The 228,791-nt window shown below is 63.6% G+C and carries 207 protein-coding genes, 4 tRNA genes, 3 rRNA genes, 2 pseudogenes and 1 riboswitch (2 of these 217 cut by a window edge); of the genes and pseudogenes, 77 read left to right on the top strand and 139 right to left on the bottom strand.

Annotated features, from left to right (window positions below; genetic code table 11):
- The 7 genes and pseudogenes from BTO02_RS17855 to leuS form a co-directional block, all read right to left on the bottom strand.
- Positions 1-726: the beginning of a YadA-like family protein gene (locus BTO02_RS17855; protein ID WP_232243393.1), read on the bottom strand. It extends 7,833 nt beyond the left edge of the window; only the first 726 of its 8,559 coding nucleotides appear in the window; the start codon lies at positions 724-726; the stop codon falls past the left edge of the window.
- A 270-nt stretch (positions 727-996) separates the two neighbouring features.
- Positions 997-1,122: pseudogene (locus tag BTO02_RS35640) on the bottom strand (ESPR domain-containing protein); the annotation flags it as partial.
- 612 nt (positions 1,123-1,734) lie between these two features.
- Positions 1,735-2,151, bottom strand: coding sequence for a CopD family protein (locus BTO02_RS17860; protein WP_075158150.1), 417 nt, complete (start codon positions 2,149-2,151; stop codon positions 1,735-1,737).
- A 48-nt stretch (positions 2,152-2,199) separates the two neighbouring features.
- Positions 2,200-3,471, bottom strand: a complete 1,272-nt coding sequence (locus tag BTO02_RS17865; protein ID WP_075158151.1) for a glutamate-5-semialdehyde dehydrogenase — start codon at positions 3,469-3,471, stop codon at positions 2,200-2,202.
- A gap of 222 nt (positions 3,472-3,693) precedes the next feature.
- On the bottom strand, positions 3,694-4,851 hold the full coding sequence (gene holA, locus BTO02_RS17870; protein ID WP_075158152.1) for a DNA polymerase III subunit delta: 1,158 nt from the start codon (positions 4,849-4,851) through the stop codon (positions 3,694-3,696).
- A gap of 34 nt (positions 4,852-4,885) precedes the next feature.
- On the bottom strand, positions 4,886-5,437 hold the full coding sequence (locus BTO02_RS17875) for an LPS-assembly lipoprotein LptE (RefSeq protein WP_075158153.1): 552 nt from the start codon (positions 5,435-5,437) through the stop codon (positions 4,886-4,888).
- Positions 5,438-5,537: 100 nt separating this feature from the next.
- A complete protein-coding gene (gene leuS, locus BTO02_RS17880; protein ID WP_075158154.1) occupies positions 5,538-8,132 on the bottom strand; it encodes a leucine--tRNA ligase in 2,595 nt (864 codons plus the stop codon).
- Between the two features lie 507 nt (positions 8,133-8,639).
- On the opposite strand from leuS, the pseudogene BTO02_RS35645 reads away from it, so the two are divergent.
- Positions 8,640-8,774 (top strand): annotated as a pseudogene (locus BTO02_RS35645) (ESPR domain-containing protein); the annotation flags it as partial.
- Positions 8,775-9,098: 324 nt separating this feature from the next.
- Positions 9,099-11,195: a YadA family autotransporter adhesin gene (locus BTO02_RS17885; protein ID WP_442953461.1), complete on the top strand. Its 2,097-nt coding sequence runs from the start codon at positions 9,099-9,101 to the stop codon at positions 11,193-11,195.
- Positions 11,196-11,363: 168 nt separating this feature from the next.
- Here BTO02_RS17885 and BTO02_RS17890 read toward each other — a convergent pair whose 3' ends face one another.
- The 4 genes from BTO02_RS17890 to bamE form a co-directional block, all read right to left on the bottom strand.
- Positions 11,364-11,828: an ExbD/TolR family protein gene (locus tag BTO02_RS17890; RefSeq protein ID WP_075158156.1), complete on the bottom strand. Its 465-nt coding sequence runs from the start codon at positions 11,826-11,828 to the stop codon at positions 11,364-11,366.
- Between the two features lie 50 nt (positions 11,829-11,878).
- Positions 11,879-12,598, bottom strand: coding sequence for a MotA/TolQ/ExbB proton channel family protein (locus tag BTO02_RS17895; RefSeq protein WP_075158157.1), 720 nt, complete (start codon positions 12,596-12,598; stop codon positions 11,879-11,881).
- Between the two features lie 67 nt (positions 12,599-12,665).
- Positions 12,666-13,463 carry a 4-hydroxy-tetrahydrodipicolinate reductase gene (dapB, locus tag BTO02_RS17900; RefSeq protein ID WP_075158158.1) on the bottom strand — a complete coding sequence of 266 codons (798 nt, stop codon included), beginning with the start codon at positions 13,461-13,463 and terminating at the stop codon, positions 12,666-12,668.
- 177 nt (positions 13,464-13,640) lie between these two features.
- Complete coding sequence (gene bamE / locus BTO02_RS17905; RefSeq protein WP_075158159.1) at positions 13,641-14,495, bottom strand: outer membrane protein assembly factor BamE; 855 nt, start codon at positions 14,493-14,495, stop codon at positions 13,641-13,643.
- 234 nt (positions 14,496-14,729) lie between these two features.
- On the opposite strand from bamE, the gene fur reads away from it, so the two are divergent.
- Entirely contained in the window at positions 14,730-15,158 is a 429-nt protein-coding gene (gene fur, locus BTO02_RS17910) for a ferric iron uptake transcriptional regulator (protein WP_075158160.1), read from the top strand.
- 132 nt (positions 15,159-15,290) lie between these two features.
- Here the strand turns inward: fur and BTO02_RS17915 are convergent, their stop codons facing one another.
- From BTO02_RS17915 to tkt, 3 genes are all read right to left on the bottom strand, one after another.
- Positions 15,291-15,779, bottom strand: coding sequence for an ureidoglycolate lyase (locus tag BTO02_RS17915; RefSeq protein WP_075158983.1), 489 nt, complete (start codon positions 15,777-15,779; stop codon positions 15,291-15,293).
- 73 nt (positions 15,780-15,852) lie between these two features.
- Positions 15,853-16,863, bottom strand: coding sequence for a type I glyceraldehyde-3-phosphate dehydrogenase (gap, locus tag BTO02_RS17920; RefSeq protein WP_075158161.1), 1,011 nt, complete (start codon positions 16,861-16,863; stop codon positions 15,853-15,855).
- A gap of 69 nt (positions 16,864-16,932) precedes the next feature.
- Complete coding sequence (gene tkt, locus BTO02_RS17925; RefSeq protein WP_075158162.1) at positions 16,933-18,963, bottom strand: transketolase; 2,031 nt, start codon at positions 18,961-18,963, stop codon at positions 16,933-16,935.
- A 324-nt stretch (positions 18,964-19,287) separates the two neighbouring features.
- Between tkt and speE the strand changes: the two genes are divergently transcribed.
- The 3 genes from speE (at position 19,288) to BTO02_RS17940 (ending at position 21,476) form a co-directional block, all read left to right on the top strand.
- Positions 19,288-20,187, top strand: a complete 900-nt coding sequence (gene speE / locus BTO02_RS17930) for a polyamine aminopropyltransferase (RefSeq protein ID WP_075158163.1) — start codon at positions 19,288-19,290, stop codon at positions 20,185-20,187.
- 115 nt (positions 20,188-20,302) lie between these two features.
- The gene (locus BTO02_RS17935; RefSeq protein WP_075158164.1) at positions 20,303-20,716 is read left to right on the top strand and encodes a VOC family protein; all 414 of its coding nucleotides are present in this window, start codon (positions 20,303-20,305) and stop codon (positions 20,714-20,716) included.
- A gap of 19 nt (positions 20,717-20,735) precedes the next feature.
- A complete protein-coding gene (locus BTO02_RS17940; RefSeq protein WP_075158165.1) occupies positions 20,736-21,476 on the top strand; it encodes a 16S rRNA (uracil(1498)-N(3))-methyltransferase in 741 nt (246 codons plus the stop codon).
- Between the two features lie 242 nt (positions 21,477-21,718).
- On the opposite strand, the gene BTO02_RS17945 is transcribed toward BTO02_RS17940, so the two are convergent.
- The 3 genes from BTO02_RS17945 to BTO02_RS17955 all read right to left on the bottom strand — a co-directional run bounded on the left by BTO02_RS17945 (position 21,719) and on the right by BTO02_RS17955 (position 25,448).
- Complete coding sequence (locus BTO02_RS17945; RefSeq protein WP_075158166.1) at positions 21,719-22,285, bottom strand: barstar family protein; 567 nt, start codon at positions 22,283-22,285, stop codon at positions 21,719-21,721.
- Between the two features lie 16 nt (positions 22,286-22,301).
- The gene (locus BTO02_RS17950) at positions 22,302-22,715 is read right to left on the bottom strand and encodes a ribonuclease (protein ID WP_075158167.1); all 414 of its coding nucleotides are present in this window, start codon (positions 22,713-22,715) and stop codon (positions 22,302-22,304) included.
- Between the two features lie 438 nt (positions 22,716-23,153).
- The gene (locus BTO02_RS17955) at positions 23,154-25,448 is read right to left on the bottom strand and encodes an NADP-dependent malic enzyme (RefSeq protein ID WP_075158168.1); all 2,295 of its coding nucleotides are present in this window, start codon (positions 25,446-25,448) and stop codon (positions 23,154-23,156) included.
- Between the two features lie 215 nt (positions 25,449-25,663).
- Between BTO02_RS17955 and thiL the strand changes: the two genes are divergently transcribed.
- The 4 genes from thiL (at position 25,664) to BTO02_RS17975 (ending at position 28,644) form a co-directional block, all read left to right on the top strand.
- Positions 25,664-26,698, top strand: a complete 1,035-nt coding sequence (gene thiL, locus BTO02_RS17960; RefSeq protein WP_075158169.1) for a thiamine-phosphate kinase — start codon at positions 25,664-25,666, stop codon at positions 26,696-26,698.
- 91 nt (positions 26,699-26,789) lie between these two features.
- The gene (locus BTO02_RS17965) at positions 26,790-27,416 is read left to right on the top strand and encodes a phosphatidylglycerophosphatase A family protein (RefSeq protein WP_198039260.1); all 627 of its coding nucleotides are present in this window, start codon (positions 26,790-26,792) and stop codon (positions 27,414-27,416) included.
- A gap of 64 nt (positions 27,417-27,480) precedes the next feature.
- Positions 27,481-27,981, top strand: a complete 501-nt coding sequence (locus tag BTO02_RS17970; RefSeq protein WP_075158170.1) for a CinA family protein — start codon at positions 27,481-27,483, stop codon at positions 27,979-27,981.
- 141 nt (positions 27,982-28,122) lie between these two features.
- Complete coding sequence (locus BTO02_RS17975) at positions 28,123-28,644, top strand: cupin domain-containing protein (RefSeq protein ID WP_075158171.1); 522 nt, start codon at positions 28,123-28,125, stop codon at positions 28,642-28,644.
- Between the two features lie 88 nt (positions 28,645-28,732).
- Here the strand turns inward: BTO02_RS17975 and pyrF are convergent, their stop codons facing one another.
- From pyrF to BTO02_RS18025, 11 genes are all read right to left on the bottom strand, one after another.
- Positions 28,733-29,551 carry an orotidine-5'-phosphate decarboxylase gene (gene pyrF, locus BTO02_RS17980; RefSeq protein WP_075158172.1) on the bottom strand — a complete coding sequence of 273 codons (819 nt, stop codon included), beginning with the start codon at positions 29,549-29,551 and terminating at the stop codon, positions 28,733-28,735.
- Positions 29,552-29,694: 143 nt separating this feature from the next.
- A complete protein-coding gene (locus BTO02_RS17985) occupies positions 29,695-30,786 on the bottom strand; it encodes an aldose 1-epimerase (RefSeq protein WP_075158173.1) in 1,092 nt (363 codons plus the stop codon).
- 126 nt (positions 30,787-30,912) lie between these two features.
- On the bottom strand, positions 30,913-31,839 hold the full coding sequence (locus tag BTO02_RS17990) for an SMP-30/gluconolactonase/LRE family protein (RefSeq protein ID WP_075158985.1): 927 nt from the start codon (positions 31,837-31,839) through the stop codon (positions 30,913-30,915).
- Between the two features lie 14 nt (positions 31,840-31,853).
- On the bottom strand, positions 31,854-32,654 hold the full coding sequence (locus tag BTO02_RS17995; RefSeq protein ID WP_075158174.1) for an SDR family NAD(P)-dependent oxidoreductase: 801 nt from the start codon (positions 32,652-32,654) through the stop codon (positions 31,854-31,856).
- 94 nt (positions 32,655-32,748) lie between these two features.
- A complete protein-coding gene (gene araH / locus BTO02_RS33905; protein ID WP_083615175.1) occupies positions 32,749-33,768 on the bottom strand; it encodes an L-arabinose ABC transporter permease AraH in 1,020 nt (339 codons plus the stop codon).
- Positions 33,769-33,786: 18 nt separating this feature from the next.
- Positions 33,787-35,310: an L-arabinose ABC transporter ATP-binding protein AraG gene (araG, locus tag BTO02_RS33910; protein WP_083615176.1), complete on the bottom strand. Its 1,524-nt coding sequence runs from the start codon at positions 35,308-35,310 to the stop codon at positions 33,787-33,789.
- A 227-nt stretch (positions 35,311-35,537) separates the two neighbouring features.
- A complete protein-coding gene (locus BTO02_RS18005) occupies positions 35,538-36,539 on the bottom strand; it encodes an arabinose ABC transporter substrate-binding protein (RefSeq protein WP_075158175.1) in 1,002 nt (333 codons plus the stop codon).
- A gap of 137 nt (positions 36,540-36,676) precedes the next feature.
- Positions 36,677-37,489 carry an SDR family oxidoreductase gene (locus BTO02_RS18010; protein ID WP_075158176.1) on the bottom strand — a complete coding sequence of 271 codons (813 nt, stop codon included), beginning with the start codon at positions 37,487-37,489 and terminating at the stop codon, positions 36,677-36,679.
- Complete coding sequence (locus tag BTO02_RS18015; protein ID WP_075158177.1) at positions 37,486-38,166, bottom strand: 2-dehydro-3-deoxy-6-phosphogalactonate aldolase; 681 nt, start codon at positions 38,164-38,166, stop codon at positions 37,486-37,488. Before BTO02_RS18015 ends, BTO02_RS18010 begins: the two co-directional genes overlap by 4 nt.
- Before the next feature lie 85 nt (positions 38,167-38,251).
- A complete protein-coding gene (locus tag BTO02_RS18020) occupies positions 38,252-39,388 on the bottom strand; it encodes a 2-dehydro-3-deoxygalactonokinase (RefSeq protein ID WP_075158986.1) in 1,137 nt (378 codons plus the stop codon).
- 44 nt (positions 39,389-39,432) lie between these two features.
- Positions 39,433-40,368, bottom strand: a complete 936-nt coding sequence (locus BTO02_RS18025) for an IclR family transcriptional regulator (RefSeq protein WP_075158178.1) — start codon at positions 40,366-40,368, stop codon at positions 39,433-39,435.
- Between the two features lie 564 nt (positions 40,369-40,932).
- On the opposite strand from BTO02_RS18025, the gene BTO02_RS18035 reads away from it, so the two are divergent.
- Positions 40,933-41,508 (top strand): outer membrane protein, encoded by a 576-nt coding sequence (locus BTO02_RS18035; protein ID WP_075158180.1) that lies wholly within the window; start codon positions 40,933-40,935, stop codon positions 41,506-41,508.
- A gap of 109 nt (positions 41,509-41,617) precedes the next feature.
- Here BTO02_RS18035 and mtgA read toward each other — a convergent pair whose 3' ends face one another.
- The 5 genes from mtgA to mpl all read right to left on the bottom strand — a co-directional run bounded on the left by mtgA (position 41,618) and on the right by mpl (position 47,840).
- Entirely contained in the window at positions 41,618-42,361 is a 744-nt protein-coding gene (gene mtgA / locus BTO02_RS18040) for a monofunctional biosynthetic peptidoglycan transglycosylase (RefSeq protein ID WP_075158181.1), read from the bottom strand.
- A gap of 85 nt (positions 42,362-42,446) precedes the next feature.
- Positions 42,447-43,325 carry a shikimate dehydrogenase gene (gene aroE, locus BTO02_RS18045; RefSeq protein ID WP_075158182.1) on the bottom strand — a complete coding sequence of 293 codons (879 nt, stop codon included), beginning with the start codon at positions 43,323-43,325 and terminating at the stop codon, positions 42,447-42,449.
- The gene (locus BTO02_RS18050) at positions 43,322-45,505 is read right to left on the bottom strand and encodes an RNB domain-containing ribonuclease (protein ID WP_075158183.1); all 2,184 of its coding nucleotides are present in this window, start codon (positions 45,503-45,505) and stop codon (positions 43,322-43,324) included. Before BTO02_RS18050 ends, aroE begins: the two co-directional genes overlap by 4 nt.
- A gap of 242 nt (positions 45,506-45,747) precedes the next feature.
- A complete protein-coding gene (locus tag BTO02_RS18055) occupies positions 45,748-46,422 on the bottom strand; it encodes a YqiA/YcfP family alpha/beta fold hydrolase (protein WP_075158184.1) in 675 nt (224 codons plus the stop codon).
- Positions 46,419-47,840: a UDP-N-acetylmuramate:L-alanyl-gamma-D-glutamyl-meso-diaminopimelate ligase gene (mpl, locus tag BTO02_RS18060; protein ID WP_075158185.1), complete on the bottom strand. Its 1,422-nt coding sequence runs from the start codon at positions 47,838-47,840 to the stop codon at positions 46,419-46,421. The genes BTO02_RS18055 and mpl overlap by 4 nt, the downstream gene beginning before the upstream one ends.
- A gap of 186 nt (positions 47,841-48,026) precedes the next feature.
- On the opposite strand from mpl, the gene BTO02_RS18065 reads away from it, so the two are divergent.
- The 10 genes from BTO02_RS18065 (at position 48,027) to BTO02_RS18110 (ending at position 56,561) form a co-directional block, all read left to right on the top strand.
- On the top strand, positions 48,027-48,683 hold the full coding sequence (locus tag BTO02_RS18065; RefSeq protein ID WP_075158186.1) for a UDP-N-acetylmuramate--alanine ligase: 657 nt from the start codon (positions 48,027-48,029) through the stop codon (positions 48,681-48,683).
- A gap of 11 nt (positions 48,684-48,694) precedes the next feature.
- A complete protein-coding gene (locus tag BTO02_RS18070; protein WP_075158187.1) occupies positions 48,695-49,252 on the top strand; it encodes a TlpA family protein disulfide reductase in 558 nt (185 codons plus the stop codon).
- Positions 49,253-49,446: 194 nt separating this feature from the next.
- Positions 49,447-49,926 carry a type II 3-dehydroquinate dehydratase gene (gene aroQ, locus BTO02_RS18075; RefSeq protein WP_075158188.1) on the top strand — a complete coding sequence of 160 codons (480 nt, stop codon included), beginning with the start codon at positions 49,447-49,449 and terminating at the stop codon, positions 49,924-49,926.
- Between the two features lie 70 nt (positions 49,927-49,996).
- Entirely contained in the window at positions 49,997-50,470 is a 474-nt protein-coding gene (gene accB, locus BTO02_RS18080; protein WP_075158189.1) for an acetyl-CoA carboxylase biotin carboxyl carrier protein, read from the top strand.
- Positions 50,471-50,489: 19 nt separating this feature from the next.
- The gene (gene accC, locus BTO02_RS18085) at positions 50,490-51,857 is read left to right on the top strand and encodes an acetyl-CoA carboxylase biotin carboxylase subunit (protein ID WP_075158190.1); all 1,368 of its coding nucleotides are present in this window, start codon (positions 50,490-50,492) and stop codon (positions 51,855-51,857) included.
- Positions 51,858-51,861: 4 nt separating this feature from the next.
- Positions 51,862-52,764: a 50S ribosomal protein L11 methyltransferase gene (gene prmA, locus BTO02_RS18090; protein WP_075158191.1), complete on the top strand. Its 903-nt coding sequence runs from the start codon at positions 51,862-51,864 to the stop codon at positions 52,762-52,764.
- 49 nt (positions 52,765-52,813) lie between these two features.
- On the top strand, positions 52,814-54,286 hold the full coding sequence (locus BTO02_RS18095) for a zinc-ribbon and DUF3426 domain-containing protein (protein WP_075158192.1): 1,473 nt from the start codon (positions 52,814-52,816) through the stop codon (positions 54,284-54,286).
- 70 nt (positions 54,287-54,356) lie between these two features.
- On the top strand, positions 54,357-54,857 hold the full coding sequence (gene tpx / locus BTO02_RS18100; RefSeq protein ID WP_075158193.1) for a thiol peroxidase: 501 nt from the start codon (positions 54,357-54,359) through the stop codon (positions 54,855-54,857).
- Between the two features lie 183 nt (positions 54,858-55,040).
- Entirely contained in the window at positions 55,041-55,982 is a 942-nt protein-coding gene (locus tag BTO02_RS18105) for a carbohydrate kinase family protein (protein WP_075158987.1), read from the top strand.
- A 66-nt stretch (positions 55,983-56,048) separates the two neighbouring features.
- Entirely contained in the window at positions 56,049-56,561 is a 513-nt protein-coding gene (locus tag BTO02_RS18110) for a glycine zipper 2TM domain-containing protein (protein ID WP_075158194.1), read from the top strand.
- 294 nt (positions 56,562-56,855) lie between these two features.
- Here BTO02_RS18110 and BTO02_RS18115 read toward each other — a convergent pair whose 3' ends face one another.
- From BTO02_RS18115 to BTO02_RS18135, 4 genes are all read right to left on the bottom strand, one after another.
- Positions 56,856-57,473 (bottom strand): histone H1-like DNA-binding protein, encoded by a 618-nt coding sequence (locus BTO02_RS18115; protein ID WP_075158195.1) that lies wholly within the window; start codon positions 57,471-57,473, stop codon positions 56,856-56,858.
- A gap of 29 nt (positions 57,474-57,502) precedes the next feature.
- Entirely contained in the window at positions 57,503-57,853 is a 351-nt protein-coding gene (locus BTO02_RS35165) for a hypothetical protein (protein ID WP_075158196.1), read from the bottom strand.
- 85 nt (positions 57,854-57,938) lie between these two features.
- Entirely contained in the window at positions 57,939-59,210 is a 1,272-nt protein-coding gene (locus BTO02_RS18125) for a ribonucleotide-diphosphate reductase subunit beta (RefSeq protein WP_075158988.1), read from the bottom strand.
- A gap of 475 nt (positions 59,211-59,685) precedes the next feature.
- Positions 59,686-62,688 carry a ribonucleoside-diphosphate reductase subunit alpha gene (locus BTO02_RS18135; RefSeq protein ID WP_075158198.1) on the bottom strand — a complete coding sequence of 1,001 codons (3,003 nt, stop codon included), beginning with the start codon at positions 62,686-62,688 and terminating at the stop codon, positions 59,686-59,688.
- Between the two features lie 111 nt (positions 62,689-62,799).
- Between BTO02_RS18135 and BTO02_RS18140 the strand changes: the two genes are divergently transcribed.
- Entirely contained in the window at positions 62,800-63,060 is a 261-nt protein-coding gene (locus tag BTO02_RS18140) for a hypothetical protein (protein ID WP_156883855.1), read from the top strand.
- A 359-nt stretch (positions 63,061-63,419) separates the two neighbouring features.
- Here the strand turns inward: BTO02_RS18140 and ampD are convergent, their stop codons facing one another.
- The 3 genes from ampD to BTO02_RS18155 are packed head-to-tail and all read right to left on the bottom strand — an operon-like array spanning position 63,420 to position 65,358.
- Positions 63,420-64,016 (bottom strand): 1,6-anhydro-N-acetylmuramyl-L-alanine amidase AmpD, encoded by a 597-nt coding sequence (gene ampD, locus BTO02_RS18145; RefSeq protein WP_075158200.1) that lies wholly within the window; start codon positions 64,014-64,016, stop codon positions 63,420-63,422.
- A complete protein-coding gene (locus BTO02_RS18150) occupies positions 64,013-64,354 on the bottom strand; it encodes a PP0621 family protein (protein ID WP_075158201.1) in 342 nt (113 codons plus the stop codon). The genes ampD and BTO02_RS18150 overlap by 4 nt, the downstream gene beginning before the upstream one ends.
- Positions 64,355-64,362: 8 nt before the next feature.
- Positions 64,363-65,358 carry a cytochrome C assembly family protein gene (locus BTO02_RS18155; RefSeq protein ID WP_075158202.1) on the bottom strand — a complete coding sequence of 332 codons (996 nt, stop codon included), beginning with the start codon at positions 65,356-65,358 and terminating at the stop codon, positions 64,363-64,365.
- Positions 65,359-65,574: 216 nt separating this feature from the next.
- On the opposite strand from BTO02_RS18155, the gene ffh reads away from it, so the two are divergent.
- Complete coding sequence (gene ffh / locus BTO02_RS18160; RefSeq protein WP_075158203.1) at positions 65,575-66,942, top strand: signal recognition particle protein; 1,368 nt, start codon at positions 65,575-65,577, stop codon at positions 66,940-66,942.
- Between the two features lie 167 nt (positions 66,943-67,109).
- Positions 67,110-67,661 carry a hypoxanthine-guanine phosphoribosyltransferase gene (locus tag BTO02_RS18165; protein ID WP_075158204.1) on the top strand — a complete coding sequence of 184 codons (552 nt, stop codon included), beginning with the start codon at positions 67,110-67,112 and terminating at the stop codon, positions 67,659-67,661.
- Positions 67,662-67,801: 140 nt separating this feature from the next.
- On the opposite strand, the gene BTO02_RS18170 is transcribed toward BTO02_RS18165, so the two are convergent.
- The 3 genes from BTO02_RS18170 to BTO02_RS18180 are packed head-to-tail and all read right to left on the bottom strand — an operon-like array spanning position 67,802 to position 70,421.
- Complete coding sequence (locus tag BTO02_RS18170; RefSeq protein WP_075158205.1) at positions 67,802-68,398, bottom strand: MarC family protein; 597 nt, start codon at positions 68,396-68,398, stop codon at positions 67,802-67,804.
- Positions 68,399-68,409: 11 nt separating this feature from the next.
- Positions 68,410-70,146, bottom strand: a complete 1,737-nt coding sequence (locus BTO02_RS18175; protein ID WP_075158206.1) for a proline--tRNA ligase — start codon at positions 70,144-70,146, stop codon at positions 68,410-68,412.
- Positions 70,143-70,421 (bottom strand): hypothetical protein, encoded by a 279-nt coding sequence (locus tag BTO02_RS18180; protein ID WP_075158207.1) that lies wholly within the window; start codon positions 70,419-70,421, stop codon positions 70,143-70,145. Before BTO02_RS18180 ends, BTO02_RS18175 begins: the two co-directional genes overlap by 4 nt.
- A gap of 152 nt (positions 70,422-70,573) precedes the next feature.
- Between BTO02_RS18180 and BTO02_RS18185 the strand changes: the two genes are divergently transcribed.
- Together BTO02_RS18185 and BTO02_RS18190 are read left to right on the top strand one after the other, a co-directional pair.
- Positions 70,574-71,311: an RNA pyrophosphohydrolase gene (locus BTO02_RS18185; protein WP_075158208.1), complete on the top strand. Its 738-nt coding sequence runs from the start codon at positions 70,574-70,576 to the stop codon at positions 71,309-71,311.
- Positions 71,312-71,396: 85 nt separating this feature from the next.
- Positions 71,397-71,957, top strand: a complete 561-nt coding sequence (locus BTO02_RS18190) for a CNP1-like family protein (RefSeq protein WP_075158209.1) — start codon at positions 71,397-71,399, stop codon at positions 71,955-71,957.
- Between the two features lie 129 nt (positions 71,958-72,086).
- Here BTO02_RS18190 and proB read toward each other — a convergent pair whose 3' ends face one another.
- The 4 genes from proB to rplU form a co-directional block, all read right to left on the bottom strand.
- Positions 72,087-73,205, bottom strand: coding sequence for a glutamate 5-kinase (gene proB / locus BTO02_RS18195; RefSeq protein ID WP_075158210.1), 1,119 nt, complete (start codon positions 73,203-73,205; stop codon positions 72,087-72,089).
- A gap of 66 nt (positions 73,206-73,271) precedes the next feature.
- The gene (gene cgtA / locus BTO02_RS18200; RefSeq protein WP_075158211.1) at positions 73,272-74,390 is read right to left on the bottom strand and encodes an Obg family GTPase CgtA; all 1,119 of its coding nucleotides are present in this window, start codon (positions 74,388-74,390) and stop codon (positions 73,272-73,274) included.
- A gap of 292 nt (positions 74,391-74,682) precedes the next feature.
- The gene (rpmA, locus tag BTO02_RS18205; protein WP_075158212.1) at positions 74,683-74,946 is read right to left on the bottom strand and encodes a 50S ribosomal protein L27; all 264 of its coding nucleotides are present in this window, start codon (positions 74,944-74,946) and stop codon (positions 74,683-74,685) included.
- 24 nt (positions 74,947-74,970) lie between these two features.
- Positions 74,971-75,282 carry a 50S ribosomal protein L21 gene (gene rplU, locus BTO02_RS18210; RefSeq protein ID WP_006025184.1) on the bottom strand — a complete coding sequence of 104 codons (312 nt, stop codon included), beginning with the start codon at positions 75,280-75,282 and terminating at the stop codon, positions 74,971-74,973.
- Between the two features lie 298 nt (positions 75,283-75,580).
- Here rplU and BTO02_RS18215 point away from each other — a divergent pair, with 298 nt between their 5' ends.
- The 9 genes from BTO02_RS18215 (at position 75,581) to yacG (ending at position 83,977) form a co-directional block, all read left to right on the top strand.
- The gene (locus tag BTO02_RS18215; RefSeq protein ID WP_075158213.1) at positions 75,581-76,573 is read left to right on the top strand and encodes a polyprenyl synthetase family protein; all 993 of its coding nucleotides are present in this window, start codon (positions 75,581-75,583) and stop codon (positions 76,571-76,573) included.
- A gap of 58 nt (positions 76,574-76,631) precedes the next feature.
- Positions 76,632-76,708: transfer RNA gene (locus BTO02_RS18220), tRNA-Pro, on the top strand.
- 152 nt (positions 76,709-76,860) lie between these two features.
- Positions 76,861-78,165 carry an HlyC/CorC family transporter gene (locus tag BTO02_RS18225; protein ID WP_075158214.1) on the top strand — a complete coding sequence of 435 codons (1,305 nt, stop codon included), beginning with the start codon at positions 76,861-76,863 and terminating at the stop codon, positions 78,163-78,165.
- A 226-nt stretch (positions 78,166-78,391) separates the two neighbouring features.
- Positions 78,392-79,672 carry a GspE/PulE family protein gene (locus tag BTO02_RS18230; RefSeq protein WP_075158215.1) on the top strand — a complete coding sequence of 427 codons (1,281 nt, stop codon included), beginning with the start codon at positions 78,392-78,394 and terminating at the stop codon, positions 79,670-79,672.
- Positions 79,669-80,907 carry a type II secretion system F family protein gene (locus BTO02_RS18235; protein WP_075158216.1) on the top strand — a complete coding sequence of 413 codons (1,239 nt, stop codon included), beginning with the start codon at positions 79,669-79,671 and terminating at the stop codon, positions 80,905-80,907. The genes BTO02_RS18230 and BTO02_RS18235 overlap by 4 nt, the downstream gene beginning before the upstream one ends.
- A 219-nt stretch (positions 80,908-81,126) precedes the next feature.
- Positions 81,127-81,969 carry a prepilin peptidase gene (locus BTO02_RS18240; protein ID WP_232243548.1) on the top strand — a complete coding sequence of 281 codons (843 nt, stop codon included), beginning with the start codon at positions 81,127-81,129 and terminating at the stop codon, positions 81,967-81,969.
- A 3-nt stretch (positions 81,970-81,972) separates the two neighbouring features.
- Positions 81,973-82,584, top strand: a complete 612-nt coding sequence (gene coaE, locus BTO02_RS18245) for a dephospho-CoA kinase (RefSeq protein ID WP_075158217.1) — start codon at positions 81,973-81,975, stop codon at positions 82,582-82,584.
- Between the two features lie 262 nt (positions 82,585-82,846).
- Entirely contained in the window at positions 82,847-83,602 is a 756-nt protein-coding gene (zapD, locus tag BTO02_RS18250) for a cell division protein ZapD (protein WP_075158218.1), read from the top strand.
- A gap of 180 nt (positions 83,603-83,782) precedes the next feature.
- Positions 83,783-83,977, top strand: a complete 195-nt coding sequence (yacG, locus tag BTO02_RS18255) for a DNA gyrase inhibitor YacG (protein ID WP_075158219.1) — start codon at positions 83,783-83,785, stop codon at positions 83,975-83,977.
- A 36-nt stretch (positions 83,978-84,013) separates the two neighbouring features.
- On the opposite strand, the gene BTO02_RS18260 is transcribed toward yacG, so the two are convergent.
- The 4 genes from BTO02_RS18260 to secA form a co-directional block, all read right to left on the bottom strand.
- Positions 84,014-84,445 (bottom strand): NUDIX domain-containing protein, encoded by a 432-nt coding sequence (locus BTO02_RS18260; RefSeq protein WP_075158220.1) that lies wholly within the window; start codon positions 84,443-84,445, stop codon positions 84,014-84,016.
- Positions 84,442-85,311, bottom strand: coding sequence for an ATP-binding protein (locus BTO02_RS18265; RefSeq protein WP_075158221.1), 870 nt, complete (start codon positions 85,309-85,311; stop codon positions 84,442-84,444). The genes BTO02_RS18260 and BTO02_RS18265 overlap by 4 nt, the downstream gene beginning before the upstream one ends.
- A gap of 64 nt (positions 85,312-85,375) precedes the next feature.
- Complete coding sequence (argJ, locus tag BTO02_RS18270; RefSeq protein ID WP_075158222.1) at positions 85,376-86,623, bottom strand: bifunctional glutamate N-acetyltransferase/amino-acid acetyltransferase ArgJ; 1,248 nt, start codon at positions 86,621-86,623, stop codon at positions 85,376-85,378.
- Positions 86,624-86,879: 256 nt separating this feature from the next.
- Positions 86,880-89,714, bottom strand: coding sequence for a preprotein translocase subunit SecA (secA, locus tag BTO02_RS18275; RefSeq protein WP_075158223.1), 2,835 nt, complete (start codon positions 89,712-89,714; stop codon positions 86,880-86,882).
- 373 nt (positions 89,715-90,087) lie between these two features.
- Between secA and BTO02_RS18280 the strand changes: the two genes are divergently transcribed.
- Complete coding sequence (locus BTO02_RS18280) at positions 90,088-90,606, top strand: DciA family protein (RefSeq protein WP_075158224.1); 519 nt, start codon at positions 90,088-90,090, stop codon at positions 90,604-90,606.
- A gap of 117 nt (positions 90,607-90,723) precedes the next feature.
- On the opposite strand, the gene lpxC is transcribed toward BTO02_RS18280, so the two are convergent.
- The 20 genes from lpxC to BTO02_RS18385 form a co-directional block, all read right to left on the bottom strand.
- On the bottom strand, positions 90,724-91,641 hold the full coding sequence (gene lpxC, locus BTO02_RS18285) for a UDP-3-O-acyl-N-acetylglucosamine deacetylase (RefSeq protein ID WP_075158225.1): 918 nt from the start codon (positions 91,639-91,641) through the stop codon (positions 90,724-90,726).
- A 379-nt stretch (positions 91,642-92,020) separates the two neighbouring features.
- Entirely contained in the window at positions 92,021-92,524 is a 504-nt protein-coding gene (locus BTO02_RS18295; protein ID WP_075158227.1) for a peroxiredoxin, read from the bottom strand.
- 271 nt (positions 92,525-92,795) lie between these two features.
- Positions 92,796-93,995, bottom strand: coding sequence for a cell division protein FtsZ (gene ftsZ, locus BTO02_RS18300; RefSeq protein WP_075158228.1), 1,200 nt, complete (start codon positions 93,993-93,995; stop codon positions 92,796-92,798).
- 104 nt (positions 93,996-94,099) lie between these two features.
- Entirely contained in the window at positions 94,100-95,332 is a 1,233-nt protein-coding gene (ftsA, locus tag BTO02_RS18305; RefSeq protein WP_075158229.1) for a cell division protein FtsA, read from the bottom strand.
- A 27-nt stretch (positions 95,333-95,359) separates the two neighbouring features.
- Positions 95,360-96,112: a cell division protein FtsQ/DivIB gene (locus BTO02_RS18310; protein WP_075158230.1), complete on the bottom strand. Its 753-nt coding sequence runs from the start codon at positions 96,110-96,112 to the stop codon at positions 95,360-95,362.
- Positions 96,113-96,122: 10 nt separating this feature from the next.
- Entirely contained in the window at positions 96,123-97,067 is a 945-nt protein-coding gene (locus BTO02_RS18315) for a D-alanine--D-alanine ligase (RefSeq protein ID WP_075158231.1), read from the bottom strand.
- Positions 97,064-98,461, bottom strand: coding sequence for a UDP-N-acetylmuramate--L-alanine ligase (gene murC / locus BTO02_RS18320; RefSeq protein ID WP_075158232.1), 1,398 nt, complete (start codon positions 98,459-98,461; stop codon positions 97,064-97,066). Before murC ends, BTO02_RS18315 begins: the two co-directional genes overlap by 4 nt.
- Positions 98,458-99,597: an undecaprenyldiphospho-muramoylpentapeptide beta-N-acetylglucosaminyltransferase gene (murG, locus tag BTO02_RS18325; RefSeq protein WP_075158233.1), complete on the bottom strand. Its 1,140-nt coding sequence runs from the start codon at positions 99,595-99,597 to the stop codon at positions 98,458-98,460. Before murG ends, murC begins: the two co-directional genes overlap by 4 nt.
- The gene (gene ftsW, locus BTO02_RS18330) at positions 99,594-100,898 is read right to left on the bottom strand and encodes a putative lipid II flippase FtsW (RefSeq protein WP_075158234.1); all 1,305 of its coding nucleotides are present in this window, start codon (positions 100,896-100,898) and stop codon (positions 99,594-99,596) included. The genes murG and ftsW overlap by 4 nt, the downstream gene beginning before the upstream one ends.
- Positions 100,895-102,409 (bottom strand): UDP-N-acetylmuramoyl-L-alanine--D-glutamate ligase, encoded by a 1,515-nt coding sequence (murD, locus tag BTO02_RS18335; protein ID WP_075158235.1) that lies wholly within the window; start codon positions 102,407-102,409, stop codon positions 100,895-100,897. The genes ftsW and murD overlap by 4 nt, the downstream gene beginning before the upstream one ends.
- 22 nt (positions 102,410-102,431) lie before the next feature.
- Entirely contained in the window at positions 102,432-103,601 is a 1,170-nt protein-coding gene (mraY, locus tag BTO02_RS18340) for a phospho-N-acetylmuramoyl-pentapeptide-transferase (RefSeq protein ID WP_075158236.1), read from the bottom strand.
- A 19-nt stretch (positions 103,602-103,620) separates the two neighbouring features.
- Positions 103,621-105,048, bottom strand: coding sequence for a UDP-N-acetylmuramoyl-tripeptide--D-alanyl-D-alanine ligase (locus BTO02_RS18345; protein WP_075158237.1), 1,428 nt, complete (start codon positions 105,046-105,048; stop codon positions 103,621-103,623).
- Positions 105,045-106,604 carry a UDP-N-acetylmuramoyl-L-alanyl-D-glutamate--2,6-diaminopimelate ligase gene (locus BTO02_RS18350; protein WP_075158238.1) on the bottom strand — a complete coding sequence of 520 codons (1,560 nt, stop codon included), beginning with the start codon at positions 106,602-106,604 and terminating at the stop codon, positions 105,045-105,047. The genes BTO02_RS18345 and BTO02_RS18350 overlap by 4 nt, the downstream gene beginning before the upstream one ends.
- Positions 106,601-108,559 carry a peptidoglycan D,D-transpeptidase FtsI family protein gene (locus BTO02_RS18355; RefSeq protein ID WP_075158990.1) on the bottom strand — a complete coding sequence of 653 codons (1,959 nt, stop codon included), beginning with the start codon at positions 108,557-108,559 and terminating at the stop codon, positions 106,601-106,603. The genes BTO02_RS18350 and BTO02_RS18355 overlap by 4 nt, the downstream gene beginning before the upstream one ends.
- Positions 108,559-108,930 (bottom strand): cell division protein FtsL, encoded by a 372-nt coding sequence (ftsL, locus tag BTO02_RS18360; RefSeq protein ID WP_075158239.1) that lies wholly within the window; start codon positions 108,928-108,930, stop codon positions 108,559-108,561. The genes BTO02_RS18355 and ftsL overlap by 1 nt, the downstream gene beginning before the upstream one ends.
- Positions 108,927-109,880 (bottom strand): 16S rRNA (cytosine(1402)-N(4))-methyltransferase RsmH, encoded by a 954-nt coding sequence (rsmH, locus tag BTO02_RS18365; protein ID WP_075158240.1) that lies wholly within the window; start codon positions 109,878-109,880, stop codon positions 108,927-108,929. Before rsmH ends, ftsL begins: the two co-directional genes overlap by 4 nt.
- A gap of 15 nt (positions 109,881-109,895) precedes the next feature.
- Complete coding sequence (gene mraZ, locus BTO02_RS18370; RefSeq protein ID WP_075158241.1) at positions 109,896-110,324, bottom strand: division/cell wall cluster transcriptional repressor MraZ; 429 nt, start codon at positions 110,322-110,324, stop codon at positions 109,896-109,898.
- A 432-nt stretch (positions 110,325-110,756) separates the two neighbouring features.
- A complete protein-coding gene (coq7, locus tag BTO02_RS18375; RefSeq protein ID WP_075158242.1) occupies positions 110,757-111,422 on the bottom strand; it encodes a 2-polyprenyl-3-methyl-6-methoxy-1,4-benzoquinone monooxygenase in 666 nt (221 codons plus the stop codon).
- A 297-nt stretch (positions 111,423-111,719) separates the two neighbouring features.
- Positions 111,720-113,393 carry a long-chain fatty acid--CoA ligase gene (locus BTO02_RS18380; RefSeq protein ID WP_075158243.1) on the bottom strand — a complete coding sequence of 558 codons (1,674 nt, stop codon included), beginning with the start codon at positions 113,391-113,393 and terminating at the stop codon, positions 111,720-111,722.
- A 326-nt stretch (positions 113,394-113,719) separates the two neighbouring features.
- The gene (locus BTO02_RS18385) at positions 113,720-115,846 is read right to left on the bottom strand and encodes a molybdopterin-containing oxidoreductase family protein (RefSeq protein ID WP_075158991.1); all 2,127 of its coding nucleotides are present in this window, start codon (positions 115,844-115,846) and stop codon (positions 113,720-113,722) included.
- Between the two features lie 295 nt (positions 115,847-116,141).
- On the opposite strand from BTO02_RS18385, the gene BTO02_RS18390 reads away from it, so the two are divergent.
- Positions 116,142-117,353, top strand: coding sequence for a M20 aminoacylase family protein (locus BTO02_RS18390; RefSeq protein WP_075158244.1), 1,212 nt, complete (start codon positions 116,142-116,144; stop codon positions 117,351-117,353).
- Between the two features lie 138 nt (positions 117,354-117,491).
- On the opposite strand, the gene rrf is transcribed toward BTO02_RS18390, so the two are convergent.
- The 6 genes from rrf to BTO02_RS18420 all read right to left on the bottom strand — a co-directional run bounded on the left by rrf (position 117,492) and on the right by BTO02_RS18420 (position 124,181).
- A 5S ribosomal RNA gene (gene rrf / locus BTO02_RS18395) occupies positions 117,492-117,605 on the bottom strand.
- A 189-nt stretch (positions 117,606-117,794) separates the two neighbouring features.
- A 23S ribosomal RNA gene (locus BTO02_RS18400) occupies positions 117,795-120,678 on the bottom strand.
- Between the two features lie 366 nt (positions 120,679-121,044).
- Positions 121,045-121,120 (bottom strand) — tRNA-Ala (locus BTO02_RS18405).
- 92 nt (positions 121,121-121,212) lie between these two features.
- A tRNA-Ile gene (locus tag BTO02_RS18410) sits at positions 121,213-121,289 on the bottom strand.
- Positions 121,290-121,356: 67 nt separating this feature from the next.
- Positions 121,357-122,887, bottom strand: a 16S ribosomal RNA gene (locus BTO02_RS18415).
- Together the 16S, 23S and 5S rRNA genes with 2 tRNA genes alongside form the textbook arrangement of a ribosomal RNA operon.
- Positions 122,888-123,404: 517 nt before the next feature.
- Positions 123,405-124,181: an enoyl-CoA hydratase gene (locus BTO02_RS18420; protein ID WP_075158245.1), complete on the bottom strand. Its 777-nt coding sequence runs from the start codon at positions 124,179-124,181 to the stop codon at positions 123,405-123,407.
- Between the two features lie 138 nt (positions 124,182-124,319).
- Between BTO02_RS18420 and paaN the strand changes: the two genes are divergently transcribed.
- The 4 genes from paaN to paaK all read left to right on the top strand — a co-directional run bounded on the left by paaN (position 124,320) and on the right by paaK (position 129,073).
- Entirely contained in the window at positions 124,320-126,011 is a 1,692-nt protein-coding gene (gene paaN / locus BTO02_RS18425) for a phenylacetic acid degradation protein PaaN (protein WP_075158992.1), read from the top strand.
- 260 nt (positions 126,012-126,271) lie between these two features.
- A complete protein-coding gene (gene paaG, locus BTO02_RS18430; protein ID WP_075158246.1) occupies positions 126,272-127,063 on the top strand; it encodes a 2-(1,2-epoxy-1,2-dihydrophenyl)acetyl-CoA isomerase PaaG in 792 nt (263 codons plus the stop codon).
- A 1-nt stretch (position 127,064) separates the two neighbouring features.
- Entirely contained in the window at positions 127,065-127,541 is a 477-nt protein-coding gene (gene paaI, locus BTO02_RS18435; RefSeq protein WP_075158247.1) for a hydroxyphenylacetyl-CoA thioesterase PaaI, read from the top strand.
- A 227-nt stretch (positions 127,542-127,768) separates the two neighbouring features.
- The gene (gene paaK / locus BTO02_RS18440; protein ID WP_075158248.1) at positions 127,769-129,073 is read left to right on the top strand and encodes a phenylacetate--CoA ligase PaaK; all 1,305 of its coding nucleotides are present in this window, start codon (positions 127,769-127,771) and stop codon (positions 129,071-129,073) included.
- 144 nt (positions 129,074-129,217) lie between these two features.
- On the opposite strand, the gene mltA is transcribed toward paaK, so the two are convergent.
- On the bottom strand, positions 129,218-130,450 hold the full coding sequence (mltA, locus tag BTO02_RS18445) for a murein transglycosylase A (protein WP_075158249.1): 1,233 nt from the start codon (positions 130,448-130,450) through the stop codon (positions 129,218-129,220).
- Here mltA and BTO02_RS34825 point away from each other — a divergent pair.
- Complete coding sequence (locus BTO02_RS34825; protein WP_198039159.1) at positions 130,371-130,538, top strand: hypothetical protein; 168 nt, start codon at positions 130,371-130,373, stop codon at positions 130,536-130,538. The two genes, mltA and BTO02_RS34825, sit on opposite strands and share 80 nt — an antisense overlap.
- Before the next feature lie 159 nt (positions 130,539-130,697).
- Here the strand turns inward: BTO02_RS34825 and apaG are convergent, their stop codons facing one another.
- Entirely contained in the window at positions 130,698-131,072 is a 375-nt protein-coding gene (apaG, locus tag BTO02_RS18450) for a Co2+/Mg2+ efflux protein ApaG (RefSeq protein WP_075158250.1), read from the bottom strand.
- Between the two features lie 233 nt (positions 131,073-131,305).
- Here apaG and rpe point away from each other — a divergent pair, with 233 nt between their 5' ends.
- From rpe to BTO02_RS18490, 8 genes are all read left to right on the top strand, one after another.
- Positions 131,306-131,989 carry a ribulose-phosphate 3-epimerase gene (gene rpe, locus BTO02_RS18455; RefSeq protein WP_075158251.1) on the top strand — a complete coding sequence of 228 codons (684 nt, stop codon included), beginning with the start codon at positions 131,306-131,308 and terminating at the stop codon, positions 131,987-131,989.
- 44 nt (positions 131,990-132,033) lie between these two features.
- On the top strand, positions 132,034-132,783 hold the full coding sequence (locus BTO02_RS18460) for a phosphoglycolate phosphatase (RefSeq protein ID WP_075158252.1): 750 nt from the start codon (positions 132,034-132,036) through the stop codon (positions 132,781-132,783).
- Between the two features lie 428 nt (positions 132,784-133,211).
- A complete protein-coding gene (gene trpE / locus BTO02_RS18465) occupies positions 133,212-134,705 on the top strand; it encodes an anthranilate synthase component I (protein WP_075158993.1) in 1,494 nt (497 codons plus the stop codon).
- A gap of 13 nt (positions 134,706-134,718) precedes the next feature.
- Complete coding sequence (locus BTO02_RS18470; RefSeq protein ID WP_075158253.1) at positions 134,719-135,315, top strand: aminodeoxychorismate/anthranilate synthase component II; 597 nt, start codon at positions 134,719-134,721, stop codon at positions 135,313-135,315.
- 26 nt (positions 135,316-135,341) lie between these two features.
- Positions 135,342-136,370 carry an anthranilate phosphoribosyltransferase gene (gene trpD, locus BTO02_RS18475; RefSeq protein ID WP_075158254.1) on the top strand — a complete coding sequence of 343 codons (1,029 nt, stop codon included), beginning with the start codon at positions 135,342-135,344 and terminating at the stop codon, positions 136,368-136,370.
- Positions 136,371-136,414: 44 nt separating this feature from the next.
- Positions 136,415-137,200, top strand: a complete 786-nt coding sequence (gene trpC, locus BTO02_RS18480; protein ID WP_075158255.1) for an indole-3-glycerol phosphate synthase TrpC — start codon at positions 136,415-136,417, stop codon at positions 137,198-137,200.
- 93 nt (positions 137,201-137,293) lie between these two features.
- Complete coding sequence (locus BTO02_RS18485) at positions 137,294-137,935, top strand: CYTH domain-containing protein (RefSeq protein WP_075158256.1); 642 nt, start codon at positions 137,294-137,296, stop codon at positions 137,933-137,935.
- Between the two features lie 60 nt (positions 137,936-137,995).
- The gene (locus BTO02_RS18490; RefSeq protein ID WP_075158257.1) at positions 137,996-138,904 is read left to right on the top strand and encodes a uracil-DNA glycosylase; all 909 of its coding nucleotides are present in this window, start codon (positions 137,996-137,998) and stop codon (positions 138,902-138,904) included.
- Between the two features lie 142 nt (positions 138,905-139,046).
- Here BTO02_RS18490 and BTO02_RS18495 read toward each other — a convergent pair whose 3' ends face one another.
- The 4 genes from BTO02_RS18495 to BTO02_RS18510 form a co-directional block, all read right to left on the bottom strand.
- A complete protein-coding gene (locus tag BTO02_RS18495) occupies positions 139,047-139,646 on the bottom strand; it encodes an FMN-dependent NADH-azoreductase (protein ID WP_075158994.1) in 600 nt (199 codons plus the stop codon).
- Between the two features lie 149 nt (positions 139,647-139,795).
- Positions 139,796-141,691, bottom strand: a complete 1,896-nt coding sequence (locus BTO02_RS18500) for a M61 family metallopeptidase (RefSeq protein WP_083615178.1) — start codon at positions 141,689-141,691, stop codon at positions 139,796-139,798.
- Between the two features lie 3 nt (positions 141,692-141,694).
- Positions 141,695-142,423 (bottom strand): DsbC family protein, encoded by a 729-nt coding sequence (locus BTO02_RS18505; protein WP_075158995.1) that lies wholly within the window; start codon positions 142,421-142,423, stop codon positions 141,695-141,697.
- 298 nt (positions 142,424-142,721) lie between these two features.
- Complete coding sequence (locus BTO02_RS18510) at positions 142,722-143,894, bottom strand: UbiH/UbiF family hydroxylase (protein ID WP_075158258.1); 1,173 nt, start codon at positions 143,892-143,894, stop codon at positions 142,722-142,724.
- 341 nt (positions 143,895-144,235) lie between these two features.
- Here BTO02_RS18510 and ychF point away from each other — a divergent pair, with 341 nt between their 5' ends.
- The 6 genes from ychF to BTO02_RS18540 all read left to right on the top strand — a co-directional run bounded on the left by ychF (position 144,236) and on the right by BTO02_RS18540 (position 150,214).
- Entirely contained in the window at positions 144,236-145,330 is a 1,095-nt protein-coding gene (gene ychF, locus BTO02_RS18515; protein WP_075158259.1) for a redox-regulated ATPase YchF, read from the top strand.
- Between the two features lie 37 nt (positions 145,331-145,367).
- Entirely contained in the window at positions 145,368-145,718 is a 351-nt protein-coding gene (locus BTO02_RS18520) for a nucleotide pyrophosphohydrolase (protein ID WP_075158996.1), read from the top strand.
- Between the two features lie 175 nt (positions 145,719-145,893).
- The gene (ugpB, locus tag BTO02_RS18525) at positions 145,894-147,234 is read left to right on the top strand and encodes a sn-glycerol-3-phosphate ABC transporter substrate-binding protein UgpB (protein ID WP_075158260.1); all 1,341 of its coding nucleotides are present in this window, start codon (positions 145,894-145,896) and stop codon (positions 147,232-147,234) included.
- A gap of 78 nt (positions 147,235-147,312) precedes the next feature.
- Complete coding sequence (gene ugpA / locus BTO02_RS18530; RefSeq protein ID WP_075158261.1) at positions 147,313-148,197, top strand: sn-glycerol-3-phosphate ABC transporter permease UgpA; 885 nt, start codon at positions 147,313-147,315, stop codon at positions 148,195-148,197.
- Positions 148,194-149,039: a sn-glycerol-3-phosphate ABC transporter permease UgpE gene (ugpE, locus tag BTO02_RS18535; RefSeq protein WP_075158262.1), complete on the top strand. Its 846-nt coding sequence runs from the start codon at positions 148,194-148,196 to the stop codon at positions 149,037-149,039. Before ugpA ends, ugpE begins: the two co-directional genes overlap by 4 nt.
- 38 nt (positions 149,040-149,077) lie before the next feature.
- Positions 149,078-150,214 (top strand): sn-glycerol-3-phosphate import ATP-binding protein UgpC, encoded by a 1,137-nt coding sequence (locus BTO02_RS18540; protein WP_075158263.1) that lies wholly within the window; start codon positions 149,078-149,080, stop codon positions 150,212-150,214.
- 4 nt (positions 150,215-150,218) lie between these two features.
- Here BTO02_RS18540 and BTO02_RS18545 read toward each other — a convergent pair whose 3' ends face one another.
- On the bottom strand, positions 150,219-151,208 hold the full coding sequence (locus BTO02_RS18545) for a glycerophosphodiester phosphodiesterase family protein (RefSeq protein WP_442953428.1): 990 nt from the start codon (positions 151,206-151,208) through the stop codon (positions 150,219-150,221).
- 415 nt (positions 151,209-151,623) lie between these two features.
- Here BTO02_RS18545 and ettA point away from each other — a divergent pair, with 415 nt between their 5' ends.
- Together ettA and BTO02_RS18555 are read left to right on the top strand one after the other, a co-directional pair.
- A complete protein-coding gene (ettA, locus tag BTO02_RS18550) occupies positions 151,624-153,291 on the top strand; it encodes an energy-dependent translational throttle protein EttA (RefSeq protein WP_075158264.1) in 1,668 nt (555 codons plus the stop codon).
- A 306-nt stretch (positions 153,292-153,597) separates the two neighbouring features.
- Entirely contained in the window at positions 153,598-154,743 is a 1,146-nt protein-coding gene (locus tag BTO02_RS18555; protein WP_075158265.1) for a DUF748 domain-containing protein, read from the top strand.
- A gap of 131 nt (positions 154,744-154,874) precedes the next feature.
- Here BTO02_RS18555 and BTO02_RS18560 read toward each other — a convergent pair whose 3' ends face one another.
- The 3 genes from BTO02_RS18560 to BTO02_RS18570 all read right to left on the bottom strand — a co-directional run bounded on the left by BTO02_RS18560 (position 154,875) and on the right by BTO02_RS18570 (position 157,669).
- The gene (locus BTO02_RS18560) at positions 154,875-155,498 is read right to left on the bottom strand and encodes an HAD family hydrolase (RefSeq protein WP_075158998.1); all 624 of its coding nucleotides are present in this window, start codon (positions 155,496-155,498) and stop codon (positions 154,875-154,877) included.
- Positions 155,499-155,566: 68 nt separating this feature from the next.
- Positions 155,567-157,381: an aminopeptidase P family protein gene (locus tag BTO02_RS18565; RefSeq protein WP_075158999.1), complete on the bottom strand. Its 1,815-nt coding sequence runs from the start codon at positions 157,379-157,381 to the stop codon at positions 155,567-155,569.
- A gap of 30 nt (positions 157,382-157,411) precedes the next feature.
- Positions 157,412-157,669, bottom strand: coding sequence for a hypothetical protein (locus tag BTO02_RS18570; protein WP_075158266.1), 258 nt, complete (start codon positions 157,667-157,669; stop codon positions 157,412-157,414).
- Between the two features lie 274 nt (positions 157,670-157,943).
- On the opposite strand from BTO02_RS18570, the gene BTO02_RS18575 reads away from it, so the two are divergent.
- From BTO02_RS18575 to BTO02_RS18605, 7 genes are all read left to right on the top strand, one after another.
- A complete protein-coding gene (locus BTO02_RS18575; protein WP_075158267.1) occupies positions 157,944-158,696 on the top strand; it encodes a response regulator transcription factor in 753 nt (250 codons plus the stop codon).
- A 44-nt stretch (positions 158,697-158,740) separates the two neighbouring features.
- Positions 158,741-160,027 carry a glutamyl-tRNA reductase gene (gene hemA, locus BTO02_RS18580; protein WP_075158268.1) on the top strand — a complete coding sequence of 429 codons (1,287 nt, stop codon included), beginning with the start codon at positions 158,741-158,743 and terminating at the stop codon, positions 160,025-160,027.
- Between the two features lie 186 nt (positions 160,028-160,213).
- Positions 160,214-161,296: a peptide chain release factor 1 gene (gene prfA / locus BTO02_RS18585; RefSeq protein ID WP_075158269.1), complete on the top strand. Its 1,083-nt coding sequence runs from the start codon at positions 160,214-160,216 to the stop codon at positions 161,294-161,296.
- A gap of 32 nt (positions 161,297-161,328) precedes the next feature.
- Positions 161,329-162,288: a peptide chain release factor N(5)-glutamine methyltransferase gene (gene prmC / locus BTO02_RS18590; RefSeq protein ID WP_075158270.1), complete on the top strand. Its 960-nt coding sequence runs from the start codon at positions 161,329-161,331 to the stop codon at positions 162,286-162,288.
- Positions 162,289-162,324: 36 nt separating this feature from the next.
- Positions 162,325-162,636, top strand: coding sequence for a Grx4 family monothiol glutaredoxin (grxD, locus tag BTO02_RS18595; protein ID WP_075158271.1), 312 nt, complete (start codon positions 162,325-162,327; stop codon positions 162,634-162,636).
- Between the two features lie 135 nt (positions 162,637-162,771).
- Positions 162,772-163,368 (top strand): UbiX family flavin prenyltransferase, encoded by a 597-nt coding sequence (locus BTO02_RS18600; protein WP_075158272.1) that lies wholly within the window; start codon positions 162,772-162,774, stop codon positions 163,366-163,368.
- 174 nt (positions 163,369-163,542) lie between these two features.
- Entirely contained in the window at positions 163,543-164,328 is a 786-nt protein-coding gene (locus BTO02_RS18605) for a DODA-type extradiol aromatic ring-opening family dioxygenase (protein WP_075158273.1), read from the top strand.
- A 183-nt stretch (positions 164,329-164,511) separates the two neighbouring features.
- Here BTO02_RS18605 and BTO02_RS18610 read toward each other — a convergent pair whose 3' ends face one another.
- A complete protein-coding gene (locus BTO02_RS18610) occupies positions 164,512-166,104 on the bottom strand; it encodes an APC family permease (RefSeq protein ID WP_075158274.1) in 1,593 nt (530 codons plus the stop codon).
- 501 nt (positions 166,105-166,605) lie between these two features.
- Between BTO02_RS18610 and BTO02_RS18615 the strand changes: the two genes are divergently transcribed.
- The gene (locus BTO02_RS18615; RefSeq protein WP_075158275.1) at positions 166,606-166,809 is read left to right on the top strand and encodes a cold-shock protein; all 204 of its coding nucleotides are present in this window, start codon (positions 166,606-166,608) and stop codon (positions 166,807-166,809) included.
- 159 nt (positions 166,810-166,968) lie between these two features.
- Here the strand turns inward: BTO02_RS18615 and BTO02_RS18620 are convergent, their stop codons facing one another.
- Complete coding sequence (locus BTO02_RS18620) at positions 166,969-168,219, bottom strand: Hsp70 family protein (protein WP_075158276.1); 1,251 nt, start codon at positions 168,217-168,219, stop codon at positions 166,969-166,971.
- 363 nt (positions 168,220-168,582) lie between these two features.
- Here BTO02_RS18620 and BTO02_RS18625 point away from each other — a divergent pair, with 363 nt between their 5' ends.
- Positions 168,583-170,061: an MFS transporter gene (locus BTO02_RS18625; RefSeq protein WP_075158277.1), complete on the top strand. Its 1,479-nt coding sequence runs from the start codon at positions 168,583-168,585 to the stop codon at positions 170,059-170,061.
- A gap of 75 nt (positions 170,062-170,136) precedes the next feature.
- On the opposite strand, the gene BTO02_RS18630 is transcribed toward BTO02_RS18625, so the two are convergent.
- Both BTO02_RS18630 and BTO02_RS18635 read right to left on the bottom strand, forming a co-directional pair.
- The gene (locus tag BTO02_RS18630; RefSeq protein ID WP_075159000.1) at positions 170,137-170,730 is read right to left on the bottom strand and encodes a nitroreductase family protein; all 594 of its coding nucleotides are present in this window, start codon (positions 170,728-170,730) and stop codon (positions 170,137-170,139) included.
- A gap of 162 nt (positions 170,731-170,892) precedes the next feature.
- On the bottom strand, positions 170,893-172,176 hold the full coding sequence (locus BTO02_RS18635) for an MFS transporter (protein WP_075158278.1): 1,284 nt from the start codon (positions 172,174-172,176) through the stop codon (positions 170,893-170,895).
- A 229-nt stretch (positions 172,177-172,405) separates the two neighbouring features.
- Here BTO02_RS18635 and BTO02_RS18640 point away from each other — a divergent pair, with 229 nt between their 5' ends.
- Together BTO02_RS18640 and BTO02_RS18645 are read left to right on the top strand one after the other, a co-directional pair.
- Positions 172,406-173,098, top strand: a complete 693-nt coding sequence (locus BTO02_RS18640) for a TetR/AcrR family transcriptional regulator (RefSeq protein WP_075158279.1) — start codon at positions 172,406-172,408, stop codon at positions 173,096-173,098.
- A 34-nt stretch (positions 173,099-173,132) separates the two neighbouring features.
- Positions 173,133-173,720 (top strand): DUF1415 domain-containing protein, encoded by a 588-nt coding sequence (locus BTO02_RS18645; RefSeq protein ID WP_075158280.1) that lies wholly within the window; start codon positions 173,133-173,135, stop codon positions 173,718-173,720.
- Between the two features lie 28 nt (positions 173,721-173,748).
- Here the strand turns inward: BTO02_RS18645 and BTO02_RS18650 are convergent, their stop codons facing one another.
- On the bottom strand, positions 173,749-174,579 hold the full coding sequence (locus BTO02_RS18650) for a class I SAM-dependent methyltransferase (RefSeq protein ID WP_075159001.1): 831 nt from the start codon (positions 174,577-174,579) through the stop codon (positions 173,749-173,751).
- Positions 174,580-175,023: 444 nt separating this feature from the next.
- Between BTO02_RS18650 and BTO02_RS18655 the strand changes: the two genes are divergently transcribed.
- Positions 175,024-175,344: a DNA-binding protein gene (locus BTO02_RS18655; protein WP_075158281.1), complete on the top strand. Its 321-nt coding sequence runs from the start codon at positions 175,024-175,026 to the stop codon at positions 175,342-175,344.
- Positions 175,345-175,643: 299 nt separating this feature from the next.
- The gene (locus BTO02_RS18660; RefSeq protein ID WP_075158282.1) at positions 175,644-177,200 is read left to right on the top strand and encodes a UxaA family hydrolase; all 1,557 of its coding nucleotides are present in this window, start codon (positions 175,644-175,646) and stop codon (positions 177,198-177,200) included.
- Positions 177,201-177,220: 20 nt separating this feature from the next.
- On the opposite strand, the gene BTO02_RS18665 is transcribed toward BTO02_RS18660, so the two are convergent.
- A complete protein-coding gene (locus BTO02_RS18665; protein WP_075158283.1) occupies positions 177,221-177,433 on the bottom strand; it encodes a DUF1059 domain-containing protein in 213 nt (70 codons plus the stop codon).
- A 423-nt stretch (positions 177,434-177,856) separates the two neighbouring features.
- On the opposite strand from BTO02_RS18665, the gene BTO02_RS18670 reads away from it, so the two are divergent.
- On the top strand, positions 177,857-179,119 hold the full coding sequence (locus BTO02_RS18670; RefSeq protein ID WP_075158284.1) for a TIGR03862 family flavoprotein: 1,263 nt from the start codon (positions 177,857-177,859) through the stop codon (positions 179,117-179,119).
- An 89-nt stretch (positions 179,120-179,208) separates the two neighbouring features.
- On the opposite strand, the gene BTO02_RS18675 is transcribed toward BTO02_RS18670, so the two are convergent.
- The 8 genes from BTO02_RS18675 to BTO02_RS18710 form a co-directional block, all read right to left on the bottom strand.
- Positions 179,209-180,363 (bottom strand): methyltransferase, encoded by a 1,155-nt coding sequence (locus BTO02_RS18675; RefSeq protein WP_075158285.1) that lies wholly within the window; start codon positions 180,361-180,363, stop codon positions 179,209-179,211.
- 158 nt (positions 180,364-180,521) lie between these two features.
- Positions 180,522-180,597, bottom strand: a tRNA-Thr gene (locus tag BTO02_RS18680).
- Positions 180,598-180,616: 19 nt separating this feature from the next.
- Positions 180,617-181,138 (bottom strand): ClpXP protease specificity-enhancing factor, encoded by a 522-nt coding sequence (locus BTO02_RS18685; RefSeq protein ID WP_075158286.1) that lies wholly within the window; start codon positions 181,136-181,138, stop codon positions 180,617-180,619.
- 96 nt (positions 181,139-181,234) lie between these two features.
- The gene (locus BTO02_RS18690) at positions 181,235-181,846 is read right to left on the bottom strand and encodes a glutathione S-transferase N-terminal domain-containing protein (RefSeq protein ID WP_006052302.1); all 612 of its coding nucleotides are present in this window, start codon (positions 181,844-181,846) and stop codon (positions 181,235-181,237) included.
- 108 nt (positions 181,847-181,954) lie between these two features.
- Positions 181,955-182,710, bottom strand: a complete 756-nt coding sequence (locus BTO02_RS18695; RefSeq protein WP_075159002.1) for a cytochrome c1 — start codon at positions 182,708-182,710, stop codon at positions 181,955-181,957.
- 24 nt (positions 182,711-182,734) lie between these two features.
- Positions 182,735-184,120: a cytochrome b gene (locus tag BTO02_RS18700; protein WP_075158287.1), complete on the bottom strand. Its 1,386-nt coding sequence runs from the start codon at positions 184,118-184,120 to the stop codon at positions 182,735-182,737.
- The gene (gene petA / locus BTO02_RS18705; protein ID WP_075158288.1) at positions 184,120-184,737 is read right to left on the bottom strand and encodes a ubiquinol-cytochrome c reductase iron-sulfur subunit; all 618 of its coding nucleotides are present in this window, start codon (positions 184,735-184,737) and stop codon (positions 184,120-184,122) included. The genes BTO02_RS18700 and petA overlap by 1 nt, the downstream gene beginning before the upstream one ends.
- Before the next feature lie 241 nt (positions 184,738-184,978).
- Entirely contained in the window at positions 184,979-185,725 is a 747-nt protein-coding gene (locus BTO02_RS18710) for a Nif3-like dinuclear metal center hexameric protein (protein WP_075158289.1), read from the bottom strand.
- 20 nt (positions 185,726-185,745) lie between these two features.
- Here BTO02_RS18710 and BTO02_RS18715 point away from each other — a divergent pair, with 20 nt between their 5' ends.
- On the top strand, positions 185,746-186,957 hold the full coding sequence (locus tag BTO02_RS18715) for a Do family serine endopeptidase (protein WP_075158290.1): 1,212 nt from the start codon (positions 185,746-185,748) through the stop codon (positions 186,955-186,957).
- Between the two features lie 113 nt (positions 186,958-187,070).
- Here BTO02_RS18715 and tatC read toward each other — a convergent pair whose 3' ends face one another.
- From tatC to BTO02_RS18860, 29 genes are all read right to left on the bottom strand, one after another.
- Positions 187,071-187,859 carry a twin-arginine translocase subunit TatC gene (gene tatC / locus BTO02_RS18720; RefSeq protein WP_075158291.1) on the bottom strand — a complete coding sequence of 263 codons (789 nt, stop codon included), beginning with the start codon at positions 187,857-187,859 and terminating at the stop codon, positions 187,071-187,073.
- Between the two features lie 34 nt (positions 187,860-187,893).
- On the bottom strand, positions 187,894-188,445 hold the full coding sequence (tatB, locus tag BTO02_RS18725) for a Sec-independent protein translocase protein TatB (RefSeq protein WP_075158292.1): 552 nt from the start codon (positions 188,443-188,445) through the stop codon (positions 187,894-187,896).
- A 40-nt stretch (positions 188,446-188,485) separates the two neighbouring features.
- Positions 188,486-188,728 (bottom strand): Sec-independent protein translocase subunit TatA, encoded by a 243-nt coding sequence (tatA, locus tag BTO02_RS18730; RefSeq protein ID WP_075158293.1) that lies wholly within the window; start codon positions 188,726-188,728, stop codon positions 188,486-188,488.
- Between the two features lie 183 nt (positions 188,729-188,911).
- Entirely contained in the window at positions 188,912-189,277 is a 366-nt protein-coding gene (locus tag BTO02_RS18735) for a histidine triad nucleotide-binding protein (RefSeq protein ID WP_075159003.1), read from the bottom strand.
- A 118-nt stretch (positions 189,278-189,395) separates the two neighbouring features.
- On the bottom strand, positions 189,396-189,791 hold the full coding sequence (locus BTO02_RS18740; RefSeq protein WP_075158294.1) for a DUF4870 family protein: 396 nt from the start codon (positions 189,789-189,791) through the stop codon (positions 189,396-189,398).
- A gap of 85 nt (positions 189,792-189,876) precedes the next feature.
- A complete protein-coding gene (locus BTO02_RS18745; RefSeq protein ID WP_075158295.1) occupies positions 189,877-190,245 on the bottom strand; it encodes a phosphoribosyl-ATP diphosphatase in 369 nt (122 codons plus the stop codon).
- A complete protein-coding gene (gene hisI, locus BTO02_RS18750; protein ID WP_198039160.1) occupies positions 190,242-190,652 on the bottom strand; it encodes a phosphoribosyl-AMP cyclohydrolase in 411 nt (136 codons plus the stop codon). Before hisI ends, BTO02_RS18745 begins: the two co-directional genes overlap by 4 nt.
- A gap of 1 nt (position 190,653) precedes the next feature.
- Positions 190,654-191,427 carry an imidazole glycerol phosphate synthase subunit HisF gene (hisF, locus tag BTO02_RS18755; protein ID WP_075158296.1) on the bottom strand — a complete coding sequence of 258 codons (774 nt, stop codon included), beginning with the start codon at positions 191,425-191,427 and terminating at the stop codon, positions 190,654-190,656.
- Between the two features lie 163 nt (positions 191,428-191,590).
- The gene (gene hisA / locus BTO02_RS18760) at positions 191,591-192,343 is read right to left on the bottom strand and encodes a 1-(5-phosphoribosyl)-5-[(5-phosphoribosylamino)methylideneamino]imidazole-4-carboxamide isomerase (RefSeq protein ID WP_075158297.1); all 753 of its coding nucleotides are present in this window, start codon (positions 192,341-192,343) and stop codon (positions 191,591-191,593) included.
- A 146-nt stretch (positions 192,344-192,489) separates the two neighbouring features.
- Positions 192,490-193,131, bottom strand: a complete 642-nt coding sequence (gene hisH, locus BTO02_RS18765; protein WP_075158298.1) for an imidazole glycerol phosphate synthase subunit HisH — start codon at positions 193,129-193,131, stop codon at positions 192,490-192,492.
- A gap of 30 nt (positions 193,132-193,161) precedes the next feature.
- Complete coding sequence (locus tag BTO02_RS18770) at positions 193,162-193,782, bottom strand: YchE family NAAT transporter (protein WP_075158299.1); 621 nt, start codon at positions 193,780-193,782, stop codon at positions 193,162-193,164.
- Positions 193,783-193,861: 79 nt separating this feature from the next.
- Positions 193,862-194,449 (bottom strand): imidazoleglycerol-phosphate dehydratase HisB, encoded by a 588-nt coding sequence (hisB, locus tag BTO02_RS18775; RefSeq protein ID WP_075158300.1) that lies wholly within the window; start codon positions 194,447-194,449, stop codon positions 193,862-193,864.
- Between the two features lie 63 nt (positions 194,450-194,512).
- Positions 194,513-195,583: a histidinol-phosphate transaminase gene (hisC, locus tag BTO02_RS18780; protein ID WP_075158301.1), complete on the bottom strand. Its 1,071-nt coding sequence runs from the start codon at positions 195,581-195,583 to the stop codon at positions 194,513-194,515.
- A 97-nt stretch (positions 195,584-195,680) separates the two neighbouring features.
- The gene (gene hisD / locus BTO02_RS18785; protein ID WP_075159005.1) at positions 195,681-197,003 is read right to left on the bottom strand and encodes a histidinol dehydrogenase; all 1,323 of its coding nucleotides are present in this window, start codon (positions 197,001-197,003) and stop codon (positions 195,681-195,683) included.
- A 97-nt stretch (positions 197,004-197,100) separates the two neighbouring features.
- Positions 197,101-197,817 (bottom strand): ATP phosphoribosyltransferase, encoded by a 717-nt coding sequence (gene hisG / locus BTO02_RS18790; RefSeq protein ID WP_075158302.1) that lies wholly within the window; start codon positions 197,815-197,817, stop codon positions 197,101-197,103.
- On the bottom strand, positions 197,814-199,181 hold the full coding sequence (murA, locus tag BTO02_RS18795) for a UDP-N-acetylglucosamine 1-carboxyvinyltransferase (RefSeq protein WP_442953429.1): 1,368 nt from the start codon (positions 199,179-199,181) through the stop codon (positions 197,814-197,816). Before murA ends, hisG begins: the two co-directional genes overlap by 4 nt.
- 12 nt (positions 199,182-199,193) lie before the next feature.
- Positions 199,194-199,433: a BolA family protein gene (locus BTO02_RS18800; RefSeq protein WP_075158304.1), complete on the bottom strand. Its 240-nt coding sequence runs from the start codon at positions 199,431-199,433 to the stop codon at positions 199,194-199,196.
- A gap of 45 nt (positions 199,434-199,478) precedes the next feature.
- The gene (locus BTO02_RS18805) at positions 199,479-200,234 is read right to left on the bottom strand and encodes an ABC transporter permease (RefSeq protein ID WP_075158305.1); all 756 of its coding nucleotides are present in this window, start codon (positions 200,232-200,234) and stop codon (positions 199,479-199,481) included.
- On the bottom strand, positions 200,231-201,157 hold the full coding sequence (locus BTO02_RS18810; protein ID WP_075158306.1) for an ABC transporter ATP-binding protein: 927 nt from the start codon (positions 201,155-201,157) through the stop codon (positions 200,231-200,233). The genes BTO02_RS18805 and BTO02_RS18810 overlap by 4 nt, the downstream gene beginning before the upstream one ends.
- 314 nt (positions 201,158-201,471) lie before the next feature.
- Positions 201,472-201,801 carry an STAS domain-containing protein gene (locus tag BTO02_RS18815; RefSeq protein WP_075158307.1) on the bottom strand — a complete coding sequence of 110 codons (330 nt, stop codon included), beginning with the start codon at positions 201,799-201,801 and terminating at the stop codon, positions 201,472-201,474.
- A gap of 23 nt (positions 201,802-201,824) precedes the next feature.
- Positions 201,825-202,454, bottom strand: a complete 630-nt coding sequence (locus BTO02_RS18820) for an MlaC/ttg2D family ABC transporter substrate-binding protein (protein ID WP_075158308.1) — start codon at positions 202,452-202,454, stop codon at positions 201,825-201,827.
- Between the two features lie 124 nt (positions 202,455-202,578).
- Positions 202,579-203,541, bottom strand: a complete 963-nt coding sequence (locus BTO02_RS18825) for an MlaA family lipoprotein (RefSeq protein WP_075158309.1) — start codon at positions 203,539-203,541, stop codon at positions 202,579-202,581.
- Positions 203,542-203,558: 17 nt separating this feature from the next.
- A complete protein-coding gene (mlaD, locus tag BTO02_RS18830; protein WP_075159006.1) occupies positions 203,559-204,092 on the bottom strand; it encodes an outer membrane lipid asymmetry maintenance protein MlaD in 534 nt (177 codons plus the stop codon).
- A gap of 86 nt (positions 204,093-204,178) precedes the next feature.
- On the bottom strand, positions 204,179-204,946 hold the full coding sequence (gene mlaE, locus BTO02_RS18835) for a lipid asymmetry maintenance ABC transporter permease subunit MlaE (RefSeq protein WP_075158310.1): 768 nt from the start codon (positions 204,944-204,946) through the stop codon (positions 204,179-204,181).
- The gene (locus BTO02_RS18840) at positions 204,943-205,770 is read right to left on the bottom strand and encodes an ABC transporter ATP-binding protein (protein ID WP_075158311.1); all 828 of its coding nucleotides are present in this window, start codon (positions 205,768-205,770) and stop codon (positions 204,943-204,945) included. Before BTO02_RS18840 ends, mlaE begins: the two co-directional genes overlap by 4 nt.
- A gap of 79 nt (positions 205,771-205,849) precedes the next feature.
- Entirely contained in the window at positions 205,850-206,971 is a 1,122-nt protein-coding gene (thiE, locus tag BTO02_RS18845; protein ID WP_075158312.1) for a thiamine phosphate synthase, read from the bottom strand.
- A complete protein-coding gene (locus tag BTO02_RS18850) occupies positions 206,968-207,792 on the bottom strand; it encodes a thiazole synthase (RefSeq protein ID WP_075158313.1) in 825 nt (274 codons plus the stop codon). The genes thiE and BTO02_RS18850 overlap by 4 nt, the downstream gene beginning before the upstream one ends.
- 179 nt (positions 207,793-207,971) lie before the next feature.
- On the bottom strand, positions 207,972-208,169 hold the full coding sequence (thiS, locus tag BTO02_RS18855; protein ID WP_075158314.1) for a sulfur carrier protein ThiS: 198 nt from the start codon (positions 208,167-208,169) through the stop codon (positions 207,972-207,974).
- 49 nt (positions 208,170-208,218) lie between these two features.
- Complete coding sequence (locus BTO02_RS18860) at positions 208,219-209,367, bottom strand: FAD-dependent oxidoreductase (protein ID WP_075159007.1); 1,149 nt, start codon at positions 209,365-209,367, stop codon at positions 208,219-208,221.
- A 258-nt stretch (positions 209,368-209,625) separates the two neighbouring features.
- Positions 209,626-209,735, bottom strand: a riboswitch (TPP riboswitch).
- 440 nt (positions 209,736-210,175) lie between these two features.
- On the opposite strand from BTO02_RS18860, the gene BTO02_RS18865 reads away from it, so the two are divergent.
- Positions 210,176-211,909, top strand: coding sequence for an ABC transporter ATP-binding protein/permease (locus BTO02_RS18865; protein WP_075158315.1), 1,734 nt, complete (start codon positions 210,176-210,178; stop codon positions 211,907-211,909).
- Positions 211,910-211,990: 81 nt separating this feature from the next.
- Entirely contained in the window at positions 211,991-213,262 is a 1,272-nt protein-coding gene (locus BTO02_RS18870) for a D-amino acid dehydrogenase (RefSeq protein ID WP_075158316.1), read from the top strand.
- Between the two features lie 104 nt (positions 213,263-213,366).
- Here the strand turns inward: BTO02_RS18870 and thpR are convergent, their stop codons facing one another.
- The 4 genes from thpR to BTO02_RS18890 form a co-directional block, all read right to left on the bottom strand.
- On the bottom strand, positions 213,367-213,984 hold the full coding sequence (gene thpR, locus BTO02_RS18875) for an RNA 2',3'-cyclic phosphodiesterase (RefSeq protein WP_083615266.1): 618 nt from the start codon (positions 213,982-213,984) through the stop codon (positions 213,367-213,369).
- Positions 213,985-214,274: 290 nt separating this feature from the next.
- Positions 214,275-215,741, bottom strand: a complete 1,467-nt coding sequence (locus BTO02_RS18880; RefSeq protein ID WP_075158317.1) for a glutamate synthase subunit beta — start codon at positions 215,739-215,741, stop codon at positions 214,275-214,277.
- A gap of 126 nt (positions 215,742-215,867) precedes the next feature.
- Positions 215,868-220,586 carry a glutamate synthase-related protein gene (locus BTO02_RS18885; RefSeq protein WP_075158318.1) on the bottom strand — a complete coding sequence of 1,573 codons (4,719 nt, stop codon included), beginning with the start codon at positions 220,584-220,586 and terminating at the stop codon, positions 215,868-215,870.
- A gap of 389 nt (positions 220,587-220,975) precedes the next feature.
- Positions 220,976-221,695, bottom strand: coding sequence for a transposase (locus BTO02_RS18890; RefSeq protein ID WP_075158319.1), 720 nt, complete (start codon positions 221,693-221,695; stop codon positions 220,976-220,978).
- A 185-nt stretch (positions 221,696-221,880) separates the two neighbouring features.
- Here BTO02_RS18890 and BTO02_RS18895 point away from each other — a divergent pair, with 185 nt between their 5' ends.
- Together BTO02_RS18895 and BTO02_RS18900 are read left to right on the top strand one after the other, a co-directional pair.
- Positions 221,881-222,615 (top strand): OmpW/AlkL family protein, encoded by a 735-nt coding sequence (locus BTO02_RS18895; RefSeq protein WP_075158320.1) that lies wholly within the window; start codon positions 221,881-221,883, stop codon positions 222,613-222,615.
- A 413-nt stretch (positions 222,616-223,028) separates the two neighbouring features.
- Positions 223,029-223,406 (top strand): DUF883 family protein, encoded by a 378-nt coding sequence (locus tag BTO02_RS18900; RefSeq protein ID WP_075159009.1) that lies wholly within the window; start codon positions 223,029-223,031, stop codon positions 223,404-223,406.
- Between the two features lie 99 nt (positions 223,407-223,505).
- Here the strand turns inward: BTO02_RS18900 and BTO02_RS18905 are convergent, their stop codons facing one another.
- The 5 genes from BTO02_RS18905 to BTO02_RS18925 all read right to left on the bottom strand — a co-directional run.
- A complete protein-coding gene (locus BTO02_RS18905) occupies positions 223,506-224,774 on the bottom strand; it encodes a deoxyguanosinetriphosphate triphosphohydrolase (protein WP_075158321.1) in 1,269 nt (422 codons plus the stop codon).
- Positions 224,775-224,819: 45 nt separating this feature from the next.
- Positions 224,820-225,896: a 3-dehydroquinate synthase gene (gene aroB / locus BTO02_RS18910; protein WP_075159010.1), complete on the bottom strand. Its 1,077-nt coding sequence runs from the start codon at positions 225,894-225,896 to the stop codon at positions 224,820-224,822.
- A 20-nt stretch (positions 225,897-225,916) separates the two neighbouring features.
- Positions 225,917-226,468, bottom strand: a complete 552-nt coding sequence (locus BTO02_RS18915) for a shikimate kinase (protein ID WP_075158322.1) — start codon at positions 226,466-226,468, stop codon at positions 225,917-225,919.
- Between the two features lie 96 nt (positions 226,469-226,564).
- Positions 226,565-228,196 carry a type IV pilus secretin PilQ gene (locus BTO02_RS18920; protein WP_332262266.1) on the bottom strand — a complete coding sequence of 544 codons (1,632 nt, stop codon included), beginning with the start codon at positions 228,194-228,196 and terminating at the stop codon, positions 226,565-226,567.
- Between the two features lie 23 nt (positions 228,197-228,219).
- Positions 228,220-228,791: the 3' portion of a hypothetical protein gene (locus BTO02_RS18925; protein ID WP_075158324.1), read on the bottom strand. Its footprint extends 388 nt past the window's final position; only the last 572 of its 960 coding nucleotides appear in the window; the start codon falls outside the window, past its right edge — the gene reads right to left on this strand; the stop codon is at positions 228,220-228,222.

Genomic DNA, 228,791 nt, shown 5'->3' on the forward strand with positions numbered 1-228,791 from the left:
CTTCACGTTCGTGATGGTCGTGCCGGCCGTGCCGCCTGCGAGCGTAATCTTGCCCTTCGTCGTGTCGTCGTAGGCGACGAACGAATTCGCCACGTTGCCGGACGTGTCGACGTTCAGGCCCGCTGCCTTCAGCTGCGCCACGTTGACCGCGTCCTTGTCCGCCGAGCCGGCGTTCACGTTCGACAGCGTCGTACCCTTCGTGCCGCTGAACGTGACCTTGTCGTGCGCCGACGAGTCGTATTTGATGCCATCGATCGAACCGCTGCCCGCCTTCGCATCGACTGCCGCGAGGGCCGAACCAACGTCGCTATACGTGCTGCCCGCCACGTTGTAACTCGGCTTCCTGATCGTGCCGTCCGTGTTTACCGACGAATTGCCGCCCAGTGCCGCTGCGGTGCTGCTTGCCGTTCCATAGAGCTGCGCGCCGTTCACCGCGTCCGTGCTGGAGGCGCTCAGTGCACCGGCCTTCACATTGGTAATCGCCGTGCCGGCCGTGCCGCCGGCCAAAGTAATCTTACCCTTCGCCGTATCGTCGTACGCGACGAACGCGCCCGTCACGTTGCCCGACGTGTCGACGTTCAGGCCAGCTGCTTTCAACTGCGCAACATTCACCGCGTCTCCGTCGGCCGAACCATTTGCCAAATTGCTGATCGTATTGCCCTTCAGATCTACGCCGCCGTGGAACGTCGCGGTCTTCCACACGTCCAGATAACCGGACATACTCATGGAATCCTCTGAATCGATATTGCTGTCCTTCCCCGCCAGGGACGTCGAACTGTAAACAAGGATGTCGGCACTACCGAGCGGAGCGGAGCCGGGAGCGTTCCCGTAGGCTTGTCCAGTCGCAACCGTGTTGGCGCCTGCGGAACCGACACCGCATTGCCCGCCCGTGCCGCTACCAGTTCTACTATAAGAGTCGGCGACCACGTAGCATCCGGTGCCCGGCTGATTGTTGAAGATCATCGCCGCGCTACCATCTTGCGCAGCCAATCCCGAAACAACAGCCGCAACGGCTACCGAAGCCACTTTACTGACGGACTTACCACGTCCCTTCGCATTCTCCTGCACCGCCATCCACGTCCCAGTGGATTCATTCCAAACCGACCGATAAGCCTTATTCATCGCACAATCCTAAATATCTCGGAATAACCTTTGCAGCTAGAAAAGACGCAAAAACATCCCGCGGCGCCGAGTAATCGGAGCCATTAGCCAAAGAAAAAAATGGACACTTCAGACCGGCCTCGGGACACGAAAACTCGTGAACCACTGTCGCGTGTCAATCGGCCGAAGCCGGGAGGTGGGACAGGAGAAATTTGAGAAGAGAGAGAATCTGCCCAGCCCATCTACCGCGAGATGAACTTTATGGGACACGCTCTTAAGGGAATATCGGACAACTCCGAATAGGCTTTTGTAAGCTTCGGACGAAGGCAGGAGAAGTAGGACAAAAGGCGCATTGGCATTCGCCGACAGCCCGTAATGGCACGGCTTACGTCAGCCACCGGCGCGAGCGCCCGCACCGTCGCTCGGCCAGAAACGCTGTGGCACATCGACGTCAAAACAGCAATTGAAATTTAATTGAAAGGTCAATCAGGCAGGCGAATAAACGCCTTGACGTTCGTCAACCTGAATATGGAGAAATCAGAGGAACTTCTGACGGGCGTCAGAAAACGCTAAAGCAGATTTGCCAGCTTATATAGCGTTTTCCGACGGCAATTGGGAACAACAAAAATTGACTTAAAACGGTTTGATAACCACTAACGCCACAGCCGCAAGCATTCCGAGCACGGGAAGCTCATTGAACATTCGATACCATTTATGCGAGCGACGGTTTTCACCGCGTTCGAAGGTTTTTAGCAGCACGCCGCAATACGCGTGATAGATCACCAGCAGCACGACCACGCCGAGCTTCGCATGAAGCCAGCCTTGCCCGCTGCCGATGCCGACCGCGAGCCACAACCAGAGCCCGCAAGCCAACGCCGGCACGGCGATAAGCGTCATGAACCGGAACAGCTTGCGCGCCATGATGAGCAATCGCGCAATCGCCACCGGCTCAGTCTCCATCGCGAGGTTCACAAAGATTCGCGGTAAATAAAAAAGCCCCGCGAACCATGCAGCGATCAATACGATGTGAAACGTTTTGATCCAGAGCATCGACAGTCCTTGTTCTGCGTTTGAAGTCGATTAATCAAGCCAACAAACTCATTGACGTCCTTCGCCGTGCCCAAGCACCACATACTTCAGCGAAGTCAGGCCCTCCAGCCCCACGGGACCGCGCGCGTGCAGCTTGTCGTTAGAAATGCCGATCTCCGCGCCGAGGCCAAACTCGAAGCCATCGGCAAAACGCGTCGAGGCATTCACCATCACGCTCGCCGAATCGACTTCGCGCAGAAAGCGCATGGCGCGGTCGTGGTCTTCGGTCACGATGGCATCGGTGTGAGCCGAGCCGTAGGTATTGATGTGCTCGATCGCTTCATCGAGACCCTCGACGATCTTGACCGCGAGAACCGGTGCGAGATACTCGGTACTCCAGTCTTCTTCTGTCGCATCGACCAACGGCGCGACACCTGTGGCCTCGAGCACCGCACGCGCGGCACGATCCACGCGTAACTCGACCTCTTTCTCGCGATAGAGCTTGCCAAGCCGCGGCAAGATCGCCGGTGCGATGTCGCGCGCGACCAGCAGTGTCTCCATCGTGTTGCATGTGCCGTAGCGATGCGTCTTCGCGTTGTCGCAGACGTTCATCGCCTTCGCGAGATCCGCGCGATCGTCGACATACACGTGGCAAATGCCGTCGAGATGCTTGATCATCGGCACGCGCGCCTCTTCCATCAGCCGCGCAATCAGGCTCTTGCCGCCGCGCGGCACGATCACGTCGACGTAATCGGTCATCGTGATCAGCTTGCCCACCGCGGCGCGGTCCGGCGTCTCGACGACCTGCACCGCTTCCTGCGGCAAGCCCGCGGCGTCGAGCCCTTCGCCGATCAGCTTCGCGAGCGCCGTGTTGCATTCGAGCGCTTCGGATCCGCCACGCAGGATGGTCGCGTTGCCCGACTTCAAACACAGCGCCGCCGCATCGATCGTCACGTTCGGCCGCGATTCGTAGATGATGCCGATCACGCCCAGCGGCACACGCATCTGTCCAACCTGGATGCCGCTCGGCCGGTACTTGAGGTTGCTGATCTCGCCGATCGGATCCGGCAGCGCGGCCACCTGGCGCAAGCCCTCGACCATCGTTTTCAGCGCCTTGTCCGACAGCGTCAGCCGATCGACAAATGCCGCGTCTTGTCCTTTTTCGCGGGCGCGTGCGACGTCGCGTGCATTTGCGTTCCTGAGCGACGCCGCATCGCGTTCGATCGCACACGCGATCGATTCGAGCGCGGCGTTCTTCGCCGCCGTCGACGCCCGCGCCATCGCGCGCGACGCCTTGCGCGCGCGGCGACCGAGGTCGGTCATGTACTGGTCGATATCCATGGTGAAGTCTCTTCGTGCCGCGCCGCCTCGAGATCGAAGTGCGCGGATGCTGTCAGTTAGCGAACGTTGGAGTGATTGTAAGTCGGCAGCGGCGTTGCGAGCGGGCAGCAGCTCGGTCGGCGCGGCCACGAACAGCGGCCGCGGACCGCCGTGGATCGGCGCTCAGCGACCGCGTTACCGCGTCTACCGCCGACGCCGCGCAAGTCATTACCGCCGGAACGCCTACCACGACCGCCGCTCGAAACCGGCGCCCGGCGACGGTCTCCCGCCCGGCGCAATCCGCGGCGCCGCGCTGGCCGGCCGGGCACTTTTGTCCGCTGCCGCCGGCGTCGCAGCGACCGTCATTGCCAGCTCGAACAGCCCCGCCCACGGATCAGGCGGCGGGTCGCCGGCGCGACGCCGTCCCGGCGTACTGCCCGACAGCCCCTTCACCTGCCGGTCGAGCTTCGCGGCGAGGCCCAGCGCCTTTTCCAGCGCGCTTTCGGTGACGCGCGACAGCGCCGGCCCGACCAGTCTTTCGCGCGGCCCCCAGACCCGGTTTTCGCGCAGCAGCATCGCGAGCGGCTTGCCCGCCGCGACGCCACGTTTGATGCGCAGCAGCGTCCGTATCTCCTCGACGACCGCCCACAGCACGAGCACCGCCGCCTCGCCCTCGCCGCGCAGGCCATCGAGCATCCGCGACAGTCGTGCCACATCGCCTGCAAGCATCGCCTCGTTGAGCTTGAACACGTCATACCGCGCGACGTTCAAAACCGCATCGTGGATCTGCTCGAACGTGAGCACACCGGCCGGATACAGCAGCCCGAGCTTCTGGATCTCCTGATGCGCAGCGAGAAGATTCCCTTCGACACGCTCCGCCATGAATTGCAGCGCGCGCCGACCTTCGTCGCCGGGCGTCACACGCTGCTGCTGGAGCGCAAGCCGTTGCCCGATCCAGTTCGGCAACTGCGCGCGTTCGACGGGATCGATCTTCAGCGCCACGCCGGCATCGGCAAGCGCCGTGAACCAGCCGGCCTTCTGCGTCGCCGCATCGAGACGCGGCAGCGTGACAAGCGTCAGCACGTCAGGGTTAGCCGCGCCGGCAAGCGTCTTCAACGCTTCGGCGCCTTCCTTGCCGGGCTTGCCCGTCGGAATGCGCAGCTCGACCAGTTGCCGGTCGCCGAACAGCGACATCGACTGACTCGCTCCCAACAGCGAACTCCAATCGAAACCGCGCTCGACCGTGAACACGTTGCGGTCCGTAAAACCCGCTGCGCGCGCTGCCGCGCGAATCCGGTCGGTCGCCTCCTGCGCGAGCAGATGCTCGTCGCCGTACACGACGTACAGGCCGGCGAGCCCTTTCGCCAGATGCGGTTCAAGCGCGTCAAGTCGCAGTTGCATGGTCAGATTCAGCGTTAAGCGAGGACGAAACCGGTCAAAGCGGCGGCGGCGGCAGCGGCGCGCGCGGCACGACCGCCGGCACGCCCTGCCCCGGCGCCGGATGCAGCGACTTCACGATCGCCAGACGCCGCCACAATTGATCGACCGCGTCGTTACGCATGTCCGCGTACAGAATGTCGGCTTCCGCGGCTTTCGACTGCGAGAACTGATCGCTATATGTCATCGCGCGATTCAACGAAATCACGCTCGACGGAATCAACACGGTGCCGTCCGATCCGACCAGCGTGTAATTGATCGAGTACGTCAACGCATATTCCTCGACCACACCGAGCGAATTCAGCGTCAGCACGCTATTGCCGAGCGACTCCGTCACGCGAAGAACCGCGTCCGCATTGACCGGCGAATTGACGACGACGGTGTCGCTGCCGCCCTGAACGATGCGCGTGAGACGCGCGGCGAACGCCGGCGGCGCGCCGGCGATAGCGAGACGCTTGAACGCGTAGTCCGACTGGCCGCGTAGCTGGAAGCCACACGCGGACAGCATCGCTACGCTGCACACTAGCGTCAGAAACGATCTGCGAGTCACTTTGGCTCCTGGTTCGCAGTTAATTCTTGGCATACGTCGAAAGGCGACGTCGGGCGCCACAGGCGGCGGGTTGCCTGCGCCGCGCTCGCGCTTGCTGCGATCACGCGACGATATTGACGAGCCGGCCCGGCACGATCACCACCTTCTTCGCCGGCCGCCCTTCGCTGAACTTCGCGAACATCTCGTGCGCGAGCGCCGCCTGTTCGATCGTTTCGCGCGGCGAGTCCCTGGCGACCATCAGCGCGCCGCGCACCTTGCCGTTTACCTGCAGCACGAGTTCGATCTCGGCCTGCTCGAGCGCTTTTTCGTCGACCTTCGGCCACGGTGCATCGAGCAACGCGCCGAACTCGTCCGCGTAGCCGAGCTCCTGCCACAGCTGAAACGTGAGGTGCGGCACCACCGGATACAGCACACGAAGCAGGATGCCGTACGTCTCGCGCAGCACGGCCGCCTGCGCATTGCGCGCGCCTTCGATCGCGTTGAGCATCTTCATCGCGGCCGAGACGACGGTGTTGTATTGCAGCCGTTGATAGTCGAAATCGGCCTGCTTCAGCACGCTGTGAATCTCGCGGCGCACGGTTTTCTCGGTGTCCGCCAGTTGCGATGCGTCGAACGATGCGCGCTCGCGCAGCGCCGCGTGATTCGCATGCGCAAACGTCCATACCCGGCGCAGAAAGCGGCTCGCGCCTTCGACACCCGCGCCCGACCACTCGAGTTGCTGTTCGGGCGGCGCCGCGAACATCGTGAACAGACGCGCGGTATCGGCGCCGTATTGATCGATGAGCACTTGCGGGTCGACGCCGTTGTTCTTCGACTTCGACATCTTCTCGACGCCGCCGAGCTCGACCGGCTGGCCGTCCGCATTGAGCGTCGCGCCGACCGGACGCCCCTTGTCGTCGTGCGCGACGGTCACGTCGGCCGGGTTGTACCACGTCTTCTTGCCGGACCTGTCTTCGCGATAGAACGTCTCGTTGAGCACCATGCCTTGCGTGAGCAGGTTCTTGGCGGGCTCGCCGAACTTGACGATGCCGAGGTCGCGCGACACCTTCGCCCAGAAACGCGAATACAGCAGGTGAAGAATCGCGTGCTCGATGCCGCCGATGTACTGGTCCATCGGCATCCAGTAGTCGGTGCGCGCGTCGACCATCGTCTTCGCGTCCGGTGCCGCATAGCGGTAGAAGTACCACGCGGAATCGACGAACGTGTCCATCGTGTCCGTTTCGCGCTTTGCGGCGCCGCCGCACTTCGGGCACGCGCAGTTGACGAACGCTTCGGACTTCGCAAGCGGATTGCCCGTGCCGTCCGGCACGAGGTCCTCGGGCAGCACGACCGGCAGATCCTGCTCGGGCACCGGCACATCGCCGCACGTCGGGCAGTGGATGATCGGGATCGGCGTGCCCCAATAGCGCTGACGCGAAATACCCCAGTCGCGCAGACGATACGTAATCTGCTTGTCACCGACGCCAAGCGCTTTCAGATCTTCCGCGATCGCATCGACGGCCTGCGAATAGTTGAGGCCGTCGTATTTGCCGCTGTTGATCAGCGTGCCGTTTTCCTTGTCGCCGTACCACTCTTGCCACGCGTCGGTTGAAAAGCTCTGGCCTTCGACTGCCACCACCTGCTTCACCGGAATGCCGTACTTCTTCACGAACGCGAAGTCGCGCTCGTCGTGAGCCGGCACGCCCATCACCGCGCCTTCGCCGTAGCTCATCAGCACGTAGTTGCCGATCCAGACTTCGACCTTTTCGTGCGTAAGCGGATGCGTGACGTAAAAGCCCGTCGCCATGCCTTTCTTTTCCATCGTCGCCATGTCGGCTTCGGCGACGCCGCCATGCTTGCATTCGTCGATGAACGCCTGCAGTTCGGGCCTGCCCTGCGCGAGGCGCGTGGCAAGCGGATGCTCGGCGGCGATCGCGGCGAACGTGACGCCCATGATCGTGTCGGCGCGCGTGGTGAACACGCGCAGCAGCTTCTGCTCGCCGTCGAGCTCATACGGGAAGCCGAAGTTCACGCCGAAACTCTTGCCGATCCAGTTCTGCTGCATGACCTTCACGCGCTCGGGCCAGCCGAGGCCTTCGAGGTCGTTCAGCAGCTCGTCCGCGTACTGCGTGATCCGCATGTAGTACATCGGAATTTCGCGCTTCTCGACGACGGCGCCGGAACGCCAGCCCTTGCCGTCGATGACCTGCTCGTTCGCGAGCACCGTCTGATCGACCGGGTCCCAGTTCACCGTGCCGGTTTTCTTGTACGCGATGCCCTTCTCGAGCATCTTCAGGAACAGCCACTGGTTCCACTTGTAGTAGTCGGGCTTGCAGGTCGTGACCTCGCGCGACCAGTCGATCGCCAGACCCATCGACTGCATCTGCCCCTTCATGTAGGCGATGTTGTCGTAGGTCCACTTCGCCGGCGGCACGTTGTTCGCCATCGCGGCGTTTTCCGCCGGCATGCCGAACGCGTCCCAACCCATCGGCATCAGCGTGTTGTAGCCGTTCATCCGCAGATAGCGGTACATCACGTCGTTGATCGTGTAGTTGCGCACGTGCCCCATATGCAGCTTGCCCGACGGATACGGCAGCATCGACACGCAGTAGAACTTGGGCTTATCGGCGGTTTCCGTCGTCTTATACGCGTCGGTTGCGCGCCATTGGGCTTGTGCGGCGGATTCGACGTCGGAGGGGATGTACTTTTCGTGCATGTTTGGGTGGTGTCGCTGGGTCGGTCCGCAGGCACTGGGCCGGTGCTCGGGATGGGTCAGATGTCGTCGGGTCCCCGGGTTTTGGGGAAAGTGCTGATTATACCGTTCGGTGGGGAGTCGCCGGGCCCTGCGGGCGGTTTGCACGGGGCGCGACTGGTAAGAGGCGCCTGCGCCCTATGCCGCGTCACCGCATCCTGGACGCGCGAAGACCCGACAGCCTGGTTTGGTTTTTTACCCGCTTTAAGCCGTTATTCAATTTCCTTTCTCAAAAGATTCCTAACTTTAAACGGTATCGAGTCTTAAACGGCACCGCAGCTTTTCGCCCAGAAATAGGACGATTTAAGAATCCTCTGATGCTTATCTCAATAACCGATCTCTAGAATTTTCCTTGTTGCGCTGACTGTCCCGCAGGACAGAACCACGAAAAGCTTGTGAATTCGAGCATTTTATTTCGCAGCAGGGAGCGCACTGCTTGGGTCTTTTTTTAGATTATTTTGGGATCGAGTGATGAATCGCGCTTACCGTATCGTCTGGAACGCAGTTACCGCAACTTGGAATGTCGCCTCTGAACTGACTAAAGGCTGCCGTGCATCGAAAGCCCGGTCAGCCAAGACTTCCGCGGCAGTGGGAGCGGTAGCTCTTGGGATTGTTGCTGCAGGTAGTACCGTAATAACCAATTCCTTCGCAGCGGCACCGGCGAACTCATATGCGGTCGGCATTCTCGATCTGACCGGTGGCAAGCAGTCGTGCTTTTCGAGTGCCGCACCGGGCGCAATTGATACCTCGACTTCTGATTGCAATTCCGGCGCCGGTTCGACGCAGGCCGGAATCGTTGCATACGACTCGAACGGCGCATGGGGTTCGTACCTTACGTTGTCTGACTCGTCCAGCGTGAGAATCGGCGCCGGCAATACAGATAAGCTGGTGATCCGGACTACCGGAATTGACGCATACGATCAATTGCGAATGAATGGCAAGGGCATTACCGGGTTGAATTCAGGGCAGATTTCCGCCACGAGCAAGGACGCGATCAACGGTTCGCAGTTGTACGGCGAAGCGAACAGCGTTGCGGCGGCGCTGGGCGGCGGCGCGGCGGTGAACACGGACGGCACGATCAAAGCGCCGACGTACACGGTGCAAGGCCAGACGAAGAGCGACGCAGGCTCGGCGCTAGCTGCGATCGACACGGCGACGACCGGCAACACGACGTCGATCACGAACCTGACGAACAACATCAACAACGGGGCGGTGGGTCTGGTCCAGCAGGACGCGACGAGCAAGGCGATCACGGTGGCGAAGGCGACCACCGGCACGACGGTGGACTTCACCGGCACGGCGGGTACACGTCAGCTGAAAGGCGTGGCGGCGGGCAAGGCCGACACCGATGCGGTGAACCTGTCGCAGCTCAAGGCAGCGGGCCTGAACGTGGACACGTCGGGCAACGTCTCGAATGCATTCGTCGCCTACGACGACGCCACGAAGGGCAAGGTCACGCTGGCAGGCGGCACGGCCGGCACGACCATCACGAACGTGAAGGCCGGCGCGCTGGGCGCATCGAGCACGGACGCAGTGAACGGCTCGCAGTTGTTCGCCACGAACCAGGCCGTCGCTCAAAACACCAGCGACATCACCACGTTGAACTCGAAGATCGCCAACATCAACGGTTCGCTGACAGACGCGGTTGCGTACGACTCGTCAACACACGACAAGATCACGCTCAACGGCGCCAACGGCACGACCATCACGAACCTGAAGGCCGGCGCAGTCAGCGCCACCAGCACCGACGCGGTGAACGGCTCGCAACTCTACAGCGTCGGCAACTCGATCGCTGACGCAATCGGCGGCGGCTCGACGGTCAACGCGGACGGCACGATCTCCGCGCCGAGCTATACGGTTGATGGCATGACGGTTCACAACTTCGGCGACGCGATCACCAACATCGACGAGCGCACCACGATCAACTCGACGGCGATCAGCAACATCAACGACTCGTTGAGCAACATCACGAACAACGGCGCGGGCATCAAGTACTTCCACGCCAACTCGGTTCTCGCCGACTCGCAGGCAATCGGCATGGACGCAGTTGCAATCGGCGGCAACGCCCATGCACAGGCGGACAACGCGGTGGCTCTCGGCGCGCACTCGGTAGCAGATCGTGCAAACACGGTATCGGTGGGCGCCGCCGGCGCGGAACGCCAGATCACGAATGTCGCAGCCGGCACAACCGATACCGACGCCGTCAATCTCGGCCAGCTCAAAGCGGCAGGCCTGATCAACACCGACGGCTCCGCAAACGCCGCCACCACGTACGACCACAACGCGGACGGCTCCATCAACTACAACAGCATCACGATGGGCGACAACGTTGCAGGCGGTACGACGATCCACAACGTAGCGGCCGGCACCGACAGCATGGACGCGGTCAACGTGAGCCAGATGAACGCTGCGATCGCCAACGTGACGAACATCGCCAGCAATTCGTCGAACCCGCTGTTCACGGCGAACGGCAGCCGCGAAACCGAAGCTGCGGTCGCAAGCGGTAACCATGCCACCGCAATGGGCGCGAACGCCAAGGCATCAGCGGATAACTCCGTCGCCCTCGGTGCGAACTCAGTGGCTGATCGTGCAAACACCGTCTCGGTCGGCGCAGCCGGCAGCGAGCGCCAGATTGCCAACGTCGCGGCAGGCACCGAAGCCACCGACGCGGTGAACGTGGAGCAGATGAACGAAACGGTGAACAACGCGATCGGCACCATGCCGGCCGGCATGACCGCGAAGGACTACACCGATTCGCGCATCAACTCGGTCCAGAACTCGGTGAACCAGGTAGCGAAGAACTCGTATGCCGGTATCGCGGCGGCGATGGCGATGCCGAACCTGACGCCGTCACAGCCGGGCAAGACGGTCGTCGCAGCAGGTAGCGGCGTGTACAAGAGCGGAGCGGCGGCAGCGGTAGGCGTGACGCACCGTTCGCGTAACGGCAAGTGGCTGACCAACGGCGCCTTGTCCGTGACGTCGACGGGTGACGCAGGTGCACGAGTGCAGGTTGGCTACGAGTTCTAAGCGGAGCCCGAGACGTTCGGCCGTACTCGAGTATCAAGTGGCGCAGGTTTAAGCGCGGTTGGCTGATAGCAGCCATCCGCGCTTTTTTGTTGGTGTTCCGCTGCGGGTCTTGTCGCCAGATTTGAGTCGGCCGTAGCGACGTACTCGAAAACGACCCGCGCCTGGGCGCTACGGATGATCGGCCGCCGGATTATCCGCACTGCGCCGATCTTTCGCGGCCGCCGGCGGCTCAGTCACAAACCCGATCCGCTCCAACCCCGCCTGCTGCGCCGCGCCCATCACCTGCGCGATCACCTCATACTGCGTGGTCCTTGCCGCGCGCAAGTGAATCTCCGGCTGGTCCTTCTGCTTTCCTGCTTCGTTAAACCGCTCGCGCATCTGGTCGAGCGTAACTGGCTTGTCATCCCAATAGATCTTGCCCGCCGCATCAATGGAAAGCGTCACGGTTTGCGGCGTCTCCCGCGCCTCCGACGCGCTCACGCGCGGCAAATCCAGTCTGATCGCATGGGTGAACAGTGGCGCCGTGATGATGAAGATCACCAGCAGCACCAGCATCACGTCGATCAGCGGCGTCATGTTGATGTCCGCCATCGGCGCCGCTGTCTTGTGCTTGTCGAGTCCGCCGAATGCCATGTCGTGGTTCTCCGCGTGGTTGCGGGATTGCGCCGATGTCCGGAATTGAGTTACCGGTGCGCCGCCGTGCTGCGGCGCGTCGCATGCTCCGCCGCATCACGCGGCCGTTCCGCTGGCGCACAAACATATGTGTGAAGATCATGAGCAAATCCGTCGAGTTCCTCCGACAGTTGCCGCACGAGCCGCCCCAGCACGTTATACGCAAGCACCGCCGGAATCGCGACAACCAGCCCGAACGCAGTCATGATCAGCGCCTCGCCCACCGGCCCGGCGACATTCTCGATCATCGCCTGCCCGCTCTCCGCAATGCTGCCGAGCGCGTGATAAATGCCCCACACGGTGCCCAGCAAGCCGACAAACGGTGCCGTGCTGCCCACCGACGCCAGCAGCACCTGCCCAAATTCGAGCCGCCGCTGCGACCGGCTAAGCGCCTCGCGCAGCGCCCGCAGCACACGCTCGCTGCGCTCGACGCGCGCCAGCATCGCGCCCGGCGTTTCGATTTCCGACGCGCGCAGCGCCGCTTCGGCAAGCGGCGTAAAGATGCGCTCGCTGTCCGTGCGCCGCAGCGCGGCAACCCCTTCGGATAACGTAGACGTCTGCCAGAAAATGGCGATCGCGCGCGGCGCTTGCCGCTTCGCGCGCCCGAGCATCCAGCCTTTGACGAGCAGAAAACACCAGCTGGCAATCGACATCGCCGCCAGCACGTAGGCGACGCCATGCGTGATCGCGTCGCTGGTTTGCAGGTAGTGGAGAATGCCGGGGCTTGCCATCTGACCTCGCTATTCAAGAACGCGCGCTTACCGCGGTATGGCGATACGATGTTGCCGCGTCACTGCATTAGCGCAGCCCGAGCACGTCCTGCATATCGTACAGACCGCGCTCGCGCCCCGCGAGAAAGCGCACCGCGCGCAGCGCCCCTTGCGCATACGACAACCGGCTCGCCGATTTGTGCGTAATTTCGATGCGCTCACCGGTGCCCGCAAACAGCACGGTATGGTCGCCGACAATATCGCCGCCGCGAATCGCCGAAAAACCTATCGTCGATGGATCGCGCTCACCGGTCACGCCATGCCGACCATACACCGCGCAATCGTCGAGCGTGCGGCCGAGCGCATCGGCGATCGTTTCACCCATCATCAACGCGGTGCCGGACGGCGCGTCGACCTTATGACGATGATGCGCCTCGATAATCTCGATGTCGTAGCCTTGCGCGAAATGGCGCGCGGCGAATTCGAGCAGCTTCAGCGTGACATTGACGCCCACGCTCATGTTCGACGAAAACACGATGCCGGTCTTCTCGGCCGCCGCACGCAGTTGCGCTTTTTGCGGCTCATCGAAACCGGTCGTGCCGATAACGAGCTTCACGTTGTGACGCGTCGCCGCGTCGACATGCGCGATCGTCCCTTCGGGACGCGTGAAGTCGATCAGAAAATCCGACTTCGCGAGCACGCCGTCGATATCGTCCGACAACACGACGCCCGTCTGCTTGCCGAGGAATGTGCCCGCGTCCTGACCCAATTGCGGCGTACCGGTGCGATCGAGCGCGCCCGAAAGCGTCATGTCAGATTCGTTGAGAACGGTTTCGATGAGCATGCGGCCCATACGGCCCGATGCGCCGGCAATGGCAATGTTCATGGCTGACTCGGTAACGTGTCTCGCGACGTGACGCGGCATGGGATCTGACAGCCGCGCCGCTGCATGTTCGGCAATACGGGAACGGACCGCTAAATGGACCGCGGAAAGCGGACCACACACGCCGGACCCTGCAAGGCGGACCAGAAAAGGCGCCGCCCGTTCCCGACAATCAGATAATCACGACGCCGGCTGCGATTGCGGCTGCGCCGGCGTCTGCGGATTGCTGCTCTGCGGACCGGTCGGCCCGACTGGGTTGTCCTGCGGCACGCCCTGAATTTGCGGCGGCGGCGGACGCTGGAAGTGGAACTGCGGCTGCCCCGGCGCCGTCGCCCCTTGCGGCACGCCACCGTTCGACTGCGGCGTACCCGCGCGCACCGATGGCGTCGTACCGGGAGCCGGCGCCGGCACCGCGTTGGTCAGCCGGTTCGCTGCCTGTGCCGCCTGCGCGTTCGGGTCTTCTGCCGGCAAGCTGCCTGCCTGCGCCGCTTCGGCGGTGGGTGAAAGCACCGTGTCCGGCGATGGCGTAGCAGGCGGCTGCGAAGCCGCCGCAACGCCCGCGGCCGAGGCCGCAACGGAAGCCGCCGCGGCCGGCGCGCTCGCTGCGCTTGCCGCAACCGCTGTCACGCGCTTCTTCTTGCCCGACTTATCGCCGTCGATATCGGCGAGCAGCTCGAGATTCGACGGCAGATCTTCGCCGCCCGACCAGCTCGCCACGCGGTCGTTCGCAAAAATCACGATGAAATCGCGCTGCTGGACGATCGACGTCGAGCCGCGCTTGAAATAGAACAGGTAGTCCCAGCGGTCCGCGTGGAACATATCTGTGAGCAACGGCGTGCCGAGCAACTGACGCACTTGCGCGCGCGACATGCCGACCTGCATTTGCGCGGCGGCTTCTTTCGACACGAAATTGCCTTGCACGACAGTAATGCGGTACGGCGTAATGCTCTGCGCGATTTTCTGCGTCACGCTATCGTATGTGGAACACCCGGCAACCAGCGCTACGGCCGCCGCGGCCAGCAAGGTACTCCGCATGCGGCTCCCCCGGTAGAACAATACAGATTTTGGAATCATTTCCCTCACCGTGCGGGCTCTGTCTGCCATGAAAATCAGAGCCATGTATCAGAGCGATGTATCAACGCCATGCATCAAAGCCATGAAGCGGAGCGGCTACGAGCCACGTAGGTTTGCAAGTTTCCGTCGAAGATGACCTGAACGGCAAATCCAATTACTATTGAACCCTGCATTGTACTCTAGGGATCCCTTGCCATGACCAATCCAACCGATCTCAAGAATATCGGGCTCAAGGCGACCCTACCGCGCCTCAAGATTCTCGAGATCTTCCAGCACAGCCCTGTGCGTCACCTCACGGCTGAAGACGTGTACCGCAACCTGCTGCACGAAGAACTAGATATCGGCCTCGCGACGGTCTATCGCGTTCTCACACAGTTCGAGCAGGCCGGGTTGCTCACGCGCAGCAATTTCGAATCGGGCAAAGCGGTTTTTGAGCTGAACGAAGGGACGCACCACGACCATCTCGTCTGCATCGATTGCGGTCTCGTCGAGGAATTCTTCGACCCCGAAATCGAGAACCGCCAGCAGGCCATCGCGAAGCAGCGCGGTTTCCGGCTGCAGGAACATGCGCTCGCGCTCTATGGTGCGTGCACGAAAGAAAATTGCCCGCATCGCAAGCATTGACGAGGGAGTCGTCGCCGCTCACTCGCGCGGAAAAGCGAGTCGGCGCGCCGCCAGAGACATCACAACAAAAAGACCCGTTCCGAGTTGAATCGAACGGGTCTTTTTTCGTCGGGACGATCGCGGTTCGCCTCGCTACAGCACGAGGCGCCACGGTTCGGGCAATGTCTGTTCATCGCAATTCGGCCCATCGCCGCCGCGGTCGATCACGATAAAGTCGCTGACGCGATCGAGCGCGAGCAGCGGATGATGCCAGACACCTCTCGCATAATTGACGCCTTGCCAACCGTGCGTCATGAACGCCCGCAAACGCAACGGGTCCAGGTCGCCCGCCGGCGCCACCACGACCGCATAACGTACGTCGCCAACCGGCAGGAATGCCTGGCTGCCCAGCGGATGCCGCTCCATCATCGATATCTCGATCGGCAATGCGTGCGGCTGTCCGCGAAACACGTTGATCAGCGGCCGGCCATGCTCCGCGCCGACGTCGACGCGCGCGAGGTCGTGATAACGCTCGGTCGTGCCGCCATTGATCGGATAATGCCGCGCGCCGTCGAGTTCGATCACGTCGCCGAACGGCGCAAAGGCTTCGCGCGTCAAACGCTCGATTCGCAGTGTGTTCATGATCCGCTCCATAGATGCGAAAAAGGCTGCTCCGCAGAGCAGCCTTTCGAAGCAAACAGCGCCGTGGCGCGACTTACTTCGCGTTAGCGAACGCCACCGCCGTATCGAGCATGCGGTTCGAGAAGCCCCACTCGTTGTCGTACCAGCTCGACACCTTCACGAGACGGCCCGACACCTTCGTCAGCGTCGCATCGAACGTCGACGACGCCGGGTTGTGGTTGAAGTCGATCGATACGAGCGGCGCCGTGTTGTAGCCGAGAATGCCCTTCAGCGAACCTTCCGACGCTTCCTTCATGATCGCGTTCACTTCATCGACCGTCGTATCGCGCTTCGCGATAAACGACAGATCGACGATCGAAACGTTGATGGTCGGTACGCGAATCGCGTAACCGTCGAGCTTGCCCGCCAGTTCCGGCAGCACGAGACCGATCGCCGATGCGGCGCCCGTCTTGGTCGGGATCTGGCTATGCGTGGCCGAGCGCGCACGGCGCAGATCTTCGTGATAGACGTCGGTCAGCACCTGATCGTTCGTGTATGCGTGAATCGTCGTCATCAGGCCGCTTTCGAGGCCGATCTTGTCGCTCAGCGGCTTGACGAGCGGCGCGAGGCAGTTCGTCGTGCACGATGCGTTCGAGATGACCGTGTGCGCGGCCTTCAGCGCGTTGTGATTGACGCCGTAGACGATCGTCGCGTCGACGTCCTTGCCGCCCGGCGCCGAGATGATCACCTTCTTCGCGCCGCCCTTCAGGTGCGCGCTCGCCTTTTCCTTCGTCGTGAAAAAGCCCGTGCACTCCATCACGACGTCGACGCCGAGTTCGCCCCACGGCAGTTCGGCCGGGTTGCGGTTCGCGAGCACGCGGATCTTGTCGCCGTTTACGACGAGGTTCTCGCCATCCACCTTGACTTCGCCCGGGAAACGGCCATGCGCGGTGTCGTACTGGGTCAGATGCGCGTTGGTGTTAGCATCGCCGAGGTCGTTGATCGCCACGATCTGCAGGTCGTGCTTCTTGCCGTTCTCGTAGAACGCACGCAGCGTGTTCCGGCCAATCCGGCCATAGCCGTTGATTGCGACGCGAATCGTCATTGCTCTCTCCTGGTGACTAAAAAAATCTGCACGTATCTGCACGTTACGGCTGCGGCGCCGATGCGCGCATCAGCCGAGCGCGGCTTTCGCCGTCTCCACGACTTTTTCGACGGTAAAACCGAAATGCTTGAAAAGCGCACCGGCGGGCGCCGACTCGCCGAACGTGTCGATACCGACCACGCCGCCTTCGAGACCCACATACTTGCGCCAGAATTCCGTCACGCCCGCTTCGATCGCGACGCGCCGCACGCCGGCCGGCAACACGCGTTCGCGATACGCAGCGTCCTGCCGGTCGAATACGTTCGTCGACGGCATCGACACGACTCGCGCCGCGATGCCTTCGCGCGCGAGCGGCTCGACCGCTTTCATCGCAAGTTCCACTTCCGAGCCCGTCGCAATCAGGATGATCTTGCGTGCGGGCACGTCGTCGCTCCAGTCGCGCAATACGTAGCCGCCCTTCGCGATGTTCGCGATCTGCGCATCGGTGCGCTCCGAGAACTGCAGGTTCTGCCGGCTGAAAATCAGGCACGACGGACCCTTGTGTTCGATCGATTGCGTCCACGACACCGCCGTTTCGACGGTATCGGCAGGACGCCACACCGTCATATGCGGAATCAGACGCAGGCTCGCGACATGTTCGATCGACTGGTGGGTCGGACCGTCTTCGCCGAGACCGATCGAATCGTGCGTGAACACGAAAATGCTCGGCGCCTTCATCAGCGCGGCCACGCGCAGCGCGTTGCGGCTGTAGTCCGAGAACGTCAGGAACGTGCCGCCGAATGCCTTGTAACCGCCATGCACGGTGATGCCGTTCAGCGCGGCGCTCATGCCGAACTCGCGCACGCCGTAGTTCACATGATTGCCCCACTGGATGCCGCTCGCGCCTTCCTTGCGCGCGCGCACCGGTTTCGACGCCTTCCAGTTCGTGAGGTTCGAGCCGGTCAGGTCGGCCGAGCCGCCGAGCAGTTCCGGCAGCGCCGCCGCGAGACCTTCGATGGTTTGCTGCGAAGCCTTGCGCGTCGCAACGGTTTCCTTGCGCTCGTTTGCACCGGCGACGATCGCCTGCGCTTTTTGCGCCCAGTCGTCGGGCAGCTTGCCGGCCATGCGGCGCGCGAACTCGGCGGCTTCCTTCGGATACTTCGCCTGATAGTCGGCGAAACGCCTGTTCCATTCGCCTTCGACGCTTGCGCCCGATTCCTTCGCATCCCACGCCGCATAGACTTCCTGCGGAATCACGAACGGCTCCGCGGTCCAGCCGATATTCGCGCGCGTGGCCGCGATTTCGTCGGCGCCGAGCGGCGCGCCGTGCGCGTCGTGCGAGCCCGCCTTATGCGGCGCGCCTTCGCCGATCACGGTCTTGCAGCAGATCAGCGTCGGCTTGTCCGACTGCTTTGCTTTCCTGATTGCCGCGTCGACCGCTTCGACGTCGTCGCCCTTGACGTTCGGAATCACATTCCAGCCGTAGGCTTCGAAACGCTTCGGCGTGTCGTCGTGGAACCAGTTGACCACTTCGCCGTCGATCGAAATGCCGTTGTCGTCGTAGAAGCAGATCAGCTTGTTCAGCTTCAGCGTGCCCGCGAACGAACAGGCTTCGTGCGAGATGCCCTCCATCAGACATCCGTCGCCGAGGAACACATACGTGTGGTGATCGACGATCTTCGCATCCGGCTTGTTGAACTCTTCGGCCAGCAAAGCCTCCGCAAGCGCCATCCCCACCGAATTCGCCAGACCCTGGCCGAGCGGGCCCGTGGTGGTCTCGACGCCGGCCGTCATGCCGTACTCGGGGTGGCCCGGCGTCTTCGAATGCAGTTGACGGAAATTCTTGAGCTCCTCCATCGGCAGGTCGTAACCGGTCAGATGCAGCAGCGAATACAGCAGCATCGAACCGTGCCCGTTCGACAGCACGAAGCGGTCGCGATCCGCCCAGTGCGGGTTCGTCGGGTTATGACGCAGATGGCGCGACCACAGCGCGACGGCGATTTCGGCCATGCCCATCGGCATGCCGGGGTGGCCTGAATTCGCCTTCTGAACGGCATCCATCGCCAGCGCGCGAATCGCGTTGGCCATCTGGGAGGTCGGGGCGGGAGAGGAGGTCGTCATGTCTAGATCCGGAGAACGAGTCCAAAAAGCGAGGCGCGGGCGGAGGGTCCGGAAAGCCTGGCGGCCGCGGACCTCGGTCAACGCTCCAGAGACAGCATGGGGCAACTTCATTGCCCACTTCGGGCAATCCGGGAAGCGCCTGCAGGAGACGGGACGAGGCGCCAGTGACGCGGTACGGCCAGGCAATCGGATGCGGCTGAAAGCGGAATATTCTAACAGAGGATCGGCTTTGTCCCTCTTGTCGCCGGGGCGTGGCGCGGCTCTTCGGCCCTTATAATCGGCGGATCGCCAACTTGACGCGCCTAGCCTGCGCACCGCTGCTCCGTGAGCGTTTCGCTATTGTTCGAACCCGCGCCCGATGCGGTCTACGGTTTTCCGAATGCGCGTCAACTCGCGCGTGTCGATTCGCCGCACCAGCGCATCGAGGTGTGGGACACGCCTCAACTCGGCCGCCTCTTCACGCTCGACGGCCAGCCAATGACGTCTGCCGGCGACGAATTCATCTATCACGAATGCATGACCCACCCGGCCGCGCTCGCGCATCCAGCGCCGCGCGCGGCGCTCGTGCTCGGCGGCGGCGATGGCGGCGCGGCAAGGCAGCTGCTCGCGCATGCGAGCATCGAGCGGATCGTCGTCGCGGAACTCGATGACGAAGTCGTGCGGCTCACGCGCGAACACCTGCCCGACGTGCACGGCGGCGCATTCGACGATCCGCGCGTCGAACTCGTGATCGGCGATGCCGCGAAATACGTCGCGCAGTGCCTCGCGCGGCGTGCCGCTGGCGCCCCGGACGCGCTTCCGTTCGATCTCGTCGTCTTCGATCTGACGCCGCCGGATTCTCCCGCCGCGGGCCTCTATACGCCGGCCTTTTTCGCGGACCTGAAACGCATCCTCGCGCCGCAAGCGGCGCTCTCGCTGCATCTGGGCTCGCCGTACTTTCACGCCGCGCGCGTCAACGCGCTATTGACGGACCTTCAGCACGCATTCGCGATCGTTCGCCCGCTTGCCGCGTATGTGCCGCTCTACGGTTCGTTGTGGATGATGGCCATTGCAAGCGATACGCTCGACCCCGCTTTGCTCGCCGAACGGGAGCTCGCCGCACGCCTCGCGCAACGCGGACTGCGCGGGCTACGCTTCTACGATGCGGCAGTGCATGCGTCGCTGTTCGCCGCCCCACTGGCGGTGCGCGATAAACTAGGCCGATTCTTAAAGCCGTCGCCATGACAGTCATGCACAATGCCCGGCTTCATCCGTCGCCGCGATCCGTCTGCGGCCCGGCAGCGAAGTTTCTGGCAACAAACGACGGCGACGGGACGCCCACAAGGTTCAGGAGAGCTCGATGACTTCCCCACGCCCAGCCGGAGTGCCGTGGCTCACCCCGTATCTGACGGTCCGCGATGCACGCATGGCAATCGCCTTCTACGAAGCCGCACTCGGCTTTCGCGTGCGCGACAGCGTGCACGATGACGGCGCACTGATGCATGTCGAGATGACCTATCAGGATCAGCTGATCGTGATGTTCGCGCCCGAAGGCGCGTTCGGCTCGAAGGCGCGGACGCCGAAAAGCGCGAACGCCATCGCGCCGCAGTCTTTCTACCTGTACGTCGACGACGTCGATGCGGTATTCGCCCGCGCGATGGCCGCTGGCGCGAAATCGCTGAGCGAGCCGCAAGACCAGTTCTGGGGCGACCGCTTCGCGCAGATCGAGGATCCGGACGGCTACCGCTGGGCGCTTGCGCGCCATCTGTCGTAAATCAATGAGAACTTCGCTTATGCCCCGCTTTTTCGTCGGGATCGCGCTGACGTCCGGCGACGTCATCGCATTGCCTGATGATGTCAATCGCCACGTTCAGGTGTTGCGCCTGCAGCCCGGCGACACGATCACGCTGTTCAACGGAATGGGCGGCGAATATGGCGCGGAGGTCGTCGAGATGGAACGGCGCGGCTCGACGGTGCGCATCGGCGATTTTCGCGATGCCGAAGCCGAGCCGCCGTATCACCTGACGCTTGCGCAGGGCATCGCGGGCAGCGACAAGATGGACTGGCTGATCGAGAAGGCAGTCGAACTGGGCGCATCGGCATTCGCGCCGCTCACGACCACGCGCAGTGTCGTGCGGCTGTCCGGCGAACGTGCGCAGCGGCGCCAGGTGCACTGGCAGCGCATCGTGCAGGCGTCGTGCGAACAATGCGGGCGCAACCGCCTGCCGGAAGTGCTTCCGACGCGCGAGCTTGCGACGTGGCTCGGCTCGATGCCGAAAGAACCGGAAGACGGCGAACTGCGGCTCCTGCTGTCGCCGCGCGCGAGCGTGCCGTTTTCCGCGTTGACGCACGAGCCGCCGAAGCGGCGCGCATTGGTGCTGATCGGCCCCGAGGGCGGGTTTTCGGCTGCGGAAGAAGCAGCGGCAACGAGCCACGGATTCACGGCAGTGGGACTAGGGCCGCGTGTATTGCGAACCGAGACTGCCGGGATCGCGGTACTGTCGGCGCTGGCGGCGCGATGGGGCGGGTGGTAAACGCCACCGCCATTGGCAAATTCCAGCCACGCAAAGCGAAAAAAGGCTCGCCGATCGACGATCAGCGAGCCTTTTTCCTGTCCTGCGAAGCCACCGCGAGATAACCGCGGCGTGCTTCAACGCACCTTGCCCGGTTTATCGGCCGTGGCAGCGAGCTTCGTTGCAGCCATCTACATCGAAGCCGGGCGAAACACCGAAACGCACGGCGCGCTACCTGCCCGCCTGCCCGTTACCTGCCCGTTTTACGCGAACGAGTAGAACACCCTGAACGCGACCTTGCGCTCGGCCCAGAACTCCGCGGCCTCGCGGAACACGTCGAGCAGCGTTTCACGCGCCTCTTTATCGAACTTGGTCGCGACAGGCAGCGCCTCGAGCACGATCACGAAGCCCGGTTGCGCTCCCGCCTTCGCGACAAGGTCGGTCAGGCAGTCGTACAACGCGTCGTAATTCTTGCCGAAATGCTTCGGAAACAGGAATGACGTCGCGATGGTCTCCATCACCTCCTGCTTGCTTTGCGCATTGCCGCAGCAGGCAAACAGAAAATGCTGGCCGAGTTTCTGCGCTTCGTCGGCCAGATCCTGGACGCGAAAGGCGCGAATCGACTGTACGATATTCGGTCGTACGGTCGCGAAAAGACTCATGGAATCCTCGTTCGATGAATGCGCCGTACCGGCTTCGGTTCCGACCGTGTCGCCCTGACCGTCTCCGGCCTCGCGCATCTGCATGACGCGCTGGAACAGATTGCCGCTTCCGGCTGCAAAAAGATCCCTCGCGACTTTGCGGTCGTGCGCGTAGATGTTGTCGCTCATGCCGTATGTCCCGATGTCATTCAATGATGCGATTAAAACTGGCGTAGTGATCGTCGCTGTAATAACAGTTGTCGGTTCGCCTCAACGGGCCACCGCAGACGATGCGGCGCGCTCCGCGGTTATGCGCGCGCGGCGTGGGAACGGTGTATTCGTGGTAATAGCCCCGCTGGCGTGGCGGCAGCAAGCGCTCGCGATTGCCGAATACGACGCCATCCTTCTCATACGGGTAAGGCCCGCCCGCTGCAATCAAGTTCAACGTTTTGACTGCTTCCGGCGGCAACTGCGCTACCGCGACGGTGTCAGCGCTGCCCGGTACGGTGAGGTCGCGGCCGAAGGCCACGGACACGGCGCCAGGCGCAAAACCGCTGCACAGACCGCCGACCGACAGGACGGCGACCAGCACGCCGTTGCGAAGCCACCTGCGTGCCATGAATCAGGGTTCCCGCTGTTAGATCACGAGTTTGACGACCATGAAAGACGTAAGGGTATCGCTAATGGACCCCGGAAGCAACGCTCGTTCGGAAAATGAAAGGTTTTAAACGTAACGGCCGCGAGCACGCGTGAATCTCGCATCGCATGCCTGCCGCCGCCTCGACCCGCCTTGACAACTCTTTACACCGGGTCTTATCTCAAACAAGATAAAATTCAACCAAGGCGAGATGCGGGGCAGTACCTCATGCCTCCTTGCCCCAGGCGATCCGCAAAACGGAATGCCAGCATCCGGCCTTTTTTGGGTGAATCGATCCCCTGCTCACCCTAGGCGTGCCCATTGCGGGCACGCCCTTTTTTGCGGGTGGATGGCGGATCGAGATGAGGCGAGGCCAACGGTGTGGCCTCAGGTGACGAGCGGATAACGCTCAGTTGATATTTAACGCGTGGCGTTCACATCCGCCACGAGCAGCGCCGTCATATTGACGATCCGCCGCACCGTTGCCGATGCCGTCAGCACATGCACGGGCTTCGCGGCGCCGAGCAGGATCGGACCGATCGCAATGTTGTTGCCCGCGGCCGTCTTCAGCAGGTTGTACGAAATATTCGCCGCGTCGATGTTCGGCAGCACGAGCAGGTTCGCGTCGCCTTCGAGCGTCGATTCGGGCAGGATCTCGCGGCGCAGGTTCGCGTCGAGCGCGACGTCGCCGTGCATTTCGCCGTCCACTTGCAGGTCGGGCGCATGCTCTTTCAGCATGGCGAGCACTTCACGCATCTTCTGTGCGGAAGCCGCGTTGCTCGTGCCGAAGTTCGAATGCGAGACCAGCGCAACCTTCGGCTCGATGCCGAAGCGCCGCACTTCCTCGGCCGCCATCACGGTGATCTCGCACAGTTGCGCAGGCGTCGGATCGACGTTCACGTGCGTGTCGACGAGGAAGATCTGCCGGTTCGGCAGCACGAGCGCGTTCATTGCCGCATAGACGCTCGCGTTTTCCTTCTTGCCGATCACCTGATCGATAAAGTGCAGATGACGATGCGTCGTGCTGATCGTGCCGCAAATCATGCCGTCCGCTTCGCCCTTTTTCACGAGCATCGAGCCGATCAGCGTCGTGCGGCGGCGCATTTCGAGCTTCGCCATCTGCTCGCTGATGCCCTTGCGCGCCATCATCTTCGCGTAGGTCTGCCAGAAATCGCGATAGCGCTCGTCGTGATCCGTGTTCACGATCGTGTAATCCTGGCCCGCCACGAGACGCAGGCCATAGCGCGCGATGCGCTGTTCGATCACGGCCGGCCGGCCGATCAGGATTGGCTTCGCGAGCTTTTCGTCGACGACGATCTGCACCGCACGCAGCACGCGCTCTTCTTCACCCTCGGCGAACACGATGCGCTTCTTCTCGGGCCCGACGCTGCGCGCGAGCTGGAAGATCGGCTTCATCGTCGTGCCGCTGTGATAGACGAACTGCTGCAGATGCTGTTCGTACGCGTCCATGTCTTCGATCGGACGCGTCGCGACACCCGACTCCATCGCCGCTTTCGCGACAGCCGGCGCGACCTTCACGATCAGGCGCGGATCGAACGGCTTCGGAATCAGATACTCGGGACCGAACGACAGGTCCTGGATGCCGTACGCGGTTGCGACGATATCGCTCTGCTCCTGGCGCGCGAGTTCGGCGATCGCGTTGACCGCGGCGATTTCCATTTCACGCGTGATGGTCGTTGCGCCCACATCGAGTGCGCCGCGGAAAATGAACGGAAAGCACAGAACGTTGTTGACCTGGTTCGGATAGTCGGTGCGGCCCGTGGCGATCACCGCATCGGGGCGCACTTCGCGCGCGACTTCCGGCAGGATTTCCGGCGTCGGATTCGCGAGCGCCAGAATGAGCGGCTTGTCCGCCATCTGTTTGACCATTTCCGGCTTCAGCACGCCCGCCGCCGACAGGCCGAGGAACACATCCGCACCGGCGATCACTTCGGCAAGCGCGCGCGCCTTCGTTTCGCGTGCGAAGCGTTCCTTGTCCGGATCCATCAGCTCGGCGCGGCCCTTGTAGACGACGCCCGCGAGGTCGGTCACGGTGATGTTTTCGAGCGGCAGGCCAAGGTCGACGAGCAGATCGAGACACGCGAGCGCGGCCGCGCCGGCGCCGGACGCGACAAGGCTCACTTCGTGAATATTCTTGCCGACCACCTTGAGGCCGTTGAGAATGGCCGCCGCAACGACGATTGCCGTGCCGTGCTGGTCGTCGTGGAAGACCGGAATCTTCATGCGCTTGCGCGCTTCGCGCTCGACGATGAAGCAGTCCGGCGCCTTGATGTCTTCGAGATTGATGCCGCCGAAGGTCGGCTCGAGCGCGGCGATCACGTCGACGAGCTTGTGCGGGTCCATCTCGTTGAGCTCGATGTCGAACACGTCGATGCCGGCAAACTTCTTGAAGAGCGCGGCCTTGCCTTCCATGACCGGCTTCGATGCGAGCGGCCCGATATTGCCGAGACCGAGCACCGCCGTGCCGTTCGTGACCACGCCGACCAGGTTGCTGCGCGCAGTGAAGCGCGCCGCATTGAGCGGATTCTCAACGATTTCTTCGCACGCGAACGCGACGCCCGGCGAATACGCAAGCGCAAGATCGCGCTGGTTGATCATCTGCTTGGTGGGCGAGACCGCGATCTTTCCCGGCGTCGGAAATTCGTGATAATCGAGCGCGGCTTCACGGAGTTTGCTGTTGGCGGAATTCGACATAAGCGAGCCTGAATTGGCAGATTAGAATAGAAGTTCGACGGCATTGTAGCGCCAATCCCACAATACGAGCCTTTCAATCCGGGAACAACAGCTACGACCCAGACACTGCTAAAACGCGCATCCGTACCGATCGCATCGCAACATTCAAAAGTATGTTGTGATCCTGAATGCAATGCGTGGCTCAAGTCGCTAACCGTACTCCGGACCCTTACCTCATGCTTTCCGAGTTCTCGCTGATCGACCGCTTTTTCGCGCGCCGGGCCGCGCGTGCACGTTCTGCGTCAGGCCCGGCAGACAGCGCGAACAGCGCGCTTCGCGAACGCGCTATCACACTCGGAATCGGCGACGATTGCGCGCTGATCGCGCCGCCCGCGGGCGAAATGATGGCGATATCGACGGACATGCTCGTCGAAGGCCGGCACTTTTTCGCCGACGTCGAGCCGCGCGCGCTCGGTCACAAGGCGCTCGCCGTGAATCTGTCGGACCTTGCCGCGATGGGCGCAAAACCGCTTGCGTTCACGCTCGCGTTCTCGCTGCCGCGCGCAGACGAAACATGGCTCGCCGCTTTCAGCGACGGCCTGTTCGATCTCGCCGAACGCTGCGACTGCGAACTGGTCGGCGGCGATACGACGCGCGGACCGCTCAATCTGTGCATCACCGTGTTCGGCTCGGTGCCGGCTCATGTTGCACTGCGTCGAGATGCGGCCCGCGAAGGCGACGACATCTGGGTGTCGGGCACGCTCGGCGACGCGCGCGCCGGGCTCGGCATCGCACGCGGCGAATGGCAAGCGAATGCGAACGACGCCGCATACTTTCGTCAAGCGCTCGAGCGCCCCGAACCGCGCATCGAACTCGGCCTCGCGTTACGCGGCCTCGCGCATGCGGCGCTCGATATTTCGGACGGACTGGCCGGCGATCTCATGCATATCCTCGAACGCTCGCGAATGAATGCGACGGTCGATGCGGACGCGCTGCCGCGCTCGGCGCAATTGAGCCGGCTGCCGGCCGATGTGCAGCGCCGCTGCACCGTCGCGGGCGGCGACGATTACGAGTTGTGCTTCACGGCCCCGGTCGCCGCGCGCGCTTCAATTGAAAAAGTCAGTGACAACGTGGGCATTCGCGCGACCCGCATCGGTACAATAACCGCTCCCGAACCGCCCGCCGCCGCGCCCACGATTACGTGGCACGATGCAGCGGGCGCGCCGCTTACATTGACGTTGCAAAGCTTCGATCATTTCCATGCAGACTGAACCTTCGTTCGGTTCCGCGAGCGGTTCCGCTTCCGGTAGCCGGGCCACCGGTGAGCCGGCGGCTTCGAGCGCCACGGAATCCGGCGCTACGATGCCTGGCGCATCGGCGTCCAATGCATCGGCATCCGGCGCTCCGGACGCGAACCGCCCGGCATCCGATCATGCAACGGCCGCCGGCACAAACGCGCCGCGCGACGCCAACGGCGTCGACAATCGCGGGCCGCGCAAGCCGGGCCCGCGCCGCGCGACGGCCCGCTTCATGTTGTCGCATCCGCTGCATCTGTTCTCGCTCGGCTTCGGCAGCGGGCTATCGCCGGTCGTACCCGGCACGATCGGTACGCTCTTCGCATGGGCATCGTTCGCGGTGTTCGCCGAACGTCTCACGGTCATCGAGTGGGGCATTCTCATCGTGGCGGGATTTTTCGGCGGAATCGCGGCCTGCGCCTTTACCGCGAACCGTCTTGGCATCGACGATCCGTCGCCGATCGTCTGGGACGAAATCGTCGCGTTCTGGCTCGTGCTGCTGATGGTCGCGCCGACATCGCTGACCGGCCAGCTCTGGGCATTCGTGCTGTTCCGTTTCTTCGATATGGTGAAACCGCCGCCGATCCGTTACTTCGACCGCAGACTGAAAGGCGGTTTCGGCATCATGTTCGATGATCTCGTCGCCGCGTTCTTCACGTTGCTCGTGATTGCGCTGTGGCGAATGGCGGTCTGAGGCGGCACGCCTTCATCAGACCCACGGAGCCGGAAAACCAGCGAAACACTGAGCGGGATACAGCATGCCTACCGATACCGTCGTTCACCAACTCGCTATCCGCGTCGGCAACCGCCTGCGCGATGAGCGTCTGATGCTCGCGACCGCCGAGTCGTGCACGGGCGGCATGGTCGCAACCGCGATCACCGATATTTCGGGCAGCAGCGGCTGGTTCGAGCGCGGCTTCGTCACGTATTCGAACCAGGCGAAAAGCGAAATGATCGGTGTACCCGCCGACATGATCGACAAGCACGGCGCGGTCAGCGAGCCCGTCGCGCGTGCAATGGCGGAAGGCGCGCTGCGCAACAGCCGCGCGCAGGTGTCGCTGGCGATTACGGGCATTGCAGGGCCGGGCGGCGGAACAGAGACGAAGCCGGTCGGCATGGTGTCGTTCGGCTGGAGCAACCGGCTGCATACGGTGGTGGAAACGCTCGTGTTCAAGGGCGATCGCGAGCGAATTCGCGTGCAGGCGGCCGAGCACGCGCTGCGCGGCATGCTCAAATTGCTGGATGAAAGGGAGCGCTGAGGCGTTCTGTTGGTGAAGTTTGATCCTTCACGTCCGTCGCCCGCCGTGTGTGCCTGACCGTGCGCGCCTGACCGCCCGCGCGAAGCAAACGCGATCCCGACCGGAACGACCGACGAACTGCCGACGAACCATCGCCAAACCATGTCCACGAACGCCCATTCGAAAGACGAACTGATCCGCCGCTTCGACTTGCAGCCGCATCCGGAAGGCGGCTATTACCGCGAAACGTATCGCGCCGCGCAGACCATCCACCGTGCGGAAAACGCGAATGAACCGCGCGCTGCGTCGACAGCGATCTACTACATGCTGTGCGACGGTGCGTATTCACGCTGGCATCGGCTGAAGTCAGACGAAGTCTGGCACTTCTATGCAGGCGATCCGCTTCTCGTGCATGTGCTCGACCGGCAAGGGAAGCTCACGACCCATCGCCTTGGCAACGCGCTCACGCATCCGGACACGGTGTTTCAGGCACTCGTGCTGGGCGGCGACTGGTTCGCGGCCGAGTGCGAAGACCCGGCCAGCTTTGCCGTGGTCGGCTGCACGGTCGCGCCGGGCTTCGAATTCAGCGAGTTCGAAGTAGGCGACGTCGCGCAACTGCAGGTGCAGTTTCCGGCGCATCGGGATCTGCTTGTGCGGCTTGGACCGGTGAAAGGCGCAGCGTAAAGACACGCAGGACACGCAGGACACGTAAGCCCGCGGCGGCGCCAGGCGCCGCAAATATCGAAAAGCGAGCGCCGCGCCGCCTGTGCAATCAGCGATACGCGTTGATCGAATCGCGTGTCTTCTGTGCGGCCGCAGCCGCCGCTTCCGCGTAATCGTCACCGTTGCCCGCGTAAATAATCGCGCGCGACGAATTGATCAGCATGCCCGTGCCGGCCGCGGTGCGCCCTGCGTGCACCGTCGCTTCGACGTCGCCGCCCTGCGCGCCGATACCGGGAATCAGCAGCGGCATATCGGAGACGAGACCGCGCACCACTTCGATTTCCTTCGGAAACGTCGCGCCGACCACGAGGCCCAACTGGCCGTTCGTGTTCCATTTCTGTGCCGCGAGCTGCGCGACCGTCTGATAAAGCGGCCGGCCGCCCGCATCGAGAAACTGCAGATCGGAGCCACCCGGATTCGACGTTCGGCACAGCACGATCACGCCCTTGTCCTTGTGTTCGAGATACGGTTCGAGCGAATCGAAGCCCATATACGGGTTCACCGTCACCGCATCCGCGCGATACCGGTCGAACGCTTCACGCGCGTATTGCTCGGCCGTGCTGCCGATGTCGCCGCGCTTCGCGTCGAGAATCACCGGAAGCTCCGGGTGTTTCAGATGAATGTGCGCGATCAGTTGCTCGAGCTGATCTTCGGCGCGATGCGCGGCGAAGTACGCGATCTGCGGCTTGAACGCGCATGCATACGGCGCCGTCGCATCGACGATCCTGCGGCAAAAATCGAAGATCGCATCGGACCGGTTCGCGAGCGCGCCGGGAAACTTCGCCGGCTCCGGATCGAGCCCGACGCACAGCAGCGAGTTCGAGTTTTGCCAGGCGAGATTGAGCGACTGAATGAAGGATGAGGTCATGGTGGAACCCGGGTGAAACCCGTGCGGGCATCGAATGCAGGAAAGGCGCGTATTTTACTCGCGCGCAATCGACATGCGTCCAATGCGCGACTCGCGGCGAGTATCGCGAGGGCGGTCATGTGCCCCGCCGCTCGCGCTTGAACTCACTGCCTGCGCGCACCTCGGCCGCCCGCAAACGCCCGGAGGCCGACATGCTCGACCGCAAACCGGAATGTCCGCGACAGGCGCTCGCCGCGCGCAAGCAGGGTCATGCCGTGTTCGGCCGCACCGCCCGGCAGGTTCATCGCGTTGATCGGGTGATCGACGGGCTCGAAGCAGAAAAAGTCTTCACCGGGCGGCGTGTAAAGCACGTAGTAATCGGTGCTCGACGACACCGTCAGCGACAATCGCCGCTTCGGCCACACGACCGTCGCGTGCCCGCTCCAGTCGGTGAATGCGTGGTTGACCATCGTGCGCGGCAACGGATACGCGACGCCGAACTGCCACGCAGGCGGCACCGGCACCTGGCGCACCGGCAGCCAGTCGTCGCCGGAAAGCCACAGGCCCGCGGCGGCCGCCGACAGTTGCGTATCGTCGTCGCGCACCAGAAACGGATGCACGCCGAGACCGAACGGCAACGTGTCGCGACCGACGTTCTCGATATCGAGCGTGATCACGAGCGTCGGGCCATCGAGCGTGTAGCTCTGCGCGGCCCGATAGGCGTACGGCTTGCCGTCGCTGCGATCGAGTGTGAGACGCACGCCTTCCTGCCCCATGTCGGCCACGTGCCACGACGCGAGCCACCCGTCGCCATGAATCGGCAGCGATTCGCCGGTGCGATTGCACGGCACGTCGACGGTGCGGCCGCCCACGCTGAAGCGCCCGCCGCCGATCCGGTTCGAATACGGCAGCATCGAATAACAGGCAAGCTCGTTCGCATCGGTCTGCGGACTCACATGACGGCAACGCCGGAACACCGGCACCAGATTGCCTTCGCTGCGCCAGTCGAAGCGCGTGACGCCGCCGCCGAGATGCGGCGCGACGTCGACACGCAAGTACGCATTGGCGAGCGTCACGTTGTCGATTTCGCCGGCATTCGACGCGCCGATCGCAACGGCCGACGTACTCGGCCCGGCCAGCACCGGATGCGTCGCCGCCTGGAGCCGCGCGCGGCGCGTCTGAGTGGGCGAAGCGGAAGGAGTAGAAGAAGCGGAAGAAGCGGAAGAAGACGGGACAGCGGTATTCGCGACAGTCATGTCAAAGCTCCCTTCGAGAGGCATCGAATGTCGCCGTCATGGACGGCGGCTATGCGGGCGGCGCGGCGAACCGGCCGCCTCTTTGGTTTGTGCCAGCTGAACTTTAAATCACGCGGCGGCGCACCTCTAGCGTGGGATACCCTCGAATACGGGCTCCGGCAGTCCGCGCCGCGCCGGCGTTGCGATAAACACGCCGCCTGCAAGCGGATTTCTGCGCAGCGCATCGGCATCGAGACCGACGCGCGCGCTCGTCACATAAAGCGTCGCCAGCCGCGCGCCGCCAAGCGCTACACAACTAGGCTGCGCGGTCGGCACGATCACGCGCTCCGTTTCGACGCCGTTCGCATCGTAGCGTACGACGCGAGCGCCGCCCCAATGCGCATTCCATAAGCCGCCTTCGGCATCGACGGTCGAACCGTCGGGCTCGCCCGTGGCATCGGCGAGCCGCACGAACAGGCGCTCGTTCGACACGCGTCCGTGCGCGCCATAATCGCACGCACGGATCTCGCGGGTCGGCGAGTCGCAAAAATACATCGTCGCGCCGTCGGGACTGAACGCGATGCTGTTCGAAATCGCCGGCGCCGGCAACGGCAGCCGCTCGAGCGTCAGATCGCGATTAAGCCGGTAAAAGCCGCCGATCGGCCGCGCCGGGGCGCCTTCATCCTTGGTGCCGAACACGAAGCGCCCCTGGCGGTCGCACCGGCCATCGTTGACACGCGTGTTCAGACCCGCTTCGATTTCGACGATCGTCTCGATCCCGCCCGTCGCGAGATCGAAGAAGGCAAGGCGCGACGCGAGACCCAGCAGCAGATAGTGCGGATCGGCGCACAGCGCGAACGTAGCGAGGCGCTCGGGCATGGTCCACGACGTGCTGCTCGCATCGCGCGGATCGTAACGCCACAAGCGCGCGCCTTCGATGTCGACCCAGTAGAAGCGGCCGGTTCTCGCGCACCACGTGGCGCCTTCTCCGAGCGCGCATTTCGCGTCGATCGCGAGCGCCGCATGCCGTTCCCGTTGCGCTTCCCGTTTGCGCTCCGATGCTTTCGCCTGCATGACTGCATCTCCGCTCATGCCCATCCTCCGTCGACAATCATGTCCTGCGCGGTGATCATCCGGCTATCGTCGGCGGCGAGAAACAGCGCCATGCGCGCGATATCGTCCGGCATCAGTTCCGCGTCGATGCACTGCCCTTCCTTGATCGCGCGGCGGCCCGCATCGTCGACCCACAGGCGTTTCTGTTTTTCCGTCATCACCCAGCCCGGCACCAGCGAATTGACGCGAATATGGAACGGCCCGAGATCGCGTGCGAGGCCGCGCGTGAGCCCTTGCACCGCCGATTTCGCCATCAGATAGACAGGCAGGTTGCCGTTTTTCAGCATCCAGCTGATCGAGCCGAGATTGATGATCGAGCCGCCGCCGGCCGCTTTCATATCGTCGGCCACCGCCTGCGCGGCGAAAAACTGATGCCGCACGTTCACGGCAATGCTCGCGTCGAACGATTCGGCCGTCACGTCCGCGATCTTGTGGCGCTTGTCGTTCGCCGCATTGTTGACGAGCACCAGGATCGGCCCGAGCGCCGCGCGGACATCGGCAATCGCCTTTTGCAGCGCGTCGATATCGGTCACGTCGCAGCGCGCGAACAGCGGCTTGTGCCGCGAATCGCCGAGTTCGTCGGCGAGCGCGTCGCCGGCCGTTTCGTCGATATCGAAGAACGCGACGCGCGCGCCCTGCGCGGCGAAATGCTCGACGAAGGCCGCGCCGATGCCGGTCGCACCGCCCGTGATCAGCACCGTACGGTCCGCGAGGCTCGGATAGTGCGCATAGACATCGGCGGCATGCCGTGCGCTTGCATTGGCAGGAGACGACATCGTTCGATTCCCCTAAAGATCGATCACACGTTGCGCTTCAGTGCTCGTCGATTGCACTTCGATTGCGTGTCGAAATTGCGTATCGCAATTGCTATCAATCGCGCGAACCACGGTTCTTCAACTGGTCGAGCAGCACGGCGGCGAGCAGGATCGCACCGCGCACGAGGTACTGATAGAACGCATCGATATTGAGCAGGTTCATCACGTTCTCGACCGTGCCCATGATCAGCACGCCGATCACCACACCCGAGATCGTCGCGCGACCGCCGAGCAGCGACACGCCGCCGAGCACGCACGCGGAGATCACGTTCAGCTCGAAGCCTTCGGCCGCATTCGGCTGGCCCGACGTGATGCGCGACGCAAGAATCACACCGGCCAGTGCCGTCACCGCGCCCTGAATCAGGAAGATATATACACGCGTGCGTTCGACGTTGATACCGGCCAACCGCGACGCTTCCGGATTGCCGCCGATCGCGAGCGTATTGCGGCCGTAGACGGTCTGATTGAGCATCACGCCGAACACGATAAAGCAGCACAGCGTGACCCAGATCGGCAGCGAGACGCCGAAGAACGTCAGGCCGCCGAGCGCGATAAACGTATCGGACGACACGCCGACCGCCTGCCCGTGCGACACGATAAAGCCGAGGCCGCGCACGATTTCCATCGTCGCGAGCGTCGTGATCAGCGCGTTGATGCGCAAGTATGCGATCACGGCGCCGTTCACGAAGCCGATCACGGCGCCGGCCGCGACCGCGGCGACGATCGCAATGAACGTATTGTTCGTCGCATTGAGCACCATTGCGCACAGCACGCCGGCAAACGCGACGGTCGAACCCACGGACAGATCGAAATCGCGCGACGCGAGACAGAACATCATCGTGCACGCGACCATGCCGATCTGCGAGATCGACAGCGCGAGGCCGAGCATATTCTCGATCGAAAAGAAGTGATCGACCGTCAGCGACATCGTGATGAACATGATGGCGAAGATCACGATGAGGCTGTACTCGGTAATCTGCTGCCACCATTTCTGGCGGTCGTTCGCCTGCGGAATCAGCGCTTCGGCGGCGCTTTTCGCCGCCTGTTGCGCGAGGTTTTCTTGAGCTTGTTGCATGTCGTTGCTCCTCAGACTTCAGGCCGCCTGCGCGGTCTCGGATACTGTCGAACTCTTCGGCAAGGCGAGGTTCAGCACCGATTGCTCGGTCGCCGCGCCGCGCGCCAGCTCGCCGGAAATGCGGCCTTGCCGCATCACGACGATGCGATCGGAAACGCCGAGTACTTCCGGCAATTCCGACGAAATCATCACGATCGCGCAGCCGCGCTGCGCGAGCTCGTAGATCACGTTGTAAATCTCGTGCTTCGCACCGACGTCGATACCGCGCGTCGGTTCGTCGAGAATCACGACCTTCAGATCGGGCTCCGCAAGCCAGCGCGACAGAATCGCTTTCTGCTGGTTGCCGCCCGACAGGAAGCGGATTTTCTGGCGGCGGCTCGGCGTCTTGATCTTCAGAAGCTTGATAAAGCGGTCCGCCGTTTCGGCTTCCTTCTTGCGATCGAGGAAAATGCCCGCGCGCAGATAGTGGCGCCGGCAACTGATATTGATGTTCTCCGCCACCGACGCGATCGCGACGATGCCCTCTTCCTTGCGGTCTTCGGGGCACAGCACGATGCCCTGGCGAATCGCGTCGCCCGCGCTTTTCACCTTGATCGGCTTGCCGTCGAGCGTCAGTTGCCCGCCCTTTTTCGGATCGTCGCCGTACACGAGGTGCATCAGTTCGCTGCGGCCCGCGCCGACCAGACCGAAAAAGCCGACGATCTCGCCGCGCCGCACCTCGAAGCTCGCCGGCTCCGTCAGCGGACCGCCTTCGATGGCCTTCGCCGAGAAGCGCACTTCGCCGAGTTCGCGCGGCGTGTAGTTATAGATGTCCGAAATCTCGCGGCCCACCATTTCGCTGACGATCGTGTCGCGGCTCACGCCTTCGAGCGTCTCGTGCGAGGCAACCTTGCGGCCGTCGCGGAAAATCGTGCACGCGTCGCACAGCCGATAGATCTCGTCCATGCGGTGCGAGATATAGATCAGCGCGCGATTGTCGGCGCGCAGATCGCGCACGAGCTTGAACAGCACTTCGGTTTCGCGATGCGACAGCGAGCTCGTCGGCTCGTCGAGCGCGATCACGCGCGCATTGCGCATCAGCGCCTTGCAGATTTCGACCATCTGCCGCTGCGCGATAGACAGCTTGCGCAGCTTCGCATCCGGGTTCAGATCGACCCCCATCGCGGCGAGCTGCTCGCGCACATAGCGCTTCGCATGGCGCTTGTTGACCCAGCCGAGCGCATTGGGCAGGCGGCCGAGCATCAGGTTCTCCGCGACCGTCAGATCCGGCACGTACTGCAATTCCTGGTGAATCACCGCGATACCGGCCGCAATCGACGCACCGGCGCTGCCGAAGTGCACTTCGTTGCCGTCGATCAGGACCCGCCCCGAGTCCGGCTGATATTCGCCGCCGAGAATCTTGAGCAGGGTCGATTTCCCCGCGCCGTTCTCGCCCATCAGGCCGTGCACCTGGCCCGCATGCACGTCGAACGAAATGCCGTCGAGCGCGCGTACGCCTGGAAACACCTTGCCGATATTGTCAAAACGCAGCGTCGCTGACACTTCGCCTCCTGTTGCCACTTGTGATTGCACGGGTTTGCCGCCGGGGGTGTGCCCGTCCCAAACCGGTGATACGCACCGCCGGCGCACAAACGCGCCCCGGTTGTCGTTGCGCGGCGTGCGCTCATACGATCGGTTCATCCGCAAAACGCGCGGACGTCATGGCCGTCCACGCGCTTTGCCGTTACTGCACTGCTGCATTCATTCGCGTCTGCTGTAACGTCAGGACGTTACTTCGACGCGAGACCCATCTCCTTGCGCACTTCGCCGACGTTGTCGCGCGTGGCGAGCATGCCGGTCGTCAGCGTCAGCAGCGGCGGTTCCTTGCCTTGCGTGATCCATGCGTACATCAGGTCCGAGGTTTCCTCGCCGTGGCGCTTCGGGCTGATGATCACGGTGCCGTAGAAGCCCGTCGGCTGCGGCTTCTTGAACTCGTTCAGTGCCGAATCCGAACCGCCGATACCGATGCCGATCATGTTGTCGGCTTTGAAGCCGCGGCCTTCGGCAGCGCGCACCGCGCCGAGCACCGCTTCGTCGTTCAGACCGTAGGCCACCCAGTGCTTGAATTGCGGGTTCTTCGTGAGCGCGATGTTCGCTGCGTTGAAGGCGTTTTCCGTGTCGGTCTTCGCTTGCGGCGCGGCGACGATGTTGGCCTTCGGAAAGCCCGCGGCGACGAGCGCGTCGGTCGCGCCGGCCGTGCGGTCGTGCGCGGTCGGCAGTTGCTCGTAGGTCACGTCGATCGCGCCGACGTCCTTCATGTCCCAGCCGCGCTTCTTGATCTCGGCCGCGATGCCTTCGCCGACCTGCTTGCCGATGTTGTACGCCGAGATGCCCATATGCGGCACCGACTCGATCGGCTTGCCCGAGCCGTCGACGAGGCGGTCGTCGACCGTCATCATCTTGAGGCCGTCGGCCTTCGCCTTCGCCACGATGCCCGGCCCGAGCTTGACGTCCGGCGTGCAGATCACGAAGCCCTGCGCCTTTTGCGCGGCGAGGTTGTCGATCGCGCTCATCACCTTCTCGCCCGACGGCGCACCGATCTTCACGAGCGTGAAGCCCTTCTGCTTCGCGGCGATCTCGGCGAACTTCCACTCATCCTGGAACCACGGCTCCTCGGGCTGCTTCACGAGAAAGCCGATCTTGACCTGATCGGCTGCCTGCGCAACCGGCGCGTTGACGAGCACCGCCGTCGTCGCTGCCGCCGCGAGCGTGAGGAATATTCTGCGTTTCATGCTTGTCTCCTGACTAGTAACGAGAAGGTTATCGGCCGCGTCTTCTTGTACCGGGACTGACACACGCGGCCAGCGCGTCAACCGGTTCACTTTGCTTCGCCACGTGCTGACGTGGACGATGGATGCTCGTGCGGCCGTCAATCGTGATAAAGCGCCGAGCGGCCGCCATCGACGGTGATACAGCTCGCGTTGATAAACGGCGCTTCGTCGGAGGCGAGAAACACCGCGGTCATCGCGACTTCTTCGGGACGGCCGATGCGTTTCATCGGCTGCAAATCGAGCGTCGCCTGCTGCGCGGCGGCGGGGTCCGGCTGGTTGTCCCACCATTCGCGCGTCAACTGCGTTTCGATATAGCCAGGCGCGATTGCATTGACGCGCACATTGCGCGGCGCGTATTCGATGCCGAGCGCGCGCGTCAGGCCGATCACGCCGTGCTTTGCAACCGGATACGGAAAGCACCCTGGAATGATCTTGAACGAGTGCGTCGACGCGATATTGACGATGCTGCCGCGGCCGCGTTCGACCATACCCGGCAATGCGGCGCGACAGCCGTTCCAGACGCCGTCGAGGTCGACCGCGAAGCAGCGTCGCCAGTCGTCGTCGCTCATCGTAAGCGGGTCGCAGAACACATTGATGCCGGCGTTGTTGACGAGCACGTCGAGCGGGCCGAACGCGCGCTGCGCTTCGTCGACCGCGTGTTGCACCGATGCGGACTGCGTGACGTCGGTGCGCACGGCGAGCACGCGTGCGCCGCCGGCGCCATGGTTCGCGCCGGCATTCGTGCTGGCCGCAGCCGCCTCGATTTCTCGCGCGGTCTGCTGCGCCGTGTCGATATCGAGCTCCGCAAGCACGACCGCCGCGCCTTCACGCGCGAACGCGTGCGCGATCGCGGCGCCGATGCCGCGACCCGCGCCCGTGATCAATGCGACCTTGCCGGCAAGGCGATTCATTGGTTCGCACCCGCGCGCGCGACGCGCAGCTCGTTGATATATGCCTTTGCATGCGACGCGGTAATCGTGGCGCTCTGGCCCGGCTTGAACAGCGCGGAGCCGAGACCGAAACCGTTTGCGCCGGCCCTCAGGAACGGGCCCATGTTGTCCGGCGTGATGCCGCCGACCGGCACGAGCGGCACCTGCGCCGCGATCACCGCGCGCCACGCCTTCACGACATGGCAGCCCAGCTGTTCGGCGGGGAACATCTTCAGCACGTCGGCCCCGTTCTTGAGCGCGATAAACGCTTCGGTCGGCGTCGCGACGCCGGGCGAACAGGCCATCGCATGCGACTTCGCCGCGAGCACGACTTCGGGGTCCGCGTGCGGCATCACGATCAGTTCGCCGCCCGCCTGCTTCACCTGATGAACGAACGACGCCTGCAGCACCGTACCCGCGCCGACAATCGCATCGGGCGGCAACGCATGGCGGATCGCCGCGATGCTGTCGAACGGCTGCGGGGAATTGAGCGGCACCTCGACGATACGAAAGCCCGCGTCATAAAGCGCACGGCCATGATCGGCCGCATCGGCCGGCGTTACGCCGCGCAGAATCGCAATCAGCGGACACGCTTCGAATGCGGCCATCAGGCCCGCGTGCGGCTGGTAAGGGCCGGGCAGATTCAGTTCAGCTTGCATGTCGATTCCCTTTGTCTGTTCCGTTGCCGGTTCGTTGGTGCATTGCGTCGTGCCACAGCCAGGTTCTGCATCGTGCGCTCGGTCCCTAGCCGTGGCGCGATGCAGGCGCAGCGCCGGCGGCGGGTGTCACGAGGCCGGCCTGCACGGCGATGCGCCACAGGCCGCGTTCGGTTGCATGTTTGACGAGCTCGGCCGACTGGCAGCCGTACTGCGTGAGCGCGAGCCGATACCGTTCGCACAGCGCCTCGTTGCCGATCAGCCGCAGCGTGCGGCCGGCGAGCGTCGACTGCTGACGCTCGAGCACCGCTTCGAGTCCATTCAGTTCGTGGCCGATCAACAGACCCGACAGATAGTCGGGCTGCTCTTCGCGCGAAAGCTGTGCGGTCAGGCCGAGCGTGCGCGTGCTGAAGATCGTCGCGAGCATGCCCGCATGGCCGTGATTGCGCGCGACGCTGATGCCGCGCAGAAACGCCGCCGTATCGGGCCGATCGGGCGTTGTCATCGTGCGGCCGAGAATCGTGTGCTCGGACAGCGCGGCGAACACTTCGCCCGTCATGAACGTATAGAAGCGCTCGATGCACGCGTCGCGCACGATCACCCACTTCGCGTGCGTACCCGGCAGGCCGATCAGCGCGCTTTCGTCATCGTGCGCCGCGGTTGCCTCGTTCGCCTGCGACCGGTTCGCGACGGTTACCGTGTCACCGGCAAGCGCACCGAATATCTGCGTTTCTTCGCCGCGCATCACGTTCGGCAATTCGCCGCGCTCGAGGACGCCCGGCACGATATGCAGCGCCACGCCGCGCCTCGTCTGCACATGCGCGAGGCCGCGCACGATCGCATCGGGGCTTGCCGGCGTATCGACGTACGGCGCCTCTTTCCACCCCTGCGCGCTACCGACCATGCCGGCTGCCATCACCGGCAGATGCGGTGCGCTTTCGAGCCAGCTGCCGCAGACGGCGTCGAACGCGAGATCGAAACCGCCTTCGCCGGCAGCGCGCGGCAGATTCATGATGCCGGCCGTCGACGCACGCGTTTCGAGCAATCGGCCCGCCGCGTCGAACAGATAGGCGCGCAGCGCGGTCGTGCCCCAATCGAGCGCGATCAGTGCTGCCTGGTTTTTCGCGGTGTCCGATGCGCCGCCCGCTGCGTCGGTGTCGGCGGCGTCGGCATCGGCCTGCGCGCTGCGCCGCTTCTGCGCTGCCGCGGCAGATTCGACCGGCATGATCGGCACAGAGCGCGGCATCGAGGGCGGTGAACCCAGTGCAGTCATCGCTTGATCCTGCGGGTTGCCGGTTGCGGCGCACGCCAGCCGAGTTCCTCCGAGATCGCACGCGCTTCGCGCTGCACGACCGGAATCAGTTCGTCCATCCGCTCGAGCGACATATACGGAAGCGTGCTCGCCACCGATAAAGCCGCGACGATCGACCCGGACGCGTCGCGCACGGGCGCCGCGACACAGCGGATCGATGCTTCGTTTTCTTCGAGATCGAAGGTGAAACCGCCGCCCGAGTAGTTCGTCATGCGCTGCATGAAGGTCTGCAGATCGGGACGGTTGTCGGGCTTGAAACTCACGTCGGCGAGCGCGCGGCGCGATGCGTCGAACAGCTTCTGCCACTGCTCGGGCGCGAGGTCGAGCATCATCGCCTTGCCGATGCCGGTCGACGCGAGCGGCATCCGGTGACCGACGCGCGAACGCATCTCGAGACCGCGCGTGCCCGGAATCTTGTCGATATAGAGCACATCGTCGCCGTCGCGCACGCCCAGGTGAATCGTGTCGTGCGTTTGCTCGGCGAGCGCGGCCAGATGCGGGCGCGCGACGGTCGTCAGCGGCATCTGCTCGAGTGCGATCGTGCCGAGTTCGATGAGTTTCGGGCCGAGCAGATAGCCGCCTTGCACCTGGCGCAGATAGCGCGCCTGCACGAGGCTGCTGACGAGGCGGTGCGTCGTGCTGCGCGTCGTGCCGAGCGCGGCGCCGAACGTGCGCAGGTCGCGCACGCCGGCGGCGGCCGCTTCGAGAATCGCGAGGCCGCGCAAGAGCGTTTGCGTGCCGGCCTGCTGCGGCGTGATGTCGAGCAGCGTGCTCGGCAGCGCGATCGTGTCGCGCTCGGCAGGCGGATGGGCCGCGCCGTTCGACGGGCGCACCACGGGTTGTCTCACCGTGTCGGACTCGGACCCGGCGTGATTGGTCATCGCTTTATTCATGGCGATCAGGCAAACGGGTTGGGGGTGTCAATAAAACGTGCAGCGAAACGTCGCGCCGAACGTCAGACTGGCGTCGCGCGGCTGATGCGCGCCGACTGCCGGCAGAACAGGAAAGAGTCCATAACGGGTTGTCTCCGATTCGTTTTGCGTTTCGTCGCGCCTATGCTGCCGTGGCGCCGACGATGTGTTTTCGCCGGCGGACCGGCTCGTTGGAACGGATTGTAGGGCGCTTTTCTCAGATACACCAATATGTGAATAGATCAACCACATATTGGGATAGATGCGCGTGACGCTCCTTCTACCGGCGCGTCACGCTGATATGCCTCGCGCACTTCATCTATCGAAATGGTTGTGCCCGCTCAATAAATCAGGATAAACGGCACACTCTATCGCGAATTCATTTAAGAAACGTCTGATTCAGTCAACCATTTGAAATATCTAGTCTCGCACCTGCTTGTGTTACCCCCCGTATTAATTGTCTTATATCGATTTTCTTGATTTACCAAATGAAGAAAATCAGATGCAGGCGCAAACAGCGAACTTTTTATTTCAGAAGATTTGGATATGACAGCAATTAAATCCTGGTTGACCGCATTGACCTTTGCCGCGCTCGCCGGCGTTGCGCACGCTCAGACGCCCGAAGTCACGTCCGCAGTTACGCCGCTCACGACCCCGACGAAATCGCCCGATTCACAGGTCCTCGCCACACACTCGGAGTTCGCCGGTCCCTATGCCGGCATCAAGGTCGGCGGGAACTGGTCCGACGCGTCCGGCGTTGTCAACAAGGGCACACACGGCACCGCGTTCTTCGGCGCGATGGCCGGCTATGGATTCGACGTCGGCCGCTTCGTGCTCGGCGCCGAGGCATTCGCCGATTTTCACGGCGGTTCGACGACGAAAGTCGACGGCGGCCTCGACGCGCGCATCGGCATGCCGTTCGACAGGATCATGCCGTACGCGCGCATCGGTTTTACGACGGCATGGCCCGATACGCGGCTTCACGGCGGCCTCGGCGTCGAATACGCGATTTACAAAAATATCCATATCAACGGCGAATGGACTGCCGACAGATCGAATTCGAATGGAACGAAAAGAACGAATAATAGTTTTACGGTCGGCATGACCTATTATTTCCGCTGAAGCGGTATTCGCGCCATCAATCGAAAAACGGCCACTGCGTCGCAAGCGCAGCGGCCGTTTTTATTTTGTATCGGAAGGCAATGCCGCAACAGGAACGCGCGCCGCGCAGTCAGTCCGGCAATTCCGCCGCGCCCATGCGCCGCGCGATCACGCGGGCGCGTTGCGTCAGATACCCTGAATTGCGGTGCTCGTCGAAGTACTTCGGGCGCGGCAGCATGACCGCGAGCCGCGCCGCCTGACCGGCCGACAGCTTCGCCGCCGTGGTCTTGTAGTAATAGCGCGCCGCCGCCTGCGCGCCATAAACGCCATTGCCCCATTCGACCGAATTCAGATAGATCTCGAAGATCCGCTCCTTGTCCATCAGCGTCTCGAGCATCCACGTAATGATCAGTTCCTGTCCCTTGCGGATATAGCTCTTCTCGCGCGACAGGAAGAGGTTGCGCGCGAGCTGCTGCGTGATCGTCGAGCCGCCCGCGACGATCTTGCCGCGCGCCTTGTTCTTCTCCCACGCCTGCAGGATCGCGTCGGTTTCGTAGCCGTTGTTGTTGACGAAATTCGCGTCTTCGGACGCGATGATCGCGCGCTTCAGATTGCGCGAAATCTGGTCGTACGGCACCCATGTGTGCTGGATCGCAAGTTCGGGCCGGTCCGCGGCAAGACGCCAGGCGTCCGAGCGCATGAATGCCGTCGATTGCGGATTCACGTAGTTCCATAACGCGATCTGCGTGAAATAGAACGCCTGAACCGCAAACCACGAGAACGCGAACACAGCCGCCACATAGGCGGCCCAACGGCCTGCGGTAATCGTCCTCGCGCCCGCCTTCGCACCTTTCGAGCGCTTCGTTGTTCTCATGTTGTCCGCTATGCTCAACGCCGTTCGCCTGTAGAGAATGTCGGAACGCTACCTGCTCGCGATTGCGAAACGCGACGCCCGGCTGCTAGGCGCCGGCCGACGCCGCAAGCTGCTTGCGCAGTTCCGCAAGCACCGGCGCGCCGTCGGGCCGCACACCGCGCCACACATAAAACGACTCGGCCGCCTGCTCGACCAGCATGCCGAGTCCGTCGGCCGCGCGCGCGCCCAGAGAACGCGCATGCTGCATGAAGACAGTCGGCTGCGCGCCGTACATCATGTCGTAGGCGAGCGTCTGCGCGCCAAACGCCCGGTCGTCGCATTCCGGCAGCGCGCCGTCGAGACTTCCCGCCGTCGCATTGACAATCACATCGTACGCACCGGGCTCGATTGCCTGCGCGGCGCCGCCCGTCAGGCGGCAACCCGCGCCGCGCGCGGCCGCGGCGAATTGCGCGACCAATGCATCGGCTTTCGCGGCCGTGCGATTGACGATCGTCAGCACGCGCGGCGCGCGCTCGAGCATCGGCAGCACGACGCCGCGCGCGGCGCCGCCGGCACCGAGCAACAGCACGCGCGCGCCCGCGAGCGAGACGCCGAGGTTCACTTCGATATCGCGCACGAGTCCGAAACCGTCGGTGTTGTCGCCGTAGATGCCGGCCTTGTCGAAGCGCAGCGTATTTACCGCGCCGGCAGCCGCCGCGCGCGGCGACAGCGTGTCGGCCAATGCATGCGCCTCGAGCTTGAACGGCACCGTCACGTTGAGGCCGCGGCCGCCCGCTTCGATAAATGCGCGCACCTGCGCGACGAAGGCATCGACCGGCGCGAGCAGACGATCGTATTCGATGCGCTCGCCCGTTTGCCCGGCAAAGCGCGCATGAATAAAGGGCGACTTGCTGTGCGCGACCGGATTGCCGATTACCGCGTAACGGTCGCGCGGGCCGGACGCGGGCACGGACGGCGTGCTCATCGGCCCGGCTCCGTCTCGCGATGTGGAGCGGAGCCTGCGGCGTCGGCATTCGATGCGTCGACTTCGTGTTCGTTGCCGCTTTGCGCCGCGCCGTCGTCCGCCGCAACATCGCCGGCCTCGGACGAAGAAGCCGCGTCATCGACGTCCGCTTCCGCTTGCGCCTCGGCTTCGCTTTGCGCGGACTCATCGGCGGCGTCGATGATTTCCTCGTCGCCCTCGCCTTCGTCGTTCTCGTCGCCTTCGCCCGCTTCTTCGGCTTCGGCACCGCTCGTCACGGTCGGCGCATCGAGCACGTGCAGCAGACGCACCGACGCTTCGATCGTCAGCTCGTCGATCGTCATCACCTCGAGCAGCACGCGCGTGCCGCGCGCATGCACGCCGAGCCCCGGCACGTGCAGCAGCAGCGGTACCTCTTCGAGTCGCACGAGATCGCCCTTCACGACCGACGCGACAACCTGCTTGCGGTCTTCCTGCCTGATCCATCGCAAGCACCAGAAATACTCCATCCGGCGCTGATGATCGGCGTAGGCGGTGTACGTATCGTCGAAGCCCTGCACGACGGCGAACAGGTCCGCGTCCTTCGGCTTGAACGGCGCGGCGAGCTTCGCGGTCACGCCATGCTGCACGCACGCGATCAACTGCCACTGATTGACGAGGTCGACATAGCGCCGCAGCGGCGACGTGCTCCACGCGTATTGCGCGACACCGAGCCCTTCGTGCGGCGCGGCCGTCGTTTGCATGCGCGTGCGTTTCGGCCCGGTCGGCGCGCCGAATGCACGCTGCGACCGGTAGATGCCCGGCACGCCGTGATCGTGCAGGAAGGCGCCCCACGTCGAGTTCGCGAGAATCGCGAGCTCCGCGACGATCAGATCGAGCGGCGAGCCGCGCCGGCGCGGCGTAATCGTCACATGCTCGCCTTCCACGTAAAAGTTGAAATCGGTATTGCGCTGCACCTCGCGCCTGAGGCCGAAGCTCGCGCGCATCACCTGGCGCTTTTCGAACAGCGCCTGCGCGAACGGCCACAGCACCGCGATGTCGTCCTTGTGCGGATAGTCGCCCGTGCCCGCGGCGAGGGCCTCTTCGGTGACGACTTCGTCAAGCGTGTTATGCCGCAGGTTGGCCTTCACGAACACGAGTTCGGCGCGCGTTTCGCTCGCGACGATCTCCTGTGTCTCGCGGTTCACGATGCTGTAGAGCGACAATGCCGGCCGCATGCCGCCCTCGGCGAGCGTAAACACGTCGACCACGCCATCGGGCAGCATCGTGATCTTGTCGCCGGGCATATAGACCGTCGACAGCCGCGCGCGCGCGATTGCATCGACCGCGTCGCCGCGCGCAATGCCGAGCGCCGGCGCGGCGATATGCACGCCGATCCGCACGCGGCCATCGGCGAGATGCTCGACCGAAAACGCATCGTCGATTTCGGTCGTCGTCACGTCGTCGATCGAGAACGCCTCGACCTCGGCTTCGGGCAGGTCGTCGGGCAGCGGGCCCGGCGTGACCGGGGGAAAGGCCGTGCCGTGCGGGAAGAATTCGGACAGGAAACGCGCCTCGTGCAGCGCGCGCGCCGACGGAATGCCGCCGCAGTCGAGCATCAGACGCGCCGGCGACACGCCGCGATGCGCGGCCGCCGCTTCGAGCGCCTTGTACTCGATCGAGTTCTTGTCCGGCTTCGTGAGCAACGCAAGCGCCTTGCCGGCGAACGCCTCGGGCAGACGGCCCTCTTTCAGTTCGTCTTCGTAGCCCGATTGCACGAGCGCCTGCTGACGTTTGCGTTCGAGCGACGCAAGCGCCATCTGCAATTGCTCCTGCGGCGCGCGCTGGTACTGGCCGCGGCCCTTGCGCCGGAAATAGACCGGCGAGCCGTGCATGCGCAGCACGAGCGCCGCGCGCTCGATCGGCCCGAACGCGTCGCCGAAGTATTCGGCGCCGAGCGTCGCGAACGGAAATTCGTCCTCCGGCGCGCATTCCCACAGGAAGTCGAGATCGATCTGCTGCGCGGCCGCGTCGGCCTGCTCCATCAGTTCGCCGGCCGCCGGCTTGTCGAATTCGATCAGCACGTCTTTTGCGCGCACTTTTGCGCGCCGGCCGCCCGGCAACTCGACCTGGAACGCGTCGCCCTGCTTCGACAACACGCTGCCTGCCTTGAAACTGCCCGATTCCTCAAAGAAAACGTTCACTCAATACTCTCGTTCTGGCTCGCATCGGCCGCCATGGCCGCTGCGTCTGCATGCATCCGGTTGCGTGCGCGCCGTGTATGTCAGGCATGGCACCGCCGCCGGCTGCGGCATATTCGTGGAGGTGATCTGTTAACCGTGTGCCAACTAGCTGCGAATTGCGTGCAATTGCGTGCGACCCGCGTGCGACCCGTGTGCGGCCCGTTTGCCAATGCTGCTCTGCAAACCGGGCGCAAATTGCGCGCCTACCTCGTCGCGGCCCCCTCACGAGGCTCGGCGTTCGGCTTCGTCGCGAGCGGGACGGCCGCGGCGCTGTCGCAAAACGCGATGACATCGTCGACATAGTCTGCAAACTCGCTGATCGAATGATCGCTGCCCTCGATCAGTTTCGTCCGTGCGGCCGGATAGTGCGCGAGCATCTCGCGGTAGTCGAGCACCTCGTCGCCGGTGGCCGCAAACAGATAATAGCGTTCGGGGCGCGTGATCGACGTGACGGCGAGCGCACGCATTTCGTCGAGATGATGCGCTTCGACAACGATGCTACCGCCGCCGTGCACGCGCGGCTGTTCGCCAAGGTACGCCGACAGATCGCGCTGCGGCACGACGGCCGGATTGAGCAGCACCGCCGGCCAACCGTGCTTTTCGGCCAGATGCGTGGCGAAGAAACCGCCTAGCGAACTGCCGATCACGACGATGTGCTCGCGTGGCGCGGACTGCGCGGCCGCCGCATTCGACGCTGCGCCCGAGCCGAGCCGCGCCTTCACGAGCGACTCGGCAAGCTCGATCGTTTCGAGCGGCGACACCGGCAGCTGCGGGCAGCACCATTCGTCGCCGCGGCCAAGCGCCGCGAGGCGTTCCGCAAGGACGCGCGCCTTGAACGATTGCGGCGACGAGCGGAATCCGTGCAGGTACAGAATCACGCGACGCCCCGCGCGAGGGCCGCCGGCCGCATCGACAGCGCGTCGAGCAGCTTTTGGTGCACGCCGCCGAAGCCGCCGTTGCTCATCACGAGCACGTGGTCGCCCGGCTGCGCGACGCCGATCACCGCTTTGACGAGCGTATCGATGTCGTTGAACGCGCGCGCCTTGTCGCCGAGCGGCGCGAGCGCTTCGGCCAGATCCCAGCCGAGCGCATCGCGGCCGCTCGACGCGCCATAACCGAACACGAGATCCGCGTCGGCGAGGCTCGCCGGCAGTTGCGCTTTCATCACGCCGAGCTTCATCGTGTTCGAGCGCGGTTCGAGCACCGCGAGAATGCGCGTGCGTTTGCCGTGTTCACCGCGGCCGACGCGCGTGCGCAGACCGGCGATCGTCGTCTCGATTGCCGTCGGATGATGCGCGAAGTCGTCGTAGACGGTCACGCCGTCGACGCTGCCGCGCACTTCCATGCGGCGCTTCACGTTGCGAAAGCCCGCGAGCGACCGCGCGGCCTGCGCGGGCGGCACGCCGACATGGCGCGCGGCCGCGATCGCCGCGAGCGCGTTCATGCGGTTGTGTTCGCCCTGCACCTGCCAGTCGACGACGCCGACGCGTTCGCCCTGCTGGTACACCGCGAACTGCTCGTCGACGGGCACGCCGTCTTCGGCGGCAAGCGCCTGCCAGCCGCCTTCGACACCGAACCGCTCGACTTCGCTCCAGCAGCCGCGCGCGAGCACGCGCTCGAGCGCGGCCTCGCGGCCATTCGAGACGATGCGGCCGATACCGGGAATCGTGCGCACGAGGTGATGAAACTGCGTTTCGATCGCGGCGAGATCAGGGAAGATGTCGGCGTGATCGAACTCGAGATTGTTGAGGACCGCCGTGCGCGGCCGGTAATGAACGAACTTCGAGCGCTTGTCGAAGAACGCGGTGTCGTACTCGTCGGCTTCGATCACGAAGAAGCTCGAGTCGGTAAGCCGCGCCGACACGCCGAAATTGAGCGGCACGCCGCCGATCAGAAAGCCCGGGTTCATGCCGGCGTCCTCGAGCAGCCACGTGAGCATCGAGCTCGTCGTGGTCTTGCCGTGCGTGCCGGCCACCGCGAGCACCCATTTGCCGTTGAGCACGTGCTCGCCGAGCCACTGCGGGCCCGACACATAGGGCAGGCCGCGGTCGAGAATCGCTTCCATCAGCGGATTGCCGCGCGACACCACATTGCCGATCACGAACAGATCGGGCTTCAGATCGACCTGCTCCGCGCCGTAACCCTCGATAAGCCCGATGCCTTGTGCTTCGAGCTGCGTGCTCATCGGCGGATAGACGCCGGCGTCGCAGCCGGTGACCCGATGCCCCGCGTTGCGCGCCAGCACCGCGAGACCACCCATGAACGTGCCGCAGATACCGAGAATGTGGATGTGCATAGAGCGGTCCTTGCAAAGGCCGCTATTGTACCCGACGCGTATCCGACAACCCGCGCCGCCCGCCGCGCTCGCGGTGCCCGGCGCTGCCTCGCAACGGCGCGCGTGGCGCGCCCCGGCAAGCGCGTGGCGCAGCCCGGGACGGCACTGCCAGGCGGGCGCCCGCGCATTCTCTAGTATGATTGCCTGATGGTCCGCAAACTACATTTCGACCCGACGCGCGTGCGCGAGGAAATCGCCATCGCCGCCGCGCGGATGATCGCGGAAGACGGTCTCGACTATTCGACGGCCAAGCGCAAAGCCGCGCGGCAAGTCGTCGGGGAGACGCGCGTTTCAGGCGATTGGCTGCCCGATAACGACCAGATCGAAGAAGAAATCCGCGAGTACCAGTCGCTGTTTCAAGGCGACACGCAGCCCTCGGTGCTGCGCCGCCTGCGCGAGATCGCACTCGACTGGATGCTGCGGCTCGCGCCGTTCAACCCTTACCTGACCGGCGCGGTGCTCGGCGGCACGGCCGGCGAACACTCCGATATTCACCTGCAGGCGTTTTGCGACAACCCGAAAGAAGTCGCGATTTATCTGCTAAATGAGAACGTGCAGTACGACGTTTCGGAAACCCGCCATTTTGCCGGACGCGGCTATGTCGAGACGCTGAGCTTCCTCTGGCGTCCGGTCGCGACGGAAGGCCGCGACGCGGAACCGGTCGGCATCCACGTCGCGCTCTACAGCACCGACGACCTGCGCGGCGCGGTGCGCGCCGATGCGCGCGGCCGGCTTGCGCGCGCGGGCGTCCAGGCGGTCGCGGCGTTGCTCGCCGAAAGCGACGCGGCCTCTTCCACTAATTGAACAGATCACAGATGAACACGAAGCGAATTCTGGCGGCGGTTGCAGTCGCCGTCGTTGCCGCTGCGGGGGGCGCGGCGGCCAGTCACTGGATATCCGGTCAATCGCTGACCGAGGTTGCGCACGCGGCCACGCCCGCGGCCCCGGCGGCGAGTCCCGTCGACCAGCTCTGGTCGGCGACCGTCACGAACGTCGACGGCAAGCCGCAGTCGTTGAGCCTGCTCAAAGGGCATCCGGTCGTCGTCAATTTCTGGGCGTCGTGGTGCGGCCCGTGCGTCGAGGAAATGCCGTCGCTGAGCGAGCTGCACCGCGAATACGCGAAGAAAGGCGTCGAATTCGTCGGCCTCGGCGTGGACTCCGACAAAAACGTCAAGGCGTTCCTGCAGAAGGTTCGCGTCGACTATCCGATCTACGTGATCGGCTTCGGCGGCGCCGATCTCGCGCGCGCTTTCGGAAACAATGCGGGCGCTTTGCCGTATACGGTCGTGATTGACGCAAAAGGTGTCGTTCGGTCGACAAAATTGGGCCAGATTCAGCCAAATGAGTTGAAAGCCACGCTCGACGCGCTCTGACGGCGACAAATTGTTCGCGCTTAATTGAGGTCGGAACCGTGCGATTTATGCACCAATCGACTGAAATTGAGAGAAGTTGTGCTTCCGGCCCGTTCCGAGCGCTGCCGCGGCATCCGTCCGGGCGTTCGAGAAACTAGACAAATTTCTCTAAACAGCGCTAAAGTGCCGCGAATTCCACGGAAATAGAAGCGACCATGACGCGACTGCTGGTTCTGCACGGCCCCAACCTCAACCTTCTCGGCACCCGGGAACCCGAGGTTTATGGCCGCGTGACGCTGCCGCAGATCGACCAGGCGCTGGCGGACCGTGCAGCCGACGCCGGCGTGGAATTCGCGTCGTTTCAGAGCAATCATGAAGGCGCGCTCATCGATCGCATCCATTCCGCGCGGAACGAGAAAACCGATTTCATCCTGATCAACCCTGCTGCTTACACGCATACCAGCGTCGCGATCCGGGATGCGCTGGCGGGCGTCGGCATTCCGTTCGTCGAGATTCACCTGTCGAACGTGCATCGCCGCGAATCGTTCCGGCACCATTCGTATTTCTCCGATCTCGCCGAGGGCGTCGTCTGCGGTCTCGGCTGGAAAGGCTATCTGTACGCACTCGAGTTCGCGCTCGACCGGTTGTCTGCTCAATCATCCGCGCAAGCGGCCGCCGGCACGACGCGCGCCTGAACCCAGAACACGAATTGAGCGCCGGCTCGCGGGAGCGCCGGCGCACCTACGCATTGAAAGGGGTATGCCCATGGATCTACGTAAACTGAAAACTCTGATCGACCTCGTCTCCGAATCCGGCATTTCGGAACTGGAAGTCACGGAGGGTGAAGGCAAGGTGCGCATCGTCAAGAATGCGCCGCCGGTTTACGTGCAGTCGCCTGCCGCTCAATACGCACCGCAGATCCCGGCAAGCGCGCCCGCGCATCCGGCGGCAGTGGCCGAAGGCGCGGCCGCCGCGCCGGCGGCGCCTGCTGCCGCCGCGCCGCAAGGACATGTCGTGACTTCGCCGATGGTCGGCACGTTCTACCGCGCGCCGTCGCCGGGCGCCGATCCGTTCGTGCAGGTCGGCGATACGGTCAAGGAGGGCCAGACCATCTGCATCATCGAAGCGATGAAGCTTCTGAACGAGATCGAATCCGATCTCGCCGGCGTGATCAAGGAAATCCTCGTCGAAAACGGGCAGGCCGTCGAATATGGCCAGCCGCTCTTCGTGATCGGCTGACGCGAGTCGAATATCCGCTATGTTTGAAAAAATCCTCATTGCCAATCGCGGCGAGATTGCGCTCCGCGTTCAGCGCGCGTGCCGCGAGCTCGGCGTCAAGACGGTCGTCGTCTATTCGGAAGCCGACAAGGAAGCCAAGTACGTGAAGCTCGCGGACGAGGCGGTCTGTATCGGTCCGGCGCCGTCGAACCTCAGCTATCTGAATATGCCGGCGCTGATCAGCGCGGCTGAAGTGACCGACGCCGAAGCGATTCACCCCGGCTACGGCTTCCTGTCGGAAAACGCGGACTTCGCCGAGCGCGTCGAGCAGTCGGGCTTCGTGTTTATCGGCCCGCGCCCCGAGACGATCCGCATGATGGGCGACAAGGTCTCGGCCAAGCAGACGATGATCAAGACCGGCGTGCCGTGCGTACCCGGTTCCGAGGGCGCGCTGCCCGACGATCCGAAAGAGATCGTCAAGATGGCGCGCTCGGTCGGCTATCCGGTCATCATCAAGGCGGCGGGCGGCGGCGGCGGGCGCGGGATGCGCGTCGTGCACACGGAAGCGGCGCTCGTCAACGCGGTCAATATGACGCGTGAAGAAGCGGGCCGCGCGTTCGGCAATCCGCAGGTCTATATGGAGAAGTTCCTCGAGAACCCGCGCCATATCGAGATCCAGGTGCTCGCGGATTCGTACAAGAACGCGATCTGGCTCGGCGAGCGCGACTGCTCGATGCAACGCCGCCATCAGAAAGTGATCGAGGAAGCGCCGGCGCCCGGTATTGCGCGGCGGCTCATCGACCGCATCGGCGACCGCTGCGCGGACGCGTGCAAGAAGATGGGCTATCTCGGTGCGGGCACGTTCGAGTTCCTGTATGAGAACGGCGAGTTCTACTTCATCGAGATGAACACGCGCGTGCAGGTCGAGCATCCGGTCACCGAACTGATTACCGGCGTCGACATCGTGCAGGAACAGATCCGCATCGCAGCGGGCGAGAAGCTCGCGTTCCGCCAGCGCGATATCCAGTTCCGCGGTCACGCGATCGAATGCCGGATCAACGCCGAAGACCCGTTCAAGTTCACGCCGTCGCCGGGCCGGCTCACGTCGTGGCATATGCCCGGTGGCCCCGGCATCCGCGTCGATTCGCATGCCTACAACGGCTATTTCGTGCCGCCGAACTACGATTCGATGATCGGCAAGCTGATCGCGTACGGCGCGACGCGCGAGCAGGCGATCAAGCGGATGCGCATCGCACTCTCGGAGATGGTGGTCGAGGGCATCCAGACCAACATTCCGCTGCACCGCGAACTGATGCTCGATGCGAAGTTCGTCGAAGGCGGCACGAGCATTCACTACCTCGAGAACCGGCTCGCTGCGAAGCAGCAGGTCGCGCCGGAAGAAGCGTAAGCCAATGAGCTATCGGGAACTGGTCGTCGAACTCGCGCGCGAGCATGCGGAAGGCCTGTCCGACGCACTGCTGGAGTTCGGCGCGTTGTCCGTCTCGGTCGAAGACGCCGACGCCGATACGCCCGACGAGCAGCCGCTCTTCGGCGAGCCAGGGCTCACACCCGAGCGCACTGCGTGGCAACACTCGCGCGTCGTCGCCCTGCTCGCACCCGAGCACGAACCGGGCGTGCTGCTCGCAGCCGCGGCGAACGAGCTCGGCCTCGCGCCGACGCCGCCGTTTACGGTGCGCGACGTTGCGGAGCAGGATTGGGTGCGGCTCACGCAATCGCAGTTCGACCCGATCCATATCGGCAAACGGATCTGGGTCGTGCCGTCGTGGCATGACGCGCCCGATCCGGACGCGCTCGTGCTCGAACTCGACCCGGGCCTCGCGTTCGGCACCGGCAGTCATCCGACCACGCGGCTTTGCATGGAATGGCTCGAAGAAGCGGTGCGGCCGGGGCAATCGCTGCTCGACTACGGCTGCGGCTCCGGCATTCTCGCGATCCTTGCGCGCAAGTGCGGCGCGAACCCGGTGGCCGGCATCGACATCGACCCGCAAGCGGTCGAATCCGCGCGCTACAACAGCGAGCGCAATCATGCGGAGGTCACCTACGGATTGCCGGCCGATTGCCCTGCCGGCGAGTTCGATATCGTCGTCGCGAATATCCTGTCGAACCCGCTCAAGCTGATGGCGTCGATGCTCGCAGCGAAGGTGAGACCGGGCGGACGCCTTGCGCTGTCGGGCATTCTCGCGCGCCAGGCGCTCGAAGTTGCAGGGGCATACGCGCCGTGGATCGACATTTCGGTTTGGCGCGAACACGACGGCTGGGTATGCCTCGCCGGAACCCGCCGCGAAAGTCATTAGAATAGGGCATATTTTCCACTCAACAGCCCCGCGCGGCTCCCGGTTCGATATGGCTCTTGCGACGCGCTGTCCCTTCTGCGAAACAGTCTTCCGCCTTCAACCCGCGCAGCTCGCGCTGCGCCGCGGTCTCGTGCGCTGCGGACATTGCCGCGAGGTATTCGATGCGTCGAGCAGTCTGTTCGATCTCGCCGATGGCGGCGATTTCCGCAGCGCTACGCCGATCACGTCCGATGAAGTCGCGCGGCTGACCTCGCAGGAGCCGCGCGCGGCCGGCGAAGGCGTGGGCGCGGCGGCGGCAGCGGCGCCTGAGGCGCCAGTTGCGTCGGCGGCGTCGGCTGCATCCGCCGCGGAACGTACCGCGCCTGTGCCTGCGTCGACTACGGCTGCGTCCGCTCAAGGCGCGGATTTTCCTGCCGGCCCGGCATCCGCTGCAGCACCGGCTGAACCTTCCGGGTCCGTATCTCCCGAAGCGCACACGCCCGGCTCCACCGATCCCAATTCGCCGGATTTCCGCGCGGACACATGGAATCCGTGGGCGCCTGCGCCGGACGCTTCGGTCGATCGCCGGATCCGCCATAACGCCGCGACGATTCCGTATAACCCGGTCACGATTCCGCGTTCCGCGCAGCCGAAGCTCAAGCTCGAGTTCACCGAGGGACAGGATCTGCACCTCGAGAACGCGACCGCGCATCCGATCGAGCCGGCGTTCAAAACGCCGCCCGAGCCGGTCGTCCCGCATGCGGCCGCGCAGCCGGGCCAGGACGCGCCGCGCGATCCGGCAGTGCCGCCGCCGCATGTATGGCGCCGTCGCGAAGAAGAAGCGCGCCCCGAACCCGCGCTCGAGCCCGACGACGACCGCACGCGCATTGCGCCGAACGTCCCCGACAACGAGCCGCACTTCGGTCCCGGCGCAGCGGCCGGCGGCGCAGCGGCGCGGCCGGCCGCCGCGCCCCCCTTTGCCGTGCCGCCCTTCGCCGCCGCACCCGGAGACGACGAGAACGCATTCGCCGTGGTGCGCGAAAAGCGCGCGTCCGAACCGCGGCGCCTCGGCTGGCGCATCCTCGGCATTGTCGTTGCGCTCGTGCTGTTCGTCGTCCTGCTCGCGCAGCTCGCGTGGTGGCAGCGCGAAACGGTGATGGTCTACGCGCCCGGTTCGCGGCTGCTGTTCGCGCAAGTCTGCGAGCACCTCGGCTGCACGTTCGCCCCGCCGCGCGATATCGACGGACTGCAGGTCGAGCCGTCGGATCTGCGTCAGGTGGACGGCCCGCACAAGCTCGAATTGCGCATGCCGCTGCACAATCGCTTCAACGTGCCGCTCGCGTATCCGGCCGTCGAGCTGACGCTGCTCGACGAACACAACAACATCGCGATGCGCCGCGTGCTGTGGCCGCAAGACTATGTGAGGCCCGGCACGCAGATCGCCGCGGGCCTTGCGCCGCGCACGACCGAAACGATGTTCGTGCGGCTCGACACGGGCAGTGCGACGGCCACCAATTTCCGCGTGCAGATTTTTTATCCATGACCGACCTCGCGCGCACCCGCCTAGGTCGCGCGCGTTTCCAACCATCGCTAGTCAATTTTCGGAGCACAACATGAGTCAAGTTACGCTGGGCGGCAACCCGATCGACGTATCCGGCACGTTCCCGTCCGTCGGCCAACAGGCGCCGGCGTTCACGCTCGTCGGCCGCGACCTCAAATCCGTCACGCTGGCCGAGTTCCATGGCAAGCGCAAGGTGCTCAATATCGTGCCGAGCCTCGATACGCCGACCTGCGCGACGTCGACGCGCAAGTTCAACGAAGCGGCGGGCAAGCTCGCGAATACGGCGGTGATCGTCGTGTCGGGCGATCTGCCGTTCGCGGCATCGCGCTTTTGCACGACGGAAGGCCTCGCCAACGTCACCACCGCGTCGACGTTCCGTGGCCATGAGTTCGCGCGCGCCTACGGCGTCGACATCACGAGCGGTCCGCTGGCCGGCCTCACCGCACGCGCGGTCGTCGTGATCGACGAAAACGACAAGGTCGTGCATGCGGAACTCGTCAGCGAGATCAAGTCCGAGCCGAACTACGACGCTGCGCTCAATGCACTGAAGTAACGTGCGCGACTAGACTTCACGCGCGCGCGCACTGTTCGCCGCGCGTTCCGGCTCACTTGCGCGCATGCGCTTGCGCCGCGCTTCGGGTCCCGACGACCACGAATGCGCGGCGCTGTCGTATCGACGCACCCGTTTTCACCTATCTGCACCTTTCGCTCTTTCGACTTTTACAGGACGCTCGCCTTGGCTACGTTGATTTGCGGTTCGCTCGCCTACGACAACATCATGACCTTCGAAGGCCGGTTTCGGGAGCACATCCTGCCGGAACAGGTCCACATCCTGAACGTCAGCTTCCTCGTGCCGACGATGCGCCGCGAGTTCGGCGGCTGCGCGGGCAACATCGCCTACGCGCTGCATCTGCTCGGCGGCGATGCGCACATCATGGCGACGCTCGGCGCCGTCGACGCGCAGCTCTATATCGACCGCCTCGACCAGCTCGGACTCGCGAAGACGCACGTGCGCGTGCTGCCCGACACGTATTCGGCGCAGGCGATGATCACGACCGACCTCGAGAACAACCAGATCACGGCGTTCCACCCGGGCGCCATGATGCAGTCGCATCTGAATCGCGCGGACGAAGCGAAGGGCGTCACGCTTGGCATCGTCGCGCCGGATGGGTTCGACGGCATGATCCAGCATTCCGAACAATTCGCGGCGGCCAGGGTGCCGTTCATCTTCGATCCGGGCCAGGGGCTGCCGCTCTTCGACGGTGCGTCGCTGCGGCGCATGATTGAACTTGCCACTTACGTGGCGGTCAACGATTACGAAGCCAAACTGGTGAGCAACAAGACCGGCTGGTCGATCGACGAGATCGCAAGCCGCGTCGATGCGCTGATCGTCACGCGCGGCGAGCACGGCTCGCAGATCCATCACGCAGGCGGCATCGAAGACATTCCGGCAGTCAAGGCGCAACGCGTGCTCGATCCGACCGGATGCGGCGATGCATTTCGCGGCGGCCTTCTGTACGGCATCGAAAAGCAACTGGGCTGGGCCACCGCGGGTCGCCTCGCCAGCCTGATGGGCGCGCTGAAGATCGAGCACCAGGGGCCGCAAAACTATGCGCCGTCGCGCGCGGAAATCAACGAACGATTCAAGCAGGCGTTCGGCTACGCACTCGACGCGTAGGCTGACCCGGTGCAGTATCGGAGTCGGAAAGTTCGGGGCCTGTCGGGGGCCCGCAGGGAGTGAAAGATGAAAACAACGAATCGTTCGATGAATCGTTCAGCAAGCCGGCACGTGGTTGCCGCGACCGTTGCTTGCACGATCGGCGGCGCGCTTGCAATCTCGGGGTGCGCGTACAACAGCAGTTCCGCCGACGTCTACACCGCCTCGCAGGCGCAGCGCGAGGAAACGGTGCGGATGGCTACCGTCGATAGCGTGCGCGCCGTGAAGATCAGCTCGAACAACGGCCAGCCCACTGGCCTCGGCCTGCTCGGCGGCGGCGCGCTCGGCGGCATTGCCGGCAGTCAGATCGGCGGCGGCACGGGTTCGATCGTCACCGGCATCATCGGCGGCCTCGCGGGCGCGGTAGCCGGCAATGCCGTCGAGAACGCCGCCGCCGTGCGCGACGGCGTCGAGATCACCGTGCGTCTCGATAACGGCGACATGCGCGCCATCACGCAGACGAACACCGGCGAGGTCTTCCTCGCGGGCGAGCGCGTACGGCTGCTGTCGAGCGGCGGCATCACACGCGTCACGCACTGATCGGTGCGTTGCACCGCTGCACCGCCGCGCGCACGACCCACTCGAAGCACCACCCACCGCCGTTCGCGCCATCACTCGCAACGCCTGAGCGCACCGTGCGTCGCTCAGGCGACGCTCGCGCCGCGCTCAGGAAAACAGAGGCGAAAAAAATCCCGCCGCCCTCATAGGGCGACGGGATCGAGGATTGAGTAGCGCTACTCAACCGAGCCGACACACGCCTTGGATGCGCGCAGAGCCGGCTCTCACAGCTTGTTGCTCTGCTTAACGGCTCAACCGCGAGCCTGACTGCGGCTATTACGGACGCGGGCCCGTCGGAAACGGCCATGCAGCAGCCGGATTCAACGCGGTCTTGACCGTCGAAGCCGGCGCCGAAGATGCAGCGGGCGCAGCCGGAGCAGGGGCAGCCTTCTTCGCGACAGCCTTCTTCGCAGGGGCAGCCTTCTTCGCAGGCGCAGCGGCCTTCTTCGCGGCAGCCTTCTTCGCAGGCGCAGCGGCCTTCTTCGCGGCAGCCTTCTTCGCAGGGGCAGCCTTCTTGGCGGCAGCCTTTTTCGCAGGCGCCTTTTTCGCGGCAGCCTTCTTCGCTACCTTCTTCGCAGCGGCCTTCTTAGCCGGCGCCTTCTTCGCAGCAACCTTCTTCGCTGCGGTCTTCTTCGCCGGTGCAGCCTTCTTCGCCGCGACCTTCTTCACTGCGACTTTCTTTGCAGCGACTTTCTTCGCAGCGACTTTCTTTGCTGCTGCCTTCTTCGCCGGCGCCTTCTTTGCGGCAACCTTCTTCACTGCTACCTTCTTCGCCGCAACCTTCTTCACTGCGACTTTCTTAGCAGCTGCCTTCTTCGCCGGAGCGGCTTTCTTCGCGGCAACCTTCTTCACTGCCGCTTTCTTTGCAGCAGGCTTCTTTTTGGCCATTGCCATGGTTTTCTCCTTCAGGTTTCAGATGAGAGTTAAATCAAACAACACCCTTCGTCATCAAAACCCGTTTCCCGCGGACGCTTTTCAGGGCGCGCGCTACGAAGCGGGCTATTCATCGGCGTACGCATATCCGACGCGCTTACGCTAATGAATACGGTAAGGCGCGCGTTGCCCCGTGGCATCGCGCGCCAAGTCCAGTCGACGTCGGATACCGACGCCGGCAAGCGTTTGATCGAGCCGCCCAAGCTCGCATGAGCCTCGCGGGCGGCTTTTCGTAAGGGGAAGTTTGCCCATCCCACTGAAGGGTTCGCAAAGTGCCTCTGATCTTGGTGGGCTCGTTTTCGAACCCATGGGGTACCTATGGCACCCGGCACGCTCTGCATCAGGCAGTCAAACTCCTAACCAAATATGCCGCGGCCCGTGCCGGCGGCATCCCCATCACAATCTCATATGCGGCGCGAGGGACGTTTATTCCCAGGAGAGCGCGCCGCCAGTCTGATATTCGATCACCCGCGTCTCGAAGAAGTTGCGTTCCTTCTTCAGGTCGATCATCTCGCTCATCCACGGGAACGGGTTTTCCTCGTTCGGGAACAGCGGATCGAGACCGATCTGCTGGCAACGGCGGTTGCAGATGAAACGCAGATAGCTCTTGAACATCGACGCGTTCAGGCCGAGCACGCCGCGCGGCATCGTGTCTTCGGCGTAGCGATATTCAAGGTCGACCGCCTGCTTGAACAGCTCGCGGATTTCCGCGCGGAATTCAGCCGTCCACAGGTGCGGGTTTTCAAGCTTGATCTGGTTGATCAGGTCGATGCCGAAATTGCAGTGCATCGACTCGTCGCGCAGGATGTACTGGTACTGCTCCGCCGCGCCGGTCATCTTGTTCTGGCGGCCGAGCGCCAGGATTTGCGTGAAGCCGACGTAGAAAAACAGACCCTCCATCACACAGGCGAACACGATCAGCGACTTGAGCAGCTTCTGGTCTGCCTCGAGCGTGCCGGTCTTGAAGGCCGGGTCGGTCAGCGTATGGATGAACGGGATCAGGAATTCGTCTTTGGCGCGGATCGACGCGACCTCGTGGTACGCGTTGAAGATTTCGCCCTCGTCGAGCCCGAGCGACTCGACGATGTATTGATACGCGTGCGTGTGGATCGCCTCTTCGAACGCCTGGCGCAGCAGGAACTGTCGGCATTCGGGCGCCGTGATGTGGCGGTACGTGCCGAGCACGATGTTGTTCGCCGCGAGCGAGTCGGCCGTCACGAAGAAGCCGAGGTTGCGCTTGACGACGCGGCGCTCGTCCTCGGTTAGCCCGTTCGGGTCTTTCCACAGGGCGATGTCGCGGGACATATTGATTTCCTGCGGCATCCAGTGGTTCGCACAGCCCGACAGATACTTCTCCCACGCCCATTTGTACTTGAACGGAACGAGCTGGTTGACGTCGGTCTGGCCGTTGATGATGCGCTTGTCGGCGACATTCACGCGCGCTTCGGAAGAAGCGGCACTCGCGTGAGCGGCGGCAGCCGGCGCAGCGGTCGATGCTGCTGCCTGGTTGGCAAGACGGGTGACAGCGGGAGCGACGGCGATGTCGCCCGCGAAGATGTCTTGTGCGGAGGGAGCCTGATGAGCGGAACGCGTTTCGACTTGCGAACCGACAACCGTTCCCGCAGCGTTGCGCAACACGTTTTGTTGCGAAGCGCTCGACGGAGTTACGGCAGTGATCTCGTCATCCCAGTTGAGCATAAATGTCACCATCAATTTAGATCGGTTTGTACCATCTTTTCACGAGCGATAAAAGGGCTCGCTCATGAAAATTCGTGTTTTCGATTCACGTTGCGACCTTCATACAACACTTTGTTCAACAGACTGTGAAGGTCGATGCAGTGAACGCGATTGAAATGCGTGTCGTTGAAGACGTGTCGACGCGTTGCTCTTGATCGTCGAGCGTCGTTTCGAAGCGGCTTCGATGATGTGTTCGATGAGGCTTCGACATCACAAAAGAGACTTCGGTGCGTGCTCGCGATGTGCTGCGTTTCATCTGCCGGGTATTCGACCGCCACAGATCGATCGACGACGTGGAGCGTTGCGTGGGCCGCGCGCATTGCATGTGTTGCGCGGACCGCGCTTGCGACGTGTGCTGCGCGTGTTGCTTTCGGCTACGGCGGCGGCGACGCGAATCGTGTCGACTCGTTTGAAACCGCCGGCGTATTACTGCGTGTTACTGACAAGCCTCGCACTCTTCGAAGCCGGGGTCGCCCGGACGCATCATGCAGACTGGACCGTCCGCTTCCGGCGCCGCTTCGACAGCAGCGACAGCGGGCGCTTGAGCCGCAGCTGATGCCTGAACGCCACCACCGGACGACATGCCGCCGCTCATCCCCCCATTCGCGCCGAAGCCACCGGCGCCGCCCGCGCCGCCGTCACTGCTTGGCACCGCATTCAGCGCGCCGTGCGCGACCGTCGACTTCTCGACGTGCGTCGCTGCCATCGTGCGCAAGTAGTACGTCGTCTTCAGACCGCGCAGCCATGCGAGCTTGTAGACCTCGTCGAGCTTCTTGCCCGACGCACCCGCCATATAGATATTGAGCGACTGCGCCTGGTCGATCCACTTCTGACGGCGTGAAGCTGCCTCGACGAGCCACGTCGCGTCGACTTCGAACGCGGTCGCGTAGATCGCGCGCAGGTCGCCCGGAATCCGGTCGATGCGCGACAGCGAGCCGTCAAAGTACTTGAGGTCGGCGACCATCACCTCGTCCCACAGGCCGCGCGCCTTCAGGTCGCGCACGAGGTAGTCGTTGACCACCGTGAACTCGCCCGACAGGTTCGACTTCACGTACAGGTTCTGGAAAGTCGGCTCGATGCACGCGGACACGCCGATGATGTTCGAGATCGTCGCCGTCGGCGCGATCGCAATGCAGTTCGAGTTGCGCATACCGTGTGCCGCGATGCGCGAGCGCAACGCGCTCCAGTCCATCGACTCGCTCGAATCGACTTCGACATAGCCACCGCGCGCGTCGGCGAGCAGCTTCAGCGTGTCCTGCGGCAGGATGCCGCGATCCCACAGCGAGCCGCGGTACGTCGAGTAGCGCCCGCGCTCCTGCGCGAGCTCGGTCGACGCCCAGTACGCGTAGTAGCAGACCGCTTCCATCGACCGGTCGGCGAATTCGACTGCTTCTGCCGACGCGTACGGCGTGCGCAGCAGGTGCAGGCAGTCCTGGAAGCCCATGATGCCCATGCCGACCGGACGGTGCTTGAGGTTCGAGTTACGCGCCTTGGCGACCGCGTAGTAGTTGATGTCGATCACGTTGTCGAGCATCCGCATCGCCACGCTGACCGTGCGCTTGAGCTTGTCGTGGTCGAGCGCGAGCGTGCCGTCGGCCTGCTGCTTCATGTGCGCGACGAGGTTCACGGAGCCAAGGTTGCACACGGCGATCTCGGTGTCGCTCGTATTCAGCGTGATCTCGGTGCACAGGTTCGACGAATGGACGACGCCGACGTGCTGCTGCGGACTGCGGATATTGCACGGATCCTTGAACGTAATCCACGGATGGCCGGTTTCGAACAGCATGCCGAGCATCTTGCGCCACAGTTGGGCTGCCGGAATCTTCTTGAAGAGTTTGAGTTCGCCGCGCGCGACTTTGTCTTCGTAGGCCGTGTAAGCGGCTTCGAAGTCGGCACCGAACTTGTCGTGCAGATCCGGGCAGGTGGACGGCGAGAACAGCGTCCAGTCGCCGCCCTCGTGCACGCGCTTCATGAACAGGTCGGGAATCCAGTTCGCGGTGTTCATGTCGTGCGTGCGGCGGCGGTCGTCGCCCGTGTTCTTGCGCAGCTCGAGGAATTCCTCGATGTCGAGGTGCCACGATTCGAGGTACGCGCACACCGCGCCCTTGCGCTTGCCGCCCTGGTTCACGGCGACGGCCGTATCGTTGACGACCTTCAGGAACGGCACGACGCCTTGCGACTTGCCGTTGGTGCCCTTGATGTGCGAGCCGAGCGCACGCACGCGCGTCCAGTCGTTGCCGAGGCCGCCGGCGAACTTCGACAGCAGCGCGTTCTCCTTCAGCGCCTCGTAGATGCCGTCGAGGTCGTCGTCGACCGTCGTCAGGTAGCACGACGACAACTGCGAACGGCGCGTGCCCGAGTTGAACAGCGTGGGCGTCGAGCTCATGAAGTCGAAGCTCGACAGCACGTTGTAGAACTCGATCGCGCGCGCTTCGCGGTCGATTTCGTTCAGCGACAGGCCCATCGCGACACGCATAAAGAATGCCTGCGGCATTTCGATGCGCGTGCCGTCGACGTGCAGGAAGTAGCGGTCGTACAACGTTTGCAGGCCGAGGTAGCCGAACTGCAGGTCGCGGCTTGCGTCGAGCGCCGCGCCGAGACGCTTGAGGTCGAACTGCAGGAGTTTGTCGTCGAGCAGCTCCGCCTGCACACCGCGCTTGATGAAGAGCGGGAAGTATTCGGCGTAGCGCTCGTCCATTTGCGCCTGCGTGACTTCCTCTTCGAGGATCTCGCGGCGAATGGTGTGCAGCAGGATGCGGGCGGTGACCTGGCTGTACGCCGGGTCTTTTTCGATCATCGTGCGCGCGGCGAGGATGGCCGAGTCGTACACCTGGCTCATCGGCACGCCGTCGTACAGGTTCTTCACCGTTTCGGCGACGATCGGCTCCGCGCTCACCGCATCGCCGAGATTCGCGCAGGCCGATTCGATCAGCGCGCGCAGCGCGGGCAGATCGAGCGGACGCGTGACGCCGTTGTCGGTCACGTTGAGGCCCGCTTCGTCAACCTGCTGCTCCGCCGACTGGCTGCGCTCCTGGTGACGCTTCTCGCGATACAACACGTAGGCGCGCGCAACGTTGTGCTCGCCACCGCGCATCAGCGCGAGTTCGACCTGATCCTGAATGTCTTCGATGTGGAACGTGCCGCCGTTCGGGCGGCTGCGCATCAGCGCGCGCACAACGCCTTGCGTCAGCTGCTCCACGAGTTCGCGCACGCGCGCCGACGCTGCGCCTTGACCGCCGTTGACGGCCAGAAAAGCCTTCGTCGCCGCAATGGCGATCTTAGAAGGCTCGAACGACACCACGCTGCCATTACGACGAATCACCTTGTAGTCGGCGAAAGTCGACGGCGCGAGCGCTTGCGCGCCCTGAGCCTCTCCCGTGTGTGGGAGGCCAGTGGGTGCGCCCTCGTACCGGGTCGTCACGTTGTCGGTCGTTTGCATGTGCAAAAGCTCCTGGTCTTGGGGTGGTGCGGACCTAACCGCGGATTAAAACAATCGCTGCGCCGGCGCGGACGCGAGCGAGGTACGGATTCGATAAGAACTGCGCAGGGGATGACCGCCTGGATCGCTGCTGGGGTTGTGCTTCGATTGCCCTCGCCGCCCAGGCGGACGAACGCCACGATGGGCGCATTCCACGAAGTCAACGGGTTCAGCCTGTTTGCGGCGGCGGGAACAGCGCAACGCGATGACCGGTTCGGAACCATGACGCAACTGATGAGCAATCAGATGCGCGCGGACGAGCGTCTTCATCATGCGTGTTGCGATCACTGGCTGGTCCCTTTTTCGAAATGGCTGAAGGTCAACCTGAACTGAAGCGCAGGGTTGAAAACGCGAAGCTGAAGATGTGCGCCGCACTATTCACCGCCGCACCGTTCACCGCACTAGTCACTGCACCAGCAGGAGTGAACGGACATCACTTCAGAACACGCCACTTCAGTATTTTTTCAATGCCGGCAATGCTTTAGCACCCCTGGTCGCGAAGCGGGTGCTGCCCCCGATCAACACAACATCTTGTGGAAAACCGCTTTAACGGCACCAAGTATAGTGGACTTTAGCGTGACCGCAATCGAAAAATTTAGCCCGCGCGGGTTGACATTTCGTCTCGCCGCAACCGGGCAAGGCTCGCGCACGAGCAAGCCTGGTCGAGCTTTGCGGGTTCCCGTCGCAGGCGCTCATGGCGCGGCCGGACGATGGCGATAGGGGAAACACTGATCGGAAAATGAGGTTTCGCGCTGGAATCGCGCCCAGTCGAAGTGCGGCCCCGGGTCGGTCTTGCGGCCCGGGGCGATGTCCGAGTGACCGGCGATCGCATCGATCGGATAGTGAGCGGCCAATGCTTGTGCGAGCGCGGCGAGAGTCCGGTATTGCGCCGCTTCGAATGGGCTCGCGTCGCTGCCTTCGAGTTCGACGCCGATCGAAAAGTCGTTGCAGCGCTCGCGGCCGAAGAAGCTCGATGCGCCCGCGTGCCAGGCGCGTTCGTCGCACGACACGAACTGCTCAAGCGTGCCGTCGCGATGAATAACGAAATGCGCGGACACGCGCACGCCGCGCAAGTTTGCCGCGTAGTACGGATGCGCATCGCAGTCGAGCCGGTTCAGGAAAAGATCGGCGATGGCGCCGCCGCCGAACTCGCCCGGCGGCAGGCTGATGTTGTGCACGACGATCAGCGTCGGCACTGCGCCCGCGGGGCGCGCTTCGACATTCGGGGATGGGAGCCGGCGTGCGGCCGGGACCCAGCCGTCGGCGCCGACCGTGAAGCGATGCTTCATCGGCCTTCGCGGCCTTTGGTTTGCGCGACGCGCGTCGCGAAGCGCTGCGCGTGCTCATGGCCGCAGAAGATCTGGCCGTCGACGCTCACCGAATCGCTCTTCGGAGCGTGCACGCCGCACTCGACGCAGCGGATCATCGGCTCCGGCAATTGGTGACGCGCGGCACGGTTACCCGGAGACTGGCCGGCGCCGTTCGTGCCGCCGTTTGCTGCCGATGCACCGGGGCCGCGCGCGCCCTCGCCGGTGCGCGTCGACGTGCGCGCGTCCTGACGCCGCAGCGCCTTGACGAGCCACTGGCCGACGAAGAAAAGCAGAATCAGCAGAATGATTTGCCGCATGGGAACACTCAGACCACAGGACGGTGCAGCAGCACCTGGAACACGAAACGGCTGCCGATATAAGCAAGCAGCAATGCGACGAAAGCCGCGAGCACCCAGCGCAACGCGGCGCGGCCGCGCCAACCCGATACTTTACGCGCAGTCAGCAGCGCACCGAACATCAGCCACGACAGGATCGCGAACACGGTCTTGTGATCGAAGCTGAGCGGTCGGTTCACCAGCTGCTCGTTGAACAGCATGCCGGATACCAGCGTGAGCGTGAGCAGCACGAAGCCCGCGCTGATCAGACGGAACAGCAGCTTCTCGAGCGTGAGCAGCGGCGGCAGCGTATCGAGCCAGCTCGAGAGCCAGTTGTTGCCGGCCGCCGCATTGTGCCGTTGCAACACGCCGCCGCGGCCGCGCATCGCATGCAGGCGCCGCTCGACGAGCAGCATCAGCACAGCGTGCAGCGCCGCGATCACAAAGAGCCCGTACGCGACGTTCGCGATCAGGAAGTGCAGCTTGAAAAGCGGCGCAGCCGCGTACGACAGCACGCGTACGCCGCCGAACACGAGCGGCAGCAGCGACGCGACGCACGCCAGCGGCAGCGCGAGCAGCCGCAGGCCGTCGAGTGGAAAGAAGAAACTTTCGATCCAGTAGATGCCGACGCCGAGCCAGAACATCGCGGAGAGCGCGAACGCGAAACCGAACACCATCGCGTCATGCGGGAAGATCGTGGTGTGCAGCAGGATGCCGTGGACGACCAGCGTGACGAACAGCAGGACGCGCGCAGCCGGCGACATGCCGACCGCCGTCCGCGTGCGCCCCGCAGACGCGCGTAACGACGCGCCTTCGATCGATGCGGCCGAAGGCGCCGTTGCCGCCGGGTTCAGGTTGCCGCCCGCGGCCAGCGACGCGCCGCCCCCGAGCACCGGCTCGAGCGCCGCCTGCCGATGTGAACGCCAGCCTGCTACGGCAAGTCCGCCGTAGAGGAGCGCAGTGAGGGCATACAGTACAATATCCATGTTCGAAGTTTACACTAGGGCCTTTGGCCGCGACGCTTGGCGATATGTGGGCCGGGCGTGGGTTCCATGCGGTATTCCCGCGGTATCCCGCGCCGTTCCATGTTGTGCTCCCATGGTGCTCCATGCAGGGCCGCATGTCTTGCATACACCACTGCGCACACCCCGCCGTCGCGCGCGTAGAAGGCCGCATTGCCCATCGTTACCCACCGGCTCCCCATGCTCGACAATCTCACTCAACGGATGGCGCGCGTCGTCAAGACGCTGCGCGGCGAAGCCCGGCTCACCGAAGCCAATACGCAGGAGATGCTACGCGAAGTTCGCCTTGCGCTCCTCGAAGCCGACGTCGCGCTGCCCGTCGTGCGCGACTTCATCGGTAAGGTAAAGGAAAAGGCGCTCGGCGAGGATGTGATCGGCAGCCTGTCGCCGGGTCAGGCGCTCGTCGGCGTCGTGCAGCGCGAGCTGACCGCGGTGATCGGCGGCGACTATGAAGGCAAGGCCGTCGAACTCAATCTCGCCGTCACGCCGCCCGCCATTATCCTGATGGCCGGTCTGCAGGGCGCCGGTAAAACGACGACGGTCGGCAAGCTCGCGAAGCTCCTGCGCGAGAAGTACAAAAAGAAGGTGCTCACCGTCTCGTGCGACGTCTACCGCCCCGCTGCAATCGCGCAATTGAAGACGGTAACCGAGCAGGTCGGCGCCGACTTCTTCCCGTCCGAGCCCGATCAGAAGCCCGTCGACATCGCACGCGCCGCGCTCGACTGGGCGAAGCGCCACTATCACGATGTGCTGATCGTCGATACGGCCGGCCGTCTCGGCATCGACGAAGCGATGATGCAGGAAATTTCCGCGCTGCATAGCACGTTGAATCCGGCCGAAACGCTGTTCGTCGTCGATGCGATGCTCGGTCAGGATGCGGTCAACACGGCGAAGGCGTTCAACGACGCGCTGCCGCTCACCGGCGTCGTGCTGACGAAGCTCGATGGCGACTCGCGCGGCGGCGCGGCGTTGTCGGTGCGGCACGTGACCGGCAAGCCGATCAAGTTCGTCGGCGTTGCGGAAAAGCTCGACGGCCTCGAAATCTTCTATCCGGATCGCATGGCGAACCGGATCCTCGGCATGGGCGACATCCTCGCGCTCGTCGAAGAGGCACAGCGCGGCGTCGACGTGCAGGCCGCGCAGAAGCTCGCGGACAAGGTCAAGAAAGGCGGCGACTTCGACCTCAACGATTTCCGCGCGCAACTGTCGCAAATGAAGAACATGGGCGGCCTGTCGTCGCTGATGGACAAGCTGCCCGCGCAATTCCAGCAGGCCGCGGCCGGTGCCGATATGGGTCAGGCCGAAAAGCAGATGCGCCGGATGGAGGGCATCATCAATTCGATGACGCCGTTGGAACGCGCGAAGCCCGACCTGATCAAGGCGACCCGCAAACGCCGCATCGCGGCGGGCGCCGGCGTGCAGGTGCAGGAAGTGAACCGCATGCTCAATCAGTACGATCAGATGCGCACGATGATGAAGAAGCTGAAGGGCGGCAACCTGCAGAAGATGATGCGCGGCATGAAAGGCATGCTGCCGGGCATGCGTTAAATGCAACCCGGCGCGCCATCGCGCGAGCAATAGCCGACGCAACCACCGACGCAACCACCGAGGCAATGACCGCGACAACATCGGGCGCGATGCCGGGTTTATTCTGTGGCGCGCGGCGCCGTTGTCTACCACACTAATATGTATACCGTTACCGCCCGCCTAACGTCATGAACCGCGAAGAAGCTCTGCAGATTTTCAGCCAGTCCGAGGAAATCGTATCGGCCGCCGACGTCGACGCGTCGATCGAGCGGATGGCCGGCGAGATCCGCGCCGAAATGAGTGACGTGTTCCCGCTCGTGCTGTCGGTGATGGGCGGCGCCGCGGTGTTCACCGGCATGCTGCTGCCGCACCTCGACTTCCCGCTCGAATTCGATTACATCCACCTCACGCGTTACCGGAACACCACGCAAGGCAGCCACGACATGCAGTGGCGTGTCGCACCGGCCGAATCGGTAAAGGACCGCGTGGTGCTCGTGCTCGACGACATCCTCGACGAAGGCGAGACGATGGCCGCGATCCGCGACCGCATTCTCGCGATGGGCGCCAAGCGCTTCATGAGCGCAGTCCTGTGCGAGAAGACCATTGCGAAAGCGAAGCCGCTGCGCCCCGACTTCTGCGGCTTCCAGGTACCGGACCGTTACGTGTTCGGCTGCGGCATGGACGCAAAGGGCTACTGGCGAAATTTGCCGACTATCCGCGCGCTGACCGCGGGCGCGTGAGCGCGCGCTGAGCCTGGGCGCTGAGCCTGGGCGCTGAAGTTGAGCGCGGAAGTTGAGCGCTGGGGTCGCACGCGTGAGGACGCGCAGTGGTGGCGCGAACACGTATGCCGGGCGCCGGCCGGCCCGGCATACCGTCGTCGTCAAAGCTGGTGCACGAACGCGCGGATGCCGGCCAGGATCATTTCCACTGAAATCGCAACCAGCACGAGACCCATCAGCCGCTCGAACGCGGTGACCGTGCGCTCGCCGAGCCACTGCTGAATGCGCTCCGACAGTACGAGCACGATCGCGCAGACCACCATCGTCACGCACAGCGCCGCGATCCATTCGAGCATCTTGCCCGGCGCTTGCGACGTCAACAGCATGACCGTTGCGAGCGCCGACGGACCGGCCAGTGCGGGAATCGCGAGCGGCACGATCAGCGGCTCGCCGCCGCGAATGACACCGGTCAGGCCATCGGGATGCGGGAAGATCATTCTGATCGCAATCAGAAACAGCACGATGCCGCCGCCGATGCGTAACGACAGATCGGTCAGATGCATCATCCGCAAAAAGCGGTCGCCTGCCAGCATGAAGGCCAGCAGGATGCCGAACGCAATCGCAACCTCGCGCAGAATCACGACCGCCCGGCGGTGCGGCGTCACGCCCCTCAGACAGCTGACGAAGAGCGGAATATTGCCGAGCGGATCCGTAATCAGAATCAGCAGGATCGTTGCGGACAGGAAGTTGTATTCCATGCCCGCTCCGATCAGTGCGCGAGTGATGCCTTGATTTTGTCGATGACCGTTCGCGCGGCCTCTTCGACGGGCAGCAGCGTCGCTTCGGTATCGCGGCGGCCCTGATATTCGATCTTGCCGTCCTTCAGGCCGCGATCGCCGATCACGAGCCGATGCGGCACGCCGATCAGCTCCCAGTCGGCGAACATTACGCCGGGGCGCTCGCCGCGATCGTCGAGAATCACGTCGACGCCGGCTGCCATCAGTTCGCTGTACAGCTTGTCGGCCTGCTCGCGCACGGCGTCGCTGCGGTCGTAACCCATCGGGCACAGCACGACTTCGAACGGCGCGATCGATTCCGGCCAGATGATGCCCTTATCGTCGAAGTTCTGCTCGATCGCCGCACCGAGAATGCGCGTGACGCCGATGCCGTAGCAGCCCATTTCCATCGGCTGCGGCTTGCCGGTTTCGTCGAGGCACGTCGCGTTCATCGCGACCGAGTAGCGCGTGCCGAGCTGGAACACGTGACCGACCTCGATGCCGCGGCAAATGTCGAGCACGCCCTTGCCGTCCGGCGACGGATCGCCCTTCACGACGTTGCGGATATCGGCGACGGCCGGCTCCGGCAGATCGCGGCCCCAGTTCACGCCGGTCGTATGGAAGTCGACTTCGTTCGAGCCCACCACGAAATCGCTCATATTCGCGACCGTGCGATCTGCAATCACGTTGACCGGCTTCTTCGTGTTCAACGGCCCGAGATAGCCGGGCGGCGTGCCGAACCATTCGACAATCTCGGCTTCCGTCGCGAAGCGGAAATCGCCGAGGCCGGGCAGTTTGCTCGCCTTGATCTCGTTCAGCTCATGGTCGCCGCGCAGCAGCAACAGCCAGATGGTCGGCGCGGCGCCTTCGTTTTCGGTGGCGAGCACGATCGACTTGATCGTGCGCTCGAGCGGAATATTCAGGAATTCGGCGACCTGCTCGCATTTCGCCTTGCCGGGCGTCGCGGTTTTCGCGAGCGGCTCCGCGGGCGCGGCGCGTTGCGCGATCAAGGGCAGCGCGTCGGCGGCTTCGACGTTCGCCGCGTACTCCGACGTCGGGCAGTATGCGATCGCATCTTCGCCGGTGTCGGCGATCACGTGAAATTCGTGCGAGCCGCTGCCGCCGATCGCACCGTTGTCGGCCGCCACCGCGCGGAATTCGAGACCGAGACGCGTAAAGATCCGCACGTACGCGTCGTACATCTTGCGATACGACTCCTTGAGGCCGTCCACGTCTTTGTCGAACGAGTACGCGTCCTTCATGATGAACTCGCGGCCGCGCATCACGCCGAAACGCGGGCGAATTTCGTCGCGGAACTTCGTCTGCACCTGATAGAAGTTCACCGGCAATTGACGGTAGCTCTTGATCTGGTTGCGCGCGATATCGGTGACGACTTCCTCGTGCGTCGGCCCGAGCACGAAGTCGCTCTGCTTGCGATCCTTGAAGCGCAACAGTTCGGGACCGTACTTGATCCAGCGGCCCGACTCCTGCCACAGTTCCGCCGGCTGCACCGACGGCATCAGCAATTCGATTGCGCCCGCCCGGTTCATTTCCTCGCGCACGATCGCTTCCACTTTGCGGATCGAACGCAGGCCGATTGGCAGATAGTTATAGATGCCGCCGGCCACGCGACGGATCATGCCCGCGCGCACCATAAGCTTGTGGCTGACAATTTCGGCGTCGGCAGGCGCTTCCTTGAGCGTGCCGATAAAGAAACGGGAGGCTTTCATTCAGAGTTTTCCAAAAGCGGCGGAACCGGGTCGGGCCCGCCCGAAGAGATGAAACGGTAGCATTTGCAGACCGGTTCGCCAAATCCGCGCCAGATCTGGTCGAAAAGCTCGCCGGTCGAGCGTGAAATGTGCGTGAAGCTCGCGCGGAATGCAATCACAGAATGCGCTCGCGGGTTGCCGCGCCATGCACGAACGAAACGGGATTGCGATGCGACGTTTGCCGCGCGGCGTCGGACACGATCGTGGTCCAGACCGATCGAACTGGTGGCGACCACGTGCGATACCGATGCCGTTCAGATGAGTCTGAGGCGTCGCCCGTGCTGCCGTCTGCGGGTCATCCACAGTGCCGCCGGGGTGCCGCCGGGGTGCGTTTGGACCATTATCTGTTTATAATCAAAGCAATTTTAAAGGATTCGAAGGTGGTTGTATGCTGGATCGTGAAGGCTTTCGCCCGAACGTCGGCATCATCCTCTTGAACGCGCACAACGAGGTGTTTTGGGGTAAGCGGCTCCGTGAACATTCCTGGCAGTTTCCGCAAGGGGGCATCAAATATGGCGAAACCCCCGTGCAAGCGATGTATCGGGAGTTACACGAAGAAACCGGGCTGCTTCCCGAGCACGTCAAGGTGGTCGGTCGCACGCGCGACTGGTTGCGTTATGAGGTGCCGGACAAGTTCATCAAGCGTGAAGTACGCGGGCATTACCGTGGCCAGAAACAGATCTGGTTCCTGCTCCGGATGGTCGGGCGCGATTGCGATATCTGCTTGCGCGCCACGGACCACCCGGAATTCGACGCATGGCGCTGGAACGACTATTGGGTGCCGCTCGACTGTGTGATCGAGTTCAAGCGGGATGTGTATCAGTTGGCGCTAACGGAGCTTTCCCGTTTCCTGCGCCGCGCCGCGCCTCGTGCGGAAAAACCGGGGGGACATCACGGGCAGCGCTATCCGCGCATGGCCTCGTCGGTGAATGTGCCGCCGGGATCGGGTGTTTCCACACCGTCTTCATTTTCGGCTGCATCTTCGCCGAACGTCGCGCCATCGGCCGGCAATACGTCGGCTGTTGCCGTTGAAGCGCCGCTGCCCGCTCCGTTGGAATCCGACTGTTCGGCTTCGGAGAGCGTGGTCGTTCGCGTGACGGGTTTGCGCGAAGCGCCGCAAGACTGATATCGTGCAGCGCATTGCGGCGCCTTGTGCCGCGTCAGCCGGTGCGGCACATCCGCCGCCGTACCGGCGTTTCGGGGAATTTCACTTGAAATTGTTTGCTCTCGCGGTGGCGTGTGTGGCCACCGGCGCCTTGCTGGCCGGCTGCTCAAGTAACAAGCAGCCGACACCGCAAAAGGACGCGGACTTCCACTACCTGCTGGACATGCCGACCAACTGGACCGAGAACAAGGTCGATACGCTGCCGCCGCTGCCTAACCAGGCCGACCTGCTGCCGTTCGAGGTCTCGCAGAATACGCCGCTCAGTTTCTTTGTCGACGCGAAGTCGATATCGGTAGGGTCGGACGGCGTCGTACGCTACACGGTTGTCGTGACGAGCCCGGGCGGTGCACGCAACGTCAATTACGAAGGCATTCACTGCGACAACTACACATGGCGTCTGTATGCGGGCCTCAACGAGGACCACGACGGATGGGATCGCACTGTAGCAAACGACTGGACCCGCATTGAGAACGGCGACCTCAACGCGTACCGCGCTTCGCTGTATCAGGACTTTTTCTGCGCGAACCGGCTGCCGGTGGGCTCGGCGAAGACGATCGTCAACAACATCCGGTACAACCGTACCCAAGGCGACTTGCAGACCCGGTGATTGACGGAACGCGGCGTTCTCGCGGCGCCGTGGATGCGCCGTGGATTCGACGAACAAGACGTGGTGTCTAACGCGCGTCGCGAGCGGCGCGAATGCGGCGCGAGCCCTGTGCGCGCCGCCGCCTGAACGCTAAACGAGCACGAGATTGTCGCGGTGAATCAGTTCGGGTTCGAGCATATATCCGAGCACCGATTCGATCTCGCCGCTCGGACGGCGTTGAATCAGCTTCGTCTCCGAACTGCTGTAATTCGTGAGGCCGCGCGCGACTTCGCGGCCTGCCCCGTTCACGCACGCAATCACCTCGCCGCGCGCAAATGCGCCCTGCACGTCGACGACGCCGATCGGCAGCAGGCTCTTGCCGCCCGCGGTGAGCTTCTCCACCGCACCATCATCGATCACCACGTGGCCACGCACCTGCAAGTGGTCCGCCATCCACTGCTTGCGCGCCGCCATGCGCGCGGTACGCGCAATCAGCTGCGTGCCGATCGCTTCGCCGCACGCAAGCCGCGCGAGCACATCCGCCTCGCGACCACTCGCAATGACGGTGTTCGCGCCGCTGTGCGCCGCGCGCTTGGCCGCGAGAATCTTGGTCAGCATGCCGCCGCGTCCGATATTCGAGCCCGCGCCGCCTGCCATCGCCTCGAGTTCGGGTGAGCCCGCGTCGGCCTGCTGCACGAGCGTCGCGGTCGGATCCTTGCGCGGATCGGCTGTGAAAAGACCTTGCTGATCCGTGAGAATGATCAGCGCATCGCCCTCGATAAGATTCGCGACCAGCGCGCCGAGCGTATCGTTGTCGCCGAACTTGATTTCGTCGGTGACGACCGTGTCGTTTTCGTTGATGATCGGCACGACGCCGAGGCGCAGCAGCGTAAGCAGCGTCGAGCGCGCGTTCAGATAACGCTCGCGGTCGGCGAGGTCCGCGTGCGTAAGCAGAATCTGCGCGGTGCGGATCGAGTGCTCGGCGAAGCGGCTTTCATAAACCTGCGCGAGCCCCATTTGGCCGACGGCGGCCGCGGCCTGCAATTCGTCGATCTCGCGCGGCCGCCTGGTCCAGCCGAGGCGCTGCATGCCCTCGGCAATCGCACCGGAACTGACGAGCACGACCTCCTTGCCCTGCTCACGCAGCGCGGCGATCTGCGCAGCCCAACGGCCGATTGCCGTATGGTCGAGACCGCGCCCGTCGTTCGTGACGAGGCTCGATCCGACTTTCACAACGAGCCGGCGGGAATCTGCGATGACGGAACGCATTGTGCGCGATCTCCAACAGGGTTCATAGGTGATGAGTCAGGCCGTCGACCCGCGGCGACGCCGCGATCAGTCTTGCGGCGGCAAAGCCGATGCCCCGTTGTTGCCGCTTCCGGACTCCGCGCGGAAACGCACGTCGGCGGCGAGATCTTCGGCTTCAGCGGCGCGATGCGCATCGGAGTGCTCGGCGAGATAGTCGTACACCGCGTAACAGAGGCTTTCGCACCCTTGGCCCGTCAACGCGGAGATCTGATAAACCGGCCCATCCCATTCGAATCCCTTCAGGAACGCGGCGACACGCGCTTCGCGCTCGTCTTCGGGAACCATGTCGAGCTTGTTCAACACGAGCCAACGCGGCTTCGCAAACAGCAACTCATCGTATTTGCGCAGTTCGTTGACGATCGCCTTTGCTTCGGCGACCGGATCGACCGCTTCATCGAACGGAGCGAGATCGACGATGTGCAACAGCAAGCCCGTGCGCTGCAGATGTCGCAAAAATTGATGACCGAGGCCCGCACCTTCAGCCGCGCCTTCGATCAGGCCCGGAATGTCGGCAATCACGAAACTGCGGCTCGGCCCCACACGCACGACGCCGAGATTCGGCGCAAGCGTGGTGAACGGATAATCGGCGATTTTCGGTCGCGCATTCGATACCGATGAAATGAACGTCGATTTGCCCGCGTTCGGCATACCGAGCAGCCCGACATCGGCGAGCACTTTCAGCTCGAGACGCACCATGCGACGCTCGCCGGGCTTCCCGTCCGTCTTCTGGCGCGGTGCGCGATTCGTGCTCGACTTGAAGTGCAGGTTGCCGAGGCCACCGGCGCCGCCCTTCGCAACCTGCACGACCTGATTGTGCTCGGTCAGGTCCGCGATCAGTTCGCCGGTGTCGAGATCGGTAATCACGGTGCCGACCGGCATGCGCAGCGTGATGTCGTCGCCGCCCTTGCCGTAGCAGTCGGAGCCTCGCCCGTTTTCACCGTTGCGCGCCTGATGCTTTTTCGAATAACGGTAGTCGATCAGTGTGTTGATGTTGCGATCCGCGACCGCATAGACACTGCCGCCACGCCCGCCGTCGCCGCCATCCGGCCCGCCGAACGGGACGAACTTCTCGCGGCGCATCGACGCACTGCCATCGCCTCCGTCGCCGGCGATGACTTCGATTTTCGCTTCGTCAATGAACTTCATGAGTCGCTCCGTCCCGTTCGTACCGTTTGTTGCTGCGTTGTTGCTGCGTTCGTTGCTACTGCTCTTGCTGTTTGATGCGATTCGATGCGTCGCAAACCAACCGTACTGCCGCTATTTTGCCCCGCGCCGCAACGGTTCAACAATCTGCCGATCGGCCAGTTGCGGTGCGCACGCGAAGCGTGCTTGCCGCATCGAAGAAAAGCCAATAAAAAAGCCCCGCTAACTTCGCGGGGCCTTTTTTCCGGCGCTGAAGCCCGACCTGATTAACCTGGCAAATGAATTACCTGGGAATTCAGGCCGCTGCCGGGACGACGTTGACCGTGTGCTTCTTGTCGGCGCCTTTCGTCGTGAACTTGACGTGGCCGTCGACCAGCGCGAACAACGTGTGATCCTTGCCGATACCGACGTTCAGGCCCGGGTGCAGACGCGTACCGCGCTGACGGACGATGATGCCGCCGGCGAGGATTGCCTGACCGCCAAAAACCTTCACGCCGAGGCGTTTCGACTCGGAGTCGCGGCCGTTCCGGGACGAGCCGCCTGCCTTTTTGTGTGCCATCTGATAGCTCCTTGCCCGATGCGCTTACGCGTTGATCGCGTCGATGCGCAGTTCGGTGTAGTTCTGGCGGTGGCCGCCGTGCTTCTGGTAGTGCTTCCGGCGACGCATCTTGAAGATGGTCACTTTGGCGTGACGACCGTGAGAGACAACGGTAGCCTTGACGGAAGCCCCACTGACCAGCGGCGTACCGAATTTAATCGATTCGCCTTCGCCTACTGCGAGAACCTGGTCGAGCGTGATTTCTGCGTCAATGTCTGCCGGTATCTGTTCTACTTTAAGTTTTTCGCCGACAGCAACCTTATACTGCTTGCCGCCGGTTTTTATGACCGCGTACATTGAAAACCTCACTCTTTATTCGTGATTCATCGTGAATCATTTTTCCGACGCACCGCGCGCGGAAACCCGTGATTATACATAGAGTTAGCTTTACGGTCAAAGCCAATCGACGTCGCGTCGCGCGCAGCCGGCACCGGCACGCGTGACACCCGCCCCATGCCGATCCCACGCTCGCCCGGCGTGCGCCTCGTACCCTGAAGATAGGCCGAATGGCCAGAAAGGCCGCGCATCCCGACCCGGCGGCGCGGAAATTGCACGATTCGCCTTATAATTCGCGGCATTACCCCAAATCGCCACCATGTCGTCGACCGCCACTCCCGCCCCCAACGCCGCCAGCCTGCTCGCACCCATCGCCGAAGACATGCAGCAGGTCAATCGTGTCATCCGGCACCGTCTGGCGTCCGAGGTGATGCTGATCAATCAGATCTCCGAGTACATCATCAGCGCCGGCGGCAAGCGCCTGCGTCCGGCGCTGCTGCTGCTCGTCGCGGGCGCGCTCGGCGATACCACCGGGCAGCGTCACGAACTGGCTGCAGTGATCGAGTTCATCCATACGGCCACGCTGCTGCACGACGACGTCGTCGACGAATCCGATCTGCGTCGCGGCCGGCAAACCGCGAATGCGCTTTTCGGCAATGCGGCTAGCGTGCTCGTCGGCGACTTTCTCTATTCCCGCTCGTTCCAGATGATGGTCGGCGTCGGCAAGATGCGCGTGATGGAAATCCTGTCGGAAGCGACGAACATCATTTCCGAAGGCGAGGTGCTGCAACTGCTCAACATGCACGACGCAGACGTCGACGAAGCGCGCTACATGCAGGTGATCCGCTACAAGACAGCCAAATTGTTCGAAGCGGCCGCGCAGTTGGGCGCCGTGCTGTCCGACGCGGACGAAACGACCGAGGCAGCCGCAGCGGAATTCGGCCGGCGCATCGGCACCGCATTCCAGATCATGGATGACTGGCTCGATTACACCGGTACACCGGAATCGATGGGCAAGAACGCCGGTGACGACTTGCGTGAAGGCAAGCCCACGCTGCCGCTGATTTACCTGATCGAACGCGGCACGCCCGAACAGGCCGCGCTTGCGCGCGAAGCGATCGTCCAAGGCGGCACGGATCGCTTCGAGACCATCTTCGAAGCGATCACGCATTCGGGCGCGCTGGACCACACGCTGCAGTGCGCAAAGCAGGAAGCACAAGCGGCGGCCGCCGCGATTTCTTCGTTTCCCGATTCCATTTACAAGGAAAGCCTGCTAGAATTATGTTCTTACTCGACGACGAGGCAGTCTTAAATAAGACCGAACCGCGCAACGAGTCCAGCAAGAGTCACGCAGTACAATGCAGGTAAATCGGGGTGTAGCTTAGCCTGGTAGAGCGCTACGTTCGGGACGTAGAGGCCGGAGGTTCGAATCCTCTCACCCCGACCAGAATTTTGAAAAACCGCGCAACGTAGCGCGGTTTTTTTTCGCCCACGGTTTTGGCCCGCTTCGCCGCTCACAGCCTCTGTCTTTTGGCCGATGGGGTGCACCGAACCCCTCTGCTATATTCTCCCCATCCCCTTCCCCTTACTTCACGACGCGTGGAACAACTTCCCTTATGGGCGCAGATAGGCGCCGTCCTGGTCCTGCTGATCTGTTCGAGTTTCTTCTCCATTTCCGAAACGGCGATGATGGCGCTCAACCGTCACCGCCTCAAGCATCTCACCAATAAGGGCGTGCTCGGCGCAAAAAAGACGCAGGGCCTGCTCTCACGCACGGACCAGTTGCTAAGCGTGATCCTGATCGGCAACAACCTCTTCAATACGATCATCCCGGTCCTCACGACCTCTATCGCACTGCGCACGTTCGGCAGCAACAGCGTCGTGCTGTCGGTGTCGACGGGCATCGTCGCGTTTCTGATTATCGTGTTCGCGGAAATTGCACCGAAGATCGTCGGTGCGACCTACCCCGAAAAGATCGCTCTGCCTGCGAGTTTTCTGATTGCGCCACTGATGCGCATCGCCAAACCGCTGATCTGGTTCGTGAACCTGTTCGCCAACGGTTTTTTGCGCCTGTTGCACATCAATACGGGCGGAGCGCGCGATCAGCGCCTGTCGACCGAAGAGCTGCGCACCATCGTGCTCGAGTCCGGCAGTTTCATGCCGACCAAGCACCGCAGCATCCTGCTCAACCTGTTCGATCTCGAGAACATTTCGGTCGACGACGTCATGATTCCGCGCCGCCGCATCGAGGCGCTCGATTTCGACGCGCCGTTCGATCAGATCCTGCATCAACTCGAAACCTGCTATCACAACAAGCTGATCGTCTATCAAGGCGATATCGATCGCGTGCTTGGCGTGCTGCATGTGCGCAAGACGCTCGCCGCGCTCCACAACCAGGAGCTCGAACGCGAAACGCTGCGCGAACTGCTTGCCGAGCCGTACTTCGTGCCGTCCGGTACGCCTGTCTTCCAGCAACTGCAGTACTTCCAGGAAAGCCGCCATCGCACCGCCCTCGTCGTCAACGAATACGGCGAATTGCAGGGACTTGTCACACCCGAGGACATCATTGAAGAGCTGATCGGCGAATTCACGACGTCGGTGCCGCGCAGCGCGAGTTCTCGCGGTGGCTGGGACGACAAAGGCGAGTGCATCGTAGCCGGCAGCATGCCGCTGCGCGAGCTGAACCGCTGGCTGCAACTGAAACTGCCGACCGACGGCCCGAAGACGCTCAACGGTCTCATCCTCGAGATTCTCGAGGAGATTCCCGAGGGCGATGTCTGCGTGCAGATCGCCGACGTCAAGCTCGAAGTGATGCGCAGCGACGATCAGGCGATTCGCACCGTGAAGCTGTTCCGCCCGGGGCAGAAAGCCGGCGCGAAGGTCGCGAGGTTGCTAGGCCGTTGATCGTTAGTGGGCGGACGCCGCGTGCCGCGTGCCGCGCGCCGAGCTTGCGCGATTATGGCCATCGCTCTTGCCATCGCTCGGGGCGGCGCACGCAGCACGCGGGGTAGCGCATCGTACTGCAAATGAAAGCGGCACACAGCTAGCCGAACGGCCTAATGGCGGCCACAGCCGCGATGCCGGATGATGACCCCGTCCAGTTGCACAGGCGGCTTTCGGCCGGTATTCGATGACTCCTCTTCTTTCTTTCGCAGCGCACGCATCCGACTTCGCTGGCGAGCACAACGCGACGCCCGGCGCGGCTTTTCGAACCGTCGCAGACGAAGCCGACGCCCCGCCCGCCGTTCGCCTGCTGACCGAAACGCTGCACGAAGCGGCGCGCCGCAACGCGTCGGATCTGCATATCGAACCGTCGGAGCACGGCTGGCGCATCCGCTTGCGCATCGACGGCGTGCTGCACGAAGTCGCGCAACCGCCGGCCCATCTGCGCGACGCCTTCATCACGCGCGTGAAGGTGCTCGCGCGCATGGATATCGCGGAGCGCCGCGTGCCGCAGGACGGCCGGCTGCGACTCGCGAGCGGCGCAGGGCGCGTCGAAGACTATCGCGTGAATTCGCTACCCACGCTGTACGGCGAAAAGCTCGTGCTGCGCCGGCTCGAATCGCTGCCGGCCGATCTTTCGCTCGCCTCGCTCGGCCTTGCGGCCGAACAGCGCGCGAGCATCGAACAGGCGATCCGCGCGCCGCACGGCCTCATGCTCGTCACCGGTCCAACGGGAAGCGGCAAGACGCTCTCGCTGTACTGCTTCCTGCAAATGCTCAATGCCGTCTCGCGTAACCTGTGCTCGGTCGAAGACCCGGCGGAAATCCAGCTTGCGGGCATCAATCAGGTCAGTGTGCGCGAAAAGGCCGGGCTCACGTTCGCCACCGCGTTGCGCGCGTTTCTGCGGCAGGATCCCGACGTGATCATGGTCGGCGAAATTCGCGACGAAGAAACCGCGGACGTCGCTGTCAAGGCGGCGCAAACCGGCCACCTCGTGCTGTCGACGTTGCACACGAACGACGCGCCCGCCGCCATCGCGCGGCTTATCGACATCGGCGTCGAGCCGTACAACCTCGCGGGCGCGCTTCGCATGGTGACCGCGCAGCGTCTCGTGCGCAAACTCTGCGCCGAGTGCAAAACGCCGGACGTTCAATCCGCCGCCGCGTTACGCGCCGCAATGCACGCGGCGGGCGGCTGCGAAGCCAGTCTCGAAGGCACGCTTCCATACGCGGCAGCAGGCTGCGATGCATGTCACGGCATCGGCTACCGCGGACGTATCGGCGTCCATCAGGTGATGCCGGTTTCCGACGCGATCCGCGAGTTGATCGTCGCGGGCGCGAGCACGCAGACGCTCACGCAACAGGCACGCGCCGAAGCGGTCGGCACCTTGCGCGACGCCGCGCTCGCGCGCGTCGTCGACGGCACGACGAGCCTCGCCGAAGCACTCTGCGCGACCGAGATCGCATGAGGGCCGGCGCAATGGTGACGGATTCGTTATCGCAAGAACTGCGCTTCCGATGGCGTGGCATCGAGGCCGACGGGACGCATAGAAGCGGTTCGGTCATCGCGGCCGACGTCGTCGCGGCGCGCGCGAAGATCAGGCGCAACGGCCTCTTTATTGTCGAACTCGCCGCGCAAGGCCCCGCGCCCCGCGCGCAGGCGCGCTCGGCCGACGTCACGCGCTTCACGCGGCAACTCGCGAGCCTGTTGCGCGCCGGCTTGCCGCTTGCGCCGTCGCTCGAATTGCTGGCCGACGCGCCGGCGTCCTCCGGTAAAGCGCATGGCATGTCGCGCATCGTCGGTGCGCTTGCGCGCGACATCGTCGCAGGCGTCAGCTTTTCGCAAGCGCTGCGCTCGCGGGCCGATCAGTTCGGTCCGTTGTACGCGCAACTGGTTGCGGTGGGCGAAGCGTCGGGTTCGCTTGCACAAGTGCTCGCGCGTATCGCAGACGACCGCGAGCGTTCCGCCGCGCAGCGTGCGAAAGTACGCGCGGCGCTCACGTACCCGACCGCTATCCTCGTGCTCGCGGTGGCGATCACCGCGGCGCTGCTGATATGGGTGGTCCCAACCTTCAAGCAGATCTTCGACGGCTTCGGCGCCGCGCTGCCCGCGCCGACGCAAGCGGTACTTGCGCTTTCCGCGGGCGCCGCGAAATGGAGCTTGCCGATCGTCGTGTTCGGTGTCGCCGCGGGCACCAGCTTCGCGAAATTGCTGCGCACGTCGGAGGCGGCACGGCTCCGCTGCGCGCGGCTATCATTGCGCGCGCCCATTGTCGGACCGCTGCTGACCATACTCTGCGCGGCACGCTGGAGCCGCGCACTGGGCACGCTGCTCTCGGCCGGCACGCCGCTCGCCGATGCATTCGCGTCGCTCGATCGCGCAACCGGCAATGCGTACTTCGACCGCGCGACGGCCGGCATCGCCGCGAGACTGCGCGACGGCGAGCGGCTTGCGGCTGCGATGCAGGCCACCCAATGCTTTCCGCCTGAGGTCGTGCAACCCGTCGCGGTCGCGGAGGAATCGGGCACGCTCGATACGATGCTGCTCGATGTCGCATCGCTGTGCGATCGTCAGGTAGACGAACAGACCGGCTCGCTCGCGAGCCTGTGCGAACCGCTCGTGATCGCGGTGCTCGGGCTGCTCGTCGGCGGGCTCGTCATTGCAATGTATCTTCCCATCATTCAACTAGGCAACGTGGTGTAGCATCCAGCCGAATCGAGAACCTCAACCATGCCGGCCGCGTTCAGAACCGTGTCAGACCACCTCTACAACATGTCGTATCCGTCGCCTTCGGGGCTGTCTTCGCGGTCGCTCGTCGTGTCGCCCACGGGGTTGCCGATCGGGTCGCAAATCGGCTCGCCTTTCGCGTCGGTCGTTGCCTGGCTCGACAATCTGTCGGCTGCGGCCGGCGCGGCCTTCGCGATGCTGCCGCTCGCGCTGCAGATCGCCTTCGCGGCCGCGTTCGGGCTCGTGGTCGGCAGTTTCCTGAACGTCGTCGTACACCGGCTGCCGATCATGCTCGAACGCGCATGGCGTGCCGAAGTCGCCGATGCCACGGGTCAGCACGTCGACGACGACGGCCTGCCGCCGCGTTATAACCTGTGGCTGCCGCGCAGCGCGTGCCCGCATTGCGGCCACTTGCTGCGCGCGTGGGAGAACGTACCCGTCGTCAGCTATCTGCTGCTGCGCGGCCGCTGCTCGCAATGCAAAACGCGCGTGAGCCTCCGTTATCCATTGATCGAAATCGCAAGCGCCGTCTGCGCGGTCGCGTCGCTCGTGCTGTTCGGTCCGGGCGGCACCGCGCTCGCCGCGTTTGGCCTCTGCGCCACGCTGCTCGCGACGAGCGCTATCGATATCGACACCCACTTGCTGCCCGATTCGCTGACGCTCCCATTGCTGTGGTCAGGCCTGATCCTCAACTTCGGCGGCCTCTTCGCGAGCCTGTCCGATGCCGTGCTCGGCGCGATTGCCGGTTATCTCGCGCTATGGTGCGTACACTGGGCATTCAAGCTCGTGCGCGGCATTGAAGGCATGGGCTACGGCGACTTCAAGCTGCTTGCCGCGCTGGGCGCCTGGCTTGGGTGGGCCGCGCTGCCGCAAATCATTCTGATCGCCGCGGTCGCCGGCGCGCTCGTCGGTCTCGTTGCCACCTGGCGCGGCCGGATGCGCTTTGAAGAACCGCTGCCGTTCGGCCCGTTTCTCGCGGCCGGCGGTGCGCTCACGCTGTTTCTCGGTACGCCGCTTTATTTCGCTCTCGGAGGCTGACGCATGTTTGCTGTTGGGTTGACGGGCGGCATCGGCAGCGGCAAGTCATTCGTCGCCGATCGCTTCGCGACGCGCGGCGTGCCAATCGTCGACACGGACGCGATCGCGCATCGCATCACGGCGCCGCACGGTCTTGCGATGCCCGCGATCGCGAGCGAATTCGGCGCTTCGTTCGTCGCGCCCGACGGTTCACTCGATCGCGCACGCATGCGAGCGCTTGTCTTTAGCGACGAAAACGCGAGGCGCCGCCTCGAAGCGATCACTCACCCGTTGATCCGTGCGGAGACCGAACGTGAGCGGCGCGACGCGCGCGGCCCCTATGCAATGATCGTGGTGCCGCTGCTCGTCGAATCGGGAAGCTGGAAGACGCGTGTGGATCGCGTGCTCGTCGTCGACTGCAGCGTCGAGACGCAGATCGGGCGCGTCATGCGCCGCAACGCGTTCACGCGCGAGCAGGTGCTTGCGATCATCGCCCGCCAGGCGACGCGTGAGGCACGCCTCGCAGCCGCCGACGATGTGATCGTCAACAACGACCAGTCAACGGTCGAAGCACTCGATGCACGCGTCGAAGAATTGCACCGTCTGTATATGTCGGAATCAGCCGGCGCGCCGTAAGCGCGTTTTCAAGGGCTTATGCGACACCCGTGCTCAAGTCATTCCGGTTTCGAAAATGTCCCTCGAGCGCCCGAGAAAATCCGAAGGCCGGTGGAAAATCGGACAGCGCGCCGCGATTTCGCAGTAACCGGCGAGAAACGTGAGCGAAACACAAGCGAAAAATTTGCGAACTGGACGGATCCAGTGTTTCATTGCTAGGGTAGAGCCACGGCATTAGAATGTCCTGCAATTCAGTTACCGACCACGCGCGAGGCGATCCCGCTTGATTCTTTACGAGTATCCCTTCAACGAGCGAATCAGGACGCTGTTGCGCCTCGAAGACCTGTTCGAGCGCTTTACGTTCTTTTTGACTCAGGAAGATCCGAGGGAACATCATGTCGCGCTGACCACGCTGTTCGAGATCTCCGAAGTCGCCGGCCGCGCGGATCTGAAGTCGGACCTGATGAAGGAACTCGAGCGGCAGCGTCAAACGCTCGCACCATTCCGCGGCAATCCGGGCATCGAGCAGAATGCGCTCGAAGCCGTGCTCGGTGAAATCGAGCAAACGCTTGCCGGCCTTGCGCAAATGCAGGGCAAAACGGGCCAGCATCTGGCCGACAACGAGTGGCTTTCGAGCATCCGTAGCCGCGCGATCATTCCAGGCGGCACCTGCAAGTTCGATCTTCCGTCGTACTACGCATGGCAGCAGACGCATGCGGACCAGCGCCGCCAGGATATCGCGAAGTGGGTCATGCCGCTGTTGCCGTTGCGCGATGCGGCCGCCATCGTGCTGCGTCTCGCGCGCGAATCGGGCCAGGCGTCGAAGGTCATGGCGATGCAGGGCAGCTACCAGCAGATGCTGTCGGGTCGCACGTATCAGCTGATGCAGGTGCGCGTGGCGCCGGAATTGCGCGTGATCCCCGAAGCGAGCGCGAACAAATATATGCTGTGGGTCCGCTTCACGGTGCAGGACGGCGATCTTCGTCCGCGCTCGGTCGATGTCGACGTGCCTTTTCAGCTCACGCTGTGTAGTCTGTAGGCGTCAGTCGCCGACCGTCGGTCGTCGTCGGTAGCCGGCCGTCGCCTGGCATCGGCAGCGCAGGACGGCAGACCAGGCACGCGCCATGCGCCATCGCGCGACGCGCTTTAATCCGCAGCCGGCGCCCCCAGATTCGACGTTCGTTACATTTCGATCGAACCATCGCCACAAACAGACAGAATGACCACCGTCGTCAAATGCCCGACTTGCGGCAAGGATGTCCGTTGGACCCCGGAGAGCCGCTTCCGCCCGTTCTGCTCCGAACGGTGCAAACAGATGGATCTCGGCGCCTGGGCCGCCGAGAAATACCGGATCGGCAGCAACGATGATGAGCCGCCGTCAGACGAGACGCCCGGCGAAAACGCACATCATTGAAGTTCGCCGCAAAGCTCGCACTCCCCACTCACCCGGTTACTCCGCCGCGAGCCATTCGAGCACCGGTATCGTCGCAGGCAGCAGCGGTGTGACGTCAGCGGGCAACGTCTGCCAGACGAAAGCCTGGCCTTCGCGGCCGTGCGGCTCGCCGGCCCACTCGGTCACCTTGCAGAAATAGAGCCGCACATACGCATGCGGATAGTCGTGTTCGAGCGTATGCCAGCGGTGGCAGGCCTGCACGTCGATGCCGAGTTCTTCGTGCAGTTCGCGCGAAAGTGCCGCCTCGACCGTCTCGCCGGGTTCGAGCTTGCCGCCCGGAAACTCCCAGTAACCTTCATACGGCTTGCCTGCCGGCCTCTGCGCGAGCAGATAGCGTCCGCCCGGCTGCACGAGCACGCCGACCGCGACCTCGGTCACCGGCCGCGGCGCCGCCGCGGCTTGCGGCGCATTGTCCGCGGCAGCCGTCATGCCGGCGCCCGACGACCCGACCAGTCACGCGCGAACTGCCACGCAACGCGCCCCGAGCGCGAGCCGCGTTCGAGCGCCCACACGAGCGCATCGCCGCGCGCGGCTTCGACGCCCGCGTCGTCGCAGCCGAAATGGCGCAGCCAGTGCGCGACGATCGTCAGGTAATCGTCCTGCTTGAACGGATAGAAGCTGACCCACAGCCCGAAGCGCTCGGACAGCGAGATCTTTTCCTCGACCACTTCGCCCGGATGAATCTCACCGTCGGCCGTGTGCTTGTACGTCTCGTTGTCGCTCATGTATTCGGGCAGCAGATGGCGGCGATTCGAGGTCGCGTAGATCAGCACGTTGTCCGATTGCGCGGCCACCGAGCCGTCGAGCGCAACCTTCAGCGCCTTGTAGCCGGACTCGCCGTCCTCGAACGACAGATCGTCGCAGAACACGACAAAGCGCTCGGGCCGCATCGAGATCAGATCGACGATGTCGCCGAGATCGTGCAGATCGTCCTTGTCGACTTCGATGAGGCGCAAGCCGTCCTTCGCATACGCATTGAGGCAGGCCTTGATCAGCGACGACTTCCCCGTGCCGCGCGCACCGGTGAGCAGCACGTTGTTCGCCGGCTGCTTGTGGACGAACTGGCGCGTGTTCTGCTCGATCAGCTCCTTCTGGCGGTCGATGTTCTGCAGGTCCGCAAGCGAAATCAGGGAAATGGATGGCACCGGTTGCAGAAAGCCGCGTCCCTGGCGCTTGCGCCAGCGAAATGCGACCGCGGCCGACCAGTCGACGTCGGGCGCCGCAGGCGGCAGCATTGCTTCGAGACGGCCCAGCACCGCTTCGGCGCGGGTCAACAGTTGTTCGAGTTTATCCATGGCTAAAGAGAGAGGCGGTCGGGATGCTTGCCGCGCGTGCCGATTCAGGCAGCGCCGCGCCCGATCAGGAACGGTAATCGGCGTTGATGCTTACGTATTCGTGCGACAGGTCGCAAGTCCAGATCGTGGCTTGCGCATCGCCACGGCCTAGCAGCACGCGAATCAGGATCTCGCTCTTCTTCATCACGCGCTGGCCGTCTTCCTCACGATACGCCGGATTGCGTCCGCCTGCCTTCGCGACGAGCACGTCGTCGAGATACAGATCGATCTTGCCGACGTCGAGATCGTTGACGCCCGCATAGCCGATCGCGGCGAGAATGCGGCCCAGATTCGGATCCGACGCGTAAAACGCCGTCTTCACAAGCGGCGAATGACCGATCGCGTAGGCGATCTGCCGGCATTCGGCGACGCTCGTGCCGCCTTCGACCTGCACCGTCATGAACTTCGTCGCACCCTCGCCGTCGCGCACGATCAGCTGCGCGAGGGTCTGCGCCACGTCGGTCACCGCGTCGCGCAGCGCGGCATAAGCCGCCGAATCGGTCGACGCGATCGCCGGCAGGCTCGACTTGCCCGACGCAATCAGGATGAACGAGTCGTTCGTCGACGTATCGCCGTCGATCGTAATGCAGTTGAACGAGCGGTCCGCGACATGTTTGACGAGCGCGTCGAGCACAGGCTGCGAGACGGCCGCATCGAACGCGAGGAAGCCGAGCATCGTCGCCATGTTCGGCTTGATCATGCCGGCGCCCTTGCTGATGCCGGTCAGCGTGATCGTATGGCCGTCGATCTTCACCTGGCGCGACGCGGCTTTCGGTAGCGTGTCGGTGGTCATGATCGACTGCGCGGCGTCGTACCAGTGCGCAGCCGCGCGATTCGCAAGCGCGGCGGGCAAGCCGGCCTTGAGCCGGTCGATCGGCAGCGGTTCGAGAATGACGCCGGTCGAAAACGGCAGCACCTGCTCGGGCGCAATACCCGCGAGCCGCGCAAGCTCGTTGCAAGTTTCGCGCGCGTGCGCGAGGCCAGGTTCGCCCGTGCCCGCATTCGCGTTGCCGGTATTGATGACGAGCGCGCGGATGCCCTTGCCGCTACCGCTGCCGCGCGCGCGCTCCAGATGCTCGCGGCACACCGTGACGGGCGCCGCGCAGAACCGGTTCGACGTGAACACGCCCGCAACCGTCGCGCCTTCGTCGACGGAAATCACGAGCACGTCCTTGCGATTCGGTTTGCGAATATTCGCTTCGGCCCAGCCGAGCGTGACGCCGGGTACCGGATGAAGTTGAGCGGGTTCGATCGAAGGGAAATTGACAGCCATGGGTGGCGACCTGTCGGAGCTGAAAATGCCGGCGCGCGCTAGCAGGCAGCCGCCGGCATCGGAACATAACTGGCTATCCGGCACGGCGCCGGATAGCCGCGAAATTCAGTGGCGACGTACCGCAGAAACGACGTCGGAACTGACGCACACACTACCGCAAAAATAACGGCGAACGCACCGCTAAAAACAACGGAATACGACCGTAGAAACGACGCGGCGCGCATTGAGCGCGCCGCCTTTCATCCTGCCTGCAGCGTCAGGCGATCTTGCCGTGACACTGCTTGTACTTCTTGCCGCTGCCGCACGGGCACGGATCGTTGCGGCCGACCTTCGGGATGCCGTCGCTCGCGCGCGGCACGCCAGCCGCCGCGGCGGCGGTGCCGCGCGGCGCATGGCTCATCGCATCGCCGATCATCGTCGCGGCCGCATCGGCAGCCACGGGCGCCGCGGCCACGGCCGTCGCCGCGTTCGAATCGGAGTAGTCGGCATGCCGGAACTCGACGTTCTCGAGATGGCCGCCCTGTTCCTCATACTGCTCGGCAGCCTGCTCGAGCTGCTCGGGCGACTGGATCTGCACGTTCATGACGATGCGCGTGACTTCGAGCTTCACCGCATCGAGCATCGCGGCGAACAGTTCGAACGCCTCGCGCTTGTATTCCTGCTTCGGGTTCTTCTGCGCATAGCCGCGCAGGTGAATGCCCTGGCGCAGATGGTCGAGCGCCGCGAGATGTTCGCGCCAGCTCCGATCGAGCGTCTGCAGCATGATCGAGCGCTCGAACGCGCTGAACGATTCGCGGCCGACGAGCGTGACTTTCGCTTCGTATGCTTCGTCCGCAGCCGCGGTCACGGCTTCGAGAATCTCGTCCGCGTCGATCGACTGCGATTCGTTGATCATTTCCTGAATCGCGAGATCGAGCTGCCAGTCGTTGCGCAGCACTTCTTCGAGCTCGGGCACGTCCCACTGCTCTTCGATGCTGCCCGGCGCCACGAACTGGCGCACGATGTCGCCGATCACGCCGTGGCGCATCGCGCCGATCGTCTCGGCGATGTCGTGCGCTTCGAGCAATTCGTTGCGCTGCTGGTAGATCACCTTGCGCTGATCGTTCGCGACGTCGTCGTATTCGAGCAACTGCTTGCGGATATCGAAGTTGCGCGCCTCGACCTTGCGCTGCGCCGATTCGATCGAACGCGTGACGATGCCCGCTTCGATCGCCTCGCCTTCGGGCATCTTGAGCCGGTCCATGATCGCGCGCACGCGGTCGCCGGCGAAAATGCGCAGCAGCGGATCTTCGAGCGACAGATAGAAACGCGACGAACCCGGATCGCCTTGGCGGCCCGCACGGCCACGCAGCTGATTGTCGATGCGGCGCGACTCGTGGCGCTCGGTGCCGATAATGTGCAGGCCGCCTGCGGCCTTCACCTGATCGTGCAGCGTTTGCCATTCGCCATGCAGTTGCGCGATGCGGCGCTGTTTCTCGTCGGCGGGAATCGATTCGTCGACTTCGAGGAACGCCGCCTGTTTCTCGGCATTGCCGCCGAGCACGATGTCGGTACCGCGGCCGGCCATGTTGGTCGCGATCGTGATGCGCTGCGGCCGTCCGGCTTCGGCGACGATCGCTGCTTCGCGCTCGTGCTGTTTCGCGTTGAGCACTTCGTGCGGCAAGCCCGCTTTGTTCAGCAGATGTGACAGCAGTTCCGAGTTTTCGATCGACGTCGTGCCGACGAGCACCGGCTGGCCGCGCTCGTAGCATTCGTGGATGTCGCGGATCACCGCATCGTAGCGTTCGCGCGCGGTCTTGTAGATCTGATCCTGGCGATCGATCCGCTTCGGCGGCCGGTTCGTCGGAATCACGACTGTCTCGAGACCGTAGATCTCGTTGAATTCGTACGCTTCGGTGTCGGCCGTGCCGGTCATGCCGGACAGCTTGCCGTACATACGGAAGTAGTTCTGGAACGTGATCGAAGCGAGCGTCTGGTTTTCGCTCTGGATCTTGACGTGCTCCTTCGCCTCGACCGCCTGATGCAGGCCGTCGGACCAGCGGCGACCGGCCATCAGACGGCCGGTGAATTCGTCGACGATGACGACTTCGCCGTTCTGCACGACGTAGTGCTGATCGCGGTGGAACAACGTGTGCGCGCGCAGCGCCGCGTACACGTGGTGCATCAACGTGATGTTCTGCGGCGCGTACAAGCTCTCGCCGTCGCCGATCAGGCCCCACTCGGCGAGCAGCCGCTCGGCTTTCTCGTGACCCGATTCCGTGAGGAACACCTGGCGCGCTTTTTCGTCGAGCGTGTAGTCGCCCGGCTTTTCGACGCCCGTACCATCGGCCTTTTCTTCGCCGATCTGCCGCTCGAGCAGCGGCGGCAGCGCATTCATGCGCACGTACAGATCGGTATGGTCTTCGGCCTGGCCCGAGATGATGAGCGGCGTGCGCGCCTCGTCGATCAGGATCGAGTCCACTTCGTCGACGATTGCAAAGTTGAGCGCCCGCTGCACGCGCGCCTCGGTCTCGTAGACCATGTTGTCGCGCAGGTAGTCGAAACCGAACTCGTTGTTCGTACCGTACGTGATGTCCGCGGCATAGGCTTCCTGTTTGAAGCTGTGATCCATCTGCGACAGATTCACGCCGACCGACAAGCCGAGGAAGTTGTACAGCCGGCCCATCCACTCGGCATCGCGCTGCGCGAGGTAGTCGTTGACGGTCACGACGTGCACGCCGCGGCCCGACAGCGCATTCAGATACGCGGCGAGCGTCGCGACGAGCGTTTTGCCCTCGCCGGTGCGCATTTCGGCGATCTTGCCGTAGTGCAGCACCATGCCGCCGATCAGCTGCACGTCGAAGTGGCGCATCTTAAGCACGCGCTTGCTCGCCTCCCGGCAAACCGCGAATGCTTCCGGCAACAGCTTGTCGAGCGACTCTCCGCCCGCCACCCGCTGACGGAATTCGCCGGTTTTCGCGCGTAACTGGTCGTCCGTCAGTTTCTCGATCTGCGGTTCGAGCGCATTGATCGACACGACGGTCTTTTGATATTGCTTGACGAGGCGCTGGTTGCGACTGCCAAAAATCTTTTGTAGAAAACCGGTGATCATCGGGTCGGTGTCTCTGCGTCGCGGCTTCGGCGAGGAAAGCGAGAAAGCGCGGCCGGGGTCGTGCCCTCGCTCACCCGTTGTCGGAAGTGCCTCGGCGGCTTGTCAAGGAGTGAATTCGAATCGGGGATTTTAGCACGCGGCCCAACGCGCGCCTGTGTCGAACCTCAGATCGCTGTCGGCTCTTCCCGACCGGCATTGTGACGCGTGCCAGTGCGCCCGTCATCATGCGCGCATGGTCCCGATTGTGCATGGTGGTTTGATTGCGCAAGCGGGCCGGCAAACGCCGCACGGTACAATGGTCTGTCTATTCGGAATAGGCGGAATATGCCGAATCGCCGCTGCTTGCGGTTCTCCAGCGCCACCACTGTCAAACATGAGCCGCTCTTCGTCGAATTCAAGGCCGCCGTTTTCGAAGCCGACCGCACAGTCGCCGTCCGCGAGGTTTTCGCCGTCATACGACGTGCGGCGCCCGCAACGGCTCGCCGATGTGCTGGCGCGCACCGACGCCTTTTCCGCGTTGCGCGCGGGCGTCGAGCAGATTGCAGCACTGGAACGCGACCTTGCCGCGCTCCTGCCCGACTATCTGGCGACGAGCGTCGAGCCCGGCTTCATCAAGGACGGCGTGCTGGCGATCTTTGCCGCGCACAATGCGCTCGCGGCGCGTTTGCGGCATCTCGAGCCGCGGCTCGTGGCCGATTTGCAGCAGCGCGGCTGGGCAGTCGAATCGCTGAAAATTCGCGTGCGGCCGAAGGCGGTCGAGCCGCCGCGGCCGATCAAGCAGGCCCGCATGACGCGTGTCGGCGCCGATGCGCTGCATGAATTGAGCGAATCGCTCGAGCCTTCGCCGCTGCAGGCGGCCCTCGCACGGATGGCTGCACGGCATCGCAAGTGAAGCCTCGCACCGGGTGCGTTTGCGCGCACGGCAAAACAAAAAGCGACCCGGCTGGGTCGCTTCTTTGTTCACACGTTTGAACACGTTGCGCGAGACAAACCGCCCCGCGCGCCGCGCTTACGCGAATGCCGTCTGCGTATCGTACGCAAATCCGCGCGGCGCCTTCTGCGGATCGTCGAACGTGACGATTTCGTACGCGTCCTCATGCGCGAGCAACTCGCGCAGCAGCGCATTGTTCAGACCATGGCCCGACTTGTACGCATCGTACGACGCGAGCAGCGGATGGCCGACCACGTAAAGGTCGCCGATCGCATCGAGCATCTTGTGCTTGACGAACTCGTCGTCGTAACGCAGCCCGTCGTTGTTCAGAATGCGGTACTCGTCGAGCACGATGGCGTTGTCCATGCTGCCGCCGCGTGCAAGGCCCAGTTCACGCATGGTTTCTACTTCGTGCGCGAAGCCGAACGTACGCGCCCGTGCGATCTCGCGCACATACGACGTATTCGCGAAGTCCACTTCGAGCGCCTGGCCCGTCTTATCGACGGCCGGATGGCGGAAATCGATCGTGAATTTGAGCTTGAAGCCGAAATACGGATCGAGGCGCGCGTACTTGTCGCCGTCGCGAATCTCGACCGGCTTCTTTACCTTGATGAACTTCTTCGCGGCGTTCTGTTCTTCGATGCCGGCCGACTGGATCAGAAACACGAACGAGGCGGCGCTGCCGTCCATGATCGGAATCTCTTCAGCAGTGACGTCGACATACAGGTTGTCGATGCCGAGGCCCGCACAGGCGGACATCAGGTGCTCGACCGTCGACACGCGCGCGCCGTCCTTCTGCAACACCGATGCGAGCCGCGTATCGCCGATCGACATTGCCGACGCAGGGATGTCCACGGGCGCGGGCAGGTCCACGCGCGAAAACACGATGCCCGTGTCCGGCGCCGCTGGCCGAAGCGTGAGATCGACCTTGCGTCCCGAATGCAAGCCGATGCCGACCGTCTTGACGATCGATTTGATGGTGCGCTGCTTCAACATGATGGTCTTCTATTCCATTCAGCATCCCGACCGGCCCTGCGCCCGAAGATTGCAAACACGCGCGGGGTTGAGGATCAACGACTCGGAGTCGATTGAAATCGCCAATCGGGACTTTTTAACCCATAGAGAGGATTATACCCCATCCGCCTTTGAGGCACTGCCGTCTGGTCGTATCAATCTGTTTCGCGACATTACGCCAGGCGCGAATGCGGCGATACCTGTTTAAACAAAGATGGGGCCGATGCCCGGAATGGAGGCGTTTCCGGTCATCGGCCCGAGCGGATCATCCGCGAGGCCAGGTTACGGCCTGTCACAATGACGTCACGCCAGGCGTTGCCAGCGTGCAACACGCGCACCACGCGTGCCGCGCACATTGCGACTACTTCAACGTTGCGAGAACGCTCTGCGCATCGCTGACTTCGAACTTGCCGGGTGCTTCGACGTTGAGCGTCTTGACCACGCCATCGTCGACCACCATCGCGTAGCGCTGCGAGCGAATGCCCATGCCACGCGCCGACAAATCCTGATCCAGACCGAGCGCTCTGGTGAAAGCCGCACTACCGTCCGCCATCATGCGCACCTTGCCCGCGGTGCGCTGATCGCGTCCCCACGCGCCCATCACGAACGCGTCGTTGACGGACACGCACCAGATCTCGTCGATGCCCGCGGCACGCAGCTGCCCGGCCGCTTCGACGTAACCCGGCACATGTCTGGCCGAACAGGTCGGCGTGAACGCGCCCGGCAATCCGAAGATCACCACACGCTTGCCCGCCGTTTCGTGACTCACGCTGAAGCTGTTCGCTCCGATCGTGCAGCCCTCGCGCGGCTCGTCGATCATTTCGAAGACGGTCGCGTCGGGCAGTTTTTCACCAGTCTTGATCATGCTCGTTCCTTCACTCGATGATGCGGGAGCTGCTCGCACGTAAACACCTGGAAAGCGGCATTTCATCCGATCTCATTTCATTAATGAGGATGGCAAAACCGGTCCGGCCGCTTCGAAAACTCGAAGAGGGCAACCGTCCTTGCCGCGCGTCTTGCGAGACGCGGTCTGTATGCCGTTCCATCTGTCACGCTCGTGCATTCGAAGGGCGCAAAATGCAATGCAGCAAATGCCAATGCAGCGTGCGCCGCGACGAAAGCCCGCTCCTCGCGTGTCAGTCAGCCTGCTTGCGCAGGAAAGCCGGGATGTCGTACGTGTCGACGCCCTTTTCCTGCAGCGCCTGCACATGCGAAGCCGCGGTATCGCGCGACGTGCGCCACACGGCCGGCGTATCGAGCGAACCGTAGTCCGCCGTCTGTGCCGGCTGCGTCGCGTAGCCGTGCTGCATCGCGTGATTATTGACCGGCGCGTTGTCGGTACCGGTACGCAGCAGCGTCATCGGCGCCGATTGCTGCTTCTTCGCCGTGCGGCCGAGGCCCGTCGCCACGACGGTCACGCGCAGCGCGTCGCCCATCGCGTCATCGTACACGGCGCCGAAAATCACCGTTGCGTCGTCGGCAGCATAGCTCTTGATCGTGTTCATCACTTCGCGCGTTTCCGACAGACGCAGCGAACGGCTCGACGTGATGTTGACGAGCACCCCGCGCGCACCCGACAGATCGACGCCTTCGAGCAGCGGACTTGCCACTGCCTGCTCGGCCGCAAGACGCGCGCGATCGACGCCGGCCACCGTCGCCGTGCCCATCATCGCCTTGCCCTGCTCGCCCATCACCGTCTTCACGTCTTCGAAGTCGACGTTCACGAGACCGTCGACGTTGATGATTTCCGCGATGCCGGCAACCGCGTTGTTCAACACGTCGTCAGCGCACTGGAAGCATTTGTCCATCTCGGCGTCGTCGCCCATCACCTCGAACAGCTTGTCGTTCAGAACGACGATCAGCGAGTCGACGTGATCCTCCAGTTGCTGCGAACCTGCTTCGGCGACACGCATGCGCTTGCCGCCTTCGAATTCGAACGGCTTGCTCACGACGCCGACCGTCAGAATCCCCATTTCCTTCGCGATCTGCGCGACCACCGGCGCCGCACCCGTGCCGGTGCCGCCACCCATACCCGCGGTGATGAACACCATGTGCGCGCCGCGCATCGAGTCGGCGATACGCTCGCGCGCTTCTTCGGCGGCCGCGCGACCCATTTCCGGCTTGGCGCCCGCACCGAGCCCGGTCTTGCCGAGTTGCAGCACGCTGCTCGCCTTCGAACGCGACAACACCTGGGCATCGGTGTTCATCACGATGAAGTCGACACCCTGCACACCGCGGTTGATCATGTGCTGCACGGCATTGCCGCCTGCACCACCTACACCAATCACCTTGATGATGGTGCCGTTGGTTTCCGTTTCCAGCATCTCGAATTCCATATTGCCTCCGTCAAGAAAAAAGTCTCATTCGGCCGTTATCCGGCAGGAGATCGGGCAACCCCCTGTCGCGCGCCGGCCGCCGGCACCAGCGCGAATTCGGTTCGTTAAAAGTTGCCGAGGAACCAGTCCTTCATGCGCGTGAACACCTGTCCCATCGAGCCGGACTGCACCGCGACCTTGCGGCCGCGCATGCGCTGCGAGCGCCCTTCGACAAGCAGGCCCATCGCAGTCGAGTAGCGCGGGTTGCGCACCACGTCCGCGAGTCCGCCCGCGTATTCGGGCACGCCGATGCGCACCGGCTTCAGGAAAATGTCTTCACCGAGCTCGACCATGCCGGGCATCATCGATGCGCCGCCGGTCAGCACCACGCCGGAGCTCAGCAGTTCCTCGTAACCCGACTCGCGCACGACCTGCTGCACGAGCGAAAACAGTTCTTCGACGCGCGGCTCGATGACGGCCGCGAGCGCCTGGCGCGACAGCGTGCGCGGACCGCGCTCGCCGAGTCCCGGCACTTCGATCATTTCGTCGGGATCGGCCAGCGCCTGCTTGGCGATGCCGTAGCCGACCTTGATGTCTTCCGCGTCCGGCGTCGGCGTGCGCAGCGCCATCGCGATGTCGCTCGTCACCTGGTCGCCGGCGATCGGAATCACCGCCGTGTGGCGGATCGCGCCTTCGCTGAAAATCGCGATATCGGTCGTGCCGCCGCCGATATCGACGAGCACCACGCCGAGCTCTTTCTCGTCGTCCGTCAGCACCGCGAGCGACGACGCGAGCGGCTGCAGGATCAGATCGTTCACTTCGAGGCCGCAGCGGCGCACGCACTTCACGATGTTCTGCGCCGCGCTCACTGCGCCGGTCACGATATGCACCTTCACTTCGAGCCGGATGCCGCTCATCCCGATCGGCTCGCGCACATCCTCCTGGCCGTCGATGATGAATTCCTGCGTGAGAATATGCAGCACCTGCTGGTCGGTCGGAATGTTGATCGCCTTCGCCGTTTCGATCACGCGCGCCACGTCGGTTTGCGTGACTTCCTTCTCCTTGATCGCGACCATTCCGCTCGAATTGAAGCTGCGGATATGGCTGCCGGCAATGCCGGTGAACACATTCGTGATCTTGCAGTCGGCCATCAGCTCCGCTTCTTCGAGCGCGCGCTGGATCGACTGCACGGTGGCCTCGATATTCACCACCACGCCTTTCTTGAGCCCCTTCGACTCGCTCTGGCCAAGGCCGATCACTTCGTAGTGACCTTCGCCTTTCAGCTCGGCGACGATCGCCACGACTTTCGCCGTCCCGATATCGAGGGCCACCAGCAGATCTTTATAGTCTTTACTCATAGCGTGCTCATTGCGAGTGATGTCCTGTTACTTCTTGCCCTTGTCGGGTTCCGTAATGAAGCGCATGCCAGCTGCTCGAATCGCAAAACCGTTCGGATAACGCAAGTCCGCATACTCGATGTCCTTCCCCCAGCGCTGCGTCACCGCGGACCACGCCGCCGTCAAACGCCGGCAGCGGTCGTACAGCGTGTCCTGATTTCGTTCGCGGCCTAGTTCGACCTGCATGCCGTTCGACAGCTTGACCGTCCACGCATAGCGCGGCGACAGCGTGACTTCGTCCGGCGTCGCGCCGATCGACGCGAACCACTTCTGGAAGTCGTGATAACGCGCGACGACTTCCTTCGCCGACCCGTCCGGCCCGTCGAACGCCGGCAACTCCTGATCGAGCTCGCCCTGATTCGCGGTAAAGAGATCGCCGTCGACGCTCACGAGCTGATCGCTGCCCCAAGTGCCGAGCGGCTTGTACTCTTCGAGCGTCACCGCGAGCGCATTCGGCCACACGCGCCGCACGCTCGCATGACGCACCCATGGCATCTGCTCGAACGACTGCCGCGCGGCATCGAGATCGACGGTGAAGAAATTGCCCTTCAGCCGACCAACGACGGTTGCGCGCACCGTCGGCGAATTGATGTGCTCGGTATCGCCGTCGATGCGGATCTCGCGCAGCGCGAAGTTCGGGCGCTGGATCAGCCAGTACGCGCCCGCCGCCAGCAGCACGAGCACCAGCAACGCATTGAGCGCGTTGGCGGCGAGGTTCAGCTGGCGAACGTTGTTCCACATGTTTGCCCGTTCAGTCTTTCAGCGTCAGCGACAGGATCTTCACGACCAGCTCCGAATAGCTGATGCCGACCGCGCGCGCCGCCTTCGGCGGCAGCGAATGATCGGTCATGCCCGGCGCCGTGTTCACTTCCAGGAAATACGGGTTGCCTTCGGCGTCCATCATGAAATCGGCGCGGCCCCAATCGGTGCAGCCGAGCACGTCGAACGCGCGGCGCGACAGCGCCTTGAGCCGCTTCTCTTCGGCCGCGTCGAGACCGCACGGAATCAGGTACTGCGTGGTGTCGGCGATGTACTTCGCGTGGTAGTCGTAGAATTCGCCGGCCGGCACGATGCGGATGATCGGCAGATCGAGATCGCCGCACACGCACGCCGTGTATTCGCCGCCGCCTTCGATGCTTTTTTCCACGACGATGATCGTGTCGTACTTCGCCGCTTCCTCGAGCGCGGCGACGAGCGCATCGGCCGCCTTCACCTTGATCACGGCCACGCTCGAGCCTTCGCTTGCCGGCTTCACGAAGAGCGGCAAGCCGAGCTTCGCGATGATGTCTTGCGCGCGCGCGGCATAGTCATCGCCGCGCAGCACCGCTTCGAACGGCGGCGTCGGCACGCCGAGCTGCTGCCAGACGAGCTTCGTGCGGAACTTGTCGAGCCCGAGCGCCGAGCCGAGCACGCCGCTGCCCGTGTAACGGATGCCGTAGAAATCGAGCGCGCCCTGGATCTGGCCGTTCTCGCCATAGCCGCCATGCAGCGCATTGAATGCGCGCACGAAGCCTTCTTCTTTCAGCGCCGCGAGCGGCCGTTCGGACGGGTCGAACGGATGCGCGTCGATGCCCGCTTCGCGCAGGCCCTGCAACACGAGACGGCCGGAGTTCAGCGACACTTCGCGCTCGGCGGACTCGCCGCCGAGCAGCACGGCCACTTTTCCGAAGTCTTTCGGATCGAAACTGCTGCTCATTTCACACCTTCATTTGCTGCGGCCAACCGGCCCGGCACACCGCCGATCGATCCCGCACCCATCGTGATCACCACATCGCCCGCCCGCACGACGGCGGCGAGCGCTTCCGGCACTTCATCGACCGTTTCGACGAACACCGGTTCGATCTTTCCTGCAACGCGGATCGCGCGCGTGAGCGAACGTCCGTCCGCCGCGACGATCGGCGCTTCGCCGGCCGCATAGACTTCGGTCAGCACGAGCGCATCGACGGTCGACAGCACCTTCACGAAGTCTTCGAAGCAATCGCGTGTGCGCGTAAAGCGATGCGGCTGAAATGCGAGCACGAGCCGCTTGTCGGGAAACGCGCCGCGCGCGGCCGCGATCGTCGCGGCCATTTCGACCGGGTGATGTCCGTAGTCGTCGACGAGCGTGTACGCGCCGCCGTGGGCAACCGGCACCTCGCCATACCGTTGAAAACGCCGGCCCACGCCATTGAATTCCGCAAGCGCTCGCTGGATATCGACATCTTTCACTTCGAGTTCAGTTGCAATCGCGATCGCCGCGAGCGCGTTCTGCACGTTGTGCGTGCCGGGCAGATTCAGCACGATGTCGAGCGGCGCCGCGTCTTCGCGCATCGCGGTGAAATGCATCTGGCCTTCGCGCGCGACCACGTTGACCGCGCGCACCTGCGCATCGGCCGCGAAGCCGTAACGGATGATCGGCTTCGACACGAACGGCAGAATCTCCTTCACGTTCGGATCGTCGACGCACAGCACCGCGATGCCGTAGAACGGCAGCCGATGCGTGAATTCGATGAACGCCTGCTTGAGCCGCGCGAAGTCGTGGCCGTAGGTGTCCATGTGATCGGCGTCGATGTTCGTGATCACTTCGATCACCGGAAACAGATTGAGAAACGACGCATCCGATTCGTCCGCTTCGGCCACGATAAAGTCGCCGGTGCCGAGGCGCGCATTCGCGCCCGCGCTGATCAGCCGCCCGCCGATCACGAAGGTCGGGTCGAGGCCGCCCGCGGCGAGCACGCTTGCGACGAGCGACGTGGTGGTGGTCTTGCCGTGCGTGCCCGCGATCGCGATGCCCTGCTTCAGGCGCATCAGCTCCGCGAGCATCACCGCGCGCGGCACGATCGGGATGCGGCGATGACGCGCCGCGAGCACTTCGGGGTTGTCGCCGCGCACGGCCGTCGACACCACGACCGCATTTGCGCCTTCGATGTTTTGCGCATCGTGCCCGATCGCGATACGCGCGCCGAGCGCGGCGAGGCGCTCGGTCACTGCATTACGCGCGAGGTCCGAGCCGCTCACCTGGTAGCCGAGATTGACGAGCACCTCGGCGATGCCGCTCATGCCGGCGCCGCCGATCCCGACGAAGTGAATATGTTTGACGATATGTTTCATTGCTGACTTCCTTCCGGGACCGCGCTCTGCGCGAACCCCGCCACGGTCGCGCAAATCTGCGCAACCTGTTCGGTCGCATCGGGCTTCGCGAGCGACCGTGAACGCTTTGCCATTTCCGCGAGCGTCGCGCGCGTCTGGCCGCGCAACCAGTCGGCCAGCTGCTCTGCCGTCAGATCGCGCTGCTGCACGACGACAGCGGCGCCGTTGCCGGCAAGAAACGCCGCGTTGGTGGTCTGGTGATCGTCGACGGCAAATGGAAACGGCACGAAAAACGCGGCGACGCCGACCGCCGCGATTTCGGCGACCGTCATCGCGCCCGAACGGCAGATCACGAGGTCCGCGTTCGCATACGCACTTGTCATGTCGTCGATAAACGGCAGCACCTGCACGTCGTCTGCGCTTGTGTTTCCGACCTGAATACCTGCGGCAGCGTAGTTCGCGCGCGCGGCGTCGATATGTTTTGCGCCCGCCTGATGCACGATGCGCGGCCGTTCGTGCGCAGCGAGGCGCGCCAGCGCATTCGGCACGACTTCGTTGAGGCCCGCAGCGCCGAGACTGCCGCCGACCACGAGCACATTCAGAGGACCGCTTCGCGATGCGTACCGTGCTTCGGGTGCCGGCACGCGCGCAAGTTCCTCACGAATCGGATTACCGGTCCATTCCGCATCCGGCAGCGCATCCGGAAACGCGACGAGCACGCGTTTGGCGAGCTTCGCGAGCACCTTGTTTGCAAGACCCGCAATCGAATTCTGTTCGTGCAGCACGAGCGAGCGGCCCGACAGCCACGTCATCACGCCCGCGGGAAACGTGATGTAACCGCCCATGCCGAGCACGACATCGGGCTTCACGCGACGCAGCACGGCGAGGCTTTCCGAACAGGCGCGCAACAGGTTCACGGGCAGCATCAGCTTCGTTTTGAGGCCTTTGCCGCGCAAGCCGCCGAAGCGCACGAACTCCATCGGAATGCCGTGCTTCGGCACGAGCGTCGCTTCCATTCCGGCCGGGTTGCCGAGCCACACGACGCGCCACCCCCACGCCTGCATCAGGTGTGCGACCGCGAGCCCCGGGAACACGTGTCCCCCGGTGCCGCCGGCCATCACCATCAACGTGCGCGGATCGGTCGCAAGTCGCGTCATACCTTCCCTCCGCGCATCAGCACCCGGTTTTCGTAATCGACACGCAGCAGCACGGCAATCGCGAGGCAGTTGAGCAGAATGCCGGAGCCGCCGTAGCTGACGAGCGGCAACGTCAGGCCCTTGGTCGGCAGCAGGCCGAGATTCACGCCCATATTGATGAACGTCTGCGCACCGAACCAGATGCCGATGCCTTTTGCGACCAGGCCCGCGAACGTGCGGTCGAGCGCGAGCGCCTGACGGCCGATCTCGAACGCGCGCCGCACGATCCAGTAGAACAGCAGGATCACGACCATCACGCCGACGAAGCCGAGTTCCTCGCCGATCACGGCGAGAATGAAGTCGGTATGCGCTTCGGGCAGATAGTTGAGCTTCTCGACGCTGCCGCCGAGGCCCACGCCAAACCACTCGCCGCGGCCGAACGCAATCAGCGAGTGCGTCAACTGATACGCCTTGCCTTGCGCGTAACGGTCGTCCCACGGATCGAGGTACGCGAAAATCCGCTCGCGGCGCCACGGCGACGCCCATACGAGCAGCGTGAATGTACCGATCGCGGTGGCCACCAGTCCGCCAAAGATCTTGCCGTTCACGCCGCCGAGAAACAGCACGCCCATCGCGATCGCGGCGATCACCATGAATGCGCCCATATCGGGCTCGAGCAGCAGCAGCATGCCGACGACGCCGACCGCGAAGCCCATCGGCAAGAAGCCTTTCGCGAAGCTATGCATGTATTCCTGCTTGCGCACCGTGTAGTTCGCCGCGTAGATGGTCACGGCGAGCTTCATGATTTCCGACGGCTGCATATTCGTGATGCCGAGCGGAATCCAGCGGCGCGCGCCGTTCACGCCTTTGCCGATGTGCGGAATCAGCACGATCACGAGCGCCGCGAGCGCGAGCAGAAAAAGCTTCGGCGCGTACTTGTCCCACGTCGAGATCGGAATGCGGAACGCGACGATGCCGATCACGCCGCCGAGAAACACATACAGGATCTGCCGCACGAGAAATGCGTAGTCGCGGTACGACGCGTATTTCGGCGAATCGGGCATCGCGATCGACGCCGAATACACCATGACGACGCCGAGGCCGAGCAGCGCGACGACGACCCACAGCAGCGAATGGTCGTAGTCGAGCATGCGCGAGCGCAGCGGCCGCACACCGTTGACGGCGCTGGCGAGCCCGCCCGCGATGCCGCGGCCGGAGGCCGTGCTATTCGTTGCGCCGCTCATCGCACCCGCCACTTTTCCGGCGGCGACCGAGCCGCGTTGCCCCGAGAGGCGTGATCCGAAGCGTTCCGACCAGCTCATATCATCGTCCCCCGTTCGGCGGCAATTTCTTCGACCGTGCCGCGGAACACCTCGGCGCGGTGCGCATAACCCTTGAACATATCGAAGCTCGCGCAGGCGGGCGACAGCAACACCGCGTCGCCCGGCTGCGCGAGCGCGCTCGCCGCGCGCGTTGCTTCTTCGAGCGTCGCGTGATCGGCGAGCGCAATGCCCGTATCGGCGAGCGCTTCGCGAATGCGCGGCGCGTCGCGGCCAATCAGCATCACCGCGCGGCACCAGCGCGTGACGGGCGCCGCGAGCGGGTCGAATTCCTGACCCTTGCCGTCGCCGCCGGCGATCAGCACGACGCGCTGCGCGAGGCCGTCGAGCGCGGCGACCGTTGCGCCGACATTCGTGCCTTTGCTGTCGTCGACGTAATCGACGCCGTCCAGCGACGCGATCAGTTCGACGCGATGCGGCTCGCCGCGGTATTCGCGCAAGCCGTGCAACAGCGGCGCACCCGGCAGACCGATCGCGCGCGCCAGCGCGAATGCGGCCAGCGCGTTCGCCGCGTTATGCAAGCCGCGGATGCGCAGCGCGTCGGCCGGCATCAAACGCTTCAACGAGATGTTCGGCGGCGTCGTGCTTTCAGCTTTGCGGCGGCGCGACGGCGTGGGTTCCTCGGCGGCATCGCGGTCTTCGCCTTCGACGAGCCACAATATGCCGTTATCGCGCAGCAAGCCGTAGTCGCCGTCGCGCGCCGGTTCGTTCAGGCCGAACGTGACCACTTGCGCCGCGCTGTCCGTCGCCGGCGCGAGCGCCATCACGCGTGCATCGTCGCGGTTCAGCACGCGCACCGTGTTCGCACCGAAGATGCGGCCCTTCGCGGCCGCATACGCATCGAGGCCGCCATGCCAGTCGAGATGGTCCTGCGTGATGTTCAGCACGACGGCCGCGTGCGGCGCGAACGTATGCGCGGTTTCGAGCTGGAAGCTCGACAGTTCGAGCACCCAGATGTCGGGCAGCGCGGTGTTGTCGATCGCTTCGCTCAGTTTGTCGAGTGCGGCCGGGCTGATGTTGCCCGCCACCGCGACTTTCTTGCCCGCGCGTGCGCAGAGCAGACCGGTGAGGCTCGTCGTCGTGGTCTTGCCGTTCGTGCCGGTGATCGCGAGCACCTTCGGCGCGTAGCCGCTTTCGCCGAGCGTCTGCAACGCCTGGGCGAAAAATTCGAGTTCGCCCCACACCGGAATGTCGCGTTCGCGCGCAGCCGTGATCAACGGCAGCAAATCGGCCGCGAGCGGCGACAGCCCCGGGCTGATCGCGACGAGTTCGACGCCCTCGAGCAGCGCCGTCGAAAATGCGCCGCCGACGAAATCGGCGTCGACCTGGTGCGCCTCGAGCGCGGACAGGTTCGGCGGCACTTCACGCGTGTCGGCTATGCGCAGGCGGCAACCATGCCGCGCGCACCAGCGCGCCATCGCGAGGCCCGATTCACCGAGCCCCAGCACGAGCACCATCGGCTTTTGCCGATCCCGAAACTTCTCGCCGAACATCGCTTGCTTTCCTTTGTGCTGCCTAGCGCAACTTGAGCGTGGACAAACCGAACAGGCACAACATCAACGTGATGATCCAGAAACGCACGACCACCTGCGTTTCCTTCCACCCCGACAACTCGAAGTGGTGATGCAGCGGCGCCATCTTGAAGATGCGCCTGCCTTCGCCGTAACGGCGCTTCGTATATTTGAACCACGTGACTTGCAGCATCACGGAAAGCGTTTCGGCGACAAAGATGCCGCCCATGATGAAAAGCACGATCTCCTGGCGCACGATCACCGCGACGGTGCCGAGCGCGCCGCCGAGGGCGAGCGCGCCGACGTCGCCCATGAACACCTGCGCCGGATGCGTGTTGAACCACAGAAAAGCGAGGCCCGCCCCGCCGATCGCGGAACAGAAAATCAGCAATTCGCCGGCGCCCGGTATATGCGGAAACAGCAGATATTTCGAATAGACGGAACTGCCCATCACGTACGCGAACACGCCGAGCGACGCGCCGACGAGCACGACGGGCATGATCACGAGGCCGTCGAGGCCGTCGGTGAGGTTCACCGCGTTGCTCGCGCCGACAATCACGAGATAGGTGAGCGCGATGAAGCCCCAGACGCCGAGCGGATAGCTGATCGACTTCAGGAACGGCAGCATCAGGTCGGCGCGCGCGGGCAGGCCCATCGACAATCCGCTGCGCACCCAGGCCATGAACAGGTCGAACACGCGCACGTTGCTCGCCTCGGACACGCTGAACGCGAGATACACGGCGGCGAACAGGCCGATCACCGATTGCCAGAAATACTTCTCGCGCGACGACATCCCGCGCGGATCCTTGTAGACCACCTTGCGGTAGTCGTCGACCCAGCCGATCAGCCCGAAGCCGAACGTCACGAGAATCACGATCCAGATGAAGCGGTTGGTCAGATCGGCCCACAGCAAGGTCGACACCGCAATGCCGATCAGAATCAGCACGCCGCCCATCGTCGGCGTGCCCGATTTGACGAGGTGCGTTTGCGGGCCGTTCGTGCGCACCGCCTGGCCGACCTTCATCGCGGTCAGTTTGCGGATCACCCACGGACCGCACACCAGCCCGATCAGCAGCGCGGTAATCGTCGCTGCGACCGCGCGAAAAGTCAGATAACTGAACACGCGCAAGAAGCTTGCGTCATTCTGCAGCCATTGCGCCAGCGCCAGTAGCATGCGGGGTTTCCTTCTCTTTTCAATGCGCGGCGGGCGTGTCGCCCGCCGCATTGGTTTGTGGACTTGTCAAGGCGTCCACCACGCGCTCCATCTGCATGAAGCGCGAGCCTTTCACCAGAAATGTCGCGGTTGTCGTGTAGCCCGCCTGCTGCAATTGCGCGACGAGCGCGGCGGGATCGGCTGCATGCTGTGCCGACGGACCGTATGCGGCGCACGCGTCGCGCGACGCATCGCCGATCGCGTACAACGCGTCGATACCGCACTCTTTTGCGTAGGCGCCGATCTCGCGGTGAAACGCGGGGCCTTCGTCGCCGGTTTCGCCCATATCGCCCATCACGAGCACACGCGGCGACGGCCGCGCCGCGAGCACGTCGATCGCGGCACGCATCGAATCGGGATTTGCGTTGTACGTGTCGTCGATCACAGTTGCGCCGGCGAGCGCGCCGAGCGCCGCGCGCTTGACTTGCAGGCGGCCCTTCACCGCGCCGAACGATTCGAGCCCGCGTTTGATCGCATCGAGCGGCACGTCCGCCGCGAGCGCGGCGGCCGTGGCGGCAAGCGCATTGCGCGCGTTGTGCGCGCCGAGCACCTGCAGCGTCGCGTCGATGGCGCCTTGCCGCGTCTCGATGCGCAGCGTGCGGCCGTCGAAGCGGCCGGTGACGGCGGCTTCGGTCATGCATTCGTCGGTGTTCAGCGCGAAATCGATCACGTCGTTGCCGGTCGCGGCAACGCGCCAGATACCCGAGTACGGATCGTCGGCCGGGAACACCGCGATGCCGTCGGGCGTCAGCGCATGAATCACGCTCGCATGTTCGAGCGCGACCGCTTCGACGGTTGCCATGAATTCCTGATGCTCGCGCTGCGCGTTGTTCACCACGGCGACGGTCGGCTCCGCGATCTTCGCGAGCAGTTGAGTTTCGCCGGGATGGTTCATGCCGAGTTCGACAACCGCGAGCCGGTGCGCGTCGTTCAGGCGCAACAGCGTGAGCGGCAGGCCGATATCGTTGTTGAAGTTGCCGGCGGTCGCGAGGCGCGCGGCTTCGCCGACCGCGGCTGCGAAGATCGACGCGATCATTTCCTTGACCGTCGTCTTGCCGTTGCTGCCCGTGACCGCAACGAGCGGCATCGCGAAGCGGCGGCGCCAGCCGCGCGCGAGCGCACCGAGCGCGACGCGCGTATCGGCCACGCGTAGCGCGGGCACGCGCCAGTCGGCCGGGCTGCGCGTGACGAGCGCGGCGTTCACATGACGGTTCGCGACGTCGGCGAGGAAGTCGTGTGCGTCGAAGCGCTCGCCCTTGAGCGCGACGAACAGATCCCCGGGGCCCGCGGTGCGGCTGTCGGTCGACACGCGCTCGAACGTGACCGAATCGTCGCCGAGCACGGTCGCATCCGGAATCAGCGCGGCGGCTTCGCGCAGCGAAAGCATCGCTTTACCTCGCTCGCTCATTCGCCACCTCCGCGCGCTTGCGTTGCACGCGCGGCAAGCGCGAGCCGAGCATGATTCTGATCCGAAAACTCGCGCTTCTTGCCCATGATTTCCTGTGTGGCTTCGTGCCCCTTGCCGGCGAGCACGACCACGTCTTCGCGCGCGGCGCTGCGGATCGCCTGCAGGATCGCGCTCGCGCGGTCTTCGATGCAGCGCGCCTTCGACGGCTGCGTCATGCCGGCCACGATCTGATCGATGATCGCTTGCGGATCTTCGCTGCGTGGGTTGTCGCTCGTCACGACGAGCGCGTCCGCGCTGCGTTCCGCGATCGCGCCCATCAGCGGGCGTTTCGTCGCATCGCGATCGCCACCGCAGCCGAACATGCAGACGAGTTCGCCGCCACGCGCCTGCGCGATCGGGCGCAAGGCGGCAAGCGTCTTCTCGAGCGCATCCGGCGTGTGCGCGTAATCGATCACGACGAGCGGCTCGTCGTTCTGCAGACGGCCGCCGAGGCGCTGCATGCGGCCGTTCACCGGTTCGAGCTGCGCGATTTGCTCGAGCGCGGCGTCGAATGGCACATTGGCCGCAAGCAGCGCACCGAGCACGCCGAGCAGATTGCTGACGTTGAACGCGCCGAGCGTGCCGACCTCGACGTCGGCGCTGCCCCAGTCGGAGACCAGATGGAACGCGGTGCCCATCGCGGTAGCGCGCACGTCGCTTGCGATCAGCGCCTGATCAGCGAGCAGCGCGCTGACGTCGGGCGAACTCATGCCGCCTTCGAGCGAATACGCGATCGTGCGCGCATGCCCTTTCGTGCTGGCAATGAGGCGTCGGCCTGCTTCGTCGTCGGCGTTGATCACGGCGACGCGCAATTCGGGCCATTCGAACAGACGCGCCTTCGCCGCTTCGTAAGCGGCGAACGTGCGGTGATAATCGAGGTGGTCCTGCGTCAGGTTCGTGAACACCGCGATGTCGAATTTTGTGCCGTTCACGCGCCCCTGATGCAACGCGTGCGACGACACCTCCATCGCGATAGCCTGCGCGCCGTCGTGATGCAATTGCGCGAGGCTGCGCTGCAGCTGCGGCGCATCGGGCGTCGTAAAGCCGGTGTGAACGAGATGCCCGGGCATGCCGCTGCCGAGCGTGCCGATCACGGCGCACGGCACACCGTGCGCCGACAGTGCAGTGGCAATCCATTGCGTGCACGATGTCTTGCCGTTCGTGCCGGTCACGCCGATCACGCGCATCGCGTCGCTCGGGTCGTGATACCAGGCGCTTGCGATCGCGCCCGCGAGTTCGTTCAGCGCGGGCACCGCGTGGGCGATGGCGGCAGCGGGTTTCGTCGTCGCGAGGCCTTCCGGCTGGTACAGAACCGCGGCGGCGCCGCGCTCGATCGCATGGTCGATAAACGGCCGGTTGTCCGCGCCTTCGACCGCATAAGCGAGAAAAGCATCGCCGTTCGCGAGCGAACGCGTATCGGCATGCAGTTGCGCATCGGGCTTGACGTGCGTGCGCAGCCACGCGAGCGCGTCGTCGATCTGCGCGCGCGCCGGATCGGAGAAACGCAGCGCGCTCATCGCACGACTCCCGGGTGTTCCTTCGCGTTGCTCGAGATCGTCAGCTTCTTCGCAGAGGTGCGCGTCGCGATTTTCGCGGCGAACTTCTTTGCGTGGCTCGACGCGACGACGTTCTTCGTTGCGTTCTTCGTTGCGCTCTTCGCCGCATTCTTTGCGCCGCCGGCCGCCGCGTCGTCATTGCTTCCGGCGGACGCCACGTCCTCGGTCTGGTTCGTGTCGTCCGACACGACCATCTGCTTGATCGGCATGTCGGGCGGCACGTTCAGCGAACGCAGCGTGTCGCCGGCGATCGCCGAGAACACGGGTCCCGATACCTGGCCGCCGAAGTGGCTGCCCGCGGTCGGCTCGTCCACCGACACCGCAATCACGACGCGCGGATTCGGCATCGGCGCCATGCCGACGAACGACGCGCGGTACTTCGATTTGTCGTAACCGCGGCCCGAATGTTTGTACGCGGTGCCGCTCTTGCCACCGACGCGATAGCCGGGTACGGCCGCGTCGGGCGACGTGCCGGCCGGCGACACGACCGCTTCGAGCATCGTGCGCACTTCGCGCGCGGTAGTCGGCGAAAACACCTGCGTGCCAGGGCCGGGCTGGTCGCCCGGCGTGCGGAAAATCGAAATCGGCATGAGCTGGCCGTCGTGCGCGATCGCGGTGTACGCGCGTGCAAGCTGGAACAGCGACGCGGACAGGCCGTAGCCGTACGACATCGTCGCCTGCTCGATGCGGCGCCAGCTCTTCCACGGACGCAACCGGCCCGCGGCCGCGCCCGGAAAGCCGACCTTCGGCGCCTGGCCGAGACCGATGCTGGTATACATGTTCCACATCTCTTCGGGCTTGAGCTGCATCGCGATCTTCGTCGCACCGATGTTGCTCGACTTCTGGATCACGCCGCCGACCGTCAGCACGCCGAACGCGCTGTCGTCAGTGATCGTTGCGCCGTCGAGGACAAAGCGTCCCGGCCCCGTATCCACCAGTGTAGTCGGCGACACGCGATGCAGATCGAGTGCGAGTGATATCGTGAACGGCTTCATGATCGAGCCCGGCTCGAACACGTCGGTGAGGATGCGGTTGCGCAGCTGTTCGCCCGTCAGATGCGAGCGGTCGTTCGGGTTGTAGGTCGGGTAATTGACGAGCGCGAGCACTTCGCCCGAGCGCACGTCGACCACCATCGCGGCGCCCGCTTTCGCCTTGAACTTCTGCACCGCCGCTTTAAGGTTCGCGTAAGCGATGTATTGAATCTTGCTGTCGATCGACAGTTCGACATCCTTGCCGTTGTGCGGCACGACGGTTTCGTCGACGTCTTCGACGATATGACCCATGCGGTCCTTGATCACGCGGCGGCTGCCCGACATGCCGGCGAGCAGTTTCTGATCGCCGAGCTCGACGCCTTCCTGGCCCTCGTCCTCGACGTTCGTAAAGCCGATCAGGTGCGCGGTGATCTCGCCTTCCGGATAGAAGCGCTTGTATTCGTTGCGCTGGTAAATGCCGGGAATGTCGAGCGCCGCGACTTGCGCGGCGACGTCGACCGGCACCTGGCGCTTCACATAGACAAACGTTTTGTCTTCGGACAGCTTCGTGCGCAGCTCTTTGTCGGACATATCGAGCAGCTTGCCGAGCTGATGCAGCTTGTCCGCGCCGAGATCGTCCGGCACCGATTCCGGAATCGCCCAGATCGCGCGCACGGGCAGGCTCGTGGCGAGCACGAGGCCGTTGCGGTCGAGAATCTTGCCGCGCGTTGCCGGCAGTTCGATGGTGCGCTGATAGCGGCTTTCGCCCTGTTTCTGATAGAACGCGTTGCCCGGCCCCTGGATCCAGAACGCGCGCCCGGCGAGCGCGACGAACGCCATGAAAAGCATGAATACGACGAGCTTCGAGCGCCACATCGGCAGGCGCACCGAGAGAATCGGATTCGCGGAAAACGCGACGCTCTTGCGATTCGACGATTTCTTCATCATCGCGCGCCTCCGCCTGAGCCGTCGGCTCGCGCCGCTTTCGCGTTCGCTGGCGTCGATGCCGGCGCCGACGTCGGGATCGGCGTGTCCTCGGCCGTCGCGGTGCCGGGTTCGAGCTGCACGTATTGCGTGCGGCCCGTCGTGGCCTGCTGCATCTTCAGGGAATCGGTGGCGATCTGCTCGATGCGCGACGTTTTCGACAGCGCGCTCTGCTGATATTGAAGCTGCGAATAATCCTGCTGCAGCTGACGCTCCTGCGACTGCGCACGCTGCAGCTGGATAAAGAACTGGCGCTGCTGGTTCGTCGCGTTCACGACGGAAAGGGCACAGCCCATGACGACGATCAGCAGGAAGATATTGAGGCGGTTCATGGCGCGATCCGCTCCGCGACGCGCATCACGGCGGAACGGGCGCGCGGATTGGCGGCGACTTCGGCGTCGCTCGCGAATACACGGCCTAGCAGTCTGAATGGAGGGCTCGGCAGGTCGACGGCACGAATCGGCAGACGGCGGTCGACCGCAGGCGCAGTGGACTGCGCCTGCATGAATCGCTTGACGATGCGATCTTCGAGCGAATGAAAGCTGATCACGACCAGCCGCCCCCCTTGCTCCAGCAGCGACGACGCTGCCTCTAGAACGACTTGCAGCTCCGCAAGCTCTTGATTGACGTGAATCCGTATAGCCTGAAAGGTGCGGGTTGCCGGGTCCTTACCCTTCTCACGGGTTTTGACGGCGTTAGCCACGATTTGGGCAAGCTCGCCCGTGCTTGCGAGAGGCCCAAGACGTTCGGACTCTGCCCGGCGAGCAACAAGCGCCTTTGCAATCTGAACAGCAAACCGTTCTTCCCCATAATCTCTGATCACCTCCGTCAGTTCCTGCAACGTGGCCCGCGCGAGCCAATCCGCGGCGGATTCGCCGCGCGTCGGGTCCATTCGCATGTCGAGCGGGCCGTCGGCGCGAAAACTGAAACCGCGCTCGGGGTCGTCGACTTGCGGCGACGACACGCCCAAATCCAGCAATACACCCGACACACGCCCTACCCCGCGCGACGCCAGCGCGTCGCGCAGTGATGCAAAACTCTGATGCACGATTTCGAAACGCGGATCGGTCATGCCTTGCGCCGTTTCGATCGCAAGCGGGTCTTTATCGAATGCGATCAGCCGGCCTGCCTCACCGAGCCTGCCCAACACCGCCCGACTGTGGCCGCCGCGCCCGAACGTGCCGTCCACATAGACGCCGTCCGTGCGCGTAACCAGCGCGTCGACCGCTTCCTCCAGCAGCACCGTGCGATGCTGCAACTCCTTTCCCATCGCAGGCGCCATGTCGATCACCCGCGGTCAGAATGTGAAGTTCTTCAGCGCTTCGGGCATGCCCTGCGCCATCGCCGCCTGTTCCTTCGCGTTGTAGGTCTGTGCGTCCCACAACTCGAAGTGACTTCCCATTCCTAACAACATCACGTCTTTTTCAAGCGAGCCGGCGATACGCAACTCCGGCGATACGAGCACGCGCCCGGCCGTATCGAGTTCGACGTCGGCTGCATTGCCGAGAAAGATCCGCTGCCACCACTTCGCTTCCATGGGCAGCGCGGCGATTTTCGTGCGAAAGACCTCCCACTCGGGGCGCGGAAACAGCAACAGGCAGCCGTCCGGGTGCTTGGTGATCGTCACCCGGCCTTCTGCCTGTCCTTGCAGCGCATCCCGATAGCGAGCCGGGATGGACATCCTCCCTTTCGCATCGAGTGTCAGCGCCGACGCCCCTTGGAACACTTCACTCCCCTTTGTGAGGGCGTTGTAAGACGCCGCCCGATTTCGAAAACTTACCCGAAATACGCGGGTAGATCACACAAAAATACACTTTCTCACACTGTCTCCCACTTTAGAGGAACCCCCAACACGGGTCAAGGGAGGCGGGCCGATTTTTAACGAATTTTGTTTGCTAGAACAAGGACTTAGCGACAGTCCTTCAAGTCAGACGTAAACGGGAAAATCGTTATAAATGAATCAGATAGTGGAACTTGTGAAGGTAGTACTTGAGAAGTAGGGTGAAAAAGCGCGGTTTTGTAGGGCGTATGCGGTGCGATCCGGCGTGCAAAGCGAACAATTACGCGGATATGGGCGGCGGAGGTCGAGCGGGGTTCAGGCAACGTGAAAGGACGGCGTGGTAGACGCCGTCCCCACGCCGATTTCAAGATGAAGAGACTAGATGCGGTATGCGGTTGTCGTCATGATTTTCGACGCCGCACGCATCAGCGCGCGTGCCGGAAACGGCAGTTCGACACCGCCCGCGTCCATCGCGGCTTTACCGTGCGCCGCTTCGTCGGCGCGCATCTGCTCGACGACGGCCCGCGATTCGTGGTCCGCGGCGGGCAGCGCTTCCATGTGGCCGTTCAGATGTTGCTCGACCTGGCGTTCGGTCTCGGCCATGAAGCCGAGGCTCACGCGATCGCCGAAACGGCCTGCGGCAAAGCCAATCGCAAGCGCCCCTGCGTACCACAGCGGGTTCAGCAGACTCGGGCGCGAATCGAGCGCTTCGAGACGCTTCGAGGTCCACGCGAGGTGATCTTCCTCTTCGCGCGCCGCGTTTTCGAAAGCCTGCTTCAACGCGGGCGAACGCGTTGCGAGCTTTTGCGCCTGATACAGCGCCTGCGCGCAGACCTCGCCGACATGATTGACGCGCATGAGCCCGGCCGCGTGCGCGCGCTCCTGCGCGGTCATCTCGACGCGTTCGGCGGAATCGGCCGTGCCAGTTGCCTCGGCGGACTCAGCCGGTCGAGCCGGCAGCGGCATCGGGCGGCTCATTCGCGACACGCCTGTCATCGATCGCAAACCGCGATCGAACTCGGTAATCCAGTCGTCAAGCACCATCCTGCTCCTCCAGTCAGGCCGATCGCTCGAATGCCGCCGCGAGCGGTGCATTCGAGCCCTTAAAACAAGGGGTTTTGGTAGCCAAGGTGCTGATTTTAGACCATGTTGCTTAAAGGAAACAGCGGGAAACAGCGCGGGAATCCGCCGCACGCGGCGCGAAGCGGTGCAAACGACTTCATATGTGCCGCGCTTTTTCTTTGCGTATAAAACTTTCGCATTCCCTGGAGATTGCCGCGAAACAGAAAGAGGCGCCTGTTCTGAAGGCGCCTCCTCGTTCGGCCGGGCCGCGCGGGCGTCCTAGGCGCGACCGTCGCGCAACTCGCGCCGCAGGATCTTGCCGACGTTGCTCTTCGGCAATTCCTTGCGGAACTCGACGAGGCGCGGACGCTTATAAGGCGTGAGCTGGTCCTTGCAGAACGCGATGATGTCGGCATCGGTGAGTTTTTCGTCCTTTTTCACGACAAAGAGCTTCACTGCTTCGCCGCACTGCGCGTCGGGCACGCCGACCGCCGCCACTTCGAATACGCCCGGATGCTTCGCGACCACATCCTCGACTTCGTTCGGATAGACGTTGAAGCCCGACACGAGAATCATGTCCTTCTTGCGGTCGACGATCTTCACGAAGCCGCGCTCGTCCATGAGCCCAATGTCGCCCGAGCGCAGAAAACCGTCCGCGGTCATCACCTTCGCGGTTTCGTCGGGACGGTTCCAGTAGCCGGCCATCACCTGCGGGCCGCGAATGCAGACTTCGCCACGCTGACCGAGCGGGACGTCGTTGCCGTCGTCGTCGCGAATCGCGATTTCCGTCGATGACACCGGCAAGCCGATCGTGCCGTTGTATTCGGTCGCCGTCACCGGGTTGCAGCTCACCGTCGGCGACGTCTCCGACAAGCCGTAGCCCTCGATGATCGGCGTCTTCGTCCGCTCGAACCAGCGTTCGGCGACGGCCTTCTGCACGGCCATGCCGCCCGCATTTGCGACCATCAGGTTCGAGAAGTCGAGCTTGTCGAAATCCGGATGATTGAGCATTGCGTTGTAGAGCGTGTTGACGGCCGGCAGTGTCGTGATGCGGTAGCCCTGCAGGGACTTGATCATGCCGCCGATATCGCGCGGGTTCGGAATCAGCACGACGAGGCCGCCCTGCCGGATCGGCATGAGCCCGCAAACCGTCAGCGCGAACACGTGGTAAAGCGGCAGCGCGGCCACCGTGACCGTTTGCGTGACGTCGGGCCGCGCGGCGCGGGCCGGCTCGTGCCAGGCAGCGGACTGCAGCACGTTCGCGATCAGATTGCGATGCGTGAGCGTCGCGCCCTTCGATACGCCGGTCGTGCCGCCCGTATATTGCAGAAACGCGATGTCGTGCTGACCTTGCTGGACGGGTTTGAACGTCGCGCGCGCGCCTTGTGCGAGCGCATCGTTGAAGCGCACATGGCCGGGCAGGCTCCACGCCGGCACCAGCTTCTTCACGCGCCGCACGACGAAATTGACGATGTGCCCTTTCGGGCCCAGCAGATCGCCCATGGCCGCGACGATCACGTGCCTGATCGACGTGTTGCGGACCACCGCCTGCACGGTCGCCGCGAAGTTTTCTAGCACGATGATCGCCTGCGCACCGCTGTCCTTCATCTGATATTCGAGCTCGCGCGGCGTATAGAGCGGATTGACGTTCACGACGACATAGCCCGCGCGCAGAATGCCGGCCAGCGCAATCGGATACTGCAGCACATTCGGCATCATGATCGCGATGCGCGCGCCGCGCTCGAGCCCCTTCGACTGAAACCACGCACCGAGGCGCCGCGACAGTTCATCGAGTTCGGCGTAGGCGATCGCTTTGCCCATGCACGCGAATGCGGGCTTGTCGCGATACAGGCGGAAGCTTTCCTCGAGAAGATCGGCCACCGATTGATACTGCGTCGGGTCAATTTCCGCCGGCACCCCGGGTGGATACGATTTCAGCCAGATCTTCTGCATACGGTGTTTCTCCGGTCCCATGCGCAATGGTTTGATTTTGCTGCTTTTTTTGACTGATCGTGTGAAAAGCAGCGCATCGTAGCACGCGCTTTTCCGCACTTTATTTCGGGTAACCACCGGTTTAGACGATGGCCTCGAAACGGAAGAACACGCTGCCCCGGGCTGTCATTCCGTGAGGATGGTACAAGCACGCATATATATAGGCACAGGAACGACGGATGAACGGCAGTTGCGTATGCCTCATGCGTGTTTTATGCGCTGGACCGGACATCGTCGCTTCCGGCGCCTTGCAGGTTGTCCGGATGTCGCCCGGATCGATCGATGCGTTACGCGCGTTCGACCTCGACCAGACAGTCGTAGAAGGTTGCCGAGCCGCCGAGGTCGGTCAGCGCCTGGCTCGTTACCTGATTCGCGTTGCGGCCGTCCGGCGCGAGTTTTTTCCACCAGATCGACAGGCCGACGACGAGTCCTTCGCGCGCCTTGTCGGTCACGCGGGCGCGCGCCTGCATCGAGCCGCGGTCGTTGAAGATGCGCACCCGCGCACCTTCGTCGATGCCGCGGCGCCTCGCGTCGGCGGGATGGATGTCGAGATGCGGTTCGCCTTCGGTCGACCGCAGGCTTTCGACGTTGACGAAAGTGCTGTTCAGGAAGTTGCGCGCCGGCGGCGAAATCATCGCGAGCGGAAAGCGGGACGCGAGGTCAGGCGCGTTTTCCGCGGACTCGTAGGGCGGCAAGTAGTCGGGCAGCGGATCGAGGCCTTGTTGCGCGAGCCGTTCGCTGTAGAACTCGCATTTGCCCGACGGTGTCCGAAAGCCGCCTGCCGCGAACGGCGCGTCCGGCACCTGCAGTTTCGCCCAGCCGGCGCGCTTGAGCGTCGGCCAGTCGACTCCGGCGAGCGCGTCATCGTTCCAGTGGAAGGCCGCGGCGGCCACTTCTTCGTCGGTTTCAAAGAGCGCCGGCTCGGTAAGGCCCATGGCCCGCGCGATGCCGCGGAAAATCTCGGTGTTCGGCTTCGCGTCGCCGACCGGCGCAATCGCCGGCAGGTTCGCCATCACGTGCGTGTGGCCGTACGACTTGTGTACGTCGAGATGCTCGAGCTGCGTCGTAGCGGGGAGCAGCAGGTCGGCGTAGTCGGCGGTGTCGGTCTGGAAATGCTCGAGGACGATCGTGAAGAGATCTTCGCGTGCGAAACCCGCGGCCACGCGCTCCGAATCGGGCGCGACCGCGACCGGATTCGAGTTGTAGACGACGATTGCTTCGACCTTCGCGCCGAATGGCGCAATGCCATGGGTTTGGCTGGTTTGGCTGGTGTCGCCGGTGCTGCCGCCGTCGCCCGGATGCAGCAACGCGTCGCCGATTGCACTCATATTGATGACGCGCGACGGCGCCGACGGCCAGCCCGGCATCAGATCGGGCCGGGCCAGCGCGAACGAATCGACCGGCGCCCATCCCGAGGACGACAACAGCGCGCCGCCCGCGCGCTCGCGCCATGCGCCGGTCAGCGATGGCAGACACGCAATCGCGCGCACCGCATTGCCGCCGCCGCGCACACGTTGGACGCCGTAGTTGAGTCGGATTGCGGCTTTGCGAGTGTTGCCGTAAGCGCGCGCCAGTTCGACGATCCCGGTTTTTTCCAGGCCGCAAATCTGCGCGACGCGTTCGGGCGTGTAGGTCAGCGCGCGGGCCTTCAACTGCTCGAAGCCGAGCGTGTGATCGGCAATGTAGGCGTGATCGAGCCGATCTTCGGTGATCAGCACGTGCATCATGCCGAGCGCGAGTGCGCCGTCGGTGCCGGGCTTCAGCGCAATGTGCTGATGGCATTTTTCAGCCGTGAGCGAGCGGTACGGGTCGATCGCGATCAGGCGCGCGCCGTTGCGCTTGGCCTCTTGCGCGCGTGTCCAGAAATGCAGGTTCGACGCGATCGGGTTGGAGCCCCAGATCAGGATCAGTTCGCTTTCGGAGAAGAACTCGGTGAGCATGCCGAGTCCTGCACCGTATGTATATTTGAGGCCCGCGGACCCCGCGGACGCGCAAATCGTGCGATCGAGCTGCGACGCGCCGAGCTTGTGGAAGAACCGTTGCGCAATGCTGTCGCCCTGCACGAGGCCCATCGTGCCCGCATAGCTGTACGGAACGATCGCCTCCGGTGCGCGCGCCGCAATGTCGGACAGCTTCGCGGCTGCCAGCGCAAATGCTTCGTCCCATGTGATCGGCTCGAAGCGCCCTTCGCCCTTTTTGCCGACCCGCTTCATCGGCGTGGTCAGGCGGCTCGCATGGTGGACGCGGTCCGCATAGCGGCTGACCTTGGTGCACAGCACGCCCTGCGTCGGCGGATGGTCGGGATCTCCGGTTACCTTGATCGCACGTCCGCTTTCGACGGTCACGCGCATGGCGCAGGTATCCGGGCAATCGTGCGGGCAGACCGCGCGGGCGAATTCGGCAGGAGCGTTCATGGAATTGAGGGCCTTCTCTTTCGAATGCATGGGATTCGTGCGGGCGGGATGCGGGTGCCGCGTACTGATGCATTTGCTTTCGCACATTGCGCCGGTACTACGCGCCTGAAAGGTCGATTTTATTATGTCCGCCCGCCGTACAGGGGGCCGCGAGAGGTCGGCCGCCGCGTTCGCATCGTCGGTGGCCGCGCTGTGGGGAATATCGATCGGCGTAGAATCGGATCATTATCGGGCGCCGACGATGCACCGTCGCCGCTCGCTCAGCTCACTTCCGGCAGCTAGCGCACCTTTCACCATGAAACTTATCCCTGAAATCCAGTCCGCGCATGGCGAAATCCAGTCCCTTCGACGAACGATTCATGCCAATCCCGAACTGCGCTATGAAGAAACCCATACCTCCGATCTCGTAGCGAAGACGTTGTCGGGTTGGGGAATCGAAGTCCATCGTGGCCTCGGCAAAACCGGGGTCGTGGGCGTATTGAAGCGCGGCAATGGCACGCGCTCCATTGGCTTGCGCGCCGATATGGACGCGTTGCCGATTCTCGAAGTCAATACATTCGATCACCGCTCCCGCAACGACGGAAAAATGCACGCCTGTGGACATGACGGGCACACGGCGATGCTGCTCGGCGCGGCGCGATACCTCGCAAAGCATGGCGACTTCGACGGCACGATCGTGTTTATCTTTCAGCCGGCCGAAGAAGGCGGCGCAGGCGCGAAGGCGATGATCGACGACGGGCTCTTCACGCGATTTCCTGTCGATGCGGTGTTTGGCATCCACAACTGGCCGGGTTTGGGCGCCGGACACTTCGGCGTGACTGAGGGGCCGATCATGGCGTCGAGCAACGAATTCCGGATCGAGGTGAAGGGGATCGGAGCGCACGCGGCTTTGCCGCATAACGGACGCGACCCGGTCTTCACGGCGGTGCAAATTGCGAATGGCCTGCAGGGCATCATCACGCGCAACAAGAAGCCGATCGAGACCGGGGTTCTGTCGATCACCCAGATTCATGCGGGTGATGCGGTCAACGTGGTGCCGAACGAAGCGTGGCTCGCCGGGACCGTGCGCACATTCACGACGCAAACGCTGGATATGATCGAGTCGCGGATGCAGAAGATCGTCGAGAGCATTGCCGAAGCGTATGAGTGTTCGGCCAAGCTGACGTTTCGGCGCAATTATCCGCCAACGGTCAATACGCGCGAAGAGACCCGGTTTGCGGCAATGGTGATGAAGGAAATCGTCGGGGCAGAAAACGTCGTCGATCCGATCGAGCCGACGATGACCGCTGAAGACTTCTCGTTCATGCTGGAAGCGAAGCCGGGATGCTACGCGTTCCTCGGCAATGGCGATGGCGAACATCGCGAGATGGGCCACGGCGATGGGCCGTGCATGCTGCACAACGCGAGCTATGACTTCAACGACGAGCTGCTGCCGGTGGGGTCGACGTATTGGGTGCGGTTGGCGCAGCGGTTTCTGGCGCGTGAAACTGATGCTTTGTTAGTTTGACGCGTTTCGCTGGCTGTGGGGTTGAGTGATTAATTCAGTTCTCTACAGATCGCTTCTGACGCTCGATGAATTTGAGCCGGCAGTAAACGCATCAACCCCGCTTTTGAGGGCGGGGTTGGTGTTTTCAACTGAGGGGGAGCCTGACGATTACCTACTTTCACACGGGCAATCCGCACTATCATCGGCGTGGAGTCGTTTCACGGTCCTGTTCGGGATGGGAAGGGGTGGGACCGACTCGCTATGGTCATCAGGCATGACGGGTTGTCCTGCTGCGCGCGGGCAGCCGGACCAATCGGGAAGAAGCGTGGTGTAGCAGGGGGTGGGTTGTGTTGTCTGGCACAACGCGGCTCACTCGACCGTGTGTCTGCGCTGCCCCCTGACGGGGGTGGGGTCCTGGTAGATGCTGGAGCATTAACCATGACCGCAAAACACACCGGTTATAGGATCAAGCCTTACGGGCAATTAGTATCAGTTAGCTTAACGCATTACTGCGCTTCCACACCTGACCTATCAACGTCCTGGTCTTGAACGACCCTTCAAGGGGCTCGAAGCCCCGGGGATATCTCATCTCAAGGCGAGTTTCCCGCTTAGATGCTTTCAGCGGTTATCTCTTCCGAACATAGCTACCCGGCGATGCGACTGGCGTCACAACCGGTACACCAGAGGTTCGTCCACTCCGGTCCTCTCGTACTAGGAGCAGGTCCCTTCAAATATCCAGCGCCCACGGCAGATAGGGACCAAACTGTCTCACGACGTTTTAAACCCAGCTCACGTACCTCTTTAAATGGCGAACAGCCATACCCTTGGGACCGGCTACAGCCCCAGGATGAGATGAGCCGACATCGAGGTGCCAAACACCGCCGTCGATATGAACTCTTGGGCGGTATCAGCCTGTTATCCCCAGAGTACCTTTTATCCGTTGAGCGATGGCCCTTCCATACAGAACCACCGGATCACTATGACCTGCTTTCGCACCTGTTCGACTTGTCAGTCTCACAGTCAAGCACGCTTATGCCATTGCACTATCAGCACGATTTCCGACCGTACCTAGCGTACCTTCGTACTCCTCCGTTACACTTTGGGAGGAGACCGCCCCAGTCAAACTGCCTGCCATGCACTGTCCCCGAACCCGCTTCAGGGTCCAAGGTTAGAACCTCAAACAGATCAGGGTGGTATTTCAAGGACGGCTCCACTGAAACTGGCGTTCCAGCTTCGTAGCCTCCCACCTATCCTACACAGACCGGTTCAAAGTCCAATGCAAAGCTGCAGTAAAGGTTCATGGGGTCTTTCCGTCTAGCCGCGGGGAGATTGCATCATCACAAACACTTCAACTTCGCTGAGTCCCGGGAGGAGACAGTGTGGCCATCGTTACGCCATTCGTGCAGGTCGGAACTTACCCGACAAGGAATTTCGCTACCTTAGGACCGTTATAGTTACGGCCGCCGTTTACCGGGACTTCAATCAGGAGCTTGCACCCCATCATTTAATCTTCCGGCACCGGGCAGGCGTCACACCCTATACGTCCACTTTCGTGTTTGCAGAGTGCTGTGTTTTTATTAAACAGTCGCAGCCACCAGTTTATTGCAACCCCTTCACCCTCTGCGCGCAGGCGCATCAAGCTACAAGGGCGTACCTTATCCCGAAGTTACGGTACCAGTTTGCCGAGTTCCTTCTCCCGGGTTCTCTCAAGCGCCTTAGAATACTCATCTCGCCCACCTGTGTCGGTTTGCGGTACGGTCAATGTGAAACTGAAGCTTAGAGGCTTTTCCTGGAACCCCTTCCAGTTGCTTCGCTCCCGAAGGAGCTCGCGCCACGCCCTTGAATTACGTGCCCGGATTTGCCAGAGCACCTTCTCCAACGCAGCGACCGGGACTTCCAACACCCGGACAACCTTCCGCGATCCGTCCCCCCATCGCATTTCACACTGGTGCAGGAATATTGACCTGCTTCCCATCAGCTACGCATTTCTGCCTCGCCTTAGGGGCCGACTCACCCTACGCCGATGAACGTTGCGTAGGAAACCTTGGGCTTACGGCGAGGGGGCCTTTCACCCCCTTTATCGCTACTCATGTCAGCATTCGCACTTCCGATACCTCCAGCACACTTTCCAGTGCACCTTCGCAGGCTTACGGAACGCTCTCCTACCATGCGCGCTTGCGCGCGCATCCGCAGCTTCGGTATATGGCTTAGCCCCGTTACATCTTCCGCGCAGGACGACTCGATCAGTGAGCTATTACGCTTTCTTTAAAGGGTGGCTGCTTCTAAGCCAACCTCCTGACTGTTTTAGCCTTCCCACTTCGTTTCCCACTTAGCCATATTTGGGGACCTTAGCTGGCGGTCTGGGTTGTTTCCCTCTTGACACCGGACGTTAGCACCCGATGTCTGTCTCCCGTGATTGCACTCTTCGGTATTCGGAGTTTGCTATGGCGAAGTAATCCGCAATGGACCCTTCAACCATGACAGTGCTCTACCCCCGAAGGTGAGACACGAGGCACTACCTAAATAGTTTTCGGAGAGAACCAGCTATTTCCAGATTTGTTTAGCCTTTCACCCCTATCCACAGCTCATCCCCTAGTTTTTCAACACTAGTGGGTTCGGACCTCCAGCACGTGTTACCGTGCCTTCATCCTGGCCATGGATAGATCATCTGGTTTCGGGTCTACACCCAGCGACTGATTCGCCCTGTTCGGACTCGCTTTCGCTACGCCTGCCCTAATCGGTTAAGCTCGCCACTGAATGTAAGTCGCTGACCCATTATACAAAAGGTACGCCGTCACCCGTTTCCAGGCTCCGACTGTTTGTATGCATGCGGTTTCAGGATCTGTTTCACTCCCCTCCCGGGGTTCTTTTCGCCTTTCCCTCACGGTACTGGTTCACTATCGGTCGATCACGAGTATTTAGCCTTGGAGGATGGTCCCCCCATCTTCAGACAGGATTTCACGTGTCCCGCCCTACTTGTCGTACACCTAGTTCTTCCACACTGCTTTCGCCTACGGGGCTATCACCCGCTATGGCCGCACTTTCCAGAGCGTTCGGCTAACAGTACAGATAAAGAGTACAGGCTGCTCCCATTTCGCTCGCCACTACTCTGGGAATCTCGGTTGATTTCTGTTCCTGCGGCTACTTAGATGTTTCAGTTCGCCGCGTTCGCTTCACATGGCCTATGTATTCAGCCACGGATACTCCATTCGGAGTGGGTTTCCCCATTCGGACATCTTCGGATCAATGCTCGTTTGCCAGCTCCCCGAAGCTTTTCGCAGGCTACCGCGTCCTTCATCGCCTGTGATCGCCAAGGCATCCACCACATGCACTTGTTCGCTTGACCCTATAACGGGTGTGTCTCCACGGACTTGCGTCCCTTCGACCACACGCACTACAGGCTGAGTTTTAGCGTGTCGCTGCCCGTTAGTGCTTTAGCACTTACAGGCAGCCCACACACTTGCGTGTTGTGCCGTATTCCAAGCGCCCTCTCATCGAGGACCCTAAAAAATACTTCGATACAATCACAACCCTGACCAATCTACTCACGCCCATCTCACAGACGCTTTCATTGATCTCTACTACTGCTTCTTCCTGATTGTTAAAGAACGACAGCCGATATGCCTTACCGCTTCATACCAGAGCTGACTGGCGCAATTGCCAATGCGTAATACCCGGCTCACCTGCTGACCGGACACTAGGCACTGGTAATTGGTGGAGGATGACGGGATCGAACCGACGACCCCCTGCTTGCAAAGCAGGTGCTCTCCCAGCTGAGCTAATCCCCCGCACGACAACTTTCAAGGGATCTGCTCTCCACCTTCCGCCCCCTTCGGGGGTGGGGCTTCCGTAAGCGCCAAAGCGCCAACGGCAGCCGACATGGTGGGTCTGGCTGGATTCGAACCAGCGACCCCCGCCTTATCAAGACGGTGCTCTAACCGACTGAGCTACAGACCCCTTCAGCCTGTCCTTCAATGCACAGCCGACAAGTGTGAGTGCTCAACTTTGAGCGCTTAAGCTCTGGAAAGGAGGTGATCCAGCCGCACCTTCCGATACGGCTACCTTGTTACGACTTCACCCCAGTCATGAATCCTACCGTGGTGACCGTCCTCCTTGCGGTTAGACTAGCCACTTCTGGTAAAACCCACTCCCATGGTGTGACGGGCGGTGTGTACAAGACCCGGGAACGTATTCACCGCGGCATGCTGATCCGCGATTACTAGCGATTCCAGCTTCACGCAGTCGAGTTGCAGACTGCGATCCGGACTACGATCGGTTTTCTGGGATTGGCTCCACCTCGCGGCTTGGCAACCCTCTGTTCCGACCATTGTATGACGTGTGAAGCCCTACCCATAAGGGCCATGAGGACTTGACGTCATCCCCACCTTCCTCCGGTTTGTCACCGGCAGTCTCCCTGGAGTGCTCTTGCGTAGCAACCAGGGACAAGGGTTGCGCTCGTTGCGGGACTTAACCCAACATCTCACGACACGAGCTGACGACAGCCATGCAGCACCTGTGTGACGGCTCCCTTTCGGGCACCCTCAACTCTCATCGAGGTTCCGTCCATGTCAAGGGTAGGTAAGGTTTTTCGCGTTGCATCGAATTAATCCACATCATCCACCGCTTGTGCGGGTCCCCGTCAATTCCTTTGAGTTTTAATCTTGCGACCGTACTCCCCAGGCGGTCAACTTCACGCGTTAGCTACGTTACCAAGCCAATGAAGGCCCGACAACCAGTTGACATCGTTTAGGGCGTGGACTACCAGGGTATCTAATCCTGTTTGCTCCCCACGCTTTCGTGCATGAGCGTCAGTATTGGCCCAGGGGGCTGCCTTCGCCATCGGTGTTCCTCCACATCTCTACGCATTTCACTGCTACACGTGGAATTCCACCCCCCTCTGCCATACTCCAGCAATGCAGTCACCAATGCAGTTCCCAGGTTAAGCCCGGGGATTTCACATCGGTCTTACATCACCGCCTGCGCACGCTTTACGCCCAGTAATTCCGATTAACGCTCGCACCCTACGTATTACCGCGGCTGCTGGCACGTAGTTAGCCGGTGCTTATTCTTCCGGTACCGTCATCCTCCATCCATATTAGGGACGAAGTTTTCTTTCCGGACAAAAGTGCTTTACAACCCGAAGGCCTTCTTCACACACGCGGCATTGCTGGATCAGGGTTGCCCCCATTGTCCAAAATTCCCCACTGCTGCCTCCCGTAGGAGTCTGGGCCGTGTCTCAGTCCCAGTGTGGCTGGTCGTCCTCTCAGACCAGCTACGGATCGTCGCCTTGGTGGGCCTTTACCCCACCAACTAGCTAATCCGCCATCGGCCGCTCCTTGAGCGCGAGGCCTTGCGGTCCCCCGCTTTCATCCTCAGATCGTATGCGGTATTAATCCGGCTTTCGCCGGGCTATCCCCCACTCCAGGACACGTTCCGATGTATTACTCACCCGTTCGCCACTCGCCGCCAGGGTTGCCCCCGCGCTGCCGTCCGACTTGCATGTGTAAGGCATGCCGCCAGCGTTCAATCTGAGCCAGGATCAAACTCTTCAGTTCAATGCCTGTTACTGTTTTCGGTTCATGTTTTTCGCAGTTTCCTGCGATGAACCGGTCGCTCACTCAACGTACTGACAGTTGGATCTCCATCTCTGAAGACCCTTCAATACTGTGTGAGACACTTGATACTTTCGCTATCCGATAACCCCGAGAGGTCATCGTGCGCCGCCATCAAGCACCCACACTTATCGGCTGTGAATTGTTAAAGATCGATTCACGAATCGGGCTTCCCTTCCGGCGCATTCCACTGAACCCGCCACCGCCTTCTTCGTGTCTGCCGCTCGCTGCAGCAGAGAAGCGAGATTATGCAGACTCCCACTCACATCGTCAACAGGTTTTTAACTTCACCTAACCCGCCCGACGCCGCGAAAGCCCCGCCATTGCTGGCGATCCCGCTCACTTCCTCTTTCCGCGCTTTCTTCAACTGCGCCTCACAAAGACGCTGTCCAAAGCGCGAAAGACGGCGATTCTAGCTACTCGCCACAGCACGCGCAAGCGGTATTTGAAGAACGCCCATCTATCGATGCCTGAATGCCGGTTTGCGCTTCTCGAGGAACGCCGCCATTCCCTCCTTCTGATCGTCAGTTGCGAACAGCGAATGGAACAGACGACGCTCGAATCGCGCGCCTTCGGCAAGCGTCGTTTCATACGCGCTGTTGACGGACTCCTTCACCATCATCACCGCCGGCAAAGGAAATTCCGCAATGGTCGCGGCCGCTCCAATCGCCTCGTCGAGCAACGACGCCGCCGGTACGACCCGCGACACCAATCCGGCACGCTCGGCCTCGTCCGCATCCATGAAGCGGGCGGTCAGACACATGTCCATCGCCTTCGCCTTGGAAACGGCACGCGGCAATCGTTGCGTGCCTCCCGCGCCAGGCATGATGCCGAGCTTGATTTCGGGTTGACCGAACTTCGCAGTATCCGCCGCGATGATGATGTCGCACAGCATCGCCAGTTCGCAGCCGCCGCCCAACGCGAAGCCCGCCACCGCGGCAATGATCGGCTTGCGGATCTGCCGCACCGCCTCCCAGTTACGCGTGATGTAGTCGCTTTTGTACACATCCATATAGGAGTACTTCGACATCATCGCGATGTCGGCACCTGCAGCGAATGCCTTCTCGCTGCCGGTGATGATCATCGCCCCGATGCCGTCGTCCGCGTCGAACGCGTGCAGGGCTTCGCCCAGCTCATCGATTAGCGCGTCGCTTAGCGCATTGAGCGCCTTCGGTCGATTCAGCGTGATGAGACCGACCCGGCCTCTCGTTTCGACCACGATGTTTTCGTATGCCATGCAACCTCCGAGGTTGTACTGAAAGCACGCGAAATGTGTTCGCGCGCGCCACCTACAATGCTAACATTTGCCAACCAACCGGTCGGTCAATTATTTGACGGGACCGACCTTCCTATCTTGTTCGACACGGCTTCCGCGATGACTCATCCGCTATTCAGCAAGCACGAAGACACGCTGCAAAAGGCGCTCGCCGCGATTGAAACGCGCGGCTACTGGAGTCCATTCGCCGAAATGCCGAGTCCCAAAGTGTACGGGGAAACGGCTAACGCCGATGGCGAAGCCGCGTTCCGTGCTTATCTGAACAGCACGTTCGAGATCGACCAGCCGACGGGCGGCAACACGGTCGGCTCCGAGTCGTCACCATTCGGTTTTCCGTTGGGCATCCGGTATCCGGCTGCCAATGCAGACGCGCTGATCAACGCCGCAACAACCGCTCAGCGTGGCTGGCGAGACGCGGGTCCGACGGCGTGGATCGGCACGAGCCTCGAAATACTTGCCCGGCTCAATCGGGCAAGCTTCGAGATCGGCTATGCGATCATGCACACGACCGGCCAGGCGTTCATGATGGCCTTTCAGGCGGGGGGTCCGCATGCACAGGACCGTGCGCTCGAGGCGATCGCTTATGCGTGGGATCAGTTGCGCCGCGTCCCGTCCGACGCGCACTGGGAAAAACCGCAAGGCAAAAACCCACCACTCGCGATGCATAAGCGCTTCACGGTCGTTCCGCGCGGCACCGGGCTCGTGCTCGGTTGCTGCACGTTTCCGACATGGAACAGCTATCCGGGCCTCTTCGCCGATCTTGCGACCGGCAACACAGTGATCGTCAAGCCGCATCCCGGTGCGATTCTGCCGCTCGCCATCACGGTACGCATTGCGCGCGAGGTCCTGCGCGAAGCGGGCTTCGACCCAAACGTCGTGACCCTGCTCGCAACCGAGCCGAATGACGGCGAACTGGTTCAGGATCTCGCATTGCGTCCGCAGATCAAGCTGATCGACTTCACCGGCAGCACGCACAACGGCATTTGGCTCGAACGCAACGCGCATCAGGCGCATGTGTTCACCGAAAAGGCCGGCGTCAACCAGATCGTGATCGACTCGGTCGACGACATCAAAGCTGCCGCACGCAACATCGCATTTTCACTGGCGTTGTATTCAGGCCAGATGTGCACCGCTCCGCAGAACATCTATATACCGCGCGCCGGCGTCAAGACCGCCGAAGGCACAATGCGCTTCGATGCCGTCGCGCAAACCTTGGCCGCCGCCGTCGACAAGATGCTCGCCGACCCGGCGAAAGCGGTCGAGCTTCTCGGCGCCGTGCAAAACGAAGGCGTCGTCCAGCGGATCGACGAAGCACGCAAGCTCGGCCGCGTGCTACTCGATAGCCGCGTGCTCACGCATCCTGCGTTCGCCAATGCGCGCGTGCGGACGCCGCTCATTCTGCAACTGGACGCCGCGGCAGATTCGGCCCCACTCACCAAAGAATGGTTCGGGCCGATCTCGTTCGTCGTCGCGACCGATTCCACCCATCAATCACTCGAGCTTGCCGCGCGTACGGCCGCCGAACACGGCGCGTTGACGCTCTCGGTCTACAGCACCGACGACAGCGTGATCGAGGAAGCACGTGAAGCGTCGCTGCGCGGCGGCGTTGCACTGTCGATCAATCTGACGGGCGGTGTTTTCGTCAATCAGTCCGCTGCGTTCTCCGACTTCCATGGCACGGGCGCGAACCCTGCGGCCAATGCGACGCTGAGCGACGCCGCGTTCGTTGCGAATCGATTCCGCATCGTTCAAAGCCGCGCTCATGTTGAACCAAAACCAACTGCCGCGTAAGTCGGCCGAACGGCATATGCCATTTGGCCGACTGTTGCGGAACGGCGCCGCGCTCTAACATGTTCCAAGGGTCGCGCTCCCGCCGGGCCTGAAGCGCTGCGAGAGTAACCACAGGAATCCGAACCAGGTTCGGATGAATCGGCGCGCCCGGGAGCTGCGAACTGAAGAAAGCTCGATTCGGAATGCGATAGCGATCGAACCGTGCACTCCGCTCGTCCGCAGCGACGCAATTTCACATCCGCCGTGCAAGGAGACGACCGATGGCATATGAAGCAATCCGTGTAGTCAACGACTCGACAAGCCACGTCGTGACAATCACGCTAAACCGTCCCGACAGGCTCAACAGCTTTACGCGCGCGATGCACGAAGAGTTCGCCGCGGCGCTCGCCGACGCGCAAGCTTCAGGCGCACGCGCGCTAGTCATCACCGGCGCCGGCCGCGGCTTTTGCGCGGGTCAGGATCTGGCCGACCTCGACTTCACACCCGGCTCGATGACCGACCTCGGCGACGTCATCGATCGGCAATTCAACCCGCTGATCCGCCAGCTTCAGGCAATGCCGATGCCGGTCATCGCCGCCGTCAACGGCACCGCCGCCGGTGCCGGCGCGAATGTAGCGTTCGCGTGCGACATCGTGCTTGCAGCGCGCTCCGCAAGCTTCATTCAGGCGTTCGTCAAAATCGGCCTCGTACCCGATTCGGGCGGCACATGGTTCCTGCCGCGCCGCGTCGGTCTCGCGCGCGCACTCGGCCTTGCAATCACCGGCGACAAGCTCTCCGCGGAAAAGGCGGAAAGCTGGGGGCTCATCTGGCAAGCCGTCGACGATGGCGAATTGGCGTCGACCGCATCGGAACTTGCCGCACATCTCGCACAGCAGCCCACGCAGGCGATCGTCGCGACCCGGCTTGCCATGCATAGCGGCATGACGCAAACGCTCGATCAGCAACTCGATATCGAACGCGATCTGCAACGCGCGCTGGGCACGTCGCACGACTATGCGGAAGGGGTAAGCGCATTTATCGAAAAGCGCGCGCCTCGATTCGAGGGCATCTGACATGTCGACACAACCGACCCACCCACAATCGCAACATAGCGCGTCGATGTCGGCCGACGAACTCGCACGCGCCACGGCCGCCGCGATGTTCGAAGCCGACGCATGCGCTCGCGCGCTCGGTATCGAGCTGCTCGAAGTGCGTGAAGGCTACGCGCGGATGCAAATGCTCGTGCGCGCGGACTTTCTGAATGGCCACCGTATCTGTCACGGCGGGCTCATTTTCACGCTCGCCGATTCCGCATTCGCGTTCGCCTGCAATTCGCACAACGTCAACACTGTCGCATCCGGCTGCTCGATCGAATTTTTGCGGCCCGTGCACAGCGGCGACACGTTGACAGCGGAAGCAGTCGAACAATCGCTGACGGGGCGCACGGGCATCTATGACATTCGCGTCACCAACCGCGCGAACGAAGCCGTCGCGATGTTCCGCGGTAAATCGTCACAGATCAAAGGAACGGTGATTCCCACGGACGGGTAGCGCAGGAGCGCGTCCATCTCGGGCGCTGAGAGGCTTCATGGGCTTCATGGGCTTCGATATGCCGTGACACCGCGCCGCCATGGCGCAACGCGACGAGTGACGTCAGGCCTCGCCACGCCATGCCGCCAATCCGCCTCGCATTCGGACCACCATGCATGCGCCCTTGATTGGCGCGGCAATGCAGCTAGCACACCGACGCGCCCGCAATCGACAAGGAGAGCCACCCAATGAACCCCTCGCTTCCACTCGATCCCATCGAAATAGCGAGCCGCGACGAGCTTGCCTCGCTACAGCTCGATCGACTCAAATGGTCGCTCAACCATGCATACGAAAACTCGCCCGTCTATCGACGCAAGTTCAATGAAGCCGGCGTCCACCCGTCCGATCTGAAAACGCTCGCGGACCTGCCCCGCTTCCCGTTCACATCGAAGCAGGACCTGCGCGACAACTACCCATTCGGCCTTTTTGCCGTGCCGCAGGACCGGGTTGCACGGATTCACGCGTCGTCTGGTACGACAGGCAAGCCGACCGTCGTCGGCTACACCGCGCGCGACATCGACACATGGGCCATGCTTGTCGCGCGCTCGATCCGCGCAGCAGGTGCGCAGCCCGGCGACAAGGTTCACGTCAGTTACGGCTACGGTCTCTTCACAGGCGGACTCGGCGCGCACTACGGTGCAGAACGCGCGGGTCTGACGGTCATTCCGTTCGGCGGCGGCCAGACCGAAAAGCAGGTCCAGCTGATACAGGACTTCGAGTCCGACATCATCATGGCGACACCGAGCTACATGCTGTCGATTGCCGACGAACTCGAGCGACAAGGCATCGATCCGGCGCGGTGCTCATTGCGAATCGGCATCTTCGGCGCCGAGCCGTGGACCAACGACATGCGCCGCGCAATCGAAGCGCGCGTGAGTATCGACGCGGTGGACATCTATGGCCTGTCCGAAGTGATGGGGCCCGGCGTCGCATCGGAATGCGTCGAAACGAAGGATGGCCCGACGGTCTGGGAAGATCACTTCTACCCCGAAATCGTCGACCCGGAGACCGGAGAAGCATTGCCCGACGGCGAGTTCGGCGAACTCGTGTTCACGTCGTTGACGAAGGAAGCGCTGCCGATCGTCCGATACCGGACGCGGGATCTGACACGTCTGCTGCCCGGCAGCGCGCGCACCATGCGGCGCATGGAAAAAGTCACGGGGCGCTGCGACGACATGATGATCGTGCGCGGTGTCAACGTGTTTCCGACGCAGATCGAAGAACTGCTGCTCAAACAGCATGCGCTCGCGCCGCACTATCAGATCGTCTTAACGAAGGACGGGCCGCTCGACGTCATGACGGTCAATGTCGAACCGCATCCCGCGATCGCGGCGGACATCGCGGTGCTGCGCGCGGCACAACAGGCACTCGTCTACGACATCAAGGCGCTGATCGGCATAACCACCGTCATCAACGTGCTAGCGGTGAACGGCATCGAGCGCTCGGTCGGCAAGGCACGCCGCGTAATCGACAAGCGCAAGGCGCGCGCGTAAATGGTCGGCCGCACGACCGCCCCGCGACCACTGCATGACCGCCGCATGACCGGGCCGCAGCGAATTCGCACGCACTCTCTTTTGAGCGCCCCGCCACCGCCCCCACCCGCCCCAAACGAAAATCCGAACCGAGAATCCCAACGCTCACGAATTCGGCAACAACAACCACATGCGCCCGGTCTGCTTCATCTTGCCGGCAAGGTCACCCGCTTCGTCGCCGAGTCCCCAGAAATAATCGGCACGCACGCCGCCTTTGATCGCCGTTCCCGTGTCCTGCGCAAAGACGAGGCGATTCATCGGCGCATTGGTCAAGGGCCGCGTCGTCTGCAGGAACACCGGCGTGCCGAGCGGAATCGACGACGGGTCCACCGCAATCGAACGCTCGGGTGTCAACGGCACGCCAAGCGCGCCGATCGGACCATCGGCGCCACCGGCCGGCGCCGCTTCCCCCGACGCCATTTCGCGGAAGAACACAAACCGCGGGTTCGTATCGAGCAAGGCATCGACGCGCGACGGATTTGCGCGCGCCCATGCCTTGATGCCCTGCATCGTCGCCTGCGCAGGCGTGATTTCGCGCTGGTCGAGTAGCCAGCGGCCGATCGACCGGTACGGCTGGCTGTTCGTCCCGCCGAAGCCGACCCGCATCACGCTGCCGTCTTCCATCACGACGCGTCCCGACCCTTGCACCTGCAGGAAGAACGCCTCGATCGGATCGTCGACCCAGACAAGCTCGTTACCGTCTAGCACGCCCGAACGTTCGAGTTGCGCGCGCGGCGGCAGCGCCGCGCCTGCGCGATAACCGGACGGCCAGTGATAAAGCGCCGTCTGATAGATGCCGTGACGCGTGCGGGAACCGTGCAGCAGCGGCTCGTAGTAACCGGTCACGAGGCCATCGAGCGTGCCGTCGGTGTTCGCGAACTGAAAAGGCGTGAAGTACTTTTCGAAGAAGCTCCGCGCACCGGCGACGTCGAGATCGTCGATCTGCTCGGCCGCCACGCACGCACGCTGCCAGTTCGCCTGACGCGCGAGCCTCGCGCAGTTCTGCCGCAAGGCGGCCGTCGCGCCGATCAGCGAATCGTCCTGCCAGCCCGGCACCTGTTGCCAGGCGACCGGCGTGAGCCGCGCTGCGGCGATTTGCCCCGGTATGAGCGCCGCGCCGGTCGGCGCATTCGCTAACGGCCGAACTGCCTCGCGTCCGCCGCACGCGGCGAGGATCGCCGCCATCGAAACGGTCGCCGCCCACATCGCGGCGCCGCGGACAAACCGCATACAATGTTCGTTCTTGATGGAAACCGCCATGTCTGATCTGCTCGACGAATATCCGATGCTCATTTTTGCGCTGGAAGCATTTCTGGCGCTGTTTCTACTCGTCTTCATCGTGGTATGGACCACGTCGGGAAAAAAGAAACTGGCACGTAAGGAACAGCAACTGGGGGAACAGGCGCAGCAGGCGCAAAACACGTAGCCACAAACCGCGCAGGCACCAGCGCCCGCGCAACAACCGCCGCGCAGCTAGTCACGCCACGAATCGCGCTACAAATCACGTCCCCAGGCGCACCACAGATCGAGCCGCCACGCGCACCGCCGACCGGCCGGAAAAAACGGGCAATGAAACCGCGCCGCTTCAATGCAGCGTGCGCGGCATGCGCAAGACGAATTCGGGCACCGGGGCTTCGAAACGCTCGCCGTCTTCCGCCACGCAGAAATACTCGCCGCGCATCGTGCCGACGGGGGTCGCGATGACAGCCCAGCTCGTGTATTCGAATTGCTCGCCGGGTTTGAGAAGCGGCTGATGCCCGACCACGCCCAATCCTTTCACTTCCTGAACGTGGTTTTCACTATCCGTAATCACCCAATGGCGGGCGATCAGTTGCGCGGGCGCCTGGCCGGTATTGCGGATCGTCAGCGTGTAGGCGAACGCATATTGCCGGCGTTCCGGATCCGACTCGTCAGGCAGGTAACGCACCTGCGACGACACGCTGAATTGGTACTGGCTCATCCTGTTTTGCCTGATTCCAAAGTGGTGCGACAGGCGCGGTTCGTGATGACTTGGCATTCTGCTTGATGAAACGCATGCCCGCAACCGCGCTGGTCACCCATCGGTCACCCGTTCACCATCCGTTGGCACCCGCCCGCCCCCCCCGCTGCAGCGGGGCAAAGCGCAGACAAGGCCGTCGCGCGCATGTGACGTTAAAATAACGCTTCTCGCGCAACTGTCCGGGCCCTATCGTCATGACGAAATTCCACATCGCCCCCAGCATTCTGTCCGCTGACTTCTCGCGGCTCGGTGAAGAAGTCCGCAACGTCGTCGCCGCCGGCGCCGACTGGATCCACTTCGACGTGATGGACAACCATTACGTCCCGAACCTGACCATCGGCCCGCTCGTCTGCGAAGCGATCCGTCCGCACGTGCAGGTGCCGATCGACGTGCATCTGATGGTGAAGCCGGTCGACCGCATCGTGCCCGACTTCGCCAAAGCGGGCGCGAACGTGATCAGCTTTCACCCCGAAGCATCCGATCATATCGACCGCACGCTCACGCTGATTCGCGATCACGGCTGCAAGGCCGGCCTCGTGTTCAATCCCGCCACTTCCCTCAACTATCTCGACCATGTGATGGACCGCATCGATCTCGTGCTGATCATGTCGGTGAATCCGGGCTTTGGCGGGCAATCGTTCATTCCCGAAGCGCTGAACAAGCTGCGCGAAGCGCGCGCACGCATCAACGCGTACCGCGAGAAGACCGGCCGCGAAATTCATCTCGAAGTGGATGGCGGCGTGAAAATCGACAACATCGCGGAAATCGCGGCCGCGGGCGCGGACACGTTCGTCGCGGGGTCGGCCATTTTCGGCCACCCCGACTACAAGACGATCATTAGCCAGATGCGCTCCGCCATCGCCCACATCGAGCATTGACACCCATACCGATACCAACGCCGATACCAACGCCGATACCGAACATGACGACGCCCGCTCGCTACGCCGCCCCTGTGTTATCCGCACCGCGCCTTGTCGCGGCGATCATCGACCTCGACGGTACGATGGTCGATACGGCCGACGATTTCACCGCCGGCCTGAACGGCATGCTCGCGCAGCTCGATGCGGAAGAAACGTCGCGCGAAGAAGTGATCGACTACGTCGGCAAGGGCTCGGAGCACCTGATCCGCAGCGTGCTCGCGCCGCGCTTCCCGGCCGATCATGCACAAGACCGCTTCGACGAGGCGCTCGCCATCTATCAGGCCGAATACGCGAAAATCAACGGGCTGCATACGCGGCTCTACCCGGACGTCGAAGCAGGCCTCGCCGCGCTGCGCGACGCGGGTCTCAAGCTCGCATGCGTGACCAACAAGCCGCACCGGTTCGCGGTCGAACTGCTGAAGCAGTACAAGCTCTTTGCGCTCTTTTGCGTCGTGATCGGCGGCGACAGTCTGGCGAAGAAAAAGCCCGATCCGCTGCCGATGCTCGCCGCCTGCGACGCGATGCAGGTGCCGCCGCAGGCGACGGTCGCGATCGGCGATTCGGAGAACGATGCGCTCGCGGGCCGCGCAGCCGGCATGGCAACGCTCACGCTGCCGTACGGCTACAACCATGGGCAGGCTGTGCAAACCATCAAGTCGGATGGTATAGTGGCGTCACTGCTCGAGGCCGCCAAGGCCATCGCAGCACATAATCAGGCAAGACCCGAGGCCAACGCCGAAGCAACATCCTAAGCATCATCGGTTGCCTGAAACCCTCACTGACCCAACAGTCCTTCTTCATGTTTCTGAACAGAAAACGGAGTCTGAGCAGCATCGACCGGGGAGCATGGCCCTGGCGTCGCTGGTCGCGCTAACCTCTCGCCGAGGTTCGCTGAAGCTCATTGTCTTCAGCCACGTTTTTTAGTTCGCTGCGCACCGCGCGCTTTCCTGTTTCAAGTTTTCTGCAACTGCGTGGTCTCATCGGCACCGTCTGATTGCACCATTCACGCGATCTGTCGCGGACGTGGTGTACATTCGCGGTCCACGGAAGGCAAATACGCATTGTCAGGAAAGCGCGCGCCGGTCAAATGCATCGTTTCGAATCGCGAGACCGACCGGCAGCGCAACGCCCCGCTTTGTCCGACGCCCGCCGCGGCCGGACGTACGAACAGGATCGGAACATGACCGAACTCGAATTCCAGTCTCTCGCGAACGAGGGCTACAACCGCATTCCGCTGATCGCCGAGGCGCTCGCGGACCTCGAAACGCCGCTGTCGCTCTATCTGAAACTCGCGCAATCCGAGCGCAACGGTGCGAACTCGTTTCTGCTCGAATCGGTGGTGGGCGGTGAGCGGTTCGGCCGCTACTCGTTCATCGGCCTGCCGGCACGTACGCTCGTGCGCACGCGCAACGGCGTATCCGAAGTCGTCAAGGACGGCAAGGTCGTCGAGACGCACGATGGCGATCCGCTCGAGTTCATCCAGCAGTTCCAGAAACGCTTCAAGGTCGCGCAGCGTCCGGGCCTGCCGCGCTTCGCGGGCGGTCTTGCCGGCTACTTCGGCTACGACGCGGTGCGCTATATGGAGAAGAAGCTCGCACACAGCGCGCCGCCGGACGATCTGAACCTGCCCGACATCCAGTTGCTGCTGACCGAAGAAGTCGCGGTCATCGACAACCTCGCGGGCAAGCTCTATCTCGTCGTCTATGTCGATCCGGCCGCACCGGAAGCGTACACGCGCGCCAAACACCGGCTGCGCGAACTGCGCCAGCGGTTGCGCGTGTCGGTGCAGCCGCCCGTCACATCGGCAAGCGTGCGCACCGACATCTATCGCGAATTCAAGAAAGACGATTACCTCGCGGCCGTGCGCAAGGCGAAGGAGTACATCGCCGCCGGCGAGCTGATGCAGGTGCAGGTCGGCCAGCGGCTGACCAAGCCGTATCGCGACAATCCGCTTTCGCTGTACCGCGCGCTGCGTTCGCTGAACCCGTCGCCGTATATGTATTACTACAATTTCGGCGATTTCCACGTCGTCGGTTCATCGCCGGAAATTCTCGTACGTCAGGAAAAGCGCGGCGAAGACCGGATGGTCACGATCCGTCCGCTCGCGGGCACGCGTGCGCGCGGCAACACGCCCGAGCGCGACGCCGAACTCGCCCACGAACTGCTGAACGATCCGAAGGAAATCGCCGAACACGTCATGTTGATCGACCTCGCGCGCAACGACGTCGGCCGCATCGCGCAAATCGGCTCGGTCGTCGTCACCGACAAGATGGCAATCGAGAAGTACTCGCACGTGCAGCACATCGTGAGTTCGGTCGAAGGCAAGCTGAAGCCGGGCATCACGAACTTCGACGTGCTGCGCGCGACGTTCCCGGCGGGCACGCTGTCGGGCGCGCCGAAGGTACGCGCACTCGAACTGATCGACGAGCTCGAGCCGGTCAAGCGCGGCTTGTACGGTGGCGCGGTCGGCTACCTGTCGTTCACGGGCGACATGGACCTCGCAATCGCGATTCGCACCGGCGTGATCTGCAACGGCAATCTGTATGTTCAGGCGGCGGCGGGCGTGGTCGCCGACTCGGTGCCCGAGTCCGAATGGCAGGAGACCGAGAACAAGGCACGCGCGGTGATGCGTGCTGCCGAGCAGGTGCAAGACGGCCTCGATAGCGACTTCTGACCGGAGAAAGACCATGCTGCTGATGATCGACAACTACGACTCGTTCACCTATAACCTGGTCCAGTACTTCGGCGAACTCGGCGAAGACGTGCGGACCTATCGCAACGACGAAATCACACCCGACGAAATCGCGAAGCTGAACCCCGAGCGCATCTGTCTGTCGCCGGGACCGAGCAACCCGCAGCACGCGGGCATCACGCTCGACGTGCTGCGCGAGTTCTCCGGCAAGATTCCGATTTTCGGCGTGTGTCTCGGCCACCAGGCGATCGGCGAGGCGTTCGGCGGCCGCGTCGTGCGCGCGCAGACCATCATGCACGGCAAGGTGAGCCAGATCGAAACCGACTGCAAAGGCGTGTTCGCCGATCTGCCGAAGCACTTCACGGTCACGCGCTATCACTCGCTGGCAATCGAACGCGAATCGCTGCCCGATTGTCTCGAAGTGTCCGCATGGACACCCGATGGCGAAATCATGGGCGTGCGGCACAAGACGCTCGCGGTCGAAGGCGTGCAGTTCCACCCGGAATCGATCCTGTCCGAACACGGTCACGCGCTGCTCGAAAACTTCATCAAGCAATCGAAACGCGCGGGCGCCGCAGCCACGTCGAGCTAAAAACAACAAGGTCAAGGGGAGGCGCCATGATTACGCCACAGGAAGCGCTCCAGCGCACGATCGAGCACCGCGAGATCTTTCACGACGAAATGCTGCACTTGATGCGGCTCATCATGCGCGGCGAGCTTTCGACAGCGCAGACCGCGGCGATTCTCACCGGCCTGCGCGTCAAGAAGGAAACGATCGGCGAGATCGCCGCGGCGGCCACGGTGATGCGCGAGTTCGCGCATCACGTCGAAGTCGAAGACAGCTCGAATTTCGTCGATATCGTCGGCACCGGCGGTGATGGCGCGCATACGTTCAACATCTCGACCGCGACGATGTTCGTCGTCGCGGGCGCCGGCGGGAAGGTGGCGAAGCACGGCAACCGCAGCGTATCGAGCAAGTCGGGCAGCGCGGACGTGCTCGAGGCGCTCGGCGTCAACATCGATTTGCAGCCGGAGCAAGTCGCGGCGTCGATCGCCGAAACCGGCATGGGCTTCATGTACGCGCCGAACCATCATCCGGCGATGAAGAACGTGCAGGCCGTGCGCCGCGAACTCGGCGTGCGAACCATCTTCAATATTCTCGGCCCGCTGACCAATCCCGCCGGGGCGCCGAACCAGCTGCAAGGCGTATTTCATCCGGACCTCGTCGGCATCCAGGTGCGTGTGATGCAGCGGCTCGGGGCGAAGCACGTGCTCGTCGTGTACGGCAAGGACGGCATGGATGAGGTGTCGCTCGGCGCCGCAACGCTCGTTGGCGAGTTGCGCGACGGTGACGTGCACGAATACGAGATCCATCCCGAGGACTTCGGCATGCAGATGGTGTCGAACCGCACGCTGAAGGTGGCCGATGCGGCTGCCTCGAAGGTGATGCTGCTCGAAGCGCTCGACAACACGCCGGGCGTTGCACGCGAGATCGTCGTGCTCAATGCGGGCACGGCACTGTATGCGGCGAATGTGTCGTCGTCGATCGCAGCCGGCATCGAGCTTGCGCGCGAAACCATCGCGAGCGGCCGCGCACGGGCGAAGGTCGACGAACTCGTGCGCTTTACCCAGCAATTCAAGCGTTGAATGCAAGCAATGACTTCTGGAACGGTATTCGTATTGGAGCGGCCATGAGCGATATTCTCGAACGCATCATCGACGTCAAGCGCGCGGAAGTGCGCGCCGCCGAGCAAAGCGCGCCGCTCGAAGAACTACGGCTCGAAGCGTCGGCGCGCGATCATCGCGATTTCGTCGGCGCATTGCGCGCGAAACATGCGGCAGGCCAACCGGCCGTGATCGCCGAGGTGAAAAAAGCAAGCCCGTCGAAGGGCGTGATCCGCGAGCATTTCGTGCCGGCCGAGATCGCGCGCTCGTATGCGAAGCACGGCGCGGCCTGTTTGTCGGTGCTCACCGACGTGCAGTTTTTCAAAGGCAGCACCGCGTATCTGGAAGAGGCGCGCGCCGCTTGCAACTTGCCGGTGCTGCGCAAGGACTTCATCATCGACCCGTATCAGGTCGTCGAAGCGCGCGCGATGGGCGCCGACGCGATCCTGCTGATCGCGGCCGCGCTCGAAACGTCGCAGATGCAGGAACTCGAAGCGTTCGCGCATTCGCTGGGGCTCGCGGTGCTCGTCGAAGTGCACGACAAGAACGAGCTTGTCGAAGCGCTCACCTTGAAGACACCGCTGATCGGCATCAACAATCGCAATCTGCGCACGTTCGAAACGTCGCTCGAGACGACCATCGGTATGCTCGAGATGATTCCCGACGAGCGCATCGTCGTGACCGAATCGGGCATTCTGTCGCGCGTCGACGTCGAGCGGCTGCGCGCGCTCGACGTCAATACGTTCCTCGTCGGCGAGGCGTTTATGCGCGCCGACGAACCGGGTGTCGAACTCGCGCGGATGTTTTTCTGACGCGCGGCAAGCGCGGAACGCTGGCCGGCGCCCCGCGCAACCTGCGGCACGGCACATGCAAGCCGGCAGTTGAAGCACTCGACGGAGTAATCGATGGGTATCGAACGCGAAATCAAGCTCGCGCTGCCGGCCGACCAGGCTGACGAGGCGACGCAATGGCTGACTGCGCGCACGGGCGAGGCCGGCCAGCCGCTCGCGCTCGACAATCTGTATTTCGACACGCCGTCGCTGACGCTCGCCCGGTCGAAAAGCGCGCTGCGGCTTCGCCGCACGCCCGACAGCTGGCTGCAGACATTCAAGACGGTCGGCACCGCGCAGTCCGGCATGCATAGCCGTCACGAATGGGAAATGCCGGTCGCCGGGCCGGCGCTCGACATCGACGCCCTGCTGCACGCCTGCGACGACGCGGACGCTGCGGCGGCTTTGCGCAATGCGGCGCCGCAGCTCATCGAACTGTTTCGCACGAATTTCACGCGTACCCTGTGGCTCGTCGACCATCGCGGCACGCATATCGAAGCGGCGATCGACCGCGGCGAAATCGTCGCGGATGTCGAAGGCGCGACGCGCCGCGCGCCTATCTGTGAAATCGAACTCGAACTGAAAAGCGGCGACGAAGCGGCGTTGCACGCGTTTGCGGCCGAGCTGATGGCGAGCGTGCCGGGCCTTGCGCCCGAAGACGTCAGCAAGGCGCAGCGCGGATACCAGTTGCGCGAGCTCGGCAGCGGTACGGCGTAGGCGGACCGCGATGCGCGGGCTACTTGAGCCGCACCGCATTAGCTGCGACACTCTTCGGCCATGACCTCCGCTACCCGCTCCCGCTCCGCTTCTTCCTCGCAGCGCTCGCTATTCGGCGAAGACGGCGCAGAAACGTCCGCGTCGAAAGCCGGCCCGACCACTGCGGCGCCGAATCCGTCTCCGTCTGCGTCTGTGTCTTCCGCCGCGCCGACCCTCGAAGCGCAATTCGAGGCGCTTCCGCCCGCATGGCGCGCGCATCTGAAGCCATTTATCGATAGCGACGCGTACGCGCCGCTGTGCCGTTTCGTCGATGGCGAACGCGCGGCCGGCAAGACCGTCTACCCGGCCGACGTATTCCGCGCGCTGCGCCTGACGAGCCCCGACGACGTGAAAGTCGTGATCCTCGGCCAGGATCCGTATCACGGCGAAGATCGCGGCACGCCCCAGGCACACGGCCTCGCGTTTTCCGTGCCGCCCCAGGTGCGGCCGCCGCCTTCGCTGCGCAATATCTTCAAGGAGATTGCCGCGAGCCTCGGCTACGCTTCGCCCGCGCATGGCTGTCTCGACGCGTGGGCAAAACAGGGGGTGCTGCTCTTGAACACGGTGCTGACGGTGGAGCGCAATCAGGCCGCAAGTCACGCGAAGCGCGGCTGGGAAAAGTGCACGGACACGCTGATCCACGAACTGGCGACGCGCCACGAAGGACTTGTGTTCATGCTGTGGGGCTCGCACGCGCAGGCGAAACGCGCGCTGCTCGACGACAAGACCGATCGCGCGCATGGCGAGCCTTCCCGCCTACCGCACCTCATCCCGCATTGCATTCTCGAGGCGCCGCATCCGTCGCCGCTCTCCGCGCACCGCGGGTTTCTCGGTTGCCGGCATTTCGCGCTGGCCAACGAATATCTCGAAGCGCACGGTCGCAAGCCAATCGACTGGCGGCTCCCCGACGAAGCGCAGGTACTGGCCTGACCCGCGAAACACGCCATCGGAAAACCGGAACGAAAAAACGCCGCGGAATCGTGTTCCGCGGCGTTTGCGTCCTGACGCGAGGCAGATGATGTTGCCCGCGCCCTGAACCTCGTGCGACGACTGCTTTCTTGCTGTTTTCTCTTTATGCAGCGGCCGCAATCGCTTCACGCGCACTGGCAAGCGCCGCCGCCGCCACGTCCTGCCCCATATTCAGGCCTTCCGCGTAGATGAACGAGACGTCGGTCATGCCGAGGAAACCGAGGAAGGTCTGCAGATACGGCGTCTGCGAATCGCCCGGCGTGCCCAGATACTTGCCGCCGCGTGCCGACACGACAAACACCTTCTTGCCCTTCACGAGGCCTTCAGGACCGGTCGGGCCGTACTTGAACGTGATGCCGGCGCGTGCGATGAAATCGAAATACGTCTTCAGCTGCGTCGAGATGCCGAAGTTGTACAGCGGAGCGCCGATCACGATGATGTCGGCAGCCTGCAGTTCGGCGATCAGCGCGTCGCTGCGCGCGGCGATTGCCTGCTGCTCGGCCGTGCGCTGGTCGGCCGGCGTGAAGAACGCGCCGAGGACGTTGTCGTCGAGGTGCGGCAGCGCATCGCTATACAGATCGCGGACGACGACGCGCGCGCCCGGATTCGACTGTTGCAATTTCTCGGTAAGTTCGTTGGACAGCAGCGTCGATTGAGCGCCTTGCGAGCGGGCAGCCGAGTTGATCTGAAGAATCGTGGTCATCTTTGACTCCATCCAGTAAGGGACGCGCTGTGCGTTGCGCGATTGGGAGCCATTCTGAATTCTCAGCGATCCTTGAAAAAGTAGCGTCACAGCGACGGATTGTTGCAACGGTGGAACAATCGTGCCGCAAAGGAGACGACCGACTGCGCTCAACTCCCGAGCCAGCGCGCGCGCCAGCCACGCGCAGCGGCGAACGCGCCGCGACTGTCGGCCGATTTGCGGGCAGACTTCGCGGATTTTTCCGCCTTGCCGACCTTGAGCGCTTTCCCGGACTTGGCCGCTGCCCCACCGCCTTTCGCCTCGCCCTTCACGGTCAGCTTGTAGCGCGGCACTTCGGGCTCGTCGAGCTTCAGTTGCGCGACCCGTAGCTCGTCGCGGCGGAACGCATGGAGTTCCACCTTCGTACCGGGCACATAACGCGCGAGCAGCGCATCGAGATTCGAGCCGGTCACGCGCAAGCCATCGAGTGCCACGAGCACATCGCCAGCCGACAGTCCGGCCTTCTGCGCCGCGCCGCCGTCGAACACCGCGGCCAGTGTGCATTCCGCGCCGCCGCGCACGCGCGCGCCGAGCGACGGCTTGCCGTTCTTCCCGGCATCGGGCGCGAGCTCGATGCCGGCCGGCGCGAGCAATTCCGCGAGCGGCAAGTCACGCGTGCCGTACACGCCGTTTGCAAAGATGTCCGCGAGATCGGCGCCCGTTGCTTCGGCAAACAGCGACTCGACGTCGCCTTCTTCGATGCCGACCGGCTTGCCGCGATAAAAATCGCGACCATAGCGCTGCCACAGCAGGCGCATGACATCGTCGAGCGAGCGGCGGTGCCCGGTCTGCGCGCGAATCGTCAGATCGAACGCGAGCGCGACAAGCGAGCCCTTCGTGTAATAGCTGACGATCGCATTCGACGCGTTCTCGTCCTGCCGGTAGTACTTGACCCACGTGTCGTACGAGCTTTCCGCCACGCTCTGCTTGAGGCGCCCGCTGCCGCGCAGCACGCTTCCGATCGTCTTGCCGACCATCGTCAGATAGTCGTCTTCGCCGATCACGCCGCTGCGTACGAGCATCAGATCGTCGTAATACGACGTGAAGCCCTCGAAGAGCCACAGCAGCGTCGTGTAGTTCTCGCGCGTCAGATCGTACGGCGCGAACGCGGCCGGCTTGATGCGCTTCACATTCCACGTATGAAAGTATTCGTGGCTGCAAAGGCCGAGATAGGTGCGATAGCCGTCGGTCATGTCCTCGCGGCCCGTCACCGGCAGATCGGTGCGATTGCAGATCAGCGCGGTCGAGGCGCGATGTTCGAGACCGCCGTATCCGTCGCTGACCACTTGCGTCATGAACACATACCGGTCGACAGGCGCCTTCTTCGTGCGCGGTTCGAACAGCGCAATCTGCGCTTCGCAGACGCGTTTCAGATCGGCCGCGAGCCGCGGCATGTCGAGCCCGATCACGCGGCCCGCGATGACGATGTCGTGCGGCACGCCATGCGCCTTGAACGTGGCGAGTTCGAATTCGCCGAGCGTCACCGGATGGTCGATGAGCTCGTCGTAGTTCTGCGCCTGATATGCGCCGAAGCCGTAGCGCTTCGTGCCGCGCGCTTCCGGCAACGCGGTCGCGACGCGCCAGTTGCGATACGCCACGCCGTCGGGCTTGCGGATATCGACGACGCATGCCGCATTCTCATGCCCGAGCGCCGCGAGAAACACGCTCGTGCCGTTGAAGAAGCCGATCGTGTCGTCGAGATGCGCGGCCCGCACCGACATATCCCACGCATAGACCTCATAACGCAGCGTCAGCGCGCCCTTCACGGGCGCCGCCTGCCACGTGTGCTTGTCGGTCTTGTCGATGCGCACCTTGCGGCCCGCGTCGTTGAACGCGCCCAGCGTGACGATATTGCGTTCGAACTCGCGCACCATGTAGCTGCCCGGAATCCACACAGGCAGCATGAAGCGCTGGCCGTCGGGATCGGGGTCCGCGACGGTGACGGAAACTTCGAACAGATGTGCGGCGGGTTGCTTCGGGACGATGGCGTAGTGGATCGGCTTCATCGTTCAGTGCACGCTGGCGAGCGCCTTGTCCAGCTGATCGGCGGGCACGGCGCCCGGCAAACGGCGGCCATCGGCAAGAAACACCGTCGGCGTACCGCTGACGTTCATCGACTGGCCGAGCGACAGGTTCTTGTCGATCGCGGCGGTGTCGCAGGTGCCGGCGGCGGTCGGTGCGTGGCGCTCCGTCATCCACGATTCCCATGCCTTCGCGCGATCGGTCGAGCACCAGATCGACTTGGCTTTCGCCGTCGAATCGGGCGACAGCACCGGATAGAGGAACGTGTACACCGTGATGTTATCGACCGACTTCAGCGTGTTCTCGAGTTGCCGGCAATACGGGCAATTCGGATCGGAAAACACCGCGATCTTGCGGCTGCCGTCGCCTTTCACGACTTTCACCGCGTTGGCAAACGGCAGGCTCGCGAAGTCGATGCGGTTCAGATCGGAAAGACGCGCTTCGGTGATGTTCTTGCGCGTCTTCGCGTCGACGAGATCGCCGAGCACGAGATAGTCGCCGGTTGCATCGCTGTAGAGAATTTGCGTGCCGAGATTGACCTCGTAGAGACCGGCGATCGGCGACTTCGACACGCCCTTGATCTCGACGTCGTTGCCAAGGCGCGACTGCAGCGTCGACTTGAGCTTGTCGGTGGTCTGGTCGGCCTGCGCGGAGCAGCCGAGCGCGACGGCCGCGACCGTCAGCACGAGCGCCGCTATGCGAATACGTTTCTTCATCATTGAACTCCCTTGTCCGATGTCGCCATTGCACACGAAATGTGCAACGCTTGCACGCGCGATCGCGCACGCTGTTCTTGCCGAAGTGTTCTTGCCAATGTCTTCTTGCCGCTGTCCGTCACGCTGTCAGCCCCGGAGTCAGTCCCGGTGTCAGCCCCGGTGTCAGCCCCGCTGTTCCGCTGCCAGCCTGGCTTTAGCCTCGCTGTTCGTCCTGTAAAGACCGGCGCGGGCGCGCGCCGTTCATCCTGCGTTTCGTTCCCGCCCGGCGCGCCTTGCGCCGTGCTGCGGGCGGGCGGCCTCAGCCGAGCGCCGACGATACGAGCCAGCGTTTGATGAGCGGCTGCGCGCCGACGAACGACATGCCGACATTGCGCACCGCGCGCGCCACGAAGCCCGGCACGGCGAACAGCTTTTGCAAACCATCGGTGGCGATCATCAGCGCGCGGACGTCTTCGCTGCGCGAACGCTCGTAGCGCCGCAGCAGCACCATGTCGCCGAGATCGCGGAATGCCTCTTTCTTCGCGACCACATCGGCCAGCGACGCGACATCGCGCAGCCCCAGATTCATACCTTGTCCGGCGAGCGGATGGATCAGATGCGCGGCGTCGCCGACCAGTGCGACGCGCGGCGCGACGAGCCGGTCGACCGTTTGCAGCGCGAGCGGAAAGCCTTTGGCCGGGGTCACGCATTCGAGCGCGCCGAGCGCGCTCGTCGTGATGCGCTCGACTTCGGCGGCAAGACGCGCCGGCGCGAGCGACATCAACTGTTCGGCATGTTCGGTGTGCGCGGACCACACGAGCGATACATGCCCGTCGGGTAGCGGCAGCAACGCGATGATTTCGCCGTCGCGAAACCACTGATATGCGGTCTCGCCGTGCGGCCGCTCGGCCTTGAAGTTTGCGACCACGCCGGTTTGCCGGTAATCGCGCCGGTCGACTTTCGAGCCGATCTGCGCGCGCACCCACGAATGCGCGCCGTCCGCTCCGACCACGAGATCCGCCTCGAGCACATTGCCGTTCGCTAGACCGATTGTCGCGCCGGTGGTCTGCACGTCGAGCCCTTGCGCGCGCGAGTCGAACCACGTGACATTCGGCTGGAAACGCAGTGCGGAATCGAGTGCGTGCTCGATCAGCGACGATTCGGCGATCCACGCCAGTTGCGGCACGGCCGCCTGGAACGCGGAGAAATGCAGTTCGGCATGCGCGTCGCCGTAGACGCGCATGTCGTAGACCGGCGAAAGACGCTTTGTATCGAGCGCCTGCCAGACCCGCAGCCGCTCGAGCAACGCCTGCGAACTCGACGACAGCGCATAGATGCGCGAGTCGAATACGGCGTCCGGCGCAAGCGGCGCACAGTGCTGCGCGAGCAGTGCGACGCGCAGCCCCGTCTGCGTCAGCGCGAGCGCCGCCGTCTTGCCGACGAGCCCGCCGCCGATCACCGCGGCGTCGAAAGTCTGGTGGTGTGCATTCATGCGGGCATTATAGCCGCGCGGGGTTGCCGGATCGGGCCGCGGGTCCGCGCAGGGCCGCGATGGGGCGCGCGTGGCCAGTCAAGCGGGATCAAGCGCGATCAAGCGGATCGTCATGCCGCAAGCCGGGAACGCGCACCTCGACAGGGTTACAATTGCGGTTTCCCGTGCCCGCCCCAGTCCGCAAGACGGTTCGTTTCGAAGCCGCGCGCATCGGCGTCTTCGGCAGGACGCCGCAGTCCGCCCGGTTCGCCTCTTGCGCAACGTGTGGAGCGCACGCCGCGCGAGCGGCGGGTTTGCCTGCTCGGCGCAGCACATCGTCATCTGTCTTTTAGAGAAACTCCATGAGCCTCAAATGCGGCATCGTCGGCCTGCCTAACGTCGGCAAGTCCACCCTGTTCAACGCGCTGACCAAGGCGGGCATCGCCGCCGAGAACTATCCGTTCTGCACGATCGAGCCGAACGTCGGCGTCGTCGAAGTGCCGGACAAGCGGCTCACGGCGCTCGCCGAAATCGTGAAGCCCGAGCGCATCGTGCCGGCTGTCGTCGAATTCGTCGACATCGCGGGTCTCGTCGCCGGCGCGAGCAAGGGTGAGGGCCTCGGCAACCAGTTCCTCGCCAACATTCGCGAAACCGACGCGATCACGCATGTCGTACGCTGCTTCGAAGACGAAAACGTGATTCACGTCGCAGGCAAGGTCGACCCGCTGTCGGATATCGAGGTGATCAACACCGAGCTCGCGCTCGCCGACCTCGCGACCGTCGAAAAGGCGCTCACGCGCTATGCGAAGGCCGCGAAGTCGGGCAACGACAAGGAAGCGGTCAAGCTCGCCGCGGTGCTCGAAAAGGTGCGTGCGCAACTGGATCAGGCGAAGGCCGTACGCGGCCTCGATCTGAACGAAGACGAGCAGGCGCTGATCAAGCCGTTCTGCCTGATCACGGCGAAGCCGGCGATGTACGTCGCGAACGTGAAGGAAGACGGCTTCGAGAACAACCCGCATCTCGATGCGGTGCGCAAGTACGCTGAAAGCGAGAAGTCGCCGGTCGTTGCCGTGTGCGCGGCCATCGAGGCGGAAATCGCCGACCTCGCCGACGAAGACAAGGAAGTGTTCCTCGCCGATATGGGCATGGACGAGCCGGGTCTGAACCGCGTGATTCGCGCGGGCTTCAAGCTGCTCGGTCTGCAGACGTACTTCACGGCGGGCGTGAAGGAAGTGCGTGCGTGGACGATTCATATCGGCGATACGGCGCCGCAAGCCGCGGGGGCGATCCATACCGACTTCGAACGCGGTTTCATCCGCGCGCAGACGATCGGCTTCGACGACTTCATCACGTACAAGGGCGAACAGGGCGCGAAGGAAGCGGGCAAGATGCGCGCTGAAGGCAAGGAATACGTCGTGCACGATGGCGATGTGATGAACTTCCTGTTCAACGTCTAGCGACGCGCCCTTCCCGCCCTCGATGCACGACGCCACCATGACCATCGACGACCTGCAGAAGCAATTGCTCGCCTTCCGCGACGCGCGCGACTGGCAGCAATTCCATACGCTGCGCAACCTGATCGTCTCGGCGAGCATCGAGGCGGGCGAGTTGCTCGAAACCGTGCAATGGAAAACCGACGCCGGGATCGACGCGCTGGTCGCCGATCCGGTGCAGCGCAAGCATCTCGAGCACGAATGCGCGGACGTGCTCATGTATCTGATGCTGATCGCCGAAAAAGCCGGCTTCGACCTCGTCGAAGCGGCCGCCGACAAGCTGAAACTCAACGAAACGCGTTACCCCGTGGAAAAGGCCAGGGGAAAGTCCACCAAATATTCGGCGCTTTAGCCGCACGCCTTCACCGTTTTCCGATCACGACCGCAACATTAAATTGCGCGTTCTGTTCCGCTATCATCGGCATCTTTACATACTGAAACGTCACTTTCGCCCGCCTGTCATCGACCACAACTAGAATCGCGCGACCCAACCTGGGTCGCGTGCCCTAGCAAAAGGAGACAAATCGATGCATCGCAAGCCGCTCATCCGTTCGTTTTCCGTCGCCGTCACCGTCGCGTTCGCCGCAGCAGGCGTCGGCATCAGCCCCAGCGCTCACGCCGCCACCGAAATCCAGTTCTGGCATGCCATGGAAGCCGCGCTCGGCGAACGCCTGAACGACATCGCCAACGACTTCAACAAGTCGCAAAGCGACTACAAGATCGTCCCCGTCTTCAAGGGCACCTACGACCAGACGCTCGCCGCCGGCATCGCCGCGTACCGCAGCGGCAACGCGCCGGCGATCCTGCAGGTCTATGAAGTCGGCACCGCGACGATGATGCAGGCGAAGAAAGCGGTGATCCCCGTCTCCGATGTGTTCAGGCAGGCCGGCATCCCGCTCGACGAAAAAGCGTTCGTGCCGACCATCGCGAGCTATTACAGCGACTCGAAAACCGGCCACCTGATCTCGATGCCGTTCAACAGCTCGACGCCGGTGCTCTACTACAACAAGGACGCGTTCAAAAAGGCCGGCCTCGATCCGAACCAGCCGCCGAAAACGTGGCCCGAAGTCGAACAGGATGCGCGCAAGCTGAAAGCATCGGGCATGTCGTGCGGCTACTCGTCGGGCTGGCAAAGCTGGATTCAGCTCGAAAACTACAGCGCATGGCACGCTGCGCCGTTCGCCACCGAGAACAACGGCTTCGACGGCCTCGACGCGCAACTCGAATTCAACAAGCCGCTGCAGATCGCGCATATCCAGTTCCTGCAGAACATGGCGAAGGAAGGCACGTTCACCTATGCTGGGCGCAAGGACGAGCCCGTCTCGAAGTTCTATAGCGGCGACTGCGGGATCGTCACGAACTCGTCGGGCTCGCTCGCGACGATCCGCAAGTACGCGAAGTTCGATTTCGGCACCGGCATGATGCCCTACGACCCGAGCGTGAAAGGCGCGCCGCAGAACGCGATGATCGGCGGTGCGAGCCTATGGGTGCTGTCGGGCAAGGATCCGGCCGTCTATAAGGGCGTCGCGAAGTTTCTTGCATATCTGACTTCGCCGCCGGTCGCCGCAAAGTGGCATCAGGACACCGGTTATCTGCCGGTCACGACGGCCGCGTACCAGCTCACGCAGCAACAGGGCTTCTACGAAAAGAACCCCGGCAGCGACACCGCCATCAAGCAGATGTTGAACAAGCCGCCGCTGCCGTACACGAAGGGCCTGCGCCTCGGCAACATGCCGCAGATCCGCACGGTCATCGACGAAGAGCTCGAACAGGTGTGGGCGCAGAAGAAGTCGCCGAAAGATGCACTCGATTCGTCGGTGTCGCGCGGCAACGAACTGCTGCGCCGCTTCGAAAAGGCCGGCAGCTAGAACCGGGGGCAACGATAGCCGGCCGCGAACGGGGCGCGGGTCCCGTTCGCCTTCACGGTCCCTTCGAGGCGATCTTCGATGCAAAAACGTTCGACTTTCAGCACGGGCCTGCTGCCTTATCTGCTCGTCGCGCCGCAGCTCGTCATTACGCTCGTGTTTTTCGTCTGGCCCGCCGGCGTCGCGCTCTGGCAATCGACGCAAACCCAGGACGCGTTCGGCACGTCGAGCGAATTCGTCGGCTTCGCGAACTTCCGCCAGCTATTCGGCGACCCGCTGTATCTGTCGTCGTTCAATACGACGCTGATTTTCAGCGCGCTCGTGACCGTCAGCGGCCTCGCGATCTCGCTGCTGCTCGCCGCCTGCGCGGACCGCGTGATGCGCGGCGCGAAAGCGTACCAGACGCTGCTGATCTGGCCATACGCCGTCGCGCCCGCGATCGCCGCCGTGCTGTGGGCGTTTCTATTCAACCCGAGCATCGGGCTCGTCACCTACGCGCTCGCGAAATACGGCATCGTCTGGAATCACGCGTTGAACCCGGGCCAGGCCATGTTTCTTGTGGTGCTCGCCTCCGTCTGGAAGCAGGTCAGCTACAACTTTCTGTTCTTCTACGCGGGCTTGCAGGCGATTCCGCGTTCGCTGATCGAAGCGGCCGCGATCGACGGCGCGGGTCCGGTGCGCCGCTTCTTCGGCATCGCGCTGCCGCTGCTGTCGCCAACCAGCTTCTTCCTGCTCGTCGTGAACATTGTCTACGCGTTCTTCGACACCTTCCCGATCATCGACGCCGCGACCGCGGGCGGCCCCGCGCAGTCGACCAAAACGCTGATCTACAAGATCTTCACCGAAGGCTTCCAGGGGCTCGACATCGGCAGCTCCGGCGCCCAATCGGTCGTGCTGATGCTGATCGTCGTCGGCCTGACCGTCGTGCAGTTCCGTTTCATCGAGCGCAAGGTCCAATACGCATGATCGAAAATCGCCGCGGTTTCGACCTCTTCTGCCATGCGGTGCTGATCGTCGGCGTGCTGCTCGTCGTGTTTCCGGTCTACGTCGCGTTTTGCGCGGCAACGATGAACGAGCACGAAGTATTCAACGTGCCGCTGTCGCTCGTGCCGAGCACGCATCTCTTCGAAAACATGGCGACCGTCTGGCGTCACGGCAGCGGCAATGCGGCGAGCCCGTTCGGCACGATGCTGCTGAACAGCCTCGTGATGGCGCTCGTCATTTCGATCGGCAAGATCGCGGTGTCGATCATCTCCGCGTTCGCGATCGTGTTTTTCCGCTTTCCGTTCAGGAATCTCGCGTTCTGGCTCATCTTCATCACGCTGATGCTGCCGGCTGAGGTGCGGATCTTTCCGACCGTGCAGGTCGTGTCGTCGCTGCATCTGGCCAACACGTATGCGGGCCTCACGCTGCCGCTGATCGCATCGGCCACGGCGACCTTCCTGTTCCGCCAGTTCTTCATGACGCTGCCCGATGAACTGATCGAAGCCGCGCGCATCGATGGCGCGGGCGCGCTGCGTTTCTTCTGGGACATCGTCCTGCCGCTGTCGAAGACGAATATCGCGGCGCTCTTCGTCATCACGTTTATCTACGGCTGGAACCAGTATTTGTGGCCGATTCTGATCACGAACGACGCGTCGTTGATGACCGCGGTGATCGGCATCAAAAGCATGATCGCATCGGGCGATACCGCCACCGAATGGCATCTCGTAATGGCCGCGACGCTGCTCGCCATGCTGCCGCCGCTCGTCGTCGTGCTCGCGATGCAGCGCTGGTTCGTACGCGGTCTCGTCGATGCCGAAAAATGACGCGCAACCGTCATGGGCAAAATTCAAGGGCATAACGCATGGCCGCACTGACACTCAAAGGCGTAAAGAAAACCTACGACGGCAAGCAGTTCGTGCTGCACGGCATCGATGCGGACGTGGCCGACGGCGAGTTCGTCGTGATGGTCGGTCCGTCGGGCTGCGGCAAGTCGACATTGCTGCGCATGGTGGCGGGGCTCGAGCGAATCAGCGAAGGCACGATCGCGATCGACGGCACGGTTGTCAATAACCTCGAGCCGAAGGACCGCAACATCGCGATGGTGTTTCAGAACTATGCGCTCTATCCGCATATGACCGTCGCGGAAAACATGGGGTACGCGCTGAAGATCGCAGGCGTCGACCGCGCGACGATCGGGCGGCGCGTGCAGGCCGCCGCGCAGATTCTCGAACTCGAGCCGCTGCTGTCGCGCAAGCCGCGCGAGTTGTCGGGCGGTCAGCGGCAGCGCGTCGCGATGGGCCGCGCGATCGTGCGCGAGCCGTCCGTGTTTCTGTTCGACGAACCGTTGTCGAATCTCGATGCGCGGCTGCGCGTACAGATGCGCCTCGAAATCCAGCGCCTGCATGCGCGCCTCGCCACGACGAGCCTTTACGTCACGCACGATCAGATCGAAGCGATGACGCTCGCGCAACGCGTGATCGTCATGAACCGCGGCAAGGCCGAACAGATCGGCGCGCCGACCGAAGTCTATGAACGGCCGGCGACGATGTTCGTTGCGGGCTTTATCGGCTCGCCGGGCATGAATCTGCTCGAAGGCCGCATTTCCGACGACGGCACGAGTTTCGACGTAGCCGGCGATGCCGCAGGCAATGGCGGCGGGCGCGGCCCGAGCTTGCCGCTGGCAGGCGTGCCATGCGTCGGGCGCGAGGTGGCGGCCGGCCGCGAATGGGTGCTCGGCATCCGGCCCGAGCATCTGACGCCGGGGCAACCGGGCGCCGCAGGCGTGACGCTGACGGTCGATTCGTGCGAGTTGCTCGGCGCGGACAATCTCGCGCATGGACGGTGGGGCAAGCACGACGTGACCGCGCGTTTGCCGCATGCGCATCGGCCCGCGGCCGGCGATGCGCTCGAGCTCTCACTGCTGGCGCAGCATCTGCATTTCTTCGATCCGGCGAGCGGGCAGCGCGCGAATCAGGATAGCCCCGCTGGCCGATCCTAGGTCGTCACTGCGCGTCGCCACAACCGATCGCCTTGCGTTGGCCGCCGCTCGACGCCGCCGCCAGCGACGCGCGAATCGCCGACATCTGCCTCGGCGAATCGGACAGTACCGCGTCGACGCCAAGACACGCCATCGCGCGATAGTCGTCGGCGTTATTGACCGCGATCGCGACGATCCGCACATCGGGCTGCTGACGGAAGCAGGCGACGGTGGCCGGCGTCCACAACGTCGCGTTCACCTCGGAGCGGCCCTCGCCGAGGGTGAATTCCTCCGTCACCTTCAAGACGCGGTGCAGTTCGAATGCCGTCCATGTGTGCGCGGCCGGCGCATCGTCGCATTGGCCCGCGAGCAGCGCGCGCACGAGACGCTGCCGCGTCGCATCGCGCGACTCGAACACGCGCGCCTGCGGGTACGCGGCAAAGCTGCGTTGATACGCGGCGTCGGTCGAATAGATCGTCACGCGCGACCATGCGTCTTCTTCGGTCAACACGCGCGCGACGGCGTGCACCTGCGGTTCGGCCGGCGTCGCCTTCATATCGAGCACGACCGGGATATGCGCGGGGATCGCACGCAACGCCTCGCTGAGCGTCGGAATAGAGGTGGGATGAGCGCGATATGGATAGGGATTGCCGCTATCGGAGCCCTTGAAGGTCCAGCCCGCGTTAATGTGCGCCAACTGCGCCGCGCTATGCGACGCGACCGGTCCCTTCGCGTCGGTCAATGCCGACAGATCCGCGGGCCGATAGAGCACGGGCACGCCGTCCATGCTTAGCTGGACGGTGAGCCAGATCGCATCGGCGTGGTTCGCTATCGCGAGCCGGATCGCTTCGAGTGTGTTTTCCGGCGCGTCGGCGGTGCCGCCGCGGTGCGCGACGATGCGCGGCAAGGTCGATGCCGCAGCGTCCACGGCCGGTTGCGCCGCGGACCCGGCGCCGCAAGCCGATACAAGCAAGACTGCTGACAGCGCGGAAGCCGCGCAGATCGTTCTGAACACGTTGTGACCTGCTTCGAATGGTGAAAGAGCAAACGAGTCTATGTGGCGCGAATCGCGACGGGTCGTTGTATAGCATGACGGGCGCCGTCCCTGAGAGGAACGGGACCTGGCGACATCGCTGCGTCGCTTGCGACCGTACCCCTGCCATACTGTCGCGTCGCCGTTCGCCATGCCCGCGCCATCGGCCGCGAAGTACAATGGCACCTCCTCCCGCTGCGCTCACGGCTTCACCATCGTACGAACCGCAGCATCGCGTACCAGCCTCATCGCGCGCGGGAGCCGGTCACAGCCGGTCAATGCACGTTGCCGGATCGTCGGGCATGTTTTCGTGCACGCGTGAACGCTGTGCCATCCACCCCTCGCCGCTCGCCCGGCTCGATGCAGGCCGGCGGCGTCAACGCCCAATTGCAAGCAAATGGCCCAATACGTCTTCACCATGAACCGGGTCGGCAAGATCGTGCCGCCCAAGCGTCAAATTCTGAAGGACATCTCGCTGTCGTTCTTCCCCGGTGCGAAGATCGGCGTGCTCGGCCTGAACGGCTCGGGCAAGTCGACGCTGATCAGGATCATGGCCGGCGTCGACAAGGATATCGAAGGCGAAGCGACGCCGATGCCGAACCTGAACATCGGCTACCTGCCGCAGGAACCGCAGCTCGATCCGCAAAAGACCGTGCGCGAAGCGGTCGAGGAAGGTCTCGGCGACGTGTTCAGCGCGCAGAAAAAGCTCGACGAAATCTACGCGGCGTACGCGGAGCCCGATGCCGACTTCGACAAGCTCGCCGCCGAACAGGCGAAGTACGAGGCGATCCTCGCCACTTCCGATGGCGGCAGCCCCGAGCAGCAGCTCGAAGTCGCGGCCGACGCACTGCGCCTGCCGCCGTGGGACGCGAAGATCGAGCATCTGTCGGGCGGCGAGAAGCGCCGCGTCGCGCTGTGCAAGCTGCTGCTCGAAAAGCCCGACATGCTGCTGCTCGACGAGCCGACCAACCACCTCGACGCCGAATCGGTCGAATGGCTCGAGCAGTTCCTCACGCGCTTCCCGGGCACCGTGGTGGCGGTCACGCACGATCGCTACTTCCTCGACAACGCAGCCGAGTGGATTCTCGAACTCGACCGCGGCCACGGCATTCCATGGAAGGGCAACTACAGCAGCTGGCTCGATCAGAAGGAAAACCGCCTGAAGCAGGAGGAATCGTCGGAATCGGCGCGTCAGAAAGCGATCAAGAAAGAGCTCGAATGGGTGCGCCAGAATCCGAAGGGCCGTCAGGCGAAGTCGAAGGCACGTATCGCGCGCTTCGAAGAACTCAACAGTCAGGAATACCAGAAGCGTAACGAAACGCAGGAAATCTTCATTCCGGCCGGCGAGCGGCTCGGCAATGAAGTGATCGAATTCAAGAACGTCAGCAAGTCGTACGGCGATCGTCTGCTGATCGATAACCTGAGCTTCAAGATTCCGGCGGGCGCGATTGTCGGCATCATCGGACCGAACGGCGCGGGCAAGTCGACGCTGTTTCGCATGCTGACGGGCCGCGAGCAGCCCGATTCGGGCGAGATCGTGCGCGGACCGACGGTGAAAGTCGCGTACGTCGACCAGAGCCGCGACGCGCTCGACGGTTCGAAGACCGTGTTCGAGGAAATCTCGGGCGGCGCCGACGTGCTGACGGTCGGCAAGTACGAAACGCCGTCGCGCGCGTACATCGGCCGTTTCAACTTCAAGGGCGGGGACCAGCAGAAGAACGTCGGCACGCTGTCGGGCGGCGAGCGCGGGCGGCTGCATCTCGCCAAGACGCTGATCGCGGGCGGCAACGTGCTGCTGCTCGACGAACCGTCGAACGACCTCGACGTCGAAACGCTGCGCGCGCTCGAAGATGCACTGCTCGAGTTCGCCGGCTCGGTGCTGGTGATCTCGCACGATCGCTGGTTCCTCGACCGCATCGCGACGCATATCCTCGCGTTCGAAGGCGATTCGCAAGCGACGTTCTTCGACGGCAACTACCAGGAATACGAGGCCGACAAGCGTGCCCGTCTCGGCGAGGAAGCGGCGCAGCCGAAACGTCTGCGGTATAAGCCGATTACGCGGTAAGCGCATGGGGCGGCGGCTGAACACAGGGGGCTGGGTCTGGCGGCTTGTGTCTGGCGGCTGGATTTGGCCGCTCGGTTTGCCCTCGGGCCGGTCGCTCAGTTTGGCCGTCGGAGTCGGTCGCGGCCGACGGGTCGGCCGGTCGCGTCGGCCTGGTCCGCCAGGCAAGGGACGCGAGGCCGCGCATGCGCATGCGCGGCCTCGCTCGTATGTTTCGGCATGGCGTTTGCTGCCCGACGCTTTGCCGCAGTCGCGGCCAAGGCCGGCCGGAAACGACTGCCATACGGTACATGACGACAAGGAGGCGGAATGACGATGTCGGTGGGCAAGCGCGTAATCGTCGGCGTGGTCGCCGTCATCATCGTGCTCGCGGTCGTGGCGCTTGGCGGTTTGTACTATGTTCAACGCGAAGTCAAAGCGCGCGTCACCGATGCGCTCGGGCCGCTCGGCAGCGCCGAGCGTATCGACGTCGGCTTCACGTCGATCAGGCTTACCAACGTGCGGCTGATCGCGCCAAAAGACTGGCCGACGCCCGATACCTTGCGTGCCGCGCGGATCACGCTGGTACCGGATCTGCGTGACGCGTTCATGCGGCGGCCCTTGCACATCCGCGAAGTGGTGGTCAGCGATTTCACGCTGGCGGCAATTCGCAAGCCGGGCGGTACGGTCGAGTTACTGCCGAATCTGCGGCAAACCATTGGCAGCACGCAGCCCGCGGCGAGCACACCCGCCGCGAGCACACCCGCCGCGCGCCAGGCACTGCCCGCGGAAAAGCTGATCGATCAGGTCCGCTTCGAGCGCGGCACATTCGATTTCTACGATCAAATGGTCAGCCAGCCGCCATACAAGGTCAGCGTGACCGACGCAAATGCGACCGTCGATCACATTCATCTGCCGGAACTCGACGAACCGACGTCGGTGACGGTCACGGGCTCGATCAAGGGCCCCGAACATACCGGCAAGGTCGGACTCAACGGCTGGATCAGAATCGCGAACAAGGACTCGCAGCTGACGACGACGCTGCGCGGCGTCGATATCGTGATGCTCGACCCGTATATGCTCAAGAAGGCCGGCGCCAAAGCACGCGTGACGGGCGGCACGCTCGACCTGAGCGTCGAATCGACGGTGCGCGACTATCGGATCCACGCGCCCGGCATGCTGACGTTGCACCATCTGCGGCTTCAGGAATCGGACAACCCGCTCGACACGTTTCTGTCGATCCCGACGCGCGCGGCCGTCGCCGCACTGAAGAGCCATGGCGACGAGATCACGCTGCATTTCGTGCTCGACGGCAATCTGCGCGACCCGAAATTCAAGCTCAACGAAAGCCTGATGACCGAGCTGCGCGCGAACTTCGCGAAGGCGCTCGGCGTGAGCGCGGAGGGAGTCGCGAAGGGCGCCGGTGAAACGGTGAAGGGACTTGGCAACGCGTTGAAGAATCTGCTTGGGCAGTAAGCGCGCGGCTGGATGAGCGAAGCGCATGAGCAAAGCGCACCAGCGTGCGCACGAGCCATGCGCGGCGCGTGCCGGCGACGCGTGCCGTCGCTGATCGCGCGGCGTGCCGGCCGCTGCACGCCGAACGCTGTTTAAACCGGCAAACCCAGTTCGCGCAGCTTCGCTTCGGTCTGTGCCGCGCTCGTATGGTGCACGCCATGCCAGCCGAGCGCACTCGCCGCTTCGGCATTCTTGAGGTTGTCGTCGATAAAGACGAGTTCGTGCGGCGCCACGCCCGGCACATGCGCTTCGATGCGCTCGCGCATCATGCCGAAGATCGCCGGGTCCGGCTTCACGAGCTTCACGCGCCCCGACACGATGATGTCGCGAAAGCGCCGCAGCACCGGATAGTTCTCCCACGCGTACGGGAACGTCTCGGCGGACCAGTTCGTCAGGCCGAAGATCGGCACGCCGGCTGCATCGAGCTTATCGACCGTTGCGACGCCGTCGTGCAGTACGCCCGCGACCATCTCGTGCCAGCGCTCGTAAAACGCGCGAATCAGCGGCTCATGATCGGGAAACTGCTCGATCAGTTCGGCCGTGCCCTCGGCAATCGGCTGGCCGCCGTCCTGCCGAATGACCCACTCCATCGTGCACACGTTCGCGAGAAACCACTGACGCTCGGTTTCGTCCGGAATCAGCGTGCGGTACAGATACTGCGGACTCCAGTCGATCAGCACGCCGCCGAAATCGAACACGACTGCCTTGATGGCCATGCAAACTCCGTTGTTGGTCGCAGAATTGAGTGAGAGCCCGGCGGCGTGGAGTTGGCGGATCGCGACGATCAGATCGCCTTCGTCCGCGTCTCGAGCCACGCCTTCGCATCGCCCGACACATGCGGCGCGATTCGCGCGCGCACCGTCTCGTGATACGCGTTGAGCCACGCGCGCTCGTCGTCGCGCAACAGCGGCAGCGCGATGCAACGCGTGTCGATCGGGCACAGCGTCAGCGTTTCGAACTCGAGGAAATCGCCGAACTCGGTCTTGCCGGCCGCGCGATTGAGCACGAGGTTTTCGATGCGGATGCCCCATTTGCCCGGCCGGTAGATGCCCGGCTCGATCGACGTGATCATCCCCTCTTCCATGGCGGTCCACGCTTCGGCCGGCGCGTAATGCGAGATGACCTGCGGTCCTTCGTGCACATTGAGGAAATAGCCGACGCCGTGGCCTGTGCCGTGACCGTAGTCGGCGCCGGCTTCCCAGATCGGTGCGCGCGCGATCGCGTCGAGCATCGGCGAGCGGATGCCGCGCGGAAAGCGCGCGCGCGACAGCGCGATCGTGCCTTTGAGCACCGTCGTGAAGTCGCGCCGGTGCGCATCGTCGATCGTACCGATCGGCACGACGCGTGTGATGTCGGTGGTGCCGCTCAGGTACTGGCCGCCCGAATCGATCAGCAGCAGCCCGTTGCCTTCGATCGTCGCATGCGACTCCGGCAGCGCGCGGTAGTGCGGCATCGCGCCGTTCGCGTTGAATGCGGCGATCGTCGAAAAGCTCAACGTGACGAAGCCGGGACGGCGCGCGCGAGCCGCCGTCAGCCGTTCGTCGACGGTCAGTTCGGTGATCGTCTCGCGGCCGAGCGCGCCTTCGAACCATGCGAAGAATTCGGCGAGCGCCGCGCCGTCCTGTTCCATCGTCGCGCGCACGTGCGCGGCCTCGGCCTCGGTCTTGCGGGACTTGAACAGGGTGGTCGGATTGATCGCCTCGACCACCTTCACGTGCGACAGCACCGGCTGCAGCATGCCGAATGTCACGCGCCGCGGGTCCACCAGCAGCGTCGCGCCGGCGGGCAGCGCCGCGAGCGCACCGGCAGCCTGCGCGTACGGCTCGACGCGAACGCCATCGCGCGCAAGCGCGTCGGCGAGCGGCGCCGGCACCTTGCCCTCGACCACGAACAGCGTCGCACGATCGAGCCCGATCAGCGCATGCGCGACGAACACCGGGTTGTAGTTCACGTCGGCGCCGCGCAGATTCAGGAGCCACGCGAGATCGTCGAGCGTCGAAATGAAATGCCACTGCGCGCCTTGCTCCTGCATGGCGCGGCGCACCCGCGCGAGCTTGTCCGCGCGCGCGACGCTCGCTTGCGGCGGCGCATGTTCGTAGACCGCATCGGCCGGCAGCGGCGGGCGTTGCGGCCAGATCGCATCGAGCAGATCGACGTCGGTGCGCAGCTTGACGCCGCGTGCCGCGAGCGCGTCGCCAAGCGCACGCGCCGCCGCGACCCCAAGCACCGCGCCGTCGACGCCGACCGTGCCGCCCGCCGCCACATTCTGCGCGAGCCATTCGATATGCGGCTGCGTCAACTGGCCGCCCATCATTTTCATGAGCGCAATGCCGGTGCCGGCCAGTTGCGTTTCGGCCTGCACCCAATAGCGGCTGTCGACCCACAGGCCCGCGAAGCCCGGCGTCACCACGAGCGTGCCGACCGAACCGGTGAAGCCCGATAGCCACTCGCGCCCTTTCCAGCGGCCCGGCAAATACTCGGACAGGTGCGGATCGGCCGACGGCACGAGATAAGCGGCAAGGCCCGCGTGCGTCATCGCGCCGCGCAGTTGCGCGATTCGTTCGGGAATCGATGCGGTTTCAGGGAGTCGGACGTTCATCGTGTTCACCAAAAGATATTGAGCGGCATCTCAGCGCCGCCGTGACAGCAGGCCGACCGCGGCGGCGACCGCGACGAGCGCGACCGCCGTGCAGACCGGCCATTCGAGCGTATCGCCATCGTGAAACAGCGTCGTGACGTTGCCGGCCATGCGCGCCAGGGCCGCGCCGAGCACGCCCGCGAGCACTGCCACCCATAGCCGCGCGCCGCTTCTGCGCCGCAGCGGATGCAGCCACCAGCCCGCCAGCCCGACCGCGATGCCGACGACGACGACGCCGGACCACCCCATCAGCGACGCCCCTCGGGCCGCGACGGAATTGTCCGAAGTTTCGGATTTGTCCCATTTGCCGGCACGCCGACGATAGTTAGCATTTTTTCTCTCATTAACCAGAAGGTCAGCACGGCGCTTATCTGCGCCGCTGTTCATCGGCGGTTCGCCAGCAGTCGCGCGGCGATGGGTAGCGGTTGAGTTTAGGGGCGGGAATAACGTTAGGCAAGCCACCACGCCTACGCGCTCGCCCCCTCGCTCACAAGCTTAAGGCGCCGGTCTGCAACGCGTCCCCATGCGAATCGCCCTCATCGAGCCGGACCTTCGCCACGCGGCACTCGTCACCCGCCTGCTGCTCGCCGCAGGCCACGCGTGCCAGCACTTCAGCGCGAGCGAGCCGTTCCTCTGCAGCGCCCGGCAGCTTTTCTTCGATCTTCTCGTCACCGAAGTCTGGGCCGGCGACCGCTGCGCCGAAGACGTCATCGCGCTCGCGCGCGAGGTGCTGCCGGGCCTGCCCATCATCGTCACGATGAAAGCGCCGCGCGAAAGCGAACTCGTCGCGGCGCTGCACGCGGGCGCCGACGACTGCGTCGCGAAGCCGGTGCGTGGCCCCGAAATGCTCGCCCGCGTCGATGCGCTGATTCGCCGCGCGGGCTTTCGCCGGCCGCGCAACCGCGCGCGCGAGACGTTCGGCGAATATGCGTTCGACGGCGGACGCTCGCTCGTCGTCTGTCGGGGTCAGGTCATTCCGATGACACCGAAGGAACTGCGCTTCGCGCTTCTGCTGTTTTCCAATATGTCGCGGCCCGTTTCGCGCGCCCAGATACTTGAAACGGTCTGGGGCCGCCGCGACATCAAGTCGCGCACGCTCGACACGCATGCCTCGCGCATCCGCGCGAAGCTCGAATTGCGGCCCGAGCGCGGCTACGCGTTGACGCCGTTGTACGGCTACGGCTACCGGCTCGACCCGGTCTCCGCCGCAGACGGCAACGGCGACGGGGACGGGGACGAGCCGCCCCGGACTGAAACAATCGTGGAAACGCTATAATATGGGGCTAAACCATAGCCCCAGTTGCCGGGCTGTCCCCATTTATGCAGCTTTTAACGATCGGAATCAATCACCACACTGCGCCAGTCGCCCTGCGCGAACGCGTGGCGTTTCCGCTCGAACAGATCAAGCCTGCGCTCGACGCGTTCAAGGCGCTGTGGCTCGGCCGCGCGGCGCCCAACGCGCCTGAAGCCGCGATCCTCTCCACCTGCAACCGCACCGAACTCTACTGCGCCACCGACGACCACGCGGCCCGCGAAGCCGCGATCCGATGGCTGTCGATGTACCACAACCTCCCGGTCGACGAACTCGCACCGCATGTCTACGCGCTGCCGCAGTCGGAAGCCGTGCGCCACGCGTTTCGCGTCGCATCGGGGCTCGATTCGATGGTGCTCGGTGAAACCCAGATCGTCGGTCAGATGAAGGACGCGGTGCGCACGGCATCCGAGGCCGGCGCGCTCGGCACGTATCTGAACCAGCTGTTCCAGCGCACGTTCGCCGTGGCGAAGGAAGTGCGCAGCACGACCGAAATCGGTGCGCAGTCGGTATCGATGGCCGCTGCGGCCGTGCGGCTCGCGCAGCGCATTTTCGACAAGGTATCGAACCAGCGCGTGCTTTTTATCGGCGCCGGCGAAATGATCGAGCTGTGCGCGACGCACTTCGCCGCGCAACAGCCGCGTGAACTCGTGATCGCGAACCGTACCGCCGAGCGCGGCGAGCGCCTCGCCGAACGTTTCAACGGCCGCGCGATTCAGCTTGCCGAGCTGCCCACGCGCATGCACGAATTCGACATCATCGTGTCGTGCACGGCGTCGACGCTGCCTATCATCGGCCTGGGCGCAGTCGAGCGCGCGGTCAAGGCGCGCCGTCACCGCCCGATTTTCATGGTCGATCTCGCTGTGCCGCGCGACATCGAGCCGGAAGTCGGCTTGCTCGAAGACGTGTTCCTGTACACCGTCGACGATCTCGGCGCGATCGTCCGCGAAGGCAATGCGTCGCGTCAGGCGGCCGTCGCGCAGGCCGAGGCGATCATCGAAACGCGCGTGCAGAACTTCATGCAGTGGCTCGACGCGCGCAGCATCGTGCCGGTCATTCGCCATATGCATACGCAAGCGGACGCGCTGCGCCGCGCCGAAGTCGATAAAGCGCTCAAGATGCTCGCGCGCGGCGACGATCCGGCCGTCGTGCTCGAAGCGCTGTCGCAATCCATCACGAACAAGTTGATCCACGGTCCGACGCATGCGTTGAACCGCGCGAACAGCGACAACCGCGCCACCCTCATTGAACTGATGAGCGGCTTCTACAAACACAATCACACGCCCGAGCGTTAGCTGCGCTAACGCACATCGAGCGTCGGCGCTCCGGGCAGCCAGCAGCAACTGGCGCTTTCCGGAACGTGCGCGGCGCCCCGGCCCGCGGCCGTAGTGCCTGTTTGCAGTTCCGTGGTACAGGCCGCCCGCTTCCCGAATTCTGGCTATCGCTTCCGGAGCCCCGCTCCGGAGCGCAACGAAAATCCGATGAAAACGAGCATGCAAAGCAAGCTCGACCAGCTCACGACACGGCTGGCCGAACTGAATGACCTGTTGAGCCGCGCGGACGTCACCGCGAATCTCGATCAATACCGCAAGCTCACGCGCGAGCATGCGGAGCTCGGACCCGTAGTCGAGCATTACGCGCTGTGGCGCCGGGCCGTCAACGATGCGGCGACCGCGCAGGAACTGATGTCGGATCCGTCGATGAAGGAATTCGCCGAAGAAGAAAACCGCGCGGCGCGCGAGCGGATGGAGCAGCTCGAGGCGGAATTGCAGCGCATGCTGCTGCCGAAAGACCCGAACGACGAGCGCAATATCTTCCTCGAAATCCGCGCGGGCACGGGCGGCGACGAGTCGGCGCTGTTCGCGGGCGATTTGCTGCGCATGTATCTGCGCTATGCGGAGCGTAATCGCTGGCAGGTCGAAATGATGTCGGCAAGCGAATCGGACCTCGGCGGCTATAAGGAAGTGATCGTGCGCATTGCGGGCGAGGCGGCTTACTCGAAGCTCAAGTTCGAATCGGGCGGACATCGCGTGCAGCGCGTGCCGGCCACCGAAACGCAAGGCCGCATCCATACGTCCGCGTGCACGGTCGCGGTCATGCCGGAAGCCGATGAAATCGGCGAAGTCGAGATCAATCCGTCCGATCTGCGCATCGATACGTTCCGCGCGTCGGGTGCCGGCGGCCAGCACATCAACAAAACGGACTCGGCCGTGCGCGTCACGCACTTGCCGACGGGTATCGTCGTCGAGTGCCAGGACGATCGCTCGCAGCACAAGAACAAGGACCGCGCGCTCAAAGTGCTCGCGGCGCGCATCAAGGACAAGCAATACCACGAGCAGCACGCGAAGGAAGCGGCCACGCGCAAGAGCCTGATCGGTTCGGGCGACCGCTCGGAGCGCATCCGCACCTACAACTTCCCGCAAGGGCGGCTCACCGATCACCGCATCAACCTGACGCTGTATCGGCTCGAAGCGATCATGGAGGGCGATCTCGACGAGCTGATCGCCGCGCTCGTCAGCGAGCATCAGGCCGAGTTGCTCGCGTCGCTCGGGGACGCGGAATAAGCGGCGGAACGACCGGCGAGACGAGCAGAAAAATGAGCGACGAAAGGTCCGGCAGAGTATCCGGCGAATCGGAACCGGCCACGGTTGCCGCGCTGCTTCGCGCGTCGTCGCTGCCGGCGCTCGAGGCGCGCATTCTGCTCGGGCATGCTCTGGGCTGGCGGCGGACCGAACTGATCACGCGCGCCGAAGAACCGCTCGATGCTGCGCAGGTCGCGCTCTGGTATCGGCTCGAAGCGCGGCGCGTCGCGGGCGAGCCGGTCGCGCAACTGGTCGGCGCGCGCGAGTTCTACGGACTCGAATTCGAAGTCACGCCGCATGTGCTGATTCCGCGGCCGGAGACCGAACTGCTGGTCGAAACCGCGCTCCACGTCATCGCCAACCGCACACGCCCGCGTGTGCTCGATCTCGGCACGGGAACCGGCGCGATTGCGGTCGCGATCGCGTCCGCGCGGCCCGATGCGCAGGTGTGGGCGGTCGACCGGTCGATTGATGCGTTGCAGGTCGCCGCGCGCAATGCGGCACGTCTGCTCGATGCACAACGCCCCGGCGGCGCGCTGACCTTGCTGCATGGCGACTGGTACGCACCGCTCGACGCCCTGCGCGAAGGGCCACCCGGCGGCTCGCCTGACGCCCCGCCGCTGCGCTTCGATGCGATCGTCAGCAATCCGCCGTATATCGCCGGCGACGATCCGCATCTCGCGCAAGGCGATCTGCGCTTCGAGCCGCGCGGCGCGCTGACGGACGAAGCCGATGGCTTATCCGCGATACGTTCGATCGTGACGGAGGCGCCCGCATGGCTCGCCGCGCGCGGCGCGCTGTGGATCGAGCATGGCTACGATCAGGCCGCGGCCGTGCGCGCGCTGCTTGCCGCGCATGGGTTCCACGACGTGCGCTCCGTATGCGATCTGGCCGGCATCGAACGCATCAGCGGCGGCGAGCGGCCGCCGTCGGCACCGTCGGCTCGTCCTGACGAAATCCGCTATCATTTGTAGTCAACCCCACTCATTTCCCGAATCGCAAGGTCAGTCATGGATACGCAACAACGCATCAAGCAGATCGTCGACGAAAACGCCGTCGTGCTCTTCATGAAGGGCAACGCGCAGTTTCCGATGTGCGGCTTCTCGGGCCGCGCGGTGCAGATCCTGAAGGCATGCGGCGTCGACGAGTTCAAGACCGTCAACGTGCTCGAAGACGACGAGGTCCGCCAGGGCATCAAGGCATTCTCGAACTGGCCGACCATCCCGCAGCTCTACGTGAAGGGCGAATTCGTCGGCGGCTCGGACATCATGATGGAGATGTACCAGTCGGGCGAACTCCAGCAGTTGTTTACCGCGGCTTAACGAAACGCATCAGCGGAACAAGGGCCCGCGACGCCTGCGGGCCGCCTTGGGCGTCGGCCGCATGGCCACCTGCACGGGTACCCCGCCGCGGCCGCCCAATAGCTGCCTGATAGCCTGCCGGTTGCGAGGCACTTCATGGACACACGCATTGCCGTACCACGCCGCGTGATCGTTGCAATCACCGGCGCATCAGGCGCGATTTACGGCATCCGGCTGCTGCACGCGCTGCGCCGGATTGGCGGTGTCGAAAGCCATCTGCTCGTGTCCAGCGCCGGATGGCTCAATATTCATCACGAACTTCAATTGACGAAAGAAGACGTGCACCGGCTCGCGGACGTCGTCCATTCGGTGCGCGATATCGGCGCAAGCGTCGCATCGGGTTCGTTCACGACGCACGGCATGATCGTCGCACCGTGCTCGATGAAGACACTCGCGAGCATCGCGCACGGCCTCTGCGACAACCTCATTTGCCGCGCCGCCGACGTCACCTTGAAAGAACGCCGCCGCCTCGTGCTGATGGTGCGCGAAACGCCGCTGAACCTTGTGCATCTGCGCAATATGACGGCCGTCACCGAGATGGGCGGCATCGTGTTTCCGCCCGTGCCGGCGTTTTACAGCAAGCCCGCTTCGCTTGATGAGATGGTCGACCACACGGTGGCGCGCGTCGTCGATCTGCTTTCGCTCGGGCCGTCGCTCGCGCCGGCGTGGGAAGGGTTGGGCGCAAACGAATAGATTCAGATTCCGGCGCCCTTGAACCAACAACCGAACTAACTTCAGTCGGCGGCAATTCACAACGCTGACGACGCAATTAATTCCGCTTTAGCCCGTTTATCAAACGCCGGTGCATCTATAGAGTCGATGCATCGAAACCCACTCCCGTCGCGCCAATCCGCGACCGATGCCGCCATGACCCGCCTGCCGACGCTATTCCTTTCCCACGGCGCGCCGACGCTGCCGATCGACCCGTCGCTGCCGTCCGCCGAATTTGCCTCGCTGTCGGCCACATTGCCGCGCCCGAAAGCGATTCTGATGCTGTCCGCGCACTGGATGACTGCGAAGCCGGTCGCGAGCACCGCCAGCAAGCCGGAGACGATCCACGACTTCCACGGCTTCCCGCGCCAGCTCTACGACATCCGGTATCCGGCGCCCGGCGCGCCCGATGTCGCGCGCCACGCGGCGGAACTGCTCGACGCCGCCGGTATTGCCACGTCGAGCGAACCGCACGGGCTCGACCATGGCGCGTGGGTGCCGATGCTGCTGATGTTCCCGTCCGCCGACATCCCGGTCGCACAATTGTCGATCCAGCCCCGCCTCGATCCCGGCCACCACTTCCGCGTCGGGCGCGCATTGCGCGCGCTGCGCGACGATGGCGTGATGGTGATCGGCTCCGGACAGATCACGCACAACCTGCGCGAAGCGGACTTTTCGGCTCGCGCGGAAGACGCCGACCCGCGCGTAACGGAGTTCACCGACTGGTTCGAAGCGCGTCTCGCCGCACGCGATATCGACGCGCTGCTCGACTATCGACGCCACGCGCCGCACGCGGTATCGATGCACCCGACCGACGAACACCTGCTGCCGGTATTCGCCGCGCTAGGCGCCGCCGCCGACGATTATCAGATGCAGATCCAGCCGCTCGGCACCTATCAGCGCGTGCTCGCGATGACGAACTACGTGTTCACCGATGCCTGAGGTTTGCTAACGGCTTCGGAGGTTTGCAGAAGTCGCGCGGTGCCGCTCTCGCCGTGAAACTGGCTTCCAAGATCGCCAGACAAAAAGCCCGTCCGAGATGCGAAGCATCGTCGAACGGGCTTTTCACGTTGCCCGCGCAAGCCTCGCGCCGGCAGTCGATTTCGAGCGCCTGGCAACCCCACCCTATGCGCCGACCCCCTCGAGAATCTCATCATGCGATTCGCGCTCGGCCAGATATTCGGTGCGGTAACCGGTATGCACACCCCAGTAATAAAACACCAGCGCGCAGACAATCACGACGACCATGTCCCACCCGTATGGCAGCACGTCGAGACCGCCGAACTGCTTGCTGCCGATCAGCGACAGCACCGCCATCGTCGGCAGGTAGGCCACGAGCCACCACGCAGCCTTCAGATCGCGGCCCCAGCCTGCAAAGCCGGCCTTCGCCTGATAGTAGAAGTACACAGGCAGCGCGACGATCATCAGCAGGATGATTTCGCCGGTCAGCGGCCATTTCGCCCAATACAGGATCAGCGACGCGCAGACAAATGCGAACGGTGCGATCACCTTCATGCCGGCGATCTGCAGCGGACGCTCGAGGTCAGTTGCGGTACGGCGCAGCGCCATCAGACTGATCGGGCCCGTCAGATACGAGATGACCGTCGCGACCGAAATCACCGCCGCGAGCGAACTCCAGCCGCGGAAGAAGAACAGGAAGATAAACGACACGAGCAGGTTGAACCACATGGCCATACGCGGCACGCCGTAGAGCGGATGCACGACGCCGAACATCTTCGGCAGCGTGTTATTGCGCTCCATTGCGTAGATCATTCGCGTGGTGGTGGCCATATACGTCGTGCCGGTGCCGCTCGGGCTCACGAACGCGTCGACATAGAGAAGAATGGCGAGCCAGTTCAGGTTCAGCGCGATCGCCAGTTCCGCGAACGGCGACGCAAACGTGAAGTGACTCCAGCCCTTCATCACATCGGCCGGATTGACCGCGCCGATGTAGGCGATCTGCAGCAACACGTAGATCACGAGCGCAAGCAGGATCGAACCGATCACCGCGAACGGCACGCTCTTCGCGGGATTGCGCGCTTCGCCCGCGAGATTGACGGGGCTCTGGAACCCGTTGAATGCGAAGACGATGCCGCTCGTCGCCACGGCGGTGAGCACCGCCGACCAGCCGTACGGCGCAAACGTGCCCGCCTCGCCGAAGTTCTCGCGATGAAAACCGGTCAGCAGGAGACCGAGAATCGTCGCGCCAGGGATGATGAACTTGAAGACGGTGATCGCAGAGTTCGCGTGCGCGAACAGCTTCACGCCCCAGTAGTTCAACAGGAAATAGACGATCACGAGCGCGGCGGACAGCAATAACCCGTTTGTCGTCAGCGATCCGTCGACGAAGAGCGCATGCGCCCAAGGGTAAGGCCACGTGCTCATGTACTGGATCGACGCCTCGGCCTCGATCGGGATCACCGACACAATCGCGATCCAGTTCGCCCACGCGCTGATGAATCCGACGAGTGCGCCGTGTGAATAGCGCGCGTAGCGCACCATACCGCCCGACTCGGGCAACATGGCGCCGAGTTCCGCATAGGTGAGCGCGATCGCGAGTATCACCACCGCGCCGATCACCCATGCACAAATCGCTGCCGGCCCTGCAATTTTTGCCGCCTTCCAGGCGCCGAACAGCCACCCGGACCCGATGATCGAACCGAGGCCGGTCAGCAGCAGCGCGATCGGGCCGATCTTCCGTTGAATAGAACTTGTCACGTCTTCTCCTGATCTTTGAGACCGTATCGAAGGACCGCGCCGACCACAGATTGAGCACCGGCCGCCGCCCACGTTACGCACGCTTCGGGCCACCCGGCCAGGACAACGTCAAGGACAACGTCAAGGACAACTGCGCAGACAACTGTCAATGACGCGATGCGATGGGTGCAACCGTCAACGAGGCGCGTAGTGTAACGGTTGCACCTGCCGTTGAATACGAAAAATCGGTTCGTTCATACAAAAAACTCGCGCGATTTGCAAGCTTTGTAAATACAGTTTCTGGCATAAAGCGTTAATGCCTGTGAAGAAGACGGGGACACTATTGACCTTCTCTCGAAATGACCGTATAAAGATCGGGCAGGATTTCAAGTGGCGAGTGAATTGGTCTTTTGGTTGGTTCGCCCATCAGCGGTACTCCGGCTGGTCCTATTACCCCTTCCTTGATTTTCGTGCACCCCCTACAGGCTTCGGCCTTATTTACCTCTTTTAGGAAAAAGTAATATGGAAACCGGTACCGTCAAGTGGTTCAATGACGCTAAGGGCTTTGGCTTTATCACCCCGGACGGCGGCGGCGAAGATCTGTTCGCGCATTTCTCTGAAATCCGCATCGAAGGCTTCAAGACGCTCCAGGAAAACCAGAAGGTCACGTTTGAAGTGAAGACGGGCCCGAAGGGCAAGCAAGCCGCTAACATCAAGCCGGCCTAAGCTGTATGTCTTGGGGGAGACCCCAGGAATACCAAGAAAAACCCCGCATAAGCGGGGTTTTTTGCATTTGTCGGCAGCTATTGTCTGTCGTTTGGCGCGGGAGGAGTACCCGTTAGGCGGCTGCGCGGGCAGACAACGCCCGACGCGCGCGATTTCCGGTCAGCTGAACACGCGTTGCGCGTGGATGCCGAGACCCGTGGCCACACTGGCAAGCCGGTCGCCGAACACCGGTCGCGCCCCAGGGAACGCCGCGGAAAGCGCGCCGGAAAGAAACGCTAGCCCCGTCGAACCGCCGGTGAAATACAGCGCACCGACGTCGCGGTCGGCGACGCCCGCGACCTGCACCGTATCGCGCGCCGCCTGAACGATGCGTCGCGTTTCTTCCTTGCCCGCTTCGATCAGTTGCGCTTCGTCGAATGCCACGCGCAGGTCGTCTTCGACCATCTCCAGATCGATCAGCGTCTCGCCGCCCGCCGCGACACCGATCTTCGCCTCTTCCGCGCACGCGGCCAGCGCATGTCCGAGACGCCGCTCGACGACGCGCATCAGCCGGTCGTGATGACACGTCTCCGTGTACAGGTGCCTGATCAGCGCGAGTTCGCCGACACGCTTCGGCGCGTAGACGGTATTGATCAGATGCCACGTCGCGAGATCGAAGTAGATGCGGTTCGGCACCTCGCGGCCCTCGGGATCGAGGGCCCGGTAGCCGAGCTCCGTCAGGATCGTCGTCAGCTCGACGCGCCGGTCGAAATCGGTGCCTGCGACATGGACGCCGTGATGGGCGAGCACGTCGTCCTTGCGCTCGATGCGCGCCATCCGCTGCGGCCCGACGCGCACGAGCGAAAAGTCCGATGTGCCGCCGCCGATATCGGCCACCAGCACGAGCTGCTCTTCCGTCAGATGCGATTCGTAGTCGAACGCGGCCGCGATCGGCTCATACTGGAACTCGATGTCGCGAAAGCCGACCGCGCGTGCGGCGGCTTCGAGCTGTTGCTGCGCGAGACGGTCGGCGCGCGGATCGTCGTCGACGAAGAACACCGGGCGGCCGAGCACCGCGCGCTCGAGCGTGACGCCGGCGCCCGCTTCCGCATGCCGCTTCAGATGCGTGAGAAAGATCGCGATCACGTCCGTGTATTTGATCGCGCTGCCATCGCCGAGCTCGGTCGTGCTGTCGGCGAGCGCCGAGCCGAGAATGCTTTTCATCGAGCGCATCAGGCGGCCGTCGAAGCCATCGATGTACGCTTCGAGCGCGGCGCGCCCGTATTCGCGGGTGTTTTCGTCGGTATTGAAGAACACCGCGGTCGGCAGTGTCGTGTACGCGCCTTCGACCGGCGCGAGCCGCAGCGCGCCGTTGTCGGGCACCGCGACCGCCGAATTCGACGTACCGAAGTCAATCGCGCAAAAGGTCATGAGGACATCGCTGGCTGACGGCGCGGTGCGCCGCCCGCACCCGCGCGAACGAGAGAAGGGACGGGCTTTTTAGCACGAAAGGCAGACCTGCGGCAACCCGTGATGCGGATTCGCGTGCCCGTCGCGCGAACACGGCGTGTGTCGACGCAGGGTGCGGCACCGAACGGCCGGGTCACGGCAAGCCGTCGCGAGCAATCGCGAGCCGCGGAACGAAATTTGCGCAAACCCGTTCGCCGGACGCAGAAGGCTTCGCTTGCGCTGCGCTCGTTGACCGGCAGCGCGCGCAGTCTTCTTGCCAGACTATGTGCCAACGGGCGCACGCCGACAGCCCCCGCCCCCTAACGAAAAAGGAGCCTCGCCGCCATGTCCGAACCGCCCGCCGCAACGGCACGCGCAGAGTCGGCATCGTCTTCGATCATCGAGACGGACCTGCCTTCGCGGCTCGACCGTCTGCCGTGGGGCCGCTTTCACACGCTGGTCGTCTTCGCGCTCGGCGTCACGTGGCTGCTCGACGGACTCGAGGTGACACTGGCCGGCGCGGTGGCGAGCGCATTGAAATCGAGCCCGTCGCTGCATTTCAACAATGCGGAAATCGGCCTCGCGGGCAGCGCGTATATCGCCGGTGCCGTGCTCGGCGCACTCGGCTTCGGCTGGCTGACCGATCGTCTCGGGCGGCGCAAGCTGTTCTTTGTCACGCTCGGGCTGTATCTCGCCGCGACGGCGGCGACTGCGTTCTCGTGGAATCTCGCGACTTTCCTGCTGTTCCGCTTCCTGACCGGCGCGGGCATCGGCGGCGAGTACACGGCCATCAATTCGACGATCCAGGAGTTCACGCCCGCACGCGTGCGCGGCTGGACCGATCTTGCGATCAACGGCACGTTTTGGGTTGGCGCGGGACTCGGCGCCGCAGGCTCGCTCGTGCTGCTCGACCCCGGGCTCATGCCGCCCGACTGGGGGTGGCGCGCGTGCTTTCTGATCGGCGCGGTGCTCGCGCTCGCGATCCTGCCGATGCGCAGGTGGATTCCCGAGAGTCCGCGCTGGCTGCTCACGCACGGCGAAGCGCATGAAGCACGTACGGTGGTCGAGGAGATCGAAGCGCGCTTTCGCAACGAAGGGCACCAGCTGAAAGGCGCCGAAACGCTGAAGCGCCTGCGCTTGCGCGCGCGCGAACACACGACACTGCGCGAAGTGTTCGACACGCTATTCGTGCGGCATCGGCAGCGCGCGCTCGTCGGCCTGTCGCTGATGACGGCGCAGGCGTTCTGCTACAACGCGATCTTCTTCACCTATGCGCTCGTGCTGACCGACTTTTACGGCGTGCCCGGCGATCATATCGGCTGGTACCTGCTGCCTTTCGCACTCGGCAACTTTCTCGGACCGCTGCTGCTCGGGCGGCTCTTCGACGTGATCGGCCGGCGCAAGATGATCACGACGACCTATGCCCTGTCCGCCGTGCTGCTGACCGTGAGCGGCTACATGTTCGAGCAGCACTGGCTGACGGTCACGACGCAGACAATCTCATGGATGGTGATTTTCTTTTTCGCTTCGGCTGCGGCGAGCTCCGCATATCTGACCGTCAGCGAGTCGTTTCCGCTTGAAATCCGCGCGCTGGCGATCGCGGTGTTCTATGCGTTCGGCACCGCGCTAGGCGGTATCGTCGGGCCGGCGTTCTTTGGACGCCTGATCGATACTCATCAACGCGGCGAGGTGTTTTCCGGGTACCTCGTCGGTGCGACGCTCATGCTGGCCGCGGCGCTGATTGCGGCGGTATGGGGAGTCGACGCGGAGCGGCGTTCGCTTGAAAGCGTCGCGGCGCCGTTGTCCGCGGTTGAAGATGACTGACGCGGCCCGGACTCCGTCAGGCGAGTTGTGGGAGGCGATGTGCGTGGCGCGATCTGCGGCTATCGCATTGCGCGGCTAGAACGACTTTTTCCACGCTCCCGCGAACGCAATCTCCGTAAGCGGCAAGCGCGTGCGTACCGATTTCTCGCGTTCGCGCAGCACCGGGTCGAGTTTGTCGACTTCGCCGAAGTGTCCGAGCGCGATCATCGAAATTACTTCGACGTCGTCGGGAATATCGAACGTGCGACGGAACGCCTCGACGTCGAAACCGCTCATCTGATGCGCGGCGAGACCAAGCGCGTGTGCCTGCAGGACGAGCGCCATGGCCGCCGCGCCTGCGTCATATGGCGCGCAACGGTTGACGCTGCCCTTGTTTGTCAACGTATGCGCCGTGACGGCGATCAGCACCGGCACTGCGCCGTTCCACCCCTGATTGAAGGGCACGAGTGTCGAGAATGCTTTCTTGAACGCGACTTCATCGACACCGCGATCGAACACGATAAAGCGCCACGGCTGCCCGTTGAATGCCGATGGCGCCCAGCGCGCCGCTTCGAGCACAGTCTGAAGATGCTCGCGGCTCACCGGCTGGTTCGAAAATGCGCGCGGACTCCAGCGGCTCGCCAACAATTCTTCAATGGGGACTTCGGTCGCAGCGACTTTTTTGGTCATGTGCATCTCGCGGTCGTTGTGCATGAACGATCGATCATTGCGCAGTGGCCGGATAGGATAACCCGGAACGCCAGCGCCAAACCGGCGATCGATCCGCTCATGCGAACGCGCAAGCAGTGGCGACTACGACACAGCAGCGGCTGCATGGCGCCGCGACGTCCGTCAGACGGCTTGAACCGCTGCCCCTCGCGGACGACGATTGATGCGCAGCACGATCACCGCGGCAATCAGGCACAAGCCACCTGAGATCATCGAGGCAACCGTGTAGGTGCCGAGACTCGAGCGCAGCATCCCGGCGCCGAGCGCGGCAAATGCCGCACCGAGCTGGTGTCCGGCCACGACCCAGCCGAAGACGACCGGCGCCGACTCCTTGCCATAGACATCGGTTGCCAGGCGCACGGTGGGCGGCACCGTCGCAATCCAGTCGAGGCCGTAGAACACGGCGAAAAGCGGCAGGCCGAAGAAGTCGATGCCAAACGCATGCGGCAGGTAGATGAGCGACAACCCGCGCAGGCCGTAGTACCAGAACAGCAGCACGCGCGAGTTGAAGCGATCGGACAGCCAGCCCGACAGCGTCGTACCGAAGAGATCGAAGATACCCATCGCGGCAAGCAGCGAAGCGCCCTGCACTTCCGAGAGACCGTAGTCGCCGCACATCGCGATCAGATGCGTGCCGATGTAGCCGTTCGTGCTCGCGCCGCAAATAAAGAAGCTGAAGAACAGCAGCCAGAAGTCGCGCGTTTTGCTCGCGAACGCAAGCGTGCCGAATGCGATCGCGAGCGGGTTCTGTTTCGACTGGTCGGTTTTCAGCGGCGCATCAGCGGGCTCGCCGTACGGGCGCAAGGTCAGATCGGCGGGACGCTCGGGCAGCAGGAACGCAACGAGCGGCAGCACGACACCGGCTGCGAGCGCGACGACCCATACGACCGGCCGCCAGCCATGGTGCTCGGCGATGGCGGCCAGCATCGGCAGGAATACGAGCTGCCCGGTCGCCGAGCTGGCCGTGAGGATGCCCATCACGAGCCCGCGGCGCTTCGCAAACCAGCGGTTGACGACGGTTGCCGACAATGTCAGCGCCGCGACGCCGGTCGACCCGCCCACCATCACGCCCCATACGAGCACCATCTGCCAGGGGGCCGTCATCATCGACGACAGCGCGACGCCGGCTCCCATCAAAGCAAGCGCGGCGAGCAGCGTGGGACGTACACCGAAGCGCTGCATCGCGGCCGCCGCGAACGGACCCGTCAGCCCGTACAGCGCGATATTCACCGAAATGGCGAGCGAGATCGTCGCGCGGCTCCAGCCGAATTCGTGCTCGAGCGGCACCATCATCACGCTCGGCGTCGCACGCGTGCCGGCTGCCGCCAGCAGCACGAGAAACACGACGGCGACCGCCAGCCAGCCGTAGTGAAAACGCCCTCCGATGAGTCTTGAAGCCCAGTTCATCCGTTGCTCTCCGTTTCGACGGACGCCGCCGCGCAAAGGGGTGCACGCGCCGCCGCGATGGTCAGCGTCCGTCGTGATCCGCGATCGGTGGTGGTCCGTGCCATGCGTCCGAACCTTTTGAATTTGTCAGACTTGAATCATTTGTGACTGGTCTGTCACAACAGACTTGCGATGGTAGTGACCGGTCAGTAACATGTCAAGGCGACTCATTCGGTATTTGCACACTGTCATGAACGATTCATCACACGCTGAGAAGCCACGGAACGCGTCGACGGCTGGCGCCGAAGGACAGCCGCCGTCGCGAAGCGGCGCACGCGCGACGCCTCGTCGGTCGCAAACCGCGGGGAGCGAAGCGCAACAGCAGTTGCTGCGCGCCGCAACCGAACTGTTCTACCGCGAAGGCGTGCGCGCGGTCGGCGTCGATACGGTCGTCGAGCGCGCGGGCGTGAACAAGATGAGTCTCTATCGGCGGTTTTCGTCGAAGGACGACCTGGTCGTGGCATGGCTCGAACAGGCCGACCGCGAGTTTTTCGAGCGCCTCGAGCGCCGCATTGCAAAGCATTCGGGCGATGCGGCCAAACAGCTGAACGACTATTTTTCGGACCTCGCGCAGCGCGCGTCCTCACCCGACTACCGGGGCTGCCCCTTCGTCAATGTATCGGCGGAGTTCCCCGACGCGTCGCACCCGGCCCGCCTATGTGTGAACCGCAATAAGACCAAGCTTGTCGCGAGGCTCAATGAACTGGCTGCAGAAGCGGGCGCGCGCGAGCCCGCGGCGCTCGCGGACGCGCTCGCATTGCTGATCGAAGGCATCTATGCAGCAAGTCAGACCTACGGTCCGGGCTGCGGGCCGATCGCGGCGGCGCCGGCCGTTGCCGCGCAACTGATCGCGGCCGCGTGCGCCGACGCGCCGGTAAAATAGCGGCTTCGCCGTCCTGGCCCTCGCAGTGCCTGCTATGCCGCCGTCCTCGCCACCCGCCGACTCCGATTCACACGATGCGACGACCATTGCCGCGACGCGCCACTGGCTCACGCGCGCGGTAATCGGCCTCAATCTGTGTCCGTTTGCCAAAGCGGTGCATGTGAAAGACCAGATCCGCTATGCGGTCAGCAATGCGGCGGACATCGAAGGCGTGCTGGCCGACCTCGAAAGCGAGTTGCGCAATCTGGCCAACGCATCCCCTACCGCCGTCGATACAACCCTGCTGATTGTTCCGCATGCGCTCGCCGATTTCCTCGAATACAACGACTGCCTGTATTTCGCGGACCGGATGCTGAAGGCGCTGCGTCTCGAAGGCACGCTGCAGATCGCGAGTTTCCACCCGTGCTATCAGTTCGAAGGCAGCGAGCCGGACGACATCGAAAACTATACGAATCGCTCGCCTTATCCGATCCTGCATCTGCTGCGCGAAGCGAGCATCGAACGCGCGGTCGATGCGTTTCCCGATGCTGCCGGCATCTACGAGCGCAATCAGGAAACCTTGCGTCGGCTGGGCCAGCAAGGCTGGCAGCAATGGATGGCGGCGCAGACCGATACCGACTGATTCGCACGGCACGGCCGCGCTCGCGCGTTCAAGCGGCGACGAAAAACCGCTCGCGCAATTCGTTGAGCCCGAACGTATCCATCACTTCGTGCAGCCGCTCGGTGGGCTTGCGCCGCGGCAAGTCTTTGTAGTGCGCGATGATCAGCTCGTTTTTCATCGAGTGTTCCCAGCCGACCAGTTCAGTGACGTTCACCTGATAACCATGCGCCTCGAGTTGCAGGCAGCGCAGCACATTGGTGATCTGGCTGCCGAATTCACGCGTATGCAGCGGGTGGCGCCAGATTTCGGTCAGCGCGCTGCCGAGCGACCTGCTCTTGTTGCGCTTTAGCACACCCGCGATTTCCGCCTGGCAGCACGGCACCACGACGACATACTTCGCGTGTTTTTCGAGCGCGAAGCGGATCGCATCGTCGGTGGCGGTGTTGCATGCATGCAGCGCGGTCACGATATCGACGGTCGGCGGCAACCGGTCGGACTCGATCGACTCGGCCACCGACAGATTCAGAAACGACATTGCGCCAAACCCAAGGCGCCTTGCCAGTTCCTCCGACTTCGCGACAAGTTCTTCGCGCGTCTCGATGCCGAAGATGTGCGAGTTGTCGCGCAGATCCTTGAAGAAAAGGTCATACAGGATAAAACCAAGGTACGACTTGCCCGCGCCGTGATCGACGAGCGACACCGAGCCGTTCGTTCCCTTCACGTCCTGGAGCAGCGGCTCGATGAACTGAAACAGGTGATAGACCTGCTTGAGCTTGCGACGGCTGTCCTGATTCATCTTGCCGTCGCGCGTGAGGATATGCAGCTCCTTTAGAAGCTCGACGGATTGATCGGGTCGGATCTCGTAATTTTTACCGGACATCGACTGGCGTGCCACCGATTGCATGAAAAACGTGCGTCAGGCGACGGAAAAAAGAAGAAGTTGCTGTCAGTTTACCGAAAAGCGCCGCGGGCTTCGCCGTTCGCCGCGTTTAAAAACGGTGCACGAACAGGACGTAGGAACGCTTCATGCAGCGCTGGACCCCATGCGGGCGCTGCATCGGCGGTGCAATGCGAATGTGACGCCCGGGCGCCACAACGCGCGTAAAGCCATCGGGACCACGAGGCCCGACGTGCCGGCGCGAAATAACGACCAAAGCTGCCGGCCGCCCCGAACAATGCGGTGAACCGGCGACTTCGGGGGAAGTCGTACCCGTCAGCGCGATCTGCATGGATCCATGTGTAACAGGACGGGGACGGACGTAACCTAACCTGAAGCGTGCCGCGACTGCCCACAGTAAGCGCGCTCAGATCAGAAGAGGCGGCAATGGATACGACACCCAACGGAAACGCGGAGCAGAAGTTTCAGGAACTGCTCGCGAAACTGACAACGACTCCGGAATGGACCGAGAAACAGCAGCTCGAGCTCGAAATGGCGCGCGATATCTCGGTCGAGATGCTGCGCCTCGCTGAAGTCATGCGAGACGGCAGCGTCGATCTCGAGACGGTCCTGATCATGCTGAAGTACGCCAAAGTGCTCGACTTCGTGATGACGACGCTCGCGTCCCGGCGCGACATCAAACCGCAAACGCTGCGGGTGATCTTCAAGCTTGCGGGGTTGAAGGTCGACGAGGCCTACCCTGGCTGACTGGCCGCGAACGAATCGCGGCAAACCGAAGGCGCGAACTCGCACCCACTGCGACTACCCGTACTGCGATGACGCCCGATCAGGCGCGCCGTCGCATCGACGCGCACCCAGGGCACGCATGCTTTACGCGGCTTACAAGGCTGTCGCGCCTTCTCGCCACGCTCGCATAGGGCGTCGGCAATCGGCTATTCTTTGGTCGTTTGCACTAAAAAAGCGTGCGCGCGCCCCTCGCTCGAGGCGCCGCGCGGTAGCCCGAAGATAGGCCGCTCTGCCCAACGTCCCCGTTCCGAGGCCAGCCCATGCCAACTGAATCAGTTGCTGCGCAATCCATTCACTCCACCATCCGCCTTCATCCGAACGACGATGTGATCATCGCGACCCGGCAGCTCGTGCCCGGCACGCGCATCGACGCGGAAGACCTCGTCGTCACCGGGCTGGTTCCGCCCGGCCACAAGGTCGCGGCGCGCGCGATTGCCAAAGGCGAGCCGGTCAAGCGCTACAACCAGATCATCGGCGTCGCGCGCGATGCGATCGCGCGCGGGCAGCACGTGCACGTGCATAACCTCGGCATGGCGGAGTTTGCGCGCGAACACGAGTTCGGCATCGATGTGCATGCAACGGATTACGCCGCCGAGCCCGCGCATTTCATGGGCATTCGACGCGCGGATGGCCGCGTGGCGACACGTAACTTCATCGGCGTGCTGACGAGCGTCAACTGTTCGGCAACCGTTGCGCGCGCCATCGCCGACTACTTTCGGCGCGACGTGAATCCGCAGGCGCTCGCCGACTACCCGAACGTCGACGGCGTGATCGCACTCACGCATGGCCTCGGCTGCGGCATCGACACGCTCGGCGAAGGCATGAAGATTCTGCGCCGCACGCTGGCCGGCTATGCCGCGCATCCGAACTTCGCCTCGGTGCTGTTCGTCGGCCTGGGCTGCGAAGCGAATCAGATCGGTGGCGTGCTCGAGTCAGGCGGGCTCAAGGACGATCAGCCGAAGCTGCGCAGCTTCACGATTCAGGACAGCGGCGGCACGCGCAAGACGATCGAGCGCGGCATCGCCATGGTGCGCGAAATGCTCGGCGATGCGAACCGCGTCACGCGCGAGCCGGTGCCGGCGTCGTATCTGAACGTCGGGCTGCAATGCGGCGGGTCCGACGGCTATTCGGGCATTTCGGCCAACCCCGCGCTCGGCGCCGCGGTCGATCGCCTCGTGCGGCACGGCGGCACCGCGATTCTCTCCGAGACGCCCGAAGTCTACGGCGCCGAGCACCTGCTGACGCGGCGCGCGGTAAGCCGCGAAGTCGGCGAAAAGCTGCTCGCGCGCATCGCGTGGTGGCAGGACTACTGCGCGCGCAACGACGCCGCGCTCGACAACAACCCGTCGGCCGGCAACAAGGTGGGCGGCCTCACGACGATCCTCGAAAAATCGCTCGGCGCGGTCGCAAAAGGCGGCACGACGAATCTCGTCGATGTCTACGAATACGCGCAGCCGATCACCGCGAAAGGCTTCGTGTTCATGGATTCGCCCGGCTACGACCCGATGTCGGCAACCGGTCAGGTCGCGTCGGGCGCGAATCTGATCTGCTTCACCACCGGCCGCGGTTCCGCTTACGGCTGCGCGCCGTCGCCGTCGCTGAAGCTCGCGACCAACACGGCGCTGTGGGAGCGGCAGCAGGACGATATGGACATCAACTGCGGCGGCGTGATCGACGGCACCGCATCGATCGACGAACTCGGCGCAGCGATTTTCCGGATGATGCTCGATTGCGCATCGGGCGTTCGGTCGAAAAGCGAGCTGCACGGATATGGGCAGAACGAGTTCGTGCCGTGGCAAGTGGGCGTGGTGACCTGAGACGCGCGCCGGTTTCGCGCTCACGCTGCGCGTGCCGTTTCGACGGGTGGTGTACCGTTGTGGAACATCGTCTTCAGCTGCGTGCGCAGTTCGGGCGAGTCCGTGTGGTTGTGCACCGCGACTGCGTGCTGCACGGCGGCTTCGAGCAACTCGCTTTCCGAATCGGCGCATAACGCGACCGAACATGCAATGTCGCTCGGATATTCGCGACAATCGATGAATACGCGGCTCATGGCAGTACTCCTCACATCAATGAATGCGCACGCGGTGTGACGCCTGCCGGTCTGCGCGGTCGAACCGCAACATAGGTTCGCCTCGTTCGATCAGATGGCAAGCGGCGTGTGCGCGGGGGAATGACGCGAAGCGCGTCCAATGGAGGGTTGTCAAAAAGTATAGGTCGAGATGCGATAAAAATAAGGGCGCTGCCAGACGGCTGTCCTTTGTCAGAGCGCGAAGCGCTTCGAAAGGCGAGCGTTGCACAATACGACGGTCCTGATCGCGCATCGGACGTTGGGCATTGGCGCATTGGCGCGCGTCGGCGCATTGGGCCGCCCTGCACGCGTATGGGAAAATGCGGGCGCCGCCTGACGGCGCGCTTCATACGTAACCGGTGTCGGACGCGAGTTTCCGTCACCATTCTCTCTTCTCTGCCACGCATGTCGATTTTGCATGACCGTCATAGCGTCGCCGTCATCGGCGGCGGCCCCGCCGGACTGATGGCGGCCGAAGCGCTCGTCCAGCACGGCGTACAGGTCGACGTCTACGATGCGATGCCGTCGGTCGGGCGCAAGTTTCTGATGGCCGGCAAGGGCGGGATGAACATTACGCATTCGGAACCGCTCGACCGCTTCATCGCGCGATATGGCAAACGCCACGCGCAGATCGGACGGCTTTTCGACCGCTTCGGCCCCGATGCATTGCGCGCCTGGACGAGCGAGCTCGGCGTCGACACGTTCGTCGGCAGCTCCGGACGCGTGTTTCCGACCGACATGAAGGCCGCACCGCTGCTGCGCGCCTGGCTGCACCGCCTGCGCACGTCGGGCGTGCGTTTTCACATGCGGCACAAGTGGGTGGGCTGGGACGCGCCGGGCGGCCGCGCGCGGCACGCGCTGCGCCTTGCGACGCCGGCGGGCGAGGAGGTCCTGCACACGGATGCGGTGATCCTCGCGCTTGGCGGCGGCAGCTGGCCGCGTCTGGGCTCCGACGCATCGTGGGTGCCGCTGCTCGAAGCGCGCAATGTGCCGGTCGCGCCGCTCGCGCCTTCGAACTGCGGCTTCGACAGGGACTGGAGCGAACCGTTTCGCGAACGCTTTGCGGGTCAGCCGGTGAAGGCGGTGGCGATCTCGGTGACCGACATCGACAACGCGGTGCAGCACCGGCAAGGCGAGTTCGTCATCACGACGACAGGGGTCGAGGGCAGTCTCGTCTATGCGCTCTCAGGCGCGATTCGCGAACGCATGCAGGCGGACGGCGAGGCGGTCGTTCAGCTCGATCTCGCACCGGGGCTGTCGCGAGAGCGGGTGATCGACGAAGTCGTGCGGCCGCGCGGCTCGCGTTCGATGTCGAGTCATCTGCAAAGCCGCATCGGCATTGCGGGTGTGAAACTCGGCTTGCTGCACGAGTGTTTGTCGAAACAGGACTACTTCGATATCGAACGCGTGGCGCGCGCGATCAAGGCGCTGCCGCTGCGGCTCGAGCGCGCGCGGCCGATCGAAGAGGCGATCAGCAGCGCGGGCGGCGTGCCGTTCGAAGCGCTCGATTCGCATCTGATGATTCGCGAACTGCCCGGCGTGTTCTGCGCGGGCGAGATGCTCGATTGGGAGGCGCCGACCGGCGGCTATCTGTTGACTGCGTGTTTTGCGAGCGGTCTCGCCGCGGGGATGGGCGCGTTGAGTTACCTGGCGAGTGCGGGGCGATAAGGTTGCGGGTCGTTCGTCTCGCGCTGACCGTCTCGCGCTGACCGTCGCGCGTTGTACGTCGCGCTTCGCCGCGTTGGTCACGTTGACGCTTACCGCGCCTTCAAACGCCAAAGCGACGTGACTTCGGCCGCGCGCGCCGCATGCAGCGGGTCGGACGGATCGGTCGCCTTCGGGTGACGCGGCCGGATGTCCTCGCGCCCCGCGACTACGAGTCCCGCACGATCGATCGCCGAGAGCAGATCGTTGCGCGTGCGCAAGCCGAGGTGTTCCGCGAAGTCGGACAGGATCAACCACCCTTCACCGCCCGGCTCGAGATGTTCCGCGAGGCCGTTGAGAAAGCCGAGCAGCATCCGGCTTTCGTGATCGTAGATCGCGTATTCGATCGGCGACGCCGGCCGCGCCGGCAACCACGGCGGATTGCACACGACAAGCGGCGCACGGCCTGGCGGAAACAGATCCGCTTCGACGACCTCCACGCGGTCGGCGTAGCCGAGCCGCTCGATGTTTTCGCGTGCACACGCGAGCGCGCGCGGGTCCTGATCGGTTGCGACGACCTTCTCGACGCCGCGCTTCGCAAGCACGGCGGACAGCACGCCGGTCCCGGTGCCGATATCGAACGCCATCTTCAGCGACGGCAACGGCAGGCGCGCGACGAGATCGACATATTCGCCGCGCACCGGCGAGAACACGCCGTAGTGCGGGTGAATGCGTTCGCCGAGCGCGGAAATCTCGACGCCCTTCTTGCGCCATTCGTGCGCGCCGATCAGACCGAGCAGTTCGCGTAACGACACCACGGAGGCCTCGCTGCCCGGCGAACCGTACGCTTCGGCGCAAGCGCTCTGCACATTCGGCGCGCGACGCAACGGAATCGTGTAATCGGCATCGAGCGGGATCAGCAGCATGCCGAGCGTGCGTGCGCGCTGCGATTGCGCTTGCCGGTGCAGGTTGAACGCGTCGAGCGGCGAGGACGCGCGCTTCGGCGGCTTGCGTTCGAGACGGCGTGTCATTGCCTGCAGCAGTTGGCGCGCGTTCTGGAAGTCGCCGCGCCAAAGCAACGCGGTGCCTTCGCATGCGAGTCGATAGGCGGAATCGGCCGTCGTCCGGTCGTCGGCGAGTACGACGCGTTTCGGCGGCGGCACGCCCGCTTCGGAGCGCCAGCGGGCAGACTGCGGACCGTCGGCTTCGGGCCAGCTGATCGTGGCGGAAGCGTTGGGAACAGCGGAAGAATCGGCGGATGTTGTCATGATCGGACGAGAGCGGCGAAAGACATTATGCAGCAGTGTCTTCGTCGCCCGCCGGAGCGCGAAAGTGCCGCCGCGAGAAAATCGAATGGACGAGTGGGAAGGCGGCGAAACAAAAAAGCGGACCCCGGTGGGGTCCGCTCGCGTCCGCTTCTCGATACTGGTGCCGGCTGCAGGACTCGAACCCGCCACCTGATGATTACAAATCAACTGCTCTACCAGATGAGCTAAGCCGGCGTAAGACCGCGATTCTACTTCATTTCACGACCTTGAGGTGACCTCTTCCGCCCTTGCCGCCATCGTCGTCCGGACGCGGAGCGTCGTCGCTCCGGGCACTGTCTTGTGCGCCCTGCTCATCGCCGGTGCCCGCAGCATCGAGTGCCGGCGCGGCCTGCGCGCTCGAGCCGGCTTCTTCGGCGGACGCCTCGTCGCCTTCGGCTTCCGAGTCGGTCGCCTCGCCGCCCGTCGAATCGACGGGGAACGCCATGCCCTGCCCGTTTTCTCGTGCGTAGATCGCCAGCACGTTCGCCACCGGCACTTCGATCTTGTGCGACTTGCCGGAGAACCGCGCGCTGAACTCGATCCACTCGTTGCCCATCTGCAACTGGCTCGTCGCCTCGAAGCTGATATTCAGCACGATTTCGTTGTCGCGCACGAACTGGCGCGGCACACGTGTCTGATTGTCGACCCGCACCGCGATATGCGGCGTGTAGCCGTTATCGGTACACCACTCGTACAGCGCGCGCAGCAGGTACGGCTTCGTCGAAATTTCTTGCATCAACAGTCCTCGTGCCGGGCAGGCAGCCACGGCGGCCAACGGGGCCATGGCGGCGGCGTGCGACGCCGCTCGCCAGGTTCAACACACTCGCCAGACTCAGCGACGCATCACCTTTTCCGACGGCGTCAGCGCTTCGATATACGCCGGACGGCTGAAGATACGCTCGGCGTACTTCATCAGCGGCGCGGCGTTCTTCGACAGTTCGATGCCGTAGTGGTCGAGGCGCCACAGCAACGGCGCGATCGCGACGTCGAGCATCGAAAATTCCTCGCCGAGCATGTACTTGTTCTTCAGGAAAATCGGCGCGAGTTGCGTAAGGCGGTCGCGGATCGCGAGGCGCGCCTTTTCGTGATTCTTCTCGGCCGCCTTGCCCTTCTCGTTCTCGAGCGTGCCGACGTGCACGAACAGTTCCTTTTCGAAGTTCAGCAGGAACAGGCGCGCCCGGGCGCGCTGCACCGGATCGGCCGGCATCAGTTGCGGGTGCGGGAAGCGCTCGTCGATGTACTCGTTGATGATGTTCGATTCGTACAGAATCAGGTCGCGCTCGACGAGAATCGGCACCTGACCGTACGGATTCATCACCGCGATATCTTCCGGCTTGTTGAACAGATCGACGTCGCGGATCTCGAAATCCATGCCCTTCTCGAACAACACCAGCCGGCAACGCTGGGAGAACGGGCACGTAGTGCCGGAATACAGAACCATCATTTTTGCGTTTCCTCAAAAAGCTGAAGGGCCAGCACGCGGAAAAACCGGCCTCACAGGTTTTCCTGTGCGGTCTTTCCTTGCACCGGCCCCACACCCGCTACGGTGTGTTTATTTGATATCTTTCCAGTACGCGGCGTTCAGTCGCCAGGCGAAAAAGCTCAAGAGACCGAGGAACAGCAGAACCCACACGCCAAGCTGCTGGCGGATCTTCTGCGTCGGCTCGGCCATCCACGACAGGTACGCGACCAGATCGGCCACAGCCGAATCATAATCTACCGGCGACATCGTCCCCGGGGTCACCTGCTGGAAGCCCGCGAACTTGCGCAGCTTTTCGCCGGTCCGCTCGTCGGTTTCTTCTTCGAACTTCGCGGTACGCTGCCCCTGCAACTGCCACAGCACATTCGGCATGCTCACGTTCTCGAACACGAGGTTATTCCAGCCCGTAGGCCGCGTATCGTCGCGGTAGAAGCTGCGCAGATACGTGTACAGCCATGCCGTGCTGCGCGCGCGCGCCTCGACCGACAGATCGGGCGGCGACGCGCCGAACCACGACTTCGCGTCGTCCGGATGCATCGCGACCGTCATCGTGTTGCCGATCTTGTCCGAGGTGAACATCAGGTTTTGCTCGATCTCCTTCTGCGAGATGCCGAGATCCTGCAACCGGCTGTACCGCATCAGGTTTGCGCTATGGCAATTCAGGCAATAGTTTACAAACAATTGGGCGCCATGTTGCAGCGAAGCAAAATTGTCCGTGTTATCGGGCGCCCGGTCCAGCGGTACATTCTCCTGCGCAAAAACCGGGGCAGCCGTCAGCGTGCACAGCATCGCGCCTAACAGCGCGAGCATCGAAAGCAGTTTCTTCATGTTCGGGTTCTCCTCGCGTGGCATTCAGTGGGGTTTGAACCGCACCCGTTCGGGCGGCTGCCTGAAACGGCCAAGCGGCGTCCAGAACGGCATGCCGAGGAAGAACGCGAAGTACACGAGCGCGCAGATCTGCGCGATGACCGTCGCCGCCGGCGAAGGCGGTTTCGTGCCGAGAAACGCGAGCGTCAGGAACGCGAACACGAAGATCGCGTAGAACACCTTGTGGAAGAACGGCCGGTAGCGGATCGACTTGACCGGCGAGCGGTCGAGCCAGGGCAGAAAGAACAGCGACACGACCGCGCTGCCCATCACGACCACGCCCCAGAACTTCGACTCGGTGAAATACATCGCGAGCACGACGAGCACCGCAAGCACCGGCAGGCCGACGCGCCATTTGCCGCGCGCGCGCACGAGCGCGAACAGACCGAGCAGCAGGACGATGATCATCAGCACGATCTTGAACGGGTCCGTGGTCGCGCGCAGCATCGCGTAGAACGCGGTGAAGTACCAGACCGGCGCGATTTCCGGCGGCGTCTGCAGCGGATTGGCCGGCACGAAGTTGTTCGCTTCGAGAAAGTAGCCGCCCATTTCCGGTGCGAAGAAGATGATCGCCGCGAACACCATCAGGAACACGCAGACGCCCATGAAGTCGTGCACCGAGTAGTACGGGTGAAACGGAATGCCGTCGAGCGGAATGCCGTTCGCGTCCTTTTTCGCCTTGATCTCGATGCCGTCGGGGTTGTTCGACCCGACTTCATGCAGCGCCACGATGTGTGCGATCACGAGGCCGATCAGCACGAGCGGAATCGCAATCACGTGAAACGCGAAGAAGCGGTTCAGCGTGACGTCGGACACGACGTAATCGCCGCGAATCCACAGCGACAGGTCGGGGCCGATAAACGGAATCGCCGAGAACAGGTTCACGATCACCTGCGCGCCCCAGTACGACATCTGCCCCCAAGGCAGCAGATAGCCGAAGAACGCCTCGGCCATCAGGCAGAGGAAGATCGCACAGCCGAAGATCCACACGAGCTCGCGCGGCTTGCGGTACGAGCCGTACAGCAGCCCGCGGAACATGTGCAGATACACGACCACGAAGAACATCGACGCGCCGGTCGAATGCATGTAACGGATCAGCCAGCCCCACGGCACCTCGCGCATGATGTACTCGACCGATGCGAACGCGAGCGTCGAATCGGGTTTGTAGTTCATCGTGAGGAAAATGCCGGTGACGATCTGATTGACCAGCACGAGCAGCGCGAGCGAGCCGAAGAAATACCAGAAGTTGAAGTTCTTCGGCGCGTAGTACTCGGAAAGGTGGGCCTTCCAGGTGGACGTCATCGGAAAGCGCCGATCGATCCACCCTACGAGCCCGGCCGTTGTCTCCACATCTTTTTCGGTCGTCGCCATTACGCTTCTCCTTTCTCGTCCTTGCCGATCACGAGCGTATTGCCCACGAACATGTAAGGCGGGATGTCGAGGTTCTGCGGCGCAGGTTTGTTCTTGAAGACGCGCCCGGCGAGATCGTACGTCGAGCCGTGGCACGGGCACAGGAAACCGCCTGGCCAGTCGTCCGGAAGATTGGGCTGCGCGCCCTCCTGGAAGCGCGGTGTCGGCGTGCAGCCCAGGTGGGTGCACACCGCAACGGCAACGAGAACATTCTTGTGATCGGGCCGCGAGCGGAACTCGTTCTTGCAGTAGTCCGGCATCGGCATCGAAAACGGGTTTTTGGATTGCGGGTCTGCGACTTCGTTATCGGCTTTCTGAACATCGGCGAGCATCTTGTCGGTGCGGTTCAGAATCCACACCGGCTTGCCGCGCCACGCGACCGTCATCATGTCGCCCGGCTTCAAGCCGCTGATATCGACCTGGACCGGCGCGCCCGCCGCCTTGGCCTTTTCCGATGGTGCAAATGAACCAACAAAGGGTATTACGGTGGCGACTCCTCCGATGCCACCTGTTACGGTCGTCGCGATCAGCCAGGTACGGCGGCCGCCGTCGACGCGTCCATCTTCCTTGTCTCGCATCACACGCCCCACTTCTAGGTTGGATTTTTTCCTTCCGTCGCTTTCTACCGCCGCTAGTTTGCTCGAATGGAGTCGCCATTTACAAGGGCCGACAACCAAAAACAATGCGAAGTTGTTGATAAATCAGGGTATTCCCGCACGGTTCGCAAACATTTCTCTTATGCAGATTTAAGTATCTCCTGTATTTTCTAATTGATTCGGTTCGCATGCTTTTGACCGCTTCGGACCGTTTTTGTCGCAACTAGACCGGATTATGAATATCGATAAACAGATGCTCGAGATCGAATGCTTCCGAGAGGTGCGCACCGAGCGCCTGGACGCCGAAACGCTCGGTCGCGTGGTGCCCCGCCGCCACGAATGCGACGCCGCTTTCGGCCGCCATATGCGTGTTCTGCTCGGAAATCTCGCCGGTCAGGTAGACATCGGCGCCCGCCTCGATCGCCGCGTCGAAATAGCCTTGCGCGGCGCCTGTGCACCATGCGACGCGCCGCAGTTCCTGGTCCGGGTCGCCGAGCACGAGCGGTGCGCGGGAAAGCGTGTGCTCGACCTGCGCCGAGAAGTGCGCGAGCGTGATCGGCATCGGCAGCGTCGACATCCAGCCGATGCCGTTGTCGCCGAAGCGCGCGTCGCCGATCAGGCCGAGCCTCGCGCCGAGCTGCGCGTTGTTGCCGTAGACCGGATGGTCGTCGAGCGGGAGGTGGTACGCGAACAGATTGATGTCGTTGGCGAGCAGCAGCTTCAGGCGCTGGTATTGACGACCGGTGATCTGCGGCGGCTCGTTGCGCCAGAAGTAGCCGTGGTGAACGATGAGCGCGTCGGCGCCCCACTCGAGCGCGGCCTCGAGAAACGCGAGCGAAGCGGTCACGCCGGTGGCGATTTTCTCGACCTTGCGACGCCCCTCGACCTGCAGTCCGTTCGGGCAATAGTCCTTGAACCGTGAGGCTTCGAGGACGTTGTTCAAGTACAATTCCAGTTCGATCCGATCCATATAAACCTCTAATTTTTCAGATGCTCAGACGCTTTTGGCTGTTGTTCGCCCAGGCGGTGACGGTGCTGCTCGCGCTGATGTTCATCATCGCGACGCTCAAGCCCCAATGGCTGCAGCGACAAGGGCAATTCGGCAAGCAACTGGCCGAACCGATCGTCGCACTGCGGGAAGTCGCGCCGGGACTCGGCGGCGGCCCGCTGGAAAGCTCCTATGCCGACGCGGCGCAAAAAGCGATGCCGGCGGTCGTCAACGTGTTCTCCAGCAAGGACGGATCGCTACCGCCCGACCCGCGCGCGAAAGACCCGCTCTTCCGCTACTTCTTCGGCGACCGTAACCGCCGCCAGCAGGAGCAGCCGGCAGCGAATCTGGGCTCGGGTGTGATCGTGAGTTCGGAAGGCTACATTCTAACGAACCAGCATGTCGTGGACGGCGCGGATCAGATCGAAATCGCGCTCGCCGACGGCCGCACGAGCGAAGCGAAGGTGATTGGCGTCGACCCCGAAACCGATCTCGCCGTGCTGAAGGTCAATATGAGCAACCTGCCGACCATTACGCTCGGCCGCATGGACCAGACGCGCGTCGGCGACGTCGTACTGGCGATCGGCAATCCGTTCGGCGTCGGCCAGACGGTGACGATGGGCATTGTCAGCGCGCTGGGGCGCAACCATCTCGGCATCAATACTTTCGAGAACTTCATTCAGACCGACGCGCCGATCAACCCCGGTAACTCGGGCGGCGCGCTCGTCGATATTCACGGCAATCTGCTCGGCATCAATACCGCCATCTATTCGCGCTCGGGCGGCTCGCTCGGCATCGGCTTTGCCATTCCCGTGTCGACCGCGCGCAGCGTGCTCGAGAGCATCATTACCACCGGCACGGTGACGCGCGGCTGGATCGGCGTCGAGCCGCAGGATGTGACGCCTGAAATCGCGGAATCGTTCGGGCTCGAGCAGAAGACCGGCGCCATCGTTGCCGGCGTGCTGAAGGGCGGACCGGCCGACAAGGCGGGCATCAAGCCCGGCGACATTCTGGTCGGCGTGAATGGGCAGGACATCACCGATACCACGCGTCTTCTGAACGTCATCGCGCAGATCAAGCCGGGCACCGACGCAAAGGTGCATCTGGTGCGCAAGAACAAGGAAATGGATCTGACCGTGATGATCGGCAAGCGTCCGCCGCCGCCGAAGCAGTCGTCCTCGGACGATGAAGACCAGGGAGATGACGGCGGCTGAGGTGGCTGAACTGCAATCCGACTGTCGCCGCCCACCGGCCGGGTGACCGCGGGTGGACGGCAACAGCGTTTAAACGCCCTGCCGCGCCCCTCTGCCACCCGCGATCCGCATTACTACTGCGCCGCGTTGCCCTCGCTCTCTTTCTCTACCTCGATCGCCGGCTTATTGACGAAAAGCCGCGCCGCGATAATGCCCGCTTCGTACAGAACGATCAGCGGAATAGCCAGAATCAGTTGCGAGAATACGTCGGGCGGCGTCACGACCGCCGACACGACAAACGCACCGACCACTACGTACGGGCGAATCTGCTTGAGCTTCTGCACCGTCAGCACGCCCATGCGCACGAGCAGCACGACGACGATCGGCACTTCGAACGTCACGCCGAACGCAAGGAACATCGTCAGCACGAAGCTCAGGTAGTTGTCGATGTCGGTGGTCATTTCCGCGCCGAGCGGCGCGTTGTAGTGCGCCATCACGCGGAAGATCGTCGGAAACACGACGAAGTACGCGAACGCCATCCCGCACAGAAACAGCACATAGCTGCTGCTGACGAGCGGCATCACGAGCTTCTTCTCGTGCTGATAAAGCCCCGGCGCGACGAATGCCCAGATCTGGTACAGCACGATCGGCAGGGCAATGACGAACGCGACGAGCATCGTCACTTTCATCGGTACGAAGAACGAGCCGGTCACATCGGTGACGATCATCTTGCCGTCTTTGGGCAGGTTCATCATCAGCGGCCGCGCGAGCAGCCTGAAGATGTCCGGAGCCCAGTAGACGAGCCCCACGAACACGACAACGACAGCAAGGCCGGCGCGAATGATGCGATTGCGCAGTTCGACGAGATGGGAGATGAAGGTCTCTTCAGGACCTTCGTTCTGCTTGTGCTGGGGGTCGCTCACACCGGCCCTCGGTAGGAGATGGATTCACGAGTTATCAGAAGAAGCGCGTCGTGCGCCGCATGCTGGCCGGCTTGTGGCGCGCCACGCGGGCCGCGCCCGATTGCACGTGGGTACGGCGCGCGGTCGCACGTTTGTACCACGACGGTGTGGCCGTTTGTTTGATACGCCAGTTCTTGCGCTTCGGCGCGTTCATCGGCGTAGCGGTGCCGAAACCGTTCCACGGCGATGTCGACGCACCGTTCGACGCCGAACTAGCGCTATCTTCAGCGCCGCCTCCCGCGATGCTCGGCGAAACCGACGTGCCCGCCTTCCACGCCTCGTTCAGCTCGGTTTCGTGCTTGCGCAGGTTGTCGTGAATCGTCGTCTCGACGTTCTGCGCAGCCGATTCGAATTCGGTTTTCATCCGCCGCAGCTCGTCGAGCTCGATTTCACGCGTGACTTCGGCCTTCACGTCGTTGATATAGCGCTGCGCGCGACCGAATAACGCACCCGCGGTACGGGCGACGCGCGGCAACCGCTCAGGGCCGAGCACGACCAGCGCGACCACGCCGATCAACGCCATTTTGGTGAGACCGAGGTCCAGCATCGAATGAGCTTCCCGTCAGTGTGCCGCGCGAAACGCCGGCTTAGCGCGAGTCGCCCGAATGCGTGGCCTTTTCTTTCGCGTCGACGTCGATCGTGCCCGCGCGCGGCAGTTCACGTTGCTGCGCCTGCGCGTCGGCCGGTGCGTCCGCGTCCTTCATGCCTTCTTTAAAGCCCTTTACGGCGCCGCCCAGATCGCTGCCGATGTTGCGCAGTTTCTTCGTGCCGAACACCAGAGCAACGATCAGCAGAACGATCAGCCAATGCCAGATACTCAACGAACCCATGAAAACTCTCCTTGTCTCCCGTCGCCCACCGACGTGAAGAAAAACCCTTGGGCCTTGCAGCCCGAATTGGAGCGAAAGCGCTCCGTCCTTTTTCTGCTTATCGAACCGGTACCGGCATCACCTCCAACCTGCGAAACTTTCGGAAGACCGACAGTATCGCCGCCGTTCGGTGATGAACATATGTCACCCCATGCGCAACCACGGCCGCGGACCGGCCAGCAAATGCGCGTGCAGGTGATATACCTCCTGACCGCCACCCGGACCGGTATTGATTACCGTCCGGAAACCCGTTTCACCACCCGTATAGGCGACGCCGAGTTTGTCCGCTAGACGTGCCACCAGTACGAGCATTCTACCAAGCAGAGGGGCGTCGCTTTCGTGGCAATCAGTCAGCGTGGCGATATGTTTGCGTGGAATCACGAGGACGTGGGTATCGGCAGCCGGCCGGATATCGCGGAACGCGACGAACTCGTCGTCTTCATGAACTTTAGTCGACGGAATTTCGCCTGCGGCGATCTTGCAGAAAAGGCAGTTCGGATCGTGGCTCATGGTCTTCCCGATGCTTGCGCGTGGTTCGCTACGCGGTTCCCCGCGCATTTCTTCGCGAGGTTTTCCGATTTCGTTTGCGCGCCTGCCGACGCAGAAGCGCCGGCCGGTCGCTCACCGCTCAGAACCACGCACGCGGATTCTGCAGCGGCTTGTTGTCGTACAGATACAGCCAGCCTTTGATAATACGGTACAACGTCCAGATCGCGACAGCCCATAGAATCGGCACGCCGATCAGCACGATGAAAAGCGCCACGCCGATCAGATGGCCGATGAGGCCCATCCAGAACGTGCGGATCTGCCACTCGAAGTGCGCCTCGTACGGCGTGCCGACCGTCTCCGCGCGCTTCAGATAATTGATGATGATCGCGACCAGCACGGATATGCCGCCTGTCAGCCAGTAGACCGCGTAGAGCGCATACAGCACGTGCGTCAGCGTGCGCAGGCCGCGCTGGCGGTCGATTTCGACCGCGCTCTGGTATGTCGGCGGCGGATATCCGCCATGCGACTGCTCCATGTTGCGTCCTCCTTCAGGTGCGATCAAAAGCGCGGATTCGATGACGTCGCTTGTCTGTCGGCGCGGCGCCGCTCGACGCAAGGTCTCAGTCGCCGTTCTGCTCGCGGTCGCGGCTCTTGCGCAAGGCCTTTTCCTCGATTCCCGAGAGTCCCTCGCGTCGCTCGAGTTCCGCGAGCACATCGGCCGGGCTCAAATCGAAATGCGACAGCGCCACAAGGCAATGAAACCACAGATCGGCCATCTCATAGACCAGTGCTTTGGCCTCGCGGCCGTGGCGCACATCCTTGGCGGCGAGCGCGACTTCGGTCGCCTCCTCGCCGATCTTTTTCAGCACCGCGTCGTCGCCCTTATGGAACAGGCGCGACACATACGAAGTCTCGGGGTCGCCGCCCTTGCGGCTGTCGATAATCGCCGCGAGGCGCAGCAGCGTGTCATGCGTGTGTGCTTGCGTCATTTGTAGATGTGTTCGGGGTCTTTCAGTACCGGATCGACGGCGACCCACTCGCCGTCGTCGACCGAGCCTTCGAATTTCTGGAAGAAGCATGAGTGGCGGCCCGTATGGCACGCAATGCCGGACACCTGCTCGACCTTGAGCAGGACGACATCTTCGTCGCAATCGAGCCGCACTTCGTGCACGTGCTGCACGTGTCCGGACTCTTCGCCCTTGAACCACAGCCGCTGGCGCGAACGCGAAAAATACACCGCACGGCCCGTCTCGACCGTCCTGGCGAGCGCCTCACGGTTCATCCACGCGAACATCAGCACGTCGTTCGTCGCGGCTTCCTGCGCGATGACCGGCACGAGGCCGTTCGCGTCCCATTTGACCTTGTCGAGCCAGTCGACACCCGAAGCGTTCACCACGTCACAACCTCACCGAAATGCCCTGATCGGCCATGAAGCGCTTGGCTTCGCCGACCGTATGTTCGCCATAGTGGAAGATGCTCGCGGCCAGCACGGCGTCCGCACGGCCGTCCCGGATGCCGTCCGCAAGATGCGCGAGCGTGCCGACGCCGCCCGATGCAATGACCGGCACCGGCACCGCATCCGACACCGCACGCGTCAACGCGAGATCGAAGCCGCTTTTCGTGCCGTCGCGATCCATGCTGGTGAGCAGGATTTCGCCGGCGCCGAAGCCGGCCATCTTGCGCGCCCATTCGATCGCGTCGAGACCGGTCGCCTTACGCCCGCCGTGCGTGAACACTTCCCAGCGCGACGGTTCGCCGTCGGCCGACACGCGCTTCGCATCGATCGCGACGACGATGCACTGCGAGCCGTATTTGTCCGTCGCATCGCGCACGAGCTGCGGATTCGCGATTGCCGACGAATTGATGCTGATCTTGTCCGCGCCGGCATTGAGCAACCGCCGCACGTCTTCGACCGCGCGCACGCCGCCGCCGACCGTCAGTGGAATGAACACCTGCGACGCGACCGCTTCGATGATCGGCAGGATCAGATCGCGCTGATCGGACGTCGCGGTGATGTCGAGAAACGTGAGTTCGTCGGCGCCCTGCTCGTCATAGCGGCGCGCGATTTCGACGGGATCGCCCGCGTCGCGCAGCTCGACGAAGTTGACACCCTTGACGACGCGCCCGGCAGTCACGTCAAGACACGGGATGATGCGTTTAGCTAAGGCCATGATGGTGCGAATGCTTACGTGAGCGGTGTGCTGTGCTACTACATGATGGGCGGCGCGCTGCAATGCGGGGATGACGGCATGCGCGACGACGACGTGACGATCGACGACGAAGTTGTCGACGACGAAGCTATCGACAGATCACGCGGCCCGGCAACGCCGCCGCTCACGCGTCGTCCGATTCGCGCAAACGGTCCGCATGCGTTTGCGCAGCGGCGAAGTCGAGGTCGCCCGAGTAGATCGCCCGGCCGCAAATCACGCCTTCGATGCCTTCATCTTCGACTTCGCACAGCGCCTCGATATCCGCGAGGTTGGACAGTCCGCCGCTCGCGATGACCGGAATCTTCACCGCGCGCGCAAGACGTACGGTCGCCTCGATATTGATGCCCTGCATCATGCCATCGCGGCCGATGTCCGTGTAAATGATCGATTCGCACCCGTAGTCTTCGAACTTGCGCGCGAGATCCGCCACTTCGTGGCCGGTCAGCTTGCTCCAGCCGTCGGTGGCGACCTTGCCGTCTTTCGCGTCGAGGCCGACGATGATATGACCGCCGAACGCCGTGCAGGCCTCGAGCAGAAATCCGGGATTCTTCACCGCCGCCGTGCCGATGATCACGTACTCGAGGCCATCGTCCAGATAGCGCTCGATCGTATTCAGATCGCGGATGCCGCCGCCCAGCTGCACCGGAATCTCGCCGCCGACCTCTTCGATGATCGCGCGAATCGCCTCTTCATTGCGCGGTTTGCCGGCGAATGCGCCATTCAGATCGACGAGATGCAGGCGCCTCGCGCCGCGTTCGAGCCAATGGCGGGCCATTGCCGCCGGCTCCTCGGAGAATATCGTCGCCTGGTCCATATCGCCCTGTTTGAGGCGAACACATTGACCGTCTTTCAGGTCGATGGCGGGGATCAGCAGCATAGCAATCGGGTGATGTCTGGGAAGAAGGTTGAGGTCCGGCCGGCGCGAAGCCGTTCCGCTAGTTTAGTACAACTCTTTCGGCCGCCTTGCTAATGTGGGGGGTGTCCCGTCGACGGCCCTGCACTGGTCGCGCAAGACGGCAAAATTCATGGTTTCCAGTGCACGAAATTACGGTACACGCGCAAGCCCGCATCCGCACTTTTTTCCGGGTGGAATTGGGTAGCGAAGATATTGTCGCGCGCGACCGCCGACGTGAACGGCGCGCCGTATATCGTTTCGCCCGCGGTTTGCGCGGCATTGTCGGGCACCACGTAGTAGCTGTGCACGAAATAGAAGAAACTCTGGTCAGGCACGCCGTCCCACAACGGATGCGGCTGTGCCTGACGGACACGGTTCCAGCCCATCTGCGGCACTTTGAAGCGCGAGCCGTCGTCCTGCAATTGCCCCTCGAGCTCGAAGCGCACGACCTTGCCCGACAGCAGGCCGAGGCCGCGCGTATCGCCCTCGGCGCTCCAGTCGAAGAGCATTTGCTCGCCGACGCAGACGCCCATCAACGGCTTGTTGCGCGCTGCTTCGAGCACCGCATCCTGCAGGCCGGATTCAGCGAGCGAGCGCATGCAGTCCGGCATCGCGCCCTGACCCGGCAGCACGACGCGGTCGGCCGCGCGGATCGCCTCGGGGCGATCGACGATCGCCACCTCTGCTTCGGGCGCAGCCTTTTTCAGCGCCTGCGCGACCGAGCGCAGGTTGCCCATTCCGTAATCCACAATCGCAATCGAAGTCTTCATTTCAAGCCAGGGTTGTCACTTCAACACATGTCACTTCAGGGCAGGCAACAGCGCCTTCAAGCCATCGACGATAAATTCCACCGCGAGCGCCGACAGCATCAGACCCATGAGCCGCGTGCCGATATTGATACCGGTGCGACCGACCCAACGCGCAATCGGTTCGGCCAGACGCAGCGACACGAAACAGATGGCCGCGAGCACCGCTCCGATAGCGATCAGACTAACGCGGTCGTACCAATGGCGAAAGCTGGCCGAATAGACGATGACCGTACTGATCGAACCGGGTCCTGTCAAAAGCGGAATCGCAAGCGGCACGACCGCGATGTTGTCCTTCGATTCGGCTTCGTAGCGCTCTTCGGGCGTCGCGCGCGCGTTGCCGATCTGCGCGTTGAGCATGCTGATCGCCATCAAAAGCATGATGATGCCGCCGCCGACTTCGAGCGAGCCGATCGAAATGCCGAAGAAACTGATGATCTGCTGTCCGCACAGCGACGTCACCGCAATTACGCAGAACACTGAAATCGATGCGATGCGGATCGTACGCCGTTGCTCCGCTTCCGACTGCTGCGCGGTCAGGCTCAGAAAAAACGGCACTACACCGACCGGGTTGATCAGCGCGAGCAGCGAAATAAACGACTTCAGGATGTCCATTGCAAGCGGGGCGCGTCGACACGGCACCGGTCCGGTTGGGCACGCTCGAGCCGCCGCGAGAATGTGCCCGAAATTCGTATCAGAGGCTGCCCTTGGTCGACGGAATCTGCCCCGCCGCGCGTTCGTCCAGTTCGACCGCCATGCGCAGCGCGCGGCCGAACGCCTTGAAGACCGTTTCCATCTGATGATGGGCATTCAGGCCGCGCAGATTGTCGATATGCAGCGTGACGCCCGCGTGGTTCACGAACCCGCGGAAGAATTCGATCGACAGATCGACGTCGAACGTGCCGATTCGCGCGCGCGTGAATGGCACATGGAATTCGAGCCCCGGACGCCCGGAGAAATCGATCACGACGCGCGACAGTGCTTCATCGAGCGGCACGTACGCGTGGCCGTAGCGGCGGATGCCCTTCCTGTCGCCGACCGCCTTTGCAACGGCCTGGCCGAGCGTGATGCCGACGTCCTCGACGGTATGGTGGTCGTCGATATGGGTGTCGCCATGCGCCTCGATATCCAGATCGACGAGTCCATGCCGCGCGATCTGGTCGAGCATGTGATCGAGGAACGGCACGCCGGTGGCCAGTTTCTGCTGACCGGTGCCGTCCAGATCGATCTTCACACGGATCTGCGTTTCGCTGGTGTTGCGAACGACTTCCGCAAGGCGCATGACAATTCCTCGAAGCTTGCTTGAAATGTAAGGTGGGGGATTAGCCGCCGTGTCGGCACTCGCTCAATGCAGCGCGAGTCTCAACGCGGCAAGCAATTGCGTGTTCTGTTCCGGAGACCCGACCGTCAGACGTACGCAATTCGCCAGCAATGGGTGCATTTTACTCACGTTTTTGATCAAAACCCGCGCGTTTAGCAGGGTTTCGAACGTCGCGGAGGCATCGGGCACGCGTACGAGCAGAAAATTGCCCGCGCTCGGAAAAACGTGGGCGCCGGGCAGGCCGGCCACCGCCTGCGCCAGTTTCGCGCGCTCCGAACGCAGTTGCGCGGCTTGCGCATCGAGCAGGTCCACATGATCGAGCAGGAAATCGGCGGTTGCCTGGGTCAGCACGTTGACGTTGTACGGCGGGCGTACCTTGTCGAATTCGCCGAGCCATGCCGGGCGGCCCGCGAGATAACCGAGGCGGATGCCGGCAAGGCCGAGCTTCGATACGGTGCGCATCACGACTACGTTGTCGAACTCGCCCGCGCGCGGCATCCAGCTATGTCCGGCGAACGGCTGGTACGCCTCGTCGATCACCACGAGGCTTCGGCTCGAGGCTTCGATGATCCGCTCGATGTCGTTTTCGTCGAACAGATTGCCGGTCGGGTTGTTCGGATAGGCCAGATAGACGACGGCCGGACGGTGCGCCTCGATGGCCGCGATCATCGCGCCCGTATCGAGCGTGAAATCGGCGTTCAGCGGCACGCCGACGAACTCGAGGTTCGCGAGCTGCGCCGATACCTGATACATGACGAAACCGGGCACGGGCGCGAGCACCTTCGCGCCGGGCTGCGCGCACGCCACGGCAATCATGCTCACGATTTCGTCGGAACCGTTGCCGAGCAGCACATCGCAATTCGCCGGTATCCGCATCACGCGCTTGAGCTTGTCGATGAGCGCGCCCGGACGCGGCGCCGGATAGCGGTTCAGCGCGACACCCGACAGACGTTCGCCGAGTTGGGCAGCGAGCGGCGGCGGCAGCTCGAACGGATTTTCCATCGCGTCGAGCTTGATGTAGCCGGTCGCGTCCGGCACCGGGTAGCTCGTCATCGCGAGCACGTCGCGGCGGATGATGTCTTGTGGTGTGGTCATAGCGTGCGGCCTGCGCCGCGTCGGTAAAGCCGCTCGTTCTGGTCCCGCCGTTCTCGGCCAGCCGCTTTCTCTAGCCGTCTTCTTCTAGCTGTTTCTTTTAGCCGTTCTGCTTCATCCGGTATTCGGCGCTGCGTGCATGTGCGGGCAGTCCTTCGCCGTACGCGAGTTCCGCTGCGATCTCGCCGAGCGTTTGCGCGCCTTCCGCACTGACTTCGATCACACTCGATCGCTTGAAAAAGTCGTACACGCCAAGCGGCGACGAAAACCGCGCGGTACGCGACGTCGGCAGCACGTGGTTCGGGCCCGCGCAATAGTCGCCAAGGCTTTCGCTCGTGTAGCGGCCAAGGAAGATCGCGCCCGCGTGACGAATCTGCTGCGCCCATTGCTGCGGTTCGAGCGCCGAGATCTCGAGGTGCTCGGGCGCGATCTCGTTCGCGATCGCGCACGCTTCGGTCATATCGCGCACCTTGACGAGCGCCCCGCGGCTCGTCAGCGACGCGGCGATCACGTCGCGGCGCGGCATCGACGCCAACAGTTCGTTGATCGCATCTTCGACGCGCGCGATGAACGCATTGTCAGGACACAGCAGGATGGACTGCGCGAGTTCGTCGTGTTCGGCCTGCGAGAACAGGTCCATCGCGACCCAGCGCGGATCGGTCGTGCCGTCGCAGAGCACGAGAATTTCCGACGGACCGGCAATCATATCGATGCCGACCGTGCCGAATACGCGCCGCTTCGCGGACGCGACATACGCATTGCCCGGCCCGCAGATCTTGTCGACGGCCGGCACCGTTTCCGTACCGTAGGCGAGCGCGCCGACGGCCTGCGCACCGCCGATCGTGAACACGCGATCGACGCCGCCAATCAGCGCCGCAGCGAGCACGAGCGGGTTCTTCACGCCATCGGGCGTCGGCACGACCATCACGATTTCGCGCACGCCGGCCACACGCGCCGGAATCGCGTTCATCAGCACCGACGACGGATACGCGGCCTTGCCGCCCGGCACGTAGATGCCGGCGCGATCGAGCGGCGTGACCTTCTGGCCCAGCACCGTGCCGTCCGTTTCCTCGTATTGCCAGCTATGGCTGCCGCACTCGATCTTCTGCTTCTCGTGATAACCGCGCACGCGCGCGGCCGCGGCTTCGAGCGCCGCGCGACGTTTGGGCTCGAGGCCTTCGAGCGCCGCTTCGAGTTCCGCCATCGGCAGTTCGAGCGCGGCCACGTGCTGCGCGTCGAGCCGGTCGAAGCGGTTCGTGTACTCGAGCACCGCCGCGTCGCCACGCGCTTTCACGTCGGCGAGAATCTGCGCGACCGCGCGCTCGATCGCCTCGTCTTCGCTCGCCTCGAACGCGAGCACCGCGCGCAGCGCTTTCCGGAATCCTTCAGCGCTGGAATCGAGTTTGCGAATCTTGATAGACATGCTGGTATCCGTTTCGGTAGTACGCACGGGCGGGGTTTGCTCGGCTGTGCACCTTGCAATGCGCTTTGCTTCGCATCACGACGCCGCCCGGGCGTCGTCAGGCCGTGCGTTTCGATGCGTGTTCGAACGCATCGAGGAACGGCCGCAGCGCGGCGCGCTTCAACTTCAGCGCGGCCTGATTTACGACGAGGCGCGACGAGATCTGCATGATCTCCTCGACCTCGACCAGATTGTTCGCACGCAACGTACCGCCCGAGCTGACGAGGTCAACGATCGCGTCGGCGAGGCCCACGAGCGGCGCCAGTTCCATCGAGCCGTACAGCTTGATCAGGTCGACGTGCACGCCCTTCGCCGCGAAATGCTCGCGCGCGGTTTCCACATACTTGGTTGCGACGCGCAAGCGCGCGCCCTGCCGCACCGCGTTCGCGTAGTCGAAACCGGCCTTCACCGCAACCGACATGCGGCAACGCGCGATATCGAGGTCGACGGGCTGGTACAGTCCGCTGCCACCGTGTTCGATCAGCACGTCCTTGCCGGCCACACCGAAATCGGCGGCGCCGTATTCGACGTAGGTCGGCACGTCGGTCGCGCGCACGATGATCACGCGCAGGTTCGGATCGGTGGTCGGCAAAATCAGCTTGCGCGACGACTCCGGGTCTTCAGCCACCTCCACGCCCGCCGCCGCGAGCAGCGGCACCGTTTCCTCGAAAATACGCCCTTTCGACAGCGCAAGCGTCAATGGCGCGACAACGCCCTGCACAGAAGACGTTTGCCGGGACGACGACGCAGTATCCTTCGACGGCGCGGCGCTCATGCCTGCTTGCCCGAAATGCGCCGCACATTGGCGCCGACCGCGGTGAGCTTCACTTCCATCCGGTCGTAGCCGCGGTCGAGGTGATAGATACGGTCGATCAGCGTTTCGCCTTCGGCGCACAGACCCGCGATCACGAGACTTGCCGACGCGCGCAGATCGGTTGCCATCACCTTCGCACCCGAGAGTTTGTCGACGCCGTTCACGAGCGCCGTATTGCCGTCGATCGTGACGTTCGCGCCGAGACGATTGAGCTCCTGCACATGCATGAAGCGGTTCTCGAAGATCGTCTCGACCACCCGCGACGGGCCATCGGCGATCGCGTTGAGCGCCATGAATTGCGCCTGCATGTCGGTCGGGAACGCCGGATATTCGGAGGTGCGGAACGACACGGCCTTCGCGCGCTGGTTCATCCGCACGCGCATCCAGTCCGCGCCCTCGTCGATCGCGACGCCTGCTTCGCGCAGCTTGTCGATCACGGCTTCAAGCGTCTGCGGGCGCGTGTGGCGCAACGTCACATCGCCGCCGACAGCCGCGACCGCGCACAGGAACGTGCCCGCCTCGATGCGGTCCGGCACGACCGTATGTTCGGCGCCGTGCAGCCTGTCGACGCCCCGGATCACGAGCCGGTCCGTGCCGATCCCGTCGATCTTCGCGCCCATCGCGACGAGCAGATGCGCGAGATCGGCCACTTCCGGCTCGCGCGCCGCATTTTCGAGCACCGTCTCGCCTTCGGCGAGCACGGCCGCCATCAGCAGGTTCTCGGTGCCCGTCACGGTAATCATGTCGGTGATGATGCGCGCGCCCTTGAGCCGCTTCGCGCGCGCCTCGATGAAGCCATGCTCGATCGTGATCTCGGCGCCCATCGCCTGCAGGCCCTTGATATGCTGGTCGACCGGCCGCGCACCGATCGCGCAGCCGCCCGGCAGCGATACTTTCGCTTCGCCGAAACGCGCCACGAGCGGGCCGAGCACGAGGATCGACGCACGCATGGTCTTCACGAGTTCGTACGGCGCGACGAGGTTGTTCACCTTCGACGCATCGAGCATCACCCTGCCGGTGTCCTCGGCCATTTCGGCCTGCACGCCCATCTGTCGCAACAGCTTCAGCGTCGTGCGCACGTCCTGCAGATTCGGCACGTTCGCGAGCTGGACCGGATCCGCGCTCAACAGGCTTGCGCAAAGAATCGGCAGCGCCGCGTTCTTGGCCCCCGAAACGGTAATCTCCCCTGCCAACTGCCGACCGCCTTCGATGACGAGTTTGTCCATGCCTGTCGGTTCCTGTTCGTTGCGCGCGCTGTTTTGCGCCTGAGCGGAAAGGTGGGCGGCGCCGCTGACGGCGCCCTGACTATCTTGTGTAATACGCACTAGTGTTCCAGATTACGCGCTCTGCCACTCGGCAGGCGTCAGTGTTTTCATGCTGAGAGCGTGGATTTCTTCGCGCATGCGATCGCCGAGCGCCGCGTAGACGAGCTGATGCCGCTGGATCAGCCGCTTGCCTTCGAAGCTCGTCGACACGATGGTCGCGAAGAAATGCTGGCCGTCGCCCTCGACTTCGAGATGCTCGCACGGCAGGCCTGCCGAGATGTAAGTCTTGATCTGTTCGGGAGTCGGTAACATGGGACGCTCCTGGGTTGTCCGGGCTGCTGGGCGGGCTCGCGCCCGCTAGTGGCGCAGCTTGTAGCCGCTTGCGAGCAGACGCATCGCGAGCACGGCCAGCACCACGAAAAAAGCGGCGACGATCGCAAGGCTCACGAGCGGATTGATATCCGACTGGCCGAAAAAGCCATAGCGAAAGCCGTCGATCATGTAGAAAAACGGATTGAGCCGCGACACCTCGCGCCAGCCTGGCGGCAGCGTGTGCGTCGAATAGAACACGCCCGACAGGAACGTGAGCGGCACGATGATGAAATTCTGGAACGCCGCGAGCTGATCGAACTTCTCGGCCCAGATGCCGGCCACCACGCCAAGCGTGCCGAGAATCGCGGATCCGAGCACCGCAAACAGGATGATGAAGAGCGGCGCGGTGAAGCTGACCGGAATGAACCAGATGGTCACGATAAATACGCCGAAGCCGACCGCGAGACCGCGCGCGACCGAAGCGAGCACGTAGGCGCCGTACATTTCCCAGTGCGACAGCGGCGGCAGCAGCACGAACACGAGATTGCCGGTGATCTTCGACTGGATCAGCGACGACGAACTGTTCGCAAACGCATTCTGCAACACGCTCATCATCACGAGGCCGGGAATCAGGAAGCTCGTGTAGCCGACTCCGCTATACACCTGCACATGGTCGCGCAGCGCGTGGCCGAAGATCATCAGATACAGCAGCGCGGTGACGATCGGCGCGAGCACCGTCTGGAACGACACCTTCCAGAACCGCAGAAGCTCCTTGTAGAACAGCGTGCGAAACCCGCTCATGCAAGCCCCTCGACCACTTCGGGCGCGTTCATCACCTGGACGAACACGTCTTCGAGATCCGCCTTGCGTACCTCGATCTCATCGAATGTACAGCCCGCCGCGCGGCACTGCGAGAGAATCCGCTCGACGTCGTCGTAGGTCGACAGGCGCAGCGAATGCTCGTTTGCATTGACCGTGCCCGCCTCGACTTCGAGCGCGCGCAGTTCGGCCGGCAGCACGCCTTGCGCGAAACGCACGAACAGCTGCAGGCCCGCGAAGCGCTGCAACAGCTCGCTCGTGCGTTCGAGCGCCACGACCTCGCCACGCCGCAGCATCGCGATGCGGTCGCACAGCGATTCGGCTTCTTCGAGGTAGTGCGTGGTCAGCACGATCGTGTGGCCTTCGCGGTTCAAACGCGAAATGAACTTCCACAGCGTCTGGCGCAATTCGACGTCGACGCCCGCCGTGGGCTCGTCGAGCACGATCACGGGCGGCCGGTGCACGAGCGCCTGCGCGACGAGCACGCGGCGCTTCATGCCGCCCGACAGCGCGCGCATGTTCGCATCGGCTTTTTCGGTCAGATCGAGATTGGCCATCACTTCGTCGATCCAGGCATCGTTGTGACGCAGACCGAAATAGCCGGACTGGATGCGCAGGGTTTCGCGCACGGTGAAAAACGGATCGAACACCAGTTCTTGCGGCACGACGCCGAGCGCGCGGCGCGCGGCACGGAAATCGTCGACGACGTCATGGCCGCGCACCGCGACACTGCCTTCGTCGGCGCGCGCGAGACCCGCGAGGATGCTGATGAGCGTCGTTTTGCCCGCGCCGTTCGGGCCGAGCAGCCCGAAGAACTCGCCTTCTTCAACCGTCAGACTCACGCCCTTGAGCGCTTGCAGACTCTTGTAGCGCTTCTTGACGTTACGGAATTCTATGGCTGGCATGACTATGCGCCGACGGATGGCGGCGACTGAAAAGTGCGCGGTGCGCACGAGAAAGGATGCAACGAATATGCGGCGAAACGAAATTGGGGCCGGTTGCTTGCCCCAAAAAACGTTTGATTATAGGGCAAAGTGCGCGCGCAATCCGCAGCTGAAATTGCAGGGGCAAAACCTGGTGCGCAGAGGCGGGGGCAACTTGCGTTCGACCTTGTGTCCGACCTTGCGTCCGACCTTGCGTCCGACCTTGCGTCCGACCTTGTGTCAGACCTTGTCTCAGACCCGGCGCTGAAATCCGGATCGCCGGTTTCAGCTGCGCATCACGAAGGCGGGCGCTCGGGATCGATGGAACGCGAATGTCGCGCCGACAGCAGCGTGTCGACGCCATAGGCCTGCGCAAGACTTGCAAGCCCGGCGGGGAGATTGACGACTTCCAGCACTGCGCCACGCGCATGCGCGGCGCGCTGCCATGCGAGCAGCACCGCGAGCGCGGATGAATCGAATTGCGCGAGCGGCGCGCAATCGACGCCGCGCGCACCGCCCGCGATGCGCGCGAGACCGGCCGCGAGCGCCTCTTTAGCGCTCGCGTGCGTCAGCGTCGAGCCGGTCGCGAACTGATCGGGCGGATTGCCGGTGGCGGCGCCGGCCACACCAGCCCGTTGTGGCGTGGCGTTCACGACTGCTTGCCCGCCGCGAGTTGCTGGTTGCGCTGCGTGAGGAACTGGATCAGCCCGTCGACGCCGTGCTGCTGGATCTGCTCCTGGAACTGCTGCTGGTACGCCTGGATCAGCCACGCGCCGAGCACGTTGATGTCATAGACGCGCCAGCCTTGCGGCGTCTTGTACAGACGATAGTCGAGCTCGATCGGCTGACCGTTGTTCATCACGGTCGAGCGCACCACGACGTCCGTGTCGTCGGGATTGGCGCGGAACGGCTTGTACTGGATTTCCTGATTGCGCACCTGGGCGAGCGCGCCCGCGTACGTGCGGATCAGCAGCATCTTGAACTGCTCGACCACCTGCTCCTGCTGCTGCGGCGTAGCGGTGCGCCAGCTGCGGCCCATCGCCAGTTGCGTGGTGCGGCGGAAATCGATGTACGGCAGGATCTTTTCGTTGACGAGCTGCGTGATCCGGTTGATGTCGCCTTGCTGGATCGACTTGTCCGAGCGGATCGTATCGATGACCTGCTGCGTAACGGTCTTCACCATGCCGTCCGGCGAATTCGTATCGACGGTCTGCGCCGACGCCGCGCCGCCGAACGCGAATAATGCTGCGAAAAACGGGATAAAGAAGAATTTTTTCATTTCAAGCCCTGCAAAAAGAGGAACGCTAACTTCGAGCCCACGATATCACGCAAGTTCTATCGTAAACCACGCGAAACTTGCGAGAGTTGTATCCCGGTGTTACGAGCGCTCGCAACGGTTCGGCCTAGCGCAGCCGCAGCGACGGATAACGCCCCGGCGGAACGACCTGACCGCCGGGCACCGTGTCGATTGAAGGCGTACCGGAAGCCGGAGAAGCACCTTCAGCAGCCGGCGTGCCCGATGTACCCGACGTACCCTCGGGCGCCTGCGACGGCGCCGCCGACGATGCCGGTGCCGCAGGAACCGCCCCGCCGCCCGACACCGCGCCGGCCGCGCCTGCGGCCCCCGCGCCATCCTGATCGTAATTCGGCAGCGCCGCGCCGTCGCCATAGTTCGGCAGCGCGCCGCTCGTGCCGCCCGTCAGCAGATACTGGCGCCGCTGCAGATACGCATTGCGCACGAACGAGTACTTGTCGAGCGCGGCGCCTTCGAGCACGTCGCTCGCGTTCAGCAGGTTCGCGCGCGTGTTGACGAGCTGCACGCCCCACAGGCTCCAGCTGATCGCATCCGAATCGATATACGAGATCGGGTTCGCAAAATAGTTGCCGACATAGCCGGCCGCGTCGCGCACCGTGCTCGGCCCGAACAGCGGCAGCACCAGATACGGGCCCGACGGCACGCCATAGTGGCCAAGCGTGATGCCGAGATCGGTATCGTGCTTCGGCAGCTTCGCGAGCGTCGCAACGTCGAACAGGCCGCCGACGCCGAACACCGTGTTGATCACGATCCGCATGATGTCGCCGACACCATCGGCGATCTTCAACTGCAGCAGGTTGTTCGCCGCGACATAGACGTCGCCGATGTTCGAGAAGAAGTTCGTCACGCTGTCGCGCACCGGCTGCGGCGTGATCTTCACGTAGCCCTGCGCGACAGGCTTCAGTGCGTATCTGTCGACCTTGTCGTTGAACGTGAATACGGTACGGTTAAGGCCTTCCCACGGGTCGTCCTTGCTCGGCGTCTGAACCGTCGAGCAGCCGGCGAGAGCCGCTACGGCAAGCGCGATCGCCGCGGCGCGCTGGAGTTTCATCTGCAATCTTGTTCTCCTTATTGAGCCGCGCCCGAGGCGGGTTGAGCCGGCGCGGCCGGTGCCGGCGCGGGAGGCGCCGCCGGCTTCGCCGCGCCCGAATCGGCGGCCTTGCTGTACAGGAATTGTCCAATCAGGTTTTCGAGCACGATGGCCGACTGCGTCATCGTAATCGTGTCGCCGGCCTTCAGCATTTCGGTGTCGCCGCCTGGCTCGAGCCCGATGTATTGCTCGCCGAGAAGCCCCGACGTGAGAATTTTCGCGGAGCTGTCCTTCGGAAACGGGTACTGCTTGTCGATATCGATCGTAACGAGCGCCTGGTACGTGTTGCTGTCGAAGCCGATCGACGCCACGCGGCCGACCGTGACGCCCGCGCTCTTGACCGGCGCGCGCGGCTTCAGGCCGCCAATGTTGTCGAACTTGAGCTTGACCGGGTAGGTTGCCTGGAACGATAGCGAGCTCATGTTGCCGGCTTTCAGCGCGAGGAACAGCAGCGCAATGAAGCCCAGCACCACGAACAGGCCGACCCAGAAGTCGAGAGCAGTCTTTTTCATCGTCATCCCAAAGTGAATCTTGACGCGCCGGCGCGCAGCCGAAGGGCGCGCGCGACGCGCCGCTTCCCGGCGCACCCGCGCGGGACCTAGCTGAACATCAGTGCGGTCAGCAGGAAATCGAGGCCGAGTACGGCAAGCGACGCGTAGACGACCGTTTTGGTCGTTGCGCGCGACACGCCTTCGGGTGTCGGCTTCGCTTCGTAGCCCTGGAAAAGTGCGATGAACGTCACCGCAAAACCGAACACTACGCTCTTGATCACGCCGTTGCCGACGTCGCGCCAGACGTCGACGCCACCTTGCATCTGCGACCAGAACGCGCCGGCATCGACGCCGATCAGCAGCACCCCCACCACATAACCGCCGACGATGCCGACCGCGCTGAAAATCGCGGCAAGAACCGGCATCGCGATGATGCCCGCCCACATCCGCGGCGCGACGACTACCTTCAGCGGATCGACGGCCATCATTTCCATTGCCGTCAGCTGTTCGCCCGCCTTCATCAGGCCGATCTCGGCTGTGAGCGAGGTGCCCGCGCGCCCGGCGAACAGCAATGCGGTCACGACCGGCCCCAGTTCGCGCACGAGCGACAACGCGACGAGCAGACCCAACGCCTGCTCGGAACCGTAGCGATTCAACGTGTAGTAACCCTGCAGCCCGAGCACGAAGCCGACGAACAGCCCCGACACGGCGATGATGACAAGCGAATAGTTACCGACGAAATGAATCTGTTTCGTGACAAGCCGCGGCCGGCGCAACAGCGGAAAAAACTCGAGCACGAGGCGCACGAACATGCGCGCTCCGTAGCCCGCGGTGCCCAGGCCGCCGAGCACCGAGCGTCCGATGATTGAAATCATGAGCGGCCTCCGTTGCCGTCAAGGCCGAAATCCACCGCAAGCGGCGTGCTGCCCGCATAGTGAAACTTGAACGGACCGTCCGGCGCGCCGTCGATGAACTGCCGCACGACCGGGTCCTGCGACGCGCGCAGTTCGTCCGGCGTGCCTTGCGCATGCACGCCGCCGTTCGCGAGAAAGTACACGTAGTCGGCAATGGCAAACGATTCGGGCACATCGTGTGTGACGAGAATCGACGTCGCACCGAGCGCGCGGTTCAGCGTGCGAATCAGGTTCGCGGTGATGCCGAGCGAGATCGGGTCGAGACCGGCGAACGGCTCGTCGTACATGATCAGCTCGGGATCGAGTGCGATCGCGCGCGCGAGCGCCACGCGCCGCGCCATGCCGCCCGAAATTTCCGACGGCGCGAGATCGCGCGCGCCGCGCAGGCCGACTGCGTTGAGCTTCATCAGCACGAGGTCGCGAATCAGTTCTTCGGGAAGATCGGTGTGCTCGCGTAGCGCAAACGCAACGTTCTCGAACACCGACATATCGGTGAAGAGGGCACCGAACTGGAACAGCATGCCCATGCGACGGCGCAGCGCGTAGAGGCCGTCGCGCGTCTGCGCGCCGATGTCCTGGCCATGGAACAGCACCTGGCCGCGCCGGGCACGCTCGAGGCCGCCGATCAGGCGCAGCACCGTGGTCTTGCCGCACCCGGAGCCGCCCATCACCGCCACGACCTGACCGCGCCCAAAGCGCAGATTCAGGTTCGACAGAACGAGCCGGTCGCTGTAACCGAAGTCGACGTCGCGTAGCTCGAGGAGGGTCTCGGGAGAAGAAGGCAACTCTGACAGTCCTTTTACACGGAAGCCGAATTATAGGGCCATCGTGAAAACGCTGCCTTGTTGCATTCTGTCCCTTTACTTAATCTGACGATCGGCTGCCGAAAGCTTTCTGCAATGATGCAACGGCCGCGGCGGGATCAGCCGCTTCGATGACCGCGCGCACGACGGCCGCGCTCCGCACCCCGGTCGCAAGCACCGCCGGCAGCACGTCGCCGCTGATGCCGCCGATCGCGAGGATCGGCACGACGCCATCGAGCAGGCGCACGTAGCGCGCGAGGCGCGCGAGGCCTTGCGGCGCGGTCGGCATGACCTTGGTCGTCGTCGCGAATACGGCGCCGAGCGCGATGTAGCTGGGCCGGAAATGCAGCGCCGTCAGCATCTCGTAGTAGCCGTGCGTCGACAGGCCGAGGCGCAGGCCCGCGGCCGCGATCGCGTGCAGATCGGCCGTATGCACGTCCTCCTGGCCGAGGTGGACGCCATAGGCGCCCGCTTCGAGCGCCGCGCGCCAGTGGTCGTTGATGAACACGCGCGCGTCGTGCTTGCGCCCGGCCGCGACCGCGCGCGCGATTTCGCTCGCGAGTTCGGCGGCAGGCTCGGCCGACTTGCGGCGCAGCTGGATTGTCTTCACGCCGAAGCCGGCGACGCGCTCGACCCATTCCGCGGTCGGCAGCACCGGGTACAGGCCGAGGTCGTGCGGACACGGCGCGAACGGCTGCGACGGCGCGGCCGGCAAGCCGGCGACGCGCGGGAAACGGGCGATGTCGGTCGGCCACGCGTCGGCGGCGCGCTTTTCGTCGCCGTCGCGCCACGCGAGCGCGAGCACGAGCGCGTCGTGCGGGTCGAAGCCGCAATCGAGGAACGCCGCGAGCGCGGCGAGCCAATCTTCAGCCAGTTGCCCTTCGAGCCGATAGCGCTCGCCGCCGAGATGCAGCGTCGCGCCGTTTTTACCCGCTTCGATCACGCCCGCGCCTTGTACGAGCCAGCGCGCGATCTGCTCGCCATATTGCTGATGCTGCTCGTCGGCGACAACGAGCAGATCGCCGCCGTTCGGCGCATCGGGCGCGGTCAGGCAGATGCGCCATGGTGCGTGCGTCGGCGGCCAGTCGCCGAGACGCGCGCGAATCCGCTCGGCGGCTTCCGTCAGTTCGTCGGCGGGCGGCCAGAAGAGGTCGCGGCCCGTCAGCTTCAGTGTGTCGGTCATGCCGCGGCGCTCCCATCCTGGTGCCAGAACGGCATGCCGACGACAGGCGTGCTCGCATGCGCGGCCTCGCGCTCGGCCATCGGGCCCGCGAGATACGCGGTGCGGCCCGCTTCGACGCCGAGCGCGAATGCGCGCGCCATCGTCTCCGGATGCGTGGCCTGCGACACGGCCGTGTTCAGCAGCACGCCGTCGAAGCCCCATTCCATCACCTGGCTTGCATGCGACGGCACGCCGAGGCCCGCATCGACGATCAGCGGAACATCGGGCAACCGCTCGCGCAGCACGCGCAAGCCGTACGGATTGATGAGGCCCTTGCCCGTGCCGATCGGCGCGCCCCACGGCATCAGCGCTTCGCAGCCCGCGTCGAGCAGGCGCCGGCCGATCACGAGATCTTCAGTGCAGTACGGCAGCACCTTGAAGCCATCCTTCACGAGCTTCGCGGCGGCTTCGATCAGGCCGACCGGGTCGGGCTGCAGCGTGTAGTCGTCGCCGATCAGTTCGAGCTTGATCCAGTCGGTTTCGAAGACTTCGCGCGCCATCTGCGCGGTCGTGATCACTTCGCCGACCGTCTGACAGCCGGCCGTATTCGGCAGCAACGGCACGGCGTGGCGCTTGAGCAGATCGAAGAAACCCGCTTGCGCGCCGCCCTCGTTCATCTGCCGGCGCAATGCGACGGTGACCATGCCGGGCCGCGCCGCTTCGATCGAATCGGAAAGCGATTGCAGCGACGGATAGCGCGACGTGCCGAGCAGCACGCGGCTCGCGAAAGTCTCGCCGTACAGCGTGAGCGCGTCGGCGGGCGCGGCTTGAGTAGAAGTCATCAGTCAGTCCTTGCCTGTGGCAGTTGCCTGGTTGCCTTGGGTCGTTGCCTTGGGTCGATGCCCTGTATCTCGTGTGTTGCTTGCGATCTGTCGTGCCTGCAGCGTCTGTGAAGCATGTGGCGCGTGATGCGGCAGATGCGCGGCCGCCCAGGTCGCTGCGACGGCCATAGCGGCAAAACTCAGCCGCCTGCCACCGGATGCACGACGTCGAGCCGGTCGCCGCTGTGCAACGCGCGCGCCGCATGCTGCTTGCGCGCAACGAAATCGCCGTTCAACGCGACCGCGAACGGCGGCTGCGCGCCGAACGCGGCAAGCGCATCGGCAACGGTCGCGCCTTCCGGCAACGACAGCGGCTTCTGGTTGATTTGAATGTCCATAATCGTGTGTCTCAATGTGTGTGCAGGCGCGCGCGTCTCTCGAACGTGCTCACGCAGACTCGCGCGCCGCATCGCGCAACGTCGGACGATCGACGTGGAACAGCTCGGTCCAGCGCCACTGCCGGCGCCAGCCGGCGAATCCATCGATGTCGGCGAAGGCGCCGTCGGCAAGCGCGAGTGCGGCACGAACCGCTTCGTTCGCCACTTCCGGCGCGATCATGTAACCGTGACGGTACAGACCGTTCACGCGCAACGTCTGCCCACCGTCCCAGACGATGGCCGGCCGATGATCGGGCAAAGTCGGCCGGCACTGCGAGTTCAACTCCAGAATGCGCGCTTCGCCGAAGCCCGGGTGCACGGAAAACGCGGCGCTCAACAATTCGAGCGCCGATCGCACGCTGACCGGCGACATGTCTTCGCCTTCCACTTCAGTCGCGCCGATCACGTACAAGTCGTTCTGCTTCGGCGCGATATACAGCGGGTAGCGCGGATGCAGCAGCCGTACCGGACGCGCAAGTCCGATGCCCGGCGCGTGCACGCGCGCGACTTCGCCGCGGATGCCGCGCAGCGTCGGCAACACCGGTTTTGCGCCGAGGCCGCGGCAATCGATCGTGATGCGCGCGGCGGGCAACTCGCGGTCGTCGACGGCCGTGTTCCAATGCGTCTCGACGCCGCGCGCGGCGAGCCCTGCAGCAAGCGCGGCAAGCACCTGCCGGTTGTCGAGCTGCCCTTCATGCGGCAGCAGCCACCCTTGCGTGAAGCGGCCCGCGAGCGCCGGCTCGGCCGCGTTGATCTGCGCGCCGGACAACGCGAGCAATCCGCCCTCGAGCAGTTCGGCCGGTGCATTCGCGCGTAGCCGCCGCTCGAACAGCGGCGCCTCGCTGCGGTCGCCGTGATGCCAGACGACGAGCGTGCCGTTGCGCTGGAAGAACACCGGCTCCGGCAATTCGGCGACGATGCGCGGCCAGCTCTCGAGCGACGCGGCACCGAGCCGCGTGATCAGCAACTCCGCGCTGGCGGCTTCGGCGAGCGGGGCAAGCATCGCGGCCGCGACCCACGCGGCCGACTGCGTGCCGGCCGCGTCGCCGCGCTCATACAGCGCGACACGGTGGCCCGCGCCGGCGAGCCGCCACGCGACGAGCCGTCCGCACAAGCCGCCGCCGATCACGGCGAAATCGGGCACCGCGCCACGCCGCACGCCGGCCTGCGATGCAGATGTCTCGCGCGCCGTCATGCCGACTGCCCCTTGCGCAGCGCAGCAACACCGTGCGTGCCGCGTCGAGCGCCATGCGTGCAGAACAAATAAAGAACTGAAGATTGAGCGGTCATCGGATCCTTTCCGTACGGCAACGAAACGCACGTACCCAAGGACGAAACACGCGGAGGCGGCTGCGGATGCAGAGGCAGGAGAACCCGCCGGCAACCGCCTTCCGGATGAAAGGCCGCGCGGCGGGAAACGAAAGACTTCGAAACTTCCCGCGCCGGTATTACCCGGATCGGGTGCGAAGGGTCTCTCTCAGCCTCGCCGCGACGTGTGTCCGCGCCAAAGCACCCCTGTTTCGTCAAGGTCATTAGACCATAAAAGGCTCGTCGCGAAAACCCGCGGGATGACGAGCCCGTGTATGCGGCCGGGACGCCCATGTGCCGCCGCACGGAGACCGTACACGGGACGATGCGCGGAGCCCTGCACGAGACTGTATGCGGCCTGGCGAATTCGATATGAGCCGTCCTGGCGCCTCTGACATAATGCGCGACACGCAGTCGGTATCGAGAGCGGCGCCCGGGCCGGGACCGTCCGGGCCACAGCCGCGTCCGCTCGCCGATGCACGGCATCGGGCACGCGATTAAGCTCCGGTTAAGCCGTGGCCGCGACAATCGCGCGTCGATGAACGACCGGCGAACGCGTCGCTCTACGCCCGTCGTGCGGCCCCTGCGCATCGACGAGTCGTTCACCCGACGCCGCTTCGAAGACAGCGCTTCAAAGGACAGCGCTTTAAAGGACAGATATGGCCGAAAACCCGAACAGCTCCGCGGACATCACCGCGTGGGGTCTCATCAAGCCCTACTGGGTGTCCGAGGACCGATGGCGCGCATGGGGCCTGCTCGTGCTCGTCATCGCGATGAATATGACGATGGTGGCCGCCAACGTCTGGTTCAACCGCTGGCAAGGCATCTTTTTCGATGCGATCCAGCAATACAACTACCCGGTTTTCAAGCATTCGCTGCTGCAGTTCACGGTCATCGCGCTCGCGCTGATTCTGCTCGGCTCCTATCGCACGTACTTCCGCCAGATGCTCGAATTCCGCTGGCGGCAGTGGCTCACCACGAAGTATCTGAACGAATGGCTCGGCGACGACGCCTACTACCGCATCGAACGCGACCGTCTCGCGGACAACCCTGACCAGCGGGTTTCGGCGGACCTGCAAGGCCTCGCGAGCACGACACTGAACCTGTCCCTCGGGCTGCTCTCGACCACGGTCACGCTGTTCTCGTTCATCGTGATCCTGTGGAACCTGTCGGGCGCGCTTGCGTTCCACGTGTTCGGCACCGAGATCTCGATTCCCGGTTACATGGTGTGGGTCGCGATGATCTACGCGGCGATCGGCTCGTGGATCACGCACAAGGTCAACCACCCGCTCGTGTCGATCAACTACCAGCAGCAGCGTGTCGAAGCGGACTTCCGTTTCGCGCTGATCCGGATTCGCGAGAACGCCGATCAGATCGCGCTGTACAAGGGCGAGCCGGCCGAAGAGAAATCGCTGCAAGGCGTGTTCGGCCACATCCGCGATAACTGGCGGCTCGTCATGCGTTTCACGCGGCGCTTCAATATCGTCGTGATCAGCTATTCGCAGCTTGCGATCGTGTTCCCGTACATCGCGGCCGCGCCCAAGTACTTTTCGAAGAGCATCACGCTTGGCGTTTATCAGCAATTGACGAGCGCATTCGGCACGGTCAGCGATTCGTTCTCGTGGTTCATCAACAATTACGATTCGCTCGCCGAGTGGCGCGCCACCGTCAACCGTCTGCGGGAATTCCATCGCGTGATGAAAGACCAGCATCTGCATGAATCGGTGGTCGGCGGCACGGCGCACGGCGGCATCAATACGCATCTGACCGACACGCAGGTGCTCGACGTGAAGGAGCTCGTGCTCAAGCGTCCGGACGGGCAACCGATCGCGTCGATCGGCTCGTTCAGGATCGCGCCGAAATCGCGCTGGCTCGTGCGCGGTCCGTCAGGCGCGGGCAAGAGCACGCTGCTGCGTGCGCTCGCGGGCTTGTGGCCGTTCGGCGAAGGCACGATCGAAGCGCCGGCCGGCGCCAAGCTGCTGTTCATTCCGCAGCGCAGCTATCTGCCGATCGGTACGTTAAAGGGCGCGCTCTGCTACCCGTCGCTCGACGACGCGTTCACCGACGAAGCGTGCCGCGACGTGCTGACCGTGTGCCGGCTGCCCGATCTCGCGACGCGTCTGGACGAGTCCGCGCACTGGGAACGCACGCTGTCGCCGGGCGAACAGCAGCGCGTCGCCGCCGCGCGCGCGCTGCTGCAAAAGCCCGACTTTTTGTTTCTCGACGAAGCGACGAGCGCGCTCGACCCCGACAACGAAGCGGCGATCTACACGGCGCTGACCGAACGGCTTGCCGATGCGGCGATCGTCAGCGTCGCGCATCGCAAGACGCTCGAGGCATTCCACGACCAGACGCTCTATGTCGAGCGCGCGGTCGAACGCGAGGCCGCGTAGGCGAAGCGCGTATCGCGTTGGCGCTCAAAGCCAGGCCGCTCGCGCAAGCGGCTCTGGCCGTCTGATGGTACTTTCGCGTGCATGAAGACGATCGTTCTCGGCGCCGGCGTGATCGGCGTCGCCACAGCTTTCTATCTGCGCGAGCGCGGCTGCGATGTGACCGTCGTCGAACGCGAAACCGACGTCGCGCTCGAAACGAGTTTCGGCAATGCGGGCGTGATCGCGCCCGGCTACGTGACGCCATGGGCCGCGCCCGGCATGCCGGCGAAAATCCTCAGGCATCTGTTCAACCGCGCGTCGCCGTTCGTCTTCCGCCCGACGTTCGACCCCGCGCAATGGCGCTGGATCGGCCGGTGGCTGCGCGAATGCGAGCTCGAACGATTCCGTGCGAACAAACAGCGGATGCAGCGTATTGCGTACTACAGCCGCGCATGTCTGCATGAATTTCGCGCCGCGCATCCGTTCGAATACCGGCGCAGCCACGGCTATCTGCAGCTGTTTCGCAGCGGCTACGACCTCGAACTCGCGCAACCCGCGCTGGCGATGCTGCGCGACTCGGGCGTCGCGTATCGCGAACTGAGCGGCGCGCAATGCGCGTCGGTCGAACCGGGGCTGCGCTGGGCGCGCAAGCCGCCGCACGCGGGCCTCTACCTGCCCGACGACGAAGCCGGCGACTGCGCCATCTTCACGCGTGAATTGCGCGCGATTTGCGAGCGCCAAGGCGTGCGCTTCCGTTTCGATACGCGCGCGAGCGCACTCGACGCGCGAGGCGGCGCGGTGCGCGGCGTGCATGTCGAGAGCGCGCACGGCAGCGAGACGCTTGCCGCAAACGCAGTGGTCGTCGCGGCCGGCGTCGACAGCGCCGCGCTGCTCGAGCCGCTTGGCGTACCGGTGCCGCTTTATCCGGTCAAAGGCTATTCGGCGACGCTGCAGATCATCGACGACCAGAAAGCGCCACGCGCGGCGCTAATGGATGAAGCGCTGAAAACCGCGATCACGCGGCTCGGACACAATCTGCGTATCGCCGGCACCGCGGAGCTCGGCAACCGGCAGGCGACGCTGCGCGAACAGCCGCTGCGCACGCTGATGAAAGTGCTCGACGACTGGTTTCCTCACGCAAGCGTGCCGTCGTCCGCGCAGTTCTGGGTCGGGCGCCGGCCGATGACGCCCGATGGCGCGCCGCTGCTGGGCGCCTCGGGTATCGATCGTCTGTGGCTCAACATCGGGCATGGGTCGACGGGCTGGGCGATGTCGCTCGGCTCGGGGCGCGTCGTGGCGAATCTGGTCACGCAGAAGCAGCCGGAGATCGATCTCGAGGGGCTGACGATCGCGCGATATCGTCATCGCGGGTGAAGCACGGCCGGTCGTTCACGGGCGGCATGGGTCTCGCGTGCGTCCCGAGCGTCCCGAGCGTCCCGAGCGTCCCGAGCATCCGTGCATCCGTGCGTCGCGCGCACCTACGCGTCGATCACCGGCACGCTTGCCAGCGCGCGATAACGCGCGCCGGTGCGCGCCAGCGTGCTCGAATAAAGGGTCAACGATTCGAAACGCGCGAGCAGATCGTCTTTTAGCTCGGGCGCGTGGCCCGCAGCCGGCGCGTCGCGACGGAAGCGTCCGAGCGTCACATGCGGCCGGAACGTGCGCGCGTCGACCTGCAGGCCGAGATCGATCATCAAGCTACGCATGCGCCAGTCGAGCGCGACGAATTCGTCGGACATCGCGAGCATCGCCACCGTGAGCCGCGGATGCGACGCGCGCGGCCAGTGCTCGATGCACGCGACGGGCGCGGGCTTCAGTGGAATGGTCTGCGGCGCGAGAGCGTCGATGAGCGCGGCGCCGAGTTCGTGCGTCAGAGCGCCGATAAACGTGACGGTCAGATGCAACTGATCGTATGGCACGCGACGCGCGGCAGCCGGAATCGGCACCGCGGCGAGCGCATCGCGCGTGGCGGCGTCGGGTTCGAGCGCGATGAAGCAGCGCTGCCAGCCTTGCGTCGGGTTTCGCCGGGCGTCGCCGGCCGGGTTTTCCGGCGCGGCGTCGCTGCCGTTCCCGGTCAGTCGATTGTGTCGATGCATCGCTTGGGCTCTGCGCGTGCGGCGCGGCGAAGTCATCGTCGCATTATCGCCAGGGCGGAACGAATCGGCCAACGGGCAACTGCCGCGCCCCGAAAAAACAGAGGGCCGGGCCGCCCTTGCGGGCGCCCGGCCTCCGGAGCGGTAGCTCGAAGGTCTCATGGCCTTCGAGTCATGGCCCTGTACCGCACTTGTCGTCTCCACCTCTTCCTGCAAATTCGCTGCATCGCAGCCGAGGCTTCGTCACGTCGAATCGGCGCCGGCCCGGGAAGACGTTTAGCTGTCGCGCGCAGTTAGCGCGGCAACTCCGAACTTCCCATCAGATACGCGTCGACCGAACGCGCGCACTGCCGCCCTTCGCGAATCGCCCACACGACGAGCGACTGCCCGCGGCGCATATCGCCGGCCGTAAATACCTTGTCGACCGACGTGTAATACGCCTTGTCGCCTTCGGTCGACGCACGCACGTTGCCGCGCGCATCCTTGTCGACGCCGAACGCTTCGAGAACCGGCGAGACCGGCTGCGTGAAGCCCATCGCGAGCAGCACGAGGTCGGCCTTCATTTCGAATTCGGAGCCCGGCACTTCCTGCATCTTGCCGTCCTTCCACTCGACGCGCGCCGCAATCAGCTTCTCGACCTTGCCGTTCTTGCCTTCGAAGCGCTTCGTCGCGACCGCCCAATCGCGCTCGCAGCCTTCCTCGTGCGACGACGACGTGCGCAGCTTGACCGGCCAGTACGGCCACACGAGCGGCTTGTTCTCTTCTTCGGGCGGCTGCGGCAGCAGTTCGAACTGCGCGACGTCCTTCGCGCCATGACGGTTCGACGTGCCCACGCAGTCCGAGCCCGTATCGCCGCCGCCGATCACGACGACGTGCTTGCCCTTCGCGAGAATCTGGTCCGCGACCTTATCGCCCGCGTTGACCTTGTTCTGCTGCGGCAAGAACTCCATCGCGTAGTGAACGCCGGCGAGCTCGCGCCCCGGCACCGGCAGGTCGCGCGGCGTTTCCGAACCGCCCGCGATCACGACGGCGTCGAACTGATCCTTCAGTTCGTCGGGCGTGACCGTCTCCTTCGCGGTATTGCCGATGTGCGCGGGCAGCGCGTCCTTGCCGACGAACACATTCGCGCGGAACGTCACGCCTTCCGCTTCCATCTGGCGCATGCGGCGATCGATGAGCCATTTCTCGAGCTTGAAGTCGGGAATGCCGTAGCGAAGCAGGCCGCCGATGCGATCGTTCTTTTCGAACACCGTCACATCGTGACCCGCACGCGCGAGCTGTTGCGCAACCGCGAGGCCCGCCGGGCCCGAGCCGATCACCGCGACCTTCTTGCCGGTCTTGTGCTTCGGCGGCTGCGGCGCGACCCAGCCCTCGGCCCACGCCTTGTCGATAATCGCGTGCTCGATCGACTTGATGCCGACCGGGTCGTCGTTGATGCCGAGCGTGCAGGCCGCTTCGCACGGCGCCGGGCAGATGCGGCCCGTGAACTCCGGGAAGTTGTTGGTCGAGTGCAGCACTTCGATCGCGTTCTTCCAGTCCTGGCGGAACACGAGATCGTTGAAGTCCGGAATGATGTTGTTGACCGGGCAGCCGTTGTTGCAGAACGGAATGCCGCAGTCCATGCAGCGCGCGCCTTGAATCTTTGCGTCTTCGTCGGTCAGTGCCGCGACGAATTCCTTGTAGTGCTTCACACGCGTGAGCGGAGCTTCGTACGCCTCGTGGCGGCGTTCGAACTCGAGAAAACCGGTTGCCTTGCCCATGTGGTTCTCTTGTCTATCCAATTCGGTGGGGATCGGCACCCGCCGTCGCATTCAAACGATGCGAGCGGCGGGTGCGCGTCTGGTTTGTTTTGCTACAGGCCTCGTGCCCTACGGCGTCGCGTTGAATCAGGCTGCGAGCACTTCCTTGCTGGCCTTCTTCGCGCCCAGTTCGCCAAGCGCACGCTTGTACTCGGTCGGGAAGACCTTCACGAACTGGCGGCGCGCCGCGTCCCAGTTCTCGAGCAGCGCTTTCGCACGCGGCGAGCCGGTGAACTGGAAGTGACGCTCGACGAGACCCTTCAGCAGCGCTTCGTCGGTCTGGCCCGCGTGCCACAGCGCCTTGTCGACCGTGCGCTCCTGCTCGACCTGCTGCAGCACCGGATCGAGCGCGACCATCGAGCGGTTGCACTTGCCCGCGAACGTGCCGTCGGGGTCGTACACATACGCGAGGCCGCCCGACATGCCGGCCGCGAAATTGCGGCCCGTCTCGCCGAGCACGACGACCGTGCCGCCCGTCATGTACTCGCAGCCGTGGTCGCCCGTGCCTTCGACGACCGCCGTCGCGCCCGAGTTACGCACGCAGAAGCGCTCGCCCGCGACGCCGCGGAAGAACGCTTCGCCTTCGATCGCGCCGTACATCACCGTGTTGCCGCAGATGATGTTTTCCTCGGACTTGCCGCGGAAGTCGTTGGTCGGACGGATGATGATGCGGCCGCCCGACAGGCCCTTGCCGACGTAGTCGTTGCCGTCGCCGACGAGATCGAGCGTCACGCCCTTCGCGAGGAACGCGCCGAAGCTCTGGCCCGCGGTGCCTTTCAACTGGATGTGCACCGTGTCGTCAGGCAGACCGTCGTGGCCGTACTTCTTCGCGATGGTGCCGGACAGCATCGCGCCGACCGTACGGTTCACGTTGCGCACCGGCTGGATGAACGACACGTGCTCGCCCTTCTCGATCGCGGCCTTGGCCTTTTCGATCAGCGTGTGATCGAGCGCGCGCTCGAGGCCGTGGTCCTGCGATTCGACATGCAGACGCGCGACATCGTCCGGTACTTCCGGTTGATAGAACACGCGCGAGAAATCGAGGCCCCTCGCCTTCCAGTGCTCGATGCCCTTTTTCATGTCGAGCAGGTCCGCGCGGCCGATCAGGTCGTCGAACCTGCGCAGGCCCAGTTGCGCCATGATCTCGCGCACTTCCTCGGCGACGAAGAAGAAGAAGTTCACGACGTGCTCGGGCTGCCCCTTGAACTTCGCACGCAGCACCGGATCCTGCGTCGCAACGCCGACCGGGCACGTGTTCAGATGGCACTTGCGCATCATGATGCAGCCTTCGACGACGAGCGGCGCCGTCGCGAAGCCGAATTCGTCCGCGCCGAGCAGCGCGCCGATCACGACGTCGCGGCCCGTCTTCATCTGGCCGTCGGCCTGCACGCGGATCCGGCCGCGCAGACGGTTCAGCACGAGCGTTTGCTGCGTTTCGGCAAGACCGAGTTCCCACGGCGTGCCCGCGTGCTTGATCGACGACAGCGGCGAGGCGCCGGTGCCGCCGTCATGGCCCGCGATCACGACGTGATCGGCCTTCGCCTTCGCCACGCCCGCCGCAACGGTGCCGACGCCGCTTTCCGACACGAGCTTCACCGACACGCTCGACGACGGATTCACGTTCTTCAGATCGTGAATCAGCTGTGCGAGGTCTTCGATCGAATAGATGTCGTGGTGCGGCGGCGGCGAAATGAGGCCGACGCCCGGCACCGAGTAACGCAGCTTGCCGATGTACTCGGACACCTTGTGACCCGGCAGCTGACCGCCTTCGCCCGGCTTCGCGCCCTGCGCCATCTTGATCTGGATCTGGTCGGCCGACGCGAGATATTCGGCCGTCACGCCGAAGCGGCCCGACGCGACCTGCTTGATCTTCGAGCGCAGCGAATCGCCGTCCTTGAGCGGAATGTCGACGATCACCTCGTCGCCGATCACCGACTTCATCGTGTCGCCGTTTTTGATCGGGATGCCGCGCAGTTCGTTGCGATAGCGCTTTTCGTCCTCGCCGCCTTCGCCCGTGTTCGACTTGCCGCCGATGCGGTTCATCGCGACCGCAAGCGTGGCGTGCGCTTCGGTGGAGATCGAGCCGAGCGACATCGCGCCGGTCGCAAAACGCTTGACGATCTCCTTCGCCGGCTCCACTTCGTCGAGCGCAATCGCGCGCATCGGGTCGACCTTGAACTCGAAGAGGCCGCGGAACGTCATGTGGCGCTTCGTCTGGTCGTTGATCAGATGCGCGTATTCCTTGTACGTCTGGTACGAGTTGCTGCGCGCCGAGTGTTGCAGCTTCGCGATCGCATCGGGCGTCCACATGTGTTCTTCGCCGCGCACGCGGTACGCGTATTCGCCGCCGGCGTCGAGCATCGTCGCGAGCACGGGGTTGTCGCCGAACGCTTCGCGATGCAGACGAATCGCCTCTTCCGCCACTTCGAAGAGACCGATGCCGCCGACCTTCGACGACGTGCCCTTGAAGTACTTGACCACGAGGTCTTCGGCGAGGCCGACCGCTTCGAAAATCTGCGCGCCCGTGTACGACATGTACGTCGAAATGCCCATCTTCGACATGACCTTCTGCAGGCCCTTGCCGACTGCCTTCGTGAAGTTGTAGATCGCCTTTTCCGCCGACAGGTCGCCCTTCAGGCCGGCCGCGAGCTGCGCGAGCGTTTCCATCGCAAGGTACGGATGCACGGCTTCGGCGCCGTAACCGGCGAGCAGCGCGAAGTGGTGCGTTTCACGCGCCGAGCCCGTTTCGACGACGAGACCCGTGCTCGTACGCAAACCTTGCATGACGAGATGCGTGTGAATCGCCGACGTGGCGAGCAGCGCCGGAATCGCGACGTTGTCGCGGTCGGTCTTGCGGTCCGACACGATCAGCATGTTGTAGCCGGACTTCACGGCATCGGCCGCTTCCGCGCACAGCGACGCAAGGCGCGCTTCGATGCCTTCCTTGCCCCATGCGACCGGATAGCAGATGTTCAGTTCGTACGAACTGAACTTGCCGCCCGTGTACTGATCGATCGCGCGGATCTTCGCGATGTCCTTGAAGTCGAGCACCGGCTGCGACACTTCGAGCCGCATCGGCGGGTTGATGTTGTTCGTGTCGAGCAGGTTCGGCTTCGGGCCGACGAACGACACGAGCGACATCACCATGTTTTCGCGGATCGGGTCGATCGGCGGGTTCGTCACCTGCGCGAACAGCTGCTTGAAGTAGTGGTACAGCGTCTTGTTCTTGTTCGACATCACGGCAAGCGGCGAGTCGTTGCCCATCGAGCCGACCGCTTCCTCGCCCGCTTGCGCCATCGGCGCCATCAGGAACTTGAGGTCTTCCTGCGTATAGCCGAACGCCTGCTGACGGTCGAGCAGCGCCGCCGCCTCACGGCGCTCCGTGACGACGTCCTCGGCCTTCGCTTCGATCTCGTCGAGCTTGATGCGCACGGCGTCGATCCAGCTCTTGTACGGCTTCGCGTTGGCGAGGTTGTCCTTCAGTTCCTTATCGTCGATGATGCGGCCGTGTTCCATGTCGATCAGGAACATCTTGCCCGGCTGCAGACGCCACTTCTTGACGATCTTCGATTCGGGAATCGGCAGCACGCCCGCTTCCGACGCCATGATGACGAGGTCGTCGTCGGTCACGAGATAACGCGCCGGACGCAAACCGTTACGGTCGAGCGTCGCGCCGATCTGGCGGCCGTCGGTGAACGCGATCGCGGCGGGACCGTCCCACGGCTCCATCATCGCGGCGTGGTATTCATAGAATGCGCGGCGGTTGTCGTCCATCAGCGTGTGCTGTTCCCACGCTTCCGGAATCATCATCATCATCGCGTGGACGAGCGGGTAGCCGGCCATCAGCAGCAGTTCGAGACAGTTATCGAACGATGCGGTGTCGGACTGGCCCGGATAGATGAGCGGCCACAGCTTCGGCAGGTCGTCGCCGAGCACATGCGACGCGATCGCGCCGGTACGCGCGTTGAGCCAGTTGACGTTGCCCTTCACCGTGTTGATTTCGCCGTTGTGCGCGATGAGGCGGTACGGGTGAGCGAGCTCCCATGCCGGGAACGTGTTCGTCGAGAAGCGCTGGTGCACGAGCGCGAGCGCCGACACCACGCGCTCGTCCTGCAGGTCGCGATAATAAACACCGACCTGGCCCGCGAGCAGCAAGCCCTTGTAGACGATCGTGCGCGCCGACATCGACGGCACGAAGTATTCCTTGCCGTGCTTGAGCTTCAGCGCCTGGATGCGGTGGCTCGCGGTCTTGCGGATCACGTACAGCTTCCGCTCGAGCGCGTCGGTCACCATGATGTCCTTGCCGCGGCCGATGAAGATCTGGCGGATCAGCGGCTCGCTCGCCTTCACGGTCGGCGAGATCGGCATGTTGTGGTCGACCGGCACGTCGCGCCAGCCGAGCACGACCTGGCCTTCGGCCTTCACCGTACGCTCGAGTTCCTGCTCGCAGGCGAGACGCGACGCGTGTTCCTTCGGCAGGAAGATCATGCCGACGCCGTATTCGCCGGAAGGCGGCAGCGTGACGCCCTGCCTCGCCATCTCTTCGCGGTAATAGCCGTCCGGAATCTGGATCAGGATGCCCGCGCCGTCGCCCATCAGCGGATCGGCGCCGACCGCGCCCCGGTGATCGAGATTCTCGAGAATCTTCAAGCCCTGCTCGATGATCTCATGGCTTTTCTTGCCCTTGATATGCGCGACGAAACCGACGCCGCATGCGTCGTGTTCGTTTTTCGGGTCGTACAGACCTTGCGCCGCGGGAACCGAGGCGTGCGCGCCTGCGCTGATCGGTTGCTGTTCGTCGTTCATGGGGGACACCGTCTGTCAGGGGCCGGGCGGCCGTTAAATCGTGTGCTGCTGTTTGTTTTGTTGCTGCGTGATGCGTTGCGCTGCTGCATGTTGCGTTGCCGGCAGCAGAGGTGGGGAGTGCCGCTGCCGCCGCACGAACCTCTGGACGCGCTGCGCCCCGGCTCGCCGGAATTCGGAATATACGCGACAAATCAATGAAATAGCAACCAAAACCGTGTGATAGATCCCCAATTATCACAATGGTGCATCGCCCCGTTATTTTAATAGTTCCATATCATACGTAGACAAAAGAAAACGGCATACGAAGATGCCGTTCGTGCCGCAAGCCCTTGATGATGAATGCCTTTTCGTTGGACCTTCGGAGCGTTGCCAACGCCTGACGCGTGTGGCTACTGCGACTTCACCGGCGGGTCTGCGGTGTCGCGGACTTTGCGCGGCCGGCCTCGCGGCAACGGCGACACTCGCCGGTTGGCCGCACGCGCCGCCCATTCGCGATAGGAATCGCTGCCGAGCACCCAGCCTTTGAGCGTCGCCTGCTGCAACTGGCTTGCCTCGCGTTCGTCGAGCGGTTGCTCGCACAGCTCGCGATACGCGCGCTGCCGTTCGAATGGCGTATTGCCGAGCGACCAGTACAGCGGATGGTCGGTGATGAGGCTATCGAGCGTGAGGCCGATGTGATGGCGGTAACTCGACCAGCGGTAGTCTTCGGCGGCGGCGACGAGGTGAGTGCGCACCGGCGACATTTCGACGACGCGGCTCGCGAGCAGAAAGTAGCGCTCGCCCTCGATCACCGTCGCGCGATAGCGACCTTCCCACAACGTGCCGCGCCGCGAGTAACGCCGGTTGAAGTGCGCGACGTAGCGCCGTCCGACTGCCTGCATCGCTTTCGGCAGACTCGACTCGTCGGTGGGCGTGACGAGCAGTTGCACCGCGCCTGGCATCAGCGCGTACGCATGAACCGCGAGGTGATGATCGCGTGAGGCCGCTCTCAGGCAATCGATAAAGAGCTCGTAATCCTGGTCGTCGACAAACGCGGGCTGCTGGTCGAGTCCGCGCAGGATCACGTGTTGCGGCTGGTCAGGAACATAAAGACGTGCAAGCCGTGCCATGCTGGATTATCCATATTCGCGTTGGTACATACCCGAAGGTCCGACAGGCGCCACCGGCGCGACGTTCCGCGCGGCGGGCCTGTGCCAGAAACCGTGCGCAGCCCAGAGTGAACGCTCTAGCCAGCGCGTATGGTTTGTTTCAAACGTAGTGTTCATAATGTGCGGGCCTTTCAGGAGGAGCACATATGAAACTAAAACAGGCCATCTCGGGGGCCGCTGCAGCATGCGCACTCGCATGCCTTGCGACCGCAGCTCACGCTCAAACGGCCGGAAGCTTTTACGTCACGACAGGCTGGTTCCATCTCGCGCCTCAGTCCAGTAGTGATCCGTTGAAGGAGACAAACGTAGGGGGCACACCCGTCAACATCACGATACCGAACACGGGAGCCAAAATCAGCACTGCCGATACCGTCGGCTTCACTGCGGGCTACTTCATCACCGACCATATCGCCACCCAGTTCGATATCGGCGTTCCACCGACCTTCGATATCGATGGCACGGGACAGTTCGGACAGTTCGGCAAACTCGGTGAAGCGAAACAGTGGAGCCCTGCGCTGCTGCTCAAGTACTACTTCCTTGCGCCCCAGTCGAAGTTCCGTCCGTATATCGGTATCGGTGTGAGCCGTGTCTGGTTCACAGGCGAAAAAATCACGAACGGCGCATTCGAGCAGGGCGTACTGCATGGTCCGACCACGGTAACCACGGATAGTTCGTGGGTGCCTGTGTTTAATGCGGGCTTCACGTACGCGTTCACCGAACACTGGTTCGCGGGCTTCTCGATTTCGTATCTGCCGATCAGCACCACGGCAAAGCTGAACACGGCCGCGCAAACGCCGGTCGGTACGCTCAACGTGCAGTCGGAAACCAAGATTCGACTGAACCCGATCGTCACGCTCGTGAGCGTCGGCTATCGGTTCTAACCTAGGTTAGACGAGTTTTTCCCGCCTCGACAACGCCGTTGCGCGGTCCGTAGCGGCGCTTTCGTTTTTACGCGATCGCACGTCGCGGTCGGGCGCTTGTAACGACATTCCTGCAAGCGTTGTAAATTTGACGGCTGTGCGGCATCGCTGCTGAAAATTCTGCTGCACGGACCGTACGGCGGGTGGTTACAAGGCGTCTGTGCCAGAGCGTCCGGCTGCGGCGCGCGCCACTTCTCCGCGCTCGCCATCGGTTCCGTGGCCAGGCATCGAAGTTGCGTCCTGACGGTTTTACCGCTTGTACCAGCGCGTTGTGCGACGCGTTTCCGGTGCGCCCGTTGGCGGTGCCGATTTCCGGGCGTTCGGCTGGTCGGGCAGAGGGGATCTTTCATCAAACCATCATCGACGGAGCGACCATGACTGCACTACCGAATACGCGCGATGCGATTGGCGAATCGTGGGCAACGACGGGGCGCCGTGCGCGCCGGATTGCGCGCCACAGCCGTCACGCCGCGGAAGACATTGCGAGCGAACTGCGCACGCTGATCTCGGAACTCGAGGGCACACTCGGCGACGGCACGCAAGCCGATGCCGCCGCGTTGCGCAGCCAGGTGCGCAAGCGTCTCGACGACGCGCGCGAGCGCCTGAACGACACGCGTAGCGTGATGCGCGAACGTGCTCAGGTGGCATTGAACGGCGCGGACGAATACGTGCATGAAAACCCATGGCGGACGATCGCCATGGTCGGTGCGATTGCGCTTGTGGCAGGCGCCTTGATGTCGCGCGGACGTTAGGCTGTTGCGGCGGACTTGCGGCGAGCTCGCGGCGAACAACAGGCAGCGGGCTCGTCCTGATGCGTTCGAGGCCGATTGGCACAGGCGGGTGCGCCCATGTCAGTTGTCGTCGACAACGAACAGCCGCCGATACTCCTTCAGCGCGTAGCGATCGGTCATGCCCGCGATGTAATGCGCGATCAGCCTTGCCTGCACGCCTGGATCCGTTGACTGGTAGTTCGGCGGCAGCAATCGCGCGTCGTCGGTGAACGCATCGAAAAGGCCGGTGACGACGCGCCGCGCCTTGTTCGCCATGCGCATCACGCGATAGTGACGATAGAGATTCTTGTACAGGAAGCGCTTGAGCACCGTCGCTTGCGCAGACACTGTTTCGCTGTGCGCGACGAGCGGCGGCGCCGCGCGCACGTCATCGAGCGATTGCGGCGCATGACGGTGCAGATTGCGTGTCGTCGTGTCGATCAGGTCGACGATCAGCGTATTGATGATGCGCCGTACCGTCTCATGAACGAGCCTGCGCCCTTCGATTTCCGGAAAGTCGCGCCGCGCCGCATCGAAGTGCGTGCGCCACAGTTCGACTTCCGCCAACTGATCGATCGTGATGAGGCCGGAGCGCAGGCCGTCGTCGACGTCGTGGTTGTTGTAGGCGATTTCGTCGGCGAGATTGGCGATCTGCGCTTCGATCGACGGCTGGCGTCCCTGCAGGAAACGTTCGCCGAGCGCGCCGAGACGGCGCGCATTTTCGCGCGAACAGTGCTTGAGAATGCCTTCGCGCGTTTCGAAACACAGGTTGAGCCCGTTGAACGCGCCGTAGTGTTCTTCGAGTTCGTCGACGACTGCGAGGCTTTGCAGATTGTGCTCGAAGCCGCCGTGTTCGCGCATGCAGTCGTTCAGCGCATCCTGTCCCGCATGGCCGAAGGGCGTATGACCGAGGTCGTGCGCCAGCGAGATCGCTTCGACGAGATCTTCGTTGACGCGCAGGTTTCGCGCGACCGAACGTGCGATCTGCGCGACTTCGAGGCTGTGCGTGAGCCGCGTGCGAAAGAGGTCGCCTTCGTGATTGACGAACACCTGCGTTTTGTATTCGAGACGCCGGAATGCGGTCGAGTGCACGATGCGGTCGCGGTCGCGCTGGAACTCGGTACGGGCGCTCGGCGCCGCTTCCGGATGGCGACGGCCGCGAGACTGTGCGGAATGCGCGGCGTACGGCGCGAGATGAGCCTCGAGTGCGGCAACCGACGGCGGCGATGATGAAAGCGGCGGCGTGCCTCGCGCGTCGGGCGCGGCAGAGGCATTGGCCTCGTTCGACGCGTCAGTCGCGCGCGGCGCCTCGGACGCTTCGAGCGGATTGTCGCTGAGTCTTTCGGTCACCTGCCTCTCCGGAACAAGGGCTCGCGCGTTCGGCGCGTTCGGCGCTTAGACGGTCGCCGCGAGCGTCGCGTTCACTGCATCGTCGGGCGCGCGCGTGATCAGCGTCTCGCCGAAACGCTTGAGCAGGATGAACTTGATCTCGCCGGCTTCCGCCTTCTTGTCGACGCGCATCAGGTCCACATAGCGCGCGGCGCCAAGCGCCGGCGCGCGCGTCGGCAAATGCGCGGCCTTCACGAGCGCAACGAGGCGCTCGCGCGCTGCGTCGTCGAGATGGCCAAGCCTTACGGACAAATCGGCCGCCATCACCATGCCGCAACCGACCGCCTCTCCGTGCAGCCATTCTCCGTAGCCCAAGCCCGCTTCGATCGCATGGCCGAACGTATGGCCAAAATTCAGAATCGCGCGCAAACCGCCTTCGCGTTCATCGGCCGCGACCACCGATGCCTTGATCTCGCACGACCGTTTGACCGCTTCAGTCAGCGCCTGCGGATCGCAGCGATTCAGCGCGTCGACATTCGCTTCGATCCAGTCGAAGAACGCAGCATCGGCGATCGCGCCGGTTTTGATCACTTCGGCGACGCCCGCGGCAAGCTCGCGAGGCGGCAGCGTGCGCAACGCGCCGATATCGGCGATCACCGCTTGCGGCTGGTAGAACGCGCCGATCATGTTCTTGCCGAGCGGATGGTTGATGCCGGTCTTGCCGCCCACCGACGAATCGACCTGCGACAGCAGCGTAGTCGGCACCTGAATAAACGGCACGCCGCGCATGTAGCATGCGGCGGCAAAACCGGTCACATCGCCGATCACGCCGCCGCCGAGCGCGATCAACGTGGTTTTGCGATCGGCACGCGCGCCGAGCAGCGCATCGAAGATCTGATTCAGCGTTTCCCAGTTCTTGTGCGCTTCGCCATCGGGCAGCACGACCGTCGAGACGTTCTTGCCGAGCGGCGCGAGCGCGCGACGCAACGCATCGCCATACAAGGGCTCGACAGTCGTGTTGGTGACGATCGTGACCGACGTGCCCGCTATATGCGGCGCGAACAGCCCGGTCTTGCCGATCAGATCGGCGCCGATATGAATCGGGTAGGCGCGGTCGCCCAGATCGACATTGACGGTAATCATCGAAGTGCTCATGGTCACAATTATGCTGCGGGTGGTTTGCCGACGCCCGCCATCTCGAGCTGCATCAGCACCATATTGACGAGGCCGCTCACCGACGGCCGCCCGGTCTCGATCACGAAGTGCGCACATTCGCGGTAAAGCGGGTCGCGCACCTCGAAGAGCGCTTCGAGCTTCGCTTTCGGGTCTTCGGTCTGCAGCAGCGGGCGATTCTTGTCGCGCCGCGTGCGCAGCCACAGGTCGTGCGGATTCGCGCGCAGATAGACGACCAGCCCGCGATTGCGCAACGCCTCGCGATTCTCGGGCCGAAGGATCGCGCCGCCGCCGGTCGCGAGCACGATGCCCGCGCGGCCCGTCAGCTCTTCGATCACCTGCGCTTCGCGTTCGCGAAAGCCGGCTTCGCCTTCGAGCTCGAAAATCACCGGAATACGGGCACCCGTGCGCTCCTCGATCTCGTGGTCGGAATCGAAGAACGGACGATCGAGCCGCCTCGCCACGGCGCGGCCGACGGTCGTCTTGCCCGCTCCCATGAGCCCGACGAAAAATACATTGGCGTGTGCGTCCCGCTCTTGCAACGGTGTCCTCTTACTCAGTCCGGTTGGGTTCGTGCGCAGCTTACTGGCAAAGCGGCCGGCTTGTCGAGCCTGCGGCCCGGCGCGCGCGGCGGCGCGTCAATTCGTCTGGACAACGGTCGGTGTGATGAAAACCACCAGTTCGCTACGCGCGTCCCGATGCGCGCGATGGCGAAAAAGCGCGCCTAGAACCGGTATTTTGCCCAGGACCGGCACGCGAGTCACATCGTCGCGATCGTCGGTCTCGTAGATTCCGCCGATCGACACCGTACCGCCATCCTCGACCTGCACACGCGTTTGCACGTGTTTCGTGTTGATCGCGGGGCCAGCGGCCGTCTGCTCGCCGACGCTATCTTTCGCGACGTCGAGGTCCAGCACGACTCTGCCGTCCGGCGTGATTCGCGGTTCGACCTCGAGCTTCAGGCTCGCGCGGCGAAACTGCACGCCCGATACGCCTTGACCGACCTTCGCCTGATACGGCAATTCCGTGCCCTGCTCGACGATCGCCTTCATCCGGTCCGCGGTGACGACGCGCGGACTGGACACGATCTGCCCGCGCCCTTCCGCTTCGAGCGCGCTAAGCTCGATGTTGAGCAGGCGCGTGGCGCGCGCGGCGAACAGCGTCAAGCCCGCCGTTGCTGCATCGAAGCCGGAGATCGGCCGCGCCGACAGATCGTGGATCGCACCCTCCTTGCCGGCCGTTATACCGACAGCCGAGCCGTCCTCGCTCGTGGCCGCCATCGATAGCTTGACCCCCAGATTGCGCGAAAAGCCCAGTTCGCCTTCGACGATACGCGCTTCGATCATCACCTGCCGCGTCGGCTGGTCGATCGCCTCGACCAGTTCCGCGATGTCGTCGAGACGCGCCTGCAGATCGGTGATGAAAAGCAGGTTCGTGCGCGGATCGGCGATCACCGCGCCGCGCTTCGACAGCACGCGCTGGTTGCCCGAGCCGGTCAGCATCTTGCGAACCTCGTCCGCGTGCGCATAGTGCAGTTCGAACGTGCGGCTCGCGAGCGGTTCGAGATCCGCGCCGCGCGCGTGCGCTTCGAAGCGCTGCCGCTCGCGGGCCGCCAGTTCGGCAAGCGGCGCGACCCAGATCACGTTGCCGCGCTGCTCCATCGCAAGCCCGTTGACATCAAGCAGCGTATCGAATGCGGTGCGCCACGGCACCTTGTCGAGGTGCAGCGTGACGGTAGCGCGTGCCTTGCCGCTCGCGATGATGTTCAGGCCCGTGAACTGGGCGAAAGCATTCAACACGGCGCCTAGTTCCGCTTGCCGGAAATTCAGCGAGATCGGCCGGTCGGGCGGCAAATTGTCCTCTACGGGACGGCTCGACGCAGTAGTGAGTCGCGACAGCGGCGCGAGCGGCACGGGCGGGCCCTCGAGCGCGGTCTGCGAGTCTGCCGTGCGAGGCAGTTCCACGCGTGGCGTCGACGCGCCGTTTGCGGCGATTCTTCGCGGTGCGGCCTCGTCGTCATACGCAATGGCCGATGCGTCGCCAGATAAATCGGCTTGCGCGGATTCATCGCTCGCAAAGTTTCCGTTAAACGGATTACGGGCCTCGTTGGAGGCGAGTTGCGGCAGGGGCGGTACACCGGCCGGTGCAATCGCCTCGTTAAGCGGCAACGCCTCAGGGAACGACTCAGGGAACGACTGAGGCAGCGACTCAGGCAATGGCGGCAGCGATGCATACGCAACCGAACTCGCCATCGCGGCCGACACGAGCATGGACCTCACGCAATATCCGGCCTTCATTGCACCGCTTCCTCGAACGTCAAACGGTGTTCGCTTCCATCACGCGCGGCCAGCGTAATGCCGAACCCGTCGACGCGCGCGACGCTGTCAGCGCCGACACGCTGTCCGGCCTCGAGCGTTGCTTCGCCATCGGGCGTCTCGACGAGCCCGAGCCCACGCGCGAGATCGTAAAGGAGGCCGACAAGGCGCACACCGACCGTATCCGAATCGGGCATGCGCGCGTCGAATTGCAAAGGACGCGCGAAAGGGTCGTAGAAAACGATATCTTCGTCATCACCGTTCGTCAGGTCTTCGTTCTGGCTTTCGGGCTGATCGGACGGACGAAGCGCATCGAACACGTTGAGCGTCGTGCTGACCGACACCAGGCCGCCTCCCGCATCGCCGGTCTGCCTGATCAGCAGCTCTCCTGGCACGATCAGCACGGGCAAGCTCGGCAGCGCGCGCATGAAGGCCAGCAATTGCGAGAAACTCGCCAGCGCCGTCATGCGCAACGGACGCATCGCATCGATGCCGGCCCCCGTTACCGCACCGGGTTCGAGCGCGAGCAACGTGATGCCGCCGCGCACCG

The organism is Paraburkholderia sp. SOS3 (assembly GCF_001922345.1).
In the GTDB taxonomy this organism is placed as follows: Bacteria; Pseudomonadota; Gammaproteobacteria; order Burkholderiales; family Burkholderiaceae; genus Paraburkholderia.

What these genes read in the sequence shown, in the direction of transcription:
- BTO02_RS17860 (WP_075158150.1), bottom strand. Translation starts at nt 2,151, where the DNA reads ATGCTCTGGATCAAAACGTTTCACATCGTATTGATCGCTGCATGGTTC.
- BTO02_RS17865 (WP_075158151.1), bottom strand. Translation starts at nt 3,471, where the DNA reads ATGGATATCGACCAGTACATGACCGACCTCGGTCGCCGCGCGCGCAAG.
- holA (WP_075158152.1), bottom strand. Translation starts at nt 4,851, where the DNA reads ATGCAACTGCGACTTGACGCGCTTGAACCGCATCTGGCGAAAGGGCTC.
- leuS (WP_075158154.1), bottom strand. Translation starts at nt 8,132, where the DNA reads ATGCACGAAAAGTACATCCCCTCCGACGTCGAATCCGCCGCACAAGCC.
- BTO02_RS17885 (WP_442953461.1), top strand. Translation starts at nt 9,099, where the DNA reads ATGAATGGCAAGGGCATTACCGGGTTGAATTCAGGGCAGATTTCCGCC.
- BTO02_RS17890 (WP_075158156.1), bottom strand. Translation starts at nt 11,828, where the DNA reads ATGGCATTCGGCGGACTCGACAAGCACAAGACAGCGGCGCCGATGGCG.
- BTO02_RS17895 (WP_075158157.1), bottom strand. Translation starts at nt 12,598, where the DNA reads ATGGCAAGCCCCGGCATTCTCCACTACCTGCAAACCAGCGACGCGATC.
- dapB (WP_075158158.1), bottom strand. Translation starts at nt 13,463, where the DNA reads ATGAACATTGCCATTGCCGGCGCATCGGGCCGTATGGGCCGCATGCTC.
- bamE (WP_075158159.1), bottom strand. Translation starts at nt 14,495, where the DNA reads ATGCGGAGTACCTTGCTGGCCGCGGCGGCCGTAGCGCTGGTTGCCGGG.
- fur (WP_075158160.1), top strand. Translation starts at nt 14,730, where the DNA reads ATGACCAATCCAACCGATCTCAAGAATATCGGGCTCAAGGCGACCCTA.
- BTO02_RS17915 (WP_075158983.1), bottom strand. Translation starts at nt 15,779, where the DNA reads ATGAACACACTGCGAATCGAGCGTTTGACGCGCGAAGCCTTTGCGCCG.
- gap (WP_075158161.1), bottom strand. Translation starts at nt 16,863, where the DNA reads ATGACGATTCGCGTCGCAATCAACGGCTATGGCCGGATTGGCCGGAAC.
- tkt (WP_075158162.1), bottom strand. Translation starts at nt 18,963, where the DNA reads ATGACGACCTCCTCTCCCGCCCCGACCTCCCAGATGGCCAACGCGATT.
- BTO02_RS17935 (WP_075158164.1), top strand. Translation starts at nt 20,303, where the DNA reads ATGACTTCCCCACGCCCAGCCGGAGTGCCGTGGCTCACCCCGTATCTG.
- BTO02_RS17940 (WP_075158165.1), top strand. Translation starts at nt 20,736, where the DNA reads ATGCCCCGCTTTTTCGTCGGGATCGCGCTGACGTCCGGCGACGTCATC.
- BTO02_RS17945 (WP_075158166.1), bottom strand. Translation starts at nt 22,285, where the DNA reads ATGAGCGACAACATCTACGCGCACGACCGCAAAGTCGCGAGGGATCTT.
- BTO02_RS17950 (WP_075158167.1), bottom strand. Translation starts at nt 22,715, where the DNA reads ATGGCACGCAGGTGGCTTCGCAACGGCGTGCTGGTCGCCGTCCTGTCG.
- BTO02_RS17955 (WP_075158168.1), bottom strand. Translation starts at nt 25,448, where the DNA reads ATGTCGAATTCCGCCAACAGCAAACTCCGTGAAGCCGCGCTCGATTAT.
- thiL (WP_075158169.1), top strand. Translation starts at nt 25,664, where the DNA reads ATGCTTTCCGAGTTCTCGCTGATCGACCGCTTTTTCGCGCGCCGGGCC.
- BTO02_RS17965 (WP_198039260.1), top strand. Translation starts at nt 26,790, where the DNA reads ATGCCTGGCGCATCGGCGTCCAATGCATCGGCATCCGGCGCTCCGGAC.
- BTO02_RS17970 (WP_075158170.1), top strand. Translation starts at nt 27,481, where the DNA reads ATGCCTACCGATACCGTCGTTCACCAACTCGCTATCCGCGTCGGCAAC.
- BTO02_RS17975 (WP_075158171.1), top strand. Translation starts at nt 28,123, where the DNA reads ATGTCCACGAACGCCCATTCGAAAGACGAACTGATCCGCCGCTTCGAC.
- pyrF (WP_075158172.1), bottom strand. Translation starts at nt 29,551, where the DNA reads ATGACCTCATCCTTCATTCAGTCGCTCAATCTCGCCTGGCAAAACTCG.
- BTO02_RS17985 (WP_075158173.1), bottom strand. Translation starts at nt 30,786, where the DNA reads ATGACTGTCGCGAATACCGCTGTCCCGTCTTCTTCCGCTTCTTCCGCT.
- BTO02_RS17990 (WP_075158985.1), bottom strand. Translation starts at nt 31,839, where the DNA reads ATGCAGGCGAAAGCATCGGAGCGCAAACGGGAAGCGCAACGGGAACGG.
- BTO02_RS17995 (WP_075158174.1), bottom strand. Translation starts at nt 32,654, where the DNA reads ATGTCGTCTCCTGCCAATGCAAGCGCACGGCATGCCGCCGATGTCTAT.
- araH (WP_083615175.1), bottom strand. Translation starts at nt 33,768, where the DNA reads ATGCAACAAGCTCAAGAAAACCTCGCGCAACAGGCGGCGAAAAGCGCC.
- BTO02_RS18005 (WP_075158175.1), bottom strand. Translation starts at nt 36,539, where the DNA reads ATGAAACGCAGAATATTCCTCACGCTCGCGGCGGCAGCGACGACGGCG.
- BTO02_RS18010 (WP_075158176.1), bottom strand. Translation starts at nt 37,489, where the DNA reads ATGAATCGCCTTGCCGGCAAGGTCGCATTGATCACGGGCGCGGGTCGC.
- BTO02_RS18015 (WP_075158177.1), bottom strand. Translation starts at nt 38,166, where the DNA reads ATGCAAGCTGAACTGAATCTGCCCGGCCCTTACCAGCCGCACGCGGGC.
- BTO02_RS18020 (WP_075158986.1), bottom strand. Translation starts at nt 39,388, where the DNA reads ATGCCGGTCGAATCTGCCGCGGCAGCGCAGAAGCGGCGCAGCGCGCAG.
- BTO02_RS18025 (WP_075158178.1), bottom strand. Translation starts at nt 40,368, where the DNA reads ATGAATAAAGCGATGACCAATCACGCCGGGTCCGAGTCCGACACGGTG.
- BTO02_RS18035 (WP_075158180.1), top strand. Translation starts at nt 40,933, where the DNA reads ATGACAGCAATTAAATCCTGGTTGACCGCATTGACCTTTGCCGCGCTC.
- mtgA (WP_075158181.1), bottom strand. Translation starts at nt 42,361, where the DNA reads ATGAGAACAACGAAGCGCTCGAAAGGTGCGAAGGCGGGCGCGAGGACG.
- aroE (WP_075158182.1), bottom strand. Translation starts at nt 43,325, where the DNA reads ATGAGCACGCCGTCCGTGCCCGCGTCCGGCCCGCGCGACCGTTACGCG.
- mpl (WP_075158185.1), bottom strand. Translation starts at nt 47,840, where the DNA reads ATGCACATCCACATTCTCGGTATCTGCGGCACGTTCATGGGTGGTCTC.
- BTO02_RS18065 (WP_075158186.1), top strand. Translation starts at nt 48,027, where the DNA reads ATGGTCCGCAAACTACATTTCGACCCGACGCGCGTGCGCGAGGAAATC.
- BTO02_RS18070 (WP_075158187.1), top strand. Translation starts at nt 48,695, where the DNA reads ATGAACACGAAGCGAATTCTGGCGGCGGTTGCAGTCGCCGTCGTTGCC.
- aroQ (WP_075158188.1), top strand. Translation starts at nt 49,447, where the DNA reads ATGACGCGACTGCTGGTTCTGCACGGCCCCAACCTCAACCTTCTCGGC.
- accB (WP_075158189.1), top strand. Translation starts at nt 49,997, where the DNA reads ATGGATCTACGTAAACTGAAAACTCTGATCGACCTCGTCTCCGAATCC.
- accC (WP_075158190.1), top strand. Translation starts at nt 50,490, where the DNA reads ATGTTTGAAAAAATCCTCATTGCCAATCGCGGCGAGATTGCGCTCCGC.
- prmA (WP_075158191.1), top strand. Translation starts at nt 51,862, where the DNA reads ATGAGCTATCGGGAACTGGTCGTCGAACTCGCGCGCGAGCATGCGGAA.
- BTO02_RS18095 (WP_075158192.1), top strand. Translation starts at nt 52,814, where the DNA reads ATGGCTCTTGCGACGCGCTGTCCCTTCTGCGAAACAGTCTTCCGCCTT.
- tpx (WP_075158193.1), top strand. Translation starts at nt 54,357, where the DNA reads ATGAGTCAAGTTACGCTGGGCGGCAACCCGATCGACGTATCCGGCACG.
- BTO02_RS18110 (WP_075158194.1), top strand. Translation starts at nt 56,049, where the DNA reads ATGAAAACAACGAATCGTTCGATGAATCGTTCAGCAAGCCGGCACGTG.
- BTO02_RS18115 (WP_075158195.1), bottom strand. Translation starts at nt 57,473, where the DNA reads ATGGCAATGGCCAAAAAGAAGCCTGCTGCAAAGAAAGCGGCAGTGAAG.
- BTO02_RS35165 (WP_075158196.1), bottom strand. Translation starts at nt 57,853, where the DNA reads ATGCAGAGCGTGCCGGGTGCCATAGGTACCCCATGGGTTCGAAAACGA.
- BTO02_RS18125 (WP_075158988.1), bottom strand. Translation starts at nt 59,210, where the DNA reads ATGCTCAACTGGGATGACGAGATCACTGCCGTAACTCCGTCGAGCGCT.
- BTO02_RS18135 (WP_075158198.1), bottom strand. Translation starts at nt 62,688, where the DNA reads ATGCAAACGACCGACAACGTGACGACCCGGTACGAGGGCGCACCCACT.
- BTO02_RS18140 (WP_156883855.1), top strand. Translation starts at nt 62,800, where the DNA reads ATGACCGCCTGGATCGCTGCTGGGGTTGTGCTTCGATTGCCCTCGCCG.
- ampD (WP_075158200.1), bottom strand. Translation starts at nt 64,016, where the DNA reads ATGAAGCATCGCTTCACGGTCGGCGCCGACGGCTGGGTCCCGGCCGCA.
- BTO02_RS18150 (WP_075158201.1), bottom strand. Translation starts at nt 64,354, where the DNA reads ATGCGGCAAATCATTCTGCTGATTCTGCTTTTCTTCGTCGGCCAGTGG.
- BTO02_RS18155 (WP_075158202.1), bottom strand. Translation starts at nt 65,358, where the DNA reads ATGGATATTGTACTGTATGCCCTCACTGCGCTCCTCTACGGCGGACTT.
- ffh (WP_075158203.1), top strand. Translation starts at nt 65,575, where the DNA reads ATGCTCGACAATCTCACTCAACGGATGGCGCGCGTCGTCAAGACGCTG.
- BTO02_RS18165 (WP_075158204.1), top strand. Translation starts at nt 67,110, where the DNA reads ATGAACCGCGAAGAAGCTCTGCAGATTTTCAGCCAGTCCGAGGAAATC.
- BTO02_RS18170 (WP_075158205.1), bottom strand. Translation starts at nt 68,398, where the DNA reads ATGGAATACAACTTCCTGTCCGCAACGATCCTGCTGATTCTGATTACG.
- BTO02_RS18175 (WP_075158206.1), bottom strand. Translation starts at nt 70,146, where the DNA reads ATGAAAGCCTCCCGTTTCTTTATCGGCACGCTCAAGGAAGCGCCTGCC.
- BTO02_RS18185 (WP_075158208.1), top strand. Translation starts at nt 70,574, where the DNA reads ATGCTGGATCGTGAAGGCTTTCGCCCGAACGTCGGCATCATCCTCTTG.
- proB (WP_075158210.1), bottom strand. Translation starts at nt 73,205, where the DNA reads ATGCGTTCCGTCATCGCAGATTCCCGCCGGCTCGTTGTGAAAGTCGGA.
- cgtA (WP_075158211.1), bottom strand. Translation starts at nt 74,390, where the DNA reads ATGAAGTTCATTGACGAAGCGAAAATCGAAGTCATCGCCGGCGACGGA.
- rpmA (WP_075158212.1), bottom strand. Translation starts at nt 74,946, where the DNA reads ATGGCACACAAAAAGGCAGGCGGCTCGTCCCGGAACGGCCGCGACTCC.
- rplU (WP_006025184.1), bottom strand. Translation starts at nt 75,282, where the DNA reads ATGTACGCGGTCATAAAAACCGGCGGCAAGCAGTATAAGGTTGCTGTC.
- BTO02_RS18215 (WP_075158213.1), top strand. Translation starts at nt 75,581, where the DNA reads ATGTCGTCGACCGCCACTCCCGCCCCCAACGCCGCCAGCCTGCTCGCA.
- BTO02_RS18230 (WP_075158215.1), top strand. Translation starts at nt 78,392, where the DNA reads ATGACTCCTCTTCTTTCTTTCGCAGCGCACGCATCCGACTTCGCTGGC.
- BTO02_RS18235 (WP_075158216.1), top strand. Translation starts at nt 79,669, where the DNA reads ATGAGGGCCGGCGCAATGGTGACGGATTCGTTATCGCAAGAACTGCGC.
- BTO02_RS18240 (WP_232243548.1), top strand. Translation starts at nt 81,127, where the DNA reads ATGCTGCCGCTCGCGCTGCAGATCGCCTTCGCGGCCGCGTTCGGGCTC.
- coaE (WP_075158217.1), top strand. Translation starts at nt 81,973, where the DNA reads ATGTTTGCTGTTGGGTTGACGGGCGGCATCGGCAGCGGCAAGTCATTC.
- yacG (WP_075158219.1), top strand. Translation starts at nt 83,783, where the DNA reads ATGACCACCGTCGTCAAATGCCCGACTTGCGGCAAGGATGTCCGTTGG.
- BTO02_RS18260 (WP_075158220.1), bottom strand. Translation starts at nt 84,445, where the DNA reads ATGACGGCTGCCGCGGACAATGCGCCGCAAGCCGCGGCGGCGCCGCGG.
- BTO02_RS18265 (WP_075158221.1), bottom strand. Translation starts at nt 85,311, where the DNA reads ATGGATAAACTCGAACAACTGTTGACCCGCGCCGAAGCGGTGCTGGGC.
- argJ (WP_075158222.1), bottom strand. Translation starts at nt 86,623, where the DNA reads ATGGCTGTCAATTTCCCTTCGATCGAACCCGCTCAACTTCATCCGGTA.
- secA (WP_075158223.1), bottom strand. Translation starts at nt 89,714, where the DNA reads ATGATCACCGGTTTTCTACAAAAGATTTTTGGCAGTCGCAACCAGCGC.
- BTO02_RS18280 (WP_075158224.1), top strand. Translation starts at nt 90,088, where the DNA reads ATGAGCCGCTCTTCGTCGAATTCAAGGCCGCCGTTTTCGAAGCCGACC.
- lpxC (WP_075158225.1), bottom strand. Translation starts at nt 91,641, where the DNA reads ATGTTGAAGCAGCGCACCATCAAATCGATCGTCAAGACGGTCGGCATC.
- BTO02_RS18295 (WP_075158227.1), bottom strand. Translation starts at nt 92,524, where the DNA reads ATGATCAAGACTGGTGAAAAACTGCCCGACGCGACCGTCTTCGAAATG.
- ftsZ (WP_075158228.1), bottom strand. Translation starts at nt 93,995, where the DNA reads ATGGAATTCGAGATGCTGGAAACGGAAACCAACGGCACCATCATCAAG.
- ftsA (WP_075158229.1), bottom strand. Translation starts at nt 95,332, where the DNA reads ATGAGTAAAGACTATAAAGATCTGCTGGTGGCCCTCGATATCGGGACG.
- BTO02_RS18310 (WP_075158230.1), bottom strand. Translation starts at nt 96,112, where the DNA reads ATGTGGAACAACGTTCGCCAGCTGAACCTCGCCGCCAACGCGCTCAAT.
- BTO02_RS18315 (WP_075158231.1), bottom strand. Translation starts at nt 97,067, where the DNA reads ATGAGCAGCAGTTTCGATCCGAAAGACTTCGGAAAAGTGGCCGTGCTG.
- murC (WP_075158232.1), bottom strand. Translation starts at nt 98,461, where the DNA reads ATGAAACATATCGTCAAACATATTCACTTCGTCGGGATCGGCGGCGCC.
- murG (WP_075158233.1), bottom strand. Translation starts at nt 99,597, where the DNA reads ATGACGCGACTTGCGACCGATCCGCGCACGTTGATGGTGATGGCCGGC.
- ftsW (WP_075158234.1), bottom strand. Translation starts at nt 100,898, where the DNA reads ATGAGCTGGTCGGAACGCTTCGGATCACGCCTCTCGGGGCAACGCGGC.
- murD (WP_075158235.1), bottom strand. Translation starts at nt 102,409, where the DNA reads ATGTTCGGCGAGAAGTTTCGGGATCGGCAAAAGCCGATGGTGCTCGTG.
- mraY (WP_075158236.1), bottom strand. Translation starts at nt 103,601, where the DNA reads ATGCTACTGGCGCTGGCGCAATGGCTGCAGAATGACGCAAGCTTCTTG.
- BTO02_RS18345 (WP_075158237.1), bottom strand. Translation starts at nt 105,048, where the DNA reads ATGAGCGAGCGAGGTAAAGCGATGCTTTCGCTGCGCGAAGCCGCCGCG.
- BTO02_RS18350 (WP_075158238.1), bottom strand. Translation starts at nt 106,604, where the DNA reads ATGAGCGCGCTGCGTTTCTCCGATCCGGCGCGCGCGCAGATCGACGAC.
- BTO02_RS18355 (WP_075158990.1), bottom strand. Translation starts at nt 108,559, where the DNA reads ATGAAGAAATCGTCGAATCGCAAGAGCGTCGCGTTTTCCGCGAATCCG.
- ftsL (WP_075158239.1), bottom strand. Translation starts at nt 108,930, where the DNA reads ATGAACCGCCTCAATATCTTCCTGCTGATCGTCGTCATGGGCTGTGCC.
- rsmH (WP_075158240.1), bottom strand. Translation starts at nt 109,880, where the DNA reads ATGGCGCCTGCGATGGGAAAGGAGTTGCAGCATCGCACGGTGCTGCTG.
- coq7 (WP_075158242.1), bottom strand. Translation starts at nt 111,422, where the DNA reads ATGGTGCTTGACGACTGGATTACCGAGTTCGATCGCGGTTTGCGATCG.
- BTO02_RS18380 (WP_075158243.1), bottom strand. Translation starts at nt 113,393, where the DNA reads ATGCAGAAGATCTGGCTGAAATCGTATCCACCCGGGGTGCCGGCGGAA.
- BTO02_RS18385 (WP_075158991.1), bottom strand. Translation starts at nt 115,846, where the DNA reads ATGAACGCTCCTGCCGAATTCGCCCGCGCGGTCTGCCCGCACGATTGC.
- BTO02_RS18390 (WP_075158244.1), top strand. Translation starts at nt 116,142, where the DNA reads ATGAAACTTATCCCTGAAATCCAGTCCGCGCATGGCGAAATCCAGTCC.
- BTO02_RS18420 (WP_075158245.1), bottom strand. Translation starts at nt 124,181, where the DNA reads ATGGCATACGAAAACATCGTGGTCGAAACGAGAGGCCGGGTCGGTCTC.
- paaN (WP_075158992.1), top strand. Translation starts at nt 124,320, where the DNA reads ATGACTCATCCGCTATTCAGCAAGCACGAAGACACGCTGCAAAAGGCG.
- paaG (WP_075158246.1), top strand. Translation starts at nt 126,272, where the DNA reads ATGGCATATGAAGCAATCCGTGTAGTCAACGACTCGACAAGCCACGTC.
- paaI (WP_075158247.1), top strand. Translation starts at nt 127,065, where the DNA reads ATGTCGACACAACCGACCCACCCACAATCGCAACATAGCGCGTCGATG.
- paaK (WP_075158248.1), top strand. Translation starts at nt 127,769, where the DNA reads ATGAACCCCTCGCTTCCACTCGATCCCATCGAAATAGCGAGCCGCGAC.
- BTO02_RS34825 (WP_198039159.1), top strand. Translation starts at nt 130,371, where the DNA reads ATGTCTGATCTGCTCGACGAATATCCGATGCTCATTTTTGCGCTGGAA.
- mltA (WP_075158249.1), bottom strand. Translation starts at nt 130,450, where the DNA reads ATGAAGACGAGTAGAAACAGCGCCAGAAATGCTTCCAGCGCAAAAATG.
- apaG (WP_075158250.1), bottom strand. Translation starts at nt 131,072, where the DNA reads ATGAGCCAGTACCAATTCAGCGTGTCGTCGCAGGTGCGTTACCTGCCT.
- rpe (WP_075158251.1), top strand. Translation starts at nt 131,306, where the DNA reads ATGACGAAATTCCACATCGCCCCCAGCATTCTGTCCGCTGACTTCTCG.
- BTO02_RS18460 (WP_075158252.1), top strand. Translation starts at nt 132,034, where the DNA reads ATGACGACGCCCGCTCGCTACGCCGCCCCTGTGTTATCCGCACCGCGC.
- trpE (WP_075158993.1), top strand. Translation starts at nt 133,212, where the DNA reads ATGACCGAACTCGAATTCCAGTCTCTCGCGAACGAGGGCTACAACCGC.
- BTO02_RS18470 (WP_075158253.1), top strand. Translation starts at nt 134,719, where the DNA reads ATGCTGCTGATGATCGACAACTACGACTCGTTCACCTATAACCTGGTC.
- trpD (WP_075158254.1), top strand. Translation starts at nt 135,342, where the DNA reads ATGATTACGCCACAGGAAGCGCTCCAGCGCACGATCGAGCACCGCGAG.
- trpC (WP_075158255.1), top strand. Translation starts at nt 136,415, where the DNA reads ATGAGCGATATTCTCGAACGCATCATCGACGTCAAGCGCGCGGAAGTG.
- BTO02_RS18485 (WP_075158256.1), top strand. Translation starts at nt 137,294, where the DNA reads ATGGGTATCGAACGCGAAATCAAGCTCGCGCTGCCGGCCGACCAGGCT.
- BTO02_RS18490 (WP_075158257.1), top strand. Translation starts at nt 137,996, where the DNA reads ATGACCTCCGCTACCCGCTCCCGCTCCGCTTCTTCCTCGCAGCGCTCG.
- BTO02_RS18495 (WP_075158994.1), bottom strand. Translation starts at nt 139,646, where the DNA reads ATGACCACGATTCTTCAGATCAACTCGGCTGCCCGCTCGCAAGGCGCT.
- BTO02_RS18500 (WP_083615178.1), bottom strand. Translation starts at nt 141,691, where the DNA reads ATGAAGCCGATCCACTACGCCATCGTCCCGAAGCAACCCGCCGCACAT.
- BTO02_RS18505 (WP_075158995.1), bottom strand. Translation starts at nt 142,423, where the DNA reads ATGAAGAAACGTATTCGCATAGCGGCGCTCGTGCTGACGGTCGCGGCC.
- BTO02_RS18510 (WP_075158258.1), bottom strand. Translation starts at nt 143,894, where the DNA reads ATGAATGCACACCACCAGACTTTCGACGCCGCGGTGATCGGCGGCGGG.
- ychF (WP_075158259.1), top strand. Translation starts at nt 144,236, where the DNA reads ATGAGCCTCAAATGCGGCATCGTCGGCCTGCCTAACGTCGGCAAGTCC.
- BTO02_RS18520 (WP_075158996.1), top strand. Translation starts at nt 145,368, where the DNA reads ATGACCATCGACGACCTGCAGAAGCAATTGCTCGCCTTCCGCGACGCG.
- ugpB (WP_075158260.1), top strand. Translation starts at nt 145,894, where the DNA reads ATGCATCGCAAGCCGCTCATCCGTTCGTTTTCCGTCGCCGTCACCGTC.
- ugpA (WP_075158261.1), top strand. Translation starts at nt 147,313, where the DNA reads ATGCAAAAACGTTCGACTTTCAGCACGGGCCTGCTGCCTTATCTGCTC.
- ugpE (WP_075158262.1), top strand. Translation starts at nt 148,194, where the DNA reads ATGATCGAAAATCGCCGCGGTTTCGACCTCTTCTGCCATGCGGTGCTG.
- BTO02_RS18540 (WP_075158263.1), top strand. Translation starts at nt 149,078, where the DNA reads ATGGCCGCACTGACACTCAAAGGCGTAAAGAAAACCTACGACGGCAAG.
- ettA (WP_075158264.1), top strand. Translation starts at nt 151,624, where the DNA reads ATGGCCCAATACGTCTTCACCATGAACCGGGTCGGCAAGATCGTGCCG.
- BTO02_RS18555 (WP_075158265.1), top strand. Translation starts at nt 153,598, where the DNA reads ATGACGATGTCGGTGGGCAAGCGCGTAATCGTCGGCGTGGTCGCCGTC.
- BTO02_RS18560 (WP_075158998.1), bottom strand. Translation starts at nt 155,498, where the DNA reads ATGGCCATCAAGGCAGTCGTGTTCGATTTCGGCGGCGTGCTGATCGAC.
- BTO02_RS18565 (WP_075158999.1), bottom strand. Translation starts at nt 157,381, where the DNA reads ATGAACGTCCGACTCCCTGAAACCGCATCGATTCCCGAACGAATCGCG.
- BTO02_RS18570 (WP_075158266.1), bottom strand. Translation starts at nt 157,669, where the DNA reads ATGGGGTGGTCCGGCGTCGTCGTCGTCGGCATCGCGGTCGGGCTGGCG.
- BTO02_RS18575 (WP_075158267.1), top strand. Translation starts at nt 157,944, where the DNA reads ATGCGAATCGCCCTCATCGAGCCGGACCTTCGCCACGCGGCACTCGTC.
- hemA (WP_075158268.1), top strand. Translation starts at nt 158,741, where the DNA reads ATGCAGCTTTTAACGATCGGAATCAATCACCACACTGCGCCAGTCGCC.
- prfA (WP_075158269.1), top strand. Translation starts at nt 160,214, where the DNA reads ATGAAAACGAGCATGCAAAGCAAGCTCGACCAGCTCACGACACGGCTG.
- prmC (WP_075158270.1), top strand. Translation starts at nt 161,329, where the DNA reads ATGAGCGACGAAAGGTCCGGCAGAGTATCCGGCGAATCGGAACCGGCC.
- grxD (WP_075158271.1), top strand. Translation starts at nt 162,325, where the DNA reads ATGGATACGCAACAACGCATCAAGCAGATCGTCGACGAAAACGCCGTC.
- BTO02_RS18600 (WP_075158272.1), top strand. Translation starts at nt 162,772, where the DNA reads ATGGACACACGCATTGCCGTACCACGCCGCGTGATCGTTGCAATCACC.
- BTO02_RS18605 (WP_075158273.1), top strand. Translation starts at nt 163,543, where the DNA reads ATGACCCGCCTGCCGACGCTATTCCTTTCCCACGGCGCGCCGACGCTG.
- BTO02_RS18615 (WP_075158275.1), top strand. Translation starts at nt 166,606, where the DNA reads ATGGAAACCGGTACCGTCAAGTGGTTCAATGACGCTAAGGGCTTTGGC.
- BTO02_RS18620 (WP_075158276.1), bottom strand. Translation starts at nt 168,219, where the DNA reads ATGACCTTTTGCGCGATTGACTTCGGTACGTCGAATTCGGCGGTCGCG.
- BTO02_RS18625 (WP_075158277.1), top strand. Translation starts at nt 168,583, where the DNA reads ATGTCCGAACCGCCCGCCGCAACGGCACGCGCAGAGTCGGCATCGTCT.
- BTO02_RS18630 (WP_075159000.1), bottom strand. Translation starts at nt 170,730, where the DNA reads ATGACCAAAAAAGTCGCTGCGACCGAAGTCCCCATTGAAGAATTGTTG.
- BTO02_RS18635 (WP_075158278.1), bottom strand. Translation starts at nt 172,176, where the DNA reads ATGAACTGGGCTTCAAGACTCATCGGAGGGCGTTTTCACTACGGCTGG.
- BTO02_RS18640 (WP_075158279.1), top strand. Translation starts at nt 172,406, where the DNA reads ATGAACGATTCATCACACGCTGAGAAGCCACGGAACGCGTCGACGGCT.
- BTO02_RS18645 (WP_075158280.1), top strand. Translation starts at nt 173,133, where the DNA reads ATGCCGCCGTCCTCGCCACCCGCCGACTCCGATTCACACGATGCGACG.
- BTO02_RS18650 (WP_075159001.1), bottom strand. Translation starts at nt 174,579, where the DNA reads ATGTCCGGTAAAAATTACGAGATCCGACCCGATCAATCCGTCGAGCTT.
- BTO02_RS18655 (WP_075158281.1), top strand. Translation starts at nt 175,024, where the DNA reads ATGGATACGACACCCAACGGAAACGCGGAGCAGAAGTTTCAGGAACTG.
- BTO02_RS18660 (WP_075158282.1), top strand. Translation starts at nt 175,644, where the DNA reads ATGCCAACTGAATCAGTTGCTGCGCAATCCATTCACTCCACCATCCGC.
- BTO02_RS18665 (WP_075158283.1), bottom strand. Translation starts at nt 177,433, where the DNA reads ATGAGCCGCGTATTCATCGATTGTCGCGAATATCCGAGCGACATTGCA.
- BTO02_RS18670 (WP_075158284.1), top strand. Translation starts at nt 177,857, where the DNA reads ATGTCGATTTTGCATGACCGTCATAGCGTCGCCGTCATCGGCGGCGGC.
- BTO02_RS18675 (WP_075158285.1), bottom strand. Translation starts at nt 180,363, where the DNA reads ATGACAACATCCGCCGATTCTTCCGCTGTTCCCAACGCTTCCGCCACG.
- BTO02_RS18685 (WP_075158286.1), bottom strand. Translation starts at nt 181,138, where the DNA reads ATGCAAGAAATTTCGACGAAGCCGTACCTGCTGCGCGCGCTGTACGAG.
- BTO02_RS18690 (WP_006052302.1), bottom strand. Translation starts at nt 181,846, where the DNA reads ATGATGGTTCTGTATTCCGGCACTACGTGCCCGTTCTCCCAGCGTTGC.
- BTO02_RS18695 (WP_075159002.1), bottom strand. Translation starts at nt 182,710, where the DNA reads ATGAAGAAACTGCTTTCGATGCTCGCGCTGTTAGGCGCGATGCTGTGC.
- BTO02_RS18700 (WP_075158287.1), bottom strand. Translation starts at nt 184,120, where the DNA reads ATGGCGACGACCGAAAAAGATGTGGAGACAACGGCCGGGCTCGTAGGG.
- petA (WP_075158288.1), bottom strand. Translation starts at nt 184,737, where the DNA reads ATGCGAGACAAGGAAGATGGACGCGTCGACGGCGGCCGCCGTACCTGG.
- BTO02_RS18710 (WP_075158289.1), bottom strand. Translation starts at nt 185,725, where the DNA reads ATGGATCGGATCGAACTGGAATTGTACTTGAACAACGTCCTCGAAGCC.
- BTO02_RS18715 (WP_075158290.1), top strand. Translation starts at nt 185,746, where the DNA reads ATGCTCAGACGCTTTTGGCTGTTGTTCGCCCAGGCGGTGACGGTGCTG.
- tatB (WP_075158292.1), bottom strand. Translation starts at nt 188,445, where the DNA reads ATGCTGGACCTCGGTCTCACCAAAATGGCGTTGATCGGCGTGGTCGCG.
- tatA (WP_075158293.1), bottom strand. Translation starts at nt 188,728, where the DNA reads ATGGGTTCGTTGAGTATCTGGCATTGGCTGATCGTTCTGCTGATCGTT.
- BTO02_RS18735 (WP_075159003.1), bottom strand. Translation starts at nt 189,277, where the DNA reads ATGAGCCACGATCCGAACTGCCTTTTCTGCAAGATCGCCGCAGGCGAA.
- BTO02_RS18740 (WP_075158294.1), bottom strand. Translation starts at nt 189,791, where the DNA reads ATGGAGCAGTCGCATGGCGGATATCCGCCGCCGACATACCAGAGCGCG.
- BTO02_RS18745 (WP_075158295.1), bottom strand. Translation starts at nt 190,245, where the DNA reads ATGACGCAAGCACACACGCATGACACGCTGCTGCGCCTCGCGGCGATT.
- hisF (WP_075158296.1), bottom strand. Translation starts at nt 191,427, where the DNA reads ATGGCCTTAGCTAAACGCATCATCCCGTGTCTTGACGTGACTGCCGGG.
- hisA (WP_075158297.1), bottom strand. Translation starts at nt 192,343, where the DNA reads ATGCTGCTGATCCCCGCCATCGACCTGAAAGACGGTCAATGTGTTCGC.
- hisH (WP_075158298.1), bottom strand. Translation starts at nt 193,131, where the DNA reads ATGAAGACTTCGATTGCGATTGTGGATTACGGAATGGGCAACCTGCGC.
- BTO02_RS18770 (WP_075158299.1), bottom strand. Translation starts at nt 193,782, where the DNA reads ATGGACATCCTGAAGTCGTTTATTTCGCTGCTCGCGCTGATCAACCCG.
- hisB (WP_075158300.1), bottom strand. Translation starts at nt 194,449, where the DNA reads ATGCGCCTTGCGGAAGTCGTTCGCAACACCAGCGAAACGCAGATCCGT.
- hisC (WP_075158301.1), bottom strand. Translation starts at nt 195,583, where the DNA reads ATGACCACACCACAAGACATCATCCGCCGCGACGTGCTCGCGATGACG.
- hisD (WP_075159005.1), bottom strand. Translation starts at nt 197,003, where the DNA reads ATGTCTATCAAGATTCGCAAACTCGATTCCAGCGCTGAAGGATTCCGG.
- hisG (WP_075158302.1), bottom strand. Translation starts at nt 197,817, where the DNA reads ATGAGCGCCGCGCCGTCGAAGGATACTGCGTCGTCGTCCCGGCAAACG.
- BTO02_RS18800 (WP_075158304.1), bottom strand. Translation starts at nt 199,433, where the DNA reads ATGTTACCGACTCCCGAACAGATCAAGACTTACATCTCGGCAGGCCTG.
- BTO02_RS18805 (WP_075158305.1), bottom strand. Translation starts at nt 200,234, where the DNA reads ATGAGCGGGTTTCGCACGCTGTTCTACAAGGAGCTTCTGCGGTTCTGG.
- BTO02_RS18810 (WP_075158306.1), bottom strand. Translation starts at nt 201,157, where the DNA reads ATGCCAGCCATAGAATTCCGTAACGTCAAGAAGCGCTACAAGAGTCTG.
- BTO02_RS18820 (WP_075158308.1), bottom strand. Translation starts at nt 202,454, where the DNA reads ATGAAAAAATTCTTCTTTATCCCGTTTTTCGCAGCATTATTCGCGTTC.
- BTO02_RS18825 (WP_075158309.1), bottom strand. Translation starts at nt 203,541, where the DNA reads ATGAAACTCCAGCGCGCCGCGGCGATCGCGCTTGCCGTAGCGGCTCTC.
- mlaD (WP_075159006.1), bottom strand. Translation starts at nt 204,092, where the DNA reads ATGAAAAAGACTGCTCTCGACTTCTGGGTCGGCCTGTTCGTGGTGCTG.
- mlaE (WP_075158310.1), bottom strand. Translation starts at nt 204,946, where the DNA reads ATGATTTCAATCATCGGACGCTCGGTGCTCGGCGGCCTGGGCACCGCG.
- thiE (WP_075158312.1), bottom strand. Translation starts at nt 206,971, where the DNA reads ATGACCGACACACTGAAGCTGACGGGCCGCGACCTCTTCTGGCCGCCC.
- BTO02_RS18850 (WP_075158313.1), bottom strand. Translation starts at nt 207,792, where the DNA reads ATGACTTCTACTCAAGCCGCGCCCGCCGACGCGCTCACGCTGTACGGC.
- thiS (WP_075158314.1), bottom strand. Translation starts at nt 208,169, where the DNA reads ATGGACATTCAAATCAACCAGAAGCCGCTGTCGTTGCCGGAAGGCGCG.
- BTO02_RS18865 (WP_075158315.1), top strand. Translation starts at nt 210,176, where the DNA reads ATGGCCGAAAACCCGAACAGCTCCGCGGACATCACCGCGTGGGGTCTC.
- BTO02_RS18870 (WP_075158316.1), top strand. Translation starts at nt 211,991, where the DNA reads ATGAAGACGATCGTTCTCGGCGCCGGCGTGATCGGCGTCGCCACAGCT.
- thpR (WP_083615266.1), bottom strand. Translation starts at nt 213,984, where the DNA reads ATGCATCGACACAATCGACTGACCGGGAACGGCAGCGACGCCGCGCCG.
- BTO02_RS18880 (WP_075158317.1), bottom strand. Translation starts at nt 215,741, where the DNA reads ATGGGCAAGGCAACCGGTTTTCTCGAGTTCGAACGCCGCCACGAGGCG.
- BTO02_RS18885 (WP_075158318.1), bottom strand. Translation starts at nt 220,586, where the DNA reads ATGAACGACGAACAGCAACCGATCAGCGCAGGCGCGCACGCCTCGGTT.
- BTO02_RS18890 (WP_075158319.1), bottom strand. Translation starts at nt 221,695, where the DNA reads ATGGCACGGCTTGCACGTCTTTATGTTCCTGACCAGCCGCAACACGTG.
- BTO02_RS18895 (WP_075158320.1), top strand. Translation starts at nt 221,881, where the DNA reads ATGAAACTAAAACAGGCCATCTCGGGGGCCGCTGCAGCATGCGCACTC.
- BTO02_RS18900 (WP_075159009.1), top strand. Translation starts at nt 223,029, where the DNA reads ATGACTGCACTACCGAATACGCGCGATGCGATTGGCGAATCGTGGGCA.
- aroB (WP_075159010.1), bottom strand. Translation starts at nt 225,896, where the DNA reads ATGATTACCGTCAATGTCGATCTGGGCGACCGCGCCTACCCGATTCAT.
- BTO02_RS18920 (WP_332262266.1), bottom strand. Translation starts at nt 228,196, where the DNA reads ATGCTCGTGTCGGCCGCGATGGCGAGTTCGGTTGCGTATGCATCGCTG.